Source organism: Croceibacterium selenioxidans (assembly GCF_018599195.1).
Lineage (GTDB): Bacteria > Pseudomonadota > Alphaproteobacteria > Sphingomonadales > Sphingomonadaceae > Croceibacterium_A > Croceibacterium_A selenioxidans.
This window is the reverse complement of the sequence record NZ_JAHFVK010000002.1, coordinates 690,001-910,725: the sequence shown is the minus strand read 5'-3', so window position 1 is coordinate 910,725 and position 220,725 is coordinate 690,001. Positions and strand designations below refer to the sequence as shown.

Genomic DNA, 220,725 nt, shown 5'->3' with positions numbered 1-220,725 from the left:
AGCGCCAGGGTGATGACCACACCCGCCGCGCAGGCGATCGCTCGGCGCCACATCATCTCCATCGCGAAACCGAGATCGAGAAGCTCGGCCCTAAGCGTGGTCAGCAGGAAGTACGCCAGCCACAGGCCGAGGATCGACAGAAGCACCGTCTTGAACGGCACGCGCGCGCTGAATTCGTCTCTACGTTCCCCATTCATCCCGCCTGTCTAGCGGGCACAGGGGCAAAAGGGCCAGCCCAGCCGTCGAGGGCGGTACCCCCTTGGTCGAACGACGCTTGAGGTTCGTCAGGCGCCTTCGAGCAGCCCTTCGCTGGCGATCTTGTCGCGCCAGTGGAGCGGCGCGAGCGTGTGAACGTTGCTTCCCTCGCTGTCGACGGCCACCGTCACCGGCATGTCCTGCACGGTGAATTCGTAGATCGCCTCCATCCCGAGGTCCTCGAAACCCACCACCTTGGCCTGCTTGATGGCGCGGGCGACGAGATAGGCCGCCCCGCCGACAGCCATAAGGTAGGCGACCTTGTGCTTGGCGATCTCCTGCACCGCGCCTTGCCCGCGCTCGGCCTTGCCGATCATCGCCAGCAGTCCGAGGTCGAGCATCATGTCGGTGAACTTGTCCATCCGCGTGGCGGTGGTTGGACCGGCAGGGCCGACGACCTCTCCCATCACCGGGTCGACAGGGCCGACGTAGTAGATCGCCCGCCCCTTGAAGCTGACCGGCAGTTCCTCACCCCTGGACAGCATGTCCTGTATGCGCTTGTGCGCCGCGTCCCGGCCGGTGAGCATAGCGCCGTTGAGAAGCAGGCGATCGCCCGCCTTCCAGCTCCGCACTTCCTCGGCCGTCAGCTTGTCGAGGTCGACTCTCCTGGCCGCGCTGTCGGGCTGCCATTGGACCTTGGGCCACTGTTCGAGGTCCGGCACCGGCAGGTAGCTCGGCCCCGAACCGTCGAGCGTGAAATGCGCGTGGCGCGTGGCGGCGCAGTTGGGAATCATCGCCACCGGCTTGCCCGCGGCGTGGCACGGCCAGTCGAAGATTTTGACGTCGAGGACCGTCGCCAGGCCTCCCAGCCCTTGCGCGCCGATGCCGAGCGCGTTGACCTTGTCGAAGATCTCGACCCGCAGCCGCTCGATGTCGGTCTGCGGCCCGCGCGCCTTGAGCTGACCCATATCGATCGGATCCATCAGGCTCATCTTGGCGAGCTTGACCGCATGCTCGGCCGTCCCGCCAATGCCGATACCGAGCATGCCGGGCGGACACCACCCGGCGCCCATCTGCGGGACCATCTCGAGGACCCAGTCGACGATGTTGTCGCTCGGGTTCATCATCTTGAACTTGGACTTGTTCTCGCTGCCACCGCCCTTGGCGGCGACGTCGACCGTTACCGTGTTGCCGGGCACCATTTCGACCGACAGCACGCACGGCGTATTGTCGCGCGTGTTGCGGCGAGTGAACGCGGGATCGGCGAGGACCGAGGCCCGCAGCTTGTTCTCGGGATTGTTGTAGGCGCGGCGCACACCTTCATCGACCACGTCCTGCAGCGAGCGCGAAGACTCGAGCCGGCAATCCTGCCCCCATTTCACGAACACGTTGACGATGCCGGTGTCCTGGCAAATCGGGCGGTGCCCTTCGGCACACATGCGGCTGTTGGTGAGGATCTGTGCGATCGCGTCCTTTGCCGCCGGGCCCTGTTCCGCCTCGTACGCCTCACCCAGCGCGCGGATGTAGTCCATCGGGTGATAGAACGAGATATACTGCAACGCGTCGGCGACGCTTTCGATCAGGTCTTCCTCGCGAATGGCGACCATGCCGTTCATCGAAACAGTACTCCTTCTGGTCGATGGCCCCATAGGCGCGCACCCGCCCGCAGGTCAAAGCGCTTGGCACGATGCCGAATGACGAAGGGCTGTCGGCGACTAAATGCTACAATACCAAGCATTGCGGCGACGGGTCGCAGGCCCTAAGGCTCCGCCAACCCTGTTTTTATGGACTTGTGACGTGACGATCGTGGAGGACCGGCCGCTAGCCGGACATGAGGCAGCCCGCCGGGCAATGGTCGAAAGCCAGCTGCGCACGAGCGGCGTCAACGCCGAATGGGCGCTGCGCCGCATGGGCGAAGTCGCCCGTGAACGGTTTGTTCCGCCCGCCGCCAGCAGTTACGCCTATATCGATCGCGCCATCGCGATCGACAGCACGCATCAGCTCGCCGCGCCGGTGGTGCAGGGCATGATGCTGCAGGAAGCGCAACCCAGCCAGAACGACAAGGCGCTGCTGGTCGATTGCGGCAGCGGCTACCTGGCAGAGCTGGTCCGGCCGTTGGTCGGCTCGCTCGAGGTGCTTTCGCCTGGCGAAGCCACCGCCAAGACCCGCAAAGCCGGCGATTTCACGCTTCTCCTCGTCGACGGAGCGATCGAACAGCTACCCGACTCGCTGGTCGGCCGCCTTGGCGAAGGAGCCCGCGTTGTTACCGGACTGGTCCAGAACGGCATTTCCCGCCTCGCCATCGGCCGCAAGGCGGCCGGCGAAGTCGCGCTTTTCCCGCTTGCCGAGCTCGGCATCCCGTCCCTGCCGGAATTCGCGGCGCCAAAGGGCTGGCGTTTCTGAGATGGGAGTGAAGGCTTTTCGCTCCCTCCTGGCGATCGGCGTTTGCCTGGCGGCACTTCCCGCGCAGGCGGAGACGCTCAAGGAAGCTTTGGCCAAAGCCTACGAATCGAATCCCTCGCTCGAAGCAGCGCGCGCCAACCAGCGCGCGACGGACGAGAACGTGCCGATCGAACGGGCCGATTCGCTTCCCTCGCTGAGCGCGAGCGGCGGCATCAATGAATTCCCCTATGACAGCAGTGACATCGCCAGTGCCCAGCGCCAGGCGACTGCCTCTGTCACGCTGGGCGTGCCGATCTACGCCGGTGGTGGGGTCAAGAACGGCATCCGCGCAGCGGAAACCCGCGTCGTCGCGGGGCAGGCCGACTTGCGGGGCACTGAAAGCCAGGTCTTCAGTCAGGTCGTTGCTGCGTACATGGACGTGGTTCAGAACGAAGCGCTGGTCGGCCTCGCCGCCAACAACGTCGAGGTGCTCAACGTCAACCTGCAGGCGACCAGCGACCGTTTCGAAATCGGCGATCTTACTCGCACCGACGTCGCCCAGTCGCAATCGCGCCTCTCACTGGCTCGAGGCGACCTGGAAGCCTCGCGCGCGAACCTGATCCGGGCTCGCGAAAACTATATCGCTCTGGTCGGGGAGGCGCCCACGGACCTTCAGCCGCCTCCGCCGCTGCCGGGCTTGCCGGCGACTCCGGACGACGCGGTCGACGTGGCCTTGCAGAACAATCCCGACCTGCTCGCGGCCATGGAGCGCGCCAAGGCCGCCGGCTTCGACGTGCGGGTTGCCAGCGCGTCGCGCTTGCCGACCCTCAGTGTCAACGCAGGTGCGGACTACTCGAACTTCCTCAACTCGTTGCCCGAAGCCTTGCAGGGCCTGACGCCCAACTCGAACAGTGGCGCTTCGGTTGGCGTGCGTGCCACGGTGCCGCTTTACCAGGGAGGCCGCCCCGCCGCGCTGCGCAGGCAGGCCCAAGCACGCGAATCGGTCGCGCTCGAGAACATCGTGGCGACCGAGCGTGACTTGATCGCCCAGGTGCGCGCCGCCTATTCCAGCTGGCGCGCGGCGAACGAGATTATCGCCTCGAGCCAGACGGCAGTTGAAGCCGCCGCGCTGAGCCTGGAAGGCGTGCGGGCGGAGAATACCGTAGGCAACCGCACCATCCTCGACATCTTGGACGCACAGCAGGAACACCTGCGCGCCCAGGTTCAGCTCGTGACCGCGCGGCGCAACGCTTACGTCGCCGGCTTCACCCTGCTGGCCGCCATGGGCCGCGCCGAAGCGCGCGACCTGGGTCTCGACGAACTGGGCACGCTCTACGATCCGACGGTCAACTACGAACGCGTCCGCCGCAAGGCCTGGGATTGGAGCGACGATCCGGCACCGGTGACTCAGTCGACCCGGACCGTTGACATCCCCGCCCAGGACGCGGAGATTCCGCCCCAGCAAGCGGTCGAATAACGGGGCAGGTATGCGGCACGAAGGCGAACCCTCGGTCGAAGAGATTCTCGCTTCCATCAAGAAGGTGATTGCGCGCGACAATCGCGAAGCGCTTCAGGCTGAGCGCCGCCGGCGGGAAAGTGCCGGTATCGCCCTGACGCCGGCCCAACCCGGGGAAGCCTACGAAGCCGAGGAAGAGATTCTCGAACTGGGCGCAGCCGTCGAGTTGGCCAGCCCCGCGAAGCCCGCTACTCCGGACGCCGAGCGGCTCATGACCGAAGGCACCGCGCGCTCGATGCGGGAATCGCTCGAAGCCCTGGCCTTGATCTCGGAACCGGGCGTCCCACCGCAGATCGTCCGTTCGGGTGAGACCTCGCTCGAGGGGCTGACCCGCGACTTGCTGCGCCCCATGTTGGCCGAATGGCTCGAACGCAACCTGCCGGACATGGTCGAACGACTGGTGAAGGCAGAGATCGCGCGGATCGCCGGCAAGAAGGGCTGATCGCCCGTGCCATCCCAGGCACGCGCCGAACGTTTTCTCCATGACTGACAACCCACCCGCCAATCTGGCCCAGGCCAAACGCGCGCTCGCGGCGATTGGCGGCGACGCCATCAAGCGCCAGATCTTTCTTTGCGCGATGTCGGAAAAGCAGGCCTGCTGCCGGCGCGAGGTGGGCGAGGCTTCGTGGAACTATCTCAAGCGGCGTTTGCGCGAGCTCGGGCTAGTCGGGGCAGGAGGCGTCCAGCGGACCAAGGCCGACTGCCTGCAGATCTGCGAGGCGGGGCCCATTGCGGTCGTCTGGCCTGACGGGGTCTGGTACCATTCATGCACCGAACCGGTGCTCGAACGCATTATCCAGGAGCACCTGATCGACGGAGTGCCCGTCGAAGACTACCGCTTGCGCCCATCCGCCTGATCGCGGTCCTCGACCTCCGAGATCGATTCATCGTGCCCGGTTCCGCTCGACAGGAACACGAGGCCCATGAGGGCCGACATAAGCAGCACCGCCAGTCCTACGCCAAGCGCGGTGGCGATGAAGAGGTGGATCGAAGGCATCCCTGCCGTCAGGTAGACCCAGACCAGCGCCACCACCACCACGGCCAAAGTGAAGGCGAACATCCACTTCATCAGACGTTTGTACCGCGCCCACGCGTGAGCAGATGTGCTGGGGTCATCGAGCGGAGAACGCTTGGTCATGCCGATCACATGGCCCTTGGGCCACGGCTTGGCAACGCAAGAGCTCTGCGATTTGGCCAAGCCCTTGTTTCATGTCATGTTACCCCTCCAAGAAGGGAGAGTCGCCATGACTATCGCCCGAGTGATCGCCGGACGTAACCAGCAGATCATCGAATGCTCACCCGAGGAAACCGTGCGCGCGGCGGCCGAGCGGCTGGCGGAGAACCGGATCGGCGCCATGCCCGTCGTCACGGGCGGACAGGTCGACGGGATTTTTTCCGAACGGGACCTGCTCTACTGCATCGCCAGGCACGGCGCGGCCGCGCTTGACCTGAAGGTGGCGGATGTGATGACCGCCCCGCCGATCGCGGCAGAACCAACAACCGATGTTCTCGACGCGCTGGAAGTCATGACCTTGCGTCGCATCCGTCACTTGCCGGTCCTCGACGGAGACCGGCTGGCGGCCTTCATTTCGATCGGCGACCTGGTGAAATATCGCCTTGAGCTCGTCGAAAGCGAGGCCAATGCCATGCGCGATTACATTCGTACTGCTTGAGCCGGGGAGGGCGGACCCCTACATGCCTGCCATGGCCCAGGCTCTCACTCTCACTCCAGCCGCCGCGAACCGCGTCGGCGCCATCGCCCGCAAGCAAGGCCGAGAGGCCATTTTGCGCCTTTCGGTCGAGGGAGGGGGCTGCTCAGGCTTCCAGTACAAGTTCGACTTGGCCGATGGAACAGACGCTGAAGACCTGATCAGCGAAACCGAGGGCGTGAAGCTGGTGGTCGATCCGGTGAGCCTGGAACTCGTGGCGGGCAGCGTGGTCGACTTTGTCGAATCGCTCGGCGGAGCGGCGTTCAAAGTTGAAAATCCGAACGCGGCCGCCGGCTGCGGCTGCGGCTCCAGTTTCGGAATCTAGGGGCGCTATTCGGTTCGCACCGAAGGCGAAGCCTGCGGGCTTGGCGCTAGCCAAGTCTGAACAGACACCATAATGGTGGCCTCGTGCGGATAGCCAGCTTCAACATCAACGGCGTCAAAGCGCGCCTGCCTCGCCTGCTTGAATGGCTTGAGGAGACCCGCCCTGCCGTCGCTTGCCTTCAGGAAGTGAAGAGCCAGGAAGAGGGCTTCCCTTTCGAAGAGTTCGAGAAGATCGGCTATCACGCGATCTGCCACGGGCAGAAGGGCTTCAACGGCGTCGCCATCCTGGCCGACGGTGTCGAGCCGGTCGAAAGCGGGCGCGGGCTTCCCGGGGATCCGGAGGACGAGCAGGCCCGTTTCATCGAGGCGGAGGTGCACGGGGTAAGGGTGGTCAATCTTTACCTGCCCAACGGCAATCCGCAGCCCGGCCCCAAGTTTGATTACAAGATCGCCTGGATGGAGCGACTGCGCACGCGTCTTGCCGAATTGCTCGAAAGTGAGGCGCCGGTCGTGGTGGTGGGCGATTTCAACGTCATTCCCGAAGACAAGGACGTGTTCTCGGTGCGGGCCATGGCCAATGACGCGCTGATGCAGCCCGCCTCACGCGATGCTTACGCCCGACTTCTTCATGACGGGTGGACCGACGCGATCGACACGCTCAATCCGCAGGGCGGGGTGTGGACCTTCTGGGACTACCAGGCCGGCGCCTGGCAACGCGACCATGGGTTCCGCATCGACCACCTGCTGCTGTCACCGCAAGCGGCGGACAGGATGACCGCGGCGGGCGTGGACAAGGCCTATCGCGGGCGCGAAAAGGCCAGCGACCACGCGCCGGTCTGGGTCGAAATCAGGGACTAATCCCCGAAATCAACGATAGAAGATATGCGTGTCGATGCGCGCGAGCTGCCGCTTGCGGCTGGCCCAGCCTGGCTTCACGTAAGTAGCATGGAAATACATCGCGTCGTCGGCGGGGCAGCTCCACAGGTCCTGGTGAGCGATCTGTGCGACCGCCAAGGCCCGGCGCCACGCAGCGGATCCTTCGTCGGCCCGGGGAATGCGACCACCCCTCACGAACGAGAATTGCGCGCGCTGGGTTACGACCGAGCAATAGTCGCTCGGGTAAAGGCCTGACGTCGAACGGTTGATGACTACTTTGGCGACGGCCAACTGGCCGTCAAGCGGCTCGCCACGGGCTTCGAAATAGACGGCCTCCGCGAGGCACTTCATATCGGCGGACAGTTCGGCATCGATCGGCATGTCGCCGACGAGCTCCTGGAGCGAGGTGGCCTGGCGATAACGCGCAGCGGCCTCTTCACCGAATTCCTGAACATCGAGCGGCTGAACCGCTTCGCTTGCGACGAACCGCGGTTCGTCGGCCGCGGGCGCTTCGGCCACGACGGCGACTGCTTCCTGGATTGGAAGAGCTTCTTCCTGGGCCCAGGCCCCCGTGCTGCCGGCGCCAAACATGGCAACAAAGCCGGCAATGGCCGTGAGCATGGCTCCGGCCCCAAAAGTCTTCGACATTGAAATCAGAACTTAAGGCGGTGAGTGTCCCGACACAGGCTCGTGGAACGCGATTACGAAACGACCCGTAACTCCGCGAACCATCAGCAGCCTGCCGGCCACTCCCCGTCTGCGCGCTGGTTCGCCCGGCATTGTGCCGTGCGCTTAACCGCCTACGCTATGGGAAGTCGGGGGTCAGATAGCCAATCGCGCCACGTCAGCAACGTGCGGATCCGGCCAAAGCGATGAACCGTTCTCCATCCGCGATGTCCAGTTCCACAATCCAGAGATCGCCGTCCTGCTGCTTGCGCCGATCACAATAATCCCAGAATTCCTGGGGAGTTTCAGGGGCTTGAGTGCGCGTGAGCGTCCAGGCCCGAGTTCCGTCCGGCAGCGGCATACGTTCGTATGCTTTAGCCGGAGAGCCGTTGGCGCAACAAATGACAAGCAAGGTGCCCGCGTCACGTTCACCCCTTGCGATAACGGTCGCAAAGCCGCCCGCCGCCTCGACGGAGCGAATCAGCCCGGAAACTTCGATATGGGCGGGAAGCCGGGCTTCCATCGAATCACCTTTCGGCCCGATATCCGGGCAGGCTCGACAGCGGAATGTGGGATCGCATGAAGGTGCCGGTGCCGCGGCCGATCTCTTCACCCTCTGCATCGAGGAGGTGGGAATCGGCAATGAACACGCGCCGGCGCCCGCTGACCCAGCGGCCTTCGGCAATAACTTCTCCGCCACGGACCGGTTTGGTGAAGAGCAGATTGAAGCCCGTGGTCAGCAGGAACCGGTCGGTGACCATGGAATTCGCGGCGTAGAAGGCCGCGTCGTCGAGCATCTTGAAGTAGATCGTGCCATGCGCCGCGCCAGCCGCGTGGAAGTGCCGCTCGTCGACGGTGAAGCGGATTCGCGAATGACCTTCGCCGAGGATCTCGAGCCGGGATTCGAACAACCGGTTCACCGGCGCGGCGGCGTAAAGGGATTCGAGCGCGCGATAATGGACGTCGGCGCCGCTGGCTCCGGCTATGTCGGGCACGTCAGGCGGCGTCGCGGTCCGTGGCATTGGTCAACAAGCCATAGAGCGCTTCCTCGTCGGGCGCATCGCTCAGGGCTTCATGGACGCGCTCATCCCGCATCAGGCGCGAGATCGCGGCGAGGGCGTGAAGGTGCGTCGCGCCGCTGTTCTCGGGCGAGAGCAAGCCGATGACGAGATCGACAGGCAGGCCGTCAGCCGAAGCGAAATCGGCCGGGTGACGAAGCTTCAACAACGCCGCCACGGGACGTGTGACGCCTGGAAATCGGGCGTGCGGAATCGCCACGCCGCGACCAAAGCCGGTGCTACCGAGCTTTTCGCGCTCGTCGAGCTGTTCGAGCACTTGGCCGGCGTCGAGACCCCAGCTGCGAGCAAAAACGGCACTCAGTTGCTCAAGGATCGACTGCTTATCGGCAGCATCGACGAAGGCGATCGCTTCGGGCTTGATCGAAAACAAGGGACTCATGTCTCGGCTTCTCTGGTTCACATTCTGATTCGCGCCGCTATGCGCGGGTTGTCAGCCCGCGCGTATCCACTTGATTTCAAGAAGAAATAGGGCAGCGTCGTCGGCCTTTCCTAAGTCATAGGCCGGGTTCAGGAGGGCTCGACCCAACCGATCGACCCATCATTCCGGCGGTACACCATATTATGGCGCCCTGTTCCAGCATTTTTGAAGAAGAGCGCGTTGGTGTGTCTCAAATCGAGAAGCATGACGGCGTCGGAAACGCTGACTTCAGGTATATCAACCCGAGTTTCCGCGATGACCGGTGGTGCGTCCGTTACTTCCTCCGCTTCCGGTTCTTCAGCAGCGAAAATCGTGTAAGCCGCCTCTTCTGCCAGAGCAGCGTGGATAGCTTGCTCATGGCGGTCCTTCAGGCGCCGCTTATAGCGGCGAAGCTGCTTTTCGACTTTTTCCGCCGCCTGGTCGAAAGCCAGGTGCGCGTCCTGCGCCTGTCCGTGGCTTTTGAGAATAAGGCCCTGGTTGGCGTGAAGCACAATGTCGCAGGCGAAGGCCCCGGCGGGTGCCTTTCCGAAAGTGACCGTCGAGGAAAGTGCGCGATCGAAGTACTTCTGGCTGATCGCGACGAGTCGATCCGAAGCGTGATCCTGAAGAGCCGAGCCGGTATCCATCTGGTGGCCGGACACTCGAATGTCCATGAGTGAGGAACTCCTACTGGTTTTCGTACCTGGCCGGACAATGAGGCGACTCTAGAATCAACCCGTCCAGCCCACTGAGTCAAACGATTCCAGGAAAGCTTTGTGCCGGGCGAGCTCCGCGGAACTCGCAGAATGGGGTCGTGCCGGGCGGAATTCGCGCTTGCGCGGACGAAATGCGGTGACCTCGACAGTGGCGCTACTGATCTCCGCCGCGAGGGCCAGGCCGATCTGCCGGCCGCCCGTCAGTTCGACGTAGACTTGCGCGAGGAGTTCGGCGTCGAGCAGCGCCCCGTGCAGCACGCGATGACTGCGGTCGACGCCATAGCGGGCGCACAAGGCGTCGAGCGAATGCTTGGCCCCGGGATGCCGGCGGCGGGCAATCGCGAGCGTGTCGATCATCCGATCCAGTCCCACGTCGGGATGGCCGCAAACGCCAAGCTCGTAATTGAGGAAGCCGAAGTCGAACTGGGCGTTGTGCGCCACCAGCGGCGAATCGCCGAGGAACTCCAGCAAGTCCTCGGCATGTTCGCGAAAGCGCTTCTTGTCGGCCAGGAACGAGTCCGACAGCCCGTGCACCTGCTCGGCCGCGAGCGGCATCGTCCGGTCGGGATTGAAGTAGGCGTGGAAGGTGCGGCCGGTCGCCACGCGGTTCACGAGCTCGATACAGCCGATCTCCACCATCCGGTCGCCGCTTTGGGGGTCGAGCCCGGTGGTTTCGGTATCGAACACGATCTCGCGCATGGCCGACTTATCGGGTGCGGACTTGCCCCTGACAAGGGGCACGAGGATCAACCGGAGAGCTTGTCCACCAGCCGGGCGACCGCGGCGCGCGTCACATCGAGAGCAGGCCCTGTGTCGATAACGTAATCGGCGCGCGATCGCTTTTCTGCGTCAGGCATTTGCAGCGTCAGGATGGTGGCGAACCGTTCGGCGCTCATTCCCGGCCGGGCCAGGACCCGTGCGCGCTGAACCTCGGGCGGAGCGGAGACCACGGCCACCGCATCGACCTCCTCGACCCCCCCCTTCTCGAACAACAGGGGAATATCGAACACCACCAGCGGCTGTCCGGCATGTTCGAGGAGGAATTGCCTGCGCGCCTCGCGCACCGCGGGATGGACGATGGCCTCAAGCCGGGCGAGGGCGGCGGGATTGCCGAAGACCTCTTTGCCAAGAGCCTCACGGTTGATGCCGTCGGGTCCCGTCGTGCCGGGGAACGCGGCTTCGATAGGCCCTACAAGCGACCCGCCAGGGCCCTGCAGGCGGCGTACGACGGCATCGGCATCGAACACCGGGACGCCCAATTCCGCGAACATCGCGGCGACTGTCGACTTGCCCATCCCGATCGAGCCGGTGAGCCCGAGGATGAACGGCCGGGTCATGCGGCGAGTACGGCTCGCAGCTCGCGATCGGCATCGCGCGGCGGGGATGCGCTAAAGAACTTCTCGAACGCTTCTGCTGCCTGGCCGATGAGCATCGCGAGTCCATCGACGGTGCGGAACCCGGCGGCGCGCGCCTGTTGAAGCAGCGGAGTATCGGCCGGATGAGTCACGATGTCGTAGACGATGCTGCCCGGCGGAGCGTGGCTGAAGTCGAAAGCCAGCGGCGGTTGGCCGGCCATGCCCAGGGGACTGGCGTTGACGATGACGTCGAAGCACCCGGCACGGTCGTCGAACGCGAAGTCGGTCGGCTCGGCGAAGTGGGCGATATCGACCGCATGGTGCTCCCCGCCCGGGTCGAGCTCGTCGAGAAGGGCGCGGGCCTTGGCTGGATCGCGTCCGGCAAGCACGATCACGATATTTTCCGCGGCCAGGGCCGCGATGATCGCCCGCGCCGCACCGCCGGTGCCCAGCACTCGCGCCATGCGGAACAAATGCTCGCGACCGAGCAGCGGACGCAGCGGCTCGAGAAAGCCTGGGGCGTCGGTATTGTAACCGGTCAGGGTACCGTCGGCCTCATGCACGATCGTGTTCACCGCGCCGATCCGCGCGGCCAAGGGATCGAGCCGGTCGAGGTGCGGCATCACGGCCTGCTTGTGAGGCATGGTGACGTTGCACCCGCGCCAGGCGGGATCGCTGCGCCGCTCACCGAGGTAGGAAGGCACTTCGTCCGGGCGAACGTGACACGCGCGATATTCGGCATCGATCCCGAGCTTGCCGAGCCAGAAACCATGAATCGCCGGCGACTTCGATTGGGCGATCGGATCGCCGATCACCTCGGCGTAAGCGCGAGTCACGCCGGCAGTTCCGCCATCTCCCTCAAGGCGCCGAGAACCGGCAGGAGCGGCATCCCGAGAACGGTGAAATGGTCGCCCTCGATACTCTCGAAGAGCTGCACGCCGAGCGCCTCGATACGGAACACCCCGACGCACTGGCCGACTTCCGGCCATTCGGCGCCGAGGTACCGATCGATGAAATCCTCCGACAGCTCGCGCACCTTGAGCGTGGCTACCGAGACATGGCGCCATACGATCACATTGCTGATCGCGAGCGCCGCTGCCGAATGGAGCTGCATCGTGCGCCCCGAGAAGAACCGTAAATGCTCGGCCGCCTGCGCCCGGCTTGTTGGCTTGCTGAACCGCCGCCCCTCCACGGTGAGGACGGAATCGCTACCGAGGACAGGCCGGCCGTTCCCTTCGACGGACAGCGCCTTGGCTTCCGCCAGGGCCAGCGCAATTTCGTCCCCGCCCGCGAGTTCCATTCCGGCTTCGAGCGAGCGCTCGTCGATCGCGGCGGGCCGCACTTCGAACTCGACGCCTGCGGCGCCCAACATCGCCCGGCGCGACGCACTTTTCGAAGCAAGAATTATTCCTGTCATATCAACCCAATCATACCGGCCCACTCATTGGCTTGGTCCCGGCTCCAGCCAGCCCGGCCTTCGCCCGGCGTTCGTTGAACAGCTTGATCACGGCCGCAGCCGTTTCTTCAATCGAACGGCGAGTGACGTCAATCACCGGCCACCCATTATCGGCGAACATGCGCCGGGCAAATGCCACTTCACGCTCGACCCGCTCTTCATCCACATAGGCCGTCTCGGTCTTTTCGTTGAGCGAGAGCAGGCGATTGCGCCGGATTTCCACCAGTCGTCGCGGGGCGGTGGTAAGGCCGACAACCATCGGATGCCGCAACTGGAACAGCGAGGGGGGCGGCGGACTTTCGACCACCAGCGGGATATTGGCCACCTTGAAACCGCGATTGGCGAGATAAATGCTCGTCGGCGTCTTGGAGCTGCGCGACACGCCGGCCAGGACGATGTCAGCCTCTTCCCAGTCTTCTGCCGCGATCCCATCGTCATGGGCGATGGTAAACTGGATCGCGTCAACGCGGGCGAAATAGGCATCGTCCATCATATGCTGACGGCCGGGACGGCCCTTCGCCTCTTCACCCAGCCGATCTTCGAGCGCGGCCGTCACGGTATCGAGTGGTGCGACATGGGGGAGGCCAAGTGTTCGGCACCGCTCTTCCAGTCGGCGGCGGGTGTCGTCATTGACCAGGGTGTAAAGCACGAGGCCGGGATGAGTGGACAGTTCCTCGACGATACGATCGAGATGCTGCATCGAGCGTACCATCGGCCAGAAGTGGCGGATCACCTCCGCATCGTCGAATTGCGCAAGCGCCGCATTGGTGATCATCTCCAGCGTTTCGCCGGTCGAGTCCGAGAGCAGATGAAGATGAAGCAGGGTCATGTGGACAAGTCCCGGCATAAACCACGGGAGGGAGTGCCGGACAAGTTCGGCAAAGAATTCCACCCCCATTACCCGCTGATTCGGACACGGCTGGATCAACAAGCCGGAGGATCTATCGACAGGCTGGGGATAGCGTGGAGAACCAGAACTTGACGCGGACCTCTGCGGATTCGCCGCGGCGCCACACCCTTCTCAACCCGGGATAAATCGGGCAAGGGGCGGCCATCCCCAATATCCACAGGGCCAACAGAGTCCTGAATCCTATTTAAAAATATATATTTATTGGATTGGACCTCTCGAATGCCTGGTCTTCTGCTCGACACCTTGCGCGGACAATCTGGCCTCCAGCGACCCGTTTGGCTCATGCGCCAGGCTGGCCGTTACCTGCCCGAATACCGCGCGCTGCGGGCGGAGAAGGGCGGATTTCTCGAGCTCGTGCACGACAGCGAGGCCGCGGCGGAGGTGACGATCCAGCCTATCCGCCGCTTCGGATTCGACGGGGCGATCCTGTTCTCCGACATCCTGGTCATCCCGCACGCGCTGGGTCAGGACCTCGCGTTCCTGGCGGGCGAAGGCCCGCATCTCTCTCCGCGCCTGGTCGATGCCGCGCTCGCTTCGCTAACGGCGGCGCCGGAGCGGCTCGACCCGATCTACCGAACCGTTCGGCTGGTGCGGGAGCAGCTTGGGCCCGAGACGACCCTGCTGGGCTTCGCTGGGAGCCCGTGGACGGTCGCTACGTACATGATTGCTGGGGAGGGTAGCCGGGACCAGCAAGCCTCGCGTACGCTCGCTTACAGCGATCCTGGGGCGCTCAGCGAGATCCTCGAGGCGATCGTGGCCGCGAGCATCGAATATCTGTCCGGGCAGATCGACGCAGGCGCCGAGGCGGTGCAGTTGTTCGATAGCTGGGCGGGCAGCCTGGCCCCGACCGAGTTCGAGCGTTGGGTGATCGCGCCTAACGCGGCCATCGTCGCGGAGATCCATCGCCGTCATCCGGGCGTTCCGGTCATCGGCTTTCCCAAGGGGGCGGGCGAGAAATTGCCGGCCTATGCGAAGGAGACCGGGGTCGATGCCCTCGGCCTCGACGAGACCATCGATCCGCTGTGGGCTGACAAGGCGCTTCCGTCCGGCCTGCCGGTGCAGGGCAATCTCGACCCGCTGCAATTGCTCGCAGGTGGTGCGGGGCTTGAGGCTGCCGCGATCAGAGTGCTCGAAGCCTTTGCCGGCCGTCCGCATGTGTTCAACCTTGGCCATGGGATCGACAAGGAAACCCCGATCGCCCACGTCGAACGGTTGCTTTCCACTGTTCGCAACTGGCGGGGGTGACGGGCGGCGTTCCCCACAGTAGACCGAAATCATGCACGACCTGCTCGCAACGCTGTACTACTGGCTCAAGGCCGGCCACCTCATTTTCGTGATCTTCTGGATGGCCGGACTGTTCATGCTGCCCCGGCTGTTCGTCTATCACCAGGAAGCGGCGCCGGATTCGCCCGAGAATGCGCAGTGGATCGATCGGGAGCGCAAGCTGCTCAAGATCATCCTCATGCCCTCGATCGTCGTCGTGTGGATGCTTGGCTTGCTGCTCGCCTATGCCATCGGGGCCTGGAGCCAGGGCTGGTTCCACGCCAAGTTGCTGCTGGTGCTGGGACTCTCGGGCTATCATGGCTATCTGAGCGCTTATGCCCGCAAGCTGGCGAGCGGAGAACGGACCCTTACGGGCAAGCAATTGCGGCTGCTCAACGAAGTGCCGGGCATCGCCGTGGCGCTGATCGTGATCCTCGTCATCATCAAGCCGTTCTGATAAAACGCGACGAGTGGTTCCCGCTCGCCGCTGCTATGAATTGACGGCTAAGCGGCGAGCCCATATCTGTCGTGTCACCGGCTGAGGCCGCCGTTCCGAGCGGCCGGGTCTTGCTTTCTCCAAGCCCAAACGACCTGCCGGCTCCCACCTGAATACTGGAATACCATCATGCATCTGAAAGAACTTAAGAAAAGGGCGCCGGCCGAACTGGTCGAAATGGCCGAAGAGCTCGGCGTCGAAGGCGCCTCGACCATGCGCCGGCAGGACCTCATGTTCGGCATCCTCAAGGAAGTCGCCGAAGACGGTGAGGAAATCGTCGGTCAGGGCACGATCGAGGTGCTGCAAGACGGATTCGGTTTCCTCCGCAGTCCCGAAGCGAACTACCTCGCCGGCCCGGACGATATCTACGTTTCCCCGAACCAGGTCCGCAAATGGGGCCTGCGTACCGGCGACACCGTCGAAGGCGAAATCCGCGCTCCCAAGGATGGGGAGCGTTATTTTGCTCTCACGACGCTCAAGAGCGTCAATTACGACGATCCCGATGCTGTGCGTCACCGCACCAACTTCGACAACCTGACGCCTCTCTATCCGGACGAGCGCCTCAATCTCGATACCACCGACCCGACCGTGAAGGACAAGTCGGCTCGAGTGATCGATCTCATCAGTCCTCAGGGCAAGGGCCAGCGCGCGCTGATCGTGGCACCGCCGCGTACCGGTAAAACGGTGCTTCTGCAGAACATCGCCAAGGCGATCACCGACAACCACCCGGAAGTGTTTCTGATCGTCCTCCTGGTCGACGAGCGTCCCGAGGAAGTCACCGACATGCAGCGTTCGGTGAAAGGCGAGGTTATCTCTTCGACCTTCGATGAACCCGCCACACGCCACGTGCAAGTTGCTGAAATGGTTATAGAAAAGGCCAAGCGCCTGGTCGAGCATAAGAAGGACGTGGTGATCCTGCTCGATTCGATCACCCGTCTGGGCCGCGCCTACAACACGGTTGTGCCGAGTTCGGGCAAGGTCCTCACCGGCGGTGTCGACGCCAACGCCCTGCAGCGTCCGAAGCGTTTCTTCGGCGCCGCGCGCAACATCGAAGAGGGCGGCTCGCTCTCGATCATTGCCACTGCCCTGATCGATACCGGCAGCCGTATGGACGAGGTTATCTTCGAAGAATTCAAGGGTACCGGTAACTCGGAAATCGTCCTTGACCGGAAGGTCTCCGACAAGCGCATCTTCCCCTCGCTCGACGTCGGCAAGTCCGGCACGCGCAAGGAAGAGCTGCTCGTGGGCAAGGACCAGCTCAGCAAGATGTGGGTCCTGCGCAGGATCCTCATGCAGATGGGCACGGTCGACGCGATGGAGTTCCTCCTCGACAAGATGAAGGACTCCAAGTCCAACGAAGACTTCTTCGCGACCATGAACCAGTAAGCGGCTGGGGACTCAGAACGCGCTCATATCAGCGCCTCCGGGCCGGGTGGTTGCACCAACCACACCGGCCTCGGAGCGTGCGTCCGAGGTGACGATGAGGTCTCGGTCTCCGTGATGCTGGCGATGTAAGCGATACCGGGGTGCCATCCCCATTCGGCCCGTTACCCGAGATGATCGGCGAAGAACGCCGCGGTCCGGCTATCGGCGAGATCGGCGCCCTGCTCGTTGCGCCGCTTGCCCATTTCAGTGGCAAAGCCGTGGTCGAGACCAGGGTAATCGTGCAGCGTTACTCTCGGATGATCGTCTAACCCGTCGTGCATCGCCTGCTGCACCGGGGGTGGCACAAATCCGTCAGCGCCGGCGATATGCAGCATTAGCGGCTTGGCGATGGCGTGTTTCTCGCGCAGCAAGTTGTCTATGCCCACCGGATAGTAGCCGACCGTGGCGTCCGCGTCGGTTCGGGCCGCGACCATGAACGCAAGCCGCCCGCCAAGACAGTAACCGACCGCGCCGACCTTGGGCACGCCGAGACTGTCACGGGCATGGCGGATCGTCGCTTCGATATCGGCTACGCCCTGGTCCTGGGCGAACCGGCCCATCAGGTCGAGCGCGCGCTTGAAGTCAGCCTCAACGTCGGGGTCCAGTTCGACCTCTGGCTCGATCCGCCAGAACAGGTCGGGCGCGAGTGCGAGATAGCCGGCCTCGGCCAGGCGGTCGCATTTGTGGCGAATGCCGGGATTCACCCCGAAGATTTCCTGGATCACCACGATGGCGCCACGCGGTGTTCCTGAAGGCTGAGCACAATAGGCGGAAAAGCTTCCGTCGTGCTCGAGGGTGGAAATGCTGACCGTGTCGCTCATATAAGATGCCTCCCCGCGTGCGCCGGACATTATGCCGACGATACGCGGTTCACCCAAGCGTGTTCCGCCAAACGGCGCGCTGCGACGAAAGGCTGCTTCCGTGAAGGTTCATGTCGAAATCGATTGTACGCCGGAGGAAGCCCGCCGTTTCATGGGCCTGCCCGACGTTGAGAAAGCCAACGCTGTCTACGTCGATGCTTTCGCGAAGGCGATGCAAGGGGCCGCCAATACCGACCAACTGCGGGATTATGCGAAGCAGCTGGCACCGATGGGGCAGATGGGCCTGAGGATGTTCGAGAGCTTCGTCGAGAACGCCCGCAAGGCCGGTGAGCGACCGATCGCCGATCCCGATAAACCGGACGCCTGATCGCCTCGTCCATGGAAACAATTTTCGCCCTTTCTAGCGGCTCTCCGCCAGCGGGGATCGCTGTCGTCCGAGTCAGTGGGTCGAATGCGGCGCTTTCTTTGGAGCAATTAGCAGGACGTTTACCACAGCCCCGTCGAGCCAGCCGCGCGACGCTGCGTAGTGAAGCGGGTGAGTTGCTCGACGACGGGCTGGTCCTGTGGTTTCCGGGTCCGCATACCGCGACTGGAGAGGATTTGGCCGAGTTTCACCTGCACGGTGGGCGAGCGGTAGTTACGGCTGTTGAGAATGCTCTTTCTGGTTTGCCAGGACTGCGCCGGGCCGAACCTGGCGAGTTCACACGCCGAGCCTTTGCCAACGGTAGGATCGACCTCGCTGAAGCGGAGGGCCTTGCCGACCTCCTGTCAGCGGAGACCGAACTCCAGCGGCAAGCCGCCATCGGCATGGCGGGTGGGTTACTGTCACGGCGGGTGGAGGGATGGCGCGATCGCGTGCTCGGACTGTCGGCACAACTGGAAGCTGTCCTCGATTTCGAAGATGAGGGCGATGTCGGTTTGCTTCCCGCGACATTCGGCAACGCCATCCTGATGTTGGCTGATGAGATCAGCGAGGGGTTGTCCGTTCCATCTGCCGAAATCTTGCGGGAGGGTTACCGAGTGGCCTTGGCTGGACCACCCAACGCAGGGAAATCTACGCTTTTCAATGCTTTGATTGAAAGTGAAGCCGCGATAACGACTCCTATAGCGGGAACCACGCGCGACGTGCTTGTGCGCCCGGTGGCGCTTGGCGGAGTACCTTTCAGCTTTGTAGACATGGCGGGCTTGCGAGACGCAAGTCTTGACCCTGTTGAGACCATCGGAATCGAGCGGGCCCAGATTGAAATCGAGCGTGCGGACTTGGTCTTATGGCTTGGACCGGAGGGCGAGGGCCCCGATGATTGCTGGGAGATCGACGCGCAATGTGATCGGGAAGCGCACGAGGCCAAGAGTTTGCCGCGCTACAGCGTGTCTGCCGTGACAGGTGAGAACATCGGTGCGCTGAAGCAGGGTTTGATCGCGCAGGCCTTGGCGGCGATGCCCAAGCCCGGTGAAACGGCGCTCAATCGGCGTCAGCGGTTGCTGCTTCAAGAGGCTGTGGACGCGCTTGGCCCGGCTGCCGTCGAGGATGACCCGCTATTGCGGGCGGAGCTTCTGCGACAGTGCCGGCTGGCATTTGATCGACTTATCGGCCGAAGCTCGACTGAAGACGTACTCGATACTCTGTTCGGGCGGTTCTGCATTGGAAAGTAGGCAGGTGTTTCACGTGAAACACCTTTCCGGTTTTGACCCGAGCCGTGTCGCGGATTAGGGCGACAAGTATGAATGCCTTCGACGTCCTAGTTATCGGTGGTGGCCATTCCGGCTGCGAAGCGGCGTCCGTTTCCGCACGCATGGGTGCGCGCACGGCGCTGATCTCGTTCGACCTCGATGCGATTGGTGCGATGAGCTGCAATCCAGCGATCGGCGGACTTGGCAAGGGTCACCTCGTTCGCGAAGTCGATGCGTTGGATGGACTGATTGCCCGAGCGGCTGATGCCGCGGCGATACACTACCGCATGCTCAACCGCTCTAAGGGTAGCGCGGTATGGGGCCCTCGCGTTCAGGCGGATCGTCGTTTATTCAAGTCGGCTGTTCAACAGATGATTTCCCGGCAGCCGAATCTTACGACCATCGCGGGTGAGGCCGCTGCACTGGTTTTTGAGGGCGACCGCGTCCGAGGAGTTGAACTAGCCGACGGCAGCCGGATCGAGGCTAGCGCAATCGTTCTGTGCACTGGCACCTTTCTAGGTGGGTCGTTGTTCCGTGGTGAGGAACGCATGACGGGTGGGAGGATCGGTGAAGCATCGGCCCAGCGTCTCGCCGCGCAGTTGCGCGAGGCATCCTTGCCGATGGCCAGGCTCAAGACCGGAACTCCACCGCGCCTCGACGGTCGGACCATCGATTGGGGGCGCCTCGAAGAGCAGGCTTCGGACGCTCAACCTTGGACCATGTCGCCACTGTCGAACTCGCGTCCGAACCCTCAGGTGTTCTGCGCGATTTCACGAACCAACGTTCGTACTCATGAGATAATTCGTGAGAACCTCCATCGCTCTCCCTTGTTTACCGGTGCGATCGAGGCAGCGGGTCCCCGCTACTGCCCATCGATCGAGGACAAGATTCATCGGTTTGGTGATCGCGATGGACATCAGGTTTTTCTTGAGCCGGAGGGTTTGTCGACGCACCTGGTTTATCCGAACGGAGTCAGTACGTCCCTTCCAGGCGATGTGCAGTTGGACATGCTCCGGACGATGGAAGGGCTTGAACGGGTGGAGATCGTGGTTCCCGGCTATGCGGTCGAGTACGACCATATCGATCCGCGCGCGCTGGGTCAGGATCTGCAGCTTCACACAATGCCCGGGCTATATTGTGCGGGTCAGATCAACGGCACAACGGGCTACGAGGAGGCCGCTGCGCAAGGACTCTATGCCGGGATGCGTGCCGCTGCTGCGGTGCTAGGCCGGGAAGCGGTGAAGCTTGATCGAGGCAACAGCTACATTGCAGTCATGATCGACGATCTCACCTTGCACGGCGTGAGCGAGCCTTACCGGATGCTGACGGCGCGGGCAGAATATCGCCTGCGCCTTAGGGCGAACAACGCGACGACTCGCCTCACACCGCTGGCACTGGCGGCGGGATGCGTTGGGGATGAGCGGCGCAGCTGGTATTTGGATCGCGAAGCCTTGCGGTCCAGGTGGGCAGGTGCGCTTGAGAATGAAGTAAGGTCTTCAGACCTTGCCAACATAGGGATCTCGGTTCGCAGGGATGCCGGCCGTAAGACATTGGCCGAGTGGCTCCGCTATCCCGACGTAGATCTGGCGGCGCTCCGGCCCTGGATTGATTTGAATCTAGAAGTTGATTCTGAGATCGCTGGAGAGATGGCCGAGGATGCCTCTTACGCTCCTTACCTTGAACGGCAGGACAGTGAATTGAGGGAGCTTAGGTCCAGTGAGTCTGTTGTGCTGGGGCCGAATTTTCCTTTTCACCAAGTCCCGGGTCTCTCCAATGAGATGGTTGAGCGGCTAGCGACCGCGAAGCCAGCCAACTTGGCTGCCGCTGGCCGAGTCCGTGGGATCACTCCTGCCGCGCTCGCTGCGGTTCTTGTGTTCGCGCGGCGGCCTAACTCGGTGGCCGCATGATCGCCGGCGAAGGTGCGGCCCAAGCCTTCTGCGCGGCCCGGACCGATGTCGCGGGCATGGAACGGCTGCACGCTTTTGCCCGACTTCTCGGGGAGGAAAACGCGGTTCAAAATCTGGTCTCGACGGCCAGTCTCGAGGCCATTTGGCAACGACACTTCGCCGATAGTCTTCAGCTAATTGATTTTGTTCCACGTGAAACAGGCGCATGGTTGGACATGGGAAGTGGTGCCGGCTTTCCGGGCCTGGTGCTGGCCGCCGCCAGACCCGAGCTAAATCTGGTCCTTGTCGAATCACGTAAGCGCCGTTCTGAATGGCTCCTTCGCGCGGCACACTTTTTGGACTTAAAGAATTGCTCCGTTTTGGGAGCCCGTCTGGAAAACGTCGAGACCTTTCCTGCCGGGGTGATTACGGCCCGAGCTTTCGCTCCTTTGGGTAAGCTCCTGCAGTTGTCCGCCCGGTTTTCCACACGCAACACGGTGTGGCTGTTGCCCAAAGGGCGTTCGGCGGCGCAAGAACTGGAGACACAGCCGCTTCCGGTGCGAGACATGTTCCACGTGGAACAATCGCAAACTGACGAGGGAGGGGGCATCCTAGTGGGACAAGGGACACCGAAAGTCCGATGATCCGGATCGCGATAGCCAATCAGAAGGGTGGGGTCGGCAAGACGACTACCGCCATCAACATTGCCACGGCAATGGCAGCGGCAGGATGGAAAACCCTCCTGGTCGACCTCGATCCCCAGGGAAACGCTTCCACCGGCCTCGGCATTGAAGGGGCTCGGCGTGAGTTTTCCAGTTACGACCTCCTCGTCGAGCAGGCGAAAGTCGAAGACTGCACGGTCCCTACCAGCATTCCGGGGCTCGATGTTGTGCCTGCAACCGTTGATCTGAGCGGGGCGGAGATTGAATTGGTGACGGTCGAGAACCGCACCGGTCGTCTCGGCGCCGCACTGGCTGGTCATACAGAGCACGACGTATGCTTCATCGATTGTCCGCCGTCGCTCGGTCTTCTGACGTTGAACGCCTTGACTGCTGCAGACACCCTGATGGTGCCACTTCAATGTGAGTTCTTTGCCCTGGAGGGCCTCAGTCAGCTCCTGACCACGGTTGATCAAGTTCAGCAGCGCTTCAATCCAAACCTGGGGATCATCGGCATTGTGTTGACGATGTTCGACCGACGTAACCGCTTGACCGATCAAGTCGCGGAAGATGTGCGCGAATGCCTGGGCAAGCTGGTTTTCGAAGCGGTCATTCCGCGCAATGTCCGTCTGTCCGAAGCGCCCAGCCATGGCCTGCCGGCCCTGATTTATGACCAGTCCTGTGCGGGCAGCGTGGCCTACATGGCATTGGCCCGGGAACTTATCGGACGACTGCCTAAGGAGAGGGTTGCCGCATGAGCGCTGAAGATCGCATCGACTCGCGGGCCGTTCCCAAGCGTGGCCTGGGCCGGGGGCTTAGCGCCCTGATGGGAGAAATGCGTCGTGAGGAACCTCTAGTCGCCTCGGGACGTGAAGTCCCTGTAGGCCTGGAAGGTTCGACGGCCGACAAATTGGATTCCTCTGGTCTGGCCAGTCTTCCGGTAGCGGCCATAGAGCCGCATCCCGAACAGCCGCGGCGTCACTTCGACGAAACGGCGCTTGAGGAACTTTCAGTCTCGATCGCCGAGCGCGGTGTGATTCAGCCTGTGATCGTTCGCCCGCTGGCAGGCGGACGTTACCAGCTGGTTGCCGGCGAACGCCGGTGGCGCGCGGCGCAGAAGGCGCAACTCCATGAGATTCCCGCGTTAGTTCGCGATCTCGAAGAGCGCGACGTGATGGCGTTGGCTTTGATCGAGAACATCCAACGCGAAGATCTCAATCCGGTCGAGGAAGCGCGGGCCTATCAACGTCTGGGCGAGCGCGACGACTTGCCTCAGGCCGAGATCGCTCGTTTGGTTGGTAAGTCTCGTAGCCACGTCGCCAATCTCCAACGCTTGCTCTCGCTGCCTCGACCGGTTCTGGACCATCTGGAAGCAGGTCGCCTCGATATGGGGCACGGACGCGCCCTAGTGGGGCGCGAGGACGCTGAGGCGTTGGCGCAACGCGCGGTCGATCAGAAGCTTTCCGTTCGCGAAGTCGAGAAGCTCGCTCGCCGGGGGGGTACGCCTGTCAGGCGCCAGGCAAGGGATTCTCGCGATCCGGCCGGCGATGCGGATATCGCTGCAGTGCAGAACCATCTCGAGGAATTTCTCGGCCTCCCGGTAAGGATCGCAGCAGACACGGATCCCCGTTCTGGAGCCGTTACAATCCGCTATCGCACGCTCGATCAGCTCGACCTGATTTGCCAGCGCCTCACCGGGGGCGGAATCTAGCGTACATTCCTTACGTAAAACCCCGTAGTCGTTAACCACATTTGAAGACCAAGCTTGAACAGGCTCGACCGTAATGGGCTCGATGACGGGGGGAATTTCCCGTTCGAGTGACCGGTGTGCCTGGGGAATCGTTTCGAGGACACGCCGCTCACGCTTGGAAGGGGTTAACACATGAACTCGACTCTGCGTAACGCCGCTGTGGGCATGGCGATCGCCGCTCTCGGCTTTTCGACGTCTGCTTCGGCCGCGACCGCGACCGCGACGGCTCAGGCCAATATCCTGACTTCGCTCTCGGTGACCGCCACCGACGCCCTGCTTGACTTCGGTACTATCGCCAACAGTGGCGTGGGCGGCAACGTGACCGTCAACGCCTCTACCGGCGCGCGTACTTGCACCCCGGGCCTCGTTTGCACGGCCGGCGCTCCTGGCGTTGCCACGTTCCATGTGGCGGGCGAGAGCGGTCTCCCCGTCGCCATTTCGTTCACCAACCAGACGATCCAGCTTCAGAGCGGTGCGAACGTCTTGCCGCTGACGCTCGCCAGCCAGTACTCGACGCTCGTCCTTGGCCCGACGGGCAATGACTTCAACGTCGGCGGCACCCTGACGCTCGCGACGAACCAGGCTGCTGGCGTCTACAGCGGCCAGCTCGAAGTGGTTGTTGTTTATAACTAATTACGCCTAAGCCAGGCCGGCAGGATGGCCGGGCTGCACAAGCTGAGGCCGTTCCGCTTGCGGGCGGGACGGCCTTTGTGTTGGCGACCTGCTGCTAGGGTTTACGCCGAATTAACCCTGCTTGACTTAGGAAACGGACGACTACGTAAAACCCCTTAGCGAAAGGGACTTATGCCGTTCGTTCGATTGCGTCGTTCTGGCGCCGCTCTTTTCGTCACAATCGGTCTCAATCTAGTCCTGCCGGTCCCAGTCGCGGCGCAGGGCGACTTGCTGATCGCACCAACCCGCCTCGTCCTAGACGGCCGGCGTGGCGGTGAAGTCATTCTGTCAAACGTCGGAGCTGAAGAGGCTACGTACCGGGTCTCTCTCGAGCTGCGGCGGATGACCCCTGAAGGAAGCCTGGAACCCGTCGATTCCGCCGAGGCGAATATCGCCGAAGCGGCGGCGCTGGAGATGATCCGCTACGCACCGCGCCGGGTAGTCCTGCCTCCGGGTGAACCGCAAGCCATCCGTATCAGCGCGCGCCCCGGTGCCGATCTGCCCGATGGGGAATACCGGGTCCACATGTCCTTTGCGGCGATCCCGAAGGTCCAACCTATCGCCCAGTCGGAAGATGCTCCCGCTGATGGTTTCGTGGTCAAGATTACTCCGATTTACGGCATCACGATGCCAATCATTGTCCGCAAGGGACAACTCGAAGTCGTCGCCGGACTGGCCAATCCTCGGATCGAGCAGACTGAGGGCAGTTACGCTTTCGCGATCGATATCTCACGCTCCGGCGATGCCTCGCTTTACGGCGATCTCCTCGTCTACGGCAGCGGGAGCGAGCCTGTGTTCGTCGCCCGCGGCCTCGGCGTCTATCCCGAAATCGGCAGTCGCCACACCACGCTTCCGATCTCCGCCGACCAGGCCGCCGCCATGCACGGCCAGATCCGGGTCGAATTCCGCGAACCGGTTGCCGAAGGTGGCGTGCTCATCGCGTCGCTCAACGCCGTTTTGCGCTGAACCGGGCGCTTTCATACCACCCCATGCCTATGTTCGGTCTCTTACGGCTCAAGGCCGTCGCGACATTCGCGGCCGCCTGTTTGCCGTTTTGGGGCGCCGCCGCGCTGGCGCAAGACGGGCACTACACGCCGTCCGAGGAAGACTCTGTCCTGTTCCAACTCCAGGTGAAGCAATATCGCCTGATGAATGAAGTGCGCGGCTACCGGACTCCTGATGGAGTCTGTGTCGACCTCGCCGATCTAATTCAGTCTCTCGACATTCCTGTGCGCCTCGACAGGAAGTCGCGCCGCGCAACTGGCTGGATCTTCGCTGAAGAGCAGACCCTCACTATCGACCGGGACACAAGTACAGTACAAACCATGAACATGACGCGTGGCCTGCAGCCGGGCGAAATTCATGACACGCCCGAGGGATGGTGCATCGATACCCGGTCTCTGGGGGGATGGCTTGGCGTCACCCTGACGCCCAACCTCCGCAACTCCTCGCTCACGATCGACAGCGAGAAACGTCTTCCGTTTGTCGACGCGATCGAGCGGCAAAGTCGCGCCGCGCGACTGCACCCGGAGCGCGAACGCACCGACTTCAGCGCCTATCCGCAAGCACGACAACCCTACGCCCTATGGCGCATGCCCTCCGTCGATGTCGTTGCCCAGGCCAACTACAATCACGGCGGCCGCCATTCACAACTCAATACGCGGTATGAGATATTTGCCAGCGGCGAAGTGGCCCGAGCCAGCTTCGACCTACGCCTCGCGTCCGACAGCGACGGTGTGCCTGACAGCCTGAGGATTCGCGCCTACCGCATGGATCCCGATCGGGGCCTGCTAGGGCCGCTGAAGGCCACACAGGCCGTGGCTGGCGATGTCGACATGATCTCCGGCAACTTGGCCGGTGCGAGCGGAGCGGGGAGGGGCGCGTTCATCAGCAACCGCGCTCTCGACCAATCCGATCGCTTCGGCACCACTATCTTGCGCGGAACGCTGCCCCTCGGCTGGGATGCGGAACTCTATCGCAATGGCCAGTTGTTAGCCTTCCAGAACAACAAGCCGGACGGCCGCTACGAATTCGAAGTGAACCTGCTTTTCGGCAATAACGATCTCGATGTGGTGTTGTACGGGCCCCAGGGTCAAATTCGCCGGGAAAGCAAGGATATCCAGATCGGCTACGATTCGCTTCCACCCGGCACGATCGAGTACTGGGCGGGAGTCATCCAGCGGAATCATGATTTGATCTCGTTCGGCCGTCCGCCACCGGGAAGCCGGCTCGACGCTGGATGGCAATACGCAGCCGGGGCGCAATATGGCCTCGATCGCCGCACGGTGATCGGGGCGAATGCGCATTCGCTCTACTATGCCCTTCGGCGGCGTGATTACCTCGAACTCAATCTTCAGCGGGCGCTTGGTCCCGTGCTGATCAATCTGAGCGGCGCTCAGGAACTCGGTCGCGGGCGCGCCTATAAGCTTGATATGATTGGTAAAATAGGACAGCTAAACATTCAGGGGCAAAGCCTGCTGGTTGACGGCAGCTTCGTGAGCGGACTGATCGACCCGCGGGACAAGACCTCGCATAGCCTGAATGTGGATACGTTCCTTCCTTCCCAGCGGATGCCGATATCCCTGTCGGGAGGCATGAAAATCACCGATCGGCGCGACGGTAGCCAGGTCAACGAAGCGGCAGCTCGCGCTTCGTTGCTGATGCCCCGGGTTTCGCTGACCGGATATGTCACCTATCGTGACACGGTCGGCCAGTCCGACTGGGACGACGGCACCCGTATAGGCCTTCTCGCCAATACCCGCTTTCTGGGCCTGACTGCGCGCGGCGAGGCCTCATACAAGGTGGACGGTCAGCAAACCGGGTTCGACAAAGCCTCCCTGACGATTGAAAAGAACCTCGGCGGCTTGTCCGAACTGCGGCTTGATATCGAACATACTCACCGCACCGGCACCACTGAGTTCGATCTCGGTCTGATCCGCCAGTTCCGCAAAGTGGCGATCACCGCCAGCGGCAGCGTCGACACCGAAGGAAGCGTTGGCGCGAATGTCGCGCTCAACTTCAGCCTGGGCCAAGACCCGCTAACGGGGCGGTGGCGCCTGTCGAGCGAGAAGCTGGCCCAGCGCGGCCAAGCGGCCATCTCGGTCTTTCTCGACGAGAACGGAGACGGCCGTCGCTCGGACGACGAAGAGCCACTGACAAGTGTGGGAGTGAACGCGGGTGCGGTAGGGTCGAGCGAGCCGACCGACCAGCTCGGCCATACCATCGTCGAAGGGCTTCAGCCCTATCAGAAAGTCCTGATCGGCATCGATGAATCGACGCTGCCGGATCCCTTCCTCATGCCGCAAGGCAAAGGTGTCGTGGTGACTCCGCGACCGGGCATATCCTCTGTGATCGAGATCGCCGTGAGCCCGACCGGTGAGGTCGAGGGCACTCTGAACGGTCCGGAAAACGTTCCGCTCGCGGGAGCCAAGCTCAACCTGATAGACTGCAACGGCGCGGTCGCGGCGAGTACCGTCAGCGAATATGACGGGTTCTTCCTGTTCGACCGCGTGGTCTACGGCAGGTATCAGCTGCGTCTGGCGTCAGACAGTCAAGCGGTTCTCGGCGTTGACGCCCACGTGGCGGACGGGATCGAGATAGGCCCGCAACAAACGATCGACCGCCTGGGGACGGTTCGGCTCCACTTGGCGTCGCAGATCGCTCACGGCCCCCGATCGCAAGGACAGACGGGACCTTGAAGCGCTAGATGCGGCTCGCGATCAGCGCCGCCAGCGCTTCGAAACCAGCTTGGTCCTTGTCATCGAAACGTGAGGGCAGGGGGCTGTCCAGGTCGATCACGGCAATCACTTCACGATCGCGAACGACCGGTACGACGAGTTCCGAGCGGCTCGCCGCGTCGCAGGCGATGTGCCCGGGGAAGGCGTGGACATCGGGCACGAGCTGCGTTTGCGCCAAGGCCGCCGCCGTCCCGCATACGCCTTGGCCAAGCGGAATGCGAATGCAGGCAGGCTTACCGCAGAACGGCCCCAACACCAGTTCTCCTCCGATCCTTCGATAGAACCCGGCCCAGTTGAGGTCCGGCACCAACTGCCAAACGAGCGCGGCGAGGTTCGCCATGTTGGCCACTTCATCGGGCTCGCCCGACGTCAATGCGTCGGCAGCAGAGAGCACTTCACGGTAGAGTTCTTCCTTGGGAAGGTCGGGGTCATTGGCAAAGTCGAACATGACCTTTGGTATCTAGGCGCAGATTGCGTTGCCGGAAAGGCGCGCTTGGCTTATTTCGGCGCACCATGAGGATACTGAAAAAGCTCGCCATCAGCCTTTTGGTCTTGATCGTTCTCCTCGCCATCGTGGGATGGTGGGTGACCCGGGGCGTCCCTGCCACGCTCACGCTTGATCAGGTCACCGGCACCGATCCGGTGCTGGCGGAGCCCGATCCCCAGCTGATCCCGACGGTCGGGGTCGCCACGCCAATTGGCTGGCCCGACGGCGCCGCCCCCGAAGCCGCTGAAGGACTCAAGGTCAATCGGTTTGCCGAAGGGCTGAATCATCCGCGCGTGATCTACACGATGCCCAATGGCGACGTAATCGTTGCGCAGTCCAACGCACCTGAGCGGGTCGTTGCCGGCGGAAATCCGATCACCAACGCGATCGCGGGCTTTCTGTTTCGCAAAGCCGGCGCCGCGGTTCCCTCTCCGAACAACCTGATCCTGCTGCGCGACGCGGATGGTGATGGCGTGGCCGAAGTGAAGCGCGAAATCCGCAGCGGCCTCTCTTCGCCATCGGGAATCGCTTGGCGCGACGGCAAGCTCTACGTCGCCAATCACGATGCTCTGCTGCGCTTCGACTATGCTGAAGGCGCCGATGCGGTCACCGGTGATCCCGTCAAGCTGATGGACTTGCCTGCCGCGGGCAATCACTGGATGCGCAATATCGTCCTCAACGATGAAGGCACCAAGCTCTTCGTAGCGGTCGGTTCGGCGTCCAACATCGGCGAAGGCGGAATGGACATCGAAGAAGGCCGCGCGGCGATACACGAACTCGATCTCGTGACCGGCAAGACCCGCATTTTCGCCACCGGGCTGCGTAATCCGAATGGCTTGGCCTGGAATCCGTGGAGCGGCGAGCTGTGGGTGACCGTCAACGAGCGCGACCAGCTCGGTTCCGACCTCGTGCCCGACTACCTCACCAACGTGCCGGTGGGCGCCACCTACGGCTGGCCCTGGCTCTACTGGGGCGAGAATGTCGACGACCGAGTCGACGCGCCAATGCCGAACTTCCTCGTCGAATATAGCCGAACACCCGAATTCGCCCTCGGGCCACATGTCGCGGCGCTTGGGCTGACGTTCACCCGAGAGGGTGCGCGCATGGGAGATGCCTTCAACCAGGGCGCCTTCATCGCTCGCCATGGCTCGTGGAACCGCAAGCCGCCCGCTGGTTACGATGTGGTGTTCGTGCGCTTCGACGAGCGCGGTAATCCCGTTGGTAAGTCGGTCCAGGTGCTCAAGAGCTTCCTTGCCGGCAAAGGGGAAACCCACGGCCGCCCGACATGGGTGGCGTGGGATAAGACGGGTGGCCTACTTGTCAGCGACGACACGGGTAACATCATCTGGCGGGTGATTTCACCCACCGCCACGCCGGCCGGCGCTCCTAAACGCCTGCAGGTGCCGCACATGCCGCCACAGCGCGAGCTGACCGGCGATCCGTCACGTGCCTTTCAGCAGCCACCGCCGGATATCCTTCCAGGCGGAAATTGAGTTTTAGGTTGCCGGAAGGGCCCGCCCGGCGCGGCCCGCCAGCTCGGTAATGAAGTGCCAGGCGACGCGCCCGGAGCGCGCGCCCCGGCGCTTTGCCCACTCAAGAGCTTCGCCTTCGGTCCAGTCCAGGCCGTATTCTTCGACGTAACCGCGAACGATCGCGAGGTATTCGTCTTGCGAGCAGGCGTGGAAACCGAGCGAGAGGCCGAACCGGTCTGCCAGGGCAAGCTGGTCGTCAACCGCATCGCGCGGATTGAGCGGATCGTCCTGCTCGACGTGATGGCGCGCTACGATCGCGCGGCGATTGGAAGTGACCGCGAGGCGAACATTGCCCGGCCGCGCCTCGACCCCGCCATCGAGCCAACTGCGTAAATGGCGCGGACCGGCCGCGTCTTCGGCGGCAAAGCCCAAGTCGTCGATGAAAACCAGGAACTGGCGGTCAATCGAAGCGAGGCGCGTGAACAACGCGGTGAGAGACGTCACGGCGTCGGTTGCGATCTGGACCAGGGCGATACGGCCAGGAACTTCGTCTTGAGCGGCGCGAACGGATGAGCGAACCAGGGCCGACTTGCCCATTCCGCGAGAGCCCCAGAGTAACATGTCGTGCGCCGCGTGACCGCGCGCCAGGCGCAGGACGTTTTCGGCTGCAGCGGCCTTCTGCCTGTCGATCCCGCGCAGGAGTTCGAGACGCGGGGCGTCGATGCGCAAGACGGGTCGGGCAGAAGTGCCTTCCCACACATAGGCGGGGGCGGAAGTCCAATCGGTGGCTTGGTCATTCATCGCGGTGTGGCCTATAGCGCGCGGCGATGGGCGGCAAGCAGGCACCTGAGTGGTTGGCAGCGGATGCGGACGGAATTGCCCGCGCGGCTAGCCTGTTGCGCGCTGGTGAGCTCGTCGCGGTTCCGACCGAGACCGTTTACGGCCTTGCGGCTCGGGCCGATCGGGAAGCGGCGGTCGCGGCAATCTACCGCGCCAAGGGCCGGCCCGACTTCAACCCCCTGATTGTGCACGTCGCGTCGCCTGAGATGGCCAGGTGCCTGGCCGTTTTCGATGACCGTGCCGAGGCCCTGGCGGCCCATTTCTGGCCCGGCCCTTTAACGCTGGTGCTGCCGGCGTGTGCGGAAAGTCCGATCGTTCCGGCCGTTACCGCGGGCCTCGCGACCGTGGCTTTACGCATGCCCGATCATCCCGCGATGCGTGAGTTGCTGAACGAAGTGGGCGTACCGCTCGCCGCGCCTTCGGCCAATCGCAGCGGTTCGGTCAGTCCGACGACACCGCAACATGTCGCCGACTCCCTGGGAGCGGGGGTTTCCGCCATACTCGACGGAGGGGCCTGCCCGCGCGGGCTTGAATCGACGATCGTTGCCCTGCGAGATGATGGTGCCTGGCAGCTCCTGAGGCAAGGGCCCGTTACGGAAGCCGAACTCGCCGAAAGGCTGGGCCCAGCCAAACCGCTTGCCAACGCGCGGATCGAAGCACCGGGCCAGCTTGCGCAGCACTATTCCCCGGGAAAACCCGTCCGGCTGGGAGCCGAACGCGCAGAAGCCGACGAGTTCTTCATTGGCTTCGGGCCGATCGAAGGTGATTGCTCTCTATCGGAAACCGGCGACCTCGCTCTGGCCGCGGCGCGGCTCTATGCGTGCCTGCACGAGGCCGCGGGCTCGGTGCGACCGCGCGTGGCCGTGGCTCCGGTCCCAGATGAGGGCATCGGCGCGGCGATCAACGACCGGTTGCGCAGAGCGGCTGCTTAGCCCGCCGGTTCTGCCGGGATGCTCGGCAAGAGAATCTGCATTTCGGCATAAGTGTCTCGGGCGTCGTCACAGGCGCGCCGGTCGCCGTCCTGGCATCGCGTCATCTGCTTTTCATAGTCGCGGCGCAGCTTTCCGAGCCGCTCTTCACGCTGGCGGATTTCGCGTCCGCGCTTCTGGTCGGCTTCAGACTGGCTTGTGGTGGCCGCGTCGACGCCGGCACTCGCAACCTTGACTGGCAGGGTCACGACATCGACCGCGGTTTTCGCCAGGCAACCGCTGAGCAAAATAGCCGCGGCAGGGACAAGCAGGAGGGTCGGACGCAAGGGGGCAGGGCGGGGCATCGGCGATCCTTTCGCCGGCTTCCTGCCCTATCGCAAGTGAGCAAGCAATGAACTGCTTGCCAGCGCCGTGATCAGACGCCTCCTATCCCCGCTGACACGCGACTTTTCCGGAACCCATGCGCGAGACGGTGCAGGTGGCGGTGCCCGCGATATCGACATCACCGCTACCGACGATCGAAACGTTGGCGTTGTTGTCGACCATCAGGTCCGCATCGCCGGATCCCACGATCGAGACCGCGGCCGTCGTGCTACGCATCTCCCGGGCGTGCACGGCGCCGGATCCTGCGACGGAAACCCGCGAACGGCCCGCGCTTCCGCGCGCCGTCAGGTCCCCCGACCCGGCCACTGAGAAGTTCGCCTCACCGACCTGCATCGAAGCAATGTCGATCTCGCCCGAGCCTGCCACCGAACCGGCGAAGCTGTCGCCCTGGACGCGGTCGAGATACATGTTACCGGATCCGGCAAGCGAGGCGGCTTCGATGCGAGGCAGCGTCACATAGAACGTGGCTGGGGCCATCCATGTCCAGTCATGGTCTTGCCGATACTCCTCCTTGGGCTGGATCTTGAGTTTGTCGCCCTCGACCAGGACCTCGAAGCGGTCCAGAGCCTCGGCTGGGCCGTCCGCGTAAACCGAGTGGCCGCCGCCCACGGTGACGATGACCCGATGGGGTCCAACGGTCGTCACCTCGTCAAATGCTCCGACGCTATAGCTGCGTGTTCCGGCAGGCGCCTCGACCGCCGCACCCTCCTGCGCCATTCCAAGGGTCGTGCCAAACGCCAGTGCCGCGCCAAGCGACATGGCTGCAACTAATGTCCGCATCGCAATCTCTCCCACAACCGATGGAGGGGTATAAACGATTACAGATGTAGTCAATGCCTGCCTTCATTCGGCGGGCTGGGCGACTCCCTGGCACTTCACGGAGCCGGAACCCATTTTGTTGGCTTTGCAGCGGGCGTTGCCAGTGACGGTAACGTCTCCCGACCCCATGATATTGGCCTCCACTTCGCCGTCGGACATGAAAGCCGCGTTGCCCGATCCCATGATGTTGACCTCCGCCCGTTGGGTCTTGAGGCCCTCCATCCTGGCATTGCCGCTGCCGGCAATGGACAGCGTCAGCGCTTCGGCGAGGCCGCTGCCGATAAAATCGCCGCTACCGGTGATTGAAACCTCCAGCCGCGAGACTGCGATCCTCGGCGCTTCCAGCGTGCCGGAACCGGTCACCGATACTTCCGCCTGATTGGCGAGGGCCGAAGTCGTCATGTGGCCTGAACCGACGAGCGTCAGATTGCGTGGTGCCGGCATCGTAACCCTGACCGTCGCGGGTTTTCCGCCCCACTCGCTCCACATCGAGGTCGCACGCGAAACGCCTAAAGTGCCGTGATTGAGGGTAAAGCGCAGCTTGTCTGCCTCTTCCCCTTCGGCTGTCACGCGGAAGGGTGTCCCTTCGGTAATGATGACCTTGTCGGGCCCAAGCAAGGCCACACCCGTTGGAGCTTCTCCCGCTAGGTCCAGTTCCTCAAGCGGAACACCTTCTCCATCGAATCCCATCGAGCATCCGGCGAGAGCGCCGGCAATCGCGAACACCGCGATCGAAGCGAATGACCTCACAAACCGGCCGGTGTGCATGGGTGGCCTCCATTCTGTTCCGTATTACTGGTATAATACAGCAAGCAGCTAACGACAATCGCGGTTCGTCGAATGCGATGGGAAGTTCGACGAAGCGGTAAGGGGGAGGGAGTTCCCGCCCATACGAAAAGGGCCGCCGAGGATTCCCCCGGCGGCCCTTCCAGCCCCAAAGCGCCTGGCTCAGGCGTCTTCGGTGGTGCTCTCGTAATATTGCGGCGCGTGCGTCTTCAGCACGTCCAGGATCTTGGCGAGTGCAGCGGGCTCGTCAGTCTTTTCCATCGCCGCCAGTTCGCGCGCCAAGCGGCTGGAAGCCGCTTCGAAGATCTGGCGTTCGGAATAGCTCTGTTCCGGCTGGTCTTCTGGCCGGAACAGGTCACGGGTCACTTCGGCGATCGAAACCAGATCGCCCGAGTTGATCTTGGCTTCGTATTCCTGGGCGCGGCGCGACCACATGGTGCGCTTGACCTTGGGCTTGCCCTTGAGGGTTTCCATCGCTTCCTTCAGCGTCTTGTCGCTGGAAAGCTTGCGCATGCCGATCGATTCAACCTTGTTGACCGGCACGCGGAGCGTCATCCGCTCCTTTTCAAAACGAAGCACATAAAGTTCGAGCTTCATTCCGGCGATTTCTTCGCTCTGTAGCTCGATCACACGGCCCACGCCGTGCTTTGGGTATACCACGTAATCGCCGACGTCGAAGGCGGGTGCATTCGCAGCCATTTATTATCCTTTCACACCGGCAAGCCTGGGGCAGTGAGCGTCAACAGCAAAACCGGCCGCAAAGGTCTGGAAAGCGGCCTGGTTGGTCCAACTTTTCAACGCTGCTGGAGGGGCCTGCCTTCCTTTATAGCCTGCCGCCCGACCCGAATTGGGGGCAGTTCCCCCATTATATAGCAGATTCGCACGAAAATTGCCACCCCACCCACCGGCGTGGGTGAAGCGGCAAAGAATCTGGCACGATTAGCTCGATGGCGAGCCCGCGGGGGCTATCAGTCGCCTTCGCCAGGTTCGGGAGTGAAGTACTTTTCGAACTTCCCTTCTTCGCCCTTGTGATCGTCGGCATCTTCCGGCGGATCCTTGCGTTCGGTAATGTTGGGCCACTCGGCGGAAAACTTCGAGTTCAGCTCAAGCCATTGCTCCAAACCGCCTTCGGTGTCGGGCAAGATCGCTTCCGCAGGGCATTCGGGTTCGCACACGCCACAATCGATGCACTCCGAAGGATTGATGACCAGCATGGTCTCTCCTTCGTAGAAACAGTCGACAGGGCAGACCTCGACGCAGTCCGTGTACTTGCACTTGATGCATGCATCGGTGACGACATAGGTCATTGCTCAACGTTCCCTTCTTCTTGCCGCGCCCCGTTGTCATCCCGCGCGTCGCCGCCGCCTAGGTCCATTGGCTGCCCACCGTCAAGCGGGCGATAACATTCGTGGGCTTCGGCCGCCGGCCCGCGCCGGGTGGGAAGACGCAGCAATTCGATGACCAACACGACTTTCGACAACGGCAGAGTGAGGACGTCTCCCGGTTGTACCGCGAGATCCTGCCGCACCACGCGCTGCCCGTTGTGCCGGATGTGACCTTCAGCGATCCAACGCTGCGCAACGGCGCGGCTGCGCGCGAACCGCAAGAAGAATAGGAGGCGGTCGATCCGCATTTCCAGCTAGCGGACGAGGTCCGCCAAAGCGGCAAACGCGCTGCCTTGGGGCGCGGGTCGCGGAGCGGACTGTGGCGCGGACCGATCCTTCCGCGGAGGGCGCCAACTCCAGCGCACCGGCGTAGGCGGCCCGAACGCGCCCTCGGCCAGTTGCCGGGCAACCCCGGGTCGAAATCCCGCGTCGCGCATGAGCAGGCGGAAGTTGTCAGGCGAGAGTCCCATCGAAGTCGCCAGCGCGACATCGATCGAAAAGCCGCGTCCCGGCGACCTGGCTCGTTGGTCGTGGGCCGCACGAAACAGCTTTTCCGCCATGTCGACCCGGATCGCCTGGCTTCCTGCCCGGCGGTAACCCGCCGGGAGAGGGCCTTTGAGTGAAATGACAGGCTCCATCCGTTCGCGAAGCGGACGCCGATCGACTCCGATCGCGTTGAGCAACTGTCGCGGGGCGGGCTTCAGCAACGCGGGTACGAATACGTCGAGCGCGCCAATGGTGACCCCAAGCCTGCGCAACAAGGGCCGCTTATCCTTCGGCACATGGGCCAGCCCAGCGGCCTCCCGACCGATCGAGCCGCCCCCAGCGGCGAGGGTCAGGAGCAGCGCGCGAACCTCGCTGCCGGCCTCTGGGGACAGCGCGCCTTCTTCAAGGGCACGCAAAGGGGCCAGCGGTACGAGCGAGCTTTCCAGCCACACCTCCAGCGCCCCTGTAAGACGCGCCTTCTGCGCGTGATCGAGTACGGCCAATTCGCGCGCTAGAAGCAGACGCGGTCGGCTGGCGGACTTGCCCCGTTCGAGCTGCGCCACCGCCCGACCTTCGCGAAGGACCTGGCCCTTTTCGATGGTGAGCTCGCCCAGTTCTTCGCGCACCAGGGCCTGCGCCTTCAGCGCCAGAAGTTGTGGGAGATGACGCTCGGCTGCGGCGAGCATGAGTTTGCGGTCTTCGTGGCTGGCGCCGGCGTCGACCACGAAGCGGAAGCCCTCGAGATGCCCGATGGGTTGGTCCTCGACCATGACCTGTCCGGCCTCATCAAGCGTTACTCGCAGCATTCCGGCGTCCTTCCCCACGGTCTTCATCAAGATGGCTGTACGGCGGTTGACGAACCGCTCGGTTAGCCTTTGGTGCAACGCGTCCGACAAGCGCGCCTCGGCCGCCCGAGCGCGGGCTGCCATCTCATCCCGCGCCAGAACCCAGTCGGGCCGCTGGCATATATAGGCCCAGCTGCGGATTGCCGCGATGCGCCCCTGCAGCGTGTCGATGTCGCCTTCGGTGCGGTCAAGCTCTGCGATGCGGGCGGCCACGAAGTCCACTCCGATCTGCCCTTCGCGCAAGTCTTGCCACAGGCGGGCCACGAAACGCGCATGGAGGTCCGGACCTTGCTGCCGGAAGTCGGGCAGCTGGCACGTTTCCCAGAACCGGCGGACCAAACCCGACGTCTTGACGCCTTCAGCGATCGCGGGATCGTCCACCAGGCGCCTTAGAACCGCAAGGTCGATCGCCTCAGGCGCCGCAGCGAGCTCTGGAATGCCGGACTTGGCCTCGAGATCGGCGATCAGCGTCGCAAGGGAATCGAAGCGCGGTTCTGCCTCGCGCCAGAACAAGTGCGTCAGCGGGGCGAAGCGGTGCTGCTCGATCGCGTAGACCTCGTCGTCGGCGAATTCCAGCGCGCCCCCGTTACGGCTGCCGCCGAGTGTTCCGAACGTCCCGTCTTGCTGGTGACGCCCGGCCCGGCCGGCGATCTGCGCCATTTCTGCAGGAGTCAGGCGCCGCTGACGCACTCCGTCGAACTTGCTCAGCGAAGCGAAGGCGACGTGGCTGACGTCAAGGTTCAGGCCCATGCCGATGGCGTCAGTGGCGACGATGTAGTCCACCTCGCCTGATTGGAACAATTCGACCTGACGATTGCGCGTTTCCGGGCTCAGCGCACCCATGACGACGGCGGACCCGCCCCGGAACCGGCGCAGCATTTCCGCCACGGCATAGACCTGCTCGACCGAGAACGCGACGACGGCGGAACGGGGCGGCAGGCGGGAGAGCTTGCACGAACCGGCGTGGCTGAGGGTCGAAAAGCGCGGGCGGGTTTCAACTTCGATGCCCGGCAGAAGGGCGCGCACCATGGGTTCGACGGTGGACGAGCCAAGCAGCATCGTCTCCTCCCGACCGCGGGCGTGGAGCAGTCGATCGGTGAAGATATGTCCTCGCTCGCGATCCGCGGCGAGTTGCACTTCGTCCACCGCGACGAAGGCAAGTTCTCCGGCAGTGCGTGGCATGGCTTCAGCAGTACAGAGGAAATAGCGCGCGCCCGGCGGCTCAATCCGCTCCTCCCCTGTTATCAGGGCGACCTGGCCATCGCTCTTGATCGCACGGACCTTGTCGTAAACCTCGCGCGCCAGCAGCCGCAACGGGAAGCCGATCGCGCCGCTCGAGTGGCCGCAAAGCCGTTCGATGGCGAGGTGGGTCTTGCCGGTATTGGTCGGGCCCAGGACGGCGCGCAACCGGCTGTCGGAACGGGTCTTACTCACAGTGTAGCCAGTGTGGGGCCGGTCTGCGTCATGCGCAAGGCAGCGTTATTGGCTGTGCCCCGGGATTCGACCCGCCGCAGAGTGGACTCGGCTGGTCGGGGTTTAGAGCAAATTAACTTTATCCCGGCACAGGCTTTTGACAGAGATACCGCCGGGTCGGGTCGCAATTCCCCACGGAATTATCGGGAGATGCGACCGCACAAGGAGGGGCGTTTGTTCAAGGACCGTGGGAGCGAGGCTGTCGAGGCCGGAGGCGTGGAGGAATCCTCGTCTGCCGAATTCGCATTCGCTCCTATCGCGCTGCCCAATCCTGCACCCGCTGCCAAACTCCGCCGAAACAAACTGCAGGACCTGGGGGAGCGCTACACCGCGTGGCGCGCGTGGGCCTCGACGCAGTTCGCCTCGCTCGACCTCGTTCCCGATCTGGCGCAGGACATCGGTTCGCGGCGGTGGTTCCGCGGTGCCGGGACCTTGCTTGGGCTTTCGGTGCTCGCGCTTGCCGGCTGGCCCGGGTTCGCACCAGTCGAGGCCGCGCCGGTCATGCCGATCGACAACACGGTACGGGACGAATTCCGCAGCCAGATGATCATGCCGCTGGCCCTAGGGGCCGACAGCGGCCGCCACATGGCCGCGACCAGCGTTGTCATCCCGCTCAAGAACGTGCCTGAACGCCCGAGGCTCGACCTCGAGGCGACGCTGGCGGGGGGTGACAGCTTCGGGCGAATGCTTGTGCGGTCCGGTGTCGGCGGTGCGGAAGCCAGCCAGATCGCGGCCATGGTTGCCGGGGCGATCCCGCTTGCGGACCTCAAGCCTGGCACGAAAATCGATATCACGCTCGGTCGCCGGCCCGCGGCAGGGGCAGCGCGTCCCTTGGAGGCGCTCTCGTTCCGGGCCCGGTTCGATCTCCAGCTCGCCGTCGAACGCGTTGGTGGGCGGCTTGCGCTCGCTCCGCGCCCCATCAAGGTCGACACTACTCCACTGCGCATTCGCGGAACGGTTGGGCCCAGCCTATACCGCTCGGCCCGTGCCGCGGGAGCGCCGGCCAACGCCGTCCAGCAGTACCTTCGCACCCTCGGAGCCGAGGTCGATTTCGACAGCGCCATTTCCGCCGGAGACGAATTCGATCTGGTGGTCGACTACAAACGGGCCGCAACGGGCGAGGTCGAGTCGGGCCAGTTGCTCTACGCCGGACTGTGGCGCAATGGAAAGCCGCGCAAGCAACTGCTTCGCTGGGGCAACGACGGGCGCTTCTACGAGGCATCGGGCGTCGGTGAATCCAAGCAGGGCTTGGTCGTGCCGGTACCTGGCGGCATGACGTCGGGCTACGGCATGCGCCGTCATCCGATCCTGGGATATCGCCGGATGCACGCGGGCATCGACTTCCGCGCCGCCTACGGAACGCCGATCTACGCGGTGACCGACGGCACCGTACAGTTCGCCGGACGGCACGGCGGCCATGGCAACTACGTCAAGATCTCGCACGGCGGCGGGCTCGCCACGGGCTATGCGCACATGAGCCGCATCGCAGTCTCCAACGGCACGCGTGTCCGCCGCGGCCAAGTCATCGGCTATGTCGGTTCAACCGGTCTCTCGACGGGGCCTCATCTGCATTACGAGATGTATCGGAACGGGCAGACGGTGAACCCGGCAAGCGTCAGCTTCGTTACGCGCGCCCAGCTATCCGGCAAGGAACTGGCGAGCTTCCGCGCGCGTCTTGCCGAATTGCAGGAAGTCACGCCTGGGGCGGCGCTCGGCGAGCTCCCTCCCGATCCGACGGCGGAAGAGGAGCCGGTGCGAGAGATCGATCGGCTCGACAGCAAGAAAGCGGGCTGATTGCTCCGCTGCCGGTTTTCCGGCAGTGACGCCTGCCATGACCGGATCCTATCCCGCCACGCGCCTCCGCCGCCCCCGCTCCGCCGCATGGAGCCGCGCTCTCCATCGCGAAACCGTATTGACCGCGTCGGACCTCATCTGGCCGCTGTTCGTGACCGATGGGCAGGGCGTGGAAGAGCCGATTGCCACGCTGCCGGGCGTGTCGCGCTGGTCGCTCGACGGTATTGCAGCGCGCGCAAAAGAAGCGGTCTCGCTCGGCATTCCCTGTATCGCACTGTTCCCCAACACGCCGGCGAACTTGCGCAGCGAGGAGGGGGGCGAGGCGCTCAACCCCGACAACCTGATGTGCCGCGCGATCAAGGCGATCCGCGATGCCTGCGGCTCGGATATCGGCGTGCTGACGGACGTCGCGCTCGATCCCTACACCAGCCATGGGCAGGACGGGCTGGTCGACGAGGCCGGTTATGTTCTCAACGACGACACGGTCGCGGTGCTGGTCGACCAGGCAATCAACCAGGCCGAGGCAGGGGCGGACATCATCGCTCCGTCCGACATGATGGACGGACGCATCCGGGCGATCCGGATGGCCCTCGAACTGGGCGGGCACCATAACGTCCAGATCATGAGCTACGCCGCCAAGTATGCGAGCGCCTTCTACGGTCCCTTCCGCGATGCCGTCGGCTCGCGCGGGCTGCTCAAGGGCGACAAGAAGACTTACCAGATGGACCCGGCCAATGGCGAAGAGGCGCTGCGCGAAGTCGCACTCGACCTGGCGGAAGGCGCTGACAGCGTGATGGTCAAGCCGGGTCTGCCCTATCTCGATATCGTCCGTCGGGTACGGGAGCGGTTCGAAGTGCCAGTATTCGCCTATCAAGTGAGCGGCGAATACGCGATGATCGAGGCTGCGGTCGCGGCAGGCGCGGGAGAACGGGATGCGCTGGTGCTGGAGACGCTCATGGCGTTCAAGCGCGCCGGGTGTGCCGGCGTGCTGACCTATCACGCGCCGCTAGCCGCCAGGCTGCTCAATGACTGAAACTTTGGCCGGGCGACGCTGGCTCTTCGTCGTAACAATTCTGACAGGCAGCTTCCTGCTGTTCCTGGTCCAGCCGATGGTCGCGCGAATGGCGCTGCCGCGGCTCGGCGGAGCGCCCAACGTCTGGAACAGCGCGATGTTGGTCTACCAGGCCCTGCTCCTGGGCGGCTACGCGTACACCCATGCCCTGTCCCGACTGCCGATCGGCCGCCAGGCGGCGATTCACATCGCCCTGCTGTTGCTTGCCGCGGTCACGTTGCCGATCACTCTGCCCGATATCGCCGCTCCGGCACCTGGCCGTGAGGCGCTGTGGGTGCCGTGGCTATTCTTGCTGACCGTCGGACCGTTGTTCTTCGTCGTCTCGGCCCAGGCCCCGCTCATGCAGCGGTGGTTCGTGGCCAGCCCGGCCGCGGGCGATCCCTATCCGCTTTACGCCGCTTCGAATCTTGGCAGTTTCGCCGGGCTTCTCGCTTATCCACTGCTCGCCGAACCCCTGCTAAGCATCGGCGTGCAGAGCCGGATTTGGGCTATTGGCTACGCCTTGCTCATCCTGCTCGTGGCAGCGGCAGCGCTTTCGCGGCGCGGCGCGACGGCGATTGTCGGAGACGCGGCAACTCAGGACAGTCCTGCCGAGACCGATCCCGATCGCCCGTTTCTCTGGATAGCGCTTTCCGCGGTTCCGTCGGGGTTGATGCTCTCGACCACCACCTACCTCACGACCGACATTTTCGCGATGCCGCTCCTGTGGGTGATCCCGCTCGGACTGTACCTGCTGTCCTTTTCCGTCGCTTTTGCCACGTGGCGCCGTCCGGCAAACGCGATCGTCGCCATCGCGCCGTTCGTGCTGGTGACCGCCGGGGGCTTTGCCCTGTTCATGTCGAGCCTTGCGAATCTCTGGGCCGCGGCGGCCAGCATCCTGCTGTTGTTCGTCGTATCGGTGGCCCTTCACACGCGGCTCTACGAAACGCGGCCGGCGCCGGCGCGCCTGACGCGTTTTTATCTCTACATGTCCGCCGGTGGTGCGCTGGGCGGCCTGTTCACTGCCCTGATTGCTCCGCTGGTGTTTGATTGGACCTGGGAGCATCCGCTGCTCATCATTGCCGCGGCCATGCTCGTGCCGCTCGGCGGCTGGTCGCGCTTGCTCCAGCGCTCGTTCCCGTCGTCGGACGCGTTTCGCCTCGCGATCCTCGCCCTCCTGGTGATCGTCCTCGTCGCAGCGTTCCGTTTTCGCGGAGAAATGATCTCCGATCCCTGGACGCTGGCGACCTTGTTCTTCGCGGTGCTGACGGTGGCGGCCGGCACTCTCCTGGCGGCGCGCCGATGGTCATACGTATTAGCCTGCGTTGCGGTTCTCGCACTTCTGGGCGGGATATCGCAGCTGTCCGCATCGCTCAGTGGAAATCGGAGTCGGAGCTATTTCGGCATCTATACGGTCAAGGACACGGCGGGCGGATTTCGCCTCCTTGTTCATGGGACGACCAACCATGGCGCCCAACGGCAGGATCCCAAGCGGGAGTTCGAGCCGACGACCTACTACAGCCAGACTTCGGGTGCCGGACTCGCCATGCTCTCGGCGGAAAGGCTGTTCGGTCCGGATGCCAGGATTGGCGTAGTGGGGCTCGGGGTCGGCACGCTCGCCTGCTATCGCCGGCCGGGCCAGACATGGACCTACTTTGAAATCGATCCCGAGGTGCTTGCCTTCTCGAAGAACGGCTCGTTCACTTATCTTCAGCACTGCACGCCCGACGCGCAGGTGGTGCTGGGCGATGCGCGCCTGAAACTGCAAAGTGTCCCAAAAGACAGCTTCGACATCCTTGTCGTGGACGCCTTTTCCTCGGACGCGATCCCGCTGCATCTGATGACCGACGAGGCGCAGAAGATCTATCTCGATGCGCTCGCGCCCAACGGTCTCTTGATGATGCACATCACCAACCGGTTCGTGAAGCTTGAGCCTGTCCTTGCAGCGTTGGCCCGCGAGAACGGACTCACGGCGATGAAGCGGGTCGACGATCACCGGGCGGGCGCTTGGCCTGTGGCCAGTTCGTGGTGGGTGGCCTTGTCTCGCGATCCGGCGACGATTGCCGGGCTTGAGGGGATGCCGGGCAAGTGGCGACCGCTCGGGACACCTGCGCCCGAGCCGTGGACCGATGACTATGCGTCGATCCTGCCCTATCTCGACTGGAAGAGGGCATTCTAAGGAGTTTGGCTCGCGATGACTGAGTTTCGGCTCGAGACCGATCGGCTGGTCCTCAGGGGATGGCGCGAGGAAGATTGGGCCGAGTTCTTCCGACTGACCAATACGCCAGCGGTCATGCGCTGGCTCGGCTGGATGGACGAGGCCAAGCAACAGGCTCAACGCGCGCGCGTCGAGAGTTGCGCCGCGCAACATGGCCACTGCTTTTGGGCCGTCCAACGCAAGGCAGACGGCGGTCACTTGTCGGGGGAGATGCTTGGCTTCTGTGGGCTCAAGCGGGCCGATGCTCCCGGTTGCCCGGTCCCGGGCAGTTTCGAAATTGGCTGGCGCATGCGCGAGGATTCCTGGGGAAGGGGCTATGCCAGGGAGGCGGCCACGGCCTCGCTCGACGCTGGTTTCGATCGTTTCGGGGCCGAGGAGGTGGTTGCGCTTACGGTGATCCAGAACGAGGCGAGCTGGGGCCTGATGAAGAGGCTCGGCATGCGCCGCCGCGAGGACCTCGACTTCCCCGACGATCGCTATGATCCGGAGTTGCGCGATACGATCGTCTATTCGATCGCCCGCGACGAGTGGCGTGCATGACGCCCGCCGAGCGTTTTCCCTGGGCCACGATCCTCTCGTTCGAGGGCATGGAACCCCGGATCCACGAAACAGCGTTCATCGCACCGGGCGCGCGGATCATCGGCGACGTGACCATCGGGCCCGAAGCCAGCGTCTGGTACAACTGCGTGCTGCGCGGGGACATCCACAGGATCGAAGTCGGCGCCCGCTCCAATGTGCAGGATGGCAGCGTCTTCCATGTCGAGGGACCCCGGCCCGACACGGAAGGGTGCCCGACGATCATCGGCGAGGATTGCGTGATCGGCCACATGGCTGTGGTCCATGGCGCAACTTTGGAGAACCGGGCTTTCGTCGGCATGGGGGCCGTGGCGATGGACGATTGCCGGATCGGCGAAGGGGCAATGCTCGCCGCTGGCGCGCTGCTTAGCCCGGGGAAGACGATTCCGCCGAGGGAGATCTGGGTTGGCCGTCCGGCGAAGTTCCTGCGCACGCAGGACGAAGCTCAGGTCGAGAAAATCCGGTTCCAGACAGAGCGCTATTGCCGACTGGCGCAGCGGCACCTGGCAGCGCTGCGTGGCGAAACCGCGGCCTGAGTTCCCTCCCGCGGAGGCCATTCGTGCGCTGGCCGATAGCGAGGGCCGTTTGGCCCTGCGTGTCACGCCCGGTTCCCGTACCGAGGGTATCGAGCTGGGGGACGGTGTTCTGCAGGTAAAAGTTCGCGCCAAGCCGCAGGAGGGTGCGGCCAATGAGGCGGTGCTGGAATTGCTCGCCGATGCACTTGGAGTGGCCATCTCACGACTTCGCCTGTTGCGCGGCGCAACTTCGCGCAACAAACTGGTGCAGGTTTCCTAGGCTGGGCGAAGCTCGAGCCGAAGCGCGGCGCCCAGCAGCGCGAGAGAGGCCATCACCGGGATCCATGGGGCCCAGGCCGGGATAGCGCCAGTCGCCCAGGTGCCTCCTATCGCGCCCACGGCCAGGCTACCCCAGAGCGCGAAGCTCGCCGCCGCTCCGTCGAACGGCCGGCGCTGCACGCGAGCTGCCAGGCCTTGCCCGAGGCGGACCAAGGCGCCGGTCATGTAGGTCACGCCAACGGCCACCTCGCCGTCCTTGCGGAACATGTTGTTGATCGCACCCATCGCCATCACCGATCCGCCGAGGAACAGCAGCTTGCTGCCCAGCGCGTGTCCCATCGCGGCGGTAACGATCAACGCGCCGGAAAGCCCCAGGACCGCCGACTTGCGCGACCGGCTCACTGTCTCTGACACGAGCGCCCCCAGGGTCACGCCGCAGACGAAGCCGAAGATCAAAAGGGCCGGAACTATCGCTGCGCTGGCTCGGGTGCCGATATCGACCCCGAGCCGCGTTGTATTGCCCGACATGAACGAGACGAAGTAGCCGTCGGCCGCCAGGAACCCTGTCGCATCGACGAAACCGGCAAGCCCGGCGATGCCATAGGCGAGCAATCGGCGCGAGCTGTCGTAGCGGTGCATCGGCCCATGATTGCGCGGCTGGCGTGACTATTCAATCCCGCACCAAGGCACGGAGTGCCTCGATCCGATCGGCCTCGTGCGCCGGCTTGTCCCAGCGGATCCGGCTGATGCGCGGGAAACGCATGGCGAGGCCCGATTTGTGGCGTTTGCTCTCATGGACGCTATCGAAGGCGACCTCGAACACCAGGCTCTTGTCGGTCTCACGCACTGGGCCGAAGCGATTGACCGTATGGTTGCGAACATAACGGTCGAGTTCGCGCAGCTCCTCGTCGGTGAAGCCGAAGTAGGCTTTCCCGACCGGCAGCAGCTCGGCCCCACCATCCGGATCCCCATCCCAGCAGCCGAAGGTGTAATCGGAGTAGAAGCTCGAGCGCTTGCCGCTGCCGCGCTGGGCGTACATCAACACGCAGTCGACCAGCAGAGGGTCGCGTTTCCACTTGTACCACAGGCCTGTCCTGCGCCCCGCGACGTAAGGGGAATCGCGGCGCTTGAGCATGAGGCCCTCGATCGCATCGTCGCGGGCGCTAGCGCGGATTTCGGCAAGGTCACCGAAGTGATCGGCGTCGACAACGGGAGAAAGGTCAAAGCGGTTCGAGGGCAGACGCGGCATCAGCGCTTCCAGCCTTCCCCGGCGCTCGTGCCAGGGCAAGTCGCGCAGATCTTCGCCTTCGAGCAGGAGGACGTCATAGAGCCGTACGAAGGCTGGGAACTCCGCAAGCATCGTCTTCGATACCGTCTTGCGACCGAGGCGCTGCTGGAGGGCATTGAAGCTCGCTGCGCCACCGGCCTCGCCCCCCTGGTGGGCGCCGCGGACCAGAAGTTCGCCGTCAAGCACGGCGGGTAGATCCAGCGCATCGGACATCTCGGGAAAGCTCCCGGTCACATCGTCCCCCGTGCGCGAATAGAGCCGCGTTTCGCCGCCGGCATGGACAACCTGCACCCTGATACCGTCCCATTTCCATTCGGCGACGTAGTCGTCGAGGTCGAGCACCGTGTCCTCGAGCGGATGGGCAAGCATGAACGGGCGAAACAGAGGTCGGTCCGACGTGTCGGGCGGGTCGGCCCCTTCCGCTGCCCAGGCGAAGAGATCGGCATAGGGCGGGGCGAGGGCGTGCCAGTATTCCTCGACGTCTTCGACCGAAACCTCAAAGGCCTGGGCGAAGGCGGTCTTGGCAAGCCGTGCGGAAATGCCGACGCGCATCGCGCCGGTCGCGAGCTTGAGCAAGGCGTATCGGCCTTCGGGATGGAGGCGATCGAGCAAGTCCGGAAGCTCACGCATCACCGAGTTCCGGGTCATATGTCGCAGTAAATCAACAGCTTCACTCACGGTCGGTGGTGTCTTGCCGTCAGTATCCGGCGCCGGCCAGAGCAGGCTCACGGTCTCCGCCGTGTCGCCGACGAAGTCGCGGCTCAACGCGAACAACACGGGATCGACACGCTCCATCATCAGGTTGCGGATTGGGCCGGGTTTGACGGCCGGAAAGCTCAAGCCTTCGGTCAGCGCCGCGAGAGCCCAGCCGCGATCGGGGTCAGGCGTGCTGCGGAGGTAATCGGCGATGAGTTGCAGCTTACCGTTGCGGCTGCGGGTGTAGACGAGCGCATCGACGAGGGCGGCAAACTTCTCCACCTAGTCATCCTCATCCTCATACCCCACCAGGGCTAACGCTCGCGCCCGCCGTTGGTGGAGTTGGCACCAGCGCAGCAGGGCTTCCTCGCGGCCGTGAGTGATCCAGCTTTCACTCGGGTTGACCTCCTCGATCGTGCGAGTGAGCTCGCCCCAGTCGGCATGGTCTGAGATGACGAGAGGCAATTCGACATTACGCTGGCGGGCTCGCTGACGGACGCGCATCCAGCCACTCGCCATTGCAGTGATCGGATCAGGCAAGCGACGGCTCCAGCGGTCGTTGAGCGCCGAAGGCGGGCAGACTACTATCGCCCCGCGCAGTTCGTCCTTGGTCGCGTCGGTCACCAGCCGTAGCTCACCCAGACCAACACCCCACTCCTCATAGAGCCGGCACATCCGCTCCATGGCGCCGTGCAGCCAGATGACGTCATGGTGGCCGGCCCGGCGGAGTTCGGCGATCAGGCGCTGGGCTTTGCCCAGGGCGTAGGCGCCGACGAGCACGCAGCGGTCAAGGTGGTCGGCGCGGGCCTTGAGCAGCTTGGCGATCTCGGTCTCGATTGGCGGATGGCAGAATACCGGAAGGCCGAATGTGGCCTCGGTGATGAAGACGTCGCACGGCACGACTTCGAATGGAGGGCATGTCGGGTCAGGCCGGCGTTTGTAGTCGCCGGTCACCACCACTCGTTCCCCCGCATGCTCAAGGACGATCTGGGCGGAGCCGAGCACATGGCCGGCGGGAACGTAAGTCACGTCGACTTCGCCAGGAAGGCGGATTGTCTCGCCATACCGCACCGGAAGCGCACCCTCGCGCGTCTGGTAGCGCAGTTCCATGATCGCCAGCGTCTCGGGTGTCGCGACCGTGCGCCCGTGTCCCCCGCGCGCATGATCGGCGTGGCCGTGGGTCACCAGGGCATTAGCGACGGCTTGTGAAGGATCGATCCAGCAATCGGCGGGAACGACATGGATGCCGTGGGGCTCAGGCCGGATCCATGCGAAGTCGGCGATCATGTCTTAGGAAATAGGTGGACCGCTCAATGGGTTCCAGCCTTTAGCGGGCCCACCCCAGCCCCTCCCGCAAGCGGGAGGGGCTGGGGTGGGCGCCGCCTAGAGGCCTATTCCTCCGGCTGCGGCTTCCTGGCCTTGGTCGCCTTCGGACGCGGCTTGCTGTCCTTGGGCGCCGCCGGGGTCACTTCGAAGGCAGGCACATCGTCCTTGATACTGACGTGTACCTCGCCGCCGTGAGCCAGCTTACCGAACAGCAGTTCCTCGGCCAGCGGCTGCTTGATCTTGTCCTGGATCAGGCGGGCCATCGGCCGGGCACCGTAGAGCTTGTCGTAGCCGCGCTTGGCGAGCCACGCGCGGGCGTCGGAGTCGAACTGGATGTGCACGTTCTGCTCCGCCAGTTGCAGTTCCAGCTGGAGGATGAACTTGTCGACCACCCGGCTGACGGTTTCGGTGCCGAGGTAATCGAACGGCACGATCGCATCGAGACGGTTGCGGAACTCGGGGGTGAACATCCGCTTCACCGCCTCTTCGCTCGCATCCGTCTTGGTGCCGGCGCCGAAGCCGATACCCTGCTTCGCTGCGTCGGACGCACCGGCATTGGTCGTCATGATCAGCACGACGTTGCGGAAATCCACCGTCTTGCCGTGGTGATCGGTCAAGCGCCCATGGTCCATGACCTGCAACAGGATGTTGAACAGGTCGGGGTGCGCCTTCTCGATCTCGTCGAGCAACAGGACGCAGTGCGGGTGCTGGTCGATCGCGTCGGTCAGCAGGCCGCCCTGATCATAGCCGACATAGCCCGGAGGCGCGCCGATCAGGCGGCTGACCGAGTGCCGTTCCATGTACTCCGACATGTCGAAGCGCTTGAGTTCGATGCCCATGATGGAGGCGAGCTGGCGCGCGACTTCGGTCTTGCCGACACCGGTCGGGCCCGAAAACAGGAAGCTGCCGATCGGCTTGTCCGGATCGCGCAGGCCCGCACGGCTCAACTTCATGGCGGTCGAGAGGACCTCGATCGCCTTGTCCTGGCCGAACACGACGCGCTTCAGGTCCTTCTCCAGGCTGGCGAGCGCAGCCTTGTCGTCGGTGCTGACCGACTTGGGAGGGATACGCGCCATGGTTGCGATCACCGCCTCGATTTCCTTCGAGGTGATCTTCTTCTTCCGCTTGCTTGGCGGCACCAGCATCTGCATCGCGCCGACTTCGTCGATCACGTCGATCGCCTTGTCGGGCAACTTGCGGTCGTTGATGTAGCGCGCGCTGAGCTCGACCGCGGTCTTGATCGCGTCGGGCGTGTACTTGACCTTGTGGTGCTCCTCGAACGCCGTGCGCAGGCCGCGGAGGATCTTGATGGTGTCCTCCACCGTCGGCTCATTGACGTCGATCTTCTGGAAGCGACGGAGCAGGGCCCGGTCCTTCTCGAAGTGGTTGCGGAACTCCTTGTAGGTGGTCGAGCCGATGCAACGGATCGTTCCGCCCGAGAGCGCTGGCTTGAGCAGGTTGGAAGCGTCCATCGCCCCGCCGCTGGTCGCGCCAGCGCCGATCACGGTGTGGATCTCGTCGATGAAGAGCACGGCCTCGGGAAGCTTTTCGAGCTCCGAGACAACCTGCTTCAGGCGCTCCTCGAAGTCGCCGCGATAACGCGTGCCGGCCAGCAGTGCGCCCATGTCGAGCGAGTAGATCACCGCGTTCTGGAGAACTTCGGGCACGTCGCCTTCGACGATCTTGCGCGCCAGGCCTTCGGCGATGGCGGTCTTGCCCACGCCCGGGTCACCCACATAGAGCGGGTTGTTCTTCGAACGGCGGCAGAGGATCTGGATCGTGCGGTCCACTTCGGGCCCGCGGCCGATCAGCGGATCGACTTTTCCGTCCAGCGCCTTCTGGTTGAGGTTGATACAGAACTGGTCGAGCGCGGAATCCTTCTTGTTCTTGTCCGGCTTCTCTTCGCTCTTGGCCTCGGGCTCTTCCGAACCTTGCGGGTTACGGCTTTCGACCTGGCGGCCACCCTTGCCGATGCCGTGGCTGATGAAGCTGACAGCATCGAGGCGGCTCATGTCCTGCTGTTGCAGGAAGTAGACGGCGTAGCTGTCCCGTTCGGAAAACAGCGCCACAAGCACGTTGGCGCCGGTTACGGTGTCCTTGCCGCTAGACTGGACGTGGAGGATCGCCCGCTGGATCACGCGCTGGAAACCGGCAGTCGGCTGCGGATCCCCTTCCTCGTCGGTCTTGAGCGACTGGTATTCCTGGTCGAGGTACTGGCGGACCACGGTCGAAAGTTCGGCCAAGTCGACACCGCAGGCGTTCATGACCTCGGCGGCATCGGGGTCGTCCACGAGGGCCAGCAACAAGTGCTCGAGCGTTGCATACTCGTGCGACCGGTCGGTGGCATGCTGCAAGGCGGTGTGCAGGGTCTTTTCGAGGCTCTGGGCGAAACTGGGCATAGTTAGTCAATCCACACTGGTTGGATACGATCCGAGAGTTGAGATTTTGCGAATCGCCGGCTGAACGCGCACGAAACGGCTCTGCCAGTCTTCTGTTAAGGACAATATGGTGCGCTGGTAGCGCGATTGCGAGTGGGGGCGGGCCACGAGGGGGCCCATCAGCTTGGCTCTCGCGGTTTGAACAGGGCATCGGCCAGCTTCATGTGGCTCGCGGCCTTGGCATGATGCGATTTGACCCGTTCGATCTCTGCCTCGAGCATGGCGATACGATCCATCAGCTCGTCCTGGGAATAGGCGTCGAGCGGCTCGCCGGCCAACCGGCTCGCGAAGTCACCGCGGACCCGGGGGAGATCGTCCTCCATGAGTACAAAATCGAGTGCGCCCCGCTTGCTGTCAATGGGGGGTGCCATTACGGCTGTGGAGCGTGGCAACAAGGCTACAGGGGGGTGGGGTGCATGGCCGCGGTGCAGACTGATACGATGACTGCGGTAACGATCGCTACCCCGGGTGGTCCCGAAGTGCTGGTGCCTGAGCGGCGCGGTCTGCCGGAGCCGGGGCCGGGGCAAGTCCTGATCGAGGTCGCTTATGCCGGGGTCAACCGACCCGACGTGCTCCAGCGCATGGGCCGCTATCCGCCCCCTCCCGGCGCATCCGACATCCCGGGCCTCGAGATTTCCGGCACCGTTGTGGCAGCCGGACATGGGGCGGAAGATCTGCTCGGGACCAGAGTCTGCGCGCTCGTAACTGGCGGGGGTTATGCGGAATTCTGTGTCGCCAGGATGGAGCACTGTCTGCCCGTGCCGGAAGGCCTGTCGCTCGCCGAAGCGGCGGCTTTGCCGGAGACGCTCTTCACCGTCTGGCACAACGTGTTCGAGCGCGGGTGGGCTACCCCGGGCGAGACCCTGTTGGTCCACGGGGGCACCAGCGGCATAGGTTCGATGGCGATCAAGCTTGGCAAGCTGTTCGATCTCACGGTGATCGTCACCTGCGGCACCGAAGCCAAATGCGCCGCGGCTCTCACGCTAGGGGCCGACCACGCAATTGACTACCGCACCCGTGATTTCGTGGATGACGTCAAGGCCATTACCGAGGGCCGGGGCGTCGATCTCGTGCTCGACATGGTCGCCGGAAGCTACACCCAGCGGAACCTCGACTGCCTGGTCGAAGCGGGGCGGTTGGTGACGATTGCAGTTCTCGGTGGGGCTGAGGCGACGATCAACATGGCCAAGCTCATGGTCCGCCGGCACACGGTGACCGGCTCAACCCTCCGGGGACGTTCCGATGCCTTCAAGGGGCTGCTCGCGGACGAGATCGCCCGGGAAGTGTGGCCGCTGGTGGAAGAAGGCAAGCTGCGACCGGCACTGGACGCTGTGTTTCCGCTGATCGAGGCGGCGGCGGCCCATGCCCGGATGGAAGCGGGCGAGCACGTCGGTAAGATCGTGCTCGAAGTATCAGGAGAGACTCACGCGTGATGAATTCAAGGCCATCCGAACCGACGACCCGCGAAGCTCTCTATGCTCACGCCGAGGCCTATCTCGATGCGCTGGAGGCGCAGGATCCCTCACGCCTGGCTTGGGCCGACAAAGTCGTGTTCACGGAGAACAATGTCCAGCTCGCAATTGGTGATGGGCTGTGGAACACGATCAGCGCCCGGCGCCGCACTTACGATCTTAAGGCCGCGGATCCGCAAACGGGCCAGGTCAGCTGGTTCGGCCTGGTCGAGGAACATGGGCACCCGGCCATCATGGGGCTGCGGCTCGGCATCGTCGCGGGCCTGATCGCCGAGGTCGAGACGATCGTATGCCGCTCGATGGAGTTCGGTCCGTTCCCCAGCATCGAGACTTATGTTTCGCCTCGCCCGCTGATGCTAGCGGACGTACCGGACGGTCAGCGACGCGAACGGGCGCGCATGATCTCGGTCGCCGACGGCTATTTCGACACGTTGCAGCTCAATGACGGGACGCTGTTCACCGAATTCACGGACGATTGCGACCGGGTCGAGAATGGGTTGCAAACGACTAACAACCCGAACATCGAAGGCTATCCGATCGCGGCGATGGGCTGCGCCGAGCAGTTCCGCCTCGGGCAGTACATCTACGACGACCGCCTGCGGGGCCGGCGCTTTCCGCTGGTCGACGAGGAGAAGGGCATCGTAGTTGCCGCGGGCTTCATCGATCACTGCGGCAAGGTGGTCGACGTGACCTGGACCGATGGGGTGACGAAGACCAAGTCGGTGTTCCACTTCCCCCACAGCTTCGCGCTGCTGGAAATGTTCAAGATCGTCGATGGCAAGATAGCAGGGGTCGAGGCGGTATTCGTAACCGTCCCTTACAACATGCCTTCGCCTTGGGAGGGATGAGTGGAGCGGCTGGTCCTGCATGAGTACGCCCGCTCGGGCAACTGCTACAAGATCCGCCTGACCGCGGCCCACCTCGGTCTCCCGCTCGAGCGGCGCGAGTACGATATCATGAAGGGCGAGACGCGCACGACCGAGTTCCTCTCGCAGGTCAACCCAAACGGCCGCATCCCCGTGCTGCAGGTGGGGGAACGCCTCGTACCGGAGAGCAACGCCGCCTGCTGGTTCCTCGCCACGGGTACGCCGCTGATACCGCAGGACCCGTTCGAGCAGGCGGACACGCTTCGCTGGATGTTCTGGGAACAGTACAATCACGAACCCAACGTCGCGACCCTGCGCTTCTGGTTCGGCTGGATCGGGGAAGACAACTTCACCGATTTCCAGCGCATCGCCTTGCCCCTAAAGCGTGCCGCGGGGCTCGATGCGCTCAAGCTTATGGACGACCACCTAGCGCAGCACGATTTCCTCGTCGCGGGTCGGTTCTCGGTCGCCGATATCTGCCTCTACGCCTATACCCATACTTGCGAGGAAGGCGGGTACCGGTTGGCCGATTATCCTGCGGTAGTGAACTGGCTGACGCGCGTGGAAGGCCAGTCCGGTCACGTGACTCTTGACTGACCCAGGACTGTCATAAAGTCTTGAAACAGACCCGGAACTGCGATTCTGGCGTCATATTCCTCATCCATAGACTCGTAGCCATTGGAGGCTATCAAGGGTCTGTGGCCGATGTTGGCGAGCTACTTCCAAGGGGCGGTCGGAAATAGCGGAGTCCTCACCGCCTTTCCGCATTTCGACAGCCACGAACCGGTCGTGCCCGAGCGTTCGGCCGAGGGCCGGCGACGCTATCGCACGATCTGGATCAGCGATGTCCACCTCGGGACCAAAGGCTGCAATGCCGACCTGCTGATCGACTTCCTCGATTCAACCGACAGCGAGACGATGTACCTGGTCGGCGATATCGTCGACGGCTGGCGGCTCAAGAAGAAGTTCTACTGGCCAGCCTCGCACAACGACATCGTCTGGCGCATTCTCAAGCGCGCACGGCGCGGAACACGGATTGTCTACATCCCGGGCAATCACGACGAGATGTTCCGCCAGTTTTCCGGTCTCAACTTCGGCGGGGTCGAGATCCGCCGCGCCGCTGTGCACGAGACCGCCGATGGCCGGCGCCTGCTGGTGCTGCACGGCGACGAATTCGATGGTGTGATGCTGGCGCACCGCTGGCTCGCTGTCGTGGGTGACGCCCTCTACGAACTGCTGATGGGCCTCAGTCATTGGGTCAACCTGGTCCGGAGGAAATTCGGAATGCCGTACTGGTCGCTCAGCAAGATGGCCAAACACAAGGTCAAGAACGCGGTCGAGTTCATCTATCGTTACGAAGAAGTGGTCGCCCGGGCCGCCGCTGCCCGCAAGGTTGATGGGGTGGTCTGCGGGCACATCCACACCGCGGAGATGCGCGAACTCGATGGCGTCGAGTACTACAACGATGGCGACTGGGTCGAAGGCTGCACCGCGCTGGTCGAGCATTTTGACGGTCGGATGGAAATCCTCCACTGGCCGGAGGAAATTGCCCGTCGCGAGGCGCTGGCCGCGCTCGCGGTTTCCGGCGAGGCCATGGCGCGAGCGGCCTGATGCGCATCGCCATCGTAACCGATGCCTGGGACCCGCAGGTCAACGGCGTCGTGCGCACCTTGCACGCCCTTACGGTCGAGCTTTCTCGGCGGGGGCACGAGGTGGAGGTGATCGCGCCGTGTCAGTTTCGCTCGGTGCCCTGCCCCACTTATCCTGAAATACGCCTCGCGCTTGCTGGATCGCAGGCGGTGGGTGAGCGCCTCGCTGCCTTTTGTCCGGAGGCGATCCACATCTCCACCGAAGGTCCGCTCGGCTGGGCAGCCCGGCGTTGGTGTTTGGCGCAAGGGCGGCAGTTCACGACCGCCTATCATACCCAGTTTCCCGAATACCTCGCTCGCCGCTCCCACCTGCCGGCGGCGATGTTCTGGCCCTACATCCGGCACTTTCATGCGCCGTCCAGCGGGATAATGGCCGCAACGGCGACCTTGCGCGAGCAGCTCGCAGCCCACGGCCTGACCCGGCTGCGCCCCTGGGGTCGCGGGGTCGATCTCGAGCAATTCGGTCAGGACGTGGCCCCGCCCGACTTGTTCCTGCAGTTGCCGCGGCCGGTCCAGCTCTATGTCGGCAGGGTCGCGGTTGAAAAGAACGTCGAGGCCTTCCTCTCTACCCGCCATCCCGGCTCGAAAGTCGTGGTCGGCGACGGTCCCGCCCTCGCGAGGTTGCAGGTCCAGTTTCCCGACACGATCTTTGTCGGCCGCCAGAGCGGTCGCGCTCTGGCGGCCTGTTATGCGGGAGCCGACGTGTTCGTCTTTCCGAGTCGCACGGACACCTTTGGCCTGGTGATGATCGAAGCGCTGGCCTCCGGAACCCCGGTCGCCGCCTATCCCGTTCCCGGTCCGCTCGACGTGCTGACGGCAGCGAGCGGATGCATGGCCGAATCGCTTGAACAGGCGATTGCCGGTGCCCTGCAGCGGAATCGCGAGCATTGCCGGACGCACGGCCGCAGCTTCACGTGGGAGGCGAGCACCGACCAGTTCCTCGCCGGTCTGACGCCCGAAAGTCCGCAACCTGCGCTGTACGAGCTGCGTGCCGCCTGACTTGCGGCGAGTTTGCTTGCCGTTCGCGGGTAAATTCCCTACATCGTCCCGGTGTCGGCCGCTCCGTGAGGGGCGGCCCTTCTTTTTCTACCGGAGAGAAACCGTGGCCCAGCCCACTCCCCTGATGCCGCACGCGACCGCTTCCTGGCTGGTCGACAACACCGCGCTGAGCTTCGAACAGATCGCAGAGTTCTGCGGGCTGCATATCCTCGAAGTCCAGGCGATGGCGGACGATCTTGCCAGTTCGAAGTACACCGGTCGCGATCCGGTCCATTCGGGCGAGCTCAATCACGACGAGATCGAGAAGGGCCAGGCCGATCCGAACTACAAGCTCAAGATGCAGCGCGCACCGGTCGACGTCAGCCGCACCAAGGGGCCGCGCTATACGCCGGTGTCCAAGCGGCAGGACAAGCCCGACGGCATCGCCTGGATCATCCGCAATCACCCGGAGATCTCGGACGCGCAGATCGGCAAGCTGATCGGTACGACGCGCAACACGATCAACGCGATCCGCGAGCGGAGCCACTGGAACATCGCCAACATCCAGGCAAAGGACCCCGTGACGCTCGGCCTGTGTTCGCAGCGTGAACTTGACGCTGCGGTCGCCAAGGCCGCCAAGCGCGGGGTTGTGATGGGCGACGAGGCGGAGATTGCGGTCGCGGAAAGCCGCGACGAACGCGCCGAACTGATCTCGGAGCTGCGCGCCGAACGCGACGCGTCGGCCAAGGCGGCTGTCGAAGCGGCGCAGGAAGCCGAAGCCGAGGCGTGGCTGCTGGCCAAGCGAGCTGCGGAAGCCAACGCTGACGATTGATCGCTCGCGATTGAACCCAAACAAAAAGGGCCGGTCCCCCGCGGGGCCGGCCCTTTTTGCTATGAATTGTTGATCGGGTTCAACCCGCGAGTGTCAGGCGTTGTTCGCCGTCTTCAACCCTGTCGAGCGAAGCCTTGGCGGCCTTGAGCGCGTCAGGCGCGAACCGGCCGTTGACGTTGGCGCCCTGCTCAATCGTCAGGGTCTCGTAATGCACGTCACCATCGATCCGCGCACTTCGCAGGATCACGAGATCGCGCACGGTGATCGTGCCTTTCACGGTGCCCGAAAGACGCGCTGACTCCGCGTTGATCGCGCCTTCCACGCAGCTCGATTCACCCTGGACCAGCGAGGTGCAGGAGAGATCGCCCTCAATCGTTCCGTCGACATGGAGGTCCGCCGAGGCTTCGATATCCCCCCGGATGGTTACGTCAGCACCGATCACGGAGAAAGTCGAACCGCCATTAGCCACGGGCCGCGCCGTTTTTCGCGGTGCTGCGCTCGGGAGTGTCGGTTCGGGCTTCTTCGAGAACATGTGGGGCGGTCTCCAGGAAAGGACGCGGATTGACCGCGCGGCCATTGATGCGGACCTCGAAGTGCAAGTGCGGTCCGGTTGAACGACCGGTGCTGCCGATCGCGCCGATGACATCGCCGGCTTCGACTTCCTGGCCGACGCGGGCGCGCCAGGCCGACATGTGGGCGTAACGGGTCATCAGGCCGTTGCCGTGACTGACTTCGATTACTTTTCCGTAACCGGACTTGATTCCGACGAAGGAAACCCGGCCCTTGGCCGCCGCGTGAATCGGAGCGCCGATCTGGCCGCGGAAGTCGAGCCCGGCGTGCAGGGCGGCACCGCCCGTGAAGGGGTCGCTGCGATAGCCGAAGCCCGAGGAGATCATGTTCATGTCGGCCGGCATGACCTGGGGAATGCCGGTGAGACCCTGCTCGAGCGCATCCATCCGCGCAAGGCTGAGGCCGAGGCGCTGGAAGCGAGGATCGAGTGAGCCGTCGCTTTCGGTCGAAAGCTTCTGCAGCGGACCGCCCTGTGCGGTGCGCGAGGCGCGGAGCATGGCGCGAGGATCGAGGCCGAGTTCACGAATGGCCGCTTCAGCGCGGGCGGCGCGGCGGTCGGCATAGCGGGTCAGGCGCTCGACGAGGGCCAACTGGCGCTGCTCGATGCGGGCGATCGCCGCAGCTTCGGGCATCAGCGCGCTGACCTTCTCGACGGTTTTCGCGGCTTCGCCGCTGCTGTCGCTAACCGTTTCCTCGGCGACGACATCGTCCGGGAGCATCGGCAGGACCTTCTCAATGAAGTCCATGCGCCGCCCGACGTCTGTCGCCACTTCGTTCACGTCGTCACGATAGGCCTTCACCCGGCTCTCCGCCGTCGCGACGTGCGCTTCACGCTCGAGCAGCGAGAGCCGCTCCGACACAGCCTGATACTGACTGATCGCCATGACGCCTACTGAAAGGCCCCAGCCGCCGACAACGGCGACAGCGAGACCTGCAGCAACCATCTGCATACGTGAAGTAATCGTGATGAAACGGACCTGGCCCTGCGAGCGCATGAAAAACTCACGCTCCGGAAACCAACCCCGCACGCGGTCAAGCAGACCGCTCACGGTTGCGTTTGTCAAAATTCGGACCCCGACTTTCCCGTACAAGTCTTGGCGGGCTGGCTAGACCCTTGGCGTTAATAGAGTCGAATCGGAATCTTGGGCTTTGGGCCGAGTCGATCCTGATTCACGACGAGTTGTGGCATATAACAAAAAGCATCCACAGCACCTCAGAAGTGTAACGGATTGACTTGAATCGAATCGGCATTTCCCTGGACTGACAGCAGGGCGCAACGGTGCTACAGGCGCACCATGTCGACCCAGCTACAGACCGCCGCAAATCACGACGAAACCATTGCTGCTCTGGCGAAAGCCGGACGCGCGGCGCAGCGCCATCTGGCGCGGCTCGACGGGCCGGCGAAGGAAGCGGCGCTGCGCTCTGCCGCAGCGGCGCTAAGAGCGCATATGCCGCGGATTCTCGAAGCCAATGCCCGCGACATCGCGGCAGGGGAAACCAACGGTCTCACGCCTGCGATGCTCGATCGCTTGCGGCTCGATGAAAAGCGTCTGGAATCAATTGCTTCGGCGGTGGAGGCAGTCGCTTCGCTGCCTGACCCCGTCGGCCAGGTCATCGATCGCAACACGGCCCCTGCCGGCATGGAATTGAGCCGTGTCCGCATCCCTATCGGGCTGATCGGAATCATCTACGAAAGCCGTCCCAACGTCACCGCCGATGCGGCCGCGTTGTGCCTGCGCAGCGGCAACGCCGTGCTGCTGCGTGGCGGGAGCGAAGCGGTCAATTCCAACCGGGCGATCCATGCGGCGTTGGCCGAGGGACTTGCGGCGGCCGGTGTGCCTGCCGAAGCCGTCCAGCTCCTTCCCACACAGGACCGCGAGGCCGTGGGCGCCATGCTGCGCGCGGCGGGGCTGATCGACATGATCGTGCCCCGTGGCGGCAAGGGGTTGGTAGAGCGCGTGCAGAACGACGCGCGCGTGCCGGTGCTCGCACACCTCGATGGCATCTGCCACACCTACGTTCATTCCTCTGCCGATCCGGCGATGGCGACCACGCTCGCGCTCAACGCGAAGATGCGCCGCACGGGGATCTGCGGAGCGATGGAGACGCTGCTGCTCGACGCGAACTTTCCCGCCAGCGGCCAGGTCGTGGGCGCGCTGTTGGATGCCGGTTGCGAACTTCGCGGCGACGCGCGGGCCCAGGCGATCGATCCGCGCATAGGACGGGCCAGCGCCAATGACTGGGATACCGAATATCTTGACGCCGTGCTGTCCGTGGCGGTGGTCGACGGACTCGACGCGGCCCTCGACCATATCGAACGGCACTCGTCGGGGCACACCGATGCCATCCTCACCTCTGATGCCGATGTCGCGGAACGTTTCCTCGCTGAAGTCGACAGTGCGATCGTGATGGTCAACGCCTCGACTCAGTTCGCCGATGGCGGGGAGTTCGGGCTAGGCGCTGAAATTGGCATCGCCACGGGGCGGCTCCACGCGCGCGGCCCGGTCGCGCTCGAAGGACTGACCACCTACAAGTGGCAAGTCCGCGGCCACGGCGAAGCGCGCGCTTGAAGCCCCCTGTGTTGTCCGCCTAGACAGCGGCGAACAGGAGAGACCTCATGCGCTACAACCAGTTCGGCAACACGGGCCTGATCGTTTCCGAGCTTTGCCTCGGTGCTATGACTTTCGGAACCAATCCGGGCCGGTTCGGTCATGTCCATGGCCTAGATCAGGATGCGTCGACCGCCTTGGTCCGCCAGGCGATCGACGGCGGCATCAACTTCATCGACACGGCCAACGTCTACACGACCGGCCAGTCGGAAGAGTTCGTCGGAGGCGCGCTCAAGGCCCTGGGTCTGAAGCGTTCCGAGATCGTGGTCGCGACCAAGGCCATGGGCACGATGGGCGAAGGCAGGAACGATGCCGGAACCGGTCGCAAGCACATGCTCGACCAGATCGATGCCAGCCTGAAGCGCCTGCAGCTCGACCACGTCGATCTCTACCAGATTCACGGCTGGGATCCCGTCACGCCGATCGAGGAAGCGCTCGAGGCCCTCAACGACATCGTTCGGTCGGGGCGGGCCCGATACGTCGGGGTTTCGAACTGGGCGGCGTGGCAGATCGTCAAGGCCCTGGGAATCTCCGAACGGCGCGGTTTCGCGAAGTTCGTGTCGCTACAGGCCTACTACACCGTGGCGGGACGGGACCTCGAACGCGAACTCGCCCCCATGCTCCTGAGCGAGGGGCTGGGGCTCATGGTCTGGTCGCCGCTCGCCGGAGGGCTCTTGAGCGGAAAGTATGATTTCACGCCCGAGGGAACCAGCGGAGAGGGGCGCAGGGCAAACTTCGATTTCCCCCCGGTCGATCTCGATCGTGCGGCCACGCTTGTCGAAGCCATGCGCAGGATGGGCGACAAGCGCGGCGTGTCCGTCGCGCAGATTGCGCTCGCCTGGTTGCTCTATCAGCCCGTCGTGTCGACCGTCATCGTCGGGGCCAAGCGTGCGGACCAGCTGTCCGACAATATCGCGGCTTGCGACGTTGAGTTGGAGCAGGCCGAACTTGCCGAATTGGATGGCCTGAGCGCCCTGCCTCGGGAGTACCCCGGCTGGATGCTTCAGACGCAGGGAGCCTACGTCAGCGGCAGAATCTCCGAACGCCGCCTGCCGAAGTGAAGCTGACCGGGCTCCTCGGCGGCAGCTTCAATCCGGCCCACGGCGGTCATCGGGCGGTTAGCCTGTTCGCCCTCGACGCGCTCGGTCTCGACGAAGTGTGGTGGCTCGTGTCGCCTGGCAACCCACTCAAGCCCAAGGCTGGAATGGCGCCGCTGGCTATCCGGGTACAATCCGCGAAGGCCGTGGCTCGGCGCGCCCCGATCCGCGTCACCGCCATCGAGCGCGAGCTCGGCACACGCTTCACCGTCGACACCCTTCGTGCCCTCAAGCGCCGCTACCCCCGTCGCCGGTTCGTCTGGCTGATGGGAGCGGATAATCTCGCCCAGTTCCACCTGTGGAAGAACTGGCGCCGAATAGCGCACGAGATGCCGATTGCGGTAATAGCTCGCCCCGGCTATGATGCAGCTGCCCTCGCGAGCCCCGCGATGGCCTGGCTGCGGCGCTACCGGTTGTCCGCGGCTGGATTTCGAAACCGGGGTGGATGGAGCGCTCCCGCGCTGATTGAATTGCGTTTCGACCCTGATCCACGGTCCGCCACGCAGGTGCGCCGATCGGATCCTGACTGGGCCAGCCGTTATATCGGACTATCGGCCAGGGACGGGGTGACGCATTCCCCAATTCACGATGTCGCAAGGGCAGGTGGCGCATGACGCGCTGCGCGCTCATGCCTTATCGTCCGATCCCGAAACCAGGAGCATGATCTGCTGCGATGACCCTCGAAGGCACAGGGGCGCAAGCCCGGCCGGAACCAACCGGCTTTTCGACCATCGTTCATCTGACTGATATGCCCAGCACCACTCAACCCATCGACGGAACCGTTCACGCGCTGGTTCTTCACCAGCTCGATGAAGACCAGGCTCAAGACGTCGTTTCGATCCCTCTCGAGGGTAAGTCGAGCATCGCCGACTACATGGTGATCGCATCCGGGCGCTCCACGCGCCAGGTAGCGGCGATGGCCATGAAGCTCGCCGAGCGGCTGAAGAAGGAGGGCCACGGCACGGCACGCATCGAAGGGCTGCCCGCGGCGGACTGGGTGCTGATCGATGCCGGCGACGTCGTCGTCCACTTGTTCCGGCCCGAAGTACGCAGCTTCTACAGCCTCGAACGGATGTGGGGCTTCGGCGACGAAGGCGCGACGGCTGCCGGCCGAGCCTGAGTCGTAAACGGCCTTAGGATTTCATTGGAGAGCGTGGGTCGCTAAGACCGGCTCATGCAGCTCCACGTCATTGCTCGCGGCAAGATCGCCCGCACGCCCGAGGCGGAGTTGGTCGAGCGTTATGTGAAGCGGATCGCCTGGCCGCTCAAGATCACCGAGCTGCCGGAGAACGGCGGGCGGGTGCCCGAACCGCCTACGCCTTATCGCACGATCCTGTTGGACGAACGCGGTTCGCAGATTTCATCCGAAGAGCTGGCCGAATTGCTCAGCGGCTGGCGCGACAATGGCATTCGCGAGACCCGCTTTATCATTGGGCCGGCCGACGGCCACGGCCGTGCGGAGCGCGATGCGGCGGATCGCCTCGTGGCTTTCGGGCGTGCGACCTGGCCGCACCTGCTGGTTCGTGCGATGGTCATGGAGCAGTTGTTCCGGGCGACTAGCATCCTTGCCGGCCATCCCTATCATCGGTCAGGATAGGCCTGACGCGTGAACAAAAGCCTCACCCTTGTCCTCAGCCTGCTGCTCGCGTCGAGCGCCGTGGCCTTGCATGGCCAGACGGAAAATTCGGCCGCAGACCAGGAACGGGTCAGTATCGGCGAGACGCGCAGCGCGCTGCGGCAGGCACTGGCCGAGCGGCGCAACGCCCAAGCGCGTAGCGAACGGCTCGAACGCGAGGCGGCGGCCATGCGAGATGCCGCCGACAAGACGGCGCGCCAGGCAGCCGCTCTCGCCGCCCGGATTCAGGAGGCCGAAGCGGGAATTTCCGCGGCGGAGGCTCGTCTCGAACTGGCGAACACCGAGCGAACCCGTTTGCGCGAAGAGTTGGGTCGCCAGCAGCAGCCGATGGCGCATCTCATCGCCGCGCTCCAGCAATTCGCCCGCCGCCCGCTGGCGCTCTCTGTTCTGCGGCCCGGATCGGTCACGGAGACCGTCTACTTGCGGGCCATGCTCGATAGCGCCACGCCCGAAATCGAAAGGCGCACGGCGGGCTTGCGCACCAGCCTTGGCCGAATGGCGCAGTTGCGCCAGGAAGCGGAGGAAGCCCTGGCCGTCCTGCGGTCGGAAGAAGGCCGCCTGTCGGCGCGCCAACGCGAATTGGCCGAACTCGAGACTACTCAACGCCTCGCTTTGCGGACCACCAGCAGTAGCGCGGACCGCGAGGCCGAACGCGCGCTCGCGTTGGCAGAGGAAGCGCGGGACCTCGACACCCTCATCGGCGAGCTGGACCGTGCCGGCAGCTTGAGGGCGCGCCTTGCCGCGCTCCCCGGGCCGCTGATGCGCCCGGCCCGGCCGGGCGAGCCTGGCCTCACTTCCCTGCCGCAAGAAGCGCTGCCCGACGCCTCGGCCACGGCTCCGCCAGCTCCCTACATGCTGCCAGTGACCGGGCGCACCATCGTGGGCTTCGGCGCCCCGCAGGGCGGCAGTGTCAGTAAAGGCGTGACGTTCGTTCCCCGGGCTGGAGCGCAAGTGGTGGCGCCCGCCGCGGGTAGGATCGTCTTCGCAGGGCCCTTTCGCGGATACGGCCGCATCGTGATCGTCGAGCACCCCGGCGGGTGGACCAGCCTCGTCACCGGTCTGGCCCGGACTAATGCCGAAGTGGGAGAATCGGTCGTGTCCGGAACCCCGCTCGGAGTGGCGGCGCAGGGCGGTCCAAAAGTGACGCTTGAGCTCCGCCACGAAGGCGAACCGGTCAATCCATTGCGCTTTGTCGGCTGATATCCGGCGTTTGCCTGCCTCATCTGGCGTTAAGCGGGGTGGCGCGATAAACTGGAGCAGCCATTCAAGGAATTCGATTCATGAAGCTTGCCCCGAAGTTCGCCGGCTCCGTGCGCGCTGCCGCGCTGGTGACGGCCGTTGCGCTGCTTCCCACGACGACCGCGGTGTTCGCCCAGGTCGAGAGCCGGTCTTCTCCCGAATTCGCCAAGCTCTTCGCCACCTACCAGCGGATCAAGTCGAGCTACGTCGAACCGGTTGACGATGAGGTCCTGATCCGCGGCGCCATCGACGGGATGCTTGCCGCGCTCGATCCGCACTCGGCCTATCTCGACGGGGCCGCGCTGGAGCGGCTCGAAACGATGATCGATGGCAATTATGAAGGGCTCGGCATCTCGGTACAGATGGACGACGGTGCCGTGAAGGTGGTGTCGCCTTTCAAGGGTAGCCCGGCCGATAAGGCGGGGATCAAGGCCGGCGATTACATCACCCATATCGAAGGCAAGCTGATCTACGGGCTCGAGCTTGACGAAGCGGTCAAGCAGATGCGCGGACCGGCGGGCACCGCGGTGCGCCTGTCGATCTTCCGTCCGGGCCGCGAAGAGCCGTTCGATGTCAGCGTTACACGGGGCGTGGTCGAACTGGAGCCGGTTACGTTCGAACTCAAGCCCGGCGGCATCGGCGTGATCAGTGTCAACGAATTCAGCCGCGACGTGGGGGTCGACGTGAACGATGCGATTGCCTCGCTGCGTCGCGACGCCGGTGGCAAGCTGACGGGCCTGGTCCTCGACTTGCGCAAGAACCCGGGGGGCTCGCTCGACGAAGCAGTAGCGCTCAGCGACCTGTTCCTTTCCGAAGGGCAGATCGTGTCCCAGCGCGGACGCAACCGCCGCGATTCGGTCTATTACGAAGCGGAGAGCGTCTATCGCGGCGATGCCGCGGCAGGCCTGCCGATCATCGTGCTGATCGATGCCGGTTCGGCCTCCGCTAGCGAGATCGTCGCCGGGGCACTGCAAGACCAGCATCGCGCTCTCGTCATGGGCGAACGCAGTTTCGGCAAGGGCAGCGTTCAAACGCTCCTACCGCTGACGCGCGATTCGGCGCTGAAGCTCACTACGGCGCGTTACTACACGCCGTCGGGCCGTTCGGTGCAGGAAGGCGGAATCGAACCCGACATCCGCGTCCCGCAGCTCAGTGATCCCGATGCCGCCAAGCGCTCTCAGTACCTGATGCGCGAAAGCGACTTGCGCGGCCACCTGGTCAACGAAGTAGCGCTCGAGGACGATCAGCTCGAGGCCGACCGGATCGACGATCCGCGCTTCAAGCTGACTGCGGAACAGCTCGAAAAGCAGGGCATCGATGACTTCCAGCTCGATTACGCACTCAGAACCCTGCGCCGCACCGGCGGTTCGGTGATTGCACGGAGCAAGTGAGTTCAGCTACGCCGCGCTGATGAACCCTTCGCAAAAGCTCGCGCAGCGCCTCGCGCTCGGAGTGCCCGCGCTGCTGCTCGCGGGCGCCTATCTCTCGCAATACGGCTTTGGCCTCTATCCGTGCGAGATGTGCTGGTGGCAGCGCTATCCCCACTTTGCGGCCGTGGGGCTGGCGCTCCTTTCGACGTTGATCCCTCCACGAACGCTGTGGATCGGCCTGGCGGGCCTGGCCGTGTTCGTGTCCGGCCTGATCGGCGGTTTTCATGCGGGTGTGGAATATGGCTGGTGGCAAGGTCTGACGACGTGCTCGGGCCCTCTGGGAGCGGGCGGGGGCGATCCGCTCGACGCGATCATGAATGCGCCGCTGGTCCGGTGCGACGTACCGGCATGGACCCTGGGTGGTATCTCCTTGGCGGGTTTCAACGCGCTGATTTCAGTAGTTTCAGCGATAGCGATATTCGTTCTTCTGGTTAAGGGTCGCCGAGCATGACCGATCGCGCGCAAATGATCCGTGTGGACCAGGCCGGTGAATACGGCGCGACGCGGATCTATGCCGGCCAGCTGGCGGTCATGGGCGATCGTGCGCCGCATTCGGGCGAGATTCGCGCGATGGCGGAGCAGGAGGCAGGCCACAAGGCAGAGTTCGATGCCCTCATGGCGAAGCGGGGCGTTCGCCCCACGGCGCTACAGCCGATATGGTCCGTCGCCGGATATGCTTTGGGCGCGGCGACCGCGCTGATCGGCCCGGAAGCGGCCATGGCCTGTACTGCGGCCGTCGAAACGGAAATCGATCGTCACTATTCGCGCCAGCTGGAAAAGCTTGCGCAAGACAGGGGAACGGCGGAGGATGATCCTGAGCTTGCCGATATGATCGAGCGGTTCAGGGAAGACGAGCGGGCCCACCACGACGCCGCGATTGCCGCTGGCGCGGAACGGGCCCCGGCCTATCCGTTGCTTTCCGCCGCGATCAGATTCGGATGCCGGGCGGCGATCCGCTTGTCGGAGAAGATTTAAGGGGAACCGTGGGCGCGGCTGCGGCGCTTCACTATGGGTTCACGGGCCAAAGCGCCTATGCGGATTGCGGGGCTCCCCTCGCTGGAAGGAACGGACAATGACTCGCCTGCTTGCCCCCTCGATGGTTGCGATCGCCGCCTCGATCGCCCTGTTGCCTGCGCCTGCCGCGGCCCAGGACCAGGCCGGCGACAAGGTCAATACGGTGATCATTTACGGCGACGACGAATGTCCGCCCTCGGTCGCCGGGGAAATCGTGGTTTGCGCGCGCATGGATGAAAGCGAGCGATTCCGCATTCCCGAACCGCTGAGGGAAAGCAGCAGCCCCTCGAACCAGTCCTGGGCCCAACGCGTGAAGTCGTACGAGACGGTCGGTGCGTTCGGCCCGATGTCTTGCACTCCGGTGGGCGGCGGGGGCCAGACCGGGTGCACGGCCCAATTCATCGAAGCGGCCTACGCCGCGAAGCGCGAAGGCACCGACGTTCGCTTCAGCCAGCTGATCGCCGACCAGCGCGCGGAGCGTCTTGCGACCCTCGATGCCGAGGCGGCGGAGACCCAGGCCCGCGTCGAACAGGCCGAGCAGGAATACATGGAACGCCAACGCCGGGAGCAGGATGCCGCGGGCACCCCGGTCCCCGAAGCCGCTCCGACGGCCGCTCCGCGCACGGTCGACCCGCTGGCCATTCCGCCCTCTCCGTAAGGGCGTTTGACGGGCTCTTAACCCGTCTACGGTAGTCGCGGGGGCAATGAATGCTCCCGCAACCTTCCCGTCGCGAATCCTTACCGTCTTCGGCACTCGACCGGAGGCGATCAAGCTGTTCCCGCTGGTTCACGCGCTGGAGGCCGATCCGCGCTTCGAGAGCCGTGTCTGCGTCAGCGGGCAGCATCGGGGCATGCTCGATCAGGTGCTGGCGATCTCCGGCCTGGTGCCAGACTACGATCTCAATCTCATGCGGCCGGATCAATCGCTTGATGCGCTGACCGCAGCCCTTCTCACCGGCCTCGGTCAGGTCATGGACGTCGAGCGGCCCGAATGGGTCGTCGTGCAGGGCGACACGGCCACGGCGATGGCTGGCGCGCTCGCGGCCTATTACCGCAAAATTCCGGTCTGCCACGTCGAGGCGGGGCTGCGCAGCGGCAATATCCATCATCCCTGGCCCGAAGAGATCAACCGCCGGATAATCGGCACGATCGCCGCGCTTCACTGTGCCCCGACCGAGACCGCCGCCGAAGCGCTGCGGCGCGAGACGGTCGATCGGGCCACGGTGCATGTCACCGGCAACACTGTAATCGACGCCCTGCACTGGATCACCGCGCGGATCGCGGAGCAGCCCGAGTTGGCGTCGGGGCTAAGTGAGCTCGAGCGGAAGTTTGGAGGCAAGCGGGTGATCGGCGTCACCAGCCATCGCCGGGAGAACTTCGGCGGGGGCATGGAGGCGATCGCCGGAGCTATCCGTCGTCTTGCAGCCCGCCAGGACGTGGCGGTGATCTTCCCGGTCCACCTCAATCCCAACGTCCGCCAGGTCATGAACGCCGAGCTTGCCGGCCTCGACAACGTCGCGCTTATCGAACCGCTCGACTATCCGCATTTCGCGCACTTGCTGGGTCTCGCCACACTGATGCTGAGCGACAGCGGAGGAGTGCAGGAGGAGGCGCCGGCGCTGGGCAAGCCGGTGCTGGTGATGCGCGAGACGACCGAACGGCCGGAAGGAATCGAGGCGGGCACGGCCCGGTTGGTGGGCACCGACGAAGACCGCATCGTGGCCGAGGCGGAGCGGCTCCTCGATGACCCTGCCGCCTATGCGGCGATGGCGCGGGCCCATAACCCGTTCGGCGACGGCAAGAGCTCGGCGCGGATCGTGGAGTTGCTGGCCCGAGGTTAACGTTACCGCTTCTTTCACCCTTTTGCGCGATGGCCAGCTCTGGTTCTTGCGAAGGGGTCGTCAGTGCGGGGTGAAGCTTTACCCACAGTCAGTGTAATCGGGCTCGGTTATATCGGCCTTCCCACCGCGGCCATCGTCGCGCGGGCCGGGATGCGCGTGCAGGGCGTGGACGTGTCGCAGGAGGTGGTCGACACGATCAACCGCGGTGCGATCCATATCGAGGAGGTCGATCTCGATGGCCTCGTTCAGGGCGTCGTCCAGCGCGGCCTGCTCTCCGCGGCGACCGGGGTCGAGCCGGCGGACGTCTTCGTCATTGCGGTACCGACGCCTTTCGCCAAGGACGGCAAACATACGCCCGACATCTCCTACGTGCTGGCCGCGGCCCGCGCTGTGGCGAAGGTGCTCAAGCCGGGCGACACGGTGATCCTCGAATCGACTTCGCCGGTCGGCACTACCGAGGCCATGCGCGATCTGATCGCAATCGAGCGGCCTGACCTGCGCATGCCCGGATTATGCGACGGCATACCGGACGTTTCGCTGGCCTACTGTCCGGAGCGTGTGCTTCCCGGCCGGATTCTCCAGGAGCTGACCGACAACGACCGCTCGATTGGCGGCGTGACGCCACGTTGCGCGCGCAAGGCGCTGTCATTCTACAAGCGTTTCGTGCGCGGCACTTGCGTCACGACCGACGCGCGCAGCGCGGAGATGACCAAGCTGGTCGAGAACGCCTATCGCGACGTCAACATCGCCTTCGCCAATGAGCTCTCGATGGTGGCGGACGCGATGGAACTCGACGTGTGGGAAGTGATCCGCCTCGCCAACCGGCATCCTCGCGTGAACATCCTATCGCCGGGTCCCGGCGTCGGCGGACATTGTATCGCGGTCGATCCGTGGTTCATCGTCCACGGCGCGCCGGAGCAGACACCGCTCATCCGCACCGCTCGTGGCGTCAACGATGCCAAGATCCATCACGCGATCGCTCGCGCGACGGCACTCGTGGAAGCTCATCCGGGCGCCGGCGTCGCCTGCCTCGGTCTGGCGTTCAAGGCCAACATCGACGATTTCCGCGAAAGCCCGGCGCGGCTCGTCGCCGCCACTCTCGCGCGTCGTTACGGCAGCCGCATCTCTGTGGTCGAACCCTACGCAGCCGAGCTGCCGCGCGAGTTCGAGGGGACCGGCGCCGCGCTGGTCGACATCGATACCGCGCTTGAAAGCTGCGACGTCCTGATCGTCCTCGTCGACCACGACGTATTCCGCTCGGTCCCGTTAGCGGAGCGGGCGGGCAAGGCCGTCTATGACACCCGCGGTATCTGGCCGGACCAACCGGCTGCTCGGGAGCCCGAGGCCCTGCGCAAGGCAGGGTAATAGCCCTTCCCCCCTGGGGAGAAGGTTGGGGACGAGGGCGTTAGACGAAAGCTAGTGGCCCCTCACCCTCCGCGCCTGCGGCACCACTCCCTGTCTCAAGAGGACGAGCGAATTCAGCCTCCCGGGTACCGCTCAAATTCAGGCAGCGCGGAAAGGTCCTTCATCCACGGCAGCCGTTCGGCGACCTGGATCTGCGCGCCGGGCGGCATCGCCGCAGCATTGTCGAGAGTGGCCGACTGGACGTCGACAATTCCCGGCAGCACCCCGGCGTTGCGATAGAACAGGCCGGTGCCGCAGGTCGGGCAGAACTGCCGTTCGGCGCCGTTCTTGCCGTGATAGGTCGTCAGCTCTCCCTGTTGCAGGTGAAACTGATCTTCCTTCACCGCCAACCACGTTACCATCGGTGCGCCGGCAGCGGCACGGCAATCCGCGCAGTGGCAGACAGCGTTGTGCGCCGGCTCCCCCTCTATCTCATAACGTACGGCGCCGCACTGGCATCCTCCGGACTCGGCCATGATCATCCTCCATCGCGAATCGACGATGAGAACATATCAGGAACGAAGGTGCTAGAAAAGACCCGCTAGACGAGCGAGATATCCGGCGCGTCTTCCTGCTTCATGCCGACGACGTGATAGCCGGAATCCACATGATGGACTTCGCCCGTAACGCCACTCGACAAGTCGCTGAGCATGTAGAGACCGGCCCCGCCGACATCCTCGATCGTGGTATTGCGGCGAAGGGGAGAGTTCAGCTCGTTCCACTTGAGGATGTACCGGAAGTCGCCGATCCCGCTCGCGGCGAGGGTCTTGATCGGGCCCGCGCTGATAGCGTTGACGCGAATGTTCTCCGGACCGAGGTCGTTGGCCAGGTACTTCACGCTGGTTTCCAGCGCTGCCTTGGCCACGCCCATGACGTTGTAGTGCGGTACAACCTTCTCGGCGCCGTAGTAGGTCAGCGTCAGGATCGAACCGCCGTTCGGCATCATCTCCCGCGCGCGCCTGGTCACCGCGACCAACGAGTAGGCCGAAATGTTCATCGTCATCAGGAAGTTGTCGAGGCTGGTGTCGACATACTTTCCGCGCAGCTCGGTCTTGTCGGAAAAGCCGATCGCGTGGACGACGAAGTCGATCGTGTCCCAGCGCGACTTCAAGGTCTCGAACGCCGCATCGAGCGCTTCCATGCTCGAAACGTCACAGTCGAAGCAGAAGTCCGATCCCAGCTGTTCCGCCAGCGGGCGTACCCGCTTCTCAAGAGCTTCCCCCTGATAGGAAAAGGCCAGTTCCGCGCCATGCTCCCGCAGCTTTTGCGCGATGCCCCAGGCCAGCGATTTCTCATTCGCGAGGCCCATGATCAGCCCCCGCTTTCCAACCATCAATCCAGATGTCATCGGCTTCCCTTCTCAGCCTCCGTCATCGTGTTCTCCTTGCCGTCCGTCTTGGTGTCTTTCCCGGCGCCGTTTTTCACGCGAACCCTGTTGTCGGTCTGGCCTATCCGGTCCTCCTCCTCCTCAGGAGTCTCGGCCAGGGCCGCGTTGAGTTCGGCGCCCATCACCATCCCTAGGCCCACCAGCCAGAAAAAGAAAAGCACGATCATGAACCCGGCAAGCGAGCCATAGGTCAGGTCATAGGCAAAAACGGTCCGCAGCAGGGGTGGGAGCGCCAGGGTGACGCCAGCCCACCACACCGTCACGAGCAAGGCGCCGGGCCATTTGGGATAGCGTGGCTTGCGATAGGCGGCCGGCGTCAGAATGTAGAACAGCATGTAGAGCGAGACGTAGAGGCCGGCGGCGGTCAGCATGCGAGAATAAGTGAGCGTGCCCATCGCGCCGTCGAGCTCGGGGAACCAGACGGAGATCACTTCTTGCGCCGCGCCGATCAACACCTGCGCAAGCAGGCTGAGCATCAGCAAGACCACCGCGGCCAGGATGATGCCGGTCGAAAAGACGCGGTATTTCCAAAAGGCTTGCGTCGGGCGCGTGCCATAGGCCCGGCGGAGGATGTCGCGGATCGTTTCGATCAGGCTACCTACCGTCCACAGGCCGGCAAACGCCGCGGCCCAGAGAAACCAGCCGCTTCGCGCAATCACCACGTCACGAGCGACGGGCTCGATCACCTCCGCCACGACTGGCGGCACGGCGGCGAGGACCGCATCGATCATGGCCATGCGATCGCCTTCTTCGAAGATCGCGGTGAAAATCGCTCCGGCCGTGATGGCAAAAGGGAAGATCGCCAGCAACGTCATGTAGGCGAGATTGCCGGCGTGGATGAAGCCGTCGTTGTAGGCGCCGGTCAGGACCCGCTCGACAACTCGCCGCGGGCGGCTTCCCGGCGCGATCGCCCGGGCAACATCGGCGGGTAGTCCCGCCCTATGCCTCAACGCTTCCTTGCGCCGCGCCTCTGGGGAGCGATCGGGTACCGGCGGGCCGGGTCGGTCATGGTCCGTAAGTCCGGGAGCCATCCAACCCCTCCTAACCGGCTTCATCCCATTCGCAATGGTTTAGACGCCCAGCCGGTTCCGCACTCCGGTGCCATCGCTCCAGCCTTCGAGCCGTTCGGTGAGATCCGTGAGATTTTCGGGCAGGTGGATCTCAAGCCTCACAAGCTGGTCGCCGCGCCCGCCGTTCTTGCTCGAAAAACCGCGGCCCTTGAGGCGCAAGACCTTTCCGGAGTCGGAGCCGGGCACGATTGTCAGCATTACCGGGCCTTCGACGGTGGGCACTTTCACTTTCGCGCCACGCACCGCTTCGTCGAGGGTGATCGGCAAGTCGAGCCGCACGTCGTCGCCGTCGCGGGTGTAGAAGGGGTGAGATTCGACCATTATGGTCACCAGCGCGTCGCCGCTGCCAGCGGGGCCCGGATCGCCTTTGCCCTTGAGGCGCATCTGCGTGCCGTCCTCGACGCCGGGGGGCAGCTTGAGGTCGATGGTGTTGCCTGTCGACAAGGTAATGCGCTGGGGCTTCAGCGTCGCCGCGTCGACGAACGGCACTTTCAGGCGATAGCTGGTGTTGGCCCCGCGTTGCGGTGACGCTTGCCGCCGGCCGCCGAAGCCGCCCATGCCGCCAGGCGCTTCGCCGCGCGCGCCGAAACCGCCTGAGCCGCGCCCGAACAGGCCTTCGAACAAGTCGCTGATGTCGGTTTCTTCCCCGGCGCCAAAACCCTGGAAGTCACGCGCCGAATAGCTGCGCGCTCCGCCGCCGGGACCTGGACGAAAGCCGCCCGTCCCGCCGAAGGGCATGGCCGGGTTACCGTCCGCGTCGATTTCGCCACGGTCGAACTTGGCCCGCTTGTCTTTGTCGGACAGCAGATCGTAGGCCCGAGTCACTTCGGCGAAGCGCTCGGATGACTTGGGATTGTCCTTGTTGCGATCCGGGTGGAGCTCCTTGGCCAGCTTGCGATAGGCGGACTTGATGTCCTTCTCGCTCGCACCGCGCTGCACGCCCAGAGTGGAATAGGGATCGGCCATGGCGTGTTAGCTAGGCAGAACAGTGGCAAGGCGCAAGCGAGGCTGTGCTGATCGTCTCACGCTGGCCCAAAACCGCCGCTATGTATTTCCTACAGGCGATCGAGGCGTTAGGCGTCTTTACATGACTTTTCGCGCCGCCTCGAACTCCACAAAATTGCGCAAATTGACAGTTTCGGGGGGCGTCCCCAACATTCGGTCAGAACCGTGTCACCCCGTCACCCCCTGTCAACTTGGAAAGGCCCTGCGCCGTGAAGGATGAACAGGACGCGATCCCGCATGGCGATCCTTACGAGTTGTTCGAATCCTGGTTCGCGGAGGCGCGGGCCAGCGAGCCGAACGATGCGAATGCCATGGCGCTGGCCACGGCCTCCGCGGACGGCATGCCCTCGGTGCGCATGGTGCTGCTGAAGGAGCACGGGCCCCAGGGCTACGTGTTCTATACCAATGCCGAGAGCCGCAAAGGCGGGGAGATTCGGGCCAATCCGCGCGCGGCGCTGCTGTTCCACTGGAAGTCGCTCGGGAGGCAAATCCGGATCGAAGGTCGGCTCGAGGAGGTCGGGCCCGAGATGGCCGACGCCTACTTCGCTTCGCGGCACCCCGATTCGCGGCTCGGATCGGCGGCTTCGGATCAGTCGCGCCCCCTCGACAGTCGCAAGACTTACCTTGACCGGGTCGAGGACTTGCGGGCGCGCCACGGGGAGGGTGTGCCGCGCCCGCCGCACTGGACGGGCTTTCGCCTTGTCCCCGAACGGATGGAGTTCTGGCTGTCACGAGAGCACCGGCTGCACGAGCGGCGCCAGTATGTCCGCGCCGGTGGCGATTGGACGAGCGTGCTGCTGTACCCATGACCGAAGATCGCGCCTTGCTCACTCGTAGTGCGGCCTTCGCCTCGCTGGGGATGGCGCTGTTCCTGGCGATTCTGAAGGGCTGGGCGGCCTGGACCACGTCCTCGACCGCCATGCTCGGCAGCCTTGCGGACACCGTGCTCGACATGATCGCCAGCCTTGCCACGCTGATCGGAGTGTGGGTCGCGGCGCAGCCGGCGGACGAAAGCCACCGGTTCGGCCACGGCAAGGCCGAGTCCCTGGCCGCGATGTTTCAGGTAATCCTGATCGTCCTATCGGCAGGCGCTATCGGCTTGCGGGCTGTGACGGCGCTGATCGAAGGCGGCCGGACCGAGGCGGCTGGACAGGGCATCCTCGTCTCGATCATTGCCATCGGCGCGACGATGGGGCTGCTTGCCTGGCAGAACCACGTGATCCGTCGCACCGGTTCGATCGCCATCAGGACCGACAACCTGCACTACAAGTCGGACCTGTTTCTCAACCTCGCGGTGATCGCGGCGCTGGTGCTCGACCAATATCTCGGTTTTACACGGGCGGACCCGCTGTTCGGGCTCGGCATTGCAGCATGGCTCGCATGGGGGGCGTGGCGTGCCTCGACCGAGGCGATCGATCACCTGATGGATCGCGAGTGGCCGGAGGAGAAGCGCCAGCGCTTCGTGGAACGCGCGGCCCAGCACCCCGAACTCAGCAAGCTGCACGACTTGCGCACCCGCACCAGTGGCGGAAGCGATTTCGCCCAGTTCCACGTCGATCTTCCGCCCGAAATGACCGTCGCCGAAGCGCACGACATCATCGAGCGTGTCGAAGCGGACTTGTGTTCGGCTTTTCCCGGGCTCGAACTGCTGATCCATATCGACCCTGCCGGGCATGTCGACGAACCGGGCAACAAGCTGGTCGAATCCGATGAATTCACCAAGCTGGAGACCAAGCCGTGACTCGCGTGTCCTTTCCCTACTGGCATGTCGATGCCTTCGCCGATCGTCCCTTCGCGGGGAACCAGGCGGCGGTCATGCCACTGGCGGAATGGCTGCCCGACGCAGTGCTGCAGGCCATCGGGGAGGAGAACAACTTCGCCGAAACTGCCTTCGTGGTGCCCGACGCGAGCGGGGAGGCCGACTGGGAACTGCGCTGGTTCACGCCCACGTGCGAGATTCGGCTGTGCGGGCATGCCACGCTCGCCAGCGGACATGTCTTGCTCGGGCGGGACGGCGGCGAGCGGGTCACGTTCCGGACACGCAAAGCCGGAGTGCTCGAAGTGCGGCGCCTCGCAGAGGGTGGTTACGAACTCGCCCTGCCGGTGATCCCGACCACGCCCGGCGAATGGCCGGAGGCGGTCGCTCTTCTCGGTGCGAAGCCGCTTGAAGTCTGGCGGAATCCCGACCGTTACAACGTGTTCGTGTTTGAGAACGAAGATCAGGTCCGGGCACTCACGCCCGATTTGCGCGGCCTTGGCCAATTGGGCGATGATCAATTCATCTGCACTGCGCCCGGTCGCGATTTCGACGTCGTCAGCCGGGTTTTCGTACCGGGCGGCGGGGTCGATGAGGATAGCGTCACGGGTTCCGCCCATGCCGTGCTGACGGCGTTCTGGGCGGCTAGGTTCAGGCGCTCCAGCTTCACCGCGCACCAGGCATCGGCACGTGGCGGTGACCTCACCTGCCGGCTCGACGGGGATCAGGCGTGGCTGGGCGGAGAGTGCGTCACCGTCGTTGAGGGTAACTTCTACCTCTAGCGGTAGAGGTCGACGATCCTTGCCAGTGTCTCGACGAGCGCGGCCCGATCGGGCTCGTCGGTCTTGCCGAGGCGGACCACGGTAAGCTGGCGGCTCGGCGAGACAAGAACGTACTGTCCAAGATGGCCGACCGCCGCGAACAGATCGCCGGGGCCCTCTTCGGGGAACAGCACCTCGCGGTCACCGCCCGAATCGCGGTTGAGCCACACGGTGGCGCCATAGTCGGACGAGCGCGGACTCGGCTTGGTCATGAACTCGATCCAGGCCCGCGGTACGATCTGCGCTCCTTTGACCGAGCCTTTCCGGCGCAGGAATTCGCCAAAACGGGCCCAGTCCGGAGCGGTCGCCCAGACCATGCTGCCGCCCATCATCGTCCCAGCCCGATCGTATTCGGCAGTGAGTGACTTCATTCCGAGCGGCACGGCCAGGCGAGCGTCGAGGTAGTCCGCCATCAACCGCTGCCGTTCCGCCGCCGTTCCGGCGTCCGGCGCCACGACACGACCGGCTACGTCGGAGAGGATCATCGCATCGGGCGTTGAATACTTGAACTTGCGCCCCGGCTCGCTTTCGAGTGGCTGCGCCTCGGCCCAGCCGGCCATGTTGTCGCGCCCGTCGAGGAACATCATCCGCACTTCGCCCGAAGTGTAGACCGGCTCCGCCTTCTCTTCGTGTCGAAGGCCAGAGCGCATCTGCAGCAGCTGGCGCAGCGTAATCTCGCCGCGAGGATCGCCTGCGCGCTGCCAGCGCGGGATGGGAGGCGGCTCATCAAGGTGGAGGCGCCCGTCGGCTACGAGCAGGCCGATCAACACCCCCGTCACCGTCTTGGACATCGACCAGCCAAGGAAGCGCGTCTCCGGCCCGTAACCCTCGCCGTAACGCTCGGCCACGACCTCGCCCCCGTGCATCACGATGAGCGCGCGCGTCTCGCCGATACCTTCTCGAGTGAAGGCTTCGTCCACGGCGCGGGCGAGCTTCTCGCGGTTGACGCCCGGGTTCTCGACCACCGCCTTGAGCGCAGCGGGCGGCACCGGTGGCTCGGACGTGGACGAGCCATCGCCACAACTCGCCAAGAGCAGGGCTGGCAGGGCGGCGGCAAGGAAGCTAGTGAGGGCAGGGCGCGGCATCGGCGCGCACCTATTCCAACAGGCACTGGACGATGGCAACCGCAAAGCGAACGAGTGGGCGAAGCATGGCGCGCACAACTGGGTATAAGCGCAGGCTATGGCCCTCGGTCTTGCTTGGGCTCCTTGTTCTCGGCGGTGTGCTGGCGTGGATCTACCGCGAGCCTATCGCGGGCTACACCACGGTCGGTACGGCTTATGGCGCTCGCACGGCTTGTTCATGCCGCTACGTCGCCGGGCGTAGTCTGGGCGACTGCAAGAAGGACTTTGAGCCCGGCATGGAAGTGGTTTTTCTTAGCGACGACGAAGAGGCCAAGAGTGTGACCGCGAGCGTGCCGTTGATCGCCAGCGACACGGCCCGTTACCGCGACGGTTACGGCTGCGTGCTCGATTCCTGGGAGGAATAGGGCTCGGTCGCCTCGATCCACCCGCCGCCGACCACCCTGTCGCCAGCATAGAGCACTGCCGCCTGGCCTGGCGCGACGCCAAATTCGGGGTCGGCGAAGCGGATTGTGACCTCCGCTCCCTCTCCAAATGGCCCTTCGAGCGTGACGGGCACGGGTTTTGCCAACGAGCGCACTTTTGCCGTTAGCGGCACGTCCGGCAGGGGGCCGATCCGGTTGGTTTCGGCGATCCGGGCCGATCCGACGGCGAGCAGACGCTTGGGGCCGACCCGCACCTCCGCGGATCCGGCATCGAGCGCTACGACATAGAGCGGCTCTGCCTGGCCGCCGATCTCCAGCCCGCGGCGCTGGCCGACGGTATAATGGATGACGCCGGCATGCTCGCCGAGGGTCTCGCCGGTTTCGGCATGGACGATCTTGCCGGTTCGCGCCCCCTCGGGCCGAACCGATTTGACGATGCGCGCGTAATCGCCGTCGGGGACGAAGCAGATATCCTGACTGTCGGGCTTGGCGGCGACCGCGAGGCCGAACTCTTCGGCGATTCGGCGCACCTCTTGCTTGGGCATGCCGCCCAGCGGGAAGCGGAGGAAGTCGAGCTGCTCCTCGGTCGTCCCGTAAAGAAAATAGGACTGGTCCCGCGCCGGATCGAGTGCGCGGTGCAGTTCTGGCCCGGCCGGGCCTTCCACACGGCGGACATAGTGGCCGGTGGCGAGGCAATCCGCGCCAAGCTCGCGCGCCATGCGCAGCAAATCGGTGAATTTCGGCCCCATGTTGCAGCGGATGCAGGGGATCGGGGTGCGCCCGGCGAGATAGTCCTCGGCGAACCGCTCAACCACTTCTTCACGGAACTGGCTTTCGTGATCGAACACGTAATGCGCGATGCCGAGGCGGTCGGAGACCTTGCGGGCATCGCGGATATCGTCGCCCGCGCAGCACGCTCCCTTACGACCGGTAGCGGCGCCGTAATCGTAGAGCTGCAACGTCACCCCGATCACTTCGGCCCCGCTGGCCGCCGCCAGAGCCGCGACGACCGAGCTGTCGACACCACCCGACATCGCCACGACCACGCGGCATTGCGCAGCCGCGCGCGGCAAGTCGAACAAGGCTGCGGCCTGTTCGGCCGAAACCCGGGCAAGATTGAAGGCGGGATTCATGCGGCGCGCCTTTACACCCGGAGAGCCGTATCCTCCAGCGCCGTTTACCGAACCTAACGCAGGGTAAACTGCCGCTTTACCTGTTCTTGACGTTAGGGGGCTAATCCAGCGGCATGATCGAAGGAAAGCCACCCCTGCCCGACGCGTCGTACCCGCTGGAAAGCGAGGGTTGCGAAGCCGGAAATCTGCGTCCACTGCGGTGGGACGAACTGGTGGCGCGCCTGTCGGCCGCACGTGACTTGCATGCCGAATGGCTTGGGGTCGATCAGGGCGGAGAAGGCAGTTTCGATGCCGATTCGGCACGAAAGATCGCGGCTCACCACAATGGCAAACCGACGATTAACCTTGAAGGTTCAGCCAATTTCAAAAGCGTCGCGTGCAATGCCGCGACTTCAATAATTGATGCCGGAAGCAACGTCTCCCAGGGCGCCGTGAGGAAGTAAATGATCGAAAACCAGAATATCCGGCCGGCGAAAGTTATCGGACCTCTTGGCGAACCGCTGACGATCGCCAGCTTGCCGCCGCCCAACACCAAGCGTTGGGTCGTGCGCCGGAAGGCCGAGGTTGTGGCCGCGGTGAACGGGGGCCTGCTGACCATCGACGAGGTGCTCGAGCGCTACAATTTGACGCTCGAAGAGTTTGCCGGCTGGCAGCGCGCCGTCGATCGCTCGGGTATGCAGGGCCTGCGCGTCACCCGAATCCAGCACTATCGCGACCTGTACGAGCGTCAGCTCAAGTACTGACTTCACCCATCCTCCGCCCATTGGGCCCCGGCTTCGTCGTGGGCCGCCGGGGAACGCATCTGCGCAGCCTCCGTTAGGGGCATGTGCGCACGAGAGGTGCGACAAGCAGGAGGACCTGACCAATGGGTTGGATAATCGCTATAATCGTCGGGGGCGTGGCGGGCTGGCTTGCCAGCATGGTTATGAACCGTGACGCGTCCATGGGCATCTTCATGAACATTATCGTCGGTATCGTCGGTGCGCTGCTCGGTAACGTGCTGGCCGGCGTTCTCTTCAACGTCCAGGGCTCGATCCAGTCGTTCAACCTGACCGGCTTCATCATTGCGGTGATCGGGGCGGTCGTGCTGCTGGGGATCGTGAACCTCGTCCAGAGAGGACGGGTCCGATAAGCCGCGGACAATTTGATACAAAATAGTACAGCGGGCGGGTCGCGCAGGCGGCCCGCCTATTTCTGCGGGAGAGCGGGGTCAGGGCCCTAGTCTTTCGTCGATTCAGGGAAGTCCTTGATGGAGCAGTACGTTGCGGTGCAGCGCGAGGCCGTATATGCGGCACGCGACAAGCCGCAGGCTTCCGGTGCGCTGCGGCAATAAACATGGTATGGCCTCGCCCGCAAAAGCGTGGGTTGAAGCTACAAGGCTGATGCGCTGATGAATTACGAAGCGAAAGTTGCGGACCTCAGCGGCGCTCCCGAAGTGCAAGTCGAGGATTTCGATAGCGGCTCGCGCCGTACGCGTAAGCGCTGGACGGTGGTTGCCGTCATTGTGCTGGCTGCCTTGCTGATCGGCGGCGCCGTCGCCTTGATGGGCGGTGAAGAGGAATCCCCGTTTCCCGCTCCCGACGGTGAACAGGTCCCGACCGTAACGGTCGTGGCGCCCGGCCGGTCGAACGTCGCCGGAACCATCAATGCCACCGGCACTCTGGCCGCCCGTCGCGAACTTCCTGTTGGCGTGGTGGGTGAAGGCGGCCGGGTCGTGAGCGTACTCGTAGAGCCGGGCGACTGGGTCGGCGCCGGACAGGTGTTGGCCGTGATCGACCGCTCGGTGCAGACCGAACAGGCCCGCAGCTCGGCCGCATCCGTCGATGTGGCCAAGGCCGATGCGCAGCTTGCCCAGTCCAATCTCGATCGCGCGCTGCAGCTCGTGGATCGCGGCTTCATCAGCAAGGCCGATGTTGACCGGCTGACCGCGACGCGTGACGCGGCGCGGGCACGGGTCAAGGTGGCCGAAGCTCAATATCGCGAACTGCTGGCCCGCAATGCGCGGCTCAACATCGTCGCGCCGGATGCCGGCCTTGTACTCGAACGCAATGTCGAGCCGGCGCAAGTCGTCGGTAGCGGCTCTGGCGTGCTGTTCTCGATCGCTCGCGGCGGTCAAATGGAACTGCTCGCGAACCTGAGTGAGAGCGACCTCGCTGCCGTCTCGGTCGGTTCGGCGGCAACGGTCGTTCCCGTGGGCAGCGGCAAGAGTTTCGTCGGCCAGATCTGGCAGCTTGCCCCGGTCATCGACGCGCAGAACCGCCAGGGCGTCGCTCGTATTGCCTTGCCTTACGACAAGGCGATCCGTCCGGGCGGCTTCGCTTCGGCGCAGATTTCGCGCGGGCAGGTCGTTGCGCCTCGTCTGCCCGAAAGCGCCATCCAGTCTGACGAGAAGGGCAGCTTCGTCTTCGTCGTGAACAAGGACAGCCGCGTCGAACGGCGCGCGGTTACGACCGGGGTGGTCACCGAAGAGGGGATCACCGTCACTTCCGGGCTAAGCGGTTCGGAGAAAGTGGTCGAACGCGCCGGCGGGTTCCTCAACCCGGGCGATAAGGTGAATGCTGTCGCCGCGAACAGGGGCAATCAGGCACCCGGTCAATGAACTTCCGGAATATCTCCGCATGGTCGATCCGTAATCCGATCGTCCCGATAGTTCTTTTCATCGGCCTGACGCTGGCCGGGCTCGTTTCGTTCAGCCGCATGGATGTGAACGGCAGCCCGGACATCGACTTCCCGGCCGTCAACGTCACGATCAGCCAGCCGGGCGCCGCCCCGACCGAGATCGAGACGCAGATCACCCAGAAGATCGAAGCCGCGGTGCGCTCGGTCAACGGCGTGGACGAAATCCAGTCCACGGCCCGCGAGGGCAGCAGCAACACCATGGTCCAGTTCGTGATCGGCACCGATTCGAACGAAGCCGTGAACGAGGTCAAGAACGCGGTCGACCAGGTTCGCAGTGACTTGCCCGACGGCATTCTCGAGCCGTTCGTGTCGAAGGTCGAGATCGGGGGCAGCGGACCGATCGGCTATTTCGCGGTCAGTGCCGACGACATGACGATGGAGCAGCTCAGCTGGTTCATTGACGACCAGGTTTCTCGACGCTTGCTTTCGCTTCCAGGCATGGCGGCGGTAAGCCGCGCGGGCGGTGTCGACCGCGAAATCCGCGTCGTGCTCGACCCGGCTCGCATGCAGGCGATGGGGGTCACGGCATCGCAGGTCAACCAGGCGGTGCGTCAGGTCAACACCGACGCTGCCGGCGGCGCGGCTGAGATCGCCGGCTCACGTCAGTCGGTCCGCGTGCTAGGCAATGCCGATACGGCGCTGCAGCTGGCCAATACCCGCATCAGCCTGAGTGGGGGCCGGTCGATCCGGCTCGACGACATCGCCGACGTTTTCGATGGCTATTCTGAACAGACTTCGATCGCCAAGCTCGCGGGCCGCCAGGTGGTGACCTTCGGGATCGAGCGAGCCAAGGGCGCGTCCGACGTTACGGTCTACGACGCCGCGATTGCGGAAATGAAGAATATCCAGAAGGAAAACCCGGGGATACGCTTCACGCAACTCTACACCAGCGTCGACTATACCAAGGAACAGTACGTCAGTTCGATGGAAGCGATGATCGAGGGCTCGATCCTCGCGGTCATCGTGGTGTTCCTGTTCCTGCGCGACTGGCGAGCCACGGTGATCTCTGCGATGGCGATCCCGCTATCGGCAATTCCGACCTTCTGGTTCATGGACATGCTCGGCTTCACGCTCAACGAGCTGTCGCTGCTGGCGCTGAGCCTCGTGGCCGGCGTCCTGGTCGACGACGCGATCGTGGAGATCGAGAATATCGTGCGCCACATGCGCATGGGCAAAAGCGCCTATCAGGCCGCCATCGACGCGGCCGACGAAATCGGCCTTGCCGTGGTCGCGACCACCATGTCGATCGTGGCGGTGTTCCTGCCCGTGGGCCTGATGCCGGGTATTTCCGGGCAGTTCTTCAAGAACTTCGGTCTGACCGTGGTTGCCGCCGTCATCATGAGCCTTACGGTCGCGCGTATGATCACGCCGATGATCGCGGCCTACTTCCTCAAGGCGAAAGGCCACGCGGAGCACGCGGGCGGCCCCTTGATGGCGGGTTACCTCAAGCTCCTGACCTGGACGCTTAACGAGGAAAAGGTGGAAGCCTATCGGGCCCGGCTGCAGCCGGTTCAGGGTCACGGGTGGTTCTATCTGATCGAGATCGTTTTTGCCGCGCTTCTCGTTGCCGTTCTTTACGTCGTCTTTGCCTATGGTGGCCTGGTTATTCCGGCGGATACTCTGCCGGGCTGGGGTGTCCTGGTCTTGAAGCTGGCCGTTGCCGTGGTGGCCGCACTCGTTGTGCGGGTCGTGATTCGCATGATTGCCAACGTGTTCGGTGACCAGTTTGCCGATTGGCACGAATACTTCGTGGGCCGGATGAAGGCGCGGATGCGCGATCACCGGTTCTGGATGTTCCTTGGGGGCTTAGGCGCGCTCGGCCTGACCGTTGTGCTGCTCATGACCATACCGCAGCAGTTCCAGCCGACGACGGACGAGGACACGAGCCAGCTCACGATCGAGATGGTTCCGGGGACGACGATCGAGCAGACCGAGGTCGTGGCCGACGAGGTCACCGCGATCATGCAGAAGCAGCCCGAGGTCGAACGCATTCTCGAGCGCATCAACGAAGGCAATGCGCGCCTGTTTATCGTGCTCAAGTCCGACCGCGCGGTCCCCAGCTATGAATTCCAGCGGCGCGTCATGCCCGAACTCCAACTGGTGCCCGATGCGAGGGTTACTTTCGCTGGGCAAGGCGGTGGTGGCACCGGGCGCGATATCTCGATCATGCTGACCGGCTCGGATCCGCAACTCCTGCAGCGCACCGCGCAGACGCTCGTGGAGCAGATGCAGGGCGTGAAGGGTCTGGTGGCGCCGCGTATTGCCGCAGACTTGCAGCGGCCCGAGCTTATCATCACTCCACGCCTCGATTTGGCGGCGCAGCTTGGTGTCACGACTTCGGCGCTGAGCCAGGCCATCCGCATCGCCACGATGGGCGAAATCGACCAGAACGCCGCCAAGTTCTCGCTCAGCGATCGCCAGGTGCCGATCCGTGTCGTGCTCGACAAGACCGCGCGCAGGGATATCTCGACGATCGAGAATCTGCCTGTGCCGATGGCCGCTGGTGGTTCGGTACCGCTAAGCCGCGTGGCGGAGATCAGCTTTGGCGCCGGTCCGACGCAGATCCAGCGCTTCAATCAGACGCGCCGCATCTTCGTGGGCGCCGATCTCGGACCGGGCGAGGTAAAGGGCCCGGTCCAGGATGCGATCTACGCGCTGCCGATTATGAAGAACCTGCCACAGGGCGTGTCGAATGCCCCGGTCGGTGACGAGAAGTGGCAGCAGGAGCTGATCCAGAATTTCATCATCGCCGTGGTCAGCGGCATCCTGATGGTCTTCGCGGTCCTGGTCCTGCTCTACCGTCGCTTCGTTTCGCCGCTGGTGAACATGACCTCGCTGCTGCTCGCCCCGTTGGGGGGATTGATCGCCATCGCGGCGCTCGGTCAGCCGATATCGATCTCGGTCTATATCGGGTTGCTGATGCTCCTCGGGATCGTGGCCAAGAACTCGATCCTGCTGATCGATTTCGCCATCGAAGAAATGGCCAACGGCGTGCCGAAAAAGGAGGCCATCATCGATGCCGGGCACAAGCGTGCGCAGCCGATCCTGATGACGACCGTGGCGATGACCGCGGGCATGATCCCCACGGCGCTGTCGCTCTCGGGCGACGCCGCCTGGCGCGCGCCGATGGGCACGACGGTGATCGGCGGCCTGTTGCTCTCCACGCTGCTCACGTTGATCATCGTGCCGGCCGGCTTCAGCCTCGCCGACGGCTTCGAGAAGCGGATCGGACCGTGGCTGCGCGACAAGCTGCTGACCTATAAGGAAGGCGACAATCTGGCCAGCCCGCCGGAGGCCTATCCCGCCGAGTAAGGCCCCCGGCCCGCTGGAGGGCCAGGTCCCGGCCTTGCCGGCGCCTCGACCCGTGGGAGCTGTCGCGGTGACGGCCGCTCCGCCTGTCGACCGCGCGCGGCCCATGCGCCTCACCGCCACCCTGTTGCTCGTCCTGATGGCGGCCGTCTTTGTCGTGGCGAAGCAGTTCGAGCACACGCATCCGGCCTGGGGCTACGTTCGCGCCTTCGCCGAGGCGGGAATGATCGGCGGTATGGCCGACTGGTTCGCCGTGACCGCGTTATTCCGCCATCCGTTCGGCATCCCGATCCCGCACACCGCGATCATCCCGGCCAACAAGGACCGGATCGCCGATACGATGGCCGGGTTCCTGCGGACCAACTTCCTCATCCCGACGGTCGTCGCGCGCCGCATGCGAGACATGAACCTCGCCAAGGCGCTGGGGGATTTCCTGGTCCTGCGTCCCGCCGAAGGGCGGGGCCGGATCAGCGAGGGCGCTGCGGGCCTGCTAGCCGAATTGCTGGAGACGCTCGATCCCGAACGGCTCGGCAATCAGGTCAAGGCGGGCTTGGTGCGCCAGGCGGAGCGGATCGAGGTATCCCCTTTGCTCGGCAGTGTCTTGTCCGCCGCGATCGCGGACGGGCGTCACAAGCCCCTGCTGGACGGCTTCATCCACTGGGCCGGCGTGGCGCTCGAGCGCAACGAAGACATGGTGCGTCAGATGATACACTCACGCGCCAATGCCGTGCTGCGGTGGACGGGCCTGGACGAGCGGTTGGCGAACTCGGTGCTCGATGGTCTGTATCGTCTGCTCGCCGAAGTCCTGGTCGATCCCGAGCATCCGCTGCGCAAGACGGTCGAGGAATCGCTCGAGAAGTTGGCCCGCGACCTGGTTCACGATCCCGAAACGCGCGAGAAAGTCGAAGCGGTCAAGCGTGATATCCTCGCCAATCCGGCGGTGGGCCAATGGTGGATGGGCGTGTGGGAGAACCTCCGCCATTCCCTGATCGACATGGCCCGCAACCCCGACGCGGCGCTTGCGGGACAACTGGGCGGCGCACTTTCGGAGTTGGGCAAGGCGTTGCAGCAGGACCCGGCGTTGCAATGGCAGGTCAACCGCTTCGCGCGGCGCACCGTGGTCGGAATCTCCACGCGCTACGGCTCACAAATCGTCCAGCTCGTATCCGAAACCGTGCGCCGCTGGGATGCCCGGACGCTGACCAGCCGGCTCGAACGGGCGGTGGGTCGCGATCTGCAGTTCATCCGCATCAACGGCACTCTCGTCGGTGGCCTGGTGGGCGTGGTGATCCACGCGCTTTCGCAATGGCTGTGATCATGCCGGTGCTTACGACCGCTCGACTGGAGTTGCGCCCGCCGGTCGCAAGCGATTTTGCCGCCAACATGGCGATCGTCTCCCACGAGGAGACGGCTCGCTATCTTGCGGCGCACAAGGGCCCGGCGGATCACTTCGCGCGCTTCTGCCGCAATGCCGGAAGTTGGATGCTCTACGGCTACGGGGCCTTCACCGTGCGCCTGCGCAGCGAGAAGGAGATCATTGGCAACTGCGGCGTGTTTCACACCTTGCGCGGACTTGGGCCGGACTTCGACGATCAGCCGGAGGCTGGATGGATACTGCGTCACGATCAGGTCGGCCGCGGCCTTGCTCGGGAAGCGATGGAAGCGGTGTTGGAATGGTTCGGCGGCGAGCACGGCGGGCGCCGCATCGTGTGCATGATCGAACCGGGTAACGAGCCCTCGATACGCCTTGCCGGCAAGCTGGGCTTCACGCCCATGCGCGAAGCCAAGCTGCCTGAAGGCGGTGCTGTTCGCCTGTTCGAAAGGCTGCCGAGGTAGCGGCCTCGGTTAGCGGCGGCCGCCCGGGAACGGTGGGCCAAGGAACATCGGGCTGCCCATCCAGAAACTCGCCATCGCCTGGCCACCCGCATCCTTGGCCGGGACGAACGAAGCCTTGTCCATCACCAGCTTGCAGATCTTGCTGTTGAGGGTTTCGGAGAGCGTCGGCGAATAGATCTGGCAGGAGGTCGGCTTGCCGTCCGCACCCACGATCACGCGGACCAGGTTCCCCCCCGTGGCCATTTTGCCGAACTCGGAAAACGGGATCGTGCCTTGTGGCAGCACGCCCTGCGGGTTGGGTACCAAGGCCACAGGGGCGGTCATCGTCTTGTGCTGTTCCAGATCGAGGCCCCAGACTTTGAGCAGGTCATCGGCGCAGTTCTGCATCGCCGCCATCGGAGCGCGTAGCGAGCCGGTCTCGATCGTGACCGGCGAAGTAAGCCCTTCGGTGAGCGCAATCGCGCTGATGCCTGTCGCGGCCTCTTGTTCCTTGGCTCGATCGTAAGGCGGGGGAACAAACGGCTTGGACGGATCGAACGCGGGCGGTGGCGACCCCGGCGTGGCCCCCGGACCCATCTGCGGCGGCGCCAGGGTCACCGGGTTGAAACTCATGAAGGGCTTACCGTCGGGCGTAGTCGATTTGGCATAGCCCGACTTGGCCGCGGCGCCGGAAGGGCCAAACTGATACCCGATCGTGTCGGCATTACGGAAAGGGCTGAGCCCCCCGCCGACAAAGATCATGCGCACGTCGGTACCCGGCTGCACGCGCTCCAGCGCCAGGCTGAGCTCCTCCTTCCCGTTGCTGAAGGTGCGAACCAAGCGGCAGTATTCGTCGCCGTAGTCCGCCGTCCACGCACCTTTTGGTTTGAATACCCCCGCATCCTGCGCCTGAACCGCAGGCGCAACGATCAACCCCACCAGCGAGCACGCCGAAAGAAACTTCCTCATCGCTATCCTCTCCAATCCCGATGAGGAGACTATTTCCAGCGAGCGGAGATGCAAGACGAGTCGAGGGAATGCGACAATTGGAGACAAATGGCCGAGGGCGAACCTACGAATTCCCGTTGCGGCGCTTGGTTCGGTAGAAGATTGAGGTCGTATAGTAGCTCGCCACCGGCTCACCTTCGGCATCGAGCGCGGGTTCGAACCTGGCGTTGGCCATCATGGTCCGGCAGGCAATTTCAGACGCCGCCCGCTCGAACTGAGGAGCTTGAACGATGCAATCGGTAGGCATCCCCCCGTCGTCGACCAGAAGCCTGAGATTGAGCACCACACTTTGGTAACTGCGCAAGTACTCCCAGGGGAAGGATCCGGGATCGATCCACCGGTCACCGTCGATGGGCGTCGCCGCCTGGATCAGGGCCCGCTGCTGGTCAGCGTCGAACCCCCATTTGGCCGGAAGGCCGTGCGCGCACTCCTGCAAGCGATCGAGTGAGGCTTCCATGGAGCCAAGCTGAAGCGAGACGGGAGACCCTCGGCTAAAGGTCAATTTGAGTTCGCGTGTCGTGCGCTCTAGCCCTGAATAGGTTTGTCCCTGAGGATCGGCAGTGGAGCCCGCGCCTTCCATCGGCGTCAAGGCCTCAAGAAAGGTCAGGGTCGGCGCGTTGCCGGACCAGTTCAAGATGCCCGCCCGCTCATTTGCTGTGCCGTTCGGGTTATATTGGGTCTGGAAGTCCAGAATCCCGCTATCCCGCTGCGGCAGCGGCTTGCCCCGCATGAAGACCCTGAGGCTCGAACGAGTTCCGAACGTCTCTATCCTTACGAAAAGGCCCTTGTCGCCGGCGCCGAAGCGTCGTGAAATCCAGCAGCTTTCGGGCCCGCTACCCAGTTCCCATTCTTCTGCCGGAGCCAGTTGCAAGGCACTCTGCGCGTGTGCCACGCCAGCCTGAAGCAAGCACAGCGCGCCGGCTGCTATCACCATCGATCTCATTGTAACCCCCCAATGATTTGAATCTAATCGGGATCACGAGATCAGGCAACTACAGCTTCTGCGTCAGCTCCGGCACGATCGTGAACAAGTCGCCCACCAGGCCAATGTCGGCGATCTGAAAGATTGGTGCGTCGGCATCCTTGTTGATGGCGACGATCGTCTTGGAATCCTTCATCCCCGCCAGGTGCTGGATCGCACCGGAGATGCCGACGGCAATGTAGAGCGAAGGGGCGACGATCTTGCCGGTCTGGCCGACCTGGAAGTCGTTCGAGATATACCCTGCGTCGACCGCCGCGCGGCTGGCACCGACCGCGGCGCCGAGCTTGTCGGCGAGAGGGACGATCAGCTGTTCGAACGTCGCTGCGTCCTTCAGCGCACGGCCGCCCGAGACGACGATCCCCGCGCTAGTGAGTTCGGGCCGCTCGCTCTTCGAAGCGTCGAGGCCGACGAACTGCGACAGGCCCGAATCACCGGGACCGGCGACATCCTCGATCGACCCGGAGCCGCCTTCCGGGGCGGCCTTGTCGAACGCGGTGGCGCGGACGGTGAGGACTAGCTTCGGGTCGCTGCTCTCGACGGTGGCGATCGCGTTGCCGGCATAGATCGGGCGGGTGAACGTGCGCTCACCCTCGATGCCGACCACTTCCGACAGCTGCATGACATCAAGCAGCGCGGCGACGCGTGGGGCGACGTTCTTGCCGGTCGTGGTCGCGGGAGCAACGAAAGCGTCGTACCCGGCCATCAGCTGCGCGGCGAGCGGGGCGACGTTTTCCGGCAGGATCCCGGCATACGCGGGACCACCAGCGACGAGAACCTTCTCCACACCGGCGATCTTTGCCGTGGCTTCACCGGCTGCCTTCGCTTCGGCGCTGTCGCCGACGACAAGCGCGTGGACCGCCCCGAGCTTCGCCGCGGCGGTAACGGCGGCGAGCGTCGCGTCATGGACGGCGCCGCCAGCGTGTTCGACCAATACCAGCGCCGTCATGCTACGAATCCCAATACCTTGAGCTTAGCCACCAACTCGTCGACCGAGCCCACTTGGACGCCTGCCTGGCGCACCGGCGGCTCGGAGACCTTGAGCACCTTGAGCCGGGGCGTGAGGTCCACCCCGAAGTCCGCCGCGGGCTTCACGTCGAGCGGCTTCTTCTTGGCCTTCATGATGTTCGGCAGCGAAGCGTAGCGCGGCTCGTTGAGGCGCAGGTCGGTGGTGACGATGGCGGGCAGGCTGAGCGAGACCGTCTCAAGCCCGCCGTCGACTTCGCGAACCACGGTGACCTTCTCGCCTTCGATCTCCACCTTGCTGGCGAAGGTGCCTTGCGGCCTGCCCGTGAGCGCGGCGAGCATCTGGCCGGTCTGGTTGCTGTCGTCGTCGATGGCTTGCTTGCCCATCACGACCAGGCCCGGCTGTTCCTCGTCGACAATGGCCTTGAGGATCTTCGCGACCGCCAGCGGCTCTACGGCATCGTCGGTCTCGACCAGGATTGCCCGGTCGGCCCCCATGGCGAGCGCGGTGCGCAGGGTTTCCTGCGCCTTGGCCGGGCCGATAGAGACCGCGATGATCTCTTCCGCATGGCCCTTTTCCTTGAGGCGGATCGCCTCTTCGACGGCGATCTCGTCGAACGGGTTCATGCTCATCTTGACGTTGGCGAGGTCGACTCCGCTGCCATCCGCTTTCACCCGCGGGCGGACATTGTAATCGATCACCCGCTTCACGGGCACGAGGACCTTCATAGCCATCCTCCAGCGCACGAACGTGTGCGCAATAATATTTCGCTAGTCATCGCGCTTGTTGCGCCAAGGGTCAAGATCGGGCCGTCCAGATCAGGCTGCCTGCTTCACTTCGGCCACGATCTTCTTGGCAGCGTCGCCCAGATCGTCGGCGGGGATGATCGGCAGGCCGGAATTGGCGAGGATGTCCTTGCCCAGCTGCACGTTCGTCCCTTCAAGGCGCACGACCAACGGAACGGAGAGGTTCACGTCCTTTGCCGCCGCGACGATGCCTTCTGCGATGATGTCGCAGCGCATGATTCCGCCGAAGATGTTGACCAGGATGCCCTTCACTGCGGGGTCGGAAAGGATGATCTTGAACGCGGCCGTGACCTTTTCCTTCGAAGCGCCGCCACCGACGTCGAGGAAGTTGGCTGGGAATGCGCCATTGAGCTTGATGATGTCCATCGTCGCCATGGCCAGGCCGGCGCCGTTGACCATGCAGCCGATGTCGCCATCCAGCTTGATGTAGGCGAGATCGTGCTTGGACGCCTCGATCTCCATCGGGTCTTCTTCGGTCTCATCGCGCAGGGCTTCGACGTCGGGGTGGCGATAGAGCGCGTTCGAATCGAAGCTCATCTTGGCGTCGAGCACCAGCAGGCGGCCGTCCATCGTTTCGACTAGCGGGTTGATCTCGATCATCGCGCAGTCGAGCGCCTTGAAGGCTTCGTAGAGCTGGGCCGAGAGCTTCTGTGCGGCCTTGGCCAAGTCGCCCGAAAGCTTGAGCGCGAAGGCGACGGAGCGGCCATGGTGCGGCATGAAGCCGGTCGCCGGGTCGATCACGATCGTGGTGATCTTCTCGGGCGTATCGTGCGCCACGGTTTCGATATCCATGCCGCCTTCGGTAGAAACGATCATGGCGATACGGCCGCTCTTCCGGTCGACCAGCATGGAGAGGTAGTATTCCTTGGCGATGTCGACGCCGTCGGTGATGTAGAGACGGTTGACCTGCTTGCCCGCGGCGCCGGTCTGGATCGTAACCAGGGTGTTGCCAAGCATCTCGCGGGCGTTGGCCTCGACCTCTTCGATCGATTTCGCCAGGCGCACGCCGCCCTTGGCGTCGGCGGGCAGTTCCGCGAACTTGCCCTTGCCGCGTCCGCCGGCGTGGATCTGCGCCTTCACCACATAGAGAGGGCCCGGCAACTGGCGGGCAGCCGCGACCGCTTCTTCCGCGTTGAGGGCTGCGTGACCTGCGGGGACAGCGATGCCGAACTTCGCCAGCAGTTCCTTGGCCTGGTATTCGTGAATGTTCATCTGGGGATCTGCCTTCCGGGAGTCGGGAAATGCGCTGGGGCGCGCATAAGCATTGCTTGCCGCGCTTGCAAACCCTTCGCGCCATGTCCAGTTGGCCCGGCATGCTCGATCACGCCAGACTAACCGAAATTTGCCGTGAGGCTGGCCGCATGGCCATGCGCCTGTGGCCCGGTGCCGGGAACGAGGTCAAGAGCTGGAGCAAGTACGACGACAGCCCGATCTGCCAGGCGGACCTTGAGGTGGATGCGTTCCTGCGGCGCGAGCTTTGCGCGCTGCTCCCTTCGGCGGGCTGGCTGTCCGAAGAATCGGTCGACCATCCCGAACGGCTCGCGCGCGGGCTCTGCTGGCTGGTCGATCCGGTCGACGGCACGCGGGACTTCATCGCCGGGCGGCCCGGTTGGGCGGTGTCGGTAGCGCTGATCAGCGCCGGCAAGCCGTTGATCGGCCTGCTCGAAGCGCCCGCACGAAAGGAGACCTGGACCGCGACTGCAGGGCAGGGCGCCTGGCTCAACGGCCGCAGGCTTTCCGCCAGCACCCGGCGCGAACTGCCGGGAGCCCGCGTTCCGGCCAGCACGTTACCGCCGGAGGACCAGGACCTGTCGATGGTCGAGCGGCCCAACTCCATCGCCCTACGCATCGCCATGGTGGCGGACGACCAGGCCGACCTCCTTGCCACCTTGCGCTGGGGCTACGAATGGGACGTGGCGGCTGCGACGCTGATTGCGCGCGAGGCGGGGGCGGCGGTATCCGACGCTTTCGGCCGCGCTCTCAGCTACAACAAGCGTGATCCTCGGGCCTTCGGTGTCCTCGTCAGCGCGCCCGCCATCCACCGCGCGGCGGTGGAGCGACTGGCGGAGCGCGCTGCGAAGTATTCGGCGGTTTAGCGGGCCGCGTTCACGTCATCCTGACTTACCGGGGTGATGCGAATCTCGACGCGGCGGTTGCGGGCGCGGCCTTCTTCGGTGGCGTTGTCGGCGATCGGATACTGCTCGCCATAACCCATCGTGGCGATACGTGCGCTCGGCACACCGCGCATGGTGAGGTAGCCCGCGACCGATTCGGCGCGGCGGCGCGAGAGATCCTGGTTGTGGGCGTCCGACCCGGTTGAATCGGTGTGACCCATCACGTCGATCAGACTGTTGGGGTATTTCTGCAGGCTTTGCGCCACTTCATCGAGGGCGGCCCGGAAGTTCGGGCTGATGGTGGTCGAATCGACTGCGAAAGTGACGTCCGGCAGGCTGACCAGGATTCCCTTGCCATCGGGAGTCTCGCTCACGTCGACGCCGCTGCCGGCGGTCGCCTCGTCCAGTTCCTTGATCTGCTGGTCCATCTGGTAGCCGATCACGCCGCCGGCCACGCCGCCGATGCCCGCCCCGACGATGCGCGCGGTCTTGCCCCCGATCACGCTGCCGAGCAGGTAGCCGAGACCCGCGCCACCGACGCCGCCGATGGCGGTGCGGGACACGTGCTGCTTCCCGGTATTCGGGTCGGTGACGCAAGCGGACAGGCTGAGCAGGGAGACGGCCGCCAGGCCGGAAACAAGAATGCGCGACGTATTCATCGAAGTCCTCACGTTTGTTTTCGATTGAGTGATTCGCGGCGAGACGCCGCGAGTGCAGGGAATGATGGGAACTGAAACGCCTCGCGGCGTCCGGCGTTCCACAAGTCCATCGTGCCGGGTTTCGGTGCGAGGCACGATCTGCTAGCTGCGCGGAACAAATGGCGCCGTTTCCCTGGTCCGATCTGACTATCCTGATCGCGCTGATCCTGATCAACGGGGTCTTCTCGATGTCGGAGCTTGCCATCGTCTCGGCGCGGCCGGCGCGGCTGCGCGTGGCCGCGGACCGGGGCAGCAAGGGCGCGAAGACGGCGCTCGCTCTCGCGGCCGACCCGGGCAAATTTCTCTCTACGGTCCAAATCGGGATTACCCTCGTCGGGATCATCGCCGGTGCCTATTCGGGAGCGACGTTCGGCGGTCCCGTTGGCGAGTGGCTCGTGGCTCTCGGCGTTCCCGCGGATACGGCCGAAGACGCCGGTTTTGCCCTGGTCATCGCATTGACGACCTATTTCAGTCTGGTGGTGGGCGAACTGGTGCCCAAGCAGTTCGCGCTGCGGGCGGCCGTGCCGATCGCCATTTACATGTCGCGGCCCATGGCCATCCTCGCCAAAGTCGCCGCCCCGTTCGTCTGGCTGCTCGACCGGTCGTCCAGCTTGATCATGCGCCTGCTCGGCGTGCGTCACCGCGGCGAACACGGCGTTACGGCGGAAGAGCTGCACATGCTTTTCGCCGAAGCCACGCATTCCGGCGTTATCGAGGAGGAAGAGCGGGCGATCCTCTCCGGAGTCATGCGCCTGGCCAGTCGGCCGGTGCGCGAGCTGATGACGCCCCGAACCGAGATCGACTGGCTCGACGTTGCGGCGGGCGAAGAGGAGATCCGCGAAACGCTCGCCGAGACTCCGCATTCGCTGCTTCCCGTGGCGGAAGGCTCGCCGGAAAAGATGATCGGCGTGGTCAAGGTGCGCGACATCCTCGCCCGCATGCTTGCGGGAGAACCTACCAATCTGCAGGCCCTCGTGCGCAAGACCGAGGTCGTACCCGACCAGCTCGACGCGATGGACGCGCTGCGCATGCTCCAGCAATCGGGCACGGCCATGGCCATGGTGCATGATGAATATGGCCACCTCGAAGGTATCGTCACCCCGGCAGACCTGCTGCGCGCCATCGCCGGCAGCTTCGCCAGCCACCAGGACGAAGGCGACGACCCCGACGTGGTCGAGCGGGCCGACGGCTCGCTCCTGATCGCCGGCGCGATGGCGGCCGATGTGTTGGCCGAGCGTCTCGGCCTCGAACTCTCGGAGGACCGGGAGTTCGCCACCGCCGCAGGATACGTCCTGTCGGTGCTCAAGCGGCTCCCGCACGAAGGCGAATGGTTTGAAGACCAGGGCTGGCGATTCGAGGTGGTCGACATGGATGGCCGCAAGATCGACAAGCTGATGGTCTGCCAGGTCGGCGAAAAGCCGGACCCATTCACTGAGGGGAAGTGAGGCCGACGGTTTGGGGTGAATTGCCTGCCGAGGGGCGCAAGCAACTGCGGACCGGAAGGAAGCGACGGGCATATCTTAGTTTGGCTGCGTGAACCTCGGTCGGCCTGTAGCTTCAAACGAAGTCGTCCCGGGCGCGTCATTGGCGACCTCGACTTCCTTCGTCTAGATTGGCTTGCCCCACAGTCCCACGCCCAGGCCGACCGCAACACTGAGAAGAAGGATCGCAAGCCATCGGCGGGCCCAGCGAAGCCTGTCTCCAGACCTCCGTAGCTTGTGGATGTCGAGCGCAGCTATGTTCCGGCGCACCCGTGCGTCGAGTTGTGCATTCGTCTCAAACTTGTCCTGGTTGACACCCCTTGCCCAGTCGCGGGCGTAGCTCAGCGAGTCATCGCGCTTCGTGCGGCGTGGAGGCTGCCAGTGCCGCGTCGCCACGACCCAGTTCCAATCGATAGGGTGGTCGAACTTTAGACCGACCTCAGGTCCGGCTTGCCAGACTTTTACGCCATAGACTTCGTTGTCCATCCACTTGAGCACGCCACCGCTGATCTGCTTATCGGCGGGAAGCCTCACGCGGGCTCCGCCTTGCGAGAGGTTGAGCAAGGAGATCAGTTTCTCACCCTCCGTCGTCACTAGCCTGGCGGGTAAGTTCAGCCGCAAGCGCGAATGCTCGCGACGCGGACGGTGAGTGGGTGGCGCGCTGGACATGGCTTCAAATCATTTCCTAGCCTGAAAGCTGGAAGCCGGTGCAGTTCGGAAATGTACTTAGTCCGCGCTCATCGTAGCTCGACGTAAGAAAAGCCTCCCGGGCCGCTACTAACGGCGCGAAGGTGGGGAATGGTGGAAGCTGAACGCAATCGAATCTTCGGGGAATGGATCGAGGGGCACCAAGCCATCTTGTTCAAGGTGGCGCGAGTCTATGGGGCAAACCAGACGGATCGCGAGGACCTGTTCCAGGAAATCGCGTTGCAGGTATGGCACTCGATCGAGGCGTTTCGCGGCGAGTCCTCGGTAGGCACCTGGATCTACCGTGTCGGGCTTAACACGGCGCTGGCCTGGAACCGGAAAGAGCGGAAGCACGGCCACGGGCGCAACGATCTGGAGGCGGCCTCGGGAGTGCTCATCGCCCCGACAGAGCGCGATCCGCGTCTCGATTGGATCTACCAGCGCATCGCGGAGCTGGACGAGGTCAACCGCTCGCTCGCCCTGCTGATGCTGGACGGGTTCAGTTACCGCGAAATGTCCGAAATCCTCGGCCTCAGCGAAAGCAATGTCGGGGTGAAGATCAACCGTATCAAGTCGGCGCTGGCCGAAAAGCTCGCGAAGGAAGAGCACGATGAACTTTGACCAGATGATGGACGCGTGGCGCGCCCAGGACGACAAGCCGCTCTACGGAGTGAACCGGGATTTGCTCCAGTTGGTGCTCCAGAACGAACAGGACAAAGTCCGGCGCAAGATGCGTCGAGATCAGTGGATGGTATACGTCTGCGGTGCCGGGATGGCGCTGTTCGCCGGGTTCTGGCTCTGGGTGCTCGTCGTCGTTCGCGGTCCCGTGTTGCAGACCGTCGCTGCGGCTATGGGCACGCTCCTGTTCGTGTTGTGGGTCGTGGCCTTCTGGGTGAGCCACCGGCGCCAGGCACAGCGTGAGCGAGGCTTCGGCAACTCGTTGAATGACGAGATCGGGCGCAGCCTGACGTTGATCGAATTCCAGATCGCCAACGGAAGCTGGGGCATCGGCGTGTTGTGGGTCGCCCCCGCCATGATCGGCGCGACCCTGCTCTATTGGCTCACGTTCCAGATCAACACCGACACCAGCTTCTCTGTGTGGCATCACCTGTTCATCATGGGCGCCATGGTATGGTCAGCGGTCTATGTGCCCTACGCGGCCAGCCGTGAGGTGGCGCAGAAGCTCGAGCCGCGCCGGCAGCACCTGCGCGCGCTGCTTAAATCCCTCGAAGCGGGTGAATGATGGGCCCGGCTAGCGAGCCCTTTCAAATATCTAGGAAGCGATGACAGCCCGTGCATCCTGGCCATCGCCTTCGGGCGCGGCGAGGATCGTGCGGGTCGTGCCGCCCTTGTCCACCGTGTAGGTGCTGGGATCGCCGACCGAGCTGCGGATGCCCGGATCGGAGGTGCCGGCGCGGCTGATGGCGTTCGATTCAACCGCGCTGCGCTGGGCCGGGCCGCCGAACAGGGCGTCGAGCGCCTGCTGCGAAGCCGAACTATCGGCCGGACGCGGAGCGCCCGGAACAGGCGGCGTCAGCGAGAAATCGGGCGGGACCACCAGGGGGGCCTGGCGTTGCACTGCAAATTCGTCGGGCCGTTCACGGCTGCCGAGCACGTCGCCGCTGCTGCACGCGGCAAGCAGGGCCGCGCTGCTGGCGACAAGAACGATCCGGGTGGTCATGCGCATCAGGAAATCTCCGCGGGTTTGTCCGCCTCTTGGCCCCCTTGCGAGGCGGCCGGTTTCTCGCGCATGAACAGCGCGCGAGCAAGGATTATCAGCACGCCGACGGTGATTGCGGCGTCGGCGACGTTAAAGATGAGGAACGGGCGGAATTCGCCAATGTGGAAGTCGGCATAGTCGATCACGTAGCCCAGTTCGATGCGGTCGCGGATATTACCCATGGCTCCGCCCAGGATCAGCGCGAGGCCGGCGATGTCCCACATCTTGCGTTCGCGCAGCATCCACACGAACACCACCAGTGCGATCAGGCCCGTCACGCCGACGAGGCCCCAGCGCATTTCGGGCGAGGTCGCTTCGAACATGCCGAGCGAGACGCCGAAGTTCTGCGTCCAGCGTAAATCGAAGAACGGCAGCAAGTCGATCACACCGACTTCGCGCAAGTTCCATGGTCCGACCACACGGCCCTTGATCCACTGGTCCAGGATATAGACCCCAGCCGCCAGCGCGAGGCCGACAAGGCGATTACGCCATGGGTTCGGTTCAGCTTCGACGGTCATGAAACGGCATCCAGTTGGGCCACGACATCCTCGCAGCGATCACACAGGCCACCATCCTCGGTGACGTCGGGGAGCAAGCGCCAGCAACGGCCGCACTTGGCGTCTCCGCTTTTGCGCACGGTTACGGTGTCGCTATCCGCGCGGTGTACGGCGGCGCTGATGAACAGTTCCGCCAGGTCGCTGTCGGAGAAGCCTTCGGGCACCAGCTCGGAGGGAACGGTCACTTCGGCCTCAAGGCTGGAGCGGACGGTCTTTTCGCGCCGCAGCGGTTCGATCGCCTCGGTCACCTGCACGCGCAGCCCGCGCAGGGCGGTCCAGCGGACGGTGTCGGCGCTTACGGCAGGGACGTCCGGCCAAACCAGCAGGTGCACGCTGGCGCTGTCAGGATAGCGGCTCTGCCACACTTCCTCGGAGGTGAAGACCATGACGGGCGCGGCGTAGCGGATCAGCGCCTGGAACAGCGTGTCGAGAACCGTGCGATAGGCACGTCGGTTCAGATCCGTCGGCGCGTCGCAATAGAGGCGGTCCTTGCGGATGTCGAAATAGAAGGCGCTGAGGTCCTCGTTGCAGAAGTCGATCAGCGAGCGGGTGTAGGTGTTGAAATCGAAGTCATCGACCGCCTTGCGCAGCTTGGCGTCGAGCTCGCCCAGCAGCGCGAAGACGTAGCGTTCGAGCTCCGGCATCGCATCGGGACTGACTCGTTCGCTTTCCGCGAACCCGTCGAGCGCGCCGAGCAGGTAGCGGAAGGTATTGCGCAGCTTGCGGTACTGGTCGGCCACGCCCTTGAGGATCTCGGGCCCGATGCGGTGGTCTTCGGTAAAGTCGACCGACAGCGCCCACAGGCGGATGATGTCGGCGCCGTATTCCTTCATTACGTCGAGCGGGCTGACGGTGTTGCCCTTCGACTTGGACATCTTCTCGCCCTTGGCATCCATCGTGAAGCCATGGGTGAGGACCGCGTTGTAGGGCGCGCGCCCGCGAGTGCCGCAGGATTCGAGCAGTGAGGACTGGAACCAGCCACGGTGCTGGTCGGAGCCTTCGAGATAGAGATCTGCCGGCCATTGCAGGTCTGGCCAGCGGCCTGACTCCAGCACGAAGGCATGGGTCGATCCCGAATCGAACCAGACGTCGAGAATGTCGGTGATCCGCTCGTAATCGGCGGCGTCGTACTGGTTGCCGAGCAGGGTCTGCGCATTGGCGTCCGACCAGGCGTCGACGCCCTTTTCGTTCACCGCGCTGACGATGCGCTGGTTCACCTCCGGGTCGACCAGGTATTCACCGGTCTTGCGGTCGACGAACAGCGTGATCGGCACGCCCCAGGCGCGCTGGCGGCTGAGCACCCAGTCGGGGCGGCTTTCCACCATCGAGCCGATGCGGTTGCGCCCCTTTTCGGGCACGAAGCGCGTCTGATCGAGCGAATCCAGCGCGGCCTGGCGCAGCGTCTTCTTCGGCTCCTGCGCCCCGCCCTCGTTCTCCCAGCGCTGTTCCTGGCGGTTGTCGATGTGCTCGATCACCGGCTTGTCCATCGGCACGAACCACTGCGGCGTGCAGCGGAAGATCACCTTGGCCTTGGAGCGCCAGCTATGGGGATAAGAGTGTTGGTAATCGGTGGATGCACTGAGGAGAGCGCCAACCTCGCGCAGGTCGGTGCAGACGGGCCCTTCGGGCGCGTTGAACTTGGGGTTGATGACCGACATCGACCGTTCGTCGGTGCGCGGCAGCCACAGCCAGTCCTCGCGATAACGGCCATCGGCCTCGACGATGAACTTGGGCGAGATGCCGTGCGCCTTGCACAGTTCGAAGTCGTCCTCGCCGTGGTCGGGCGCCATGTGGACGAGGCCCGTGCCGCTGTCGGTGGTGACGAAGTCGCCGGGCAGGAACGGACGGGGCTCGGCGTAAAACCCGCCGAGGTGGTGCATCGGGTGGCGGCCGACGGTGCCGGCGAGGTCGGAGCCTTTGCCGCGCCAACCGGTTGTCCAACGGTAGTCGTCGAATGCGCCTGACAGACGCTTGAAAACGCCATCCTCGAGCAGGCTCGCGACAAGCAGGCGTCGGCCGCTGGGCTCGACGACGATCTGGTACTCAACCTCCGGCCCATAAGCCAAGGCCTGGTTCGCCGGGATCGTCCACGGCGTGGTCGTCCAGATCACCGCATGCGCGCCGACCAGTTCGGGGATCGGACTTTCGACAATCTCGAATGCCACGTCGATCTGGGTCGAGGTGATGTCCTCGTACTCGACCTCGGCTTCGGCCAGCGCGGTCTTTTCGACCGGCGACCACATCACCGGCTTGGCGCCGCGATAGAGCTGGCCGCTCTCTGCGAACTTTAGCAGTTCACGCACGATCGTGGCCTCGGCCTCGAAGTGCATGGTCAGGTAGGGATTATCCCAATCGCCGTTGATGCCGAGGCGCTTGAGCTGTTCGCGCTGGGTGTCGACCCAATGCTGGGCATAGGCGCGGCATTCGGCGCGGAATTCCTCGACCGGGACCTGGTCCTTGTCGAGCTTCTTCTTGCGGTACTGCTCTTCGACTTTCCACTCGATCGGGAGACCGTGGCAGTCCCACCCGGGCACGTACGGCGCGTCCTTGCCGAGCAGGGTCTGCGTGCGCACGACCATGTCCTTGAGCACGTGGTTCAGCGCGTGGCCGATGTGCATGTCGCCATTGGCGTAGGGCGGGCCGTCGTGGAGGATGAACTTCGTCTGCCCGGCGCGGTTCTCGCGCACCTGCTGGTAGAGCCCTTCGGACTGCCAGCGCGCGAGGAGGCCCGGCTCCTTCTGCGGAAGGCCGGCCTTCATGGGGAAATCGGTCTTCGGCAGGAAGACGGTGTCTCTGTAATCGCGTTGTTCGGACATGGAGCGCGGGCCTTAGCGGGGGCGAGGGGCGACTGCAATTTTGTTCGCGCGGAAGGTAGGGTGGCTGAGATGAATTGGCCCCACTTGAAAGCCAGCCCGACACCTCCGTACGTCCTTAGCTTGTCGAAGGACGCTGACGTTTAGCTGTGGTGGTTCGACAGGCTCACCACGAACGGGGATGGGTATTTCTATGACCCGGCTTGGGATCAGATCGCACAACTTAGCCCAGCAACTCACCGGCTCGCGCGCAATCCTCGCCCATTTGATTGATCAGTTCTGCCAGACTGGCGAACTTGGCCTCCGGACGGAGGAAGTGGTGCAGCGCCACTTCGATCTCTCGCCCGTAGAGATCACCGTCAAAGTCGAAGAAGTAAGGTTCGAGCAGTTCCTTCGGCGGATCGAAGGTGGGCCGAATCCCAAGGTTGGCCGCGCCCCTCAAGGTCTCGCCAGTATCGAGGATTCGCCCGGTCACGGCGTAGATCCCATACCGGGGCCGCAGGTAGGGACCGAGGTCGATGTTGGCCGTGGGATAGCCAATCTCGCGCCCCCGCTTGTCGCCGTGCTGGACGATCCCACGCACTGCGAATGGCCGGGTCATCAGCTGCGTCGCGGTCTCGCAGTCGCCGGCCTTGAGCGCGTCGCGAATGCGGCTGGACGAGACGGCGATCTTGCCTTCCAGCACGGGGCCAATCGCTCGCGCCCTGATGCCGTGGCGGGCACCCTCGCTTTCGAGCAGGGCGAGGTTACCACCGCGTCCCTTGCCGAAGGTGAAATCCTCGCCCGTCACTACCCCGGCTACCCCTAGGGGTCCGCCGAGCAAGTCGCCGATGAAAGCTTCGGCGGGCATGGCGGCGAGATCGTCGTCAAAATCGAACACCATCATCGCGTCGGCACCCGCCCCGGCGAACAGCTCCTCGCGCTGGTCAAGCGTGGTCAGGCGGAACGGCGGGACATGCGGCGCGAAATGGCGCACCGGATGCGGGTCGAAAGTGGCGACGATGGCCGGGCGGCCCTCGGCGCGCGCCCACTCGACCGTCTCCGCCACCACGCGCTGATGGCCGAGGTGGAAGCCATCGAAATTGCCGAGCGCGATGATGGCCCCACGCAGGCCTTCCGGCACCGGATCGCGATGGCCGAAGCGCATTATTCTCCCCCTCGCGCTTGCGGGAGGGGGCTGGGGGGTGGGCAAGCGTGTCGGCGCAACAGTCCCACCCCTTAACCCTCCCGCAAGCGCGAGGGGGACCTTTCCAGTGTCACGAAGGCGTATGCCGGGTCGCGGCCCTCGGCCATGTGCTTCACCCGCGCGGTTTCGCGCCAGGTGCGTGGGTCCGGCGTCGCCATGTAGACATCGCCCTGGGTGTTCTCGAAAATCTCGGTGATCTCGAGCTTCGTGGCGAGCGGCATGAACAGCTCGAAGATATCCGCCCCGCCGATTACCGCGATATCGCCCGGCCCGGCGAGCGCCAGCGCCTCGTCCACCGAGTGCACCACTTCGGCACCCTTGGCGCTCCAGCCCTTTTGCCGCGTCAGCACGATGTGGCGACGGCCCGGGAGCAGGCCGGGCAGGCTGTCGAAGGTCTTGCGGCCCATGATCATCGGTTTGCCCATGGTGAGCCGCTTGAAGCGCTTGAGATCGGCACTGATTTTCCACGGCACGTCGTTGTCGCGCCCGATCGTGCCGTCGAGGGCCCGGGCGACGATGAACAGGATTTCGCGCTGCGCCATCAGCCTAACTTCGTTACGTGGCCCATCTTGCGGCCAGGGCGGGCTTCGCTCTTGCCGTAGAGGTGGACGTGGTTGCGGGTGTCGGACAGCAGCCGGTTGATCCCGCCTTCGATCTCGCCGATCAGGTTGGTCATCTGGATTGTCGGCCACATCGTCGAGGTGTCGCCCAGGGGCAGCCCGAGGATCGCGCGGACGTGGTTCTCGAACTGGCTCGTCACCGCGCCCTCAATCGTCCAGTGGCCCGAGTTGTGGACCCGCGGGGCCATTTCGTTGAAAACCGGCCCGTCGGGCGTGGCGAAGAACTCGAGCGTGAGCACGCCGACATAGGCGAGCGCTTCGGCCACACGATAGGCCAGCTTGCGCGCTTCGGCCACTTGCTCACCGGCAATCGACGCGGCCGGCAGCGAAGAAGTGGCGAGGATGCCGCTCTCGTGCACGTTTTGCGCCGAATCCCAGAACCGCACCTCGCCATCGAGACCGCGGACGAGGATCACCGAGAATTCGGCTTCGAACTTCACCAAGCCTTCGTAGATCAGGCCGGGCCCGGGAAGCTGCAGCGCGGCGGCGTCCTGCGCCGAGGCGATGCGCCACTGGCCCTTGCCGTCGTAGCCGTCACGCCGGGTCTTGAGGATGCCGGGTGCGCCGATCTGGGCGACGGCGTCGGCGAGGCCGGTTTCATCGTCGACCGGTGCGAAAGGTGCGGGCCGCCCGCCGAGCTCTTCCACGAAGCGCTTCTCGGTCAGTCGATCCTGGGCGATCTCGAGCGCGCGGGTGCCGGGCGCGCGAAGCTGCGAGGGAATGACATTGACCGCTTCCACCGGCACGTTCTCGAACTCGTAGGTCACCACGGCGCAATCGCGGGCGAAGGCGCTCAGCGCTGCGTGGTCGTCCCACTCGGCGCACGTGAACCGGGCGCTGACTTCCGCGGCGACGCTCTCCTCTTCGGGGGCGTAGATGTGGCAGGAATAGCCGAGCTGGGCCGCGGCCATGGCGATCATCCGGCCAAGCTGGCCGCCGCCGAGAATACCAATGGTGGCGCCGGGCTGGATCATGCGGGGGTCACTTGTTCAGGAATCGGCCGGCTTCTCGGCCACGGCTTCGGTCTGCGCCGCGCGCCAGGCCTGAAGCTTTTCGGACAGGGCGGAATCCGACAGTGCGAGCACCGCTGCGGCCAGCAGGCCCGCATTGGTCGCCCCGGCGTCTCCGATCGCCAGCGTGCCGACAGGAATTCCGGCGGGCATCTGCACGATCGAGAGCAGGCTGTCCTTGCCCGAAAGCGCCTTCGACATGACGGGCACGCCGAACACCGGCAAGTGCGTCATGCTGGCGACCATACCGGGCAGGTGGGCGGCGCCACCCGCTCCGGCGATGATCACCTGGAAGCCTTCCGCGGCCGCGCCCTTGGCGAAGTCCACCAGTCGTTCGGGCGTGCGGTGGGCAGAGACGATCCGCGCCTCGTAGGCGACCCCGAGCTGGTCGAGCACTTTCGCGGCATGGCCCATGGTCGGCCAGTCGGACTGGCTGCCCATCACGATGGCGACTTTCGGAGCTGGGGCTCCCCCCATTTTAGCGATCCTTCAGGTAGTGGCGCTCGCCGGCGAGCATCTTGTCGTCGAAGTCGTAGACGATCGGTTCCCCGGTGGGAATCTCCAGTCCGGTGATGTCCTCATCCGAGATGCCCGAGAGGTGCTTCACCAGCGCCCGCAGCGAGTTTCCGTGGGCCGAGACGATGACCGTCTCTCCGTTGGCAAGTTCGGGCATGATCGCGGCTTCCCAGTAAGGCAGCACGCGCTCAATCGTCAGCTTGAGGCTCTCGGTGGCCGGCACGTCGAGCCCGGCATAGCGGGGGTCGGCGGAGAGATCGTATTCACTGCCCGCCTCGAGCACCGGCGGCGGCACGTCGAAGCTGCGGCGCCAGACCTTGACCTGCTCCTCGCCATGCCTGGCCGCCGTCTCCGCCTTGTTGAGGCCGGTCAGGCCGCCATAGTGCCGTTCGTTGAGGCGCCAGTCCTTGGTCTCGGGGATCCACAGCCGGCCGCAAGCCTCGAGTGCGAGGTGCAGCGTCTTGATCGCGCGGGTCTGCAGTGAGGTGAATGCGCGGGTTGGCAACAAGCCGGTGCCGGCCAGCAGTTCGCCCGCGGCTTTCGCCTCGGTCACGCCCTTTTCGGTGAGGTCGACATCCCACCAGCCGGTGAATCGATTCTCCAGGTTCCACTGGCTTTGGCCGTGGCGGACGAGGATCAGGCTGGGCACGGGGACGGACGCTCCTGCAATATTGAGCGCGAGCCGTTAGCGGGGCGGCTCTTTTTTGGAAAGGGCTTCGCCCTCTGTACGATTCTCGAGCTCGCGCGACTGAACCTTACGCCGCCTTAGGTTTTCCCGCAGCTTGGCGGCCAGCCTTTCTTCGCGAGACATGCTTTGCCGGTCTTCACTCATCGGCAATGCCTAGCCGCTATTTGCAGGGTCGCTCAAGCACCGCTTGACATCGCGAAGCGGCGCGACAATAGCGCGCGCCTCTTCAGCAGGCGCTGCTGTAGCTCAGTGGTAGAGCGCACCCTTGGTAAGGGTGAGGTCGGGAGTTCAATCCTCCCCAGCAGCACCATTCCCGCGATTCCAGATTTCCTTGCCATCGGCAGGTGTGTTGTCCATCTAGGGCACCATGCAACAGTCCGACCGCGACGGGGACGAGCTGACCCCGCTTCATCCGAATTACGTGAAGTCGCTGCGCGTCAGTTGGCTGATCGGCACTTTGCCATTCGTGATCGGGGCGCTGGGGCTTGAAGTCGCCGGCGTCCTGCCGCGCGGGTCCTTCATCGTGCCGGTGCTGCTAGTCGCGCTCTATGCCATCGTTCGCGTGCCGCTGACACGCTACCAGGCGCGCGGGTACCAGATGGGTGGGGACCGGCTGCGCGTGGTGCGGGGCCTGTTGTTCCGGTCCGACACCGTGGTGCCGTTCGGCCGCGTCCAGCACATCGACGTCCACCAAGGCCCCGTCGAGCGGGGCTATGGCCTCGCGACGCTGGTGCTCCACACCGCCGGCAACCATAACGCTTCGGTCCGCCTGCCGGGCCTGACTCATGACGACGCAGTGGCGATGCGCGAACACATTCGCGCGCACGTCAAGCGCGAGACGATGTGAACCAAGACGTTGCAGACGAACGAGGGGGCTGGCGGCGTGCAAGCCCGCTGAGCTTTGCTGTGCAGGGCCTGATGGGCCTGCGCAACGCCATCCTCCCGGTCATCGCCGTGCTGTTCGGCTCGCGCAATTGGGATGGGGCCGGGATGGCGATATTGCCAATTCTGGGAGCGGTCCTGCTCCTCAGTCTCGGCGGCGGCTGGCTGGTCTGGCGCAAGACCCGCTATCGCCTGGGTGAGAGCGACGTCAGGATCGAGGGCGGCATCATCAACCGCACCGCCCGATCGGTTCCCTATGAACGGATACAGGACGTCAGCCTCGAACAGAAGCTGTTGCCGCGCTTGCTGGGCCTGGTCGAAGTCAAGTTTGAGACCGGCGCTGGTGGAAAAGACGAGCTCAAGCTGGCCTTCGTCACCGAGGCCGAAGGCGCCGCTCTTCGCGAGGCGGTGCGGGAGCGGCGGGACGGAGTTCGCACAGGCCCGCTGTCTGAAAGCGAAGGGTCCCTTGCGCCCGAGACCCGCACTCTCTTTGCGATGGACCTTCGCCGGTTAGTCACCTTTGGGCTGTTCGAATTCTCGCTCGTCGTTTTCGCGGTGGTTGCGGGCGCGGCGCAGCAGTTCGACTTTCTGCTCCCGTTCGATGTCTGGGACGCCGACAAGTGGATGGAGTTGCTAGCCGGGCCGGGGCACTGGATCGCCGGGCTGGGGATCGCCACGCAGGCGATTGCCGTTTCGATAGCCCTGGCGGCGTTCTCGATTCTCGGTCTGGTCACCGGGCTCTCCCGCACGGTCCTGCGCGACTACGGCTTCCGGCTGGAGGAAACTCCCAAGGGCCTGCGTCGCCGGCGCGGACTGCTCACCCGCACCGACGTGCTGATGCCGGTGCACCGCGTCCAGGCCCTGGCGGTCACGACTGGCATCGTCCGCCGCCGCTTGGGCTGGCATGCGCTGGAGGTGGTCAGCCTGTCGCAGGATGCGACGTCGGGCAGCCACGTCGTCGTGCCGTTCGCCCAAATGGAAGAGATCGCTCCGGTCGTCACGGTAGCAGGCTTCGCCTTGCCCGGTCCCGAGATGTCATGGCACCGCCCGAGTCCGAAATACCACTTCGACAACGCCGCCATGGGTGTAAGCGTATTGGCGGCAGCGGCCCTGGCGGCGGGTCTGCTCGGCACGTTGCTGCCGTTCCTCGCTCCGATGGCCCAAATCGCGCAGGGCGTGTTCGTGCTGTTGGCCGGCTTCTCTGCGGTTCGCGAGTACTTCCTCTGGCGTCATGACCGTCACGCAATCGACGGCCGGCACGTCTTCGTCAGCCGCGGCTGGTTGGCGCCGAGGCTCGACATTGCCTCGCGCCTGAAGCTGCAGACGGTGGAGATTCGGCAGGGTCCGATCGCCCGGCGGCGAGGATACGCCAATCTCGACTTCGGAGTGGCGGGCGGAGCGCTGGGCATGCACGGCATTCCGCTTGAAACGGCGCGAGAGATTCGGGCCGCGGTGATCGAAACGCTTGCCCGGGTCGACTTCTCCCGACTGCCAGGCTGATCAGCTCGGTAGTTCCGCAAGGAGATCGGCCCATTCCGGATGCCGACGAAATTGCGCCTCGACGTAGCTGCACTGCGGGTCGATCGTGAAACCCTGCGCCCGCGCGTCGGCGATCAAGGCTTCGACCAGCTGCTGGGCGATGCCTTTGCCGCGCATCTCCGGCGGGACAAATGTGTGGCTGGCGATCCTGGCCGGACCGCGCGCGACCCAGGTCAGTTCCGCGGCGCGATCGATGCCGGGGAGGGTGGCCCGATAAGACCCGTGATGGACCTCATCCGTCCTGACGATTTCGATTGGCTGCACCACGGTTAATCGATCTCCTTATTGCGTCGAACAATCGGCCAAGCCATGGCGTTCCCCATGCGATTCCTCTCAGACAATTCCGCCGCGGTCCATCCGCAAGTCTGGGAAGCAATGAAGAAGGCGGATTCGCCGGACACACCATACGACACGGATGCTCTGAGCCGCCGGCTGGACGAGGCGTTCGGGGCGTTGTTCGGGCGCGAAGTCGCGGCGCTGTGGGTTGCTTCGGGCACGGCGGCCAATTGCCTCGCCCTTTCGACCATGGTCCAGCCGCACGGCGCGGTGCTGTGCCATCGCGAAGCTCATATCGAGATGGACGAAGGCGGCGCACCCGGATTCTACCTACACGGCGCCAAGCTGGTGCTGGCCGAAGGCGAGCACGCAAAGCTCACGTCCGCTTCGATTCTCGAAGCGCTCGATGCGATCCGTGATGACGTGCATCAGGTGCAGGTCCACGCGCTCTCGCTGACCCAAGCGAGCGAATATGGCTGCAGCTATCAGCCCTCGGAGCTGACCGACCTGACCGCGCTCGCCCGATCGCGGAGGCTGAAGGTGCAGATGGACGGCGCGCGTTTTGCCAATGCGGTCGCCTGGCTCGGCTGCTCGCCCGCTGAAGCTTGCGGCGACGTCGATGCGCTGAGCTTCGGGTGCGTCAAGAACGGCGGGATGAGCGCCGAGGCGATCGTGTTCTTCGACCCGGCGCTGGCCGACGTCGCCCGCTTTCGCCGCAAGCGCGCCGGGCACTTGCAATCGAAGGGCCGCTTCCTCGCGGCGCAGATTCTGGCGATGCTCGAAGGCGATCTGTGGCTTGCCAACGCACGCGCAGCCAATGCCGCTGCGGGAGAGATCGCAGGGGCCGCGGGCGGTCGTCTGTTGCACCCGGTCGAGGCGAATGAGGTTTTCCTGCGTTGCACGGCGACCGAGCGGGACGCGCTCCGAACCCAGGGCTTCGGCTTCTACGACTGGGGGACGGAGGCCGCCCGCTTCGTTGCGGCCTGGGACACGAAGGAAGAGGACGCCCGGGCTCTTGGCCGGGCCATCGCTGCGCTGTGAGCGCGGTGACGACCGCGGCTCGCAAGCATGCCCTGCTGCGGGCGGACATCGCCCTCCCGTTCCTGCTCGTCGCGTTGATCTGGGGGTCGACCTGGTTTGTCATCAAGGACCAGCTCGCCGCGGCTCCGCCAAGCTGGTCGGTTACCTACCGCTTCGCTATCGCCGCCGCCGGGATGTTCGCGCTAGCGGCCTATACCGGCAGCCGCTTCAGGATGACTACGAAAGGGCACCTGCTGGCCCTGACCATCGGGCTCACCCAGTTCTGCCTCAACTTCAATCTGGTCTATCGCGCCGAGATCCACCTCACGTCGGGTATCGTCGCGGTCCTGTTCGGGCTGCTGATGCTGCCCAATGCGCTGTTCGGACGAATTTTCCTCGGACAGGAGATCACGCGACGATTCCTGACCGGGTCGCTGATCGGTCTGGGCGGGATCGCACTTCTGCTGATCCACGAGGCCCGCGAGGCGCCACCGACGGGGCGCGTGGCGTTGGGCATTGTCCTTACCGCGGCGGCAATCCTCTCTGCCTCGACCGCGAACATTCTCCAGGCGAGCGAGAAGGCGCGCAGGCAGCCTCTGCTCCTGTTGCTGGCCTGGGCCATGCTGTGGGGGGCGCTGATCGATGCCGCGTTTGCGTGGACGGTCTACGGACCGCCGGTCTTTCCGCAGAGCGCGCGCTATTGGGGTGGCGTGGCGTACCTCGCGATTATCGGCTCTGTCGTCACGTTCCCGCTCTACTTCCGCCTGATTCGCGACCTTGGACCGGGGAGGGCAGCTTATAATGGCGTGCTCGTGCCTGTCATCGCGATGGGGATCTCGACAGTGTTCGAAGGCTACAGCTGGTCGGCCTTGGCGCTCGCTGGGGGCGCCTTGGCCATGGCCGGCATGGTCGTCGCGCTCAGGGGGCGGAGCGCACCGATGCCAGGCAAAACCTGAGCCCGCTGCGAAAGTCCGCATAGCGGGGCTGCCAGCCAAGCACGCGCTTGGCTTTGCCGTTCGCGACCCTGCGGTTCTCCGAATAGAACGCCCGCGCTTGCGGCGAGAGCCCCGCCTCGTCGAGTGACACGAGTGGCAGAAGGGGCCGGGCGAGCAGGCGACAAGCCTCCTCGATTATGGCGTTCTGGCTCGAGGGCCTATCGTCGGCGAGGTTGTAGGCCCCTGCGGGCCCGTCGAACCCTGCCATTACACCGGCGGCAATGTCATCGACGTGGACCCGGCTGAAGACCTGGGCGGGCAAGTCGATACGATGAGCCCGGCCTTGGATCACCCGCTCCAGCGCGCTTCTGCCGGGCCCGTAGATTCCGGGCAGCCGGAACACGCGGGCGCTGCGTTCCAGCCAGGCCGAATCGGCTTCAGCCCGCGCCGAGCGGCGGCCCCTACCGGTCGGCGCGCTCTCGTCGACCCAGGCTCCGCCAGTGTCTCCGTAAACGCCAGTGGAAGAGAGGTAGCCGAGCCAGCCCTGATCAAGCGCGTCACCGTAGCGGAGCAGAACGGGATCGCCATGCTCGCTGGGCGGTACCGACGAAAGCACATGGTCCGCGACGCCAAGCGCGGCACGCACGCGCGCCTCATCTTCGAACGGCAGCTCTCCGTCTTGTCCCGTCGCGGTCACGCGCCAGCCGCGCGCCTCCGCCGCCTGTCGGATACGTTTTGCAGAATAGCCGAGGCCGAAGATGAACAGATGTGGCATTGGCTCGTTGTATCGATTGGAGGAGCCAACGAAAGGACTTAGGGAGCCCATCATGGATATCGCTCGCACGCCCTCCACGCCCGACGGCAATCCCGAAATGGCCGACGCCCCTCCGGAGCCGACGAAGGCGCCCCAGCTGATCCAGCGAGAGGACTATGCGCCCTTCGCATGGCTGGTGCCCGAGGTTGCGCTCCGTTTCGACCTGGGCATCGAACGGACGCGGGTCCACTCAGCCCTGACCGTCCAGCGCAACGCCAGGGCTAACACCGCCGAGTTCATTCGGCTGGAGGGGGACGGGATCACTCCGCTCGAAGTCACTGTCGATGGAGAGGCGATCAACAGCTGGAGCATGGACGACGGGGACCTGATGGTTCCGCTGTCCGGGGATACGCATCAGATCGAGATCGTGACCGAGATCGACCCCTCGGCCAATACCCAGCTCATGGGCCTCTTCGCCTCGAACGGGATGCTCTGTACCCAATGCGAGGCGGAAGGGTTCCGGCGAATCACATTCTTCCCGGACAGGCCCGACGTTCTCTCGGTCTACAGCGTGCGGATGTCCGGATCGAAGGACCAGTTCCCGATTCTGCTGTGCAACGGCAATCTCAAAGCGTCCGGCGAAAGGCCTGACGGGACCCACTGGGCCGAATGGCACGACCCCTGGCCCAAGCCCAGCTACCTCTTCGCGCTCGTCGCCGGGGACCTGGTGGCGAATCGTGACACGTTCACTACCTCGTCAGGCCGCGAGGTCGAACTCGCGATCTGGGTTCGGGACGGCGACCTTGAGCGAACCGACCACGCGATGGATTCGCTCAAGCGGGCGATGAAGTGGGACGAGGAGACGTTCGGCCGCGAGTACGATCTCGACACCTTCAACGTGGTGGCAGTCAGCGACTTCAACATGGGGGCGATGGAGAACAAGGGCCTCAACATCTTCAACACCAAGTATGTCCTGGCCGATCGGGCCACCGCCACGGATGGTGACTACGACGCGATCGAAGGGGTCATGGCCCATGAGTACTTTCACAACTGGTCGGGCAACCGCGTCACCTGCCGCGACTGGTTCCAGCTTAGCCTGAAGGAAGGCTTCACGGTCCTGCGCGACCAGTTGTTCAGCCAGGACATGGGCTCCGAATCGGTCAAGCGGATCGAAGACGTTCGGGTGCTACGGGCGGTGCAGTTTCCGGAGGACAGCGGGCCGCTGGCTCACCCGATCCGCCCCGACAGCTATCGCGAAATCTCAAACTTCTACACTTCGACGGTCTACAACAAGGGCGCCGAAGTCATTCGCATGATGCGCACAATGTGCGGGCCCGAACGATTCCGCTCGGGTTGCGATCTCTATTTCGACCGGCACGACGGGCAGGCCGCGACTTGTGAGGATTTCATCACCGCGATCGAGGATGGCGCCGGTCTCGACCTTCGCCAATTCCGCCTCTGGTATCGTCAGGCGGGTACGCCCAAGGTCAAGGTGCGCCTCGAGCACGATGGCGACACCGCCACGCTGCACCTCAGCCAGGACGTTCCGCCGACGCCCGGCCAGCCGGAAAAACTTCCGGTGCCGATTCCTCTGCGCCTGGCGCTGTTCGACAGGGAATCGGGGGAGCACGAGGGCGAGCAGCTGGTAATTCTCGAGCATGCTCAAGCGAGCTTGACCTTCTCTGGATTCGCCGCGCCGCCGGTGCTTTCGATCAATCGCGGCTTCTCGGCGCCGGTCGCGATCGAGCGTGACACCCCGGTAGAGGATCTGGTGTTCCTCGCGGCGAACGATGACGATCCGTTTGCCCGCTACGAAGCGATGCAGGACCTGGTGGTTGCCTATTTGCGCGACGCCGCGAGTGGCGCGCTGGCGTCCGAGCGGCGAGCGGCCGGGCAGCAAGCGATCTTGTCGGCCTTCGCCAGCGCCGTGACGGATGAGGCGCTCGACGATCTCATGCGCGGGGAGTTGTTGATCCTTCCCGGGCACTCGTACATTTCCGAGCAGCTGGCAGTGGCTGACCCGCTGGCTATTCATCAGGAGCGGGAGGGGCTGAAGGCCCTGCTGGGATCAAGACTCCAAACCGAGTTCGCAGCGATGCACGCGCGGGCGAGCGCGATTTCCGACGGGTCTGATGCGGTTGCCCGTGGAGCCCGCAAGGTCAAGACACAGGCGCTGGTTTACCTCGCTGCCGGGGTCCCGGAACGCGCCAAGGAGATCGCGGCCGCCCAGTACGATACGGCTACCAACATGACCGACCGTCTCGGCGCGCTCATGGTTCTCGCGGGACTGCGGTCACCTGAGCGCACCGACAAGATTCTCGATTTCTACACCCGCTTCCGCGACAACCCGCTGGTGATCGACAAGTGGTTTGCCATCCAGGCACAGTCGCTCCATCCGGATGTGATCGAGCACGTCAAGGCGCTGGCAAAGCATCCGGACTTCAACATCCGCAATCCCAATCGGGTGCGTTCGCTCTTCATGGCTTTCACCGGGGCGCCGCAGGGTTTCCATGCCGCGTCGGGCGAGGGCTATCGCCTGATCGCGGACTTGATTCTCGAACTCGACCCGATCAACCCCCAGACCGCCGCGCGCTTCGTGGCTCCGCTCGGGCGGTGGCGGCGGACCGAGCGGGACCGCGCCACACTGATGCGCGCTGAATTGGAGCGAATCTCCAAAGCGCCAAAGCTCAGTCGCGACACGTTCGAGCAGGTGACGCGTAGCCTTGGCTGACGCAGGCAGTCCAGGGCAGGTCGAGGTTACTCGATCCGGCGCGCTCGCGGGGATTCCCCACGGGTTCCTTGGCCGCTGTGGCGGCGTGTCCGAGGGCGTGGTCGCGGGGCTCAACGTCGGCCTCGGCGCGGATGACGCCGGCGATGCCGTGGCGGAGAATCGCCGTCGGGCCGTGGCAGCGATCCAACCCGGGGCGAGCCTCGTCACCGTCTACCAGGTCCATTCCCCCCACGCCGTTATCGTCGACGAGCCCTGGCCGGAGGACGCGCGGCCGCGCGCCGATGCCCTGGTTACCGACCGCTCAGGTCTCCTGCTCGCCGTCGTGACCGCCGATTGCGCCCCCGTCCTCCTTGCCGATGCGGAAGCGGGTGTGATCGGGGCGTCGCATGCCGGCTGGCGCGGAGCCCAGGGCGGCGTGCTCGAAAGCACCGTGGCGGCCATGGAACGGCTGGGTGCGGATCGCGAAAGAATTGTGGCGGCGATCGGCCCGGCGATCGCGCAGGCGAGCTACGAAGTCGATTCCCAGTTCCGCGATGCCTTCGATGCTGCCGACGGGTGCTTCTTCGTGGCGGGGCGGGATGGGCACTGGCAGTTCGACCTTGAAGCCTATGTTGCCCACCGCTTGCGGGGTGCGGGAGTGGGCCGGATCGACCCTCTCCACCTCGACACCTACGCCGACGACAGGCACTTCTTTTCCTTCCGCCGGGCCACTCATCGTGGCGAACCGAACTATGGACGGCAATTCTCGTTGATCGGACTTCCCGGATAGCCTGTCAAAATACGGCCAAAATGCCTGTTGGCATGTAGGGTTCGCTCGTCTATCAGCCCGGCCAAGTCGGCTCCCCGGGGCTTTATTTCGGGCGCCGGCTGGTCGAATTTCTTCGGTCCCGCGCAGGGGGTTCACCCGCGGGGGCCGGCAGGCAAGGCAAGGTAATGGCAACCACCACTGGCACCGCCCAACCCGAAGCGATGGCCGAAGGGGAAGGCGTAAGGCGTCGCGATTTTATCGAGATCGCCGCAGTCTCCGCAGCAGGCGTCGCTGGCGCAGCAGTCCTCATTCCGCTGATCAGTCAGATGGCGCCGTCGAAGGACGTCCTGGCCGAATCCACGACGGAGCTGGACATTTCCGCGATTCAGCCGGGACAGGCGATCAAGGCCGTGTTCCGCAAGCAGCCGCTGTTCGTGCGCAACCTGACGCCGCACGAAATCCAGCAGGCCGAAGCGGTTCCGATCGACACCCTGCGCGATCCGCAGACCTTGCTCGAGCGGACCAAGGAGGGCCACGGCAACTGGCTCGTCACCATGGGCGTCTGCACCCACCTGGGCTGTGTGCCGCTGGGCGCGGGCGAAGGTGAGAATCGCGGTGAGTTCGGCGGTTATTTCTGTCCGTGCCACGGGTCGCACTACGACACCGCGGGCCGCATCCGCAAAGGCCCCGCGCCGAAGAACCTGGAGGTGCCGTCGTACGTGTTCACCTCTGACACCCACCTCGTGATTGGGCAGGAGTCGGCCTGATGAGCTTCCCTTGGGCCAAGCAGTATGAACCCAAGGCGCCGCTGATGCGGTACCTTGACGAGAAGCTGCCGCTTCCGCGTTTCCTCTACAATGCCGTCGGCGGCGGATATCCCGTGCCGCGCAATCTCAATTACTGGTGGAATTTCGGCGTCCTCGCCGGTTTCTGCCTCGTCCTGCAGATCGTCACGGGCGTGATCCTGGCGATGCACTTCGCGGCGAACGCAGGTGTCGCTTTCAATTCGGTCGAGCACATCATGCGCGACGTGAACTGGGGCTGGATGCTGCGTTACGCGCACGCCAACGGGGCAAGCTTCTTCTTCATCGTCATCTACATCCACATCTTCCGCGGCTTCTTCTACGGCTCGTACAAGGCCCCTCGCGAGATGGTCTGGCTGCTCGGCGTTGTCATCTTCCTGCTGCTGATGGCGACGGCCTTCATGGGTTACGTCCTTCCCTGGGGACAGATGAGCTTCTGGGGTGCCAAGGTGATCACCGGCCTGTTCGGTGCGATCCCGATCGTCGGTGAGCCGATCCAGATTTGGCTGCTCGGCGGCTATGCGCCGGACAACGCCGCGCTGAACCGCTTCTTCTCGCTGCACTTCCTGCTGCCGTTCGTTATCGCCGGCGTGGTGATCCTGCACATCTGGGCGCTGCACATCCCGGGTTCGTCGAACCCGACGGGCGTCGAGATCAAGAGCGAGAGCGACACCATCCCGTTCCACCCGTACTACACGGCCAAGGACGGTTTCGGGCTCGGCGTGTTTCTCATCGCCTACTGCCTGATGGTATTCTTCCTGCCGAACTTCATGGGTCACCCGGACAACTACATCCCGGCGAACCCGCTTTCGACGCCGGCGCACATCGTGCCCGAATGGTACTTCTGGCCGTTCTACGCGATCCTGCGCGCCTTCACCGCGGACATCCTGTTCGTCCCGGCCAAGCTGCTCGGCGTGCTGGCGATGTTCTCGTCGATCCTGGTGTGGTTCTTCCTGCCGTGGCTGGACAAGTCGCCTGTCCGTTCGGGCCACTACCGTCCGGTATTCAAGAAGTTCTTCTGGGTCCTGGTCGTCGACATGGCGGTGCTGTTCTACTGCGGTGGCGCGCCGGCTGAAGAGCCGTACGTGATGCTCAGCCAGATCGCGACGGCCTATTACTTCCTGCACTTCCTCGTCATTCTGCCGATCGTTTCGATGATCGAGCGGCCGAACCCGCTGCCCTTCTCGATCACCGAGGCGGTACTCGGATCGGACGACAAGGCCGTGATGGCCGCCAACGCGACACCTGCAACCTGAGCGCGCGGAACAAGAGAAAGATTACGCAATGATCCGGCTGATCGGCTTTTTCGTAGGTGTCGCCTTTACGGTGGCGGTGCTGTGGGCTTTCGCCACCGGCGCCTACACCGCGGCGACCGAGCCCGCGGCTCCGACCGCGGAACATGAGTTCCACCGCACTCCGCGGCCGCTCCACTTGGCCAGCGATGGCCCGTTCGGGCGCTGGGACCTGCAGCAGCTGCAGCGCGGCTACCAGGTCTACAAGGAAGTCTGCTCGGCTTGTCACTCGCTCAAGTACGTCGCGTTCCGTGACCTCGCCCAACTCGGCTACACCGAAGCCGAGGTGAAGGCCACGGCCGCGAGCTGGACGGTGCCTGGCATCGATCCGGTCACCGGCGAGACCAACACCCGTCCGGGCACGCCCACCGACTACTTCCCGTCGCCGTTCCCGAACGACATTGCCGCTCGCGCCGCGAACAACAATGCGATCCCGCCGGACCTGTCGCTGATGACCAAGGCCCGCCACGATGGCGCGGCTTACGTCCACTCGCTGCTGACCGGTTACCAGGATCAGCCGGCAGAGCTGCTCAAGAAGTTCCCTGACGCCAAGACCGGCCCCGGGCTGCACTACAACCCGTACTTCGCGAACCTCAACCTCGCGATGGCCCCGCCGCTTTCGGATGACCAGGTGACTTACGCCGACGGCACGAAGGCCACGGTCGACCAGATGGCGACGGACGTCGCGGCGTTCCTGACCTGGACGGCCGAGCCGAGCCTGATCAAGCGCAAGCAGACGGGTTGGGCGGTCATGATTTTCCTGGTCTTCGCCACGATCCTCGCCTGGTTCGCCAAGAAGCAGGTCTGGGCGCCGATCACGCCGAAGCGGCCCAAGAAGGATTGAGTCCGGCCGATATCAAGGGGCTGATCCGCACGGTTCCGGACTTTCCGGCGGCAGGGATACAGTTCCGCGATATCACCACCCTGATTGCCCACGGCAAAGGCTTCGCCGCGACGATCGACCACTTGGTCGAACGCGCGGCGAAGACTCGTTCTGGCGCTGTCGCCGGGATCGAGGCGCGGGGCTTCATCTTCGGCGCTGCTATTGCAGCCCGACTGGGCCTGGGCTTCATTCCGGTCCGCAAGGCCGGGAAGCTGCCGGTCGAAGCGCTCGGAATCGATTATTCGCTCGAATACGGCTCGGCGAGGATCGAGATCGATTCCGGCGCGATCGAGCAGGGTGAACGTGTCCTCCTCGTCGATGACCTGATCGCAACGGGAGGCACCGCGCTCGCCGGGGCAAAACTCTTGCGGCAGGCGGGCGCCGTGGTCGATCACGCGCTCTTTGTGATCGATCTCCCTGACCTGGGAGGAGCCGCCGCGCTCCGCGCCGCCGGGGTCGCTGCCGAAGCGCTGATCGACTTTTCCGGCCACTGAGCCTGACGCTCTTGAGGGACCTTGATCTATGACCCTTCGGGGGATCTGCCTGTGCCAGGCGGTCGGATATGAGGCCGATCAACTCGATATATGGCGATCGTGCATTGCCACTGCGCGACTTGCCGAAAGGCGCACGCAAGTGCCTAAACCTCGACGGCGGGCGTTCAGAAGGCGCACTTCAAAGTCACTAAGGGCGAGGGCAAGCTTGCCTCCCACGAATCCTCGCCCGGCAAGTTGCGGCACTTTTGCGCGAATTGTGGCACCCATCTTTGGGCAGAGCGGGCCGGCCAGGCCCACGTCATCTTTCGCGTGGCCACGCTGGACGACGATCCGGGACAGCGTCCGCAGGTCCATATCTGGACTTCGCACGACGTCGATTGGCTCGATCCGTCATGCCCGTCATACCCCGAAGGGCCGCCGGGCCGCTGATCGAGCTTTAGACCGTGGCCTCGCTGTCGGAGGGCCAGAGCTCGCGAATGACGATCAACAGGCCCGCCATGATGACCGGTCCGACGAATATCCCCACCAGCCCGAATGAGCCCAGGCCGCCAAACACCCCGATGAAGGCAAACAGCAGCGGCAGGTGCAGCTTGGCCCCCACCAGATACGGCGTGACGAAGTTGTCTCCAATCACCATCACCGCGGCGCCGTAAGCGAACAGCAGGGCCGCGGAGAACGGCTGGCCCGTGATGGCCAGGTAAACCGAGACAACGCTGAAGACGGCCCAGGCGCCAAACGGCAGCATCGCGAAAGCCGCGGTCAGGAAACCGAGAAATACCGGATGCGGCACTCCGGCGATCGCGTAGGCGCCGCCGATCAGCGCGCCTTCCGCAATCGCCACAACGATGGTTCCGATCACGGTCCCGCGCACGGCCATGACAAGCTCGTCGGAGAACCGCTCGCCAAACGGACCCAACTGATGTTGGGCCAAGCTCCGCGCCTGGGCGCCTAGCTTCTCTCCATCGCGCAGGATGAAAAACAGAGCCATCAGACCGACCAGCAACAAGAGCGAGCGGCTGAGGATCCCACTGCCGGTCGCCAGCGCCCATTCGGCCGCGGTGCCCAAAGCGGATTCGGTCATGCCGTTCATGAGAGCGTCGGGCTGCTGGAGATGAAGCTGCCACCACAGGGCTGCCCTGTGGCCCACCAGCGGCAAGCCCGGAAGCCAATCCGGAGCCGGGACCCCAATTGTTTGCGCCCGGCTCAGCCAGTCGAGCAGCGCCTGCCCCTGGGCGGCAACCTCGATCAACGCGACGGTCAGCGGCAGGATAAAGGCCAGCCCGGTAGCGAGCGTGATGCCGAGCGGTACGAACACCCGCCTGCGCAGCCCGTCGCCAGGTCCGGCCCAGCGTTGGTTCAGTGGCCACAGCGCGATGGCGAGGATCACCCCGAAAACGAGCGGCAGCAAAAAGGCTCCGGCGGTCCAGAGCGCCAGGGCGAGCATGGCCCAAAGCAGTACGTGACGGCTCGACACAGGCATGATGTAAGTGCCTCGGCCTATTACGGTCTTGCTCGTGTACTGGCGGCTCCACGCGCGCGCCACGGATTTTCGTAGGTGGGGTCACCTAGTTCGAGGGATCGGCCCAAACCCGCTTCTGGCGGTTGACGCGGGCACCCCACAAGTGGCAAGCGGCAGCCCGGCCCCAGGGCCGCCACGGCGCGGGTATAGCATAGTGGTAATGCACTAGCCTTCCAAGCTAGCTAGAGGGGTTCGATTCCCCTTACCCGCTCCAGCTTCTTCAGTTCACAGCCATGTTGTCGATCAGCCGGGTCCCTCCGATCCGGGCCGCGACGAAGAGGCGCGCGGGCGCCTTGCCAAGCTCTTTGAGCGACTGCAGGCTCTGCGCGTCCGCCAGCTCCGCATAATCGACGCTCGCGAAGCCGGCCTTGAGCAAGCCCACTCGCAACTGCTCCAGGGCCACCAGCACGTCGCCGCCAGATCCAATTGCCTGTGTGGCATCACGCATCAGGCGCGGCAGGGCAGCGGCGCGGGCGCGATCTTCCGGCGAGAGGTAGCGATTGCGGCTGCTCATCGCGAGGCCGTCCGCCTCGCGAACGATCGGCACGCCGGCGATACGGTCCGCGAAGGGCTGGGTGAAATCGAGATCGCGCGCCATGCGGCGGATGATCGCCAGTTGCTGCCAGTCCTTCTCGCCGAAAAGCGCAATGTCGGGACGAACCTGGCCGAACAGTTTCGCCACGACCGTCGCCACCCCGTCGAAATGGCCGGGCCGGGAGGCACCGCACAGGACCGCGCTTAGGCCGCTGACCGAAACGTTCGTGGCGAACCCGCGCGGATAAACCTCTTCCACTCCCGGCGCCCACAGCAGGTCGACCCCTTCGGCCTCGAGCAGGCGCGAGTCTTCAGCGAGTTGGCGCGGATAGGCGTCGAGGTCCTCGTTGGGGCCGAACTGCGTCGGATTGACGAAGATCGACACTACCACCGATGCCGCGAGCCGCTTCGCCTCGCGCACCAGTGTCAGATGGCCGTCATGCAGCGCGCCCATGGTCGGGACGAGCGCGATTTCCCCGGTTCGTCGCAAACTGTCCACAGCCGAGCGCAGGTCAGGGAGCCGGTTGACGGTATGCACGGGAGCAGCCCTCCGATAAGACGTTCGCGGGTGCAGTAGCCCTGTGCCGCAAACAGAGAAAGCCCATCGAAACGTGAAAGCCGCTCCGCATCGCATCGTCTTCGCCAACGAGAAAGGCGGCACCGGCAAGTCCACCACGGCGGTGCATGTCGCCGTGGCGCTGGCTTATCAGGGGGCGAAAGTCGCGGCGATCGACCTCGATCCGCGGCAACGCACGTTATTCCGCTATTTCGAAAATCGCATCGAGACTCAGAAAAGGCGCGGCATCGAGTTGCCGGGCGGCGCCTTTGGCGTCTTCACTGGCGACAGCGTCGAGGCGCTTGAAGAGCAGGCCGCCGAACTGGGGCAGGACGCCGATTTCATCGTGTTCGACACCCCGGGGCGCGACGATCCCTTCGCCCGCCACGCGGCCACCCAGGCGGACACGCTCGTCACGCCGATGAACGACAGCTTCGTCGATTTCGACTTGATCGGCCAGGTCGATGCCGAGACCTTCAAGGTCCGCCGGCTGAGCTTCTATGCCGAACTCATCTGGGAAGCCCGCAAGGCTCGCGCGATGAAGCAGCTGCAGGAAGCGCGGCGGGAGATGGATTGGGTCGTGGTCCGGAACCGCGTCCAACATACCGACGCCCGCAACCAACGGCGCATCGACCAGGCGCTGACGGAACTCTCGAAGCGTGTAGGGTTCCGCGTGGCGCACGGACTTTCGGAGCGGGTGATTTATCGCGAGTTGTTTCCTTCAGGACTTACGCTGCTCGATAAGGGGCAACTCGGCGAACTCGGCACCAGCCACCTCGTGGCACGGCAGGAGCTGCGTACCTTGGTCGCCAACCTGCACCTGCCCATGCCGGACGCCGCACGGAGCAAGGCGGCCTGAGTCATGGTACGGCTCCTGTTCTTCGTCGCCCTGGGCGTACTCGCCTGGCGGGCGCTCACTGGGCGGTGGCCGTGGGAACCGAAAGTCTCGGCGCGCGCTCAAGCGGTGTTCCGCGCGCGTAAGCTGCTGGGGGTCTCCAGCAACGCTTCGCGTGAGGAGATTCTGACTGCCCACCGGCAGCTTGCCGCCCTGGTCCATCCCGACCGTGGCGGCAGCAACGATCAGATGCACGAGGCCAACGCCGCGCGCGACTTGTTGTTGGACGAGCTGCCACATCAACTCGACTAGCCCTAAGGAGTCCCGATGCCGCACAAGTTCCACCCCACCGTGCTTCGGGAATACGATATCCGCGGAGTGATTGGCGAAACCCTGGGCCCGGATGACGCGCGTGCGATCGGGCGAAGCTTTGGAACGCTGTTGCGCCGGGCCGGCGGCAAGCTGGTGGCGGTTGGCTATGACGGTCGTGTCAGTTCACCGATCCTCGAACACGCCCTTGTCGAGGGACTTACCGCGAGCGGATGCGACGTGCGGCGGATCGGCCTCGGGCCCACACCGATGCTTTATTACGCCGAAGCGTCAGCTGAAGAGGTGGATGGCGGCATTCAGATAACCGGCAGCCATAATCCCGCCAATTACAACGGCTTCAAGATGGTATTCCAGGGGCGCCCGTTCTTCGGCGACCAGATCCAGACCATTGGCCGGATGGCGGCCAAAGGCGACTGGGACGGCGGAACCGGCAGCATCGAAAGTATCGAAGTTCTTCACGAGTACGTCGACCGGCTCGTCGAAGGGCTCAAGGACATTCCCACCGAGCGGCTCGCGGGCCTGCGGATCGGCTGGGATGCCGGCAATGGGGCTGCGGGCCCCGCGCTCGACTTGCTGGTCGATCGCCTGCCGGGTGAGCACTTCACGCTGTACACCGAAGTCGATGGGAGTTTTCCGAACCATCACCCTGATCCTACTGTCCCGGAAAACCTGGAAGACCTGCGCAAGCTTGTCGCGGACAAGAAGCTCGATTTCGGAATCGCTTTCGACGGCGACGGCGATCGAATCGGGGCGATTGACGGCGAAGGCCGGGTGATCTGGGGCGATCAGCTGCTGATGATCTATGCCGAAGACCTGCTCAAGCGCTTGCCCGGATCCACGATCATCGCCGATGTGAAGGCTAGCCGCGCGCTGTTCGATCGCGTGGCGGAGCTTGGTGGCAAGCCGCTGATGTGGAAGACGGGCCACAGTCTTATTAAGTCCAAAATGAAGGAAATTCATGCTCCGCTGGCGGGGGAAATGAGCGGACACATCTTCTTCGCCGACGAGTATTACGGGTACGACGACGCACTTTACGGCGCGATTCGCCTGATCGCGGCCTCGGCTCGGCTGGGCAAGTCGGTGACTCAGCTGCGGAGCGACATGCCCCAGATGCTCAACACTCCGGAGATGCGCTTCCAGGTCGATGAAAGCCGTAAGTTCGCGGCAATCGAAGAGGTCAAGCAGCGCCTCCAGGGGACCGACGCGCAAGTGAACGACACCGATGGCGTGCGCGTAACGACGCCCGACGGTTGGTGGCTGCTGCGCGCCTCGAACACCCAGGACGTGCTCGTCGCACGAGCCGAAAGCTACACGCAGGAGGGACTCGACCGCCTGCTGGCGCAGATCGACAGCCAGCTCGAGGCCTCCGGGCTTGAACGAGGACCGCAGGCAGGTCACTGAGGGCCGGTGGACTCAAGACTTGCGGCTTATCTCGAACGCATCGGCCTGGCCGCAATCCCTTCGCCGGATGCGGTAGGGCTGGAGGCGCTGCTGGTCGCGCATCGCGAGGCGATCGCGTTCGAAAACCTCGACATCCCGCTCGGCCGTCCGATTGCGATCGACAGTGACAGCGTCTTCGCGAAGCTGGTGACCAACCGGCGTGGAGGGTACTGCTTCGAACAGAACCGCCTCCTTGCCGACATGCTCGAGCTTCTGGGCTTGCCTAGCCGCCCTTTGCTGGCGCGGGTGCGGTTGGGTGCCGCCCACGGGGACCATCCTCCGCGAACCCACGTGCTGTTACTGATCGAGATCGAAGGCAGTCCGTGGATTGCCGACGCGGGTTTCGGCGGGAGCTACGTTCCCGCGCTGCCACTGGCCGTAGGAGCGCCGGCAGACACGGCGGATGGCGCGCGTCATCGTTTGCGCCGGGTCGGCGAACTGGGTTCGCTCGCAGGCGAATGGCTGCTTGAGAGGGCCGGAGCGCACGACACGACCGATGGCCGCGCGCACCCGCACGAAGACTGGCAACCGCAATATTCTTTCGACCTAGCGCAAGTGGCGCCTGACGATCTCGTCCAGGCCAACCACTGGACTTCCACGGCGCCCACCTCGCGCTTTACCAGCTTGTGCGTCGCCACTCGGGTTTTGCCCGGGGGTTTCGCGGGCCTGACCGACCGTGCGCTGCGCATCAGCGGCGGCAAGTCCGAAGCTCGCGAGATTCCCGACGCGCAAGCCTACGTAGAAACCCTGCGCGAGACGTTCGGCCTAGAATTGCCAATCGAGGCCATCGAGCGCTGGCCGATCTTCGCAACCTGAAACGGTGCGGGTGCGCTAACGCATCACCAGCATCCCCACGCCCGTAGCGACGAAAAGGACGGCCGCGACTATCCGGACTGCCGTCAAAGGGACGCGCTTTACCAGGGCGTCACCGGCGAAGACCACGGGTGCGTTGGCCAGGAGCATACCCACAGTCGTGCCGGCCGTCACTGCCAGCACGTCGCCGAAGCGGGCACCGAGCGCGATCGTCGCCACCTGGGTCTTGTCGCCAATCTCGACCAGGAAGAACGCCACCAACGTGGTCAGGAAGGGTCCGAAGCGTGCCTTGGGCTCGCCATCGTCGTCGAGCTTGTCGGGGATCAGAGTCCACAGGCCCATGGCGATGAAAGCGATGGCGATGGCGGTGTTGAACCAGGCCCCGTCGATCCAGGCGGCCGCCGTGGCGCCTAACAGCGCGGCGAGGGCATGGTTGGCGAGCGTGGCGAAGAGGATACCCAGGACGATCGGTACCGGCTTGCGGAACCGGGCGGCGAGCACCAGCGCGAGGAGCTGGGTCTTGTCACCGATTTCGGCGACCGCGACGAGCGCGACCGAGGTGAGAAACGCTTCCATGAGAGAACTGTCTCCAGGCCGGGCTGACACAAACCAAAGGCACCGCACCCCCGCCCGGCCAGGCGGAGTGCAGGTGCCATTGGTCTCGCCCGAACGGTTCTCGTCCCTCCTGCGCCATGACCTCTCGGCCAAGTATGTTGACGCAGGAGCCCGCCCGAAGGCGGTCGGCTACTCCCCAGATGACCGGAGCCGCATAGAGGGGCGGTCCGACAAAGGCAACAAGGGTTCAGACCAGAGTTGCGCTTGAATGCGTGGCGCCTACTATTTCCGCGTGGGAGCGCACTTTTCGCTAGATCGCCGGGCCCTGCTGGGCGGAATGGCCGCGACGGGCGGGCTGGGTCTTGCCGGATGCACGGCGCCCGGCGCGAATGGCGTCGCGCTCTCCAACCTGCCCACAAGCCCGAGAATCAACCTTGCGCCCTTGCGCGCCTCGATGGAGCGCGTGTTCGACATTTCGGTCTGTCTCCGGCCGTTCCGTCCCGCTGGTCCCCGGCTCGACACCGAACAGGTCGGCGATACCCTTGTGGTCCACAACTATGGCCACGGAGGCAGCGGCTGGTCGCTGTCCTGGGGATCGAGCGCGATCGCCGCGCGAAAGGCGCTGGCGGGCTCGCCCGCGTCGGTTGCTGTCATAGGCTGTGGCCCGCTCGGCATGACGTCGGCGATTCTGGCCCAGTCGTCCGGCGCGAAGGTCACGATCTACGCGCGGGAGAGCATGCCCGACGTACCGTCGATCCGGGCCACGGGCTCCTTCACACCGGACTCGCGCATTGCGCTGGCGGATCAGGTGGATGCCGGGTTTCCCGACTTGTGGGAGCAGATGGCGCGCACCTCGCTCAAGCGGTTCGGTTCACTGCTCGGTCTCGCGGGCGACCCTGTGCGCTGGATCGACCGCTACCTCGTGTCCGACGGCCCGCCGGCGGGTCCACGTCAGCGAGGGCCGGACGAACTGCACTTTGCAGCCTATTTCTCGAGACTGCGCGATGTTTTCCCACGGGCGGAAACGCTGCCGTCGGGAGCTACGCCGTTCGGTGAGGCCGTCGTGCGACGCGAATCGAACATCATGTTTAACCTGGCTAGCTACACTCACACCCTTCTGACCGCCTTCAGGGGAGCCGGTGGGCGCGTCGAGCGACGCGAGTTCCATGTTCCCGGCGATCTCACTGCACTACCTGAGAAGGTCGTGATCAACTGCACCGGGCTTGGGGCAAAAGCACTGTTCGGCGATCAGACGCTGGTCCCGGTGCGCGGCCAGATCGCCTGGCTGATCCCCCAGCGCGAATTCGATTACGGAGTGAACTATCGGGGCGTGAACGTGGTGCCGCGAACCGACGGCATCTGCGTCCAAGCCGTCTCCGGGGGCGATATGCGCGGATATGGTGACGAAAGCCTGGCGCCGAACCGGCAAGAAGCGGAGGAATCGGTCGCGGCTCTGGCGGCGCTCTACGCAAGGTTCGGGCAGGTCTGATGAAAAAGGGGCCCGCAAGCGCGGACCCCTTCTTCTGCATGCTTCGGACGGACCTAGCTGCTGATTGTGTCACTGCTATTATTGCGGTCCCAGGAAGGGGATTCCTCGACGCGCAGGTTGTTCTGGACGTGGCGCACTCCCGAAAGATCCTCGACACAGTCTTCCGCACGGCGCTTCTGTTGGCGGCTGGGGACGGTGCCTTCGAGCGTGACCTCGCCGTTGCTGACCGTGATCTGGACCTTGCGGGCGTCGACATGCCAGTCGTCGGTCAGGGCATCGGATGCGTCTTCGAGGATGCGGTCGTCGGAGCGCTTGTAGCCCGCCGGCCCATGGCCGCGATGATCGTAGAGTTCGCGACGGCGGGTGGCAGCTTCGTCGCCGAACCAGCTAGCGACCTCGTCGCTCGCCTTATCGAACCATCCCCGCTCGTTGCGCTCGTTCCAGTCGGGCCGTTCGCGCCACTCACCGCGAGCGGCCGCCAATTGGCTACCCGCACCATAGGCTGTCGCGCGACCGAACTGACGTCCGCCGAATTCGTCGCCGGCCATATCGCGATGTCGGCCCCGGCCATGTCGCCGGAACTCGCCCTCGCTTTCAGACGGTTGATTCCAGCCACGACCATAGCTGGGGTCGGTCTGTCCGGACCAGCCCTGGTCCTCGTCGCGCCATGCGTCCCCGAACTGGCTGTAATTGCGCTCTTCATTGAGCCAGCCGCGGTCGGTGGTATCAAACTGTTCGGCTTGGCGGCTGTACCTGCGATCACGGTCATAGCGATCGCGATCGTTTCGGTCTCTTGAGCCGCGGCGATAGGATTGGTCTGCCATGGGAATGCGTCCTCTAGAACTGCCGAAGAAAACCGGCGGTACGCGGCTCGGCAGGCCTCCGCGTGGCGCCGCTTCGCAGGGAGCGAAGGAACCTGAGTCCAACGGACGGAGCGGCCGTGACGTTTCGCTGTCTGGCGCAAGCGCACGGCGCTCTGGCGCAACGCCCCTCGTCGAAGCGAGGCCCCGTTCGGGTGAACCGGGGAACGGCAGTTCACACAAGTCAGGGTCTGTGTGAGCGGCTCGGAAATTCCCTCCGAGCTCACCGGGTGGTTCGCCGGCCGGGGTTGGCGGGTGCGGCGGCACCAGGCGGAGATGCTCGCTGCAAGCAATGCAGGCCACCACGCCCTGCTCGTCGCCGATACTGGCGCAGGCAAGACCCTGGCCGGCTTCCTGCCCACTCTGGCGGCGTTCTGCCCTAGCTGGGGCGAAGCTCCGCCGGACGGGCTGCACACGCTCTACGTCTCTCCCTTGAAGGCGTTGGCGCACGACGTGCAGCGCAATCTCCTCACGCCGGTAGAGGAGATCGGTCTGCCGATCCGGATCGAGACACGCAGCGGCGATACGCCTTCGGATCGCAAGAAGCGCCAGCGCAGCCGGCCACCGCACGTATTGCTGACCACGCCCGAATCGCTGTCACTCTTGCTTAGCTACCCGGATAGCCACGAACTCTTCGCCGGTCTCAAGCGCGTGGTCATCGACGAGGTTCACGCGTTCGCCACTGGCAAACGGGGTGATCTGCTGGCCCTCGCGCTAAGCCGGTTGCAAGCGATCGCGCCTGACATGCGGCGCACGGCGCTCTCCGCAACGGTGGCCGATCCGGAAGGCTTTCGCGCGTGGCTGGCTCCCTGGGGTGAAATCGATGCAGTCGAACTGGTAGAGGGTGAGCGGGGTGCGCCGCCCGAGGTCGAGATTCTCCTGCCCGAAGAGGCCAGCGTGCCCTGGGGCGGCCACGCGGCCATTTGGGCGATTCCCCAGCTCTATGATGTGATCAGGCGCAACCGCACGACTCTGGTGTTCACCAACACGCGCTTTCTGGCCGAATATATCTTCCAGGAGCTGTGGGACGCGAACGAGGACAATCTGCCGATCGCGATCCACCACGGTTCGCTGTCGAAAGAGGCGCGCCGCAAAGTCGAAGGGGCCATGGCGCGGGGCGAGCTACGGGCGCTTGTCGCGACCGCCAGCCTCGACCTTGGCGTTGACTGGGGTGATATCGACTGCGTTGTGCAGATGGGCGCGCCCAAGGGCTCTTCGCGTCTTCTGCAGCGGATCGGCCGAGCCAATCACCGGCTCGATCAGCCGAGCCGGGCGCTGCTCGTACCCGGGAATCGTTTTGAGTTTCTCGAGGCGCAGGCCGCCAAGGATGCCGTCGACCAGGGCCAGCGCGACGGGGAGGACTTTCGCCCGGGTGGGCTCGATGTCCTCGCGCAACATGTCATGGCCTGCGCCTGCTCGGCACCCTTCGAAGAGCGGACCTTGCTGGCCGAAGTGCGATCGAGCTTGGCGTACTCGTGGGTGGACGAGACGGTGTGGGAGCGAGTGCTGACGTTTGTCGCCACCGGCGGTTACGCGCTCCGCGCCTATGACAAGTTCAAGCGCATTTCCCGCGACCCGGACGGTACCTGGCGGCTCACTCATCCCGAACATGCGCAGCGACACCGGATGAATGCCGGGATCATCGTCGATTCGGAAATGATAGAGATCCGGTTTCGGAACGGGCGCTCTCTCGGCAAGGTCGAAGAGCAGTTCGCGGCCTCGCTTAGAACCGGGGACACCTTCCGGTTTGCCGGAATGGACCTGGAGGTCGAAAGCCTGCGCGATCTCGACCTGATCGTGCGCGCCGCCCGTAAGTCGGCGACGATCCCGAGCTACATGGGGCTGCGCCTTCCGTTGACCACGCACCTGGCGGATAGGGTTCGGGCGATCTTGGTCGACCGTGTGGGCTGGGCGCGTTTTCCGGACGACGTTCGCGAGTGGCTGGAAGTACAGGACTGGCGCTCGCAATTGCCCGGACCCGAAAACCTGCTGGTCGAGAGCTTCCCGCACGCCAAGCGGCATTACACCGTCTATTACACTTTCACCGGCTGGAACGCGAACCAGTCGCTCGGCATGCTGATCACCAAGCGCATGGAGCAGCAAGGGCTGCTGCCCGGCGGGTTCGTTGCCAATGACTATTCGCTGGCCGTCTGGGGATTGAAGCCGGTCGTCGATCCAGCGCCGCTCTTGTCACCCGACATCCTGACGCATGAGTTCATGGATTGGGTTCAGGATTCGCACCTTCTGCGCCGAGCCTTTCGCGAGGTCGCGGTCATATCCGGGTTGGTCGAACGGCAACACCCGGGGAAGCGCAAGAGCGGCAAGCAAGTCACCTTCTCGACCGATCTGATTTACGACGTGCTGCGTAAATACGAGCCCGATCACTTGCTGATCGAGGCGGCCTGGGCCGATGCGCGGGCGCGGATGACCGATATCGGGCGCCTCGGCGATCTGCTCGATACGGCCGCTGACCGGCTGGTCCATGTCGAACTCGATCGGGTCAGCCCGCTCGCCGTCCCGGTCTTGGTGATGATCGGCCGTGAGAGCGTGCCGCAAGGCGCAGTCGACGAGGAATTGCTGCTCGAAGCCGAATCGCTTGCCGGGATGGCCATGGGGGTCGGCCGGCAAGCGGATCAGGTTGATGAGGAGGAGGGCTGATCGATTAGCGGGAGAACGTGCCGTACTTCTCGTTGTCGACAAACCCGAACTTGGTGACCCCGGAGGCTTTCACGATCTGGAGCGCATGGGCGGAGGTGCCGTAGGCGGCGTTTGCGTCGGGCCGAAACTGGACTTCAGGCTCCGGATTCATCGCGCGCACCTCGCTGAGCAGCGAGGTAAGGCCGGGCCCGTCCGTAGGATTGCCATTCCACAACAGGATGCCTTCCGGGGTGACCTCCAGCACGTTTCTGATGGGATCGGGGTGAACGCCTTTCAACTCGCCGTGGGGTAAGTCGTACTCCAGCGAATTCGTCGCGATCGGAATGGTCAGCACGATCATGACCAACAACACCAGCAAGACGTCGATCAGAGGCGTCGTGTTGATCTCGCTAAGCGGTTCCCTGGCGGTAGAGGCGACTGTGAAAGACATCCCATGTTCCCCTCTTTGTTTGGCGTAACAGTATAACATCACGGAAATGTCATGTTGGCAAGTGGATCTCTTGAACCAGGTGCCTTGAGTTACCGGCCGGGCAGGTCGGCAGTGTCGTCGAGAAGCTGTAAGATGGTGGGAATGCCGCGGTAGGTTTGGCGGAGCTGGAGCTCCTGTCTGGGAAGGCGATCGCAGCGTTAGTTCCGGAGCGCCCTTTTCAGCTCGTTCGCGCGCTGCCTGTCGTAGGGTTCTTCGCCAAGAAGGTGATTGCAGGCGGCCCGTCGCTCGATGAACGCCGCCACCCCCTTCGGCGATGGCTCGACGCGCTCTTTCAGCAAGTCGTCGGCTGATGACGCTTCGGCGGCCAGGCGCATGGCAACTGTGCCGAGGAGATTGGGGATCACGCTAGCTCCTTCGACGCGGAATGGTTCGCGCCAAGGGTTCGATCCTTCTCATATCGCCAAGCGTGGCGCGATTGAGGATTGTACCTAGGCTAGGGGAAGGAAAGGGTTCCCGGAAAAGAAAAAGGGGCGGATCTCTCCGCCCCTTCTCCCGTCCATTGTGACTGGCTGAGTGTCGTTAGGCTACTTGCCGAACACTCGGTATTTGTCGTTCCCGACGAAGCCGAACTTGGTCACGCCCGAGGCTTTGATGATGTTCAGCACTTTGGCCGACAGATCGTAGCTCGCGAGGGCTTCCGGTTCGAACTGCAGTTCCGGCTCGACCGCGAAGGTCCGCGAGGTCTGCAGGTTGGCGACCAGCGTGCCCTGATCGATCGGCGCACCGTTCCACAGGATCTCGTTGGTCGGCGTCAGAACGATCTTGTTCTTAACCGGATCCACCATGTCTGGCGGAGGATTCGGGTTGGGCACCGGAAGGTCGATATCGACCGAGTGGGTGGCCACAGGGATAGACATGATGAAACAGATGAGGAGCACGAGCAGGACGTCGATCAACGGCGTCATGTTCATTTCCATCATCGGGGCGCCGTCGTCTTTGCCGCCGGACATCGCCATGGGGACTTACTCCTTGAATTCCACTCACCCGTCGGTCCGACGCCTTAGGCGTTCGGATCGACCGGGTTGGAGATGAAGCCGACGGTCGGGTAACCGGCCGCCTGGATGTTGTAGATCGCACCAGCCACACAACGCCACGGCGTGTTCACGTCCGCGCGAATGTGGACCTGAGGAATCGTCTCGGGATTGGCGACCAGCGCTTCGATCCCGCCAGCGCGCTGGACGATCGCATCGAGCCGCTTGAAAGCCTCGTCGTACAGTTCGGTCGAATCCACCGGCGTGGTGTTGTTGAAGAACACCCTGCATTCACCGCCGCGATAGGCGCCAGTGTAATCCGTGCGGATCGTGCCCGGGGTCCGGCCCGCCTCGTCGGTCGTCGTAACCGTCAGGAGCAGGTTCTCGACCTTGTCCTTCGATTCGACCGACTCGAAGATCGGAATCTCGAGCTTCTCGACCGTCTGCATGGCGACCGGAACCGCAATAAGGAAGATGATCAGCATGACCAGCATCACGTCCACGAGGGGCGTGGTGTTGATGTCTGACATCGGCGTTTCTGAACCGCCGCCTACCGCCATTGCCATCGTTGTTGTCCTATCTCAGTATCGGTTGGAAGGGCGGGCGGCCCGCATGCCAGGACCCGCCCCTCCCATTACTTGCGTCAGGCTCAGGCCTTGGTGGTCGCAGCCGGAGCGGCCGGACGGGCAGCAGCCGGAGCAGCAGCCTTCGCCGGAGCAGCAGCAGCAAGAGCCGGCTTCACCGCACCACGCGAGGTGATGTTGGCGAGCAGGTCGGTCGAGAAGCCCGCGAGGAGCTCTGCGATCCGCTTGTTGCGGCTCTGCAGCCAGTTGTAGGCCAGCACCGCGGGAACCGCGACGAGAAGACCGATGGCGGTCATGATCAGCGCTTCACCGACCGGACCCGCGACCTTGTCGATCGAGGCCGAACCGGCGATGCCGATGTTGATGAGCGCGCGGTAGATGCCGATAACGGTACCGAGCAGACCAACGAACGGCGCGGTCGCACCGACGGTGGCGAGGAACGGCAGGCCGCTGGCGAGGCGAGCGTTGATCGAGTTCTCCGAGCGATCGAGCGAGCCGTGCAGCCAGTCGTGCGCTTCGAGCGAGTCGGTCATCTTGGTGTGCTGGCTTTCAGCAGCGAGGCCGTCGTCGACGAGCTGGCGCCAAGCGCTGTTCTTGTCGAGCTTCGAAGCGCCTTCGGCCAGGGTGTTGGCGCGCCAGAAGTTGCCACGGATGTGCTTGTACTGGCTCAGGATGCGGTTCTGTTCCAGCAGCTTGGTGATCAGGATGTAGAACGAGCCAACCGACATGATCACGAGGACCGTCAGGATGGACCAGGCGATCGCACCGCCCTGGTGCATGGCTTCCATGAAGCCGAACTTGGTCTGCGGAGCCGCTTCGCCGGCGGCCGCGGCCAGGATGTCAATAAGCATGCGGGTATTCCTCTCTTAGAAAGATCTGAAAAGCAGAATTAGCGGCCGAGCTGGTAGACGATCGTGGTCGCCCAGCTGCCGGTGGTCGGGTCCCCGTCGTCGTTGAGAGCGGGCTTAAACCTGCCGAAGCGCGTGAGATCGGCGCAGGCAGCTTCGTCCAGGATGCTCGATCCGCTCGAAGACGAGACAGAGCAAGACGAAACCCGGCCATCCGCACTGATTTGAACGCGGACGCCAACGCGCCCTTCGATCTCGTCGTTAACGGCGCGCCTCGGGTAGTTGTCCATGATTCGCTGCTGCCAGCGAGCCTGGCCGTCCGGCTGCGCACCACGAGCCTGGGACGGTGCCGGCGGCGGCGGCGGCGGAGCGGCCGGTGCCGGACGGGCAATCACGGGCGCCGGTGGCGGCGGCGTGGTCACCGTCTGAATCGGCGGCGGTGCAACCGAAATGTTGATTGGCGGCGGCGGCGCGACCGGTGGCGGCGGCCGCACTTCATCTGGCGGCGGCGGCGGCGGTTCCTCCTCCGGCGGCGGCGGTTCCTCGATATCCACGGTGGTCACACGTTCGACCAGCTTCTTAGCCGCAGAATATGCGAGGCCCGTAATGAGCACATAGCCAAGAGCAACGTGGATAAGGGCAACGACGATGATCGCGATAATCTTGTTACCGCTCATCTGTTGGTCAGCGTAAGCCATCCAGTCCCTTCACTCCGTTCGTAATTACACCGGACCGGGGCCCGGCACCGACGGGGAGCCACCGGATGTGTGATCCGGGGACGACCCCATAAATTTTCCACCGAAGGCCCCGTCGGCTGCGAAACCGATCCGGAAGGACATCCGGTAGAGCCAACGGAACCGTGTTGATTATCGTTCTCAGGTCCCGGTTGACCCAAGCCTTAACCGCGAAGAAAGGCTTGGGCAAACGCTTTGTCGGTTCACCTGCGATTCACGCGTTTACGGGTGCAACGCGGCTTGTGTCGAGAGTCATACGGGCCAATTAGGGGCCAGGCGCGCTTGGGGAAGTTCGCGGCGCGATTGGAGAATAGACCATGAATTGTTTGAATCGAGGGGGCGGATACTTGACCGTCAAGGCCCTGTCGGCTGCGCTGTTATTTGGCGCAAGTTGCGGGATTCCGGGCGTTACCTTCGCCCAGAGCGCCTCCACCGCGCCGGCACCGGTCCCCGCAACAGCGGACGCCACTTATGCGGATATCGCCGATCTCGTGCAGGCTTCGGGACTGGTCGTGCTGGTCAACGTGAAGAACCAGGCCGTGGTCGAGCCGGCGCGAGCGCAGGGGCTCGCGCCGGGCCACGCCAGGCTCTATCTCCAGGCTCAGACGGAGGCCTTGCTTTCCGGCCGAGCCGCGGTGGGCGAATCGCTGGTTTACCTTGTTGACGTTCCGTTGCTGCCGAATGGCAAGGCGCCGAAGTTGAAGAAGCAACGCTTCATCGTGTTTGCCCAGCCCGTGGCTGGCCGGCCGGGCGAATTGCAACTCGCGGATTCTTCCGCGCAGCTCGCCGCGACGCCGGCGATGGAGCAAAAGGTGCGGGCGGTAATCGCTCAGTTTGCCTCGCCCGACGTTCCGCCCAAGGTGACGGGGATTCGCGAAGCCATGTCTGTGGCGGGAAATCTTGCCGGCGAGTCGGAAACACAGCTGTTTCTCGATACCGCGACCGGCTCACCGGTTTCGCTGAGCGTCGTCAGGCGGCCCGGGATGCAGCCCGAGTGGGGTGTTTCGTGGAGCGAGATAGTCGACCAGTCGGCCCGTGCGCCTCAGGCGGAAACGGCCGAATGGTACAGGCTCGCCTGCTTCCTGCCCTATCGACTGCCCGCTAGCGCCTTGCTGCAGAACGACGGCCCCTCACGCAATCGGGCCGACGCGGATTATCGCTTCATCATGGAACAGCTCGGGGCCTGCCCCCGCAACCGCGGTTGAGTTCCTTCGGCCACTAGCCAAGCGGGCCGCGGCGATTTAACGCCGCGCCCGCAACTCCAGGGACCTGAGGGAACAGATGACCGCTTCGCATGACAAACCGCCGCTGAGGATCGCTCTGGCCGGCCTCGGGACGGTGGGTGGCGGCGTCATACGGCTTCTGGAGACCAACGCCGGGCTCATCGCGCGCCGCGCCGGCCGGCCGATCGAGATCGTCGCCGTCTGCGCGCGCGACCGCAACAAGGACCGCGGAGTCGATCTCTCGCGCTATCCCTGGGAAGACGACATGGCACTGCTGGCCGAGCGCGAGGACGTTGACGTCGTGGTTGAACTGGTTGGCGGCGCCGACGGTCCGGCCCTGGCGCTCGCCCGCCGCGCGCTGGCTGCGGGCAAGGGCTTGGTCACAGCCAACAAGGCCATGATCGCGCACCACGGGATGGAGCTTGCGAGCGCTGCCGAGTCGGCAGGAGCCCCCCTCAAGTTCGAAGCCGCGGTTGCCGGCGGCATTCCGGTGATCAAGGGCCTACGCGAAGGTGCCGCAGCCAATGCGGTATCGCGGGTCTACGGCATTCTCAACGGCACCTGTAACTACATCCTATCGACGATGGAAAAGTCGGGCCGCGACTTCGGGGACGTACTCGGCGAAGCGCAAGCGCTCGGCTATGCCGAGGCGGACCCGAGTTTCGACATCGAAGGCGTCGATGCGGCCCACAAGCTGGCGATCATCTCCGCGATTGCCTTTGGCAGCCGTGTCGATCTCGAGGCGATGGAAATCGACGGCATTACCCGCATCCGCAGCGCTGACATCGCCCAGGCCGCGGCGCTGGGCTATGTCATCCGCCTGATCGGAATCGCCGATCGCGACGGGGAGGGAGACGGTCTGTTCCAGCGCGTCCAGCCTTGCCTCGTGCCACGCAGTCATCCGTTGGCGTCGGTCGACGGACCGACCAACGCCGTCGTTGTCGAAGGGAATTTCTCCGGCCGCCTGTTGTTTCAAGGCGCCGGTGCCGGTGACGGACCTACCGCCAGCGCCGTGGTCGCCGACCTGATCGACATCGCGCGGGGCGTCGACACGCCGCCCTTCTCGGTGCCGGTCTCCGCGCTGGAGACGCTCCCGGCAGCCGACCCCGGCCATCGCCTGAGCAGCACCTACTTACGCTTCACCGTTACCGACCGACCCGGCGTTCTGGCCGAGATCACCGCCGCCATGCGCGATGCCGGGGTCTCGATCGAAAGCCTCATCCAGCATGGCCGGCACGAGGAAGGCGGCGAAGTGCTGGTGGCTATGGTTACGCACGAAGGGCCGGAAAGCGGCGTCGCCCGCGCCTTGGCGCTCCTAGAAGGCTCAGCGAGCGTGGTCGAGCCGCCGCTGGTCATGCGTCTGCTGGGCTAGGGAGCCGCCAGGCTCTTGGGCTCGGGCGGAGGTCCGTCCTCTGCCCGATACACCATCGCAGCCTCCTCCTCGGTCAGGGGCACGGGAATAGCGCTCAAGTCGATCAGGTGGACTTGGGGCGGTACCCAACCGCCCTTGACGCACACCGTCTGGCCTTTGCACGGTGGGATGCCAAAAACGTCCGGAGCGCGAGGCACACGATCGGCGACGGGTGCGCCGGTGCGGATCGCCTGCTCGGTCGGAGACTCCACCCTGTAGGCATCGGGGTCGGTAGCGCAGACGACAATCTCGCCCGGCTTGCCCACCGGGCATCGGCGCATGACGCCCGGTGGCCGATAGGCTTCACGGGCGACGTCGATCATCTCTTCGGCTGAAGCCTCCTTCTCTGCCTCTTGAGCGAACGCCGGCTGGACGAGCACGCTGGCTGTAAGGGCCGCAGCGAAGGTACTTGCAGACTTCCGCATTCAGGCCCCCCTCGGCCGGGTGTGTCACAGACACGGCACCGCCGCTGAATCGCGGATGAACCGGCAACGGCCTGCTCGACAGCGGCCTTCTGTCAGCATAACTTCCTCGATATCGCCAAGAGACGCGGAGCCGCCATGCCCTTCAGCAAGACCGCCGCAACCGGCAGCGTCCTCGACAGGGTGCTAGTGCTTGAAATGGTCCGTGTGACCGAGGCCGCCGCGATCGCCGCATCGGGGCTCATCGGAAGGGGCGACGAGAAAGCCGCCGATGCCGCCGCGGTTGAGGCGATGCGCCGGGCTTTCGACGACCTTTACATCGACGGCACGGTCGTGATCGGCGAAGGCGAACGGGACGAGGCGCCGATGCTGTACATCGGCGAACGTGTCGGCGGCGCGCCCGACAAGGGTCCGAAGATCGACATTGCGCTCGATCCACTGGAAGGCACGACGATCACCGCCAAGGCGGGAGCCAACGCGCTCGCCGTCCTCGCGGCGGCGGAGAAGGGTTGCCTGCTCAATGCGCCTGACGTCTACATGGAAAAGCTCGCCGTCGGGCCGGGCTATCCGCCGGGCGTAATCGACCTGACCAAGCCCGCCCGTGAGAACATAGCGGCCGTAGCCAAGGCCAAGGGTGTGGCTCCCAACGAGTTGATCGCCTGCGTGCTCGACCGTCCTCGGCATGCCGCCTTGATTGCCGAACTGCGCGAAATCGGATGCGGGATTCAGCTGATACCGGACGGCGATGTCGCAGGGGTGATCGCGACGACCGATCCCGACACCACCATCGACATCTACATGGGGTCGGGTGGCGCTCCCGAAGGCGTATTGGCCGCCGCTGCGCTGCGTTGTGTCGGCGGGCAATTCAATGGCCGCCTTCTGTTTCGCAACGACGACGAACGCGGCCGCGCCCGCAAGCTCGGCATCGAAGACCTCGACCGGATCTACCTGCTCGAGGAACTCGCCAAGGGCGACTGCATCTTTGCCGCTACGGGTGTCACCGATGGGTCGCTGCTTGAAGGCGTCAAACGCCGCCGCGGCCTGATGACGACTGAAAGCGTGGTCATGCGCGCGAGCACCGGAACCGTGCGCTGGGTGAAGGCCGAGCACCGCGCCGATTGAAGCTCAGGGTGCGTGCGCGACCTGCGCAAAGTCGCTGGCCGGTGGTACCGCGAGCTCTGCGCGATTGAGCCGGCGCCAGCTCGGACTGCGCCCCAGAGAGGCATTGTACGTGGGAGTAAAGCTGTAGGCGTCCTTGGTGTGAGACATCAGCGTCGGACCGTAGAACGCCAGGGTTTGCTCCGGCGCATAGCCCAACAACGCGAGCATCGTGGGGAACAGGCGGAAATGGCTCATGCCATCGAAATTGGCCGCGGCATAAGCTGGCCAGTCCACCTTTGGATCGGAATCGGCGATGACCACCAAAGGCACCGCCCCTTCCTCGGGCCGTGGATCGGGGACGCAATGCGTGGAGCCTCCCGTTCCGCCCCGCTCATGCAGGTCCTGACCATGGTCCGAGGTATAGAGGATTACCGCACCGGTACCCGCCACCTGGGGCAGCAGCCGGTCGAAGAACCCGCCTGTGCTCCAGGCAACAGTGTTGCGATAGGCATTTCGGTAAAGCCGCCAGTCCTCTTCGCTGGATGCCGTGACGCCGGGCAGCGAGGCGATGTCGGTGATGCCCTCGGAGCGGCCGCGCATGGGAAGAGGGCGGAAGGTGGCGGCTGTGTCGGGGAATTTGTCGGCTACGGGGAAGTGGGCGCCGACCTTGTTGACCAGGATCAGCTCGGCGGTTCCGTTGTGGAGCCGTTCGCCAAGGATCTGTGCCAGGCGATGGTCGCGATCAGGCACGGGCGTGTCTCCGACCTGGATGAAGTCGTCGATCTCGGCCCGCTCGGCGAGGGTCATCAGGTTCTGAAGTTCTCCACCGCGTCGCTGCCCATCTAGGTAGACCGTGCGCAGGCCAGCGCGGTGGGCATAAGCCCAAATCGAGGGCATCTCCTCGGCAGCCTGGCGATAATTGGCGCGCGTGCCACCAAAACGCATCGTCCGGTTGCTGCCGGCGCTGCAGTTGGCGATGGACGCTGCCACTCCGAAGTTGGCGACCGACACTCCTGGCCTGCCTCGGGCGAGCCCCGAATAGACGCCCGCCGGCTGGTTGATGTCGAGGTAGTTTGCGGCAATGCTTTCATCGATCACCAGCACCACGTCTCCCGTCGCCAGGGCGGGGCCGGGGGTCAGGTCGACAGCGCGGCGCGGGCGCTCGTCCTCGACCGCGCGGAGCGTGGCCATAATGGCCCCCTGGGCCAGCGGCGAGAACGGCGCGGGCAGTGCGCGAGCGCCTTCGCCGCCGCGCCAATAGAGCATTCCCGCGAGAACGGCCACGGCTCCCACAGGAACGATCCAGCCGATGCCATGGCGCAGGGCAAAGCGGCCGGGCGGTAGCGCGATGGCAAGGAACAGGATCGACGCAGCGCCGATCGCCTGCATCAGGGTGGTGCCATGCTGGCTCAACGCATCGCCGGCGTCCCCACGCGAGGCGACCATTGTCTCGAAGGCCTCATAGACCAGCGGCGCGCCTGTAGCCCATTCGTAGCTTTGCAGCATCACCGAGCCAATCGCCAGAACCGCGGCGGTGACAATCCTGACCGGAGCGGAGCGGATGAGCGCAGCGGCGCAGAGCGCGAGCACAAGCGCGCAGTAGAGCGTGGCGAAGGCGAGCAACCCAGTCGAGAGGCCGAGCGAAGTCACGCGCTCCGCGACCGCCGCGTGATCGAGGCAAAGATAGAGCGCGAGCAAAAGCAGCTTCACCCAGGGAACCGCCCCCACCGAAGCCGGGCGGAATCGCGGTACGCCAATTTGCACTGCGACCCTCCCGTCCTCTTGTTTCATCCCGAAGCGCAGAAGCCCGGCAAATAGGCGTATTGTCTTAACGCCCTGCAAAGCGATTTGCGCACAGACCGGGGATAGACCGTGACTCAGGTTGCAATCATGTGACGCTTGGCTAGAGCCGAGCGCATCCGAATCCAGCGCGTAAACGCCAGAACGTAAACGGGGACCCATCCGCGATGAAACTCATGGCCGGCAATTCGAACCTGCCGCTCGCCCGCGCTATCGCGGCCTATCTCGAGGCCGAGTTGACCGATGCCAGCGTACGGCGCTTCGCTGACGAAGAAATCTTCGTCGAGATTCACGAGAACGTGCGCGGCGAAGACGTCTTCATCATCCAGTCGACCAGCTACCCGGCGAACGACAACCTGATGGAGCTTCTGATCGCGATCGACGCCTGCCGTCGCGCCTCGGCCAAGCGAATCACTGCGGTGCTCCCGTATTTCGGCTATGCTCGACAGGACCGGAAGCCCGGCCCACGTACGCCGATTTCGGCCAAGCTGGTCGCCAACCTGATCACCGAAGCCGGGGCCAATCGCGTGCTCTCGGTCGATCTGCACGCCGGGCAGATCCAGGGCTTCTTCGATATCCCCACGGATAATCTCTACGCGGCGCCGACCATGGCTGTCGACATCAAGGACCGGTACGAGGGGAAGGACCTGATGGTCGTTTCGCCTGACGTAGGCGGCGTCGTCCGCGCCCGCGCCCTCGCCAAGCGGCTCGACAATGCCCCGCTGGCCATCGTCGACAAGCGTCGCGAGCGTCCGGGCGAATCCGAGGTCATGAACATCATCGGCGACGTGCGCGGCCGGTGCTGCATCCTCGCGGACGATATCGTCGATTCGGGCGGCACCTTGTGCAATGCGGCGCAAGCGCTGATGGATGCGGGTGCCAAGAGCGTTGCCGCCTACATTACCCATGGCGTGCTCTCGGGCAGCGCCGTGGCTCGCGTGGACAAGTCAGCCTTGACCGAGTTGGTCATCACCGATTCGATCCTGCCAACCGATGCGACAATTGATTCCAGCCGCATCCGCGTGCTGTCGGTGGCACCGCTGATCGGCGAGGCCGTTCGGCGCATCGCCGACGAAAGCAGTGTAAGCTCGCTGTTCGATTGAGCCCCTGAGCCGGGGCCGGGGAGTATCGCCATGCGCCTCAGTTGGGTCATCGCCGCCGCGGCCTATGCCGTCTCGCTGCCCTTCGCCTATGCTCAGGCGCAGCAGGAAGCGGAGCCTACCAGGCCCCCGCCAGGCTCGAACGAAGTCCTGCGATCGCCGATCTCCGGTATGCCGGGGGTCGAAGTGATCGTTTCCGATGTGGTGATCCCGCCCAACGCGCAAGTGGCCCGGCATTATCATCCGGGCGAGGAGTTCCTCTACCTGATCGAGGGGACGGCCATCCACGTTGAGGAAGGCAAGCCCGACCTGCCGCTCAAGGTTGGCGATACTTACGTGATCCCACCCCGCGCAATCCACGCTCCCAAAGGCGGACCGGAGGGCGCGCGGGCGATCGTGTTCCGCGTCCACACTGCCGGCCAGCCCGAACGGATAGAAGCTCCGGAAACCCCATGAACCTGACCGCCGAAATCGCTCTCGCCCACCGCCTTGCCGATGCCGCCCGCGAGGCGATCAGGCCGTATTTCCGCACGCCTGTCGACGCCGAGCGAAAGGGTGACGCGACACCAGTGACCATCGCCGACCGATCCGCCGAAGAAGCGATGCGTCGGATTCTCACGGCGGAAGTGCCGCAGGATGGAATCCATGGCGAAGAATTCGGCGTAAGCGAGGGGCGCTCGGGCAGGCAATGGGTGCTCGACCCGGTCGATGGAACTTGCGCCTTTCTCGCCGGACGCGCGACGTTTGGGACCCTGATCGCTCTGCTGGTCGATGGCTTCCCGGTCCTCGGCGTGATCGACCAGCCGATCCTGGGCGAACGCTGGCTCGGCGTGGCGGGGCAACCTACCACGCTCAACGGCCAGCCCGTCACGGCGCGAGCCTGCCGCCAGCTCTCCGACGCGACCATCGCCACGACCGGCCCGCAGTATTTCACCCATGAAGAAGGCGACCAATTCATGGCGCTCGCCCAGAAGACGGACCACAAGCGCATGGTCATGGGTGGCGACTGCTACAACTACGCCCTGCTCGCGACGGGCTTCGTCGACGTGGTCTGCGAAAGCGGCCTCAAGCTCCACGACTTCGCGGCCTTGGTGCCCGTGGTAGAGGGTGCGGGTGGCCTGATGTGCGACTGGAACGGCGAACCATTGCACGCGGGTTCCGACGGCCATGTCCTGGCCATCGGCGATCCCGCGCGTCTGGAGGATGTGCTCGAGGCCTTGGGCGGCTGAGGCTCTCGCCCCTACTCCTTCTTGGGCCCGCCGATCGACCAGGTGAAGCCGAACGGGTCCTCGACCTGTCCGTAGCGGTCGCCCCAGAACTGGTCTTCGAGCGGGAACACCACTTTGGCTCCGGCATCTACGGCCCTTTGCCAGGCGGCGTCCGCGTCGGGCACCTGCAGGTGCAGCGTGATGCCGGCGGGCGGGCGGACGTCGCCACCGTCGCGATATTCGGGAAAGTCATCGTTGAGCATCAGCGAACCGCCGTTGATCGACAGATGGGAATGCATCAGCCGCTTTCCGTCATCGGCCATGTGGTGCATGTGCTCCTTCGCACCGAAAGCCTGCTCGTAGAATTTCACGGCTTCGGTCCCGCGGCCGTCGCGAATCGTGAGATGCGCGGCTACGCCGCTCGCCGGGCCCTGGTTCTCATTTTCCATTGTCTCTCTCCGAGTCGGGCAGGTCCGTCATGTAGCATCCGGCTGCGGCGAGCGGGAAACGCTTCCGGGATATAGCTCGGCCTTGCCATTGCCACCGCTTGCGCCTAAGGGCCCGCGCTTCACAGACACGTAATCATCGGCCGGCCTGGCTCACATGGGCTGCCAGGGCTGGTTTGGACGTGTCCCTGAACAAGGAGACGAAAATGCCCAAGCTGAAGACCAAGAGCGGTGTGAAGAAGCGCTTCAAGATCACCGCCACCGGCAAGGTCAAGCATGGTGTCGCTGGCAAGCGCCACCGCCTGATCAGCCACAATGCGAAGTACATCCGCCAGAACCGCGGCACCACCGTGATCGCCGACGCCGATGCGAAGACGATCAAGAAGTGGGCCCCCTACGGCCTCGATTGAGCCCGGTTAGAGACAGGAGTATTTCGACATGTCCCGTATCAAGCGTGGCGTAACCACTCGCCAGAAGCACAAGCGGATTCTCGACCAGGCCAAGGGCTATCGCGGTCGCCGCAAGAACACCATCCGCGTCGCCCGTCAGGCGGTCGAGAAGGCTGGGCAGTATGCCTACCGTGACCGCAAGGTGAAGAAGCGGACTTTCCGCGCTCTGTGGATCCAGCGTATCAACGCCGCGGTCCGTGCGGAAGGATTGAGCTACTCGCAGTTCATCCACGGCGCCAAGCTCGCCGGGATCGAACTCGACCGGAAGGTCATGGCCGACCTGGCGATGAACGAAGGCGGTGCGTTCGCCTCGATCATCCAGCAGGCGAAGGCCGCCCTGCCGGCCTGAGGCCTGCCGACGTTAAAAGCAGAAGGGCGTGAACGGGATGCCGTTCGCGCCCTTCTCTTTTTGCGTGTGGCGGGAAACCCGGACAAATCGTCTAGGGGTTATTACTGAGTTGCGCCGCGGGAATATCGAGGCTTGTCAGTAACGAGCTTATGTTCCCATAAGCACGAACGAATTCTCTCGTTCGTCCGGCTAACAAGCCGTGCAATTCTTGGGGTCCGGGTCGCAAGGGGCAATGAAGGCCGACTTCCCCATTGCTGTGAAGTTTTATCGCCTGTCGAAGGCGATCGAGCCCTATTTTACCGCGCTCTATGCCACCACTGTTGAGTGCGCATCGGATGACCTGATCGAGGATTGCCTCCATCCCGAATGGGCGGCTCTCCGGTTCACCGAAGGTCCTCCACCGGTCGCCTGCATCGGTGAAGGGGAATTGCTGCCGCAATGGCCGTTCGTCGCCAATGGCCCGACCAGCAAGGCCATCAACTTCGGCGTAACGCGGTCCCGCGTCTGGGGCCTGGGACTGCAGCCCGCGGGCTGGGCGAAGTTCATCGACGAGCCCGCGAACCACCTGAGCGATCGCACCGTCAACGGCATGGACCATCCGGCCTATTCCCTGTTCCGGCCCATTCACGAGATAGTCCAGAACGCCGAGGGTGACGCGGACCTCATCGCGAGCAGCATCAACGACTATCTCATGCGTCTGGTGAACCGGCCGGTGCCGCAGGAACAACAGATACTGGCGTGCCAGGCCGCGCTACGCGATCCCGACATGGCCAACGTTGCCGAACTCGGCGAACGGCTCAGTATGAACCACCGGTCGCTGGAGCGGTTCTGCAGCCGCTACTTCGGATTTCCTCCGAAAGTCCTGCTACGGCGACAGCGCTTCCTCCGCAGCCTTGCCCAGTACATGCTCGATCCCACGCACAACTGGAGCAGCGCGCTGGACGGCCAATACTTCGACCAGGCGCAATTCGTCCGCGACTTCCGCTCGTTCATGGGGATGACGCCTACCGAATACGCCGAGGCGCCCCACCCGATCCTCGAGAAGATCATGGCGCAACGCATGGCCGACCAGGGCGCGGCACCGGAAACCGACTTGCCCACAGTGTTGCGCTATACATCCGAGCCGGGCGCGATTAGCGAATAGGGGTTGGGGCGGCGCGCTCCGCCCGCTACAGGCGCGCGCGATGACAGACTATTCGGCTCTCGAAAATGACGCCCGGACGCGGATCGATGGCGCGGCAGACCTGACCGCGCTCGAGGCTTTGCGTGTTGAATTCCTCGGCAAGCAAGGCAGCGTCTCCGCGCTGCTCAAGACGCTCGGGGCGATGAGCCCGGACGATCGGCAGGTGAAAGGCCCGCAGATCCAGGGCCTGCGCCAGGCAGTCACCGATGCGCTCGCCACGCGCAAGGATGCCATGGAAGCGGCTGAACTCGAAACACGCTTGGCGGCGGAAACGCTCGACTTGTCGTTGCCTGCCCCGGAGACGCCGCGCGGATCGGTCCACCCGGTGAGTCAGGTGCTGGATGAGCTGGCGGAAATCTTCGCCGACCTCGGCTTTAGCGTCGCCACCGGGCCCGAGATCGAGAACGACTGGTACAACTTTACCGCGCTCAACATGCCCGAGAGCCACCCGGCCCGGGCGATGCACGACACGTTCTATTTCCCTGACGCGGCCGAAAACGGCGGCCGGATGCTGCTGCGGACGCATACCTCGCCGGTGCAAGTGCGGACGATGATGACCGAAGGCGCGCCGGTGCGGATCATCGCGCCGGGCCGCGTCTACCGCTCTGATTCCGACGCTACCCACACGCCGATGTTCCATCAGGTCGAAGGCTTGGTGATCGACCGCGACATTCACCTCGGGCATCTCAAGTGGACGCTCGAGACCTTTCTCAAGGCGTTCTTCGAGCGTGAGGACATCGTGCTGCGGCTACGCCCCAGTTACTTTCCGTTCACCGAGCCTTCGGTCGAGGTCGACGTGGGCTTCGCGATCGAGAACGGGCGCCGCGTGCTGGGCGGCAGCGGAGACGCTCCTGGCCATCGGTGGATGGAGTTGCTCGGCTCGGGCATGGTCAACCGGCGTGTTATCGAGATGTGCGGGCTCGACCCCAACGAATGGCAGGGTTTCGCGTTCGGCATAGGCGTCGATCGCCTGGCGATGCTCAAGTACGGGATGGATGACTTGCGAGCCTTCTTCGACGGCGATGTGCGCTGGCTGTCGCACTATGGCTTCTCGTTCCTCGACCAGCCCACACTTTCGGGCGGCGTAGGAGCGCGGGCATGAAGTTCTCGCTCGCCTGGCTAAAGCAGTACCTGGAAACCGAAGCCACTGCCGCCGAGATTTCGGCCCGCCTCAACACGCTCGGCATCGAGGTAGAGGGGCTGGAAGATCCGGCCGAACGGCTCGCGGGCTTCCGCATCGCCAAAGTGCTGACCGCTGCGCCGCATCCCGACGCCGAAAAGCTCCAGGTCCTGACTGTCGACACTGGCGACGGCAATCCCCTGCAAGTCGTGTGCGGCGCGCCCAACGCTCGCGCCGGGATGAAGGGTGTGCTCGGCCTTCCGGGTGCCGTCGTGCCGGCCAACGGCATGCTGCTGCGCAAGAGCGCGATCCGCGGCGTCGAGAGCAACGGCATGATGTGCTCGACGCGTGAGCTCGAGCTGGGCGACGATCACGACGGCATCATCGAGTTGCCCGAAGACGCGCCGGTCGGAACCGCTTTTGCGGACTATCGCGGCACCAGTCCGGTGTTCGATGTAGCGATCACCCCGAACCGCCCGGACTGCATGGGCGTCTACGGTATTGCACGCGATCTCGCGGCAGCAGGCGTGGGCACGCTGAAGGTTCCCGAGATTAAACCGATCCCGGGTGTGTTCGCATGCCCCGTTGAGATTCGCATCGAGGACCCCGAAGGATGCCCGGCGTTCTATGGTCGCGTGATCCGCGGCGTGAAGAACGGCGCTTCGCCGGACTGGCTGCAGTCGGCTCTGCGCGACGCGGGCCAGCGGCCCATCTCTGCGCTGGTCGACATCACCAACTACTTGATGCTTGGGTTCGGCCGCCCGGCCCACGTTTACGATCTCGCCAAACTGAACGGCGCGGTCGTCGCCCGCCGCGCTAAAGACGGCGAGCAGGTCCTGGCGCTCAACGAGAAGACCTACGAACTCGACAGCTCGATGACCGTCATCGCCGACGATAGCGGTGTGCACGACATTGCCGGGATCATGGGCGGCGAGCATTCGGGAGTGTCGGAAGGCACGACCGACGTGTTACTCGAGATCGCTTATTTCGACCCGGAACGGATCGGGGCGACCGGGCGCGCGCTCGGCCTCGCCAGCGACGCGCGTACCCGCTTCGAGCGCGGCGTCGATCCGGCGTTCCTCGATGGCGGCCTGGAGATGCTGACCGCGCTGATCATCGAGATTTGCGAGGGTGAGGCCTCGGAAGTCGTGCGCGCGGGCACTCCGCCGATGGACAGGGCGGTAGTGGCATACGACCCCGCGCTGGCCGAACGCCTCGGTGGCGTGGCGATCGCGGAGGCCGACCAGCGCGCGATCCTGGAACGGCTTGGGTTCGAGGTCGCGGCCGACTGGACGGTCACCGCGCCGACCTGGCGCCCCGACATCGACGGCGCAGCGGACATTGTCGAGGAGGTGGTGCGCGTCCACGGTCTCGATCACGTCGCGAGCGTGGCTTTACCGCGCGTCGGCGGCGTGGCTCGCCCGACCGCGACCCCGCAGCAGCAGCTCGAACGGCGCTTGCGCCGCGCCGCTGCAGGGCGCGGGTTGAACGAGGCGGTAACTTGGTCCTTCCTGCCGCAAGCCGACGCCGATCACTTCGCTGACGGCAATGGGGGCCTGTGGGTGCTGGAGAACCCGATAAGCGAAGACATGAAGGCCATGCGTCCCTCATTGCTACCGGGCCTGCTCGCGGCGGCCAAGCGCAACGTCGATCGCGGTGCGGCTGGTGTGCGGTTGTTCGAGATTGGCCGTCGGTACTTGCGCGGGGGCGCCGGGGCGAGTGACGAGCGCGCCAGCATCGCCGTCGTGCTTACTGGCGAGAAACAGTCGCGCAGTTGGGCTACCGGCAAGGCGGCGACCTTTGATGCGTTCGACGCGAAGGCAGAGGCGCTGGCGCTGCTGGCCGAGGCCGGCGCGCCGATCGAAAAGCTTCAGGTGATGGGCGAGGCAGGACCACAGTTCCATCCCGGCCAGTCAGCAACGTTGCGGCTGGGGCCGAAGTCCGTGCTTGCTCGCTTCGGCGCGCTCCACCCGCGCACGCTGGCGGCTTTCGACATCGAAGGTCCGGTCGTGGCGGCGGAAGTGTTTCTCGACGCTATTCCGGGGAAGAAGAACGGCGGCGCTTTCGCTCGCACGGCTTATGCCCCACCGGCGCTTCAGGCCGTGACGCGTGACTTTGCGTTCCTAGTCCCCCTCGGTCTCGCTGCCGGCGACCTGTTGCGCACGATCAAGGGTGCGGACAAGGCGAATATCGTCGAGGCGCGCGTGTTCGACGACTTCCGCGGCACTGGCGTTCCGGAAGGCCAGAAGTCGCTCGCGATCGAAGTAACGCTGCAGCCCGGCGAGAAGAGCTACACCGACGCGGATTTGAAGGCGATTGCCGACAGCGTCGTCGCGGCGGCGGCGAAGCTCGGAGCGACTCTGCGGGGATGAGCGAGCTCGTCGCGATAGCCTCGCAAGAGCTGTCCGCGCGGATCGATCCCCTGGGAGCCGAGCTGTGGTCGCTGACCGACCAGCAAGGCCGCGAGTACATGACCGATGCCGATCCGGCATTTTGGTCGGGCCATGCGCCGCTGCTTTTTCCGATCGTCGGAGCGCTTAACGGCGGCCGCTATCGATTGGACGGAACCGAGTACCTGCTGCCCAAGCACGGGTTCGCCCGCGTGAGCCCGTTCGAACTGATTCAACAGGCAGGGTCGCGCGCGTTGTTCAGGCTGTCGGACAACGAGGCGACGCGGTCCGTCTACCCCTTCAATTTCGCACTTGAGATGGAATTCGTACTCGAAGGGCTGACGCTTTCGATGACCGCCACCGTGCGCAATTCGGGCTCGGCGTTGCTGCCATTCAGCTTCGGCTTTCACCCCGCGTTCGCGTGGCCCTTGCCCGGTGGCGTGACGAAGGAGGTCCATACGATCACCTTTGCCAAGGACGAACCGCAAGCTATCCGACGCATCGATGCCGAAGGGCTGATCGCGCGCAACGAAGCATCACCGATAAAGGACAGGCAGCTCATGCTGACGTCCGAACTATTCGAAGACGATGCGCTGATCTGGGATGAGCTTGCCAGCCGACGCGTAAGCTATGGCGAACCGGGCGGCACAACGCTCGACATCGCATTTCCGGACACGCCGATGCTCGGAATCTGGCAGAAGCCGGGTGCGCGCTACATCTGCATCGAGCCGTGGGCGGGTCTCGCCGACCCGGCTGGCTTCGAAGGTGACTTCCGTACAAAGCCGGGCGTGATGGAGCTTGAGCCTGGTTCCGCGCGCAGCTTCCGCATGGACGTAGCCGTGCGGCCCCGGTAGGGGCGCGGCCCATGACTTCCAACCGCCGCACCTTCGCGATCATCTCGCACCCAGACGCGGGCAAGACCACGCTCACCGAAAAGCTCCTGCTGCAAGGCGGCGCGATCCACCTTGCGGGCGAGGTGAAAGCAAGGGGCGCCGCTCGCCGGGCCCGTTCGGACTGGATGAAGATCGAACAGCAACGCGGCATTTCGGTCACTAGCTCGGTCATGACCTTCGAGCGCGACGGAGTGACCTTCAACCTTCTCGATACGCCCGGACACGAAGACTTCTCGGAGGACACCTACCGCACCCTGACCGCGGTCGACTCGGCGATCATGGTGATCGACGCGGCCAAGGGAATTGAACCGCAGACGCGCAAGCTGTTCGAAGTCTGCCGCTTGCGTTCGGTGCCGATCATCACTTTCGTCAACAAGGTCGACCGCGAAGGAAAGCCGGTTTTCGACCTGCTCGACGAGGTGGCCGACACCCTGGCGCTCGACGTCAGCCCCCAGTCCTGGCCGATCGGGATGGGCGGCGTGTTCGAAGGGGTGTTGGACTTCGGCACGGACACGATCAGCCGCCCGGAAGGGCCGAGCAAGGAGTTCCTCGGCAAGCGTGAGGCCGATGTGGAACTGGCCGGACCTATGGCGGAGGAAGTGGAACTCGCACGGCACGGCTATCCCGAGTTCGACATTGAGGCCTATCGCCACGGCGACCTGACGCCGGTCTACTTCGGCTCCGCATTGAAGAACTTCGGTGTAACCGAACTGATTGACGCCATTGCCCGCTTTGCTCCGCCGCCCCGGCCGCAGCCGTCCGAGGCCGGCCCGATTGAGCCCACTCGCGATGAAGTCACCGGCTTCGTGTTCAAGGTTCAGGCCAACATGGACCCGCAGCACCGAGACCGCATTGCCTTCATGCGCATGGTCTCGGGCACCTTCAAGCGCGGAATGAAGCTTATCCCTTCTGGATTGGGCAAGCCGATCGCGGTCCACTCTCCGATCCTGTTCTTCGCCCAGGATCGCGAACTCGCGGACACCGCCGAGGCCGGAGACATCATCGGCATTCCCAATCACGGCACCTTGCGTGTCGGCGATACCCTCTCGGAGAAGAATCAGGTCCGTTTCACCGGCCTGCCCAACTTCGCGCCCGAGATCTTGCGCCGCGTCCAGCTCAAGGACCCGACCAAAACCAAGCAGCTGCGCAAGGCGCTCGACGACCTGAGCGAAGAGGGCGTGATACAGGTTTTCTATCCGGAGTTTGGCGGACAGTGGATCGTCGGCGTGGTCGGTCAGCTTCAGCTCGACGTGCTGATTTCGCGCCTCTCGGCCGAATACAAAGTGGAGGCCTCGTTGGAGGCGTCGCCTTTCGCCACGGCGCGCTGGCTCAAGGGCTCGCCCGAAGCGATCAAGGGTTTCGAGGAATTCAACCGCGCCAACCTGGCGCGTGACCGCGATGGTGATCCGGTGTTCATGGCCAAGTCGGCCTGGGATGTCGGCTATCAGCAAGAGAAGAATCCCGACATCACCTTTGGCGCGACCAAGGAGCGTTAACTTGCGCTCGCGCGTCCGGTGACATAGCCGGACGTATGGCTGAGTTCTTCGAAGCGTTGAACGAAAGGCACGCGGCGATGATCGCCGCGCAACCGGTGTTCTTCGTCGCCACCGCGGCGGAGGGCGCGCGGATCAATCTCAGCCCCAAGGGCTATGATTGCTTTCGGATCCTGTCGCCTAAGCGGGTGGCCTACCTCGACCTCGGCGGTTCCGGAAACGAGACCAACGCCCACTTGCTGGCCGATGGGCGGATCACGCTGATGTTCTGCAATTTTCAGCAGCCCGCGCTGATTCTGCGGATTTATGGGCGGGGCGAGCCCGTCGTGCCCTGGGATCGCGGCTGGGATGAACTCGCGCCTCACTTCACTATGCTTCCCGGGACCCGGCAGATCTTCGACATTCAGGTGGAGAGCGTACAGACCAGCTGTGGGTATGGAGTGCCCTTGATGGAGCTTCAACGCGAACGAACGACGCTGATCAAGCACCACGCCCAGGCCGATCCGCGGGAATGGGCAGGCAAGTATCGCACCCGCCGCGAGAGCATCGACGGGCTGCCCGCCCGCGCCACCGATCGCTATATTGCCGGCGATCCGGGCACCATTCCCGACTAGCGAGCGTTGATCCGCACGGTGCAGCTCACATTCGCCAGCTACAACATGCACAAGGGCGTGGGGGTCGACGGCCGTTTCGATCCCGACCGGATCATCTCCGTCCTGCGCGAACTGAATGCCGACGTGATCGCCTTGCAGGAAGCCGACCGGCGCTTCGGCGAACGGGAGAGCATCCTTCCCAAGGCACTGCTCGACGAAACGCCGTGGCGAGCTGCGCCGGTCAACAAACGGGCTCGCAGCCTCGGTTGGCATGGCAATGCCCTGCTCGTTCGGCGGGACATCGAAGTCGTCGATGCCCAGGCCTTGCATCTCCCGACTCTCGAGCCGCGTGGAGCGGTGCGGGCCGATCTTCTGGTGGAGGGTCAGCGGATTCGCGTTCTCGGCGCCCACCTCGATCTGTCCGGACTGCTCCGCCGCGACCAGATCAAGGCCATGCTCCACCATTGCGGACATTGCGAAACACCCTGCCCGACCGTGATGATGGGCGACTTCAATCAGTGGGGTCGTACCAAGGGAGTTTTGCGCGAGTTCACCGACGGCTGGCAGACGCCGTCAATCGGCAACAGCTTCCCCAGCCGCCGCCCGATCGCCCCGCTTGATCGCATCGTCTATTCTTCTGAGTGGGCCTGCGAAAACACTCACGTCCACCACAGTGCCCTTGCCGCCGTCGCATCCGATCATCTGCCCGTGCGAGCCACGCTGCGGATACTGCCTAAAAATTAGGCAAATGCACATTATTAGGGCGTTGAGAAGTTCCTCGCGCCAGCCGAATTGCAAGCAAGTGGCGCAAAACGCGCCAATCTGAAGTTTGGCACACCCTTTGCATTGCTGACCTACGGCCGGGGATCGTCCGGTAAACAAGAGGGGTCAGTGATGAAATTCATCATCGCCATCATCAAACCATTCAAGCTCGACGAGGTGCGCGAAGCTCTCAGTGCGATCGGCGTGGCTGGTATGACGGTCTCCGAGGTCAAGGGCTTCGGCAGGCAGAAGGGTCAAACCGAAATCTACCGTGGAGCCGAATACTCCACCAACATGCTGCCCAAGGTGAAGCTCGAGATCGCCGCCAGCGACGCTCTGGCGGCGCAAGTGGTCGAGACCATCCAGCAAACCGCCAGCACGGACAGCATCGGCGACGGGAAAATTTTCGTGCTCGACCTCGCGTCGACCACGCGCATCCGCACCGGCGAAACCGGCGACAACGCGCTGTGAGCCGCACCTTGGACATGAGGGGTAACACTATGATCCGAAAATTGCTTTGGGGCGCGGGCGCGATTGCGACGTCGATGGTCGCCGCCACTGCTGCCTGGGCCGCGGAAACGGCCGAGGCCGTCACTGATGCGGCCGTCACTGCCGTCACTGCCGTTCCGGCCGAAGTCGCTGCGCCTGCAGCCGAAGCGGCTGCCGCCGTTCCCAATCCCGGCAACAACGCCTGGATGATGACCTCCACGGTCCTCGTCCTGCTGATGATCCTCCCGGGCCTGGCGTTGTTCTACGGCGGCCTGACCCGTTCGAAGAACATGCTTTCGACCATGACCCAGATCGGCGCGACCGCCGCTCTGGCGATGCTCGTCTGGGTGATGTGGGGTTATGGCCTCGCGTTCGGCCCGGAAGGCAACCAGTTCATCAGCTGGGGCAAGTTCTTCCTCGCCGGTGTTACGCCTGACTCGACAGCCGCGACCTTCACCGACGAAGTCATTTCCGAGTATGTCTTCATCTCCTTCCAGATGACTTTCGCGGCGATCACTGCGGCGCTCGTCTTGGGCTCGGTCGTCGAACGCATGAAGTTCTCGGCGGTCATGGTGTTCGTCGCCATCTGGCTGACGATCGTCTACTTCCCGATCGCGCACATGGTGTGGGAAGCCCGTGGCGTGTTCTTCGTGATGGGCGCTCTCGACTTTGCCGGCGGTACTGTCGTGCACATCAACGCCGGTGTCTCGGCGCTGGTAGCCGCGTTGATCCTCGGCAAGCGTCGGGGTTACCCGACCGAGCCCATGCCGCCGCACAGCCTGACGCTGACCATGGTCGGCACGGGTCTGCTGTGGGTGGGCTGGTTCGGCTTCAACGCCGGCTCGGCGCTCGAAGCCAATGGCTCGGCCGCTCTCGCCATGATCAACACCTTCGTTGCCACGGCTTCGGCGGGCCTTTTCTGGATGCTTACCGAGCGCGTCATGGGTCACAAGGGCTCGGCCCTGGGCTTCTGCTCGGGTGTCATCGCCGGCCTCGTCGCGGTCACTCCGGCTGCGGGCAATTCGGGCCCCTTCGGTGCGATCGTGCTGGGCGGCGTCGCTTCGGTGATCTGCTACTTCGCGGTTGCCAAGCTCAAGCCGGCTCTCGGTTATGACGACTCGCTCGACGCCTTCGGCATCCATGGCATCGGCGGTATCGTCGGCGCCATCGGCACCGGCATCGTGTTCTCGCCGGCTCTCGGCGGCCCGGGCGGTGACGACTTCGTGATCGGCGCTCAGCTGCTCACCCAGGTGAAGACCGTCCTCGCGACGATCGTCATCTCCTCCGTCGGCACGGCCATCGCGATCTACATCGCCAAGGCAGTCACCGGCCTGCGGGTGTCGGAACAGACCGAAATCGAAGGTCTCGACATCGGCGAGCACGGAGAGCGCGCCTACAACTGATGACAAGTTTGGCGGGCCGGGTCCCTCTCCTTCCCCGGCCCGCCTACCGATGTTCCTCCTGCGAACATAGCCTAAGAGGGCCGGAGCCAAGCTCCGGCCCCTTTTTTATGCCTGGCTGTCTTGTGGGGTTTTGCTGCCTCGAGGGTGAGACCGGGGCCTGGCCCCGAAACCTCAGGCCTGGCTGCGCGCGGAAAGCGTGTCGATAAGTGGGCGAATCGGCCCCACATCGTAACCCGCCCCGGCAGCGGCGAGGGCTATTTCTTCAGGAGACGTACCGCTAGCCGCCTGAGCGAGCGACCAGAGCAGCGTAGAGCGGGTTCCGGAGCGGCAATAGGCGAGCACCGGGCCGCGAGCTCCGTCAAGCGCGGCAACCATGGCCTCGACCTGGCCCTCGTTGAACCCGGCATGGGTTACAGGAATGGCGCAATAATCCATCCCGGCCGCGCGCGCGGCCTCGGCGATTTCGCCACCGGAGGTTTGATCGTCAGACTCGCCTTCGGGACGATTGTTGATGATCAGCGTGAAGCCGAGCATCCGCGCCTCGGCGACATCGGAAAGTCCGATCTGCGGGCTGGCCCAAAAGGATTCGGTGACCTTCCGGAAGTCGCTCATGCGGCGGTCTCTTGGTTGGCTTTGATCTTCTTCATGCGCCGGTTGCGCTTGACCATGTTAAGGCACTCGACCCCGACAGAGAAGCCCATCGCCGCGTAGATGTATCCCTTAGGCACGTGGACGCCGAAGGCATCGGCGATCAGCACAAGGCCGATCATGACCAGGAAAGCCAGGGCCAGCATGACGAGCGTCGGGTTGCGGTCGATGAAGCGGGCCAGAGGATCGGCCGCGAAGAGCATGATCGTCACAGTGACGATGACCGCGGCAATCATGATGGGAATCTCATCCGTCATGCCGACTGCGGTAAGGATCGAATCGACCGAGAAGACCATGTCGAGAAGGATGATCTGCACGATCGCGCTGCCAAATGTCAGTGTCACCGGGCCCTTGGTCTTGTCGAGCAGTTCGCCGGAATCTTCTTCCGGCGCCATGTTGTGATGGATCTCTTTTGTCGCCTTCCACAACAGGAACAGACCGCCCGCCAGGAGAATCAGGTCACGACCGGACATGGCCGTTTCAAATGTCGGCTCCCCATGAGGGCCGGTCGCTCCCGAAATCCCCAAGTCAAAAATCGGCGTTTTTAGTGTCACGAGCCAGCCGATTACCAAAAGAAGGCCGATTCTCATTCCCAATGCAAGTAGAAGGCCGATGCGCCGTGCCTTCTGCTGTTGATGGGGTGGAAGTTTATTCGAGAGGATCGCGATAAAGATCAAATTGTCGATGCCGAGAATTACCTCGAGCACGACAAGAGTAAAAAACGCGGCCCAGGCGGCCGGCTCGGACAGTAGTGCTAGCGAGATCATTGACGGCCTTGATACTCATGCTCAGCGGGCTGGCAAGGCCTCCGGAAACGATACTTTGTCCGCCATCTTAAAACATTCGCACATTGGCTTTCAGTAAGCTATAGGGCGTTCTCTCCAGAGGCGAGCCAAGGTCCCGCCGGATGATGTTTGGTCCGGCATGGTGTTGGTCGTTTTCCGGGGGGGATTTGGAAGCGAGTGAAGGTTAATACAGTTCATGGGTTATGATAAGGGCCGTCGCGGCCGGGGGCGCGACAAGCGGGACGGTTTCGGCGAAGAGGGTTTCGATCCATTCTCGGATGGAGGTCCCCGTTTCGGTGGTGACGACTGGAGATCCGGTGGTGACCGATTCGGTGGCGGCGGCGATCGCTTTGGCGGAAATCGCGACAGCGGATACAATAGCGGACCGCGCGGCGGATTCGGCGGCGGTGATCGCGGCGGTGCTCCTCGCGGTGGCGGCATGCCCGCGCAAGTGGTCGGCACCGGCCAGGGCAAGGTCAAGTTCTTCAACAGCCAGAAGGGCTTCGGCTTCATCCAGCGGGATGAAGGCGGTGAGGACGTGTTCGTCCACATCAGCCAGGTCGAACGCGCCGGGCTCGAAGGACTGGCCGAAGGTCAGGAGCTGCAGTTCAACCTGGTCGACCGCGGTGGCAAGGTCTCTGCGGCCGACCTGCAGGTCGTTGGCGAGGTGATAAAGACAGCGCCGAAGACCACCAGCCCGCAGCGGGAGCTGACCGGTGAAAAGGCGACTGGCACCGTCAAGTTCTTCAATTCGATGAAGGGCTTCGGCTTCATCACGCGGGATGACGGCAAGGAAGATGCCTTCGTCCACATCAGCGCGGTGGAACGGTCCGGCCTGCCCGGCATCAACGAAGGCGATCGCTTTCAGTTCGACCTCGAGGTCGACCGACGAGGAAAGTTCTCGGCGGTCAACCTTGCGCCCGTTCAAGAGTGACCTGCCGGGGGAGCTTGCTCCCCCGCATCGTCCGGTCGTTTGACCGGACCCTGCCAAGACCATAAACGGACAAAACCGGCGGCTGCCCCGATGCTATCGGGGAGCCGCCATTCGTCGTTTGCGCCATTGCGCGTCGGTAGGAATCCAGTTGCCATGTCGATCACGCCGCTCATGCCCGTTTATCCCCGGTGCGACGTACGGCCCGTACGCGGTGAGCATTGCCACCTCATCTCGGAAGACGGCACCCGCTATCTCGACTTCGCCGCGGGTATCGCGGTCAATCTGCTGGGCCATTCGCACCAGGGACTGATCGGGGCGATCCAGCAGCAAGCCGCCACGCTGATGCACGTGTCGAACCTCTATGGCAGTCCCCAAGGCGAACGCCTGGCGCAGCGCCTGGTCGACCATACTTTTGCCGACACCGTGTTCTTCACCAATTCCGGTGCCGAAGCGGTCGAGGCCGCGATCAAGACCGCGCGCGCCTACCACCAATACCAGGGCAGTGAAGAGCGGTTCGAGCTCATCACCTTCAACAACGCCTTCCACGGCCGGACGATGGCGACCATCAGCGCTTCCAGCCAGGAGAAGATGCACAAGGGCTTCGCGCCGCTGCTCCCGGGGTTCCGTTACGTCGAATTCGACGATCTGGAAGGCGCCAAGGCCGCGATCGGTCCGCACACCGCAGGCTTTCTGGTCGAACCTATCCAGGGCGAAGGCGGCATTCGCGTCGCATCGCAGGAATTCATGAGCGGCCTGCGTGAACTCGCGGACGAGCATGACCTGATGCTGGTGCTCGACGAAGTGCAGACCGGTGTGGCGCGTACGGGCACGCTCTATGCTTATGAGCAATACGGCATAACTCCGGACATCCTTGCTACGGCAAAGGGCATTGGCGGCGGCTTTCCGCTCGGCGCCTGCCTCGCGACTGAAAAGGCCGCTCGCGGGATGACTTTCGGCACCCATGGTTCGACTTACGGCGGCAACCCGCTCGCCATGGCCGCGGGCAACGCGGTTCTCGACGCTGTCGCCAACGACGAGTTCCTAGGTGAGGTCCTCGCCAAGGGCGAGCGGATACGGACGCGGCTCGAGCAGTTCATCGGCAACTATCCGGAGCTGTTCGAAGGCGTCCGGGGCAAGGGCTTGATGCTCGGCATCAAGCTCAAGGTCGAGCCGCGCGCGCTGATGCAGCACCTGCGCGATCGCCACCAGTTGCTCACTGCGGCAGCCGGCGACGGCACGCTGCGGCTCCTGCCGCCCCTGGTCATCGGAGACGCGGAGATCGACGAGTTCTTCGACAAGCTTTCGGCCGGCGCTGCGGACTTCCCGGCGCAGGACGCCGGCTGATGGCCGGGCGGCACTTCCTCGACCTGTCCGACGCCGGGGGTCACGCGATTGCCGCGATGATCAACGACGCGCAGGATCGCAAGGCGGCCCGCAAGGACTGGCCGAAAGCGAAGGCGGACAGCGATCGTCCGCTCGACGGCCGCGTCCTGGCAATGGTGTTCGAAAAGAGTTCGACCCGTACGCGGGTCAGCTTCGACATCGCCATACGACAACTGGGTGGCACGCCCTTGATTCTCGACGCCGGCACCTCCCAACTTGGCCGTGGCGAAACGATTGCGGATACCGCGCGTGTTCTTAGCCGCATGGCCGATGCGATAATGGTGCGGACCAGCGACCACTCCAAGATCGAGGAAATGGCGCGCTACGCTTCGGTGCCGGTCATCAACGGCCTGACCGATCAATCGCATCCGTGCCAGATCGTGGCCGACCTGCTGACCATCGTCGAGCAGGGTAAGGCTCTGCCTGGCCTCGAGGTCGCCTGGCTCGGAGACGGTAACAACGTGCTGCATTCGATCATCGAGGCGGCCGGGCTGATGAAGTTCAACGTTCGGATCGGCACGCCGCAAGGCTACGACCCGCACGACAGCTATATTGACCAGGCCCGGGCCGGAGGCGCGAAGGTGACGCTGGTCCGCGATCCGGTCGAGGCGGTTTCGGGCGCCGACATCGTGGTGACGGATACCTGGATCTCGATGGGCCAGGATCATGCCGAGGCGAAGCTTGCTGCCATGGGGCCCTACCAGGTCAACGAGGCGTTGATGGCTTATGCCAAGCCTGACGCCCGCTTCCTTCACTGCCTGCCCGCTCACGTTGGAGAAGAAGTGAGCGAAGGCGTGTTCGAGGGGCCGCATTCGGTGGTTTTCGATGAGGCGGAGAATCGCATTCACGCCCAGAAATCCATCTTGCTCTGGTGCTTCGGCCTGCTGGGATAGGCCGGGGTTAACTTCCCGGCTCGCGATCCCATATTCGCGCGATGACGAATCCGACCGAAAACACGCAAACCCCCGGGATCGACCGGCTGCTGGCGTTCACGCTCAAGGACCGCAACGCGCACGGCCGGGTGGTGAGAATCGGGCCGGTCCTGGACACGATTCTCTCAGCTCACGATTACGAGCCGGCGATCAAGAACCTGCTCGCGGAAGCTCTGACGCTGACCGCACTGATGGGCGGGCTCCTCAAGAGCGAAGGCAGCCAGCTGACAATGCAGGCCCAGACCGAGGACGGTATCGTCGAGTTGCTCGTGTGCGATTATCGCGATGGCGAACTGCGTGGCTACGTCAAACACGACCGCGAACAGGCCGCGGACCTGGGTGCCAATCCCTCCTTGCCAGGTCTGTTCGGGAAGGGATCGCTGGCCATCACGTTCGAAGTGGCCTCAAGCGGACTGCGTTACCAAGGCATTGTTCCGCTGGAAGGCCGCTCGCTGAGCGAGGCGGTCGAGGCCTACTTCGCGCAGAGTGAGCAGGTTCCGACCTTAATTCGCGTCGCCGTGCGAACGGGGCCTGGCGGGTCGACCGCCGGCGGTCTGTTGTTGCAGCATCTGGCGCAGGGCGAGGAAGGCCGCGAACGTTTGCACGTCGTGCCATCGCATCAGGAGTGGGAACACGTCTCGATCCTGGGGCAATCGATCCAGAACGACGAATTGCTCGACACTTCCTTATCACCCGAAGGGCTGGTGTGGCGGCTGTTTCATGAAGAGCCCGAAGTCCGCGTCCAACCGACCACGGCCCTCACTCGCGGCTGCCGCTGTTCGGTGGTGCATTTCGAAGAGGTACTTTCGCGTTTCCCGAAGGAGGACCGACGGGACATGCGTGACGAAAACGGGATCATTCTGGTCGATTGCGCCTTCTGCTCCAGAGAATTCCCGATACAGGACTAGATCGGTTCAACGTATGAAAAGGGCATCTGGTCGCAGCTTCTGACTTGCGTTAGGGGCGCCCGGACGGAGTTTTTCGATGCAGAACAATTGCCTGATGGGAATGTCGCGCACGGGAGTGGCCGCTTGCATGGCGGCCGCAATCGCCGCTCTGCCGCTCGGAGCCCTGGCAGCCGACCTCGACATGCTCGGCACCTTGACCAAGGGTGTCTGGAACCTGCGGATCCGCGACGACGGCTCGGAACAGCGCGTCTGCGTACGCACCGGCAGGGAGTTCATTCAGCTCCGTCACCGCCAACCCGGGTGCAGCCAGGTGGTGGTGCGGGACAATCCCAACGAGGTGGTCATCCAGTATACCTGCCGGGGCAACGGGTACGGCCGGACGTCAATCAGGCGCGAAGGCAATGGTCTGGTCCAGATCGAGAGCCAAGGCATTGCCGACGGCACGCCGTTCTCGATCAGTGGAGAAGCTCGCCACTCGGGCAAGTGCTGAGCTTCGGGGGGTGTTGCTCAGGCAGCGCCCCGTGCTAGCCCTTCACCATGTCAGGTTCCAAACAGGAAGCCGTGGTCCTGCTTTCAGGCGGTCTCGATTCAATGGTCGTGGCCGCGATAGCCAAGGAGCAGGGGTTCAACCTCAACGCGCTCACGATCGACTACAATCAGCGGCACAACCGGGAAATCGGTTCGGCCCGGGCCATCGCGAACCGTCTGGGTGCCGCGCGTCATGTCATCCTGCCGCTGGACCTGCGTCAGTTCGGCGGTTCGGCCCTGACCAGCGACATCGAAGTGCCCAAGGGGGGGCTGGGTGCGGAGATCCCGGTCACCTATGTCCCGGCCCGCAATCTCGTATTCCTCTCACTCACGCTCGCCTGGGCCGAAGCGATAGGAGCGCATGACATCTTCATCGGTGTCAACGCGCTCGACTATTCGGGCTATCCCGACTGCCGCCCGGAATTCATCGCCAGCTTCACGGAAACCGCGCGGCTGGCGACAAAGGAGGGGGCCGAGGGCCGGCCATTCCAGATCCATGCTCCGCTGCAACACTGGGGCAAGGCCCGGATCGCGCAGGAAACCGCGCGGCTGGGTCTCGATCCGGCGATGAGTTGGTCGTGCTACGATCCTACCAAGGACGGCAAGGCCTGCGGGCTGTGCGACAGCTGCCGCCTGCGCCGTGCCGGGTTTGCCGAGGCCGGGGTCAACGATCCGACGCCTTACGCCGCAACGCCGCCCGGGAACTGAGTTTATGGAGGGGGTGGGTCCTATCAACAGACACGACAGGCCGGTGCCGGCCTACAGCTGGTATGCACTCGGCGTCCTATTCGTCGTCTACATGGTCAATTTCATCGACCGGCAGATTCTCTCGATCCTCGCCAACGACATCAAGGCCGACCTTCACCTAACCGACGCACAGCTGGGCTTCCTCTACGGCACGGCCTTCGCGATTTTCTACGCCCTGTTCGGCATCCCGTTGGGCCGGCTGGCCGACGGGTGGAACCGTACGAAACTGCTCGCCCTGGGCCTGACCTTGTGGTCGTTCATGACCGCGCTTTCCGGGTTGGCCCGCCACGGCGCCACGCTCGCCGCGGCTCGCGTGGGCGTGGGTGTGGGGGAGGCAACCGCCAGCCCCAGCGCCTACTCGTTGATAGCGGACTGGTTTCCGCAGCGCCTGCGGGCGACGGCGATCGGGATCTACTCGGCCGGGCTGTTCGTCGGCAGCGGGCTGTCCTTGCTGCTTGGGGGCATGATCGTCGAAGGCTGGAACCGGGCCTGGCCCGATGGCGGACCCGGCGGATTGGTCGGTTGGCAGGCGGCCTTCCTCGCTGTCGGCTTGCCCGGGCTGTTGCTGGCCTTGTTGGTCTTCTCGCTCCGCGAACCCGTCAGGGGAGCGAGCGAAGGAATGCCGAGCCGGGGCGATCCGCGTGCCTGGCCCAACTTCGTCGGAGAGGTGCTCGAGATCGTTCCCCCGTTCACCTTCCTCGGCGCGGCGCGGCGGGGGGGCAGGGCGCTCGGCCTCAATCTTGCGGCGGCGGCTGTCCTGGCGCTCGCTGCGGTTTTATTGTCAGCGGCCCTCGGCAATCCGGAGCAGATGTGGTTCGTCGCGATCGGCTGCTACGCGGTCTTCAGCTGGGCCTGTTCGCTGCGGGTCAAGGATGAGCCGACTTTCCAACTCACCTGGAGGACGCCGGCCTTCGTTGGCATAGTACTGGCTTACGCGATCGTGTCGTACACCGGTTATACCGTGTCCTACTGGGCCGCGCCCTACGCGGAACGGACGTTCGGTCTGAGCAAGATAGAGCTGGGCTGGATGATTGGGGCTCCGGCGGCGCTCGGCGGGTTCCTCGGCGTGATCGGGGGCGGCTGGCTGGCCGACCGCTGCCATCGCTTGCACGAGGCAGGGCGCTTGTGGGTGGTGTTCGGCGGGCTCCTCGGCCCGATTCCGCTGGTACTGATCGGCTATCGGACGGCGGACCCGAACACGTTCTTTGTCTGCAGTTTTTTGCTCCAGTTCGCTACTTCCTCGGCCATGGGAGCCTCGGCGGCCGCGACCCAGTCTCTGGTGCTGCCGCACATGCGCGGTACGGCGACGGCGATCTTCTTCCTCGGCGCGACCCTGATCGGGTTGGCCTTCGGACCCTTTACCGCCGGGCTGGTTTCCGAAATGACCGGCAATCTGGGCAGCGGCGTGATCGCCAACCTCGCCGCTGTGCCCTTCGGGGTTGTCGCCCTGGTGATAGCGATCCGGGCCTACCCCGCGGCCGAGGCGTCACGCATCGACCGCGCGGCGGCTAGCGGAGGCGAGCTCAGCTTCGCGTAAGCACGCCGCAGGCGATGCGCCCGCCCGAATTGCCCGAAGGATCGGTGCGGTAATCGTCGGCGCTGGCGTGGACGACGATCGCGGTCCCATCGGCATCGAACAGCTGCGCGAGGACCTCGTCGCGCGTGCCATGGAGTGTCGCGCTGGCCGAGCCGGTTCCGTTGGCGCCGATAGTGACATTGGGGAGGTCGCCCAGGTGCGAGCCCGCGGGATTATCGGTGCCGTGCTCACGATGCCCCGGGTTCAGGTGCGCACCGGCCGAGGTGAACTCCGGCGCGTCGCACGAACCGGTCGTGTGCAGGTGCATGCCGTGGACCCCGGGTGAGATGCCGGTCAACGCAACGGTGACGTTGACCTGTGATCCGTTCGCCAGGACTTGCGCAGTGCCGGCGGGCTGGCCGTTAGCGAGGCGCAGGCTCGCCTGCGCCAGGCGATCCGAAGGCTGCTCATCGGCGACCGACTGGCACGCTGCCAGAAGAGCCAGGAGCGGGGCGGCGGAGACGAGGGCAAGCTTCATGGACGGCGACCTTCCTGTGAACGTATGGGAGCATAACGGCAAAACGCGCCAAAGGCTCCGGATCAGCTTTCGGCGAGAATGCCGCCGTCGACAAGGGCCGCGACGAGTTGCGCGATGGCCGTTCTCGCCTCGGCGTCGATAGTCGCCCCGCCCGTCGGCGCTGCTACTCGCTCCGCGCGCACCCATCCGCCGCGAAAGCGGATCTCCTGCCCCCTCGCGCGGTCAAGAACCTTCAAGCCATCGCGCGGTTCGATGAACAGCCAGGCGCCTGCCTGAAAGGAGGCAAGCCGGCCGGAATGCCCCGTCCAAGAGCCTGAGGCCGCAGGGCCGACCAGCCAGCATTCCCCTTCGCGAGGCTTGGTTGGGGGACTGTCGGCCTCTCCTTCGATGGCGGGGTGGAGCAGGGCGTCTGTCAGGGCATGGGCCTCGTTCACGAAGAATTCTTTCTGCGTCTGCCCCGCGAAAAGCATAGGCAGGCGGTAACGGGCGCTGGCGGAAGTGAACGCGATCGGATCGGTCATGGCAGGTCTTTCGGTAGGCCGTCAGGCGAGGGTGGTGAGCAAGAGCGGATCGGAATTGGCAAAGCGGCCGATCTGGCGGACCCACAGCGGCTGGCCCGCGTATTGAGTCACCAGTTGGCCGAGGAGCGCCGGCGGCAGTTCGAGTTCGCAGCGGTCCGGTTGCCAGTGAAGTAGGGGGGACGCCGCCTCGCCGAGCCCCACGAGATAAGATTCGGGCTCGCCGAGCGGGGTCTCGACCCCGGAGGTCCAGGCCCAGGTCCCGCGCGCTCGCCGGGTCCAATGCAGCATCAGGCCGCCTTCAGTCGTTCTGAGCGATCGCGGATGGACCGGGCTGAGCGGACGTTGGGCCAGACCGGGGTTGAGCACCTCCGCCACGGCCGGATCGTCATCGGCCAGACCGATCGCAATCACGCTTTGGGCTTCGGGCGCACCCAGGCTTGCGGGATCAAGGGCTCGCGAGGAACCATCGAGCAGGACGAACGGCGCGCCAGGTGCCAGAACCACCGCGGCCGCGCCTTCGGTCCCGCCGCGACCGCGGAGCAGTCCCTGCAATCTCCAGCGGCCGCCGCCCAACCGCCGCGCCCGGGCAAATTGCAGCAGCTCCCCGCCGACTAGCGCGCGATTGGCTCCGAGCGCGAGCCCCTCAAGGGTTGCATTGCTCAACCCAAGGTCGTCGGCCACGAGATCGACCTCGAAGGCCGCGTCAGGTTCGAACCGCAAGCTCGCCGAGGCCGGCAGCGCGGTAACGGTGCGCCCGATTACACTACGAGCGCTCCCGCTCCCGCCCGCCGGGATCATCTCTCCCGTCTGTTCGAGATAGAGCGCGGCCCCTCGCCAACCCGGCGTTTGGGCGGAGGCGGCCACCTCGATCACACGGGCATCGACGCCCGCGCCGTCCCACGGCAGCTCGTAGGCCACCAGCACGGTCGGCGTGGCTATGAGATCCGGAGCGGCGAGCGAACGTCCGGGATCGGCCTCGCCCGTTCTCGCCGGGCCGCCCGGCAAGCGCCGAAGTTCGAGTTCGACACCATGCTCGCGCCATTCCCAGGTTTCGATGCGCCAATTACCGGCCTCTCCCGGCACGCGCACAATCGCTCCTGGCCGAAGCGATGGGTCGAGTTCGGCAACACGCCAGGCGAGAGTGTCGCGCGCCCACCTGGCGCGGTCGGCGGCCGCGTTGGCCAGGTTTCGCGCTGTGCCGGCATCGAGCGCGCCGGGGAACTCCATGATCCGGCTCTCGCCGGCACGGGCCTGCCCATCAGCGCGTTGCAAGCCCGCCTGATAGTCGCGCCCAATGTCGTAGTAGCGCAGCCCATCGGGTACCTCCTGCGCTTCGGGCGCCCGGCGGCGCATCTGTCCAGCCGCGCCCCCGAAGCTGTCTTCGCCGCTGTCGACCGCAGCCTCTGGCAGCGTCGGCATGTTCGCCGTGGGCAATCCGGCGCTAGTGATCGAGAGCCGCTCGCCGATCGCTTCGCTGGTGAGCGGATAGACCTGGTCGACCGATGCCAGCGTCGCGGCCAGCGGTCCGCCCTCGTCGCTGAAGCCGCGCAGTCCGGGCAGCGCGGCGGATGTCTCGATCTGCCCGGCCAGGGGCTCGACCAGTTGCGCCAGCGAAACCGCGCCGTCGTCCGCCACGATCTCGAACGTCAGGGCGGGTATGCGATTGCCGAAGTCGGCCAGCTGGAGCGCTTCGAACACGCAATAGGCGAGCCCCCGAAACGCGGAACAGGCGCCGCCCTCGGCAGAGGCGATCAGCGGATCGAGCGGTTGGTCGCCGTACCCGCGATAGATCCGCAGCTCCCCTCCGGCCTTGAGGTCGCCCGCCGCTCCGCGCAGCAGGTTGCCGTCGGCCCAGATGCGTCCCAGTCGTCGGATGGGTCGGCTCGACAAAGCCACCGCGAACGAGACCGAGTAGCTGTAGCTGGTGACCGAAGGCTTGCCCTTGCCGCCGCTCTTTTCCTTGGCTTCGACGAGATCGGTTGCCCAGATGATGCTGCCTGATGCGCGCATGGTGCCGAAATGACGGGCGATCGGCGTCCCGTAGCTCGATGTGGTAACGGCCAGCTCCTTGAGCCGCGGCCCTTCGCGCTTGCCGCTCCCGAAAACCGCGCGGTCGATCTGGCCGCCGATCAACGAGCCCAGGGCGCCGCCGAGCGGCCCGCCGATCGCTGTGCCGATCGCGGTGAAGACTAATGTAGCCATGGTGTGAACCTATTGGACTGGGGACTGAATTGAGGCTGCGGGCCCTCCGCCGATGCGCCATTGCCTCACCACCGGCCAGGGCGGCGGCAGGGGCGTCAGGACGACGCGACCGAGTTGCGCATGGGCATGGACGAACCGCCCGCCGGTAGTGGCAATCAGCAAGTGGTGCTGCGCGGGACCGGGCTGGACCAGCGCAATATCTCCCGGCTCGACGAGCCTTCGCACAGCAATCAGCCCGGCGTGATCGGCGGCTTCGAGAAAGGGCCGGATATCCCTTTGTTTGAGGCGGTATCCGACCGGCAGCGGGACCGGCCTGCCGATGGCAGCGAGCGCGGCGCCGACCAGGCCCAAGCAATCGAGGCCATGACCGGGATCGCGCCCGTGGAGGCGGAAGGGCGTGCCCACGAGGCTCTCGGCGGCACGAGCCAAGGCCAACGGCGGGCTCATGCCTTGGCCACGGGATAACGGGCGATCACGTCGTTGCCGGGCAGGAAGGGCTCGCCTCTGAAATTCACCGAATTGCCGAAACGCTCGTGGCAAGTGCGCAGCGTATGATCGCAACCTTCGCGGAGCAGGGCGCGGGTGCCGGGGGGCAGGTCGGGATCGAGCGGCTGGTCCAGCACCAGTCCGTCGGCATCGGCGGAGACCACCTCCATCGCCAAGCCCGCATGCGGTCCGTCGAGCCAGCGCAGGCTGCCGTAGTGCAGGGCGGCGGCCGGCGGCGCTCCGGCGAAGCGGACCTTGCTCGCCTCGGAGTCGAGGACCGAGAGCGTGACTTCATGGATGAAGCGCACCGCGGCAAGGGTGCAGCCCGGGCCGCAGAAGCGGGCGCGGCAGGCCGGGCTCGTGCGCGGCACCACGTCGGCGTCGAGAAGGGCTTTGGCCGAGTTTAGCTCCGCGTTGAAGGTTCCGGCCTCGGACGACACTGTGCCGATCTCGCCGCGATAAAGCACGATGCGCGCGAGGCTTTCCCAGTCGACCACACCGATCTCGACCACTGCCCCGTCGAAACGGCCCTCGGTCAGGTCGACCGCTCGGATCGAGCCATGGGTGAGCGCGCCCTGGACCTCGGCGCTGTCGGGAAAAAGGTCGGCGCTGCGGCGGATCGCGCTCGGTAGCATGCCCGGGGCCGCGCGGTGGAGCAGGCCGTCGAACCACAAGTCGCGGTCGTGACTGGTGAAGCCGAGCGCCACGCCGTCGCGGCGATGAACCCGCCAATACGTGGCCACGCCCTCGAGCGGCCGGCGGAAGATCGCGCGGCCCATCACGCTTCTCTCACTTCGACCAGTGGCACGGAGGGCGCCTCGCCCGCGGCGAAGGTCGCGGCGCTGATGTCGAGCCGGTCGCTGGCGAAGCGGACGGGCACGTCGAACAGGAACCCCGCACGGATCTCGGCACCCGTGGCGGGGGCCGTCCGGAACAGGATCCAGCCGCCGTCTTCCAGCGTCCATTGCGCGGTTTCCTCGCCGGCCACGCTGACCTTGACGCTCTCGGGCCTGGGGCGCGAAATCGGCCGGACTTGCGGGTCGGCGCCATAATGTTTGCAGAGGCGGAAGCGGGCGCTGCGACCGTCGCCGATGGTCAGGAGCTGGTCGAGTGGCCCCGGCTCCCCGGTCATTCCGTTCGAGCTGAAGTCGAACGGGTCGCGCAGCCGGAAGCCGCGCGCGGCGCCGCGCCGGGCGCGGAAGAAGGCGATCAGCGTGCCGAGCTCGGCCTCGGACCGGACGCCGGGGCCGACGTCGAAGTGCAGGCGCGCGTCGGTCCAGTGGCTCGCGCGGCGCTCGTGGCCGGACGCGGTAATCGCGATGGAAGTCGAGAACTCCGCGCTGACCCCGGCATCGCGGCCCAGGGCCAACGGATAGAGCACATCATCGAAAGCTTGCATGGTGTCATCCTGTGAGATCGGCAGGCGAGTGAAACCGTCGCGCGCCACTTGCGGCAGGGCCCAGACGAAGCGGCGGGACACGCCGCGCCGCGCCGCTTCGTCGATCGCGCGGTCGATCGAGGGCCAGTGGGTCTCTGCGTCGGCACCGTCGAGCACGAAGCCCGCGAGATAGTCCTGTCGTTCGAGCGGGTAGCCGAGCCGCCACTGGAGCGTGGCATAACCGGTCCGCCGCAACCCGTCGGCACCCTCGGTAAGCCAGTCGTAGTCTTCGAGCTGGAGCCGGTCGTAGTCCGGCCAGGCCCAGCCCGGCGGCAGGTTCGCCCGGCGCAGGTCCGGCATGGCCGGGTCGAGGATGGTCGGCGTGAACAGCAGCAGCATGACCTCGGCCACGCCCCCAGACGCGTCGATCACGGCCGAGCGGAGCGCGGCGGTGGAGGCGGCCAGCGCGTCGCCGGCCCGGTCGAGCAGGGCCTTGGCCTCCGCCGGTTGCGCCTGGCGCAAATCGGCGATCACCGGCGGATCGCTGAACAGGGCACGCGCGGCGGGATCGTAGAGAGCAATGCGCCCGTCGGGCACGGTCCACCACCAGGGCTCGCCGATCTGGAACGAGACCGGCAGCCCCGCTTCGAGCGTCAGCTGGACGAAGCGTACGGCCACGCGCTGGAGGAAGCTCATCGCCTCTCCATTCGCGGGCGAGAGCAAGGTCGAAGGCGGGACCCACCCGGTGAGCGCGGGCGAACCGTCGGCGAAGCGTTGCTGCCAGGCGGGCAGGCAGTGCTCGGCGAACAGTTCGTAGGAGAGCGAGGCGATGGGCCGGTAACCCTGTCGGGCGCACAAGCCGAAGAAGTCGCGGTGCCAGGCTTGGGCGGGGGTGCAGAGTTCGCCGGACTGCGCGACAAGTCCGCCGTCTCCTTGCCGATCGAGCCGGTAGTAGTGGCTCATGCCGACGTAGTGGATGAGCGCGTCGCGGTAGCCGAGGCCGCGGATCATCCGCAGCACTCGCGCGGGCGTCAGGTTGTAGCTGTCGTCATAGGCGGTCGCCATGCCGAGGCCGTGGGGCGGCAGCAGGATGTCGCCGATCTCCACCATCGGCCGGTCGCCCGAGCAGGTGATCGCGCTCAGTTCGACCCAGCCGTTGGCGCGTCGGGGCAGCGGCGTAGCGGTCCCCGGCCGGTAGCCCTGCGGCGCAATCGAGATAAACATGCGCTCGATGGCGTGCGGATCGACCGGATCGTCGGGCGACCAGCCGCCCGCGAGTTTCGAGAACGGCAAGGTCACCAGCGCATCCTCCGGCGAGCCCTTGGCGTAGTTCCACAGTCGGACGAACCACGCGCGGGGCTGGCCGGACGAATCGCGCCCCTCGATCGTCAGGGTCGGCCCGTTGGTCGCATCGAGCGCGATCACGCCGTCCGAGCGCCAGCGGAAGCTCAGCGTCGTGCGCGAGTAGTCGCGATCGGTTTGGTAGGCGAGCAGCGGGTGATCGAAGCGGTCGGTGCTGTCCCAGATCAGCCCGACCAGCGAGTCCGCCTGATGGAACTCGGCCTCGACCCGGAGCGAGTCCGGGCCAGTCGAGATGACCGAGGCCATAGCCGGCCGCGGGAAGTCGACGGTCCAGAAACGCGGGTCGAAACGCTGGATGAAGTCCGACTGCTGGCCGTTGCGCCGCTTGGCGAGCCAGAATGCCATGAGTGTTTCTCCTATTCCTCCCCAGGCTTGCCCCAGGGAGGGGACCAGGCCGAGCATGGTTGAGGGGCTCGGCCTAGCCGGGAATCCCCTCCGTCAGCCGTCTGCGGCGAGGATTGACCTAGAACTCCCGCATCGCCCGCCGCACCGCGCTCGCGACCTGGCGTGAGGAGCGGCGCAGGGCGGTGGGGGCGTCGGCGCCCTTGGGTTGGGCGACCTGGATCGAGACCCGCACGTCGCGGGCCGGACTGGCAGAGCCCGTCTCGACGCGGCCGGAGGAGGTCGGGACGAACAGCTCCGGCCCGCGTTCTCCGACCACATAGGCCGAACCCGGCGAGACGGGGCCACCCGTGGCGCGGCCCGGAAGGCCGAGCAGGGAACCGACGGCGCCCGCGAGAGCGCCGCCGAAACCTCCGGCGCCGCCACCCCCGCCGAACAGGTTGCCGACTCCGCTCTGCACCACTTGCGCGGCGATCTGCCCGAGGGCGTCGAAGGCCACGCGCTTGAGATCCTCGAACCCCAGGCTTCCCTGGCGGATGGCCGACAGCAGCCCCCGCTCGAGAACCGTCCCGGCGTTGGCGAAGCCATCGACCAGCGTTGTGTCGAGCGCGCCGCGCAGGCTTTCGATGTCGGACTTGAAGCCCGTGGTGCTGGTCCGCACGTCGACCAGCAGGGTTTCGATTTGGTCATCCATGACGGTCTTGCTCCATCAGCGTGTCGAGTTCGCCCCGTGACAGGGGTGAGGGCTCGGACGATCCCGCCTCGGCAAGGATGGCCGCGAGTTCGGCCGGGGTAGAGTTCCAGAACTCGCCCGGCCGCCATCCCAGCAGGCGCGGCACCAGGCCCGCCAGCGCGAGCGCCGATCCGGCCAGTGTTTGCGTCATGTCCGTCCCTGCAGAATCTGCTGCAGCAAGGTCCGTAGAGGGTTGGCGCAACCGGCCAGGCCGCAGGCCAGCACCGCGTCCCCCATCTGCTCTCGGGTGACCGTCTCGCTCTCCGCCAGGCAGTGCCAGAACAGTGCGGCGAGTTCGCTCAGCCGCAGTTGACCCTCACCCGCCCGCTCGACCAGCGCGAACAACGGGCCGAGTTCCGCTTCGGCCGCGACCAGCGCGGTAAAGGTCGGGCGCAACAGGCATTCGCGCCCGCCGATCCGGATCGCCGCCTCGCCGCGCAGCGGATTGGCCTGCGGGCTCATGCCGGCACCACCGGGCCCGAGCTTTCGAGCTGGAGCGTGTAGTTGCGCTCGCCGTTGAAGTCCCCGGCGTAATCGAGCCGTTGGACCAGGAAGCGGCCGCGCAGTTTCTCACCGTCCTCGAACGACAGTTCATAGGGCGCGATGGATCCGGCAAGGGCGTTCCCGCGCACCGCGGCCTCGGCCTCGCTGCCGAGGAATACCCCGGCGGCGCTGACCGAGACCGAACGCGTCCCGGCACCCGATAGCAACTCGCGCCAACCGCCGGACTCCTTGTGAGTGACAACCACCGGATCGCCGTTGATCGACATCTGCGTCGTGCGCAGCCCGGCGACGGTCTGGTAGGTGGCGGGCGTGGCGCCGTCGCCGATCTTGAGAAGGAAGGCAGAGCCTTTCTGGGCGGTCATTTTGCGGTTCTCCTTGGATAATGAAGGCCTTTCCCCTGATGGGGGGATCAGGCAGCGAGCACCCGGAAACGGTATTCCAGCAGCACCGCCCGCAAGTTGGCGGGGCGCTGCTCGGCCCGGGAGCGGAGGAAGGTGGTGTTGGCGATTTCGAGGCCGGGTTGTGTGCGCGGTAGGGCCTCGATCCGCGCCTCGATCGCCTCCGTCAGCGCGGTTGCCGCGGCCGGATCATCCCCCCGGCAGTGCAATTCCAGGGCCACGCGAATCTCGCGGCCCCGGCGGTCCTTGGTGCTCCAGTCGGCACTGGCGCTGGCCACGATGCCGAGCCACGGCGGGGCTGTTCGTGAGGGTGCCTCCTCGGTCACCGAGTTAAGCCGTCCTCCGAGCGCCGGATCGGCTCGGAGCCACCCCAGCAGCGTGGATCGCAACAGACTTTCCATGTCAGCGTTCCTTTCCGAACAGCGGCCAGAGCAGGCCCGAGCGGCGCCACCTCCGGGGGTCGTCGCGGCGCTTTCGCATCTCGGCGCGGGCCTTGCCCAACAGCTCGGCCTTGGCCGTAAGGCGGGTGGCGAGCTCGGCCCCCTTGGTCGCGGCCTCGATCATGCGACGCGAACCCTGCGCCAGGGCCGCCACAGCGCGGCGACGGCGGCGGGAGGAACAGGCTCGGTCGCGCCGCTCTCCCGCTGGCGATAATGGTGCGCGGCAAGACGGAGCAGGCCGTGGCGCAGGCCATCGGGCACGGCGTGCCAGGTGGCGGCCATGCCAGCGGTAAAGCGTACCGCCACTCGCTTTGCCGGACCTGCCCGCAGCGTGCGTACGAGTGCGCCGCCGCCGGGTGCCAGATCGAGCGCGTAGTCCTGTGGAGCCAGCACCTGGCGCGTGCCGTCGAGGGCGATGCCCTCGACCGCGGAGATGGACTGGACCGGCGTTGTTGCCAGCGATTGCCAGTTGCGGCTCACCGGCAAGACTTCCTCGCACAGGGTGGTGAGCGGCATTTGCCCAGTGAAGGCTTCGCAGGTTTCGAGGGCCGTGCGAAGGAGTTGTTCGAGCGCGGTGTCGTCGCGCGCGGTGGTGATCCCGAGCCAATCCTTGAGATCGTCGAGTGCCGCGCCGGTGAGGGCGGCTGGCGTGATGATGGCCCGATTCATGCGGGGGCTCCTTTCTTGATTGGCCTCAGACGCCGGCGGCCGCATCCGCGGCCTTGGCTTTCCTCCGCCACTTCGCGGCTCCGGGCACGCGCCTCCGGCTGGCTATGCCTACCGGCTAGAGCCCGCGCGATTGCGGGTAGCTGGTCGCAGCCCGGTCTACTGCTGCCATCGCTGACTGGCGGGTGGGCCGACCGGCCGCCCGAGCTTATGCGAGGAAGCCAAGCGGCCTCGGATGGGCCGCGCTCGGCGTCTGAGGGCGTTAACAAAGAGAGGGCTAACCCTCGATACGCAGCAGCTTGATCGCCTCGCTATCCAGCAGCTGCCCGCCTACGCGCTTGGTCGCGTAGAAGTGCACGAACGGCTTGTTGGTGAAGGGATCGCGCAGGATCGTCGTCGCGCTGCGTTCGGCGATCAGGTAGCCGGCCTTGAAGTTGCCGAACGCGATCGGGAACTCGCGCGCGGCGACGTCGGGCATGTCCTCGGCCTCGATCACCGGATAGCCGAGCAAGCGGTCCGGCTGGCCTTCAACCAGGCCCGGCTGCCACAGGAAGTTCCCTTCGGCGGTCTTGAGTTTGCGCACCAGACTGAGCGTGGCCGAGTTCATCACCCAGCTCGCGCCCTGGCGATGCCCGGCCTTGAGTGTGTGGACCAGGTCGATCAGGCGGCTTTCGGGATTGCTGCCGAAGCCGCTTTCGTCGCCGGAGCCGATATACTGCAGCGCGCCGAATGCCCGCGCCGCATCGCTCGCGGGCGAAAACGGCGAGGAGAGAAAGCCGAGCGGCTGGTTGTCACCGGTCCCGTTGACGAAGGCGGCGCCTTCCGCCCGGCCGAACTCCATCGCGATCTCGCTCGAGAGCCAGGCTTCGAGATCGAACGCGGCATCGTCGAGCATGGTCTGGCTCGCTGCCGGGTTGGCGTAGAGCTCGCCGGTGGGCGGGGCGATCTCGGCGAACTCGGGCGTGGCGGTTTCCAGGCGGCTGTCGGTCTCGCCCACCCAGCCGCTGGCGGTCCCGCCCCTCGAGACGAGCTTGCGATAGCCCGAGGTGCCGACCTGCACCACCTGGGCGAGTTGGCGGATCGGGCTGATCTCGACCAGCTGGCTGGCGATCAGCGCATCGATTTCGCGCGGGACGGCGTAGCCGCCATCTTGCGGGGTGGCGCCGCTGATCGACTTTACTTCGGTCTCGCGGCCCTTGCGCAAGTAACCGTCGACAAAGCTCTTCACTTCGGGGTCGCTGGCGGTGGCGCCTTCCAGGGCCGGGCGTGAGGCGGCGCGGCTGACGCGGTCGAGCCGGGCCTTCACCTCGTCGACATCGCTGCGCAGGACTTCGACCGCCTGTTCGGTGGCATCCTGGCGGGCGACGAGGTCGAAGCTGGCGGCGAGGGTTTCGGTCTGGGGTTCGATATCCATGGGGGCATTCACCTTTCGTTGGGCAAGAAAAAAGCCGCCCGGAGGCGGCTGGTGGTGAGGGGTGAGCGTGGCCGCTTGCCCCTCCGTCAGCCGCCTGCGACGACTGACACCTCCCCATGACGGCGGCGCCGCCACAGGGAGGATTGGACTCTGAAATCCTCCCTGTGAGCGAAGCTCATGGGGAGGGGGACCGTCCGCGAAGCGGATGGTGGAGGGGCTGGCGCGACCTCACCGCACGAGATGGACCCGCGCGCCGAACTGCAGCGGGTGCGTGACCAGGCTGACCTCGAGCAGCTCGATGTCCTCCAGCAACCGCCCCTCGGGCAATCGCCGGTACCTTCGCGCGCGATAGCCGAAGCTCAGGCCGCTGACCTCGCCGTGCTTGAGCAAGGCAGCGGCGCGGCTCTCGGGTTTGTCGATCCGGGCGATCACGCGCAAGCCGTGGCTGTCCTCGGAGACGCTTTCGACGGTGCCGATGCGCTGGCCGGGCCGATGCTGCCACAGCAGAGGCAACGGCCCGGCCCGTTCCGCGAGAGTCCGGGCAAAGGCGCCCCGGCGGATCGTGTCCCGCACGCCGTCAGGCACGCCGAACAGCGCCGCGTAACCGGCGATGCGGCTCATCGCAGCATCTCCGGCACGCCGATGCGAACGGCCATTCCGATCAGCAACAGCGCCAGCGCCCCGCGCACGAGCCAGGCGATGGCGGCCTTCCACGCGCTCGCCTTGGCGGCGCGCCAGGCACCGAGCAGTTCGCGCAGCTCGTCGATGTCGTTCTGGGCCCGGTCGTCGTCGAGGCCGAGGCGGCCGAGCACGCGCGCGGCGCCGAGTTCACTCGCTTCCTCGACGATCGCGCGCAGGGTCACAAGGTCGCCGCCTTCGCTATTGGCCTGCGCCATCAGTCGGGCGAGCATGTCCTTTCGTCTCATCGGGCTTCTCCCCCTTTGTCCATGCCGAGCAGGCTGCGCTTTTCGGCGGGTGTGAGGAAATCGGCGGCGGTGAGCTGGGCCCACAGCCGCTCGCGGTCTTCCGAAAGGGCGGGAACACGGTCGAGGTCGATCGCCAGCTCGAGCCCGGGGAACCAGGATCGCAGACCTTCCTCGAGGCCGCAAAGTATCTTCCCCGCCAGGGGCAGCAGGGTCAGCCGCCACAGCGCGCGGTTGGCTTCGCGGTAGTTGGCGTAAGTGTTGTCGCCGGGCAGGCCGAGCAGCATCGGGGGCACCCCGAAGGCGAGTGCGATATCGCGCGCGGCAGCCGCCTTGAGCGCGGCGAAGTCCATGTCCGCCGGGGTCAGCGATAGCGGCTGCCAGCGGAGCCCGCCTTCGAGCAGCATCGGCCGCCCGGCATTGCCGGCACCGGCATAGGCGCCGAGCAGCTCGGCCTTGAGCCTGTCGTACTGCTGGCCCGTCAGGGTGGCCCCTTCGCCGGCCTCCAACACCAGCGCCCCGCTCGGCCGGGCGGCGTTTTCCAGCAGGGCGCGATTCCAGCCGCTGGCGGCATTGTGGATCGCCACTGCCTGGCTTGCGGCGGCGAGGCAGCCGGCGCCGTAGTGATCGTCTGCCGGATGGAAGGCCTTGAGATGGATGACCAGCGGCCACCCCTCGTCGTCTTCGACCGGCAGCGTCAGCGTGCTCTCGCCCGCCTTGTAGCGATAGGCGGCCGGCCACCCGTCGGTGCCGGGTACGACGGAGACGCGATCGGGGCGCAGCGCGAACAGCTCGACGGGCTGTCCGCTACCGTCGCGCATGACCTGGACGTAGCCGTTGCCGTGCAGCAGCAGGTGCGCGGCGAGCGTCTCGAGCAGCGATTGCCCGGCGCTAGTCGCCGAGACCAGGCGCAGGACCGCGGCGTCGGCGCGGAGCAGCGGCGCGCTGCCGACGCCCTCGGCCACGATGCGCACCGCGCGCTGGGCCACGGGGTTTTCGAGGAACGCCTGGCGCACGCCGCTCGCGTACTCGAACGGCCGGCTGCCGCTGCTGGCCTCGATCGGCCAGGACCAGGGCGAAGTGAACGCGCGCGCCAACGGCACGCGCGCTCCGCCGCCCGCCTTGAAGGCGGTGCGGAGCGTGTCGATGAAGGACATGGGTCAAGCCTTTCTGTTGGATACTTGAACGAGAGGGCGCGCGGGCCCCTCCACCACCAGCCTGCGGCTGGCGGTCCCCCTCCCCATCGCGGCGCGACGGGGAGGATTTAAAGATTCAGATCCTCCCGGTGAGCGAAGCTCATGGGGAGGTGGCGCGCGTCGGAGACGCGTGACGGAGGGGCTAGGGCGCCGTGCCCTGCAGCACCGCGATCCAGCCTGCCGCAATCAGCAGGCACACCACGCCCACGATGACCCCGGCGCGAAAGAATTCCATGAACGAGATCTTCACGTCCTGCCGCGCGGCGCCCTCGACCACGATGATCCCGGCGAGGCTGCCGAAGTTGACCACGTTGCTCGAAAATCCCGCACCCAGGGCCAGGGCGGCGGTGGTGACGAGCGGCTGGCTGGTGTCGGCATAGGGCGTCAGCAACAGCACGGCGGAATTGTTATCGGCGAGGTCGGACAGCAGCGAGATCACCACCAGCATCACGTGCGGATCGTGCAGGTCGAATCCGTGGCCCGCCAGCCAGTGCAGCACCATCTCGGGGTAGTCGGTCATCGAGAAGGCGCCGTTGATGACGTAGAGCGAGAACACCAGCAGCAGCAGGCTGCCGTCGACCCGGCTGAGCAGGTCGCTCGAACTGACCCCGATAGCCCGCCGATTGAGCAACAGCACGCCCGCCGCCGTCAGCGCGACCACCGGGTAAGGCCAGGGGGCGAACAGGAAGCTCGCCAGCACCGCAGCGAGGACCACCGACGCCTTGACGATCTCGAGGCGGTTGATGGTGACTTCTTCCACTTCCGCGGGTGCGCCCTGTGGCGCGGCTCCGGTGGACCAGCGCCCGCGATAGAGCAGCACGATCGCGCCCCAGATGACCGGCATCGACAGCAGGGCCGGCACCGCTCCCGCGAGCAGGAACTGGGTGAAGCTCACCTGCATCTGCCCGGCGATGATGATGTTCTGCGGACTGCCGATCATGCTCCCCGCCGATCCGGCGTTGGAGGCGAAGGCGAAGGCCAGCAGGAAGGGTATCGGATTAAGCCGCCGCCCGAGCGCGATCTCGATCAGTAACGGCGTCATCGCCACGACCACCACGTCGTTCGTCAGCAGCGAGGAAAGCAGGGTCGAAACCCCGATCATCGCCGCCAGCAGGATCTCGGGCCGCACCTCCAGCCGACCGATCTTAACCGCCACCCAGTGGTAGAACCCCGCCACATAGAACGCGCCCGACACCACCATCAGCCCGAACAATAGCGCCAGCGTTCCGAAGTCCGCCGCATCCCACGCCTGGTCCGGGGTCATCCCGCCGATCACGATCATCGCGATCGCCCCGAGCAAAGCCGCACCCGTGCGGTCGATGCGGAACCCCGGGATGTAACCGACGGCGATGACCGTGTAGGTCAGCAGGAAGATCACCAGCACGACGGTCATGCGGCGCATCCTCCACATTGGGGCGGGACGTGTATCTCGGGGCTTACCCTGAGGCGGGGCTAAGATCCTCCCCGAGCTTGTCTCGGGGACGTGGCACGCGCCGGAGGCGCGTGACGGAGGGGTAGGCAGCCCTACGCAACACCCCACCACCACCCGGCTGCACCGGGCGGTCCCCCTCCCCGAGCAAGCTCGGGGAGGATGAAAAGGGTCCTCGGATCCTCCCCGAGCTTGCTCGGGGATGGGTAGGCGGCCAGGCGCCCCTCACAAAACCCGCACCCGCGGCAAACTCCTTCTCCGCAACATCAGCTCGCTCAAGGCCCAAACCAGCGCATCGGCCCGGTCCGGGCTGCGTCCCGGGCCCTCGTAAGTCCCGCCGGCCATCAGCCCGCAGAGCTCATCTTCCAGCAGGGGCATTGGCCCGACATGACGCACCCGGCCGCTTTCGTAGAGCGCCGCTACCGGCTCGGCCCGGGCCGACTTCCCGCGGCTGGCGTGGACCAGCCGCACCGGCAGCGCGAAGTCGGCGGCGTGAAGGACCGAGCGGACCATCTCGCCGCCGTTGTTGGCTTCGGCCACGACCCGATCCGCTTGCCACTCGCGCGAGGCGTCGGCCACCGCGCGGGCCCAGCGTTCGGGGGTGGGGCGAGACACCGAGCGGTCGGCCAGCACGCGCGCAAGGCCGTCTTCGCCCAGCGCACAGGCGATAATCCCGCAGGCGTCGCCCTGGGCCGAGGCGGGCGGGTCGACGCCGATCACCACCCGCTGGCTGGGTGACGAGGCGCAGTCCTCGCGGCAATCCTCCAGCAGCGCACGGGTCCAGAGGGCGCCTTCGATCTCCTCGATCAGTTCGCCGTCGAGTTCCTGCCGACCGAGGAGCGAGCGGCCGAACTGCGCCCGCACCGAGCGGACGAAGCCCGGCGGCAGGTTGTCGCGGTTGTCGGCGGTGGTTCCGCGAGTGACGATCAGCTCCGGCTGGCGAAGCAACCGTTTCAGCAGCGGCACTGCACGCGGGGTGGTGGTGGCAACGGCGCGAGGCGCCTTGCCTAGCCGGAGGCCGAGCAAGAGGTTGTCCCATGTGCTTTCGGCACGCCCGCCCGCTTGATCCCACTTGGCGATTTCGTCGCACCAGGCGTGACTGTGTTGCGGACCGCGCAGGCTTTCCGGCTCGGCGGCGGAATAGAGGGTCGCGACCGCTCCGCCCGGCCAGGTCAGTTGGCGCTTGGAGGGTTCGAAGACCGGCCGCTTTCGCCACGGCGCGATGGCCAGCAGTCCGCTCGGTCCTTCCACCATCACGCGTCGGGCTTCGCCCAGCGTCGAGCCTACGAGCGCGATCCGGGCGGTGCGATCGGCTTCGGCGATGGCCCTGACCCATTCGGCGCCTGCGCGAGTCTTGCCGAAGCCACGCCCCGCCATGATCAGCCAGGTATGCCACCCATCATCCGGAGCAAGCTGGCCAGCATGGGCCCAGAGCCGCCAGTGCCTATCAAGCGAGCGCCGCTGCCGGTGGGACATGCGCTTGAGCTCTTGAATCCTCTCGGCGGGCTCGAGCTTGAGCCAGTGCTCGGCCTGATCATTCCTCGACATCGGCCATATCCGCTTCGATCAGGATCGCCGTATTCGCCGCGCGGCGCTGCCGCATGTCCTCGATGAAGGCGTCGATCGATTCGAGCACCGCCTGCTCGTCATCGTCCTCGTTCAACCTGCGCTCGCGGGCGACCGTTTCACGGTGCGCGGCCAGCAGGCGCAGCGCCGAGGCTACATCCATCTTTCGCCCGGGCCGCGGGTCGCGCAGATAGCCGAGCAATTCCATTTCCAGGTTGTCGTAACCTTCGTGCAGCGCGCGAAGCCATTTCGCCGCGAAATCGGGGTCGTCTCGACGGCGCTTGTAGACGGTTCGCGTCGGCACATTCGCGAGCTCGGCGGAGGCGGTCACATTCGAAGTCTCTGCAAGCGCTTCCAAAAAGCAGGTGCTCCATCTCGATGGCCGGGCAGCGGGGTCTTCAATCGTGATCGCGGAAGGGGAGCGTTCGTTCGGCGGAGGAGCGAGGGCCGCGTCCCAGGCCTTGGCGAAAAGCCAGTTGGTGCGGCGTTGGGCGTAAACCGAACCTGCTGATACCCCTGCGAGCTTTAAGGCTCTTCGCACTCTCTTGGTCTCAGTCAGCGCCTTCAGGAACGGTGCAATCCATGTTGGACCGGGTGGTGTTTCGTCAGTCATCCGCCATGTCTCCTCGCGGCGACGGTCCGAAACGAGAAAGGGCAGCCCTTGCAGGCCGCCCTTTCGAATCACACCATCGCGATGTTCCGCTTCTCTAACCAAACAGCGTCGCGATGTCAATAAAAAAGTGCCATATAGGTTACGTCGTGACGCTTGCGCGGTTTGTGGCGCTCGCCTACTCCGGGCGCGGACGGAAGGATCGCCAATGCTGCGCAAGCTTTACGACTGGACGATGGCCAAGGCCGCGCACCCCAAGGCCGAATGGTGGCTGGCGGCGTTCGCTTTCGTGGAGGCGAGCTTCTTCCCCGTCCCGCCGCATCCGTTGCTGGGGCTCATGTGCCTGGCCGAACCGCAGAAGGCGCTGCGCTATGCGGTGATCGCCACGCTTGCCTCGGTCGCAGGCGGGGTGCTGGGCTACGGGATCGGCTGGGGACTCTACGACACCGTCGGTACGCAGCTGCTCGAATGGCTAGGCCTGACCAAGAGCTTCCCGGTCGCGGTCTGTTATCTCAACGAATACGGATTCTGGCTGTTCGTCGCCAAGGGCGCGACGCCGATCCCCTTCAAGCTGCTGACGATCACCGCCGGATTCATGGGCATGAACGTCGGGCTGTTCCTGCTCGGCAGCCTGGTGTCACGCTCGATCAGCTTCATGATCGTGGGCGTGCTCTTCCGCCTGTTCGGGGCACCGATCAAGCGCTTCATCGACAAGTACCTCGGGCTGGTGACCGCAGGCTTCGTGGTGCTGGTGATCGCGGGGTTCGCCGCGGTGACCCTACTGGGCCATGGCGGCGAGGGGTCGGCGGACAAGTGCTCGGCGGCGGCGCTTAATCAGAGCTTCGCTTGAGGCAGGGCGCTTTCGGCGCGGGATGGCGCAAATAGGCGCGAAGCGTGTAGCTTCGTTAGGTCTGCCGCGAGAAAGCGGACCGTCGGCTAACGACCCATTGCGGACGTCGGTTGGGCGACCCTATGAAGAGATGTCGAGAGGGGGCCCAAGGTAATGTTCAGCTATCTCATTAACAGGTGGATTGTGGCCCGCCGCTTCGAGAAATCGGGAGCCGGGTACATCTATCGGCGTCGGCCACACCTTCCTGGTATTCCACTTAGCGAGGAGGAGCGCCTAGAAACGCTGCGCGAATTTCGTCGTCGATATTGGAAGTCGTCGCTCGTGCTTCTTGGAGGAATGCTTGGAGCGACACTCGCAATGGCGATCTTATCAGTTGCTTTAAACATAGATGAAAGCTTTATGAGCTTCGCTGGTTTTGGAATCGCAATTGTGATGCTGGTCCTGATTCTAAGAGAACAGAGACAGTGGTCGCTCTTGCCCGAGAAGCGCTTTCCACACCGACCTCCAGTGGCGTCCGGTTTGCCGAGCGGCGGCTGGTTCATTCGTTTTGTAGCGTTGTCGCGACGCCGGTCGTGGCCAGCCCATGTCGGGCTGATTGCGTTGTATTCGACGATCGTGTGGTTCCTCACGCCGCGTACTTTGGACGCAAGCATGGGGCATTGGTTCTTCTTCTCGTGCTTCGCAATTGGTCTAGCGCTCCTAATCGTTGGTGTAATCACGAAAGCCCGTCAGTCGGGCGGGGATTAGCAACAGATCGCATCTGAGAGGTCGCGCGTAACGACCGCTAACCACCCATTGCGGTCACTCAGACCGGCAAAGACCACCCCACTTCCGTTCGTGGTGAGCTTGTCGAACCACGCTAGCGCCGCGCTCGCTTTCTTCGACAGGTTCAGGACGACCGGAGCTGGGGTAGGGGCCTGAAGCCTAGATGATTCCTACGGCCTTCCCGGCGCGCTCAAACATGCCGAGAATGGTCTCGACCTCTTCCGCGGAGTGCTCCGCGCAGAGGGAGCAGCGCAGCAGCGTCATGTTCGCCGGGGTCGCCGGCGGGCGGGCGAGGTTGACGTAGAGGCCTTCCTTCAGAAGCGCCTCCCACATCGCCGCGCCATGCTCGAGATCGGGCATGATCACCGCGACGATCGCGCTCTGCGGCTCTTCGGTGCCGAGCTTGAAGCCGAGCTTCGTCAGGCCCGAATGCAGGCGCTTGGAATTCTCCCAAAGGTGGGCGCGCTTGTTGGAGCCGTGCATCAGCTTGCGGATCGAAGTGGCGGCGGTGGCGACCACGCTCGGCGGCAGGCTGGCGGTGAACACATAGGGGCGGCAGACCAGCCGCATGATCTCGAACTTGGGGTGATTGGAGACGCAGAAGCCGCCGACCGTGCCCACGCTCTTGGAGAAAGTCCCGATGACGAAGTCGACCTGGTCGAGGACCCCCTGCGCCTCGGCCACGCCGCGGCCGTGTTCGCCGATGAAGCCCATCGAGTGGGCTTCGTCGACCAGCACCATCGCGCCATGCTTCTTGGCGACCGCGATCATCTCCTTGAGCGGAGCGATGTCGCCGAGCATCGAGTAGACCCCTTCGAGGACCACGAGCTTGCCGGCGCCTTCGGGAATGCGGCCGAGCCGCTTGTCCATCGCCTCGATATCGTTGTGCTTGAAAGGCACGACCTCGGCATTGCCGAGCGCGCAGCCGTCCCAGATGCTGGCGTGCGAATCGATGTCGAGGACGATGTAGTCGCCCTTGCCGGCGATGGTGGAGATGATCCCGAGGTTGGCCTGGTAGCCGGTCGAGAACACCATGGCATGATCCATGGCATAGAATTCGCGCAGAGCGGCTTCGACTTCGCGATGGCCCTGGTAGGTGCCATTGAGCACGCGGCTGCCGGTGGTGCCGGAACCGAAGTTCTCGAGCGCCTGCTTGCCGGCTTCGATCACGTCGGGGTCGAAGGTCATCCCCATGTAGTTGTAGGTGCCGAGGAGGATCGTATCGCGCCCATTGCAGATCGCCCTCGTGGGAGAGAGCACCTGCTCCATCACCAGGCTGAAGGGATCTTCCACCCCGCTGGCCAGCAACGTCTCGCGGGTGTGTATGATGTCGTCGAACTTGCTGAACAAGTCACGCTCGTGGCCTTCGAGCACTTCGGGCTTGTCGGCCTGGCTGATACCCTCGCTCATGCTCGCCATCAGTCCTTCGCCAACTCGCACACGGCATCGACGAGGTCGCCATAGCTTTCGATCTCGGCCTGCTGGTTCATGCTGATGATGATATCAAACTCGTCCTCGATCGCGGCGACGAAATCCATGACCGTCAGGCTGTCAAACTCGAGATCGCCGGCAAACGTCGTGGCGTCGGCCAGTTCGACGTTCTTCTTGTTGAACGGTTCGATCAGCGTGCGGATGCGGCTGTCGACGTCTTCGCGAACCATGAGATCTTCCTCAATTCCAGCGCGTGCGCGCGTCCAATGGCGCGGAAGAGCGCCTTGCCACCCCGCTTGTCAAGCGCAGGGCCCGCTGGCAAGTCCCTGCGTCGAATAGTCGTTAGTCCAGCCGCCTTCGGCGAAGGCGGTCCTGGCCCAGGCGGAGAGAGCTATGGCCGAGCAGCGGGCGGGTCCTGGGCAAGGCGGTGAAGGCGGCCCCGGCGCGGCCTATTCGCCTAACGCCATCCACCTGCTGAGGACCGCACAGCGCAACACGCTGGTCCTGGCGCAGATGGCGGACCAGAAAGCCTCGATCCTGATGGGCGCCAGCTTCCTGGTGTTCTCGATCGCGGTCAGCCGGACCTTGATCGGGCCTCTCCCCTGGTCACTGGCGATCCTTGCGCTGTTTGCCTTTCTGAGCGCGCTGTGCGGCGCCATCGCGGTCATGCCAACGGTGGGGAAACCCGATGCCGCCGAACAGCGTAACCGGCTGTTCTTCGGCCACTATCACGACCGCACCGAGCAGGAGTGGAGCGACGGACTGCTGGGCGATCTCCGGGACGACGAAGAAATATTCCGGCTGATGCTGCGCGACATCTACCAGAACGGCCAGGTCCTTCACCGGCGCAAGTATCGCTTCCTGGGATACGCCTATCGGCTGTTCATTGCCGGGCTGGTCATCACGCTCGCGGCTTTCGCCATCGAGCTCGCGCGGGTTTACTGACCCACCAGACCCTTCACCGCGGCCATGAACGGGCCGATCGAAACCGGCTTGGCGAGATAGCCTTCGGCGCCGACTTCGCGAATCCGTTCTTCGTCGCCCTTGCCGGCATAGGCCGTCACGGCGAGAACGGGGACGTCGGCGAGAATCGAGTCCTTCTTGAGGCTGGCGATAAGATCGAGGCCGGAGACTTCCTGCAGCTGGATGTCCATCACGACCAGATTGGGGATAAAGCTTCGCGCTCGCTCGATGGCGACATTGCCGTCAGCTACGGGTTCGACGGCGAAACCACTGGCAGTCAGAACGTCGCAAAAAAGCTTTCGGTTCAGATCGTTGTCCTCGACAACGAGAATGCGTTTCGTCATGCGGCCCCCATATGATCTACCGGCCCCAATCGGAAGATCGTTTATCTACTAACCCCTTAATGGAAGTCTGACAATTATTAACGGTCGTGAAGATACGTTTAAGGAGCCGTCTGGGACGGCCCTTACGGCCCTGGCCTGGATCCTCAGCGACTCGGCACGCGCCCAGCGTTTCCTGGACCTCACCGGCCTGACGCCGGAAATTTTGCGCGAGACGGTTGGCAGCGCGGCAACCCAGCGGGCGGTGCTGGATTTCCTTTGTGCGCACGAGCCGGATTTGATCGCGGCGGCCGAGTCGCTCGGAGTAGAGCCGGCGGTCCTGGCAGGCATGCGCGACAGGATTGGCCTATGACGCGGCCTCTGGTGGTAACCGATTGCGACGAAGTGCTGCTGCACATGGTGCGGCACTTCCGTGACTGGCTGGGCGAAGATCACGGCATCGATTTCCGGCTCGAGGGCGATCCGTTCGTCCAGTCGATGAAACGCAAGGAAAGCGGCGATCTGGTGGCGGAGGACGACGTCTGGCGCCTGCTGCAGGGCTTCTTCGACACCGAGTTCGACCGGCAGACCGAAATAGAAGGCGCCGCCGCGGCCATGGCTGAGCTCAAGCGCGAAGCCGACGTCGTGGTACTGACCAACCTGCTCGACAAGTACCGTGACGGGCGGGCGCAGCAGTTGCTCACGCATGGGATCGAGCTGCCGGTGTTCACCAACCAGGGCCCGAAGGGAGAGGCCCTGCGACGGATCGTCGAGCAGTACGGGGCCGATCGCGTGGTCTTCATCGACGATATCGCCAAGCATCATGAGTCGGCTGCGGGACTGCTGCCACACGTGTCCCGGCTACACTTCTGCGGAGAGCCTGCGGTGGCTCCGCATATCCCCTGCGCGCTCCAGTCCGGGCACGCCCACGCGCGGCTCGACACCTGGGCGGAGGCCTTGCCGTGGGTGCTAGAAACGTTGCATGGGACGCGGTCATGAGCATCGAGGCCCGCCTTGCCGAACTCGGCATCACCCTTCCGCCCGCCGCCGCGCCGGTTGCGTCCTACGTCCCGGTCGTCGTGTCGGGCAACACGGCCTACGTTTCGGGGCAGTTACCCTTCATCGGCGGCCAGCTCGCGACCGGCCGCCTGGGCGAGAGCGTGACGCTGGAACAGGGCCTTGCCGCCGCGCGGGCCTGCGGGGTCATGATCCTCAGCCAGCTTCAGGCTGCGCTCGGCTCTCTCGACCGGGTAGAGCGGATCGTCAAGCTCGGGGCGTTTGTGAATTCGACTGCCGACTTCACCGACCAGGCCAAGGTGGCCAACGGCGCCTCCGATCTGATGGCCGAGGTGTTCGGCGAGGCCGGGCGGCACGCCCGTGCCGCGGTCGGTGTGCCCGTTCTCCCGCTAGGCGCGGCCGTCGAGGTGGACGCGATCGTTGCTCTCAAGCCTTGATCGCTGGCTGGCCCCCGCGCCCGATGCGGCGCGGGTGGGCTGGTTGACGAGGGGCGCCTACGCGCATCGCGGGCTGCACGGGCCGGGTGCGGTCGAGAATTCTCCCACGGCCTTCGAACGCGCCCTCGCAGCGGGGCTCGGCATCGAATGCGACGTACAACTGACTGCCGATGGCCGGGCGGTGGTGTTCCACGACTTCGAGTTGGACCGGCTGACGGGGGAGCGTGGTCCGGTCGCCCGACGAACGGCGGCGGAGCTCGGCCAGATCGGGCTCACCGGCTCGAGCGACAGGATTCCCGCCTTGCGACAGTTGCTGGAGCAGATCGGCGGGCGCGTGCCTTTGCTGATCGAGGTCAAGACTGGGCGCGGAATGCCGGTCGACGGGCTCTGTCGCGCTATTGTGCGAGACCTCCAGGAATATGCCGGTCCCCACGCGGTGATGAGCTTCGATCCGCGCGTCGGCCACTGGTTCGCACGCCACGCGCCCGCCACTGTGCAAGGGCTCGTCATCAGCGAATCCGATTCCGGCGCAGCGGCCCGCCGCCTGTCCCTTTGGCGCGGAAAGCCGGAGTTCCTCGCCTACGACGTGCGCAACCTCCCGAGCTGCTTCGCCGAAAGGCAGCAGCGGCGCGGATTGCCGTTGCTGACCTGGACCGTCCGTAGCGCCGCTCTGGCGGAAAGGGCGGCAGCCAGTGCCGCTACGGCGATCGCGGAAGGCGAGGGTTGCGCCGGCGTCCTTCGACAAGCTCAGGACGAACGGAGTGAGTGAGTCAGCAAATTCCTCTTGATCACCAAATTCCGTTCGGGATGAGCTTGTCGAACCACATGCCGGAAACACACAGGGTTCAATCGAAGCCCGTTAATCCCTAGACTCCGCCCAATGGCAGACGCCGACCTCACAGTCCGCATGGTTCCCTCGGTGGGCTCGCTCCCCGCAGAGGACTGGGACGCGCTCGCCGGCAGCGGCAATCCCTTCATGTCGCATGCCTTTCTCACCGCGCTCGAGGACTCCGAAAGCGTCGGGCCGGGAACGGGATGGACGCCCGCGCCGCTGGTGATCGAGGATGGAGCGGGGCACCTGCTTGCCGCGCTCCCCGCCTACGCCAAGGGTCACAGCCAGGGTGAATACGTGTTCGATCATGCCTGGGCCGACGCATGGGAACGGGCCGGAGGCGCCTATTACCCGAAGCTGCAGATCGCCGCGCCGTTCACTCCGGCGACCGGGCCGCGCTTGCTGCTATCGGACCCGGCCTACGCCGCGCCCCTGCTGCAAGCGGCGCAACGCGTGTGCCGGCAGCTCGGATTTTCTTCGGCGCACGCGACCTTCGTCGAACCCGCTCAGGTCCCGCTGTTCGCGCAGGCGGGCTGGCTTCCCCGTAACGACATCCAGTTCCACTGGCACAACCGCGGATACGCCACATTCGAGGACTTCCTCGGCGAACTCGCGTCGCGCAAACGCAAGGCCATCCGCAAGGAGCGTCAGGCGGCGCAGGAGGGCGTGGAGATCCGGGCGCTGATCGGGGCGGAGATCAGGCCTGAGCATTGGGATGCCTTCTGGCTGTTCTACCAGGACACCGGCTCGCGCAAATGGGGCCATCCCTATCTGACCCGCTCCGCTTTCGACCTCTTCGCCGAGCGGATGGGCGAACAGGTCCTGCTGATGCTGGCGTTCGAAGGCGGTCAGCCGATTGCCGGGGCGCTCAACTTCATCGGCGAGGAGGCGATCTACGGGCGCTACTGGGGCTGCGTCGTCGACAAGCCCTTCCTGCATTTCGAGCTGTGTTACTATCAGGCGATTGACGCCGCGATCGAGCGAGGGCTCGCCAGGGTCGAGGCCGGGGCGCAGGGGGGACACAAGCTGGCGCGCGGCTACGAGCCGGTGCAAACCTGCTCGATGCACTACATCTCCGACCCGGGCTTCCGCGCGGCGGTGTCCGATTTCCTCGAGCGGGAGCGGGCAGGCATTGCCCAGGACCAGCTATACCTCGGAGAGCGGACGCCCTTCCGGAAGGGCTAGCTGGCTCTCAGGCCAGGTCCTTGCTCCAGGCAATCGCGCTGATCCCGCGCTTGCCTTCGATGCGGTCGAGCTGGACCACGATATCGATCACCGAAGCGGCATAGGCGACCGTGTCGGTTCGAGTGAGGCCGATGCCGGTCTGCATGACCATCAGCGCGAGCTGTTCCAGCGCGCCGCGCGGGGAGTTGGCGTGGATGGTCGAAAAGCTGCCGGGATGGCCGGTGTTGATCGCCCGCAGGAACGAGACGCTCTCCGCCCCGCGCAGTTCACCGAGCACGATGCGGTCGGGACGCAGGCGCAGCGCCGACTGGAGCAGTTCGTTGGCGGTGACCCGCGCCTCGCCAAGCTCGCCCTTGACCGCGATCAGCCCGACGCCGTTGGCGCCCGGGAGGCGCAGCTCGGCGGTGTCTTCGACCAGCACGACGCGCTCGTGCCGAGGGATCTCCCCGAGCATGGCGTTGAGGAAAGTGGTCTTGCCGGTCGAGGTGCCGCCGGAAATCAGGATCGTCTTGCGCGCGGCGATGGCGGCGCGCAGGAACGCGACCGGCTCGGCCACCGGATCGGGCAGCACCGGCTCGCGCACCGGCTGCAGCGGCCCGGTGTCGTAAGCATCGAGCGGTAAGTCGAGCCGACGGTGGCGGCGAATGGCCAGAGCCCAGTGCTTGCGTGTCGCGGGCGGGCCGCAGACCTGGATACGAGCGCCGTCGGGCAGCGTGGCGCCGAGCAGGGGATGCTCGCGGTTGATGCCCTGGTGACTGACCCGGGCGACCTGTTCCGCCAGCCGCTGGACCAGCTTGTCGTCGATCGCCGCGGTTTCGATCCGCTGCATCCCGGGATGCGCGGCGTCCTCGATCCAGACCTCGCCGGGACGATTGACCAGGATCTCGGTCACCGTGTCGCGCGCCAGCCACTCGCTGAACGGGGCCAGATAGGCGTCGAGGTAGACACTGCCGCTGACCGGAGCCGGCGGCGCTTCGGCCGGAGTCGGCAGGGGATGGACGCGGGCGCTCATCGCAGATCTAAAGGCGCGGGGCGGTCGAGAAGTCGAGATCGCGCGCGGTGACGACCCGGATCGGCTCGCCCGGGCGTACGCGCACCGTGGGTGAGATCTGGCCGTTCTGCTGCAGCGCCGTCGAAGCCGCGGTCTGGCCACCGCCGACGATCACCGAAGCGCCGCTGGTGCTGCTCGCGGCGAGCCCCCCGATGACCGACAGCAGGATCGCAGAGCCGAAGCGCTGGAAGAAGTGCGTGTCGACCTTGCCCGGCAACCCGCCCGAACCGTCATAGGCGGTGCCCGGAGACGCGAGCGCGACCGAGACGCCGTCCGGACGGATCAGCCGGGTCCAGATCACATAAGCGCGCTTCTGCCCGGCCTGGAGGCCCGACTGGTATTGGCCAATCAAGCGAGAACTGCGCGGGACGAGCACGCGGGTGCCGTCGAAGCTGCGCACGTCCTGGCTCACCACCGCGCGGACGAAACCGGGCACGTCGGTGTTGATCGCGGTCTCCAGCACCGCCGGGATCAGCGTGCCCTGGGTGACCGTGGTCTTGGGGTCGATGTCGTTGCGCGCCTGCGTCGGACCGCCACCTACGCCGCCGATGCGGCTGGCGAAGTCGTCACCCTGGGGTCGGCCTTCGGCCTGGCCTGCCGCGGTGGCCTCCGCAATCGCCTCGGCAATCGGCACCGGGAGCGAGCTGGCATCGAACACCAGCGTCGGCGAGGAATAAGGGTTGGTGACCGGCATGGCCGCCATGCCCGGGACTTGCGCCAGGACCGGCGCCGGGGCGGGGTCCGGCTGCGCAACCGGAGCGGCAACCGGAGCCGGTTGCGCCGGAGGCGGCGCCACGAACGGTGCGGGCGCGGCGGGCTGGGGCGCGGCGGCCTGCTGCTCGTCGCCTATGCGCGTGGTGTTGAGACCCCACAGCGTCGCGGCACCGAGCAGGGCGACGAAGCCGACACCGGCCGCAAGGCCGAGCGCGTCGGAGCGGCCCTTGCGCTGGGCGACGACCGGATAGGCAGTGCGGCTGGCCAAGTCGATGACTTCGGCCGAGGCCTCGTCACGCGGGTCGTTGGCGGCAGCGGCCCGGCCTTTCTCGGGAAGACGCATGGCGAGCTTCATCACTTCACCTCCGTGGCGGGCTGGCCATTGGCGCGGGCGATCCCCGGTTGGGCCTGTTTGGGCGCACGAGCGGGTCCGCGATTGGCGAGCTTGGCCATGTCGTCCCCGGCGCGCAGGACGATCTCGCGCGGCACGCCGTCGACCACGATGACATCGCCGCGCACCGCGAAGTTGACCGGGCCTTCGGTGCCTTCGTAATCCTTGACCAGGATCGCGGGCAGCGTGGAGCCCGGGGCCCAGGTGAGGAACGTCGCCTCTCCGTCGTCATAGACTTGCGCCGGCAGCAGGGAGGCGTCACCCGAACTCTGCCAGGCGAAGTTGAGCTCTGCGGGGTCGACCACGGCGTAAGGATCGCTGACCGCGGCCACTTCGACGGCGTTGGGCGCTTGCGGTACCACCGCCTCGGCATCGGCCTGCTGAACGGCCGCCTCTTCCTCAGGATACTTGAAGGCGAGAACATAGATCGGATTGCGCGCCGCCGGGCTGGCGACGAGGTCGAACAGGTAGGTGTGGCGGTCGGTGACCACGGTCATGTTGGTCACCGCTCGTTCCGACAGCGGTTTAACAAAAAGCAAGTTCGCGCGCTTGTTGGGCGTCACCTGCCAGGCGTTGGAATCCCCGATGGCGACGTTTTCGATATGCTCGTCCTCGGCGAAGCGGATCGCGGCCTGGACGTTGGGCTTGCCTTCGATGCGCACGACCTTGTTCGGATCGTAGACCCGCTCGACCAGACGCGGGTCGTCGGCGAGCGCGACGCCCGGAAGCAGGACCGACCCGGCGAGCAGGGCGGCGGCGAAAAGGGGGCGGTTCATCGGATGGTCTCCGGCATTTTATGGGGGACGGCGCGGAAGCGGCTACCGACGCCGCGGGCGCGCGAAAGGGAGGCATTGGCACTGCTGGCAGCGGCCTGGGGAGCCGCGACGGCGCCGGGGCCCACGATGCGCGTCTCGCGGCTGGTGCCCGCAGCGCCGCCTGTCGTGTCGTTGGCGGCGACCGGCGTGGTGGCGGACAGCCTGATCTCACGCGAGGGCGCCGGCGCGGAAGCAGCACTTTGGGCGGCGGGCGCGATCGCTGGGGGCGCGGGTGGAATTCGGCTCGAGCTCATCGTCGAGCCGCCGCTCGCTTCCTTGCCCGAACCGGTCAGGCCGAACACGGTCCATCCGGCGACCATGGTGCCCGCGACCTTCAGCGCCATGATCATCAGCGACAGGTGCACCGCGCCGATCACGAAGAAGGCCATGGCCGCGCGCGGGTCGATCTCGCCATTGGGGGCTTCGATCAGGGTGCGCAGGACCGGCACCGAAAGCTCCAGCATCAGCGTGCCGCAGAGCACTGCGAATAGCGGCGCCAGGGCGAGCATGATCACGCCCTTGAGCCAGCCGGTGAACAGGCCACGGGTCGCGGGGAACAGGGCCAGCACCACGAACACCGGGCCAAGCGCCAGCAGCACCGCCAAGGCGATGCGGGTGGTGGCGAGAATGCCCACCGTGCCGAGAAGCAGCAGCGTCGCTCCCAGCCACATCAGGCCGGGGGGCGAGAAGGTAGAGACCGCCGCTGCTCCAGCACCGCCGGCGTTTCGGGCGTTGTCGGCCTCCATCAGCGCGCTGAACACGACGTCGATCCGCCCGGCGAAGAGCTGGGTGGCGGACCCTCGAGTGCCCATGAGCAAGCTGGCGATCTGGTCGGGCGCGCCGACCGCGAGGTTCCACACCACACCCTGGTAGGCGATCCAGCTCGTGGCGAAGGTCAGCACCAGGCCGAGCGTCATCATCCGCGGGGTCAGCGAGGCGATCCCGAGGTTCGAGCGGCCGGTGATGAGGGCAAAGGCGAAGAAAGCGACGAACAGCGTCAGCAGGATCGTCAGAACCGGCAGCAGCGCGCCGTCGGTACCGAACAGGCGTCCGAACGCGGCCTGCGCGGTGGCGGTGGCGGCACAGTCGACCGCATAGAGGCTCGCGGCCACGCCGCTGCCGACGCCGTCGAGCGCCTGCTGGCAAGTGGCCGGATCGAGCGATACGGTCACTGGGCCGCCTCCCAGGCCATGATCCCGCCGTCCTCGGCATCATCGTGCCGGTCGCCGTCCTGCCCGCCGGGCCACGAGCGGCCGGTGAGGATCGGGTACCAGGCCGAAGGGTGATCGCCGACGGCTTCGCGGATGAGGTCGAGCCGGCGCACCGCGCTTTCGCGGCCGGAGAGGATCGTCAGCACTTCGCTGGCACCTGAGAGATCGAGGCGCACCACCACCGAGGCGTCGCTCTGCCGGATCAGGAACGCGCGGCTGTGGGCCGGCAAGCTGCGGATCAGCGCCAGCTCATGCGCGGTCAGGCCGAAGCCGTCGCAATAGTCCTCGGCCCGGGCGCGGGCGTTGGGCATGAAGATCATCGTCGCGGTCTGCTCGACCAGTGCCGCCGAGATGCGGCTGTCGAGCGCGTCACGGGCGCTTTGGGTGGCGAACCCGACCAGCGCGTTGCGCTTCCTCAGCGTCTTGAGCCAGTCGCGAATGCGCGCCGCGAAGACCGCGTCGTCGAGCGCCTTCCATCCTTCGTCGATGAGGATCATCGTCGGCGAACCGTCGAGCCGTTCGTCGATGCGGTGGAACAGGTACATCATCGTCGGAGTCCGCAGCCGTGGGCTTTCGAGCAGCGCTGTCATGTCGAAGCCCATCACACGGGTCGAGAGGTCGAGCCGGTCTTCGGCGTTGTCGAACATCCAGGCATGCTCACCGCCCTCGATCCAGGGGGAGAGGCGGTCGGCCAGGTCGCCCGGCTGCGGGCGGCGTGCGCCCGAGAGCAGCTCGCGGAAGAATCGCAGGCGCCGCAGCGAGGCGTCGTTGGCATAGGCCGCGTCGACCGCGCCGGAGATCGTCGCGAGCTCTTCGGGCCCTTCGGCCTGGAGCAACACGCCGAGCCAGTCGCGCAGAAACGCGCGGTTGGCCGGACTGTCGGGCAGGGCGAGCGGGTTGAACCCGGTGGGCTCGCCCGCATGGATGCGGTCGTAACGCCCGCCGATGCCGCGGATGAACAGCTCGGCGCCGCGGTCCTTGTCGAACAGGATCGTGCGCGGGGCGAACTTCTGCGCCTGGGCGGCCAGGAAGTTCATCACCACCGTCTTGCCCGAGCCCGAGGGTCCGATGACCGAGAAGTTGCCCAAGTCGCCCTGGTGGAAGTTGAAGAAGAACGGCGTCGCGCTCGTGGTTTCGAGCAGGGCCACCGCGTCGCCCCAGTGGTTACCGGTCGCCTGGCCCAGCGCGAAGCCGTGAAGCGAGGCGAAGCTCGCCATGTTGGCGCTCGAGATCATGCCCCGGCGCACGAGGTAGGCCTCGTTGCCCGGGAACTGGCCCCAGAAGGCGGGCTCTAAGTTGGTATCCTCGCGCACGGCGATCGCGCCCATGTCGGCGAGGGCAGCGCCGACTTGCGCACTGGCATCGTCGAGGCGGACGAGGTCGCCCGCCCGTACCAGGACCGAGAGGTGATGGTCGCCAAACGCCGCCGAGCCGCTGCCAAGGGCATCGCGAGCGGAGAGCATCTCGCCCCGTTCGGCCATCGCTTCCTCGTCCGCCGACCGCAGGCGGCGCAGCGCGAGGTCGATCCGCTCGCGCGCGGTCTGGCGCTCCGCCGGGGCAAAGCTCTCGGTCACGACCATTTCGAACGGCAGGCGCAGCAGCGGATCGAGCAGGCCCGGACTGGTCGCGTCGGGATAGTCCTTGAGGCTGAGAATGGCGGCAAAGTCCGCTACGCCCGCAAGGCCGCCGGCACCGCGCAACTCCATCGCGTCGAGCCCGAAGCTGGCGCGGCGATAGGGCAGCATTTTGCCGACGTCGGTCTCGTCCGAAGGTTTGCGCACCGGACGCATCTCGCCGTTGTAGAGCGCGCTCAGGAGTTCGAGCAGTTCGTTGTTCACCGTGCCGCCGGGACCGGCGTAGTCACCCAGCGGCTGGGCTCCGTAGAGACCGAGCGAGGCGGCCAGAGACTGCAGCGCGGCCCGCAGCGCGCGCACTTCACGAGGATCGGCTTCGACCCCTTCGGTCCGGCGGCGGAACATCTTGCCGGCCCGTTCGGCCAGCCCGGCCTTGCCGCGCGCCGGACGCCGCACCAGGGTGACGAACTGGTCGTTCACGAACAGCGAACCGCGCGACAGCTTCTCGCGCCAACGGCGGTCGATATGCGCGCTCAAGGGATCCTCGAAACCCGCCTCGAGCTCGATCGAGACGCGGCGGCGGATCACGTGGTGGTACATGACGAACCGGGCGTCGAGGTTTGAGCGGAGCATGACCTCGCGCGTGGCCGAATGGGCGTTGAGCGCCTCGGTATCCTCGGTCTCGAACAGCAGGCCCGGGACCTGCAGCGCCCCCATCAGCGAGCCGTCGCGCAGGAGCAGAGTCCCTTCGTCGACCAGCCGGGCATAGGGCAGGCGGTCACCCGCGTGCGCTTCCTTCGCGCTCCACGCGGCGGCTCCCAGCCACTTAGTCCCCATCGCACTTGCTCCTTCCCGCCCCCTGGCGGGCCGTATTCGCGGTCAGGCCGCGTAGCTGTTGCAACCCCAGCGCTTCCAGTTCTTCACCCGCGGGCAACGGCTCACCTTGGTAAGCCACAGGTCGAAGATCCGGGGTTCGCGCAGACAGGCGAAATATCCGATGGCATGCATCACGAACGGAATCGGGATGATCCACAGGCTCTTGAGGATCAGGAACATCTCCGTCGTCACCAGCCCGTTGATGACGAAGTAGTTGAAGGTCACTCCGGCGAACATCTGCGGCCGGGTCAGGGCTCGATGGACCGGATGTCGGACCAGTTCCATCTCAGCCCCCCGCTCAACCGACGGCCGCGGCGGACTGGATGCCCGCGACGATCGAGGCCGCGCCGAACAGGATGAAGCAGCCGATGATCACCGTCGCGCCGAAGCGCCAGTTCATCCGTCCGGTCAGCATCATGAAGCCGACCGCTGCCACGGCCATGACCGCAACGGCCGTGGCGACATTTCCGAGCAGCGTCCCCTGAAGCCAGCCAAGCGCCGCGACAATCGGTCCCGAGCCGGCGGGATTGGCCGATTGGGCCTGGGCGGCGGCGGGAAGGAACAGCGCGGCAAGCGCGGCAAGACGGACAGTCGAACGCATCTTCAGTCTTCACTCCGGGAATGATCCGACAGGCGCCCCATTACGGAGGCGACGTAGGATTGGGTCTCACGAATACGGGGAATCCCACCGGCAGCGGCGACCCGGCCCGGCCCGGCGTTGTACGCCGCGAGGGCTTTCTCGATGTCGCCGTCGAACCGATCGAGCTGGGCGCGCAAGTAACGGGCCCCGCCTTCGAGATTGGCAAAGGGATCGTCGGGATTGACGCCCAGATCGCGCGCCGTTCCGGGCATCAACTGGGCGAGGCCGCGGGCACCCGCCGGCGAAACCGCGCCGGTGCGCCAGCGGCTTTCCTGCCAGACGAGCGCCTCGATCAAGGCCGGGCTCAAGTCGAACCGCGCGGCGAGTTCGGCCACCTTGGCGGCGTAGGCATCGGGGACGACTTCGGCATGCCGCGCCGTATTCGCGACGCCATATTCGGGGACGACGCGAGCTTCGGCGGGAACTTCGGCCAACGGAACCGATGGCGTCTGGGCGTGGGTTACGGGAGCGGCATGGGGTCCCGAAATCCACTGGGCCTCTCCGCCGGATCCGATTTCGAGGACATCGGCGCGCGCGGGACCGGCGGCAAGTAAAGCCGCCGGCAACAGGGCCATGGCCCCCAAAGCGCGCAGAATCATCGTCTCGTCCACAACCCGCCAATGGTCACCCGATATGACAACCCTGTGACATCCAGGATGAAACAGAATCAATTCGGGGACATTCCTCTCCCGGCGCTTATCAGAAAGGATATTGCGGCGGAAGGATGGCGCCCGCCGCAACTTGGCATAACCGCCTCGGGACGAAACTATTGCGCGACCAGTTGAGTGGGCTTGCTGAGCGCCTTATCGCCTGAAACGACGTGTCACGAATGAAATGTGTTATTATTTCAGAGCATTATTCTAGCACTCATGCAGAATTTATATTTTGTACAATGCAGTTGAAATGAGATATGTGTTTTCCAAAGCACTTCGGGTCGGCTCAATTCCCTGAATATCAGGAGAAGTGCGATGGCTACCACACCCCCCGATGACGGATTGCCAGAGTATTATCTTATAAAAGTCAATCACAAGGGAGACGTTCACTACGTCTTCGCTGAGATTGCTGCCTCGTTCAATGCGAAGGCACTTGGTGGAAACGCCCGTTTGCTCGACGACCTTTGGGAAAGCCGACGTGCAGTCGATCGCGACATGAAGACCATTCCAGAGGCCGCGACCTTGCCGGAACCGGGTGACTACACCCAAGAGTGGACCTATTTCTCTACCAAGCGACAATCCGGGAAGAAGACGCAGTCGGGCTGAAGCCCGCAGGTCCGCGGGCGCGTGGAACTTCGCAGCCGATCGCTGTCCGATACGCTCAAGCTGGCGGTTGCGGCAGGCCGCGCCGCCGGTGTGACCCGCGTCTCCGACGTAACCCAGTTCGGTGTCCGCGGCATTCCGGTGTTCCAGGCCACCCGGCCAGCGTCCCGTTCATTCACCGTGTCACAAGGCAAGGGACTGACCCCCACTGCCGCCATCGTCGGCGCCCTGCTCGAAACCACCGAGTTCTGGAGGGCAGAGACCCTGGCCAGGCCTGGTGACGTTCGGCCCTTGGCCGAACTCTCGACCGACGACATCGCCATCTGGTCTGGCGCGAGGGACGCTCTGGCGATCGATCTCTCCCCATCGCTGTCCAGGGCATGGCTAACCGGCACGAACCTGTCGACGGGCGCCTCGTGCGCGATGCCTTGGGACTTGCTTTCGCTGGACTTCACGGATGGCAATCTCGACTTCATCGCCACGTCGAACGGGCTTGCGACCGGCAACACCCGAACCGAGGCGCTCGCGTCCGGCATTGCCGAGCTGCTGGAGCATCACTTCGTCGCCCGCTTCCATCGCCTTCGCCCTAGCGAGCGCAGGGCGATGCAAGTGTCGCTTGCAACCGTAGAGGACAGCGTCATCCGGCGCCTGCTGACCTATGTCGAACGAGCGGGCCTCGAAGTGCGCGCCTGGAGCCTGGCCAGCGACTTTGCCGTTCCGGTTTTCGAGGTGACCCTGTTCGATATGCAGGCCTGCGCCGACGATATCACCCCGGTCTCGGGAAACGGCTGCTACCCTGACGCCCGCATCGCCTTCATCAGAGCGCTGCTCGAGGCGGTGCAGGGCCTGGCCACGCTCGTGGCGGGCGCTCGCGATGACCTTACGCCAGACGAATACCGGGACCGGCAGGAGCGAAATATCGGCATACTGCTGAATACGCTGGCTTTCGACGACGGCCCCCACGACTGGCGGTCAATTCCGACCATTGAATGCACTAGCAGCGAGCAGTGCCTTGACCGGCTGGCCGAACAGGTAAGCCGGATCACCAGCGTGCCGCTCGTGGCCTTCGATCATCTGCCTCCATGCCCGGGTCTCCATATCGCCCACGTGCTTGCGCCCGGCCTCCTCGACGAGTTCCGCGGACCCAGGGTCGAGCCTCAGGCGCCAGTCGCTCAGTCCGCTTTGGTGGCCAACGGCATTCGACAACCTTTGAGTTCGCGGAAGATTCTCTTCGCGGGTCCGAGCATCGCGGGTCAGGTCATTCCTCCCGGAATCGAACTCCGCCCTCCGGCCCAGTGCGGCGATCTGGCCGACCTGCTGTCCGATCCACCCGTGGCGGTGGGGCTGGTCGACGGCTACTTTCGAGGGGCGCCCACGGTATGGCACAAGGAGATACTCAACCTCCTCGCACAGGGCGTCCAGGTGCTTGGAGGCGGCAGTATCGGAGCGTTGCGCGCCACCGAGCTCGAACGCTTCGGTATGACGGGGGTGGGCACGCTGTACGATGCCTACCGCAGTGGCGCCTTGGTCCGCGATGACGCTGTCATGCTGGTCCACGCTCCGGCCGAGCTTGGCTTCGCACCGCTATCAGTTCCGCTGGTCGACGCGGAGTACGCGCTGTTCGGATTCGATCTCCCGCCCAAGACGTTGCGGATCATGCAGCGCATTGTCAGGACCACGCCGTACGAGACCCGCGACTGGCCTTCGTGTCTGGCGCAGTACCAATTGCGCACCGGACAGGCGTTTCCCGTTTCGCTGAGGGACTTGGAAGCCGCTCCGTCACTCAAGCAGATCGACACCGCCCTGCTGGTGAAAGCTCTATCCGAATGTCAGCCCCGGAAGCCGCTGGAGATGGCGGTGCCTCCCCTTACCAGCCATTACCGCGCTATGCTGGCCAGATCGGCTCCAGCGTTCGCTGCAGGCCTGATCTGACCCAGGCGAGGTTCTCCGGCGGGTTCAGGGGCATGGCGTATCCGAACCAGTCGAGGACGTCCTGCAGGCCGGGCTTCCGCTCTTGCTGCCAGGCCCGATGGAAATCCGCGACGAGCCTGGCGGCAACCTGCGAAGTCTTGCTTGCCCCGCCATTCAGCATCGTGGCGTTCGCGATCCGCACCGCGGCATATTGCATGCCTTCCTCGCCCGAGACGGCGAAGTGCTCTTCCGCCGTTTCATGGTCGCCGCGCAAAGCCAGGATCACGGCATAGTCGGCGTGATAGTCGCTCGGCGGCAGGGGATTGAGGAAGAAGGCCTGCTGCATCAAGCGCTCAGCCTCGTCGAGGTCGCCGATATGGCACAGGCCCATGGCGCACATGTTGACCAGGTCGGCGTCGTGCGAGACAGTCTTGAGCGCCGCCTCGAGGCTGCGCCGGGCCGAAGCTGTCTCTCCACTGCGCAACTGACACCAGGCTTGGCGGACCCTGACTTCGAAATGCCCGGGCGCAATGGCGGCCGCAGCCTGGAGATGGCCGTCCGAAAGCTCGCGGAAGTGCCCGACGTCGTGGCCGCAAATCTGCTGCCAGAAAGCGGTGTTGTACATCCGGATCAGCAGCAGCCGTGCACCAAGGTGTTGCGGATCGCGCTCCGCCAGGGCTTCGAGCAGCCGCACTCCCTCCTGCACCGCTTCGAGATGTCCCGAGGTGCGGATCAGCAGCCGCGCGCGTGTGTAGATCGTCCGGTCATCGTCCAGGTCCTCCGACGACTGGCGCAACCTCGCCTCAAGGTCACGGTCGATCGCTGGCAGGGTCGCACCGGCGGCCTTGGCGACAATCGTATCGAGCATCTCTGCCCCGGCGCTCCCGAACCGCAGCGAATCCGACCAGATGATCACGCGGTTCTGTCCGTTGGCGAGCTGCAGCGTCACCCGATAGTCGTCGGCGACCTGGTGGATGCTGCCGGACAGCAGGTAGAGGCCCAGAGCGTCCTCGCTCTGCTGCACCACCGCGTCGGCCTCGCTCCCGTCGACCGCCAGCACCTGGATACCGCGAATACGGCTGATGGAAGTACGCATGTCGTCAGCGCAGAACTGCGCCAGCGAGGCGAGAGCACCATCCTCGCCATGGGTCTGCAACGGGGCGACCAGGACCAGCGGAAGCATGTCACCGCAAAGGCGCTGGGGTTCGGCCCCTGCCGCCGGCCTCGCGGGTGCGGCCGGTTGGGCCGGAACCGAGGTCACGGCCAGCTGCGGCGTGCCGCTGGTCAGCGCATGGAGTAGGGCCCGTGTCTCCTCGGACGGCAAGGCCTGGAATTCGCGCTCGAGCCGGTCGCACAGCTGACGGTAACGGCGATGCAGCGACGCCCCGTCGCCCCCGGCATGATCGAGCCGCATGCCAAGCCGAACCACGGCCTCGTTAACCGGATCGATGCGATCGAGCGACCGCAGGATGTTGCGGGCGTTCTTCATGTCCGCCAGCCCGTTGGCTTCGACGGCACCCACCGCCTGGGCAAGCACCAGTTCGCGCTGGCGCGGCCGTTCGGCCAGAAGCCAGTCGTCAAAGCCGGGAGACACGTCGAGGAAATCCTCCAGCAGGTCGCCCCTGATCTCGTCCAGCAGACCGGCGAGGGTGTCGAGGTCATGCGAGGTCGCGGCATGGCCCACCTCGTACAGATCGATCGCCAGCCGGGTGCGGTCGAGCTTCACCTCGTCGCGCGTGGTCGTGACGGCGGTGCCGATGGCCGCCAGCTCGCGAAGTTCCTTCAACGATTGCCGCAGACTGGCCCTGGCCTGGTCCGAGCCGCGATCGGTCCACATGAGATATGACAGTTGCTCGCGCGTTGCGGCGAGGTCTGCGGCCAACGAGAGGTAGGCAAGGATAGCCCGGGCCTTGCGGCCCGGCAGGCTGATGTCCTTCCCGGCTTGCGTCAGGCGGAAACGCCCGAACAGTTGCAGCCTGGGGAGTTGTGCCGACGAAGTCCCCTCGATTGCTGGCATGACACACTCGCCATGACGGAGCGGAATGCTTCGAGCGCCAGCGCGGTTCGCACCCCCGCGCGCCAGGCTCTACCGAATTGTCGGAGCTTGCCGTTCCTCCTTCCAGAAAGCAAGCCGGGGGCACCGCGCCGCAGTGCCCCCCTAGTAGCATGATGGTCATGAGCGGCTACTTCGCAGAGGCAACCACCGGCAGTTCGTAAGTAGAACGCTGGGCCGTGGCGACGCCGTTAAGGCGGTCGTTGGCCTTGTTGATCGCGACCTGACGCTGGCCGTTGATATGGGCCCAGGTACCCTTCTCGCATTCCGAGACACCGGCCTGCAGCGACAGGTTCTGGTAGGTGCGGTCACCGCAAACACGGCGAACGGCGCGGTCGAGGCGACGATCGAGCGTCTTGATGCCCTGCGGGCTGGTCAAGTCCAGATCGCCGTACGAGACGGGGATGCTGCGGCCTTGCTCACGGGCTGACGCCACTGAAGGTACGGTTTGAACGAGCGCGGCCAGGGCAAAGGCGATAGCCGGCAGGGCGGACTTGTGATGGGTCTTGGTCATGTTCGGTCTCCACTTTGCGCCGGCGGTTTTGCCGGACACGAACCATTTGCCCCGAGGCCCGTGAGCCGGATCGGCGATTGACCGTGAAATGGCCGTGAAAAATGCGCTAAATCGCAATCGCCAGGGCCCACTGCACCCCGACCGATGCTTTCCGATTTGTTTACCAAGGTTTTGCTATCTCTCCCGGCGGGCTTGGGGGTGCGCAAAACCGAAATGAATGGGCCGAACGCATCGATGCTTGTGCTCGCTGCCGCCATGTGGCCGGCGCAGGCGGTCGCGCAGGACCTAATCGGGCCGGCCAACCTCGAGGCCGCGATAGATCTGCGCGGTAGCGTCGTCGGAGGCGAAGAAGGTTGGCTCGACGGCGGCTTCGGCAAGTTGCGCGAAGGTGGCGGTGAGGAGGGCGGCACCATGGCCCGGGTCCGGATCGCCTCGGCCGACTTGGCCTGGACCCCGCAATTTACCTGGAATTTGAGCGGCCACGTCAGCGCCACTTATCAGGCGAATGTGCCGGACGAGGTCGACTTCAGCGAGATCTACCTCAAGTTCCGCACTTCGCCGGGCGCCGTCCGGTTTGGCGCAAGGGCTGGCGTGTTCTGGCCGCCGATTTCGCAGGAACACAGCGGCGTCAACTGGGGGGTCGAAGACACGATCACGCCGTCGGCGGCCAACAGCTGGGTGGGCGAGGAAGTCAAAGTCCTCGGCCTCGAAGCCAGCGTTGAGACCACGCTCGCCGAGCACGGGCTGTCGCTCACCGGGGCCGTCTTCAAGCATGACGACATGGCCGGGACGCTGCTGACCTATCGCGGCTGGGCCTTGCACGACGTGAAAGTCACCGTCGGCGGAGACTTTCCGTTGCCGCCGCTGAGCGCTTCGACGGCCCCTTACCAGGCCCCGATCACCAACCCCTTCTGGGAGGAGGACGGCAGGGCTGGGTTCTACGGCCGGCTCGACTGGACGCCTCCGCTGCCGGTCACCTTCAACGCATTTTACTACGACAACCGGGGCGATCGGATGTCGAGCCGGGCGATGCAGACTTCGTGGCGCACGCGATTCTGGAACCTGGGCGCCATGGCCACGCTCGGCGACAGCACCGTGGCCAAGGCCCAGGCCATGTGGGGCAACACCCTGGTTGGCCCCGACACGCCTTACGGCATCCCGGCGGACGTCGATTTCGCGACCGCCTATCTCCTCCTGACCCGCAAGGTCGGCAGCGACAAGCTGGCGGCGCGGGCGGACTGGTTCGAAACCGACGACAACAGCTTCGTCGAATACGACAACAACAACGAAGACGGCTGGGCAGCCACCTTGACCTATCAGCATCCGCTGAAGAGCTATGCCGATCTGCTTGTCGAGGTGATCCACGTCTACAGCGACCGGCCCGCCCGGCTGCTCAATGCCGGCATCGCGCCGGAGCAGGACCAGACGCTGCTTCAGACCTCCATCCGCGTGACGCTTTAGGGGAACCTCGCATGACCTGGTCCACCTGCGCCCGTCTGTTCCTCGGCTTCGTTGCGCTTTGCGGTGCCGGCGTCGCTCGCGCCGGCGATCTGACGGTGATCGTCCGGGACAAGAGCGGCCATCCGGTGGCGGATGCGGTCGTCATGGCCGATGCCCATGGGCGGCCGACGCCGGCTCCGGGTCAGTTCGTGATCAACCAGAAGAACATGGCCTTCGTACCGTTCGTGCTGGTCGTTCCGGTCGGTTCGACGATCGAGTTCGGTAACCTCGATCCGTACCGTCATCACGTCTACTCATTCTCCCCGCCAAAGAAGTTTGAACTCAAGCTGTTCGGCCAGGGGCAGACGCGGCCCGTGCGGTTCGACAAGCCCGGCCTCGTGGCGATCGGCTGCAATATTCACGATTCGATGCAGGCTTTCGTCCAGGTCGTCAGTACGCCCTTTGCCCGTAAGACCGACAACGAAGGGCGGGTCGTGCTTCGCGGCCTTCCCAATGACGTACACGAGGTGAGGGTTTGGCACCCCTATCTGCGGGCCCCCGGGAACCAGCTTGTAGTCGGGGTCGACGGCAGCAAGACCGCGACGATCCCGGTTTCCGTAAACCTTCGCCGCCCGGCGCCGATGCGGCACGACTATTAACCGTGGGGCGCTTCCGGTCCCTCCAGTCGCGCATCACCGCGCTCTATTCGGCCACCTTCGGGCTGGTCATGATCCTCGTCGCAATCGGTATCCAGTTCGCGATCGCCCACAGCGCGGAGGACAAGGTCCGTTCGGAACTGAACTCCAGCGCCGAAGTGATCAATCGCATCTGGTCGATGCGCGGGCAGGAGCTAGAGAGCTTCGCCCGGCCGCTAGCGCTCGACTTCGGTTTTCGGGAGGCGGTGGCGACCGATGACGACGAGACCATTCGCACCGCACTGCGCAACATCGCCTCGCGGATCGATCTGCCCAATGCCTTCGTGGTCAAGTACGACGGGCGCGTGGTCGGCATGCGGCCGGAGCTCGACGCTCGCTACAACGGAGCGCTGTGGGACGAACTCGATTCCGGCTGGCAGTCCGGCGCGCTGCGCCTCAATGGGGTGACCTTTCAGGCCGTCGCGGCGGAGATCAAGGCGCCGGCTCTGATCGGCTGGCTGGTGCTCGGGCGGAAGCTTGATACCGACGAGATGCAACAGCTTAGCGCGCTGTCAGCGATACCGGTGAGCGCGTCGATCGTCCGGCGTTCCGAAAGCGGCCAATGGATTTACGACGCCACCAGCCATGCGATCACCGACAAGGCGGTAGCCGGCGCGCTGCTGCGAATGTCCGCCTCCGCCGTGAAGCACCCCGAGGGAATTGCCGAGCGCATGGACGGGAAGATGGTTCTCGTCAGACCGCTCGGCACGTTCGGCGGTGCCGCGACTACCGGGCTCTTGCTCGACTTCTCGATCGCCGACGCGCTGGCGGAGTATGACCTGCTCCGGCTGACGGTGCTTTTTGCCGGGGCGCTCGGGTTGCTGCTGGTCGCTTATGCGAGCTCGCGCATAGCCCGGCATATCGTGCGCCCGATCTCGGCGCTCGAAAAAGCCACTCGCTTGCTGGCGAAGGGCGAATGGACCACCGTGCCGGTTGCGTCGGAAGACGAAATCGGCGCTCTTTCGAGCAGCTTCAATGCCATGTCGGCGGGGATCGCCCAGCGCGAGAAGCGGATCCGGCACATGGCTTATCACGATGCGCTGACGGATTTGCCGAACCGGTTGCAGCTGGCCGAGAAATTCGACGAGTTGCTGGGCGCGATAGAGAGCACCGAAGGGGGGCTGGCGGTGCTCTGCCTCGACATCGACAACTTCAAGATCATCAACGACACGCTGGGTCACCAGGTCGGCGACAAGCTGCTCAAGATCGCGGCCGACCGCCTGCGCGCCGCTGCGGCAGGGCACTTCGTAGCCCGCACCGGAGGGGACGAATTTTGCGTCCTTGTGGTTGGGCCCCGGGTTGAGACCGCGGGCGAACTGGCCGCCGTTTTGATCGACAGGCTCAACCAGCCGATGACGATCGAAGGTCACCTGCTGAAGGCCGGCGTGAGCATCGGCATCTCCCGCGCGCCGCTCGACAGCATGGTGGCGGACGACCTGCTCAAGCACGCCGACCTCGCGATGTACGCGGCGAAGGCGGCAGGGAGGGGGCGGTATCGCTTCTTCACCACCGACCTCGACGAGGAGGCCCAGCAACGGCGCGCGATCGAAATGGCGCTGCACGACGCGATCGCGAACGGCGAGTTCGAGCTCTATTTCCAGCCGCTGTTCGATCTCAAGAGCAACCGCTTCTCGGCCTTCGAGGCGCTGATCCGCTGGAATCGCCCCGGCCAGGGCCTGGTCTCACCACAAGATTTCATCGGCGTGGCGGAGGAGACGGGACTCATCGTGCCCATTGGGGAATGGGTCCTCAAGGAAGCCTGCCGCATCGCCGCCACCTGGCCGGCCGATGTCAGTGTCGCGGTCAATTTCTCGACCGTGCAGTTCGAGACGCCGGGGTTAAAGAACCAGGTCTTCCAGGCGCTCGCGACTTCGGGTCTCGCGCCGAGTCGGCTCGAAATCGAAATTACCGAATCGCTATTCCTCGAAAGCAGCGGGCAGGTGCTCGAGACGCTCCACAGCCTCAAGCAAGTCGGGGCGCGGATCGCGCTCGACGATTTCGGTACTGGCTTCTCGTCGCTGAGTTATTTGCGCCGCTTCCCGTTCGACAAGATCAAGATCGACCGTTCGTTCATCATGGAGCTGCTCAAGACCAGGGAAGCGAACGCGGTCGTCAAGGCGATCACCGACCTCGCCGCGGCCCTGAACATGGAAACGACGGCGGAAGGGGTCGAGGACGCCGAGCAAGTCGAGGCGCTGCGCGCCCATGGCTGCACCAACGTCCAGGGCTTCCTGTTCAGCCGCCCCATTCCTGCTGGAGAAGTCGTCGCTCTGATCCAGGCCTGTGCCACGCGATACGCGGCCTGAGAGGGAGAAGATCGGTGGTTGAGGGCGGGAAAGATCCGGGCCGCATGAGCCGCAATTTGTGGCGGAGACGGAGGGATTCGAACCCTCGATACCAGTAATCCCGGTATGGCGGTTTAGCAAACCGCTGGTTTCAGCCACTCACCCACGTCTCCGGATCGCGGCTAGCGATGAACGCGGCGCTATAACGAGGGGTCGGGGCGGCGGCAAGGGGCCTTCCGGGGCCCTTGTCGATTGTCTGAAATAGACTCGACTCGCCGCAAAACCGACTCACCCTGCCGCCCATTCATTGCCGCTTCAGGCGCAGAGGACTCTGTCTGCCCCGGTACACACCCGTTACGGGATCGGGGGACACCATGCTGGTCACCATTGCCGCTTATTGCCGCCGGCACGCGCTGGGCGCGGTGCTGGGCCTTTCCGCCGTCTGCGCAGGCGCACCGCTTGCCGCGCAAGGCATGCAGACGATCGATCCGAACTCCGCGATCGATGCCGATCTGAACTCGCCGCCCACTTACGATACCGCGCCTTCATACGATCCGGCCCCGGCTCCGTCCTATGACGGGGTGCCGACCGATTCCGCACCCTGGACGCCGGAACCTGCCTATCCGCAGCAGGGGACCGTACCGAACAATCCGGCCACCACCACGGTGCCGGTGCAGGCGGCGAACTCGAGCTCCCAAAGCGACACCTACAAGGAAGACGACCTGATCGGCGCCGCCGAAGGGGTGTTCGGGAAAGGGGCCAAGGGTCTCGCGGGCCTGATCGAGGACATCCTCAAGAAACAGGGTGAGCCGAACGGCTACATCGTCGGCCGCGAGGCCGGCGGGGCGTTCTTCGTTGGTGCGCGCTATGGCTCGGGCACCCTGTTCCACAAGATCGAAGGTCAGCGGCCAGTCTATTGGACCGGTCCGTCAATCGGCTTCGACGCGGGCGCCAACGCCGGCAGTACCTTCGTGCTGGTCTACAACCTCAACGACACCGAGGAGCTCTACGAGCGTTATCCGGCGGGCGAGGGGGCGGCCTATTTCGTGGGCGGCTTCAACGCCAGCTACATGCGCAAGGGCGATGTCGTGCTGATCCCGATCCGCGTCGGAGCCGGGCTGCGACTGGGCGTAAACGCGGGCTACATGAAGTTCTCGAAGGACCAGCGCTGGCTGCCTTTCTGAGCTTAGCGTCTGCATAGGTCCAAAAAGCGGTCAATTGAGGGTTGCGGGCGCGCTTGCGCATAGGCATGAGCGCGCCGCTATGCTCGACAGACTCACCCAGCAACCGCCCGACGCGCTCCTCGCGCTGATCAAGCTCTACGACGCGGATCCGCGGGCCGACAAGATCGACCTCGGCGTGGGCGTCTACCGCACCGGCCAGGGCGATACGCCGGTGTTCGGCGCGATCAAGGCGGCCGAGGCCAAGCTCGTGGCCGAGCAGGATTCGAAGGCCTACCTTGGGCCCGAAGGCGACATGGGCTTCGTCCATGCGCTGATGCCCTACATCTTTAGTGACGACCCCACGCGCGGCGGCCGGATCGACGGCATGCAGACCCCCGGCGGGACCGGTGCGGTGCGACTCGCGGCGGCCTTGGCCCAACGTGCTGGCATTGCCCGCGTGTTCATGGGAACGCCTAGCTGGCCCAACCATGCGCAGATTCTCGCTGACCTGGGGCTCGAGCTGGTGACGTTCCAGCACGCCAACGCCGACGGTTCGGCCGATCTTGAGGCACTCAAGGCGGCGCTTTCGGGCGCGGGCGAAGGGGATGCGGTGCTGCTGCACGGCTGCTGCCACAACCCGACCGGTATCGATTACACCCCCGCGCAGTGGGACGAGATCGCCGCCATGCTGGGCAACAGCGACGTGCTGCCGATCATCGACCTGGCTTATCAGGGCCTGGGCGAAGGGCTTGAGGAAGACGCCTACGGTGCGCGCGCGGTGATCGCCGCGGTGCCCGAGGCGCTCATCGCCTACAGCTGCGACAAGAATTTCGGCCTCTACCGCGACCGCGTCGGCGCGCTTTATGTCTTCGCCAAGGATGGCGAGGAACTGGGCCGCGTTCTCTCGAACGGTCACGCGCTGGCGCGCGCCGCCTGGTCGATGCCGCCCGATCATGGCGCGGCTGCCGTCCGGCTGGTCCTCGAAGACAAGGCGACCACCGCCCAGTGGCTTGATGAGCTCGACCAGATGCGCACCCGCATCCGCCAGGTGCGCGAGGCGCTGGGACAGGCCGGAACTGCCGGTGCCCTCGACCTCACGCCCTACGCCCGCCAGCAAGGCATGTTCGCCATGCTTCCGCTGTCCAAGGAACAGATCCAGGCGCTGCGCGAGGATCACGCGGTCTACATGGCGGGCTCAGGGCGCATCAACGTCGCGGGGCTGACTTTGGGCAACCTGCCCAAGTTCATTGCCGCGCTGGCTGCGGTAACCGCCTAGCCTCCATGGACCGGCAGCCGGTTCTCGATGGGGAGCGGCTGTACCTGCGGCCGCTGAAGAAGAAGGACTGGGACGCGCTCTACGCCGTCGCGGCCGACAAGCTGCTGTGGGCGCACCACCCCGCGTCCGATCGCTGGCAGGAACCTGTCTTCCGCGAGTTCTTCGATGACGCCCTGGCCCAGGGCGGCGCGCTCGCGATTGTCGACAAGGCCAGTGGGGCGATCATCGGCTCATCCCGGTTTCAGGGTCATGACCCGTCGGGCGACGGGGAGGTCGAGATCGGCTGGTCATTCATCGCGCGGCCTTACTGGGGCCTTGGCTACAATGCGGAGTTCAAGCGCCTGATGCTCGAACATGCGCTCAAGAGCGTCGGGCGCGTCGTCTTCACCGTGGGCGAGGACAATGTGATTTCGCGCAAGGCGATGGCCAACATTGGCGGGCAGCTGACCGCGGAGACGAAGCTCGTCGAGCGCGGGGGCCGCCTGGTCAATCACGTGATCTTCGAAATTACCCGCGAAAGCTTCGCCCGGGGGCCTTTGGGGGGCTAATTACCCTGGCCTCCGCTCCCAGGCGCAGGGCTGCCCTTATCCTGCCCGCAAGCTCTCCAGCCGCTTCAGGTAACGCGCCACCGTATCGATCTCGAGGTTGACCGTGGCACCCTGTGCCAGCTGGCCTAGCGTCGTCACCTCCGAAGTGTGCGGAATGACGTTGAGGCCGAAGTCGACCGAGCCATCGGGCCGGTCAGTGACTTCGTTGACGGTTAGCGAGACCCCGTCGACCGTGATCGATCCCTTGGGCGCGATAAACGGCGCGAGTTCCGCCGGGGCGCGAATCGTCAGGCGAGTCGAATCGCCCTCTGGCTGCCAGTCGGCGATCTTGCCGACGGCATCGACATGGCCGGACACGATGTGCCCGCCCATCTCGTCCCCGAGCTTGAGCGACTGTTCAAGATTTACTTGGCGACCTTCGTGCCACAGGCCACGGGCGGTGCAGCTGACCGTTTCGGCCGAGACGTCTACGGTAAACCAGGCCGATCCCGGCTCGCCGCCACGGTCGACCACCGTCAGGCACACGCCCGAGCAGGCGATCGAGGCGCCGATGGAGATACCGGCCGGGTCGTAGGGGCAGGCAATCGTCACGTGCAGGTCGCCGCGTTGCTCTACCTTGGTGATTGTGCCGATGGCGGTGACGATCCCGGTAAACATCAAACGATCCAGCCTTTTGCTTCGCGAGACCGCTGATAGATGTCGAGCGTATCCCTGCCAAGCTCGCGTCGGTCGACATGGCGCCAGCGTCCGTGGGCATCGGCAAGCGATTCGAGCCCGAGATCGCCGATGGCCTGGAGGCCGGGACCCAGCAGAACCGGGGCGCGATAGATCATCAGCTTATCGACCAGATCGGCCTCCAGGAACGAGGCTGCAGCGCCCGCGCCTCCTTCGACAAGCAAGTACTGGACCGGCTCAAGCGCGCGAATCTCCTGCGGATCGATCAGCGAGAGCCAACCGTCTGGCAGGTCCTCTCCGGTCAGCGCCAGTCTGGCGGGATTGCGCGCTTCAAGCCCCGGTAAGCGCACGTCGAGCCGGGGTGCGTCGGCACGGAAGGTGCCGCCCCCGACCAGGATCGCGTCGACCCTGGCGCGTTCGCGGTGGGCATGGGCGCGAGCTTCGGGGCCGGTGATCCACTGGCTCTCTCCCGATGCGGTGGCGATGCAGCCGTCGAGCGACATGGCGAGCTTCAGAGTCACATGCGGCCGGTCGAGCGTCTTGCGCATGAGAAAGCCGGTAAGGCTTTCGCGGCAAGCCCCGTCATCGGCGCAAGTCGCGTCGATCCCGGCAGTGCGCAGCCGGTCAAGCCCGGCGCCGGCGGTCCGCTCGTCCGGATCTTCGACGCCTGCAACCACCCGCGCCAGGCCCGATGTGGCAATGAGGTCGGCGCAGGCCGGGCCGCGATCGGACAAGTGGGCGCAGGGTTCTAGCGTGACGTAGAGCGTTGCCCCGCGAGCCTTCACTCCCGCTTGTTCGAGCGCCATGGCTTCGGCGTGAGGGCGGCCGCCGGGCTGGGTCCAGCCGCGCCCGATCACGATTCCATCGCCAACGATGACGGCGCCGACGGCAGGATTGGGGCGACTTAGCGGGCGAGCCCGCTCGGCCAGCGAGGCCGCAGCCGCCAGCCAGCGGACGTCCTGCTTATTGCTCAACCGGGGCCTGCGCCACTGCGGACTTGGCCCTGGCGGCGGCATCGGCGGCAGCCTTCTCCGCGGCCTGCTCTCGCTTGATGTCGGCTTCCATGGCGTCGACATCGATGCCAGTCGCGCGGCCGAGGGCTTTGTAGGCCTCCTTCTTGCGCTCCGCGAGCGCCTCGAGTTCGGCCCGGCGCTTGTCCTGGCGCTTCTGGTTCTCGATGTTGGAGGCGACGATCTCCGCATCGGTCCGGTTGGGATCGAAGGTGGTGATGTAGGTCACGTGCGGCCGCTTGGGCTCGACGCGCTGGCTCTCTGGGATGAACACCACCATCATGGTGAAAGTCATCGCCACGGCCACGCCGAGGATTTGCCAGCGGTAGGGTGTCGGCTGTCGCCAAAGGTCGATCAAATCTTCGATCGCGCCCCGTGGCGACACTTTTCGCCAGTAGCTCATGCGGGCTAGATAGGCCGTTGAAGGCGGGATCGCCACCCAGAACGCTCTTCGGGCGGATTAAAAATAATCCACGTGGATTTCGATCCGGCCCCGAAAGTCCCCGCTGCTCGCGGCCCGGCTTGAAATCCGCGCACCGAAATTGAAGGTCAGCAGACCGTTCGCGTCGAGCATGGCGGCTGGCGGCAAGTCGGTCACGAAGTCGGTCAGCACCGCCTCGGCCCCGCCGGGGCTGCGCAACAGGACGCGGGCGGGAAGCTCTATCCGAACCGCTCGCAGCGGCTGCCCCCTGACGGTCGCGCGAGCTTGGTAGGACATGCCGCCGAGGTCGATCATGTTGACCACTCGTTTGGCGCCGGTTCGCGGATCGATTTCCGCCGCACCGTCTTCCTGTCCGGCGAGGGCGAGGCGACTGAATTGAAGTCCGCTTTCGATCTCGATGCGCAGCGGCTGTTCGCCGCGTGCGTCCCCCGCCAGCTCAAGGCACCTGGCGCACGCTCCGTCGCCGGCCGCTGCGGGTACAGCGCACCCGAGTGCGACGATCGCGCCGAAGAGCAGGCGAGGGCAGCTCATGACGCCGAGCATGCCAAATCAGGGTTAATTCGGCGTTAGCCTATCCCAGGGCGGCGTAGAGGCCGCGACCCTCCAGCTTGAGCCAGCGGTCAGCGGCCCTGAGATCGCCCTCGAACAGGCGCGCCAGCAGCGCGTGGAAGGCCGGCGAATGGTCGAAATGAACCAAGTGCGCGACTTCGTGCGCCACCACCGAGCGACGGACCGTGTCCGGGGCCTGGATGAGCCGCCAGTTGATGCGGATGCAGCCTGCTCCCGAACAGCTCCCCCAGCGGCGTACAGCGCGCGAGAGGCGCAATTGCGGAACAGCCTGTCCGGCGAGCGCGCAGTAGTGGGCCAGATCGTCGCTCAGCAGCCGGAGCGCTTCGGCCTCGAGCCAGCGGCGGACTCGCGCGGTCACCGTTTCTCGCGGACCCCCAAGACGCAAGCGGTCCTCGCTGACAGCAGGCTTGCGCGGCAGTCCTGGTTCCCATTCGACCGAGAGCCGCACTCCGCGGAACAGCAGTGTCCCTCCCGGCACCGGCGGGCAGGAGTCGGGTACCGCGGCCAGCTGGCGCTCGAGCCAGTCGGAGCGGCTCTTGACGAACACCAGCGCGTCCATCGTGCGGCCCCACTGCGGCATGGTAATGCGCACTTCGCTGCCGTCGGGTGCCAGGCGCATCGTCATGCGCTTGGCGCGAGCATGACGGCGGATGGCGAGCGGAATCTCTTGTCCGCCGATCGTCACCTTCGGATCCTGGCGCTCCGGCCGCAGCCAGTCGATCATCCGCCCTCCCATTCGACGATATGGTGCTCGAGCGGTCCGGCGTCGTCCTCGCTCACTACCCGGCCAGAAACGCAAGCACCGGCCTGGATCATCGCGTCGTGGCTGCCGGTCAGGAGATAGTGCCAGTCAGGCAGCGGGCGCTCTTCCGCCCGTCGGCGGTAGGCGCAAGTCTCGGGGAGCCAGGTCACCTGTTTGACCAGCTTGGACGTCAGGCGCAGGCAGTCCGGGACGAAAGCCTTGCGGTGCTTATAGTCGCTGCAGCGGGCGGTCTGGGGATCCAGCAGACGACAGGCGACATTCGTCTCGATGACGTCGCCGGTTTCCTCATCCTCGATCTTGTGCAGGCAGCATCGACCGCAGCCGTCGCACAACGCTTCCCATTCGTCGCGATTGAGCGCTTCGAGCGGGAGTTCCCAAAAGCGGGTTCTCAGCTCACCCATCGTTCCAGTTCCGCAGCCACTTCGTCTGGGCCCTTTTCAACCGGGAGCAGTGCGATCGGCTCGCCTTTCCTGCCCATCAGGAAAGCGGCCCGGCTGTGATCCATAAGATAGCCACCGCTCTCGCTGGTTTCACCCTTGGTATAATACACCGCGAAAGCCTTGGCGGCTTGGGCAACCTGGTCCGGGGTTCCCGTCAGGCCCAGGAGGTCGTCGGAAAAGGCCGAAGTGAACTCGCCAACTACCTTCGGGGTATCGCGAGCCGGGTCGATGGTGATGAAGAGCGGCTGGACTTGCGCGGCCAACTCGGGCTCCGCCTTCTTGAACTGCTCGAACCCCTTCATCATTCGCTGGACGTCGAACGGGCAGATGTCCGGGCAATAGGCATAGCCGAAATAGACCATGCGGAACTTGCCGTCGAAGTCGCTCCAGCGGACCGTCTTGCCCTGCGCGTCGACGAGTTCGAACGGTCCTCCGATCTGGGCTCCGGCGAGCGGTGCCTCGGCAGCACGAGAGGTGGTCGAGGTGTCACATCCGGCAAGGGTGAGGGACAGCAACAGGCAAGTGGCGGCAATTGTACTACGGCAGGTCATGGTATCGATGTTCATGCTCTGCTAACGCCCGGTCGGCAAGGCCGGAGTCCCGAGGATGGACGGCCTGTCCGCATATTTGGATCGAGGAGATCGGGTTTGGCCCGGGGATTGCTACGACGTTCGACCGTCGGTGTGGTTATGGCGACAATTCTGGCGCTGGGCGCTCCTGCCGCGGCGCAGACGAAGTCCGACGGCTACAAGTTTCTCGACGCGGTGAAAGACAAGAACGCCAACGAAGTCGACACGCTTCTGCGCAAGCCCGGCTCGCAGGTGGTCAATTCGCGCGACCTCAGCAACGGTCGCACCGCACTTCATATCGTGGTCGACATGCGCGACGTGACGTGGATCAAATATCTTCTCAACCGCGGCGCCAATCCCAATACGGCCGACAATCGCGGCGTGACGCCGCTGATGCGGGCCAGCCAGCTCGGTTTCGTCGACGGGGTGGATGCCCTCGTGGCGGGCGGAGCTCGCGTCGACAATTCGAACGATGCGGGTGAAACCCCGTTGATCCTGGCGGTTCACCGCAAGGACACCAGCATGATGCGCGTCCTGCTCAAGGCCGGTGCCGATCCCGATCGCGCCGACAACTCCGGGCGGACGGCGCGAGACTACGCCCGGATCGACGGCGCCAACAGCGCTACCCTCGCGGAGATCGAAAGCAGCAAGGCGCCGGTCGGTGCCCGCACCGGCACCGGACAGACTTACGGCCCGAGTCTCTGACGATGGCTCAGGACGACCGCACGCTCGACGAGTTGCGGCTCGACCTCGCGCCGGAGATTGCGCGCGTCGCCGTATTCGACGGCTGGGGCGATCAAGCGCTGGAGCAGGCGGCGGCCAAGGCCGGAGTCGATCTCGCCGTGGCGCGGCTCGCCTTTCCCGGCGGGGCAATGGACATGATCGCTGCGTGGATTGCCTCGACCGATGCCAGGATGCAGGCCGCCTTTTCCGGCGGACAGCTTACTGGGTTCAAGATTCGCGACCGGATTCGCACCCTGCTGCAGTTTCGCCTCGATGCGGTGGCCGGGCAGGAAGAAGCCTTGCGGCGGGCGCTGGCCATCCAGGCTATGCCGCAAAACCTGGGGCGCACGATGAAGCTCGGCTGGAACAGCGCCGACCAGATGTGGCGCCTGGCCGGGGACACTGCGACCGACTACAACCACTACACCAAGCGTGCGCTGCTGGCCGGAATCTACACCGCGACCCTGGCAGTGTTCCTCGACGACACCAGCGAGGGCAAGGCGGAGACCAGGGCCTTCCTCGACCGACGGATCGAAGGCGTGATGAAGTTCGAGAAGGCCAAGGCGCGGGTATTCCGCGACCGAGAGGGCTTCGACGTCGCGCGATTCCTTGGCCGGCTTCGCTATCCTGCGCGTTAGCGGCTAAAGTTCTTACTGCGAGGCAGTTGCAATTACTGCCGCCATCTGGCACCCGCGTCGGGTGACTTCCAGCATGACACTCGATCTCCTGCCGGTGCGGCGACGCGCCGAAATCGTCTCCATCGATTGGGATGCGCTTGCGCCCGATGAAGCCAAGCGCCTGCAGGCGCTGGGTATCGACGAGGGCGCGCGCGTGGCGGTGGCTCATCGGGGCATTTTCGCCGGTCGTGACCCGATCGCGCTCCTGATCGGCCGCATGACCGTGGCCATCCGCCGCGCCCATGCCCGCGCCATGACGGTTGAGCTGATATGAGCCGCCAACTCACCGCCGCGCTCGTCGGCAACCCGAACTCGGGCAAAAGCGCGCTGTTCAACGCCCTGACCGGCGCGCGCCAGAAGATCGCCAACTACCCGGGTGTCACGGTGGAGAGGAAGGCCGGGCGGATGTACCTGCCGTCGGGAGAGCCGGTCGAACTGGTCGACCTCCCGGGCAGCTATGCGCTCGACGCCGCCAGCCCGGACGAAGAAGTGACTCGCCGGGTCGTGCTCGGAGAATTTCCGGGGGAGGCCAAGCCCGATGTCCTGATTATCGTGCTCGACGCGGCCAACCTCGAACAGCACCTCGTCTTCGCGCAGGAACTGATCGAGCTCGGTCGGCCGGTAGTCGTCGCGCTCAACATGATCGACCTCGCAGAGCGCGACGGAATCGTGCTCGACCCGGCGGCCCTGTCGCAATCGCTTGGCGTGCCCGTCGTCCCGACGGTCGCTGTGCGCAAGCGCGGGCTCGATGCGCTGCTGGAAGCTGTCGGCCAGGCCGAATCGCTGGCGGGCAAGGACATGCGCTCGCAGCCGCACCAGCATCTGACGCTTCAGGAGCGCCGCCTCGCCGCGCGCCACATGGCAGGCGGGGCGATTCTCAGCGAATCGGGCGTCCATCGGCTGCATGCGAGCCTCGACAAAGCCTTGCTGCACCCCTGGCTCGGCCCCCCGATCCTGTTTGCCTTGCTGTTCGTGATCTTTCAGGCCGTGTTCGCCTGGGCGACGCCCTTTGCCGACGCTCTCGATGGCGGGGTGAGCGCGCTGATCGACTTCACCAACCAAAACATGCCGGCCGGTATCGTGCGCGATTTCCTGACCCAGGGCGTGCTCTCGGGCGTGGGCTCTGTGGTAGTGTTCCTGCCGCAGATCGTGATCCTGTTCGCTTTCATCCTGGTGATGGAGCAGTCGGGCTACATGGCCCGCGCGGCTTTCATCATGGACCGGCTGATGGCCTCGGTCGGGCTTTCGGGACGCAGCTTCATTCCGCTGCTCTCGAGCTTCGCCTGCGCGATTCCCGGCATCATGGCGACGCGCGCGATCGCCGACCCCAAGGACCGGCTGACGACGATCCTGATAGCGCCGCTGATGACCTGCTCAGCTCGCCTGCCGGTCTATGCGGTGATCATCGGCGCTTTCATTCCAGCGACCACCATCGGCTGGGGAATCGGCTTGCAGGGACTGGTGCTGTTCTCGCTCTATGTGGCGGGCATCATCGGGGCGATGGTGGCGGCCCTGGTGCTGCGCCGTACGGTGACCAAGGGTTCCGCTTCGGGCTTCATCATGGAGTTGCCGAAGTACCAATGGCCGCCGCTGCGCGATCTGGCGATCGGGCTGTGGCAGCGCGCCTGGGTCTTCCTCCGCCGCGCCGGGACGATCATCTTCACCGTTACGGTAGTGCTGTGGGTCTTGCTCAGCTTTCCCAAGGCCGAGCCCGGCGAAAGCCAGTCCGAAGCAAGCATCGCCGGCCACATCGCCAGTGGGCTCGAAGTTATCGTGAGGCCGATCGGCTTCAATCACGAGATCGCGCTGTCGCTAATCCCGGCGATGGCCGCGCGCGAAGTCGCGGTGGCCTCGCTGGCGACGACTTACGCCGTCGATGCCGAGGACGAGGACGTCGCGGCGCAGGGCCTGATTCCGAAGCTGCAGAACAGCTGGACCCTGCCTACCGCACTCGCCTTCCTTGCCTGGTTCGTGTTCGCCCCGCAGTGCCTCTCGACCATCGCAGTTGCCCGGCGCGAAACGAATGGGTGGAAATGGCCCCTATTCATGCTGGGATATCTGTTCGCGCTGGCCTACGTGTTCGCCGGAATCACCTACTGGCTGGCGGTCGCCGCTGGCCTCTAGTTCGGCAGAGGAAAATTCATGGCAGGCAGCGTCAACAAGGTCATTCTGATCGGGAACCTGGGTCAGGACCCGGAAGTGAAGAGCTTCCAGAACGGCGGCCGCATCGCCAACCTGCGCATCGCGACGTCCGAGACCTGGAAGGACAAGCAGACCGGAGAACGCAAGGAGCGGACCGAGTGGCACACCGTCGTGCTACAGTCGGACGGTCTCGTCGGTGTCGCCGAGCGGTTCTTGCGCAAGGGCTCCAAGGTCTACATCGAAGGCCAGCTGCGCACCCGCAAGTGGCAGGACCAGTCGGGCAACGATCGCTACAGCACCGAGGTCTCGGTCGGCGGGATCGGCGGGGTCCTGACCATGCTCGATGGCGCCCAGGGCGGCGGCGGTGGTGGTGGCGGCCAGCGCAGCGGTGGCGACTGGGGAGATCGGGGCGGTTCGTCCTCGGGCGGCGCCAGCAGCAGTGGCGGCTCGAGTTGGAATCAGGGCGGTGGCTCTTCGTCGGGTGGCGGCAGCAGCTTCAGCGACGACCTCGACGACGACATCCCCTTCTGAACGGGGCGCTAGTCGCCCTTCTTCAACGCGGCGAGCGCCCCGAACGGCCCGCTCGACGCTTCGTCCAGCAACCCGGCCTCCTTGCGAGCGCGATCAGCGTTGGGGCCGGTGGCGTAGGGATCAATCGCCAGCACCAGGCTTTGCGCCACGGCTTCGCCCAGGTCGATCGACTGGCCCGAGTAAGCGATCTCGTCGAGATCGCCGGCGTCCAGCTCCAGCTCTTCCTCGTCGATGGGCGTTTCGGGAACGAAGCGAAAGGTCAGCGGCTCGTCGATCGTCACCGGCAGGTCTTCGCCGGAGATCGCGCAGCTTTGCACGATCGCCGCTTGCAGGCGTCCGTTCGCGTTGATCGCCTCTCCGTCGGCTTGCAGGTTCAGCGTGGCCTGAAGCGATCCTATCGAGACCAGGCCGAACCGCCGGGCCAGCGCCTTGCGCTCGCCCTCGGTGGCATTGAGTTCGATCGCCCCTTCGGCGAAATGCCGCAGGTCGATGGGGCGAGAGAATTCCGGCGCGGTCACAGGCCGATTTCCCCCGCGAGCAGCCCCTTGCTGTCGAGCGCGCAGAGCTTGTCGTAGAAGCCGCGCAACCGGTGGGCGAGGCTGTCGGGCGGACTGCTCTCGTCCACCAGCGTCACGTTGCGCGCCAGCGCGTCCGCCAAAGCCGCATCCTCGCCGGTCTTCAGCGCCTCGCGGAAGGCGCCGAGCCGTCCGCCGAGCACCGACATGAGCTTGCCCATGTGCTTGCCGACGACCAGGTCGCCGACACCCGTCTCGCGCAACTGGCCGTCCATGTCGGCGACGAACAGTTCGGTCAGCAAGGCCGATTCGCTGGCAAATATCCGGTCGCGTTCCAACCGCAGCAACACGATGGCCAGAATCGCCGTGATCATGTCGAACCGCCCCGCCACGGTGTCCGCCACGCCGTTTTGGCGATAAAACTCAGGATCGCGCGAAAGCTCGACCACGCGGTGCCATAACGGGCGCAGCGCTTCGCGAGGATCGTTTCCGGGGCGAAGGAAGCGTTTAAGCAGGGACATGGGGGACTAAAGCCATTCGTTCAGCGGTTATTCAATGGGCCGGCCGCACCCGCCATTGCTTGACGAAGCGGGAGCCCGTAAGGCTCCGGCCCAGATAGTGGCCCGAAGCGGAGAAGTCGAGGAATGGCGGGTAAGTGGCGCATCGGGATAATTCTGGGCGCATCGGTGCTCACGAGTGGATGCATCAATTCGATCGCGACGCACCGCGGCTACCTCAACGACGAGGTGCTGCTGCAATCCGTCCAGCCCGGTATCGACAACCGCCAGTCGGTTGAGCGCACGCTGGGGCGGCCGAGCTTGCAGAGCGAGTACGGACAGCCGGTGTGGTACTACATCGCCAGCACGACGATGCAGAAGCCCTTCGGCACGCCGCGCATCGCTGAACATTCGGTTACCGCGGTCCGCTTCGACGACGCCGGAAACGTGGTCGAAGTGAAGCGCACCGGGCTCGACGAAGTCGCCTATCTCAGCCCTGATGCCGACAAGACGCCGACGCTCGGCCGTGAACGCGGGTTCCTGGAAGACCTGTTCGGCAACATCGGACAGGTTGGCATGGGCGGTGCGGCGACTGGCGGCGGCGCCGGCAACTGATCCAGGCACGGCGGCGCTCGCTTGAAGCGCCGCCAGGTCTTGCCCATATCTTCGTCCATGGACGATAGAGAGGGACGCCACGGCCTCATTCCGTGGCACGGCACTACCATCATTGGCGTCAGCAGGGGCGGCAAGACTGTCATCGCGGGTGACGGCCAGGTTTCCATGGGCAACACGGTGATGAAGCCCAACGCCCGCAAAGTCCGCAGGCTTGGCGAAGGCGGCAAGGTCATTGCCGGGTTCGCCGGTGCCACCGCCGATGCCTTCACCCTGTTCGAGCGGCTCGAAAAGAAGCTCGAGCAGTACTCCGGCCAGCTCCTGCGCGCCGCGGTCGAACTCGCCAAGGATTGGCGAACCGACAAATATCTCCGTAACCTCGAAGCGCTGATGATCGTGGCCGACAAGGACACGCTGCTGGTGCTCACCGGCAATGGCGACGTGCTCGAACCTGAAGGCGGCATTGCCGCGATCGGTTCGGGTGGCAATTACGCCTTGTCCGCCGCGCGCGCGCTCGCCGATTACGAAGACGATGCCGAAACGATCGCTCGCAAGGCCATGGCCGTCGCGGCCGAGATCTGCGTTTTCACCAACGACCGCGTCACGGTCGAAACGATCTAGCTCCCTTCCGCGAGCGGAATGGGACTGAGGAACACATGAACGATCACCTGACCCCCAAGGCGATAGTCGCCGCATTGGACGAACACATCATCGGACAGGCCGAAGCCAAGCGCGCGGTCGCCGTGGCGCTGCGCAACCGTTGGCGCCGCCAGCGCCTCTCGCCGGAACTGCGCGACGAGGTCACGCCGAAGAACATCCTGATGATCGGTCCCACGGGCTGCGGCAAGACCGAGATCAGCCGCCGCCTGGCCAAGCTGGCCGACGCTCCCTTCGTAAAAGTCGAAGCGACCAAGTTCACCGAGGTCGGCTACGTCGGCCGCGATGTGGAGCAGATCGCTCGCGACCTGGCCGAAGAGGCCATCCGGCTGGAGAAGGACCGCCGTCGCGAGGCGGTGCGTGATTCAGCGAGCAAGGCCGCGATGGATCGCCTGCTAAAGGCGCTCGTCGGCGAGAACGCCAGCGAAGCGACGCGCGAGAGCTTCCGCCAGCGCATCGTCGAGAACGCGATGAACGACGTTGAAGTCGAGGTTGAGGTCGAGGACGTGCCGCAGAACTCGTTCGAGCTTCCCGGCATGGGCGGCAACGTCGGCATGATCAATCTCAGCGAGATGATGGGCAAGGCGTTCGGAAAACAGAACCTCAAGCGCCGCAAGCTCAAGGTACCCGACGCGTGGGACAAGCTGGTCGACGAAGAAGCCGAGAAGCGCATGGACCAGGACGACGTCGCTCGCGTGGCGCTCGCCAATGCCGAAGCGAACGGGATCGTCTTCCTTGACGAGATCGACAAGATCGCCGTCTCCGACGTGCGGGGTGGATCGGTCAGCCGCGAAGGCGTGCAGCGGGATCTCCTGCCCTTGATCGAGGGAACCACGGTTGCCACCAAGTACGGCCCGATGAAGACCGATCACGTGCTCTTCATCGGTAGCGGCGCGTTCCATCTCGCCAAGCCTTCGGACATGCTCCCCGAGCTCCAGGGCCGCTTGCCGATTCGCGTCGAGTTGAAGGCGCTGACGGAGGAAGACTTCGTTTCGATCCTGTCGGACACCCGCGCCAACTTGGTCCAGCAATACCGTGCCCTGCTCGGGACTGAAAAGGTCGTGGTCGACGTGACGGCCGACGCTATCCGCGAGATTGCCCGGATCGCCGCACAGGTGAACGAGACCGTCGAGAATATCGGCGCCCGCCGCTTGCAGACCGTCATGGAAAAGCTGTTCGAGGATCTCAGCTTCGAAGCCGAGGACCGCAAAGGCGATTCGGTGGTGATCGACGCCGGCTACGTTCGCGAACGATTGGCCGGGCTGGCCCAGGACGCCGACCTCAGCAAGTACGTGCTCTAGCTAAGGTCTCATCCGCACCAGGCGCACCAGAACCAGCTAGGGGGCCGAAACGCGGTAATTACCCGACCGGCCGTGATTACACCCATCCAGCTCAGCAGCGAGACGGCGGCAAACACCTTTGCCGCCGCTGGCGGGTTGTCGTCCGGGCCCAGCAGGGCGAGGCGGCGCGAGGTGGTGAGGTAGAACAGCACCATGTTCGCGCCCGCTACGCCGAGCAGCGCCATCTTCACCTGCCAGGCGGGATTGTAGAGGTACTGGTCTGGCGCGGAGATGACGAACAGGAACCCCGTCGCGGCGCAGAGCAGGAAGCCGAGTACGCCGAAGGGTACCAGCCGGTGTAGGGCCGGCAGCGAAATCCCGCGCACGAAGCCGATCATCCGCAAGTCGAACATTCCGACTGCGCCGAACAGCAGGCAGATGCCGAAGAAGTGGACGATCTCCGCGATCGGCCAGCCCCAGGCGGAGTTCATTACATCGTAGAAGCCGCTGTCGATCGCCCAGATGACCATGCCGACGGGATCGAAGATCGGATCGTGCGGCAGACCGGTCACAGGTCGCTCGTGAGCAGCATGGTATTGGTGTAGAGCAACAGCTTGCCGCAGGCGACGCCGGCCAGCCACAACGTGAGCGATCCGGCGGCGAGCCAGCGGGCGTTCCGCGGCACGGGATTACCGGCGGCCGCAGCGGGGAAAACTTCGCGGGCGATCTGCCGCACCAGCAACGCTGCGGCGATAAGGCAGGCGAACTTGAGCGCGAAGATCCAGTTGGTCAGCGCCTTCGCGGGATAGCCGGCCAGCAAGCCGAGGCCCGAGACGATCGCCATCGTTGCACCCACTCCCATCCACGGCAGGAAGGCGGCGAACCGTTCGAGGCGCGCACCGGACGCGACCCCCAGTACCCGCAGCGAGATCGCGATCCCTCCACCGACCAGAAAGGCCATGCCCAGCGCATGGAAGATCAGCAGGACGAAATAGGCATAGAGGTCTTCCCGCACGAAGACGGAAAGCGATGTTTGCTCGATCCAGGCTAGTGTTCCCATCGTCCCCCCTGGCGCAGACTGCCACGCCAGGGCGGTGATGACCAGCTATTCGCCGTACCAGTATTGGGCGTGACAAGCCTCGCAAACGGCGTCCATCTCGCTCACCAGGGTGCCGGTGGCGGCAACGTCGCGAGCCTTGGCCGCTGCGACCAGTTTCTCCGAATGCTCGGCAAAGGCGACGGCCTTCGCCCGGAAGCCGGCCGGATCGGCGTCGAGCTGGTGCTGGACGTGATCCATCGAGACCTGGTCTTCGCTTACGGTGCGGTTGTTGGGGCCGGCTGCGACCGGGCTTTGCCAGGTCGCCATCGTCCTGCCGGCTTCGGCCAGCCGTCCGGCGGAGTAGGCCAGGTTGTCGAACTTGGCCTCGTCCATCTGCGCTGCGTCGAGTCCACCGTTCTCGTCCATCGCGTTATTGGTGATTTCCCAGATCGCCAGCATCGAGGGATTGACGTTCTGGGTCATCGCGATCCGCACGTTGGTGATCGTGGGGTCCTGGGCAAGCGCGGTTGCGGCTACGAACGCCAGCGCGGCGGAGGCGACGAGAGTGGGGAGTCTGATCATGGCCATGTGATAGTCCCTGTTCCTGGCGGTCTCGTTGATTCTACTCAAACTTGTGCCGTTTCCCTTACACTATTTGAGCACTCATTCGGCCGCCTCGTCCAGCACCTCCTCGCGCTCGGCGAGCTGGCGGTTCCACATCTCGGCATAGAGCCCGTCGAGCCGCAGGAGGTCGGAGTGGGAGCCGCTCTCGGCCAGGCGGCCGTGGTCGAGGACGAAAATCCTGTCCGCGTCGGCAATCGTCGAAAGCCGGTGGGCGATGGCAAGGCTGGTGCGATGCTCGGACACTCGGTGCAGGGTGGTCAGGATGTCCTGCTCGGTACGAGTGTCAAGCGCGCTGGTCGCTTCGTCGAGCAGCAGGATCGGCGGATTCTTGAGCAGGGTTCGGGCAATGGCCACTCGCTGCTTCTCGCCCCCCGAAAGCTTGAGCCCGCGTTCGCCGACCTCGGTGTCGAAGCCTTGCGGCAACATTTCGATGAACGGCAGGATCGCCGCATCGCGCGCCGCGGCCGCCACGAGCTCCTGGCTTGCCCCGCTGCGGCCATAGGCGATGTTGTAGCCGATCGTGTCGTTGAACAGCACGCTGTCCTGCGGGACGATCCCGAGTTGGGCGCGCAGGCTCTCCTGAGTCACTTCGGCAATGTCCTGCCCATCGATCAGGATGCGGCCGGACCAGGGGTCGTAAAAGCGGAAGAGGAGCCGCCCGATCGTCGACTTGCCGGCGCCGGAGGGCCCGACGATCGCGACATGCGCTCCGGCGGGCACCTCGAAGCTCAGGCCGTGCAGGATCTCGCGGTCGCGCTCATAGCCGAAGACGACGTTGTCGAATGCCACGGTCGGACGCTGTATGACCAGCGCCGGAGCGCCCGGTGCGTCCTGCACCTCGATCTGGGTGTCGATCAGGCGGAACATCTGCGCCATGTCGATCAGACCCTGGCGAATCGTGCGATAGACCCAGCCGAGCATGTCGAGCGGGCGGAAAAGCTGCATCAGGTAGGTATTGATCAGGACCAGCGAGCCGACGCTCAGGCGCCCCTCGTGCCAACCCCATACCGTGAAGGCCATCGCCCCGCCCATCATAAGGTTCATGATCAGGGCCTGGGCGATATTGAGCAGGCCAAGCGAATTCTCGCTCTTGATCGCAGCCTCGGCATAGGCACGCGTCGCCGACCCGAAGCGCTCCAGCTCTCGCTTCTCGGCGCCGAAGTACTTGACCGTCTCGTAATTCAGCAGCGAGTCCACCGCGCGGGCCAGGGCCAGCCCGTCGAGGTCGTTCATCTGCATCCGCAGCTTGGTCCGCCACTCGGTGATCGTCCGCGTGACCCAGATATAGGAAGCGACGGTCACCGCCGTGGCCAGCACCACTTCCCAGCCGAACTTGACGTAGAAGATGGCCGCCACGACCACCATCTCGACCGCTGTCGGTGCGATGTTGAAGAGCAGGAAGTAGACCATCGTGTTGATGCTCTTCGACCCGCGTTCGACGATCTTGGTCACCTCGCCCGTGCGACGGCTCAGGTGGAAGCGCAACGACAGCCCATGCAGCCGCGCGAACACGTCCTCGGTCAGCTGCCGCACGGCATCCTGTCCGACGCGTTCGAAAATGATGTTGCGAACGTTGTCGAAGATCACCGTCGCCAAGCGCCCCGCGGCATAGGCCGTGACCAGGCCGAGGGCCACCCACATGGCTTCATCGCCACGCGCCGCCATCGCGTCGATCGCGCCGGCATAGGCAAACGGCAGGGTGAGCACGACGATCTTGGCAATGAGCACGAAGAACGCCGCCCACCCGATCCGCCAGCGCAGGTCGGGACGGTCTTTCGGCCACAGATAAGGAAGGAAGCGCCGGACCGTGCCCCAGCCGGCCCAGTCCTTCGCGCCTTCCGACGCGCTGTCTTTCGATGGGGTGGTGGAATTATTCATCGCGCATCAGGTGGGGCCCCTTATGGCCCGCGGCAATGAACAAATGCTATTGGCTCTATGAGCCGCGCGGCATGTCGAACAGGACGCGACGGGACTGGAAGTCGATCGCCACGCGCCTGAACAGCTTGAGCTCCGACATCCCGAGTACCAGCGCCGGCCTGTCGCTCAGGCCCAGCGAATGGAACGACGGGGAGTCCGCGAACATGACCGCCAGGTTCGAAAGCTTCGCTCGTCCGAGGTCGAGTTCATTCGCAATCCGGATCGTCCCTGCCATGGCGACCCCGTTGATATCGGTCAGCTCGGTCTCGCCCAGATGGCGGCCGCGGCGCAGCCGAGCCTGCAGCGCCGGATTTCCGATGCTGCCTTGCGCGCCGGTGTCGACGATCACCGCCACCGGAATACCGTCGAGGCGCGCGCTGGTGATGATCAGCTGGCCGAGCTTGCTGCGGGCCTTGACGATGATCTCAAAGCCCCGGTTACCTCCCAACTGGTCGGCATCGGCAACCGACATCTCCTTCTTGATGAAGTCGATCAGCACGCGCTGGTTCTGCAAGCTGTCCAGCCCGAGGATGCCATCCGCTCCGCCGATGTGCTCGCCTTCGATCACCGGTGCGTTCTCGATATAGAAGTTCCTGCTGCCGAGCCTCACGTCGGCGATCGGCGTCGTCTCGACTTGCCGGCGGCTCGCCATGCCGACCAGGGTCGCCTCGTCGCGGTCGAATAATTGCAGGCGGTCGGCCAGGTCGCGCGACACCACGGTCGCTTGCGCACCGGTGTCGATCATGAACTGGAACGGTCCGTTTTCGCCGATCGTGACCGGGACGGTCATGCGGCGATAGCGCTCGTCCTCGAGGTTGATGATCTCGACTTCCGGGATGTCGTCGCCGCTCTCCTGCGCGGACGCTCCGCTCAGGCCGGTGACCAGCGTGATGGCGGCGGCTAGGTGTTGCCAGCCCATTCTCTCTCCCGCACCCGGCCGAGGGGGCCGAGCCACGTGGGCATCATACCACAAGACCCACCTTGCACAAAGCGCGCCAGACGCGTTCGGCTGCGAGCCTTACGCCCGGCGAATCACGATAGCCGGTGTCCGCGTTGCGATGGACTCATCCCTTCCGTCGGCGCGGCCTCAATTCCCCGTCCCGCGGGCCCGGCTGCGTACGATCATCTCCCAGTTCCGCCGCACTACCTCGGGCCAGAACAGCCAGAGGGTGATGGCGTAGACCGTTCCCCCGAATGCGGAGAGCAACGCCAACCGCGCGAAGGCGGGAAAGGGTCCGATCATGCGATCAAGTGCAATGACGGCCAAGGCCATGAGGCCGCATCCCACGATTGCCGGAAGCATCGCCTTGGCCAG

240 protein-coding genes, 3 tRNA genes, 1 pseudogene and 1 riboswitch (2 of these 245 cut by a window edge) are annotated in these 220,725 nt (G+C 64.9%); of the genes and pseudogenes, 128 read left to right on the top strand and 116 right to left on the bottom strand.

Features of this window, described 5'->3' with window-relative positions:
• Both KK137_RS13210 and KK137_RS13205 read right to left on the bottom strand, forming a co-directional pair.
• A protein-coding gene (locus tag KK137_RS13210; RefSeq protein ID WP_214536994.1) for a sensor histidine kinase crosses the window boundary here: on the bottom strand, positions 1–197 show its start. Its footprint begins 997 nt before the window's first position; only the first 197 of its 1,194 coding nucleotides appear in the window; it begins with the start codon at positions 195–197; its stop codon lies off the left edge, out of view.
• An 87-nt stretch (positions 198–284) separates the two neighbouring features.
• Complete coding sequence (locus KK137_RS13205) at positions 285–1,811, bottom strand: fumarate hydratase (RefSeq protein WP_214536988.1); 1,527 nt, start codon at positions 1,809–1,811, stop codon at positions 285–287.
• 181 nt (positions 1,812–1,992) lie between these two features.
• On the opposite strand from KK137_RS13205, the gene KK137_RS13200 reads away from it, so the two are divergent.
• From KK137_RS13200 to KK137_RS13185, 4 genes are read left to right on the top strand one after another with little or no spacing between them, the layout of a single operon-like run.
• Entirely contained in the window at positions 1,993–2,598 is a 606-nt protein-coding gene (locus tag KK137_RS13200; protein ID WP_338028082.1) for a protein-L-isoaspartate O-methyltransferase family protein, read from the top strand.
• A gap of 1 nt (position 2,599) precedes the next feature.
• Complete coding sequence (locus KK137_RS13195) at positions 2,600–4,054, top strand: TolC family outer membrane protein (protein ID WP_214536986.1); 1,455 nt, start codon at positions 2,600–2,602, stop codon at positions 4,052–4,054.
• A 10-nt stretch (positions 4,055–4,064) separates the two neighbouring features.
• The gene (locus KK137_RS13190; protein WP_214536984.1) at positions 4,065–4,535 is read left to right on the top strand and encodes a DUF2497 domain-containing protein; all 471 of its coding nucleotides are present in this window, start codon (positions 4,065–4,067) and stop codon (positions 4,533–4,535) included.
• Between the two features lie 40 nt (positions 4,536–4,575).
• The gene (locus tag KK137_RS13185) at positions 4,576–4,950 is read left to right on the top strand and encodes a (2Fe-2S) ferredoxin domain-containing protein (RefSeq protein ID WP_214536982.1); all 375 of its coding nucleotides are present in this window, start codon (positions 4,576–4,578) and stop codon (positions 4,948–4,950) included.
• On the opposite strand, the gene KK137_RS13180 is transcribed toward KK137_RS13185, so the two are convergent.
• Complete coding sequence (locus KK137_RS13180; RefSeq protein ID WP_214536980.1) at positions 4,926–5,231, bottom strand: hypothetical protein; 306 nt, start codon at positions 5,229–5,231, stop codon at positions 4,926–4,928. The genes KK137_RS13185 and KK137_RS13180 overlap by 25 nt on opposite strands.
• 106 nt (positions 5,232–5,337) lie before the next feature.
• Here KK137_RS13180 and KK137_RS13175 point away from each other — a divergent pair, with 106 nt between their 5' ends.
• The 3 genes from KK137_RS13175 (at position 5,338) to xth (ending at position 6,984) form a co-directional block, all read left to right on the top strand.
• Positions 5,338–5,766 (top strand): CBS domain-containing protein, encoded by a 429-nt coding sequence (locus KK137_RS13175; protein WP_214536979.1) that lies wholly within the window; start codon positions 5,338–5,340, stop codon positions 5,764–5,766.
• A gap of 31 nt (positions 5,767–5,797) precedes the next feature.
• Complete coding sequence (locus KK137_RS13170; RefSeq protein WP_214536977.1) at positions 5,798–6,127, top strand: HesB/IscA family protein; 330 nt, start codon at positions 5,798–5,800, stop codon at positions 6,125–6,127.
• A gap of 83 nt (positions 6,128–6,210) precedes the next feature.
• A complete protein-coding gene (gene xth, locus KK137_RS13165; protein WP_214536976.1) occupies positions 6,211–6,984 on the top strand; it encodes an exodeoxyribonuclease III in 774 nt (257 codons plus the stop codon).
• 9 nt (positions 6,985–6,993) lie between these two features.
• On the opposite strand, the gene KK137_RS13160 is transcribed toward xth, so the two are convergent.
• The 10 genes from KK137_RS13160 to KK137_RS13115 form a co-directional block, all read right to left on the bottom strand.
• The gene (locus KK137_RS13160) at positions 6,994–7,650 is read right to left on the bottom strand and encodes a cell wall hydrolase (protein WP_250893856.1); all 657 of its coding nucleotides are present in this window, start codon (positions 7,648–7,650) and stop codon (positions 6,994–6,996) included.
• 196 nt (positions 7,651–7,846) lie between these two features.
• Positions 7,847–8,191: a DUF1491 family protein gene (locus KK137_RS13155; protein ID WP_214536974.1), complete on the bottom strand. Its 345-nt coding sequence runs from the start codon at positions 8,189–8,191 to the stop codon at positions 7,847–7,849.
• A 4-nt stretch (positions 8,192–8,195) separates the two neighbouring features.
• The gene (locus tag KK137_RS13150) at positions 8,196–8,690 is read right to left on the bottom strand and encodes a PaaI family thioesterase (RefSeq protein ID WP_214536972.1); all 495 of its coding nucleotides are present in this window, start codon (positions 8,688–8,690) and stop codon (positions 8,196–8,198) included.
• Positions 8,665–9,126 carry a PTS sugar transporter subunit IIA gene (locus KK137_RS13145; protein ID WP_214536970.1) on the bottom strand — a complete coding sequence of 154 codons (462 nt, stop codon included), beginning with the start codon at positions 9,124–9,126 and terminating at the stop codon, positions 8,665–8,667. The genes KK137_RS13150 and KK137_RS13145 overlap by 26 nt, the downstream gene beginning before the upstream one ends.
• 128 nt (positions 9,127–9,254) lie before the next feature.
• A complete protein-coding gene (hpf, locus tag KK137_RS13140) occupies positions 9,255–9,818 on the bottom strand; it encodes a ribosome hibernation-promoting factor, HPF/YfiA family (protein WP_214536969.1) in 564 nt (187 codons plus the stop codon).
• A gap of 57 nt (positions 9,819–9,875) precedes the next feature.
• Positions 9,876–10,559 (bottom strand): DNA polymerase III subunit epsilon, encoded by a 684-nt coding sequence (gene dnaQ, locus KK137_RS13135; RefSeq protein ID WP_214537526.1) that lies wholly within the window; start codon positions 10,557–10,559, stop codon positions 9,876–9,878.
• A gap of 47 nt (positions 10,560–10,606) precedes the next feature.
• Positions 10,607–11,197, bottom strand: a complete 591-nt coding sequence (coaE, locus tag KK137_RS13130; RefSeq protein WP_214536967.1) for a dephospho-CoA kinase — start codon at positions 11,195–11,197, stop codon at positions 10,607–10,609.
• Positions 11,194–12,051, bottom strand: a complete 858-nt coding sequence (locus KK137_RS13125; RefSeq protein ID WP_214536966.1) for a shikimate dehydrogenase family protein — start codon at positions 12,049–12,051, stop codon at positions 11,194–11,196. Before KK137_RS13125 ends, coaE begins: the two co-directional genes overlap by 4 nt.
• On the bottom strand, positions 12,048–12,632 hold the full coding sequence (locus KK137_RS13120) for a Maf family protein (protein WP_214536965.1): 585 nt from the start codon (positions 12,630–12,632) through the stop codon (positions 12,048–12,050). The genes KK137_RS13125 and KK137_RS13120 overlap by 4 nt, the downstream gene beginning before the upstream one ends.
• A gap of 10 nt (positions 12,633–12,642) precedes the next feature.
• Positions 12,643–13,500 carry a pyruvate, water dikinase regulatory protein gene (locus KK137_RS13115; protein ID WP_214537525.1) on the bottom strand — a complete coding sequence of 286 codons (858 nt, stop codon included), beginning with the start codon at positions 13,498–13,500 and terminating at the stop codon, positions 12,643–12,645.
• A 300-nt stretch (positions 13,501–13,800) separates the two neighbouring features.
• Here KK137_RS13115 and hemE point away from each other — a divergent pair, with 300 nt between their 5' ends.
• From hemE to rho, 3 genes are all read left to right on the top strand, one after another.
• Complete coding sequence (hemE, locus tag KK137_RS13110; protein ID WP_214536964.1) at positions 13,801–14,826, top strand: uroporphyrinogen decarboxylase; 1,026 nt, start codon at positions 13,801–13,803, stop codon at positions 14,824–14,826.
• 31 nt (positions 14,827–14,857) lie between these two features.
• Positions 14,858–15,301: a CopD family protein gene (locus tag KK137_RS13105; protein WP_214536963.1), complete on the top strand. Its 444-nt coding sequence runs from the start codon at positions 14,858–14,860 to the stop codon at positions 15,299–15,301.
• Between the two features lie 168 nt (positions 15,302–15,469).
• Positions 15,470–16,726 carry a transcription termination factor Rho gene (gene rho, locus KK137_RS13100; protein WP_055923922.1) on the top strand — a complete coding sequence of 419 codons (1,257 nt, stop codon included), beginning with the start codon at positions 15,470–15,472 and terminating at the stop codon, positions 16,724–16,726.
• A 161-nt stretch (positions 16,727–16,887) separates the two neighbouring features.
• Here rho and KK137_RS13095 read toward each other — a convergent pair whose 3' ends face one another.
• Positions 16,888–17,586, bottom strand: a complete 699-nt coding sequence (locus KK137_RS13095) for a dienelactone hydrolase family protein (RefSeq protein WP_214536962.1) — start codon at positions 17,584–17,586, stop codon at positions 16,888–16,890.
• Positions 17,587–17,686: 100 nt separating this feature from the next.
• Here KK137_RS13095 and KK137_RS13090 point away from each other — a divergent pair, with 100 nt between their 5' ends.
• The 9 genes from KK137_RS13090 (at position 17,687) to KK137_RS13050 (ending at position 27,922) form a co-directional block, all read left to right on the top strand.
• Positions 17,687–17,953, top strand: coding sequence for a DUF6489 family protein (locus tag KK137_RS13090; protein ID WP_214536960.1), 267 nt, complete (start codon positions 17,687–17,689; stop codon positions 17,951–17,953).
• A gap of 11 nt (positions 17,954–17,964) precedes the next feature.
• Positions 17,965–19,239, top strand: a complete 1,275-nt coding sequence (mnmE, locus tag KK137_RS13085; RefSeq protein ID WP_214536958.1) for a tRNA uridine-5-carboxymethylaminomethyl(34) synthesis GTPase MnmE — start codon at positions 17,965–17,967, stop codon at positions 19,237–19,239.
• A gap of 68 nt (positions 19,240–19,307) precedes the next feature.
• A complete protein-coding gene (gene mnmG, locus KK137_RS13080; RefSeq protein ID WP_214536956.1) occupies positions 19,308–21,164 on the top strand; it encodes a tRNA uridine-5-carboxymethylaminomethyl(34) synthesis enzyme MnmG in 1,857 nt (618 codons plus the stop codon).
• Positions 21,161–21,787, top strand: a complete 627-nt coding sequence (gene rsmG / locus KK137_RS13075; protein ID WP_214536952.1) for a 16S rRNA (guanine(527)-N(7))-methyltransferase RsmG — start codon at positions 21,161–21,163, stop codon at positions 21,785–21,787. Before mnmG ends, rsmG begins: the two co-directional genes overlap by 4 nt.
• Entirely contained in the window at positions 21,784–22,560 is a 777-nt protein-coding gene (locus KK137_RS13070; protein WP_214536951.1) for a ParA family protein, read from the top strand. Before rsmG ends, KK137_RS13070 begins: the two co-directional genes overlap by 4 nt.
• Positions 22,557–23,513, top strand: a complete 957-nt coding sequence (locus tag KK137_RS13065; RefSeq protein WP_214536950.1) for a ParB/RepB/Spo0J family partition protein — start codon at positions 22,557–22,559, stop codon at positions 23,511–23,513. The genes KK137_RS13070 and KK137_RS13065 overlap by 4 nt, the downstream gene beginning before the upstream one ends.
• Before the next feature lie 171 nt (positions 23,514–23,684).
• Positions 23,685–24,185, top strand: a complete 501-nt coding sequence (locus tag KK137_RS13060) for a DUF4402 domain-containing protein (protein WP_214536949.1) — start codon at positions 23,685–23,687, stop codon at positions 24,183–24,185.
• A gap of 171 nt (positions 24,186–24,356) precedes the next feature.
• Positions 24,357–25,190: a fimbrial biogenesis chaperone gene (locus KK137_RS13055; RefSeq protein ID WP_250893854.1), complete on the top strand. Its 834-nt coding sequence runs from the start codon at positions 24,357–24,359 to the stop codon at positions 25,188–25,190.
• A 29-nt stretch (positions 25,191–25,219) separates the two neighbouring features.
• Positions 25,220–27,922, top strand: a complete 2,703-nt coding sequence (locus KK137_RS13050; protein WP_214536947.1) for an MSCRAMM family protein — start codon at positions 25,220–25,222, stop codon at positions 27,920–27,922.
• A 4-nt stretch (positions 27,923–27,926) separates the two neighbouring features.
• On the opposite strand, the gene KK137_RS13045 is transcribed toward KK137_RS13050, so the two are convergent.
• On the bottom strand, positions 27,927–28,409 hold the full coding sequence (locus tag KK137_RS13045) for a GAF domain-containing protein (RefSeq protein WP_214536946.1): 483 nt from the start codon (positions 28,407–28,409) through the stop codon (positions 27,927–27,929).
• 65 nt (positions 28,410–28,474) lie between these two features.
• Between KK137_RS13045 and KK137_RS13040 the strand changes: the two genes are divergently transcribed.
• Positions 28,475–29,941 carry a PQQ-dependent sugar dehydrogenase gene (locus KK137_RS13040; protein WP_214536944.1) on the top strand — a complete coding sequence of 489 codons (1,467 nt, stop codon included), beginning with the start codon at positions 28,475–28,477 and terminating at the stop codon, positions 29,939–29,941.
• Positions 29,942–29,944: 3 nt separating this feature from the next.
• Here the strand turns inward: KK137_RS13040 and KK137_RS13035 are convergent, their stop codons facing one another.
• A complete protein-coding gene (locus KK137_RS13035; protein ID WP_214536942.1) occupies positions 29,945–30,721 on the bottom strand; it encodes an ATP-binding protein in 777 nt (258 codons plus the stop codon).
• Between the two features lie 26 nt (positions 30,722–30,747).
• Here KK137_RS13035 and KK137_RS13030 point away from each other — a divergent pair, with 26 nt between their 5' ends.
• Positions 30,748–31,692: an L-threonylcarbamoyladenylate synthase gene (locus tag KK137_RS13030; protein WP_214536940.1), complete on the top strand. Its 945-nt coding sequence runs from the start codon at positions 30,748–30,750 to the stop codon at positions 31,690–31,692.
• Here the strand turns inward: KK137_RS13030 and KK137_RS13025 are convergent.
• The 7 genes from KK137_RS13025 to KK137_RS12995 all read right to left on the bottom strand — a co-directional run bounded on the left by KK137_RS13025 (position 31,689) and on the right by KK137_RS12995 (position 37,828).
• Positions 31,689–32,033, bottom strand: a complete 345-nt coding sequence (locus KK137_RS13025; RefSeq protein ID WP_214536939.1) for a hypothetical protein — start codon at positions 32,031–32,033, stop codon at positions 31,689–31,691. The genes KK137_RS13030 and KK137_RS13025 overlap by 4 nt on opposite strands.
• An 82-nt stretch (positions 32,034–32,115) precedes the next feature.
• Positions 32,116–32,853: a head GIN domain-containing protein gene (locus tag KK137_RS13020; RefSeq protein ID WP_214536938.1), complete on the bottom strand. Its 738-nt coding sequence runs from the start codon at positions 32,851–32,853 to the stop codon at positions 32,116–32,118.
• A gap of 63 nt (positions 32,854–32,916) precedes the next feature.
• Positions 32,917–33,660: a head GIN domain-containing protein gene (locus KK137_RS13015; protein WP_214536936.1), complete on the bottom strand. Its 744-nt coding sequence runs from the start codon at positions 33,658–33,660 to the stop codon at positions 32,917–32,919.
• 180 nt (positions 33,661–33,840) lie between these two features.
• Positions 33,841–34,377, bottom strand: a complete 537-nt coding sequence (locus KK137_RS13010; RefSeq protein ID WP_214536934.1) for a CarD family transcriptional regulator — start codon at positions 34,375–34,377, stop codon at positions 33,841–33,843.
• A 269-nt stretch (positions 34,378–34,646) separates the two neighbouring features.
• Positions 34,647–34,985 (bottom strand): ferredoxin FdxA, encoded by a 339-nt coding sequence (fdxA, locus tag KK137_RS13005; RefSeq protein WP_214536932.1) that lies wholly within the window; start codon positions 34,983–34,985, stop codon positions 34,647–34,649.
• Entirely contained in the window at positions 34,982–35,311 is a 330-nt protein-coding gene (locus KK137_RS13000) for a S4 domain-containing protein (RefSeq protein ID WP_214536930.1), read from the bottom strand. The genes fdxA and KK137_RS13000 overlap by 4 nt, the downstream gene beginning before the upstream one ends.
• A gap of 6 nt (positions 35,312–35,317) precedes the next feature.
• Positions 35,318–37,828, bottom strand: coding sequence for a helicase-related protein (locus tag KK137_RS12995; RefSeq protein ID WP_338028079.1), 2,511 nt, complete (start codon positions 37,826–37,828; stop codon positions 35,318–35,320).
• A gap of 189 nt (positions 37,829–38,017) precedes the next feature.
• Between KK137_RS12995 and KK137_RS12990 the strand changes: the two genes are divergently transcribed.
• Genes KK137_RS12990 through KK137_RS12965 form a run of 6 tightly spaced genes read left to right on the top strand, consistent with a single transcriptional unit; the run spans position 38,018 to position 44,301 of the window.
• Positions 38,018–39,661 carry a M23 family metallopeptidase gene (locus KK137_RS12990; RefSeq protein ID WP_214536928.1) on the top strand — a complete coding sequence of 548 codons (1,644 nt, stop codon included), beginning with the start codon at positions 38,018–38,020 and terminating at the stop codon, positions 39,659–39,661.
• A gap of 37 nt (positions 39,662–39,698) precedes the next feature.
• Positions 39,699–40,694, top strand: a complete 996-nt coding sequence (hemB, locus tag KK137_RS12985; protein ID WP_214536927.1) for a porphobilinogen synthase — start codon at positions 39,699–39,701, stop codon at positions 40,692–40,694.
• The gene (locus KK137_RS12980; protein ID WP_214536926.1) at positions 40,687–42,891 is read left to right on the top strand and encodes a fused MFS/spermidine synthase; all 2,205 of its coding nucleotides are present in this window, start codon (positions 40,687–40,689) and stop codon (positions 42,889–42,891) included. The genes hemB and KK137_RS12980 overlap by 8 nt, the downstream gene beginning before the upstream one ends.
• A 15-nt stretch (positions 42,892–42,906) precedes the next feature.
• Positions 42,907–43,470, top strand: a complete 564-nt coding sequence (locus KK137_RS12975; protein WP_214536925.1) for a GNAT family N-acetyltransferase — start codon at positions 42,907–42,909, stop codon at positions 43,468–43,470.
• On the top strand, positions 43,467–44,042 hold the full coding sequence (locus KK137_RS12970; RefSeq protein ID WP_214536924.1) for a gamma carbonic anhydrase family protein: 576 nt from the start codon (positions 43,467–43,469) through the stop codon (positions 44,040–44,042). Before KK137_RS12975 ends, KK137_RS12970 begins: the two co-directional genes overlap by 4 nt.
• Positions 44,023–44,301, top strand: coding sequence for a DUF167 domain-containing protein (locus tag KK137_RS12965; protein WP_214536923.1), 279 nt, complete (start codon positions 44,023–44,025; stop codon positions 44,299–44,301). The genes KK137_RS12970 and KK137_RS12965 overlap by 20 nt, the downstream gene beginning before the upstream one ends.
• Here KK137_RS12965 and KK137_RS12960 read toward each other — a convergent pair.
• The 5 genes from KK137_RS12960 to KK137_RS12940 form a co-directional block, all read right to left on the bottom strand.
• Positions 44,298–44,939, bottom strand: coding sequence for a YoaK family protein (locus tag KK137_RS12960; protein WP_214536922.1), 642 nt, complete (start codon positions 44,937–44,939; stop codon positions 44,298–44,300). The genes KK137_RS12965 and KK137_RS12960 overlap by 4 nt on opposite strands.
• Positions 44,940–44,970: 31 nt before the next feature.
• Positions 44,971–46,566, bottom strand: a complete 1,596-nt coding sequence (locus tag KK137_RS12955; RefSeq protein WP_214536920.1) for a cisplatin damage response ATP-dependent DNA ligase — start codon at positions 46,564–46,566, stop codon at positions 44,971–44,973.
• Positions 46,567–47,571: a ligase-associated DNA damage response exonuclease gene (locus KK137_RS12950; RefSeq protein ID WP_214536919.1), complete on the bottom strand. Its 1,005-nt coding sequence runs from the start codon at positions 47,569–47,571 to the stop codon at positions 46,567–46,569. It abuts the gene before it with no gap.
• A 104-nt stretch (positions 47,572–47,675) separates the two neighbouring features.
• Positions 47,676–50,009 (bottom strand): ATP-dependent Clp protease ATP-binding subunit ClpA, encoded by a 2,334-nt coding sequence (gene clpA / locus KK137_RS12945; RefSeq protein ID WP_214536917.1) that lies wholly within the window; start codon positions 50,007–50,009, stop codon positions 47,676–47,678.
• Positions 50,010–50,167: 158 nt separating this feature from the next.
• A complete protein-coding gene (locus KK137_RS12940) occupies positions 50,168–50,419 on the bottom strand; it encodes a DUF1192 domain-containing protein (protein ID WP_250893852.1) in 252 nt (83 codons plus the stop codon).
• A gap of 45 nt (positions 50,420–50,464) precedes the next feature.
• Here KK137_RS12940 and KK137_RS12935 point away from each other — a divergent pair, with 45 nt between their 5' ends.
• The 6 genes from KK137_RS12935 to KK137_RS12910 all read left to right on the top strand — a co-directional run bounded on the left by KK137_RS12935 (position 50,465) and on the right by KK137_RS12910 (position 55,845).
• Entirely contained in the window at positions 50,465–51,481 is a 1,017-nt protein-coding gene (locus KK137_RS12935) for an NAD(P)H-quinone oxidoreductase (protein WP_250893851.1), read from the top strand.
• Positions 51,481–52,368 carry a DUF8021 domain-containing protein gene (locus KK137_RS12930; protein ID WP_214536915.1) on the top strand — a complete coding sequence of 296 codons (888 nt, stop codon included), beginning with the start codon at positions 51,481–51,483 and terminating at the stop codon, positions 52,366–52,368. The genes KK137_RS12935 and KK137_RS12930 overlap by 1 nt, the downstream gene beginning before the upstream one ends.
• Entirely contained in the window at positions 52,369–52,983 is a 615-nt protein-coding gene (locus KK137_RS12925) for a glutathione S-transferase family protein (RefSeq protein WP_214536914.1), read from the top strand.
• A 108-nt stretch (positions 52,984–53,091) separates the two neighbouring features.
• On the top strand, positions 53,092–53,997 hold the full coding sequence (locus KK137_RS12920) for a UDP-2,3-diacylglucosamine diphosphatase (protein ID WP_214537520.1): 906 nt from the start codon (positions 53,092–53,094) through the stop codon (positions 53,995–53,997).
• On the top strand, positions 53,997–55,034 hold the full coding sequence (locus tag KK137_RS12915) for a glycosyltransferase family 4 protein (protein ID WP_214536913.1): 1,038 nt from the start codon (positions 53,997–53,999) through the stop codon (positions 55,032–55,034). Before KK137_RS12920 ends, KK137_RS12915 begins: the two co-directional genes overlap by 1 nt.
• Positions 55,035–55,137: 103 nt before the next feature.
• Positions 55,138–55,845, top strand: coding sequence for a DUF1013 domain-containing protein (locus KK137_RS12910; RefSeq protein WP_338028077.1), 708 nt, complete (start codon positions 55,138–55,140; stop codon positions 55,843–55,845).
• Positions 55,846–55,924: 79 nt separating this feature from the next.
• On the opposite strand, the gene KK137_RS12905 is transcribed toward KK137_RS12910, so the two are convergent.
• Both KK137_RS12905 and KK137_RS12900 read right to left on the bottom strand, forming a co-directional pair.
• A complete protein-coding gene (locus KK137_RS12905) occupies positions 55,925–56,314 on the bottom strand; it encodes a bactofilin family protein (protein WP_338028076.1) in 390 nt (129 codons plus the stop codon).
• On the bottom strand, positions 56,307–57,464 hold the full coding sequence (locus KK137_RS12900; protein WP_420829326.1) for a M23 family metallopeptidase: 1,158 nt from the start codon (positions 57,462–57,464) through the stop codon (positions 56,307–56,309). The genes KK137_RS12905 and KK137_RS12900 overlap by 8 nt, the downstream gene beginning before the upstream one ends.
• Before the next feature lie 246 nt (positions 57,465–57,710).
• Here KK137_RS12900 and KK137_RS12895 point away from each other — a divergent pair, with 246 nt between their 5' ends.
• From KK137_RS12895 to wecC, 12 genes are all read left to right on the top strand, one after another.
• The gene (locus tag KK137_RS12895) at positions 57,711–58,985 is read left to right on the top strand and encodes a glutamate-5-semialdehyde dehydrogenase (protein WP_214536911.1); all 1,275 of its coding nucleotides are present in this window, start codon (positions 57,711–57,713) and stop codon (positions 58,983–58,985) included.
• Between the two features lie 47 nt (positions 58,986–59,032).
• Positions 59,033–60,085 (top strand): aldo/keto reductase, encoded by a 1,053-nt coding sequence (locus KK137_RS12890; protein ID WP_214536910.1) that lies wholly within the window; start codon positions 59,033–59,035, stop codon positions 60,083–60,085.
• Positions 60,082–60,735: a nicotinate-nucleotide adenylyltransferase gene (locus tag KK137_RS12885; RefSeq protein WP_338028074.1), complete on the top strand. Its 654-nt coding sequence runs from the start codon at positions 60,082–60,084 to the stop codon at positions 60,733–60,735. Before KK137_RS12890 ends, KK137_RS12885 begins: the two co-directional genes overlap by 4 nt.
• Before the next feature lie 134 nt (positions 60,736–60,869).
• Positions 60,870–61,241 carry a ribosome silencing factor gene (rsfS, locus tag KK137_RS12880; RefSeq protein ID WP_214537516.1) on the top strand — a complete coding sequence of 124 codons (372 nt, stop codon included), beginning with the start codon at positions 60,870–60,872 and terminating at the stop codon, positions 61,239–61,241.
• A 54-nt stretch (positions 61,242–61,295) separates the two neighbouring features.
• The gene (locus KK137_RS12875; protein WP_214536909.1) at positions 61,296–61,718 is read left to right on the top strand and encodes a 23S rRNA (pseudouridine(1915)-N(3))-methyltransferase RlmH; all 423 of its coding nucleotides are present in this window, start codon (positions 61,296–61,298) and stop codon (positions 61,716–61,718) included.
• A 9-nt stretch (positions 61,719–61,727) separates the two neighbouring features.
• The gene (locus KK137_RS12870) at positions 61,728–62,957 is read left to right on the top strand and encodes a murein hydrolase activator EnvC family protein (protein WP_338028073.1); all 1,230 of its coding nucleotides are present in this window, start codon (positions 61,728–61,730) and stop codon (positions 62,955–62,957) included.
• A gap of 80 nt (positions 62,958–63,037) precedes the next feature.
• Entirely contained in the window at positions 63,038–64,387 is a 1,350-nt protein-coding gene (locus tag KK137_RS12865) for a S41 family peptidase (RefSeq protein WP_214536907.1), read from the top strand.
• A gap of 19 nt (positions 64,388–64,406) precedes the next feature.
• The gene (locus KK137_RS12860) at positions 64,407–64,877 is read left to right on the top strand and encodes a disulfide bond formation protein B (RefSeq protein ID WP_214536905.1); all 471 of its coding nucleotides are present in this window, start codon (positions 64,407–64,409) and stop codon (positions 64,875–64,877) included.
• The gene (locus KK137_RS12855) at positions 64,874–65,401 is read left to right on the top strand and encodes a demethoxyubiquinone hydroxylase family protein (RefSeq protein ID WP_214536903.1); all 528 of its coding nucleotides are present in this window, start codon (positions 64,874–64,876) and stop codon (positions 65,399–65,401) included. Before KK137_RS12860 ends, KK137_RS12855 begins: the two co-directional genes overlap by 4 nt.
• Before the next feature lie 97 nt (positions 65,402–65,498).
• Complete coding sequence (locus KK137_RS12850; protein WP_214536901.1) at positions 65,499–66,098, top strand: hypothetical protein; 600 nt, start codon at positions 65,499–65,501, stop codon at positions 66,096–66,098.
• Between the two features lie 46 nt (positions 66,099–66,144).
• Entirely contained in the window at positions 66,145–67,281 is a 1,137-nt protein-coding gene (gene wecB / locus KK137_RS12845) for a non-hydrolyzing UDP-N-acetylglucosamine 2-epimerase (protein WP_214536900.1), read from the top strand.
• Between the two features lie 63 nt (positions 67,282–67,344).
• On the top strand, positions 67,345–68,646 hold the full coding sequence (gene wecC, locus KK137_RS12840; protein ID WP_214536898.1) for a UDP-N-acetyl-D-mannosamine dehydrogenase: 1,302 nt from the start codon (positions 67,345–67,347) through the stop codon (positions 68,644–68,646).
• Positions 68,647–68,759: 113 nt separating this feature from the next.
• Here wecC and KK137_RS12835 read toward each other — a convergent pair whose 3' ends face one another.
• The 4 genes from KK137_RS12835 to KK137_RS12820 all read right to left on the bottom strand — a co-directional run bounded on the left by KK137_RS12835 (position 68,760) and on the right by KK137_RS12820 (position 72,108).
• Positions 68,760–69,161 carry a GFA family protein gene (locus KK137_RS12835; RefSeq protein ID WP_214536892.1) on the bottom strand — a complete coding sequence of 134 codons (402 nt, stop codon included), beginning with the start codon at positions 69,159–69,161 and terminating at the stop codon, positions 68,760–68,762.
• Positions 69,162–69,226: 65 nt separating this feature from the next.
• Entirely contained in the window at positions 69,227–70,033 is an 807-nt protein-coding gene (gene fabI, locus KK137_RS12830; RefSeq protein WP_214536890.1) for an enoyl-ACP reductase FabI, read from the bottom strand.
• The gene (locus KK137_RS12825; protein WP_214536888.1) at positions 70,030–71,103 is read right to left on the bottom strand and encodes a YihY/virulence factor BrkB family protein; all 1,074 of its coding nucleotides are present in this window, start codon (positions 71,101–71,103) and stop codon (positions 70,030–70,032) included. Before KK137_RS12825 ends, fabI begins: the two co-directional genes overlap by 4 nt.
• A gap of 39 nt (positions 71,104–71,142) precedes the next feature.
• Positions 71,143–72,108: a DnaJ C-terminal domain-containing protein gene (locus tag KK137_RS12820; RefSeq protein ID WP_214536886.1), complete on the bottom strand. Its 966-nt coding sequence runs from the start codon at positions 72,106–72,108 to the stop codon at positions 71,143–71,145.
• 248 nt (positions 72,109–72,356) lie between these two features.
• Here KK137_RS12820 and pdxH point away from each other — a divergent pair, with 248 nt between their 5' ends.
• From pdxH to KK137_RS12805, 3 genes are read left to right on the top strand one after another with little or no spacing between them, the layout of a single operon-like run.
• Entirely contained in the window at positions 72,357–72,956 is a 600-nt protein-coding gene (pdxH, locus tag KK137_RS12815; protein ID WP_214536884.1) for a pyridoxamine 5'-phosphate oxidase, read from the top strand.
• Positions 72,953–73,888, top strand: a complete 936-nt coding sequence (locus tag KK137_RS12810; RefSeq protein WP_214536882.1) for a cation diffusion facilitator family transporter — start codon at positions 72,953–72,955, stop codon at positions 73,886–73,888. Before pdxH ends, KK137_RS12810 begins: the two co-directional genes overlap by 4 nt.
• 5 nt (positions 73,889–73,893) lie before the next feature.
• Positions 73,894–74,685 (top strand): PhzF family phenazine biosynthesis protein, encoded by a 792-nt coding sequence (locus KK137_RS12805; protein ID WP_214537514.1) that lies wholly within the window; start codon positions 73,894–73,896, stop codon positions 74,683–74,685.
• On the opposite strand, the gene KK137_RS12800 is transcribed toward KK137_RS12805, so the two are convergent.
• Entirely contained in the window at positions 74,682–75,809 is a 1,128-nt protein-coding gene (locus KK137_RS12800) for a serine hydrolase domain-containing protein (protein WP_214536880.1), read from the bottom strand. The genes KK137_RS12805 and KK137_RS12800 overlap by 4 nt on opposite strands.
• A 65-nt stretch (positions 75,810–75,874) precedes the next feature.
• Between KK137_RS12800 and KK137_RS12795 the strand changes: the two genes are divergently transcribed.
• Positions 75,875–76,213 (top strand): hypothetical protein, encoded by a 339-nt coding sequence (locus KK137_RS12795; protein WP_250893849.1) that lies wholly within the window; start codon positions 75,875–75,877, stop codon positions 76,211–76,213.
• Here the strand turns inward: KK137_RS12795 and mnmA are convergent.
• Positions 76,180–77,364, bottom strand: coding sequence for a tRNA 2-thiouridine(34) synthase MnmA (gene mnmA / locus KK137_RS12790; protein WP_214536876.1), 1,185 nt, complete (start codon positions 77,362–77,364; stop codon positions 76,180–76,182). The genes KK137_RS12795 and mnmA overlap by 34 nt on opposite strands.
• A gap of 113 nt (positions 77,365–77,477) precedes the next feature.
• Here mnmA and KK137_RS12785 point away from each other — a divergent pair, with 113 nt between their 5' ends.
• From KK137_RS12785 to KK137_RS12755, 7 genes are all read left to right on the top strand, one after another.
• Positions 77,478–77,807: a hypothetical protein gene (locus KK137_RS12785; protein ID WP_214536874.1), complete on the top strand. Its 330-nt coding sequence runs from the start codon at positions 77,478–77,480 to the stop codon at positions 77,805–77,807.
• Positions 77,808–78,107: a CtrA inhibitor SciP gene (gene sciP / locus KK137_RS12780; protein WP_214536872.1), complete on the top strand. Its 300-nt coding sequence runs from the start codon at positions 77,808–77,810 to the stop codon at positions 78,105–78,107.
• A gap of 122 nt (positions 78,108–78,229) precedes the next feature.
• The gene (locus KK137_RS12775; RefSeq protein ID WP_214536870.1) at positions 78,230–78,496 is read left to right on the top strand and encodes a GlsB/YeaQ/YmgE family stress response membrane protein; all 267 of its coding nucleotides are present in this window, start codon (positions 78,230–78,232) and stop codon (positions 78,494–78,496) included.
• A 258-nt stretch (positions 78,497–78,754) separates the two neighbouring features.
• Positions 78,755–79,963 (top strand): efflux RND transporter periplasmic adaptor subunit, encoded by a 1,209-nt coding sequence (locus KK137_RS12770; RefSeq protein ID WP_214536868.1) that lies wholly within the window; start codon positions 78,755–78,757, stop codon positions 79,961–79,963.
• Positions 79,960–83,355, top strand: a complete 3,396-nt coding sequence (locus tag KK137_RS12765; protein ID WP_214536866.1) for an efflux RND transporter permease subunit — start codon at positions 79,960–79,962, stop codon at positions 83,353–83,355. Before KK137_RS12770 ends, KK137_RS12765 begins: the two co-directional genes overlap by 4 nt.
• A gap of 103 nt (positions 83,356–83,458) precedes the next feature.
• The gene (locus KK137_RS12760) at positions 83,459–84,667 is read left to right on the top strand and encodes a DUF445 domain-containing protein (protein WP_214537513.1); all 1,209 of its coding nucleotides are present in this window, start codon (positions 83,459–83,461) and stop codon (positions 84,665–84,667) included.
• Positions 84,658–85,188, top strand: a complete 531-nt coding sequence (locus KK137_RS12755; protein WP_250893848.1) for a GNAT family N-acetyltransferase — start codon at positions 84,658–84,660, stop codon at positions 85,186–85,188. The genes KK137_RS12760 and KK137_RS12755 overlap by 10 nt, the downstream gene beginning before the upstream one ends.
• A gap of 9 nt (positions 85,189–85,197) precedes the next feature.
• Here the strand turns inward: KK137_RS12755 and KK137_RS12750 are convergent, their stop codons facing one another.
• The 5 genes from KK137_RS12750 to sucC all read right to left on the bottom strand — a co-directional run bounded on the left by KK137_RS12750 (position 85,198) and on the right by sucC (position 90,139).
• Positions 85,198–86,136 carry a hypothetical protein gene (locus KK137_RS12750; protein ID WP_214536865.1) on the bottom strand — a complete coding sequence of 313 codons (939 nt, stop codon included), beginning with the start codon at positions 86,134–86,136 and terminating at the stop codon, positions 85,198–85,200.
• Positions 86,137–86,239: 103 nt separating this feature from the next.
• Positions 86,240–87,109 (bottom strand): hypothetical protein, encoded by an 870-nt coding sequence (locus KK137_RS12745; protein WP_214536864.1) that lies wholly within the window; start codon positions 87,107–87,109, stop codon positions 86,240–86,242.
• 58 nt (positions 87,110–87,167) lie between these two features.
• Positions 87,168–88,103, bottom strand: coding sequence for an electron transfer flavoprotein subunit alpha/FixB family protein (locus tag KK137_RS12740; RefSeq protein WP_214536862.1), 936 nt, complete (start codon positions 88,101–88,103; stop codon positions 87,168–87,170).
• On the bottom strand, positions 88,100–88,849 hold the full coding sequence (locus KK137_RS12735; RefSeq protein ID WP_214537511.1) for an electron transfer flavoprotein subunit beta/FixA family protein: 750 nt from the start codon (positions 88,847–88,849) through the stop codon (positions 88,100–88,102). The genes KK137_RS12740 and KK137_RS12735 overlap by 4 nt, the downstream gene beginning before the upstream one ends.
• Positions 88,850–88,939: 90 nt before the next feature.
• Positions 88,940–90,139: an ADP-forming succinate--CoA ligase subunit beta gene (gene sucC / locus KK137_RS12730; RefSeq protein ID WP_214536861.1), complete on the bottom strand. Its 1,200-nt coding sequence runs from the start codon at positions 90,137–90,139 to the stop codon at positions 88,940–88,942.
• Between the two features lie 101 nt (positions 90,140–90,240).
• Here sucC and KK137_RS12725 point away from each other — a divergent pair, with 101 nt between their 5' ends.
• Positions 90,241–91,023 carry a 3'(2'),5'-bisphosphate nucleotidase CysQ gene (locus KK137_RS12725; protein WP_214537510.1) on the top strand — a complete coding sequence of 261 codons (783 nt, stop codon included), beginning with the start codon at positions 90,241–90,243 and terminating at the stop codon, positions 91,021–91,023.
• On the opposite strand, the gene KK137_RS12720 is transcribed toward KK137_RS12725, so the two are convergent.
• Positions 91,020–91,700: a YiaD family glycine zipper/OmpA-like lipoprotein gene (locus KK137_RS12720; RefSeq protein ID WP_214536860.1), complete on the bottom strand. Its 681-nt coding sequence runs from the start codon at positions 91,698–91,700 to the stop codon at positions 91,020–91,022. The two genes, KK137_RS12725 and KK137_RS12720, sit on opposite strands and share 4 nt — an antisense overlap.
• A 158-nt stretch (positions 91,701–91,858) precedes the next feature.
• On the opposite strand from KK137_RS12720, the gene KK137_RS12715 reads away from it, so the two are divergent.
• The gene (locus tag KK137_RS12715) at positions 91,859–93,184 is read left to right on the top strand and encodes a hemolysin family protein (RefSeq protein WP_214536858.1); all 1,326 of its coding nucleotides are present in this window, start codon (positions 91,859–91,861) and stop codon (positions 93,182–93,184) included.
• A 162-nt stretch (positions 93,185–93,346) separates the two neighbouring features.
• On the opposite strand, the gene KK137_RS12710 is transcribed toward KK137_RS12715, so the two are convergent.
• Positions 93,347–93,889, bottom strand: coding sequence for a PilZ domain-containing protein (locus KK137_RS12710; protein WP_214536857.1), 543 nt, complete (start codon positions 93,887–93,889; stop codon positions 93,347–93,349).
• 132 nt (positions 93,890–94,021) lie between these two features.
• Here KK137_RS12710 and KK137_RS12705 point away from each other — a divergent pair, with 132 nt between their 5' ends.
• Both KK137_RS12705 and KK137_RS12700 read left to right on the top strand, forming a co-directional pair.
• On the top strand, positions 94,022–94,528 hold the full coding sequence (locus KK137_RS12705) for an RNA polymerase sigma factor (protein WP_214536856.1): 507 nt from the start codon (positions 94,022–94,024) through the stop codon (positions 94,526–94,528).
• On the top strand, positions 94,518–95,150 hold the full coding sequence (locus KK137_RS12700) for a hypothetical protein (RefSeq protein WP_214536848.1): 633 nt from the start codon (positions 94,518–94,520) through the stop codon (positions 95,148–95,150). The genes KK137_RS12705 and KK137_RS12700 overlap by 11 nt, the downstream gene beginning before the upstream one ends.
• A 30-nt stretch (positions 95,151–95,180) precedes the next feature.
• Here the strand turns inward: KK137_RS12700 and KK137_RS12695 are convergent, their stop codons facing one another.
• From KK137_RS12695 to gpmA, 8 genes are all read right to left on the bottom strand, one after another.
• On the bottom strand, positions 95,181–95,594 hold the full coding sequence (locus KK137_RS12695) for a DUF3035 domain-containing protein (RefSeq protein ID WP_214536846.1): 414 nt from the start codon (positions 95,592–95,594) through the stop codon (positions 95,181–95,183).
• On the bottom strand, positions 95,594–96,145 hold the full coding sequence (gene lspA, locus KK137_RS12690; protein WP_214536845.1) for a signal peptidase II: 552 nt from the start codon (positions 96,143–96,145) through the stop codon (positions 95,594–95,596). Before lspA ends, KK137_RS12695 begins: the two co-directional genes overlap by 1 nt.
• Positions 96,142–99,000 carry an isoleucine--tRNA ligase gene (gene ileS / locus KK137_RS12685; RefSeq protein ID WP_214536844.1) on the bottom strand — a complete coding sequence of 953 codons (2,859 nt, stop codon included), beginning with the start codon at positions 98,998–99,000 and terminating at the stop codon, positions 96,142–96,144. Before ileS ends, lspA begins: the two co-directional genes overlap by 4 nt.
• Before the next feature lie 220 nt (positions 99,001–99,220).
• Positions 99,221–100,144 carry a bifunctional riboflavin kinase/FAD synthetase gene (locus tag KK137_RS12680; RefSeq protein WP_214536843.1) on the bottom strand — a complete coding sequence of 308 codons (924 nt, stop codon included), beginning with the start codon at positions 100,142–100,144 and terminating at the stop codon, positions 99,221–99,223.
• A gap of 71 nt (positions 100,145–100,215) precedes the next feature.
• Positions 100,216–100,725, bottom strand: coding sequence for a dihydrofolate reductase (locus KK137_RS12675; protein WP_214536842.1), 510 nt, complete (start codon positions 100,723–100,725; stop codon positions 100,216–100,218).
• Complete coding sequence (locus KK137_RS12670) at positions 100,725–101,777, bottom strand: 5-(carboxyamino)imidazole ribonucleotide synthase (RefSeq protein WP_214536840.1); 1,053 nt, start codon at positions 101,775–101,777, stop codon at positions 100,725–100,727. Before KK137_RS12670 ends, KK137_RS12675 begins: the two co-directional genes overlap by 1 nt.
• Before the next feature lie 15 nt (positions 101,778–101,792).
• A complete protein-coding gene (gene purE / locus KK137_RS12665; RefSeq protein ID WP_250893846.1) occupies positions 101,793–102,290 on the bottom strand; it encodes a 5-(carboxyamino)imidazole ribonucleotide mutase in 498 nt (165 codons plus the stop codon).
• Between the two features lies 1 nt (position 102,291).
• Positions 102,292–102,978, bottom strand: a complete 687-nt coding sequence (gene gpmA, locus KK137_RS12660; protein WP_214536839.1) for a 2,3-diphosphoglycerate-dependent phosphoglycerate mutase — start codon at positions 102,976–102,978, stop codon at positions 102,292–102,294.
• Positions 102,979–103,252: 274 nt separating this feature from the next.
• Between gpmA and KK137_RS12655 the strand changes: the two genes are divergently transcribed.
• The 3 genes from KK137_RS12655 to KK137_RS12645 all read left to right on the top strand — a co-directional run bounded on the left by KK137_RS12655 (position 103,253) and on the right by KK137_RS12645 (position 105,399).
• A tRNA-Thr gene (locus KK137_RS12655) sits at positions 103,253–103,327 on the top strand.
• A gap of 57 nt (positions 103,328–103,384) precedes the next feature.
• Positions 103,385–103,864 (top strand): PH domain-containing protein, encoded by a 480-nt coding sequence (locus tag KK137_RS12650; RefSeq protein WP_214536836.1) that lies wholly within the window; start codon positions 103,385–103,387, stop codon positions 103,862–103,864.
• The gene (locus tag KK137_RS12645; RefSeq protein WP_214536835.1) at positions 103,861–105,399 is read left to right on the top strand and encodes a PH domain-containing protein; all 1,539 of its coding nucleotides are present in this window, start codon (positions 103,861–103,863) and stop codon (positions 105,397–105,399) included. The genes KK137_RS12650 and KK137_RS12645 overlap by 4 nt, the downstream gene beginning before the upstream one ends.
• Here KK137_RS12645 and KK137_RS12640 read toward each other — a convergent pair whose 3' ends face one another.
• A complete protein-coding gene (locus KK137_RS12640) occupies positions 105,400–105,705 on the bottom strand; it encodes a GNAT family N-acetyltransferase (protein WP_338028072.1) in 306 nt (101 codons plus the stop codon).
• 54 nt (positions 105,706–105,759) lie between these two features.
• Here KK137_RS12640 and KK137_RS12635 point away from each other — a divergent pair, with 54 nt between their 5' ends.
• Both KK137_RS12635 and KK137_RS12630 read left to right on the top strand, forming a co-directional pair.
• Positions 105,760–106,755 carry a threonine aldolase family protein gene (locus KK137_RS12635; protein ID WP_214536833.1) on the top strand — a complete coding sequence of 332 codons (996 nt, stop codon included), beginning with the start codon at positions 105,760–105,762 and terminating at the stop codon, positions 106,753–106,755.
• 5 nt (positions 106,756–106,760) lie between these two features.
• On the top strand, positions 106,761–107,690 hold the full coding sequence (locus KK137_RS12630; RefSeq protein ID WP_214536831.1) for a DMT family transporter: 930 nt from the start codon (positions 106,761–106,763) through the stop codon (positions 107,688–107,690).
• Here the strand turns inward: KK137_RS12630 and KK137_RS12625 are convergent.
• The gene (locus tag KK137_RS12625) at positions 107,653–108,444 is read right to left on the bottom strand and encodes a Rossmann-fold NAD(P)-binding domain-containing protein (protein ID WP_214536829.1); all 792 of its coding nucleotides are present in this window, start codon (positions 108,442–108,444) and stop codon (positions 107,653–107,655) included. The two genes, KK137_RS12630 and KK137_RS12625, sit on opposite strands and share 38 nt — an antisense overlap.
• A 52-nt stretch (positions 108,445–108,496) precedes the next feature.
• Between KK137_RS12625 and pepN the strand changes: the two genes are divergently transcribed.
• The 7 genes and pseudogenes from pepN to KK137_RS16895 form a co-directional block, all read left to right on the top strand.
• Positions 108,497–111,154, top strand: a complete 2,658-nt coding sequence (gene pepN / locus KK137_RS12620; protein WP_214536827.1) for an aminopeptidase N — start codon at positions 108,497–108,499, stop codon at positions 111,152–111,154.
• A complete protein-coding gene (gene pgeF, locus KK137_RS12615; RefSeq protein ID WP_214536825.1) occupies positions 111,147–111,923 on the top strand; it encodes a peptidoglycan editing factor PgeF in 777 nt (258 codons plus the stop codon). Before pepN ends, pgeF begins: the two co-directional genes overlap by 8 nt.
• A 200-nt stretch (positions 111,924–112,123) precedes the next feature.
• A complete protein-coding gene (petA, locus tag KK137_RS12610) occupies positions 112,124–112,669 on the top strand; it encodes a ubiquinol-cytochrome c reductase iron-sulfur subunit (protein WP_214537507.1) in 546 nt (181 codons plus the stop codon).
• Positions 112,669–113,961 carry a cytochrome b gene (locus KK137_RS12605; protein WP_214536823.1) on the top strand — a complete coding sequence of 431 codons (1,293 nt, stop codon included), beginning with the start codon at positions 112,669–112,671 and terminating at the stop codon, positions 113,959–113,961. Before petA ends, KK137_RS12605 begins: the two co-directional genes overlap by 1 nt.
• Positions 113,962–113,989: 28 nt before the next feature.
• Positions 113,990–114,841: a cytochrome c1 gene (locus KK137_RS12600; protein WP_214536822.1), complete on the top strand. Its 852-nt coding sequence runs from the start codon at positions 113,990–113,992 to the stop codon at positions 114,839–114,841.
• Complete coding sequence (locus tag KK137_RS12595; RefSeq protein ID WP_214536821.1) at positions 114,838–115,374, top strand: adenine phosphoribosyltransferase; 537 nt, start codon at positions 114,838–114,840, stop codon at positions 115,372–115,374. The genes KK137_RS12600 and KK137_RS12595 overlap by 4 nt, the downstream gene beginning before the upstream one ends.
• Before the next feature lie 165 nt (positions 115,375–115,539).
• Positions 115,540–115,803, top strand: a pseudogene (locus KK137_RS16895) (GFA family protein); the annotation flags it as partial.
• A 7-nt stretch (positions 115,804–115,810) separates the two neighbouring features.
• Here the strand turns inward: KK137_RS16895 and KK137_RS12585 are convergent.
• Complete coding sequence (locus KK137_RS12585; protein WP_214536820.1) at positions 115,811–116,854, bottom strand: AI-2E family transporter; 1,044 nt, start codon at positions 116,852–116,854, stop codon at positions 115,811–115,813.
• A 179-nt stretch (positions 116,855–117,033) separates the two neighbouring features.
• On the opposite strand from KK137_RS12585, the gene KK137_RS12580 reads away from it, so the two are divergent.
• Positions 117,034–117,107 (top strand) — tRNA-Gly (locus tag KK137_RS12580).
• A gap of 6 nt (positions 117,108–117,113) precedes the next feature.
• Here KK137_RS12580 and panC read toward each other — a convergent pair.
• Positions 117,114–117,965 carry a pantoate--beta-alanine ligase gene (gene panC / locus KK137_RS12575; protein WP_214536819.1) on the bottom strand — a complete coding sequence of 284 codons (852 nt, stop codon included), beginning with the start codon at positions 117,963–117,965 and terminating at the stop codon, positions 117,114–117,116.
• A gap of 73 nt (positions 117,966–118,038) precedes the next feature.
• On the opposite strand from panC, the gene KK137_RS12570 reads away from it, so the two are divergent.
• Genes KK137_RS12570 through KK137_RS12555 form a run of 4 tightly spaced genes read left to right on the top strand, consistent with a single transcriptional unit; the run spans position 118,039 to position 121,404 of the window.
• Positions 118,039–118,842, top strand: a complete 804-nt coding sequence (locus KK137_RS12570) for a division plane positioning ATPase MipZ (protein ID WP_214536818.1) — start codon at positions 118,039–118,041, stop codon at positions 118,840–118,842.
• A gap of 3 nt (positions 118,843–118,845) precedes the next feature.
• Complete coding sequence (locus tag KK137_RS12565; protein ID WP_214536817.1) at positions 118,846–119,130, top strand: J domain-containing protein; 285 nt, start codon at positions 118,846–118,848, stop codon at positions 119,128–119,130.
• Between the two features lie 15 nt (positions 119,131–119,145).
• Entirely contained in the window at positions 119,146–120,549 is a 1,404-nt protein-coding gene (pgmG, locus tag KK137_RS12560; RefSeq protein ID WP_214536815.1) for a phosphoglucomutase/phosphomannomutase PgmG, read from the top strand.
• A gap of 6 nt (positions 120,550–120,555) precedes the next feature.
• The gene (locus KK137_RS12555; RefSeq protein WP_214536814.1) at positions 120,556–121,404 is read left to right on the top strand and encodes an arylamine N-acetyltransferase family protein; all 849 of its coding nucleotides are present in this window, start codon (positions 120,556–120,558) and stop codon (positions 121,402–121,404) included.
• 15 nt (positions 121,405–121,419) lie between these two features.
• On the opposite strand, the gene KK137_RS12550 is transcribed toward KK137_RS12555, so the two are convergent.
• Entirely contained in the window at positions 121,420–121,977 is a 558-nt protein-coding gene (locus KK137_RS12550) for a TMEM165/GDT1 family protein (RefSeq protein WP_214536812.1), read from the bottom strand.
• A gap of 15 nt (positions 121,978–121,992) precedes the next feature.
• Positions 121,993–122,167: riboswitch (yybP-ykoY riboswitch) on the bottom strand.
• A gap of 57 nt (positions 122,168–122,224) precedes the next feature.
• Between KK137_RS12550 and KK137_RS12545 the strand changes: the two genes are divergently transcribed.
• A complete protein-coding gene (locus KK137_RS12545) occupies positions 122,225–123,445 on the top strand; it encodes an FAD-dependent oxidoreductase (RefSeq protein ID WP_214536810.1) in 1,221 nt (406 codons plus the stop codon).
• 53 nt (positions 123,446–123,498) lie between these two features.
• Here KK137_RS12545 and KK137_RS16655 read toward each other — a convergent pair whose 3' ends face one another.
• Positions 123,499–124,269, bottom strand: coding sequence for a BON domain-containing protein (locus KK137_RS16655; protein ID WP_250893845.1), 771 nt, complete (start codon positions 124,267–124,269; stop codon positions 123,499–123,501).
• Positions 124,270–124,500: 231 nt separating this feature from the next.
• Between KK137_RS16655 and KK137_RS12535 the strand changes: the two genes are divergently transcribed.
• On the top strand, positions 124,501–126,963 hold the full coding sequence (locus KK137_RS12535) for a ligase-associated DNA damage response DEXH box helicase (protein WP_214536808.1): 2,463 nt from the start codon (positions 124,501–124,503) through the stop codon (positions 126,961–126,963).
• Between the two features lie 4 nt (positions 126,964–126,967).
• Here KK137_RS12535 and KK137_RS12530 read toward each other — a convergent pair whose 3' ends face one another.
• The 6 genes from KK137_RS12530 to KK137_RS12505 form a co-directional block, all read right to left on the bottom strand.
• The gene (locus KK137_RS12530; RefSeq protein WP_214536806.1) at positions 126,968–127,393 is read right to left on the bottom strand and encodes an ExbD/TolR family protein; all 426 of its coding nucleotides are present in this window, start codon (positions 127,391–127,393) and stop codon (positions 126,968–126,970) included.
• Positions 127,394–127,590: 197 nt separating this feature from the next.
• Positions 127,591–127,797, bottom strand: coding sequence for a hypothetical protein (locus KK137_RS12525; protein WP_214536804.1), 207 nt, complete (start codon positions 127,795–127,797; stop codon positions 127,591–127,593).
• A gap of 180 nt (positions 127,798–127,977) precedes the next feature.
• Entirely contained in the window at positions 127,978–128,409 is a 432-nt protein-coding gene (locus KK137_RS12520; protein ID WP_214536799.1) for an ExbD/TolR family protein, read from the bottom strand.
• 44 nt (positions 128,410–128,453) lie between these two features.
• Complete coding sequence (locus KK137_RS12515; RefSeq protein ID WP_214536797.1) at positions 128,454–128,990, bottom strand: ExbD/TolR family protein; 537 nt, start codon at positions 128,988–128,990, stop codon at positions 128,454–128,456.
• An 83-nt stretch (positions 128,991–129,073) separates the two neighbouring features.
• Positions 129,074–129,859, bottom strand: coding sequence for a MotA/TolQ/ExbB proton channel family protein (locus KK137_RS12510; RefSeq protein WP_214536795.1), 786 nt, complete (start codon positions 129,857–129,859; stop codon positions 129,074–129,076).
• Positions 129,860–129,897: 38 nt separating this feature from the next.
• Complete coding sequence (locus KK137_RS12505; RefSeq protein WP_214536793.1) at positions 129,898–130,554, bottom strand: TonB family protein; 657 nt, start codon at positions 130,552–130,554, stop codon at positions 129,898–129,900.
• Positions 130,555–130,937: 383 nt separating this feature from the next.
• Here KK137_RS12505 and KK137_RS12500 point away from each other — a divergent pair, with 383 nt between their 5' ends.
• On the top strand, positions 130,938–131,795 hold the full coding sequence (locus KK137_RS12500) for a hypothetical protein (protein ID WP_250893844.1): 858 nt from the start codon (positions 130,938–130,940) through the stop codon (positions 131,793–131,795).
• A gap of 76 nt (positions 131,796–131,871) precedes the next feature.
• Positions 131,872–133,185, top strand: a complete 1,314-nt coding sequence (locus KK137_RS12495) for a homoserine dehydrogenase (protein ID WP_214536791.1) — start codon at positions 131,872–131,874, stop codon at positions 133,183–133,185.
• On the opposite strand, the gene KK137_RS12490 is transcribed toward KK137_RS12495, so the two are convergent.
• On the bottom strand, positions 133,182–133,649 hold the full coding sequence (locus KK137_RS12490; RefSeq protein WP_214536789.1) for a hypothetical protein: 468 nt from the start codon (positions 133,647–133,649) through the stop codon (positions 133,182–133,184). The genes KK137_RS12495 and KK137_RS12490 overlap by 4 nt on opposite strands.
• Positions 133,650–133,784: 135 nt before the next feature.
• Between KK137_RS12490 and glpX the strand changes: the two genes are divergently transcribed.
• Entirely contained in the window at positions 133,785–134,768 is a 984-nt protein-coding gene (glpX, locus tag KK137_RS12485) for a class II fructose-bisphosphatase (RefSeq protein WP_214536787.1), read from the top strand.
• 3 nt (positions 134,769–134,771) lie between these two features.
• Here glpX and KK137_RS12480 read toward each other — a convergent pair whose 3' ends face one another.
• Complete coding sequence (locus KK137_RS12480) at positions 134,772–136,457, bottom strand: sulfatase-like hydrolase/transferase (protein ID WP_214536785.1); 1,686 nt, start codon at positions 136,455–136,457, stop codon at positions 134,772–134,774.
• 257 nt (positions 136,458–136,714) lie between these two features.
• On the opposite strand from KK137_RS12480, the gene KK137_RS12475 reads away from it, so the two are divergent.
• Genes KK137_RS12475 through KK137_RS12465 form a run of 3 tightly spaced genes read left to right on the top strand, consistent with a single transcriptional unit; the run spans position 136,715 to position 138,876 of the window.
• Entirely contained in the window at positions 136,715–137,650 is a 936-nt protein-coding gene (locus KK137_RS12475) for a ribose-phosphate pyrophosphokinase (protein ID WP_214536783.1), read from the top strand.
• Positions 137,651–137,680: 30 nt separating this feature from the next.
• The gene (locus tag KK137_RS12470) at positions 137,681–138,103 is read left to right on the top strand and encodes a cupin domain-containing protein (RefSeq protein ID WP_214536781.1); all 423 of its coding nucleotides are present in this window, start codon (positions 137,681–137,683) and stop codon (positions 138,101–138,103) included.
• The gene (locus KK137_RS12465) at positions 138,100–138,876 is read left to right on the top strand and encodes an inositol monophosphatase family protein (RefSeq protein WP_214536776.1); all 777 of its coding nucleotides are present in this window, start codon (positions 138,100–138,102) and stop codon (positions 138,874–138,876) included. Before KK137_RS12470 ends, KK137_RS12465 begins: the two co-directional genes overlap by 4 nt.
• A gap of 11 nt (positions 138,877–138,887) precedes the next feature.
• On the opposite strand, the gene KK137_RS12460 is transcribed toward KK137_RS12465, so the two are convergent.
• Positions 138,888–139,304, bottom strand: a complete 417-nt coding sequence (locus KK137_RS12460; protein ID WP_214536774.1) for a VOC family protein — start codon at positions 139,302–139,304, stop codon at positions 138,888–138,890.
• A 203-nt stretch (positions 139,305–139,507) separates the two neighbouring features.
• Here KK137_RS12460 and rpmI point away from each other — a divergent pair, with 203 nt between their 5' ends.
• The 11 genes from rpmI to KK137_RS12405 all read left to right on the top strand — a co-directional run bounded on the left by rpmI (position 139,508) and on the right by KK137_RS12405 (position 150,425).
• Complete coding sequence (gene rpmI / locus KK137_RS12455; RefSeq protein WP_214536772.1) at positions 139,508–139,711, top strand: 50S ribosomal protein L35; 204 nt, start codon at positions 139,508–139,510, stop codon at positions 139,709–139,711.
• A 28-nt stretch (positions 139,712–139,739) separates the two neighbouring features.
• On the top strand, positions 139,740–140,099 hold the full coding sequence (gene rplT / locus KK137_RS12450) for a 50S ribosomal protein L20 (protein WP_214536770.1): 360 nt from the start codon (positions 139,740–139,742) through the stop codon (positions 140,097–140,099).
• 232 nt (positions 140,100–140,331) lie between these two features.
• Entirely contained in the window at positions 140,332–141,243 is a 912-nt protein-coding gene (locus KK137_RS12445) for an AraC family transcriptional regulator (RefSeq protein WP_214536768.1), read from the top strand.
• Between the two features lie 40 nt (positions 141,244–141,283).
• A complete protein-coding gene (pheS, locus tag KK137_RS12440) occupies positions 141,284–142,384 on the top strand; it encodes a phenylalanine--tRNA ligase subunit alpha (protein WP_214536767.1) in 1,101 nt (366 codons plus the stop codon).
• The gene (pheT, locus tag KK137_RS12435) at positions 142,381–144,774 is read left to right on the top strand and encodes a phenylalanine--tRNA ligase subunit beta (protein ID WP_214536766.1); all 2,394 of its coding nucleotides are present in this window, start codon (positions 142,381–142,383) and stop codon (positions 144,772–144,774) included. The genes pheS and pheT overlap by 4 nt, the downstream gene beginning before the upstream one ends.
• Positions 144,771–145,646: an aldose 1-epimerase family protein gene (locus KK137_RS12430; RefSeq protein WP_214536765.1), complete on the top strand. Its 876-nt coding sequence runs from the start codon at positions 144,771–144,773 to the stop codon at positions 145,644–145,646. The genes pheT and KK137_RS12430 overlap by 4 nt, the downstream gene beginning before the upstream one ends.
• 11 nt (positions 145,647–145,657) lie before the next feature.
• On the top strand, positions 145,658–147,181 hold the full coding sequence (locus KK137_RS12425) for a peptide chain release factor 3 (protein WP_214536764.1): 1,524 nt from the start codon (positions 145,658–145,660) through the stop codon (positions 147,179–147,181).
• A 35-nt stretch (positions 147,182–147,216) separates the two neighbouring features.
• Positions 147,217–147,792, top strand: coding sequence for a pyridoxamine 5'-phosphate oxidase family protein (locus tag KK137_RS12420; RefSeq protein ID WP_214536763.1), 576 nt, complete (start codon positions 147,217–147,219; stop codon positions 147,790–147,792).
• A 6-nt stretch (positions 147,793–147,798) separates the two neighbouring features.
• Positions 147,799–148,515, top strand: a complete 717-nt coding sequence (locus KK137_RS12415; protein ID WP_338028069.1) for an endonuclease/exonuclease/phosphatase family protein — start codon at positions 147,799–147,801, stop codon at positions 148,513–148,515.
• 150 nt (positions 148,516–148,665) lie between these two features.
• Positions 148,666–149,004 (top strand): P-II family nitrogen regulator, encoded by a 339-nt coding sequence (locus KK137_RS12410; protein WP_055923549.1) that lies wholly within the window; start codon positions 148,666–148,668, stop codon positions 149,002–149,004.
• Between the two features lie 29 nt (positions 149,005–149,033).
• Positions 149,034–150,425, top strand: a complete 1,392-nt coding sequence (locus KK137_RS12405) for an ammonium transporter (protein WP_214536762.1) — start codon at positions 149,034–149,036, stop codon at positions 150,423–150,425.
• Between the two features lie 171 nt (positions 150,426–150,596).
• Here KK137_RS12405 and KK137_RS12400 read toward each other — a convergent pair whose 3' ends face one another.
• Both KK137_RS12400 and KK137_RS12395 read right to left on the bottom strand, forming a co-directional pair.
• Positions 150,597–151,037, bottom strand: coding sequence for a protein tyrosine phosphatase family protein (locus KK137_RS12400; RefSeq protein WP_214536760.1), 441 nt, complete (start codon positions 151,035–151,037; stop codon positions 150,597–150,599).
• Entirely contained in the window at positions 151,034–151,840 is an 807-nt protein-coding gene (locus tag KK137_RS12395; RefSeq protein ID WP_214536754.1) for a TerC family protein, read from the bottom strand. The genes KK137_RS12400 and KK137_RS12395 overlap by 4 nt, the downstream gene beginning before the upstream one ends.
• Positions 151,841–152,054: 214 nt before the next feature.
• Here KK137_RS12395 and KK137_RS16775 point away from each other — a divergent pair, with 214 nt between their 5' ends.
• From KK137_RS16775 to KK137_RS12360, 7 genes are all read left to right on the top strand, one after another.
• Complete coding sequence (locus KK137_RS16775; RefSeq protein ID WP_214536753.1) at positions 152,055–152,792, top strand: cold-shock protein; 738 nt, start codon at positions 152,055–152,057, stop codon at positions 152,790–152,792.
• A 153-nt stretch (positions 152,793–152,945) separates the two neighbouring features.
• Positions 152,946–154,136: an aspartate aminotransferase family protein gene (locus tag KK137_RS12385; protein WP_214536751.1), complete on the top strand. Its 1,191-nt coding sequence runs from the start codon at positions 152,946–152,948 to the stop codon at positions 154,134–154,136.
• Complete coding sequence (argF, locus tag KK137_RS12380) at positions 154,136–155,068, top strand: ornithine carbamoyltransferase (protein ID WP_214536748.1); 933 nt, start codon at positions 154,136–154,138, stop codon at positions 155,066–155,068. The genes KK137_RS12385 and argF overlap by 1 nt, the downstream gene beginning before the upstream one ends.
• 41 nt (positions 155,069–155,109) lie before the next feature.
• The gene (hslO, locus tag KK137_RS12375; RefSeq protein WP_214536746.1) at positions 155,110–156,015 is read left to right on the top strand and encodes an Hsp33 family molecular chaperone HslO; all 906 of its coding nucleotides are present in this window, start codon (positions 155,110–155,112) and stop codon (positions 156,013–156,015) included.
• A gap of 76 nt (positions 156,016–156,091) precedes the next feature.
• Positions 156,092–156,505 carry a hypothetical protein gene (locus KK137_RS12370; protein WP_250893843.1) on the top strand — a complete coding sequence of 138 codons (414 nt, stop codon included), beginning with the start codon at positions 156,092–156,094 and terminating at the stop codon, positions 156,503–156,505.
• A gap of 47 nt (positions 156,506–156,552) precedes the next feature.
• On the top strand, positions 156,553–157,251 hold the full coding sequence (gene queC / locus KK137_RS12365; RefSeq protein ID WP_214536744.1) for a 7-cyano-7-deazaguanine synthase QueC: 699 nt from the start codon (positions 156,553–156,555) through the stop codon (positions 157,249–157,251).
• A 4-nt stretch (positions 157,252–157,255) separates the two neighbouring features.
• Positions 157,256–158,827 carry an MFS transporter gene (locus KK137_RS12360; protein ID WP_214536742.1) on the top strand — a complete coding sequence of 524 codons (1,572 nt, stop codon included), beginning with the start codon at positions 157,256–157,258 and terminating at the stop codon, positions 158,825–158,827.
• Here the strand turns inward: KK137_RS12360 and KK137_RS12355 are convergent.
• The 3 genes from KK137_RS12355 to KK137_RS12345 all read right to left on the bottom strand — a co-directional run bounded on the left by KK137_RS12355 (position 158,814) and on the right by KK137_RS12345 (position 162,067).
• Complete coding sequence (locus tag KK137_RS12355) at positions 158,814–159,344, bottom strand: superoxide dismutase family protein (RefSeq protein WP_214536740.1); 531 nt, start codon at positions 159,342–159,344, stop codon at positions 158,814–158,816. The genes KK137_RS12360 and KK137_RS12355 overlap by 14 nt on opposite strands.
• A 62-nt stretch (positions 159,345–159,406) precedes the next feature.
• Positions 159,407–159,865, bottom strand: coding sequence for a DUF2793 domain-containing protein (locus KK137_RS12350; RefSeq protein ID WP_214536739.1), 459 nt, complete (start codon positions 159,863–159,865; stop codon positions 159,407–159,409).
• A 21-nt stretch (positions 159,866–159,886) separates the two neighbouring features.
• Positions 159,887–162,067, bottom strand: coding sequence for a GTA baseplate fiber-binding domain-containing protein (locus KK137_RS12345; protein WP_214536737.1), 2,181 nt, complete (start codon positions 162,065–162,067; stop codon positions 159,887–159,889).
• A 126-nt stretch (positions 162,068–162,193) separates the two neighbouring features.
• On the opposite strand from KK137_RS12345, the gene KK137_RS12340 reads away from it, so the two are divergent.
• Entirely contained in the window at positions 162,194–162,532 is a 339-nt protein-coding gene (locus KK137_RS12340) for a hypothetical protein (protein ID WP_214536735.1), read from the top strand.
• Here KK137_RS12340 and KK137_RS12335 read toward each other — a convergent pair.
• From KK137_RS12335 to KK137_RS12260, 16 genes are all read right to left on the bottom strand, one after another.
• Complete coding sequence (locus tag KK137_RS12335; protein WP_214536732.1) at positions 162,511–163,332, bottom strand: DUF2163 domain-containing protein; 822 nt, start codon at positions 163,330–163,332, stop codon at positions 162,511–162,513. The two genes, KK137_RS12340 and KK137_RS12335, sit on opposite strands and share 22 nt — an antisense overlap.
• Positions 163,332–165,638, bottom strand: a complete 2,307-nt coding sequence (locus tag KK137_RS12330; protein WP_214536731.1) for a DUF2460 domain-containing protein — start codon at positions 165,636–165,638, stop codon at positions 163,332–163,334. Before KK137_RS12330 ends, KK137_RS12335 begins: the two co-directional genes overlap by 1 nt.
• Before the next feature lie 118 nt (positions 165,639–165,756).
• Positions 165,757–166,329 (bottom strand): tail tape measure protein, encoded by a 573-nt coding sequence (locus KK137_RS12325; protein ID WP_214536728.1) that lies wholly within the window; start codon positions 166,327–166,329, stop codon positions 165,757–165,759.
• Positions 166,322–166,519: a phage tail assembly chaperone gene (locus KK137_RS12320; RefSeq protein WP_214536726.1), complete on the bottom strand. Its 198-nt coding sequence runs from the start codon at positions 166,517–166,519 to the stop codon at positions 166,322–166,324. Before KK137_RS12320 ends, KK137_RS12325 begins: the two co-directional genes overlap by 8 nt.
• Complete coding sequence (locus tag KK137_RS12315; protein WP_214536724.1) at positions 166,516–166,830, bottom strand: gene transfer agent family protein; 315 nt, start codon at positions 166,828–166,830, stop codon at positions 166,516–166,518. Before KK137_RS12315 ends, KK137_RS12320 begins: the two co-directional genes overlap by 4 nt.
• Positions 166,827–167,234 carry a phage major tail protein, TP901-1 family gene (locus KK137_RS12310; RefSeq protein ID WP_214536717.1) on the bottom strand — a complete coding sequence of 136 codons (408 nt, stop codon included), beginning with the start codon at positions 167,232–167,234 and terminating at the stop codon, positions 166,827–166,829. Before KK137_RS12310 ends, KK137_RS12315 begins: the two co-directional genes overlap by 4 nt.
• A gap of 47 nt (positions 167,235–167,281) precedes the next feature.
• The gene (locus tag KK137_RS12305) at positions 167,282–167,671 is read right to left on the bottom strand and encodes a DUF3168 domain-containing protein (protein WP_214536715.1); all 390 of its coding nucleotides are present in this window, start codon (positions 167,669–167,671) and stop codon (positions 167,282–167,284) included.
• Position 167,672: 1 nt separating this feature from the next.
• Entirely contained in the window at positions 167,673–167,834 is a 162-nt protein-coding gene (locus tag KK137_RS12300; RefSeq protein ID WP_214536714.1) for a hypothetical protein, read from the bottom strand.
• A complete protein-coding gene (locus KK137_RS12295; protein WP_214536713.1) occupies positions 167,831–168,379 on the bottom strand; it encodes a head-tail connector protein in 549 nt (182 codons plus the stop codon). The genes KK137_RS12300 and KK137_RS12295 overlap by 4 nt, the downstream gene beginning before the upstream one ends.
• 274 nt (positions 168,380–168,653) lie before the next feature.
• The gene (locus KK137_RS12290) at positions 168,654–169,790 is read right to left on the bottom strand and encodes a phage major capsid protein (RefSeq protein ID WP_214536712.1); all 1,137 of its coding nucleotides are present in this window, start codon (positions 169,788–169,790) and stop codon (positions 168,654–168,656) included.
• Positions 169,791–170,018: 228 nt separating this feature from the next.
• A complete protein-coding gene (locus tag KK137_RS12285) occupies positions 170,019–170,411 on the bottom strand; it encodes an HK97 family phage prohead protease (RefSeq protein ID WP_214536711.1) in 393 nt (130 codons plus the stop codon).
• Positions 170,408–170,716 carry a DUF6127 family protein gene (locus KK137_RS12280; RefSeq protein WP_214536709.1) on the bottom strand — a complete coding sequence of 103 codons (309 nt, stop codon included), beginning with the start codon at positions 170,714–170,716 and terminating at the stop codon, positions 170,408–170,410. Before KK137_RS12280 ends, KK137_RS12285 begins: the two co-directional genes overlap by 4 nt.
• Positions 170,713–171,870, bottom strand: a complete 1,158-nt coding sequence (locus tag KK137_RS12275) for a phage portal protein (protein ID WP_214536707.1) — start codon at positions 171,868–171,870, stop codon at positions 170,713–170,715. Before KK137_RS12275 ends, KK137_RS12280 begins: the two co-directional genes overlap by 4 nt.
• A 181-nt stretch (positions 171,871–172,051) precedes the next feature.
• Positions 172,052–173,302, bottom strand: coding sequence for an ArsB/NhaD family transporter (locus tag KK137_RS12270; protein WP_214536705.1), 1,251 nt, complete (start codon positions 173,300–173,302; stop codon positions 172,052–172,054).
• Between the two features lie 261 nt (positions 173,303–173,563).
• On the bottom strand, positions 173,564–174,886 hold the full coding sequence (locus KK137_RS12265) for a DNA-packaging protein (RefSeq protein WP_214536704.1): 1,323 nt from the start codon (positions 174,884–174,886) through the stop codon (positions 173,564–173,566).
• Positions 174,873–175,235 (bottom strand): hypothetical protein, encoded by a 363-nt coding sequence (locus KK137_RS12260; RefSeq protein WP_214536702.1) that lies wholly within the window; start codon positions 175,233–175,235, stop codon positions 174,873–174,875. Before KK137_RS12260 ends, KK137_RS12265 begins: the two co-directional genes overlap by 14 nt.
• Before the next feature lie 487 nt (positions 175,236–175,722).
• On the opposite strand from KK137_RS12260, the gene KK137_RS12255 reads away from it, so the two are divergent.
• The gene (locus KK137_RS12255) at positions 175,723–176,364 is read left to right on the top strand and encodes a YqaA family protein (protein ID WP_214536700.1); all 642 of its coding nucleotides are present in this window, start codon (positions 175,723–175,725) and stop codon (positions 176,362–176,364) included.
• Between the two features lie 153 nt (positions 176,365–176,517).
• Positions 176,518–177,111, top strand: coding sequence for a hypothetical protein (locus tag KK137_RS12250; RefSeq protein ID WP_214536698.1), 594 nt, complete (start codon positions 176,518–176,520; stop codon positions 177,109–177,111).
• A 177-nt stretch (positions 177,112–177,288) separates the two neighbouring features.
• Here the strand turns inward: KK137_RS12250 and spt are convergent, their stop codons facing one another.
• Positions 177,289–178,539 carry a serine palmitoyltransferase gene (gene spt / locus KK137_RS12245; RefSeq protein WP_214536697.1) on the bottom strand — a complete coding sequence of 417 codons (1,251 nt, stop codon included), beginning with the start codon at positions 178,537–178,539 and terminating at the stop codon, positions 177,289–177,291.
• 8 nt (positions 178,540–178,547) lie between these two features.
• Entirely contained in the window at positions 178,548–178,790 is a 243-nt protein-coding gene (locus tag KK137_RS12240; RefSeq protein WP_214536695.1) for an acyl carrier protein, read from the bottom strand.
• A 163-nt stretch (positions 178,791–178,953) separates the two neighbouring features.
• Between KK137_RS12240 and KK137_RS12235 the strand changes: the two genes are divergently transcribed.
• On the top strand, positions 178,954–179,505 hold the full coding sequence (locus tag KK137_RS12235) for a Pycsar system effector family protein (RefSeq protein WP_214536694.1): 552 nt from the start codon (positions 178,954–178,956) through the stop codon (positions 179,503–179,505).
• Here the strand turns inward: KK137_RS12235 and KK137_RS12230 are convergent.
• Complete coding sequence (locus KK137_RS12230; RefSeq protein WP_214536692.1) at positions 179,499–179,867, bottom strand: response regulator; 369 nt, start codon at positions 179,865–179,867, stop codon at positions 179,499–179,501. The genes KK137_RS12235 and KK137_RS12230 overlap by 7 nt on opposite strands.
• 67 nt (positions 179,868–179,934) lie before the next feature.
• Between KK137_RS12230 and KK137_RS12225 the strand changes: the two genes are divergently transcribed.
• From KK137_RS12225 to KK137_RS12205, 5 genes are all read left to right on the top strand, one after another.
• Positions 179,935–180,216, top strand: a complete 282-nt coding sequence (locus KK137_RS12225; RefSeq protein WP_275950733.1) for a DUF3572 family protein — start codon at positions 179,935–179,937, stop codon at positions 180,214–180,216.
• Positions 180,213–180,842 (top strand): P-loop NTPase family protein, encoded by a 630-nt coding sequence (locus KK137_RS12220; protein WP_214536690.1) that lies wholly within the window; start codon positions 180,213–180,215, stop codon positions 180,840–180,842. The genes KK137_RS12225 and KK137_RS12220 overlap by 4 nt, the downstream gene beginning before the upstream one ends.
• The gene (locus KK137_RS12215) at positions 180,839–181,297 is read left to right on the top strand and encodes a RidA family protein (protein ID WP_214536688.1); all 459 of its coding nucleotides are present in this window, start codon (positions 180,839–180,841) and stop codon (positions 181,295–181,297) included. Before KK137_RS12220 ends, KK137_RS12215 begins: the two co-directional genes overlap by 4 nt.
• Positions 181,281–182,066, top strand: a complete 786-nt coding sequence (locus KK137_RS12210; protein WP_214536687.1) for a glycerophosphodiester phosphodiesterase family protein — start codon at positions 181,281–181,283, stop codon at positions 182,064–182,066. The genes KK137_RS12215 and KK137_RS12210 overlap by 17 nt, the downstream gene beginning before the upstream one ends.
• A 111-nt stretch (positions 182,067–182,177) precedes the next feature.
• Positions 182,178–183,314, top strand: a complete 1,137-nt coding sequence (locus tag KK137_RS12205) for a GNAT family N-acetyltransferase (RefSeq protein WP_214536685.1) — start codon at positions 182,178–182,180, stop codon at positions 183,312–183,314.
• Between the two features lie 7 nt (positions 183,315–183,321).
• Here KK137_RS12205 and virB11 read toward each other — a convergent pair whose 3' ends face one another.
• From virB11 to KK137_RS12165, 8 genes are read right to left on the bottom strand one after another with little or no spacing between them, the layout of a single operon-like run.
• Complete coding sequence (gene virB11 / locus KK137_RS12200) at positions 183,322–184,326, bottom strand: P-type DNA transfer ATPase VirB11 (RefSeq protein WP_214536683.1); 1,005 nt, start codon at positions 184,324–184,326, stop codon at positions 183,322–183,324.
• Between the two features lie 7 nt (positions 184,327–184,333).
• The gene (locus KK137_RS12195; protein ID WP_250893842.1) at positions 184,334–185,434 is read right to left on the bottom strand and encodes a TrbI/VirB10 family protein; all 1,101 of its coding nucleotides are present in this window, start codon (positions 185,432–185,434) and stop codon (positions 184,334–184,336) included.
• A complete protein-coding gene (locus tag KK137_RS12190) occupies positions 185,434–186,246 on the bottom strand; it encodes a TrbG/VirB9 family P-type conjugative transfer protein (protein WP_214536681.1) in 813 nt (270 codons plus the stop codon). Before KK137_RS12190 ends, KK137_RS12195 begins: the two co-directional genes overlap by 1 nt.
• Entirely contained in the window at positions 186,243–187,457 is a 1,215-nt protein-coding gene (locus KK137_RS12185; RefSeq protein WP_214536680.1) for a TrbL/VirB6 family protein, read from the bottom strand. The genes KK137_RS12190 and KK137_RS12185 overlap by 4 nt, the downstream gene beginning before the upstream one ends.
• Complete coding sequence (locus tag KK137_RS12180) at positions 187,454–189,907, bottom strand: VirB4 family type IV secretion/conjugal transfer ATPase (protein WP_214536679.1); 2,454 nt, start codon at positions 189,905–189,907, stop codon at positions 187,454–187,456. The genes KK137_RS12185 and KK137_RS12180 overlap by 4 nt, the downstream gene beginning before the upstream one ends.
• Before the next feature lie 42 nt (positions 189,908–189,949).
• Positions 189,950–190,231: a VirB3 family type IV secretion system protein gene (locus KK137_RS12175; protein WP_055923452.1), complete on the bottom strand. Its 282-nt coding sequence runs from the start codon at positions 190,229–190,231 to the stop codon at positions 189,950–189,952.
• Between the two features lie 13 nt (positions 190,232–190,244).
• Positions 190,245–190,547 (bottom strand): TrbC/VirB2 family protein, encoded by a 303-nt coding sequence (locus tag KK137_RS12170; protein WP_214536677.1) that lies wholly within the window; start codon positions 190,545–190,547, stop codon positions 190,245–190,247.
• A 2-nt stretch (positions 190,548–190,549) separates the two neighbouring features.
• A complete protein-coding gene (locus KK137_RS12165) occupies positions 190,550–191,161 on the bottom strand; it encodes a lytic transglycosylase domain-containing protein (protein ID WP_214536676.1) in 612 nt (203 codons plus the stop codon).
• Between the two features lie 393 nt (positions 191,162–191,554).
• On the opposite strand from KK137_RS12165, the gene KK137_RS12160 reads away from it, so the two are divergent.
• Positions 191,555–191,845, top strand: coding sequence for a hypothetical protein (locus tag KK137_RS12160; protein WP_214536674.1), 291 nt, complete (start codon positions 191,555–191,557; stop codon positions 191,843–191,845).
• A gap of 21 nt (positions 191,846–191,866) precedes the next feature.
• Positions 191,867–193,774 carry a YcaO-like family protein gene (locus KK137_RS12155; protein ID WP_214536670.1) on the top strand — a complete coding sequence of 636 codons (1,908 nt, stop codon included), beginning with the start codon at positions 191,867–191,869 and terminating at the stop codon, positions 193,772–193,774.
• On the opposite strand, the gene KK137_RS12150 is transcribed toward KK137_RS12155, so the two are convergent.
• Positions 193,728–195,770, bottom strand: coding sequence for a hypothetical protein (locus KK137_RS12150; RefSeq protein ID WP_214536669.1), 2,043 nt, complete (start codon positions 195,768–195,770; stop codon positions 193,728–193,730). The genes KK137_RS12155 and KK137_RS12150 overlap by 47 nt on opposite strands.
• A gap of 166 nt (positions 195,771–195,936) precedes the next feature.
• Complete coding sequence (locus KK137_RS12145; RefSeq protein ID WP_214536668.1) at positions 195,937–196,320, bottom strand: UrcA family protein; 384 nt, start codon at positions 196,318–196,320, stop codon at positions 195,937–195,939.
• A gap of 234 nt (positions 196,321–196,554) precedes the next feature.
• On the opposite strand from KK137_RS12145, the gene KK137_RS12140 reads away from it, so the two are divergent.
• The 3 genes from KK137_RS12140 to KK137_RS12130 are packed head-to-tail and all read left to right on the top strand — an operon-like array spanning position 196,555 to position 200,761.
• Entirely contained in the window at positions 196,555–197,781 is a 1,227-nt protein-coding gene (locus KK137_RS12140; RefSeq protein ID WP_214536667.1) for a hypothetical protein, read from the top strand.
• An 11-nt stretch (positions 197,782–197,792) separates the two neighbouring features.
• A complete protein-coding gene (locus tag KK137_RS12135) occupies positions 197,793–198,419 on the top strand; it encodes a cupredoxin domain-containing protein (RefSeq protein WP_214536666.1) in 627 nt (208 codons plus the stop codon).
• Between the two features lie 2 nt (positions 198,420–198,421).
• The gene (locus KK137_RS12130) at positions 198,422–200,761 is read left to right on the top strand and encodes a putative bifunctional diguanylate cyclase/phosphodiesterase (protein ID WP_214536665.1); all 2,340 of its coding nucleotides are present in this window, start codon (positions 198,422–198,424) and stop codon (positions 200,759–200,761) included.
• 59 nt (positions 200,762–200,820) lie between these two features.
• Here KK137_RS12130 and KK137_RS12125 read toward each other — a convergent pair.
• Positions 200,821–200,913, bottom strand: a tRNA-Ser gene (locus KK137_RS12125).
• Positions 200,914–201,114: 201 nt separating this feature from the next.
• Here KK137_RS12125 and KK137_RS12120 point away from each other — a divergent pair.
• The 3 genes from KK137_RS12120 (at position 201,115) to KK137_RS12110 (ending at position 203,727) form a co-directional block, all read left to right on the top strand.
• Complete coding sequence (locus KK137_RS12120; RefSeq protein ID WP_214536664.1) at positions 201,115–201,924, top strand: DUF1134 domain-containing protein; 810 nt, start codon at positions 201,115–201,117, stop codon at positions 201,922–201,924.
• Between the two features lie 79 nt (positions 201,925–202,003).
• Positions 202,004–203,179, top strand: a complete 1,176-nt coding sequence (locus KK137_RS12115) for an amino acid aminotransferase (protein ID WP_214536663.1) — start codon at positions 202,004–202,006, stop codon at positions 203,177–203,179.
• 5 nt (positions 203,180–203,184) lie between these two features.
• Positions 203,185–203,727 (top strand): GNAT family N-acetyltransferase, encoded by a 543-nt coding sequence (locus tag KK137_RS12110; RefSeq protein WP_214536662.1) that lies wholly within the window; start codon positions 203,185–203,187, stop codon positions 203,725–203,727.
• Positions 203,728–203,763: 36 nt separating this feature from the next.
• Here KK137_RS12110 and KK137_RS12105 read toward each other — a convergent pair whose 3' ends face one another.
• Genes KK137_RS12105 through KK137_RS12075 form a run of 7 tightly spaced genes read right to left on the bottom strand, consistent with a single transcriptional unit; the run spans position 203,764 to position 208,193 of the window.
• Positions 203,764–204,384, bottom strand: coding sequence for a riboflavin synthase (locus KK137_RS12105; RefSeq protein ID WP_214536661.1), 621 nt, complete (start codon positions 204,382–204,384; stop codon positions 203,764–203,766).
• The gene (ribD, locus tag KK137_RS12100) at positions 204,384–205,376 is read right to left on the bottom strand and encodes a bifunctional diaminohydroxyphosphoribosylaminopyrimidine deaminase/5-amino-6-(5-phosphoribosylamino)uracil reductase RibD (RefSeq protein ID WP_250893841.1); all 993 of its coding nucleotides are present in this window, start codon (positions 205,374–205,376) and stop codon (positions 204,384–204,386) included. Before ribD ends, KK137_RS12105 begins: the two co-directional genes overlap by 1 nt.
• Complete coding sequence (locus tag KK137_RS12095; protein ID WP_214536659.1) at positions 205,366–205,815, bottom strand: hypothetical protein; 450 nt, start codon at positions 205,813–205,815, stop codon at positions 205,366–205,368. The genes ribD and KK137_RS12095 overlap by 11 nt, the downstream gene beginning before the upstream one ends.
• A 57-nt stretch (positions 205,816–205,872) precedes the next feature.
• The gene (locus tag KK137_RS12090; RefSeq protein ID WP_214536658.1) at positions 205,873–206,385 is read right to left on the bottom strand and encodes a DUF4402 domain-containing protein; all 513 of its coding nucleotides are present in this window, start codon (positions 206,383–206,385) and stop codon (positions 205,873–205,875) included.
• A gap of 40 nt (positions 206,386–206,425) precedes the next feature.
• Positions 206,426–207,148 (bottom strand): M48 family metallopeptidase, encoded by a 723-nt coding sequence (locus KK137_RS12085; RefSeq protein WP_214536657.1) that lies wholly within the window; start codon positions 207,146–207,148, stop codon positions 206,426–206,428.
• Complete coding sequence (locus tag KK137_RS12080) at positions 207,145–207,588, bottom strand: YcgN family cysteine cluster protein (protein WP_214536656.1); 444 nt, start codon at positions 207,586–207,588, stop codon at positions 207,145–207,147. The genes KK137_RS12085 and KK137_RS12080 overlap by 4 nt, the downstream gene beginning before the upstream one ends.
• Complete coding sequence (locus KK137_RS12075; RefSeq protein ID WP_250893840.1) at positions 207,576–208,193, bottom strand: SCO family protein; 618 nt, start codon at positions 208,191–208,193, stop codon at positions 207,576–207,578. The genes KK137_RS12080 and KK137_RS12075 overlap by 13 nt, the downstream gene beginning before the upstream one ends.
• 123 nt (positions 208,194–208,316) lie before the next feature.
• Between KK137_RS12075 and KK137_RS12070 the strand changes: the two genes are divergently transcribed.
• The 5 genes from KK137_RS12070 (at position 208,317) to ssb (ending at position 212,269) form a co-directional block, all read left to right on the top strand.
• Positions 208,317–208,901 carry an ankyrin repeat domain-containing protein gene (locus tag KK137_RS12070; RefSeq protein ID WP_214536655.1) on the top strand — a complete coding sequence of 195 codons (585 nt, stop codon included), beginning with the start codon at positions 208,317–208,319 and terminating at the stop codon, positions 208,899–208,901.
• A gap of 2 nt (positions 208,902–208,903) precedes the next feature.
• Positions 208,904–209,557 carry a COQ9 family protein gene (locus tag KK137_RS12065; protein ID WP_214536654.1) on the top strand — a complete coding sequence of 218 codons (654 nt, stop codon included), beginning with the start codon at positions 208,904–208,906 and terminating at the stop codon, positions 209,555–209,557.
• Positions 209,558–209,630: 73 nt separating this feature from the next.
• Positions 209,631–209,870 (top strand): FeoA family protein, encoded by a 240-nt coding sequence (locus tag KK137_RS12060; protein ID WP_214536653.1) that lies wholly within the window; start codon positions 209,631–209,633, stop codon positions 209,868–209,870.
• Positions 209,867–211,720 carry a ferrous iron transporter B gene (gene feoB, locus KK137_RS12055; protein WP_214536652.1) on the top strand — a complete coding sequence of 618 codons (1,854 nt, stop codon included), beginning with the start codon at positions 209,867–209,869 and terminating at the stop codon, positions 211,718–211,720. The genes KK137_RS12060 and feoB overlap by 4 nt, the downstream gene beginning before the upstream one ends.
• 18 nt (positions 211,721–211,738) lie before the next feature.
• Positions 211,739–212,269: a single-stranded DNA-binding protein gene (gene ssb, locus KK137_RS12050; RefSeq protein ID WP_214536651.1), complete on the top strand. Its 531-nt coding sequence runs from the start codon at positions 211,739–211,741 to the stop codon at positions 212,267–212,269.
• Positions 212,270–212,277: 8 nt separating this feature from the next.
• On the opposite strand, the gene KK137_RS12045 is transcribed toward ssb, so the two are convergent.
• Positions 212,278–212,787 carry a YceD family protein gene (locus tag KK137_RS12045; RefSeq protein ID WP_214536650.1) on the bottom strand — a complete coding sequence of 170 codons (510 nt, stop codon included), beginning with the start codon at positions 212,785–212,787 and terminating at the stop codon, positions 212,278–212,280.
• A complete protein-coding gene (locus tag KK137_RS12040; RefSeq protein ID WP_214536649.1) occupies positions 212,784–213,305 on the bottom strand; it encodes a ubiquinol-cytochrome C chaperone family protein in 522 nt (173 codons plus the stop codon). Before KK137_RS12040 ends, KK137_RS12045 begins: the two co-directional genes overlap by 4 nt.
• 123 nt (positions 213,306–213,428) lie before the next feature.
• Between KK137_RS12040 and KK137_RS12035 the strand changes: the two genes are divergently transcribed.
• From KK137_RS12035 to hslU, 3 genes are read left to right on the top strand one after another with little or no spacing between them, the layout of a single operon-like run.
• A complete protein-coding gene (locus KK137_RS12035; RefSeq protein WP_214536648.1) occupies positions 213,429–213,896 on the top strand; it encodes an outer membrane protein assembly factor BamE in 468 nt (155 codons plus the stop codon).
• Positions 213,897–213,953: 57 nt separating this feature from the next.
• Positions 213,954–214,514 carry an ATP-dependent protease subunit HslV gene (gene hslV, locus KK137_RS12030; protein ID WP_214536647.1) on the top strand — a complete coding sequence of 187 codons (561 nt, stop codon included), beginning with the start codon at positions 213,954–213,956 and terminating at the stop codon, positions 214,512–214,514.
• A 35-nt stretch (positions 214,515–214,549) separates the two neighbouring features.
• Positions 214,550–215,851 (top strand): ATP-dependent protease ATPase subunit HslU, encoded by a 1,302-nt coding sequence (gene hslU / locus KK137_RS12025; RefSeq protein ID WP_214536646.1) that lies wholly within the window; start codon positions 214,550–214,552, stop codon positions 215,849–215,851.
• 8 nt (positions 215,852–215,859) lie between these two features.
• Here hslU and KK137_RS12020 read toward each other — a convergent pair whose 3' ends face one another.
• The 6 genes from KK137_RS12020 to KK137_RS11995 all read right to left on the bottom strand — a co-directional run.
• Positions 215,860–216,402, bottom strand: a complete 543-nt coding sequence (locus tag KK137_RS12020) for a hypothetical protein (protein WP_214536645.1) — start codon at positions 216,400–216,402, stop codon at positions 215,860–215,862.
• Positions 216,399–216,890: a hypothetical protein gene (locus KK137_RS12015; protein ID WP_214536644.1), complete on the bottom strand. Its 492-nt coding sequence runs from the start codon at positions 216,888–216,890 to the stop codon at positions 216,399–216,401. Before KK137_RS12015 ends, KK137_RS12020 begins: the two co-directional genes overlap by 4 nt.
• Positions 216,891–216,935: 45 nt before the next feature.
• Complete coding sequence (locus KK137_RS12010) at positions 216,936–217,457, bottom strand: cytochrome c (RefSeq protein WP_214536643.1); 522 nt, start codon at positions 217,455–217,457, stop codon at positions 216,936–216,938.
• A 75-nt stretch (positions 217,458–217,532) separates the two neighbouring features.
• On the bottom strand, positions 217,533–219,371 hold the full coding sequence (locus KK137_RS12005; RefSeq protein ID WP_214536642.1) for an ABCB family ABC transporter ATP-binding protein/permease: 1,839 nt from the start codon (positions 219,369–219,371) through the stop codon (positions 217,533–217,535).
• 55 nt (positions 219,372–219,426) lie between these two features.
• A complete protein-coding gene (locus KK137_RS12000; protein ID WP_214536641.1) occupies positions 219,427–220,329 on the bottom strand; it encodes a retropepsin-like aspartic protease in 903 nt (300 codons plus the stop codon).
• A 168-nt stretch (positions 220,330–220,497) separates the two neighbouring features.
• Positions 220,498–220,725, bottom strand: the final stretch of a protein-coding gene (locus KK137_RS11995; protein WP_214536640.1) for a lipopolysaccharide biosynthesis protein. Its footprint extends 1,263 nt past the window's final position; the window shows 228 of its 1,491 coding nt (coding positions 1,264–1,491); the start codon falls outside the window, past its right edge; its stop codon occupies positions 220,498–220,500.

Bases quoted from the DNA above. Each gene is read 5' to 3' on its own strand.
- KK137_RS13205 (WP_214536988.1), bottom strand. From the start codon at position 1,811: ATGAACGGCATGGTCGCCATTCGCGAGGAAGACCTGATCGAAAGCGTC.
- KK137_RS13195 (WP_214536986.1), top strand. From the start codon at position 2,600: ATGGGAGTGAAGGCTTTTCGCTCCCTCCTGGCGATCGGCGTTTGCCTG.
- KK137_RS13190 (WP_214536984.1), top strand. From the start codon at position 4,065: ATGCGGCACGAAGGCGAACCCTCGGTCGAAGAGATTCTCGCTTCCATC.
- KK137_RS13185 (WP_214536982.1), top strand. From the start codon at position 4,576: ATGACTGACAACCCACCCGCCAATCTGGCCCAGGCCAAACGCGCGCTC.
- KK137_RS13180 (WP_214536980.1), bottom strand. From the start codon at position 5,231: ATGACCAAGCGTTCTCCGCTCGATGACCCCAGCACATCTGCTCACGCG.
- KK137_RS13175 (WP_214536979.1), top strand. From the start codon at position 5,338: ATGACTATCGCCCGAGTGATCGCCGGACGTAACCAGCAGATCATCGAA.
- KK137_RS13170 (WP_214536977.1), top strand. From the start codon at position 5,798: ATGGCCCAGGCTCTCACTCTCACTCCAGCCGCCGCGAACCGCGTCGGC.
- KK137_RS13160 (WP_250893856.1), bottom strand. From the start codon at position 7,650: ATGTCGAAGACTTTTGGGGCCGGAGCCATGCTCACGGCCATTGCCGGC.
- KK137_RS13155 (WP_214536974.1), bottom strand. From the start codon at position 8,191: ATGGAAGCCCGGCTTCCCGCCCATATCGAAGTTTCCGGGCTGATTCGC.
- KK137_RS13150 (WP_214536972.1), bottom strand. From the start codon at position 8,690: ATGCCACGGACCGCGACGCCGCCTGACGTGCCCGACATAGCCGGAGCC.
- KK137_RS13145 (WP_214536970.1), bottom strand. From the start codon at position 9,126: ATGAGTCCCTTGTTTTCGATCAAGCCCGAAGCGATCGCCTTCGTCGAT.
- hpf (WP_214536969.1), bottom strand. From the start codon at position 9,818: ATGGACATTCGAGTGTCCGGCCACCAGATGGATACCGGCTCGGCTCTT.
- dnaQ (WP_214537526.1), bottom strand. From the start codon at position 10,559: ATGCGCGAGATCGTGTTCGATACCGAAACCACCGGGCTCGACCCCCAA.
- coaE (WP_214536967.1), bottom strand. From the start codon at position 11,197: ATGACCCGGCCGTTCATCCTCGGGCTCACCGGCTCGATCGGGATGGGC.
- KK137_RS13120 (WP_214536965.1), bottom strand. From the start codon at position 12,632: ATGACAGGAATAATTCTTGCTTCGAAAAGTGCGTCGCGCCGGGCGATG.
- KK137_RS13115 (WP_214537525.1), bottom strand. From the start codon at position 13,500: ATGACCCTGCTTCATCTTCATCTGCTCTCGGACTCGACCGGCGAAACG.
- hemE (WP_214536964.1), top strand. From the start codon at position 13,801: ATGCCTGGTCTTCTGCTCGACACCTTGCGCGGACAATCTGGCCTCCAG.
- KK137_RS13105 (WP_214536963.1), top strand. From the start codon at position 14,858: ATGCACGACCTGCTCGCAACGCTGTACTACTGGCTCAAGGCCGGCCAC.
- rho (WP_055923922.1), top strand. From the start codon at position 15,470: ATGCATCTGAAAGAACTTAAGAAAAGGGCGCCGGCCGAACTGGTCGAA.
- KK137_RS13095 (WP_214536962.1), bottom strand. From the start codon at position 17,586: ATGAGCGACACGGTCAGCATTTCCACCCTCGAGCACGACGGAAGCTTT.
- mnmE (WP_214536958.1), top strand. From the start codon at position 17,965: ATGGAAACAATTTTCGCCCTTTCTAGCGGCTCTCCGCCAGCGGGGATC.
- mnmG (WP_214536956.1), top strand. From the start codon at position 19,308: ATGAATGCCTTCGACGTCCTAGTTATCGGTGGTGGCCATTCCGGCTGC.
- rsmG (WP_214536952.1), top strand. From the start codon at position 21,161: ATGATCGCCGGCGAAGGTGCGGCCCAAGCCTTCTGCGCGGCCCGGACC.
- KK137_RS13070 (WP_214536951.1), top strand. From the start codon at position 21,784: ATGATCCGGATCGCGATAGCCAATCAGAAGGGTGGGGTCGGCAAGACG.
- KK137_RS13065 (WP_214536950.1), top strand. From the start codon at position 22,557: ATGAGCGCTGAAGATCGCATCGACTCGCGGGCCGTTCCCAAGCGTGGC.
- KK137_RS13060 (WP_214536949.1), top strand. From the start codon at position 23,685: ATGAACTCGACTCTGCGTAACGCCGCTGTGGGCATGGCGATCGCCGCT.
- KK137_RS13055 (WP_250893854.1), top strand. From the start codon at position 24,357: ATGCCGTTCGTTCGATTGCGTCGTTCTGGCGCCGCTCTTTTCGTCACA.
- KK137_RS13050 (WP_214536947.1), top strand. From the start codon at position 25,220: ATGTTCGGTCTCTTACGGCTCAAGGCCGTCGCGACATTCGCGGCCGCC.
- KK137_RS13045 (WP_214536946.1), bottom strand. From the start codon at position 28,409: ATGTTCGACTTTGCCAATGACCCCGACCTTCCCAAGGAAGAACTCTAC.
- KK137_RS13040 (WP_214536944.1), top strand. From the start codon at position 28,475: ATGAGGATACTGAAAAAGCTCGCCATCAGCCTTTTGGTCTTGATCGTT.
- KK137_RS13035 (WP_214536942.1), bottom strand. From the start codon at position 30,721: ATGAATGACCAAGCCACCGATTGGACTTCCGCCCCCGCCTATGTGTGG.
- KK137_RS13030 (WP_214536940.1), top strand. From the start codon at position 30,748: ATGGGCGGCAAGCAGGCACCTGAGTGGTTGGCAGCGGATGCGGACGGA.
- KK137_RS13025 (WP_214536939.1), bottom strand. From the start codon at position 32,033: ATGCCCCGCCCTGCCCCCTTGCGTCCGACCCTCCTGCTTGTCCCTGCC.
- KK137_RS13020 (WP_214536938.1), bottom strand. From the start codon at position 32,853: ATGCGGACATTAGTTGCAGCCATGTCGCTTGGCGCGGCACTGGCGTTT.
- KK137_RS13015 (WP_214536936.1), bottom strand. From the start codon at position 33,660: ATGCACACCGGCCGGTTTGTGAGGTCATTCGCTTCGATCGCGGTGTTC.
- KK137_RS13010 (WP_214536934.1), bottom strand. From the start codon at position 34,377: ATGGCTGCGAATGCACCCGCCTTCGACGTCGGCGATTACGTGGTATAC.
- fdxA (WP_214536932.1), bottom strand. From the start codon at position 34,985: ATGACCTATGTCGTCACCGATGCATGCATCAAGTGCAAGTACACGGAC.
- KK137_RS13000 (WP_214536930.1), bottom strand. From the start codon at position 35,311: ATGCGGATCGACCGCCTCCTATTCTTCTTGCGGTTCGCGCGCAGCCGC.
- KK137_RS12990 (WP_214536928.1), top strand. From the start codon at position 38,018: ATGCGACCGCACAAGGAGGGGCGTTTGTTCAAGGACCGTGGGAGCGAG.
- hemB (WP_214536927.1), top strand. From the start codon at position 39,699: ATGACCGGATCCTATCCCGCCACGCGCCTCCGCCGCCCCCGCTCCGCC.
- KK137_RS12980 (WP_214536926.1), top strand. From the start codon at position 40,687: ATGACTGAAACTTTGGCCGGGCGACGCTGGCTCTTCGTCGTAACAATT.
- KK137_RS12975 (WP_214536925.1), top strand. From the start codon at position 42,907: ATGACTGAGTTTCGGCTCGAGACCGATCGGCTGGTCCTCAGGGGATGG.
- KK137_RS12970 (WP_214536924.1), top strand. From the start codon at position 43,467: ATGACGCCCGCCGAGCGTTTTCCCTGGGCCACGATCCTCTCGTTCGAG.
- KK137_RS12960 (WP_214536922.1), bottom strand. From the start codon at position 44,939: ATGCACCGCTACGACAGCTCGCGCCGATTGCTCGCCTATGGCATCGCC.
- KK137_RS12950 (WP_214536919.1), bottom strand. From the start codon at position 47,571: ATGATCGCCGACTTCGCATGGATCCGGCCTGAGCCCCACGGCATCCAT.
- clpA (WP_214536917.1), bottom strand. From the start codon at position 50,009: ATGCCCAGTTTCGCCCAGAGCCTCGAAAAGACCCTGCACACCGCCTTG.
- KK137_RS12940 (WP_250893852.1), bottom strand. From the start codon at position 50,419: ATGGCACCCCCCATTGACAGCAAGCGGGGCGCACTCGATTTTGTACTC.
- KK137_RS12935 (WP_250893851.1), top strand. From the start codon at position 50,465: ATGGCCGCGGTGCAGACTGATACGATGACTGCGGTAACGATCGCTACC.
- KK137_RS12930 (WP_214536915.1), top strand. From the start codon at position 51,481: ATGAATTCAAGGCCATCCGAACCGACGACCCGCGAAGCTCTCTATGCT.
- KK137_RS12920 (WP_214537520.1), top strand. From the start codon at position 53,092: ATGTTGGCGAGCTACTTCCAAGGGGCGGTCGGAAATAGCGGAGTCCTC.
- KK137_RS12915 (WP_214536913.1), top strand. From the start codon at position 53,997: ATGCGCATCGCCATCGTAACCGATGCCTGGGACCCGCAGGTCAACGGC.
- KK137_RS12895 (WP_214536911.1), top strand. From the start codon at position 57,711: ATGTCGACCCAGCTACAGACCGCCGCAAATCACGACGAAACCATTGCT.
- KK137_RS12890 (WP_214536910.1), top strand. From the start codon at position 59,033: ATGCGCTACAACCAGTTCGGCAACACGGGCCTGATCGTTTCCGAGCTT.
- rsfS (WP_214537516.1), top strand. From the start codon at position 60,870: ATGCCCAGCACCACTCAACCCATCGACGGAACCGTTCACGCGCTGGTT.
- KK137_RS12875 (WP_214536909.1), top strand. From the start codon at position 61,296: ATGCAGCTCCACGTCATTGCTCGCGGCAAGATCGCCCGCACGCCCGAG.
- KK137_RS12865 (WP_214536907.1), top strand. From the start codon at position 63,038: ATGAAGCTTGCCCCGAAGTTCGCCGGCTCCGTGCGCGCTGCCGCGCTG.
- KK137_RS12860 (WP_214536905.1), top strand. From the start codon at position 64,407: ATGAACCCTTCGCAAAAGCTCGCGCAGCGCCTCGCGCTCGGAGTGCCC.
- KK137_RS12855 (WP_214536903.1), top strand. From the start codon at position 64,874: ATGACCGATCGCGCGCAAATGATCCGTGTGGACCAGGCCGGTGAATAC.
- KK137_RS12850 (WP_214536901.1), top strand. From the start codon at position 65,499: ATGACTCGCCTGCTTGCCCCCTCGATGGTTGCGATCGCCGCCTCGATC.
- wecB (WP_214536900.1), top strand. From the start codon at position 66,145: ATGAATGCTCCCGCAACCTTCCCGTCGCGAATCCTTACCGTCTTCGGC.
- KK137_RS12835 (WP_214536892.1), bottom strand. From the start codon at position 69,161: ATGGCCGAGTCCGGAGGATGCCAGTGCGGCGCCGTACGTTATGAGATA.
- fabI (WP_214536890.1), bottom strand. From the start codon at position 70,033: ATGACATCTGGATTGATGGTTGGAAAGCGGGGGCTGATCATGGGCCTC.
- KK137_RS12825 (WP_214536888.1), bottom strand. From the start codon at position 71,103: ATGGCTCCCGGACTTACGGACCATGACCGACCCGGCCCGCCGGTACCC.
- KK137_RS12820 (WP_214536886.1), bottom strand. From the start codon at position 72,108: ATGGCCGATCCCTATTCCACTCTGGGCGTGCAGCGCGGTGCGAGCGAG.
- KK137_RS12810 (WP_214536882.1), top strand. From the start codon at position 72,953: ATGACCGAAGATCGCGCCTTGCTCACTCGTAGTGCGGCCTTCGCCTCG.
- KK137_RS12800 (WP_214536880.1), bottom strand. From the start codon at position 75,809: ATGCCGCGCCCTGCCCTCACTAGCTTCCTTGCCGCCGCCCTGCCAGCC.
- KK137_RS12795 (WP_250893849.1), top strand. From the start codon at position 75,875: ATGGCGCGCACAACTGGGTATAAGCGCAGGCTATGGCCCTCGGTCTTG.
- mnmA (WP_214536876.1), bottom strand. From the start codon at position 77,364: ATGAATCCCGCCTTCAATCTTGCCCGGGTTTCGGCCGAACAGGCCGCA.
- KK137_RS12785 (WP_214536874.1), top strand. From the start codon at position 77,478: ATGATCGAAGGAAAGCCACCCCTGCCCGACGCGTCGTACCCGCTGGAA.
- sciP (WP_214536872.1), top strand. From the start codon at position 77,808: ATGATCGAAAACCAGAATATCCGGCCGGCGAAAGTTATCGGACCTCTT.
- KK137_RS12775 (WP_214536870.1), top strand. From the start codon at position 78,230: ATGGGTTGGATAATCGCTATAATCGTCGGGGGCGTGGCGGGCTGGCTT.
- KK137_RS12770 (WP_214536868.1), top strand. From the start codon at position 78,755: ATGAATTACGAAGCGAAAGTTGCGGACCTCAGCGGCGCTCCCGAAGTG.
- KK137_RS12765 (WP_214536866.1), top strand. From the start codon at position 79,960: ATGAACTTCCGGAATATCTCCGCATGGTCGATCCGTAATCCGATCGTC.
- KK137_RS12760 (WP_214537513.1), top strand. From the start codon at position 83,459: ATGCGCCTCACCGCCACCCTGTTGCTCGTCCTGATGGCGGCCGTCTTT.
- KK137_RS12755 (WP_250893848.1), top strand. From the start codon at position 84,658: ATGGCTGTGATCATGCCGGTGCTTACGACCGCTCGACTGGAGTTGCGC.
- KK137_RS12750 (WP_214536865.1), bottom strand. From the start codon at position 86,136: ATGAGGAAGTTTCTTTCGGCGTGCTCGCTGGTGGGGTTGATCGTTGCG.
- KK137_RS12745 (WP_214536864.1), bottom strand. From the start codon at position 87,109: ATGGTGATAGCAGCCGGCGCGCTGTGCTTGCTTCAGGCTGGCGTGGCA.
- KK137_RS12740 (WP_214536862.1), bottom strand. From the start codon at position 88,103: ATGACGGCGCTGGTATTGGTCGAACACGCTGGCGGCGCCGTCCATGAC.
- KK137_RS12735 (WP_214537511.1), bottom strand. From the start codon at position 88,849: ATGAAGGTCCTCGTGCCCGTGAAGCGGGTGATCGATTACAATGTCCGC.
- sucC (WP_214536861.1), bottom strand. From the start codon at position 90,139: ATGAACATTCACGAATACCAGGCCAAGGAACTGCTGGCGAAGTTCGGC.
- KK137_RS12725 (WP_214537510.1), top strand. From the start codon at position 90,241: ATGCTCGATCACGCCAGACTAACCGAAATTTGCCGTGAGGCTGGCCGC.
- KK137_RS12720 (WP_214536860.1), bottom strand. From the start codon at position 91,700: ATGAATACGTCGCGCATTCTTGTTTCCGGCCTGGCGGCCGTCTCCCTG.
- KK137_RS12715 (WP_214536858.1), top strand. From the start codon at position 91,859: ATGGCGCCGTTTCCCTGGTCCGATCTGACTATCCTGATCGCGCTGATC.
- KK137_RS12710 (WP_214536857.1), bottom strand. From the start codon at position 93,889: ATGTCCAGCGCGCCACCCACTCACCGTCCGCGTCGCGAGCATTCGCGC.
- KK137_RS12700 (WP_214536848.1), top strand. From the start codon at position 94,518: ATGAACTTTGACCAGATGATGGACGCGTGGCGCGCCCAGGACGACAAG.
- KK137_RS12695 (WP_214536846.1), bottom strand. From the start codon at position 95,594: ATGCGCATGACCACCCGGATCGTTCTTGTCGCCAGCAGCGCGGCCCTG.
- lspA (WP_214536845.1), bottom strand. From the start codon at position 96,145: ATGACCGTCGAAGCTGAACCGAACCCATGGCGTAATCGCCTTGTCGGC.
- ileS (WP_214536844.1), bottom strand. From the start codon at position 99,000: ATGTCCGAACAACGCGATTACAGAGACACCGTCTTCCTGCCGAAGACC.
- KK137_RS12680 (WP_214536843.1), bottom strand. From the start codon at position 100,144: ATGCGCTTCGGCCATCGCGATCCGGTGCCGGAAGGCCTGCGTGGGGCC.
- KK137_RS12675 (WP_214536842.1), bottom strand. From the start codon at position 100,725: ATGGCGCAGCGCGAAATCCTGTTCATCGTCGCCCGGGCCCTCGACGGC.
- KK137_RS12670 (WP_214536840.1), bottom strand. From the start codon at position 101,777: ATGATCCAGCCCGGCGCCACCATTGGTATTCTCGGCGGCGGCCAGCTT.
- purE (WP_250893846.1), bottom strand. From the start codon at position 102,290: ATGGGGGGAGCCCCAGCTCCGAAAGTCGCCATCGTGATGGGCAGCCAG.
- KK137_RS12650 (WP_214536836.1), top strand. From the start codon at position 103,385: ATGCAACAGTCCGACCGCGACGGGGACGAGCTGACCCCGCTTCATCCG.
- KK137_RS12635 (WP_214536833.1), top strand. From the start codon at position 105,760: ATGCGATTCCTCTCAGACAATTCCGCCGCGGTCCATCCGCAAGTCTGG.
- KK137_RS12625 (WP_214536829.1), bottom strand. From the start codon at position 108,444: ATGCCACATCTGTTCATCTTCGGCCTCGGCTATTCTGCAAAACGTATC.
- pepN (WP_214536827.1), top strand. From the start codon at position 108,497: ATGGATATCGCTCGCACGCCCTCCACGCCCGACGGCAATCCCGAAATG.
- petA (WP_214537507.1), top strand. From the start codon at position 112,124: ATGGCCGAAGGGGAAGGCGTAAGGCGTCGCGATTTTATCGAGATCGCC.
- KK137_RS12605 (WP_214536823.1), top strand. From the start codon at position 112,669: ATGAGCTTCCCTTGGGCCAAGCAGTATGAACCCAAGGCGCCGCTGATG.
- KK137_RS12600 (WP_214536822.1), top strand. From the start codon at position 113,990: ATGATCCGGCTGATCGGCTTTTTCGTAGGTGTCGCCTTTACGGTGGCG.
- KK137_RS12585 (WP_214536820.1), bottom strand. From the start codon at position 116,854: ATGCCTGTGTCGAGCCGTCACGTACTGCTTTGGGCCATGCTCGCCCTG.
- KK137_RS12565 (WP_214536817.1), top strand. From the start codon at position 118,846: ATGGTACGGCTCCTGTTCTTCGTCGCCCTGGGCGTACTCGCCTGGCGG.
- pgmG (WP_214536815.1), top strand. From the start codon at position 119,146: ATGCCGCACAAGTTCCACCCCACCGTGCTTCGGGAATACGATATCCGC.
- KK137_RS12550 (WP_214536812.1), bottom strand. From the start codon at position 121,977: ATGGAAGCGTTTCTCACCTCGGTCGCGCTCGTCGCGGTCGCCGAAATC.
- KK137_RS12545 (WP_214536810.1), top strand. From the start codon at position 122,225: ATGCGTGGCGCCTACTATTTCCGCGTGGGAGCGCACTTTTCGCTAGAT.
- KK137_RS16655 (WP_250893845.1), bottom strand. From the start codon at position 124,269: ATGGCAGACCAATCCTATCGCCGCGGCTCAAGAGACCGAAACGATCGC.
- KK137_RS12530 (WP_214536806.1), bottom strand. From the start codon at position 127,393: ATGTCTTTCACAGTCGCCTCTACCGCCAGGGAACCGCTTAGCGAGATC.
- KK137_RS12520 (WP_214536799.1), bottom strand. From the start codon at position 128,409: ATGGCGATGTCCGGCGGCAAAGACGACGGCGCCCCGATGATGGAAATG.
- KK137_RS12515 (WP_214536797.1), bottom strand. From the start codon at position 128,990: ATGGCAATGGCGGTAGGCGGCGGTTCAGAAACGCCGATGTCAGACATC.
- KK137_RS12510 (WP_214536795.1), bottom strand. From the start codon at position 129,859: ATGCTTATTGACATCCTGGCCGCGGCCGCCGGCGAAGCGGCTCCGCAG.
- KK137_RS12505 (WP_214536793.1), bottom strand. From the start codon at position 130,554: ATGGCTTACGCTGACCAACAGATGAGCGGTAACAAGATTATCGCGATC.
- KK137_RS12495 (WP_214536791.1), top strand. From the start codon at position 131,872: ATGACCGCTTCGCATGACAAACCGCCGCTGAGGATCGCTCTGGCCGGC.
- KK137_RS12490 (WP_214536789.1), bottom strand. From the start codon at position 133,649: ATGCGGAAGTCTGCAAGTACCTTCGCTGCGGCCCTTACAGCCAGCGTG.
- glpX (WP_214536787.1), top strand. From the start codon at position 133,785: ATGCCCTTCAGCAAGACCGCCGCAACCGGCAGCGTCCTCGACAGGGTG.
- KK137_RS12475 (WP_214536783.1), top strand. From the start codon at position 136,715: ATGAAACTCATGGCCGGCAATTCGAACCTGCCGCTCGCCCGCGCTATC.
- KK137_RS12470 (WP_214536781.1), top strand. From the start codon at position 137,681: ATGCGCCTCAGTTGGGTCATCGCCGCCGCGGCCTATGCCGTCTCGCTG.
- KK137_RS12465 (WP_214536776.1), top strand. From the start codon at position 138,100: ATGAACCTGACCGCCGAAATCGCTCTCGCCCACCGCCTTGCCGATGCC.
- KK137_RS12460 (WP_214536774.1), bottom strand. From the start codon at position 139,304: ATGGAAAATGAGAACCAGGGCCCGGCGAGCGGCGTAGCCGCGCATCTC.
- rpmI (WP_214536772.1), top strand. From the start codon at position 139,508: ATGCCCAAGCTGAAGACCAAGAGCGGTGTGAAGAAGCGCTTCAAGATC.
- rplT (WP_214536770.1), top strand. From the start codon at position 139,740: ATGTCCCGTATCAAGCGTGGCGTAACCACTCGCCAGAAGCACAAGCGG.
- KK137_RS12445 (WP_214536768.1), top strand. From the start codon at position 140,332: ATGAAGGCCGACTTCCCCATTGCTGTGAAGTTTTATCGCCTGTCGAAG.
- pheS (WP_214536767.1), top strand. From the start codon at position 141,284: ATGACAGACTATTCGGCTCTCGAAAATGACGCCCGGACGCGGATCGAT.
- pheT (WP_214536766.1), top strand. From the start codon at position 142,381: ATGAAGTTCTCGCTCGCCTGGCTAAAGCAGTACCTGGAAACCGAAGCC.
- KK137_RS12430 (WP_214536765.1), top strand. From the start codon at position 144,771: ATGAGCGAGCTCGTCGCGATAGCCTCGCAAGAGCTGTCCGCGCGGATC.
- KK137_RS12425 (WP_214536764.1), top strand. From the start codon at position 145,658: ATGACTTCCAACCGCCGCACCTTCGCGATCATCTCGCACCCAGACGCG.
- KK137_RS12420 (WP_214536763.1), top strand. From the start codon at position 147,217: ATGGCTGAGTTCTTCGAAGCGTTGAACGAAAGGCACGCGGCGATGATC.
- KK137_RS12410 (WP_055923549.1), top strand. From the start codon at position 148,666: ATGAAATTCATCATCGCCATCATCAAACCATTCAAGCTCGACGAGGTG.
- KK137_RS12405 (WP_214536762.1), top strand. From the start codon at position 149,034: ATGATCCGAAAATTGCTTTGGGGCGCGGGCGCGATTGCGACGTCGATG.
- KK137_RS12400 (WP_214536760.1), bottom strand. From the start codon at position 151,037: ATGAGCGACTTCCGGAAGGTCACCGAATCCTTTTGGGCCAGCCCGCAG.
- KK137_RS12395 (WP_214536754.1), bottom strand. From the start codon at position 151,840: ATGATCTCGCTAGCACTACTGTCCGAGCCGGCCGCCTGGGCCGCGTTT.
- KK137_RS16775 (WP_214536753.1), top strand. From the start codon at position 152,055: ATGGGTTATGATAAGGGCCGTCGCGGCCGGGGGCGCGACAAGCGGGAC.
- KK137_RS12385 (WP_214536751.1), top strand. From the start codon at position 152,946: ATGTCGATCACGCCGCTCATGCCCGTTTATCCCCGGTGCGACGTACGG.
- argF (WP_214536748.1), top strand. From the start codon at position 154,136: ATGGCCGGGCGGCACTTCCTCGACCTGTCCGACGCCGGGGGTCACGCG.
- hslO (WP_214536746.1), top strand. From the start codon at position 155,110: ATGACGAATCCGACCGAAAACACGCAAACCCCCGGGATCGACCGGCTG.
- KK137_RS12370 (WP_250893843.1), top strand. From the start codon at position 156,092: ATGCAGAACAATTGCCTGATGGGAATGTCGCGCACGGGAGTGGCCGCT.
- queC (WP_214536744.1), top strand. From the start codon at position 156,553: ATGTCAGGTTCCAAACAGGAAGCCGTGGTCCTGCTTTCAGGCGGTCTC.
- KK137_RS12360 (WP_214536742.1), top strand. From the start codon at position 157,256: ATGGAGGGGGTGGGTCCTATCAACAGACACGACAGGCCGGTGCCGGCC.
- KK137_RS12355 (WP_214536740.1), bottom strand. From the start codon at position 159,344: ATGAAGCTTGCCCTCGTCTCCGCCGCCCCGCTCCTGGCTCTTCTGGCA.
- KK137_RS12350 (WP_214536739.1), bottom strand. From the start codon at position 159,865: ATGACCGATCCGATCGCGTTCACTTCCGCCAGCGCCCGTTACCGCCTG.
- KK137_RS12345 (WP_214536737.1), bottom strand. From the start codon at position 162,067: ATGGCTACATTAGTCTTCACCGCGATCGGCACAGCGATCGGCGGGCCG.
- KK137_RS12340 (WP_214536735.1), top strand. From the start codon at position 162,194: ATGGACGAACCGCCCGCCGGTAGTGGCAATCAGCAAGTGGTGCTGCGC.
- KK137_RS12335 (WP_214536732.1), bottom strand. From the start codon at position 163,332: ATGGGCCGCGCGATCTTCCGCCGGCCGCTCGAGGGCGTGGCCACGTAT.
- KK137_RS12330 (WP_214536731.1), bottom strand. From the start codon at position 165,638: ATGGCATTCTGGCTCGCCAAGCGGCGCAACGGCCAGCAGTCGGACTTC.
- KK137_RS12325 (WP_214536728.1), bottom strand. From the start codon at position 166,329: ATGGATGACCAAATCGAAACCCTGCTGGTCGACGTGCGGACCAGCACC.
- KK137_RS12320 (WP_214536726.1), bottom strand. From the start codon at position 166,519: ATGACGCAAACACTGGCCGGATCGGCGCTCGCGCTGGCGGGCCTGGTG.
- KK137_RS12315 (WP_214536724.1), bottom strand. From the start codon at position 166,830: ATGAGCCCGCAGGCCAATCCGCTGCGCGGCGAGGCGGCGATCCGGATC.
- KK137_RS12310 (WP_214536717.1), bottom strand. From the start codon at position 167,234: ATGACCGCCCAGAAAGGCTCTGCCTTCCTTCTCAAGATCGGCGACGGC.
- KK137_RS12305 (WP_214536715.1), bottom strand. From the start codon at position 167,671: ATGGAAAGTCTGTTGCGATCCACGCTGCTGGGGTGGCTCCGAGCCGAT.
- KK137_RS12300 (WP_214536714.1), bottom strand. From the start codon at position 167,834: ATGATCGAGGCCGCGACCAAGGGGGCCGAGCTCGCCACCCGCCTTACG.
- KK137_RS12295 (WP_214536713.1), bottom strand. From the start codon at position 168,379: ATGAATCGGGCCATCATCACGCCAGCCGCCCTCACCGGCGCGGCACTC.
- KK137_RS12290 (WP_214536712.1), bottom strand. From the start codon at position 169,790: ATGGATATCGAACCCCAGACCGAAACCCTCGCCGCCAGCTTCGACCTC.
- KK137_RS12285 (WP_214536711.1), bottom strand. From the start codon at position 170,411: ATGAGCCGCATCGCCGGTTACGCGGCGCTGTTCGGCGTGCCTGACGGC.
- KK137_RS12280 (WP_214536709.1), bottom strand. From the start codon at position 170,716: ATGAGACGAAAGGACATGCTCGCCCGACTGATGGCGCAGGCCAATAGC.
- KK137_RS12275 (WP_214536707.1), bottom strand. From the start codon at position 171,870: ATGTCCTTCATCGACACGCTCCGCACCGCCTTCAAGGCGGGCGGCGGA.
- KK137_RS12270 (WP_214536705.1), bottom strand. From the start codon at position 173,302: ATGACCGTCGTGCTGGTGATCTTCCTGCTGACCTACACGGTCATCGCC.
- KK137_RS12265 (WP_214536704.1), bottom strand. From the start codon at position 174,886: ATGTCGAGGAATGATCAGGCCGAGCACTGGCTCAAGCTCGAGCCCGCC.
- KK137_RS12255 (WP_214536700.1), top strand. From the start codon at position 175,723: ATGCTGCGCAAGCTTTACGACTGGACGATGGCCAAGGCCGCGCACCCC.
- KK137_RS12250 (WP_214536698.1), top strand. From the start codon at position 176,518: ATGTTCAGCTATCTCATTAACAGGTGGATTGTGGCCCGCCGCTTCGAG.
- spt (WP_214536697.1), bottom strand. From the start codon at position 178,539: ATGAGCGAGGGTATCAGCCAGGCCGACAAGCCCGAAGTGCTCGAAGGC.
- KK137_RS12240 (WP_214536695.1), bottom strand. From the start codon at position 178,790: ATGGTTCGCGAAGACGTCGACAGCCGCATCCGCACGCTGATCGAACCG.
- KK137_RS12235 (WP_214536694.1), top strand. From the start codon at position 178,954: ATGGCCGAGCAGCGGGCGGGTCCTGGGCAAGGCGGTGAAGGCGGCCCC.
- KK137_RS12230 (WP_214536692.1), bottom strand. From the start codon at position 179,867: ATGACGAAACGCATTCTCGTTGTCGAGGACAACGATCTGAACCGAAAG.
- KK137_RS12220 (WP_214536690.1), top strand. From the start codon at position 180,213: ATGACGCGGCCTCTGGTGGTAACCGATTGCGACGAAGTGCTGCTGCAC.
- KK137_RS12215 (WP_214536688.1), top strand. From the start codon at position 180,839: ATGAGCATCGAGGCCCGCCTTGCCGAACTCGGCATCACCCTTCCGCCC.
- KK137_RS12205 (WP_214536685.1), top strand. From the start codon at position 182,178: ATGGCAGACGCCGACCTCACAGTCCGCATGGTTCCCTCGGTGGGCTCG.
- virB11 (WP_214536683.1), bottom strand. From the start codon at position 184,326: ATGAGCGCCCGCGTCCATCCCCTGCCGACTCCGGCCGAAGCGCCGCCG.
- KK137_RS12195 (WP_250893842.1), bottom strand. From the start codon at position 185,434: ATGAAGCTCGCCATGCGTCTTCCCGAGAAAGGCCGGGCCGCTGCCGCC.
- KK137_RS12190 (WP_214536681.1), bottom strand. From the start codon at position 186,246: ATGAACCGCCCCCTTTTCGCCGCCGCCCTGCTCGCCGGGTCGGTCCTG.
- KK137_RS12180 (WP_214536679.1), bottom strand. From the start codon at position 189,907: ATGGGGACTAAGTGGCTGGGAGCCGCCGCGTGGAGCGCGAAGGAAGCG.
- KK137_RS12175 (WP_055923452.1), bottom strand. From the start codon at position 190,231: ATGGAACTGGTCCGACATCCGGTCCATCGAGCCCTGACCCGGCCGCAG.
- KK137_RS12170 (WP_214536677.1), bottom strand. From the start codon at position 190,547: ATGCGTTCGACTGTCCGTCTTGCCGCGCTTGCCGCGCTGTTCCTTCCC.
- KK137_RS12165 (WP_214536676.1), bottom strand. From the start codon at position 191,161: ATGGCCCTGTTGCCGGCGGCTTTACTTGCCGCCGGTCCCGCGCGCGCC.
- KK137_RS12160 (WP_214536674.1), top strand. From the start codon at position 191,555: ATGGCTACCACACCCCCCGATGACGGATTGCCAGAGTATTATCTTATA.
- KK137_RS12150 (WP_214536669.1), bottom strand. From the start codon at position 195,770: ATGCCAGCAATCGAGGGGACTTCGTCGGCACAACTCCCCAGGCTGCAA.
- KK137_RS12145 (WP_214536668.1), bottom strand. From the start codon at position 196,320: ATGACCAAGACCCATCACAAGTCCGCCCTGCCGGCTATCGCCTTTGCC.
- KK137_RS12140 (WP_214536667.1), top strand. From the start codon at position 196,555: ATGCTTGTGCTCGCTGCCGCCATGTGGCCGGCGCAGGCGGTCGCGCAG.
- KK137_RS12135 (WP_214536666.1), top strand. From the start codon at position 197,793: ATGACCTGGTCCACCTGCGCCCGTCTGTTCCTCGGCTTCGTTGCGCTT.
- KK137_RS12120 (WP_214536664.1), top strand. From the start codon at position 201,115: ATGCTGGTCACCATTGCCGCTTATTGCCGCCGGCACGCGCTGGGCGCG.
- KK137_RS12115 (WP_214536663.1), top strand. From the start codon at position 202,004: ATGCTCGACAGACTCACCCAGCAACCGCCCGACGCGCTCCTCGCGCTG.
- KK137_RS12110 (WP_214536662.1), top strand. From the start codon at position 203,185: ATGGACCGGCAGCCGGTTCTCGATGGGGAGCGGCTGTACCTGCGGCCG.
- KK137_RS12105 (WP_214536661.1), bottom strand. From the start codon at position 204,384: ATGTTTACCGGGATCGTCACCGCCATCGGCACAATCACCAAGGTAGAG.
- KK137_RS12095 (WP_214536659.1), bottom strand. From the start codon at position 205,815: ATGAGCTACTGGCGAAAAGTGTCGCCACGGGGCGCGATCGAAGATTTG.
- KK137_RS12090 (WP_214536658.1), bottom strand. From the start codon at position 206,385: ATGAGCTGCCCTCGCCTGCTCTTCGGCGCGATCGTCGCACTCGGGTGC.
- KK137_RS12085 (WP_214536657.1), bottom strand. From the start codon at position 207,148: ATGATCGACTGGCTGCGGCCGGAGCGCCAGGATCCGAAGGTGACGATC.
- KK137_RS12080 (WP_214536656.1), bottom strand. From the start codon at position 207,588: ATGGGTGAGCTGAGAACCCGCTTTTGGGAACTCCCGCTCGAAGCGCTC.
- KK137_RS12075 (WP_250893840.1), bottom strand. From the start codon at position 208,193: ATGAACATCGATACCATGACCTGCCGTAGTACAATTGCCGCCACTTGC.
- KK137_RS12070 (WP_214536655.1), top strand. From the start codon at position 208,317: ATGGCGACAATTCTGGCGCTGGGCGCTCCTGCCGCGGCGCAGACGAAG.
- KK137_RS12065 (WP_214536654.1), top strand. From the start codon at position 208,904: ATGGCTCAGGACGACCGCACGCTCGACGAGTTGCGGCTCGACCTCGCG.
- KK137_RS12060 (WP_214536653.1), top strand. From the start codon at position 209,631: ATGACACTCGATCTCCTGCCGGTGCGGCGACGCGCCGAAATCGTCTCC.
- feoB (WP_214536652.1), top strand. From the start codon at position 209,867: ATGAGCCGCCAACTCACCGCCGCGCTCGTCGGCAACCCGAACTCGGGC.
- ssb (WP_214536651.1), top strand. From the start codon at position 211,739: ATGGCAGGCAGCGTCAACAAGGTCATTCTGATCGGGAACCTGGGTCAG.
- KK137_RS12040 (WP_214536649.1), bottom strand. From the start codon at position 213,305: ATGTCCCTGCTTAAACGCTTCCTTCGCCCCGGAAACGATCCTCGCGAA.
- KK137_RS12035 (WP_214536648.1), top strand. From the start codon at position 213,429: ATGGCGGGTAAGTGGCGCATCGGGATAATTCTGGGCGCATCGGTGCTC.
- hslV (WP_214536647.1), top strand. From the start codon at position 213,954: ATGGACGATAGAGAGGGACGCCACGGCCTCATTCCGTGGCACGGCACT.
- hslU (WP_214536646.1), top strand. From the start codon at position 214,550: ATGAACGATCACCTGACCCCCAAGGCGATAGTCGCCGCATTGGACGAA.
- KK137_RS12015 (WP_214536644.1), bottom strand. From the start codon at position 216,890: ATGGGAACACTAGCCTGGATCGAGCAAACATCGCTTTCCGTCTTCGTG.
- KK137_RS12010 (WP_214536643.1), bottom strand. From the start codon at position 217,457: ATGGCCATGATCAGACTCCCCACTCTCGTCGCCTCCGCCGCGCTGGCG.
- KK137_RS12005 (WP_214536642.1), bottom strand. From the start codon at position 219,371: ATGAATAATTCCACCACCCCATCGAAAGACAGCGCGTCGGAAGGCGCG.
- KK137_RS12000 (WP_214536641.1), bottom strand. From the start codon at position 220,329: ATGGGCTGGCAACACCTAGCCGCCGCCATCACGCTGGTCACCGGCCTG.